Source organism: Legionella hackeliae (assembly GCF_000953655.1).
GTDB lineage: Bacteria > Pseudomonadota > Gammaproteobacteria > Legionellales > Legionellaceae > Tatlockia > Tatlockia hackeliae.
Genome location: NZ_LN681225.1, coordinates 1,825,001 through 2,055,686, shown reverse-complemented (window position 1 = coordinate 2,055,686; position 230,686 = coordinate 1,825,001). Strand labels below are relative to the sequence as shown.

The following is a 230,686-nucleotide window of genomic DNA, read 5'->3' as shown; positions in this document are numbered from 1 at the left end:
GAGATATCTCCTCTGTTTCAGGGGGAATTTACCGCTATTATTCCAAAACGAAAGGTGCATTTAACGCTTTGCGCGCTAAAACAGAGTTTAATAGAGTTTTTGCCGAAAAAGACAAAATTCTGACAATAATGCATCGAGAAAGGGCAACAGAGCAGTACCGATTAACATTAATCGAAGATACTATTTTAGCGTCAGAACGTTCAGCTTATGCCAAGCAAGGAAATAAAACAGTTCTTCTCGAATTCACTCCACCTACTGTTAGCGATACTGTCAGCAAAGACAGCAACCAATCTGCTATGTCGTTTCATCGAGAAGTGCTTGCCATTGAAAACCAATTGGATGAAATTGATCAGGCTATAAGCGCTTTTGCTTACTTTAAGATAAAACTTCAAGGGTTTGGCGATACGCCTCTGATACAATTAAATGAGAAAGAAAAAGAAGAATTGCGGCATCAATATAAAAAATTTCAAAAATATGTGTTCTTTTTAGGTAAAAATAATCCTGATATTTCACAGTTAGACAATCAAATCGTTTTGGCTTTATCAAGCGAAGCCTCTGACGAGGATAACGTATCACAAGATGCACTTGATGCCTCAAGCCTATTAGCGTTCAAAGAACCTATTGAAAGTTTCTTACAACAAGAGCGCACTCAGGCTCTTGGTCAAAAGTTGGTTCTTTTAGGCAGCGAAAAAGCAGCTAGAGCACAACCCAGTTCATTAATTGTGTTAACTCCATCAAAAGACACAAAAAATACATTGTTCGCTCAAATAAAGGAACAAAAATTATCGACAAAAGTTGGTGATTTTCTTCATAAGCAATTAATTCCTTATTTATCAAAAAATATTTCACCTCTAATTCTTCATGAATTGGAACTGCCTCATATAAAACTTCCCTATAAAAATGTTCATCTTTCCGCGGGGCATTTGGCTTTATATAAAAACTTACTTAATGCTTTTTATTATTTGCAACAGGGGTTGGTTGAGTTTGAGAAAAAAGCTGATCAAAAAGAACTTGATTCTACATTTTCTCGAGTTTTATTTTTGAAACATCTAGGTATGAAGGTCGGTGCTCCAATTTACCAAACAGTAATTGCTATCAATGCGCTTAAAGGAAATCCACACCTTACTGAAGTTTTGGAACAAGGTTTAAATCTTACTGAACCTCTCAAAAAAATTCCATTTCTTAAGACTTATTTTGATGCAACAAAAGGGTCTAAAAAACCTTCCCCTTTCAGCCTTAAAAGTCGCATGAATGAGTTTAATAATGGCCTGGCAAAATTACAAATAGATCTAATTAATTTAGTGCAAGTAACATCCATTCAAAAGTTACCTGAACAATATGAAAAGCTAAAAAAAGATTTCTTGGCAGAATGGAAAGATAGATTTACGACAATAGAGTATTTATGTGACTTGGACGATGACTCTCTGAGCACCCGTTTAAAAGAGATACTCGATGACTCTGGAAATGCTGTCGCTGAACAAAGAGAAAAACTAGACACCCTTTTTGGCGGAAATGATCCCAACTGGTCAGAAATTAGCTTAATTTATTCAGAGCTCGAAAAAGAGTCAGAAAAAATTCAGGGTGATGAATTAATTTCCACCAGCAAAGAAAAAATTCAAACATTGTATTTACAATTATTACCTCATTTGACAAGACTTGGAATTGCAGATTTCCCAGATGATTTTATTGATAAAGTTAAAAATACAGCGGAGTTGCAGCAAGCAATAGGGAAATTATTCGAGACGGAGAAATATTTTGATTATTCTGGTGCTTTTGGTGAGCTTCAGGATATTTTTTATTTTGAGTTTGATAAGAATTATGGTGATTTGGAACTGCAAAGAAAGATAAAAATCAATTATTTGCTAATACAGCCTTATTTGCAGATGCTAGATTCATCTTACACTTCTGAATTTTTCTCTAAACTAAATACACACTCAGAATTTGAATCGGCACTTAAAAAAATTGTACTGCATGATAGAAAAAAAATCACTGATTTTATAAGCAATCAAAAACTTACAAACTGCTACTCTATATTACTTTCAACGACTCATAAATTACAACGATTTAGTAATGACTCGAATGCCAAAGTTTCTAAATATATTGCTGAACAAAAAGAGAGTAATGCTGCTGATAAGCTACCAAAAGAAGGTGAAAAATCTGCTAGGAAACCTGAAAAAGGAAAGTTGATTAGGCGACTAGTCACAGAGCTATATGATTTAGAAAAAAAACTAACAGACATGCGAGTAACTAAATCAGTCAACCCATTAAATTCTGCGTTTGAAATTTTTGAGGAGCATGGCGCACCAATCCAAGAACCAATGAATTGGCATGAAGAAATTGAGGGGATTGTTAGTTCTATTACGGAGTTAGATTTTAAGTCAGCTAAAATAGCCAAACTTCTAGATTCCTTTAAAAAATTAAATGCCATTTTAAATAACATCGGTGTCGAAGGACACGAGTTATTTGTAGAAAGATTAAAAGAAATTCGTTCAAATTTTAACATTGCACTGGTCATTGAAGCCGATGAAACTGAAGTTAACCTTTGTTTAAGAGCAGGGACTTTATCCGAGCCAGTTCGTCAGAAATTTGATAAATTTTATGGAAAGATTGTCAGAGAAATTTTGAAGGATGAGATACTTGTCGCAGATTGCTTAGCGGATGCCACGCTGACAGAAAAAAGAATTGAAAATGAACAAAAAAGACTAAGTAAATTACAAACTAAAAGTACTCGCAAAGATCTTGTAGAGAAAATAGCAGGTGGAGAAAACTTATTTTTCGTCGAGATAAATTCTATTTATTACGGTATTGAGGACATAGATCTTTGGGGCAATCCCAAGGACATTGATGTACTAAAAGCCAAATATCAAGCATTAATTCCCTATATAGAGCGTGAAATTATTACAGTTGAATCCATTGCTGTAATTAATAGCAAAAAAGATTTCCGAGATGTATTGGAAAAAATACAAAACAGAATCCAGGTAAATCGTAATAATTTGATAAAAACTCATCCTTCCAGAGAGGCGCCATTAGATCATTTGTCATCTGCTGTTTCTATTTTATTGCAGCAAGTTAATGAGGGAAATCTTGAGAGTGAATTGAATCCTGAGCTTAAAGAAAGATTAATTGATTTGTTAAATTCAAACGCAATGTTATCTACAGTATTTACGAATAAATTAAGTCTACCTAAGGTTAATTGGAGTAGCTTTGTATCTATAGATGAGGCAAGAAATAGTTTATCCATGTTTGAAGACATTCTAACAAGCAAAGATGAATATTCACCCACTTCGGAGATTGATCATATTTATTATGGCATTAGATTTTTGGATGTAAACAATGAGAAACAGGTCAGGATATTAAAAGAAAAATACAATCGTCTTCTTCCTTATATTAATAAAGAAAATATTACTGTTGAATTGGTGAGCTCTACCTTTGACCGTGCTTCTTTAGCTAGTCATCTTGATAAAATTCAGCGGCGAATCATTACTAAGTACCATGAGTTAAGTAAAGATAATCCTCAGAAGGCGAAAAGCTTAAGTACTCTTTATGAAGAAATTTCTGCATTACATACAGAGCTTGATGACGATCAAAATTTTGTAGATTTAAGAAAAATAAAATTAATCGAATTGGTCGAAAAATATAGTGTATTGGTGCCTGAAATTTTCTCCAGTGAGATAGTGATTCCGAATAATCAGTTAGATTCTAAACAAGAAATTATTTCATTTAAGATGAAGCTGATACAGATTGGAAAATTATTTTCTAAGGGTAGGGTTGGTGTTTTCGAAAAATTACAATCTCTTGAAGAGGGATTAGAAACGAACGCAAATTTGTTTGAAGATAAGTTTGCCAGACAATTGTTGCTTGAATGTTATCGGGATGTTGTCCCTCAATTAATCTTAATTACAAAACAACAATCACTTTATTATGATATTTATCTGAAAAAATTAGAATCAATAGGTTCAAAGGATGATTTTTTAAATGCTTTTAATACTCTAATTAGTCATAAAGCTGCGTTAAACGAACAAATTTTAATCGCAAGTAAAACTGATGAAATTTCTATCGCATTAACCCATTCCAGAATAAGAGGATTTGAAGAAAGACTTATTGATGAACAAAAACAACTTAAAGAAATAAAATTCCAGAAATGTTTGAAGCTTGATGTTGTCAGTGTATTCAATGAATATCTTGGCTTCTATTCACCTGTCTTCCATCAACACATAATTCCAATTTTTACAGAACAAAAAGACAAAATTTTAGGCCGTATAACATCTGCTGATTATATTGAAGAAAAATTGATGGAACAGATTGCTATGGAGATTGATGAAAATAGACCTCCAATGCAAAAATATAAGTCACTTACACCCATACTTGAGGACAATGCACTGCAACATCTTCGAGAGGTTTATAAAAAATTGCATTTTTGCAATGAGTTTGCTGTCAAAGTGAAATTGCCAAAACAAAAGGCTCTTTTAACAAAGGAATTAAGAGAAAAAAATCCAGTTGCTCAACAGAAGTTAGATTTTATGAATGCTCATGAGCAGAATCTTATTAGTGAGATTGAAAATAAATCAATTGAAGAAATTCGCGAATATATGCACACTTTTCACAGAAAACTTAAAGCATATGATGATTTGATGGTGGTTTTTTCGCTTATTGATAAACTTGATAATGGGATAAGAAAACAAGTGGCGCCTCTATTACCGCCGGTTTATGTAAATCCTGCCTACTATGAGGAGCTTTTAACGCTTAGAGCAAGACTTGATGCTCCTGATTATCAGTATGCAAAAGAGGACGCAGATATTTTCGAAAATTATTACAAGGCAATGCAACCAATACTTGAAAAGCGGAATAGTAGATACACGATTGACTATTTTCAAATAGACAATCTTGAGGGACTTAAGAAAGGCGTTGCTGAGCTAACCCCTGACTTAAGTCCTGAAAGTAAAGAGTTCCTTACACAAATTGATACAGTCACCACGATTAAAGGTATTATCACTCGCAAAGAAACAGGTATTGCAGAGCGAAAAATAGCTACTCAATATTTCTTTTCACAATATGTTGAGCCAGCTTTTTCTCTAGCGAGCGTAGCTGCCTGGATTAAAGATTTAATTATGGAAATAAAAAACTTTTTTGCAGGTAATGAATCTTATTTTAATGTGAAGGAAATTAATTACTTTTTTAAAGACCGAATACGTGACATTAAACCTAAACTTGATCCTCAAGATGAGGAAGGGGAACACATCGCTCAAAGAAACAATTAATTTATTTTGGCTGGAAATCAGAATCATATCCTGCCAAAATATGTCAGTGGTCCCTATTCTCCAGGAAATATAAGTGTCTCGCAGTGAACGCCTTTTCGAATTAATTCAACTTTTACGCCGTCATCGCTACTCAGTAAGTGGTGCAAAACTCGCTGAAGAGCTGGGTATAAGTTTGCGGACGCTTTATAGAGACATAGCAAGTCTACAAGCACAAGGTGCACATATTGAGGGTGAACCTGGTGTGGGTTATTTGCTACGTCCAGGATTCATGTTACCACCACTGATGTTTTCTGAAGAAGAAATAGAAGCTTTGGTGCTTGGTGTCCGTTGGGTTTCAAAACGAGCTGACAGTAAATTAGGCTTAGCTGCTCAGAATGCATTGAGTAAAATTACGGCTGTATTACCCAATGATTTGCGTCATCAAGTTGAGATGACCACTTTATTGATTGGACCAAGCACTCTCATCTCTACAGGAGACAAAGATCTTGCCTTGATTCGTCAAGCCGTTCGTTGTGAATACAAGCTTCAAATTACTTATACCGATGCAGAAGATAATGAGACTGAGCGCTTGATTTGGCCTTTTGCGCTTGGATTTTTTGAGTCCGTTCGTATTATTATTGCATGGTGCGAGTTACGTGGAGAGTTTCGTCACTTCAGAGTAGACAGAATACAAAAATTAACGCGCTCAAGTGAGCGTTATCCTGAGCAAAAACAACAGCTTTTTAAAAAATGGCAGGAAAAAGAAGGAATTACGGTCGAACAATAACTGCTGACAAGATCTGGCAGCATGTTGCTTTAAGATTACTCCGGGCTGAAGCAGTTATTCCACTAATTGTTTCAGAGTGACTGTAATTATATGGAGAATCAAAAATGTTTAATCCTAATTGTGTTATTTTTTATGTGAACAATCCTGCCGCAAGTTCCAATTTTTACAAAAAATTATTAAATCAAGAGCCAGTAGAATCATCCCCAACGTTTGCTATGTTTTCCTTAAAGCCTGAATTGAAACTTGGATTATGGTCTAAACCTCAAGTTGAACCAGTAGCAACACTTACAGGGGGAGGTACAGAGCTTGGTATTTCGGTTGACTCTATTGAAACTCTTAAAGCCATGCATAAAAGCTGGTTACAACAAGATGTAATTATTGTGCAGGAGCCCGTGCAAATGGACTTTGGTTTCACATTTGTGGCTCAAGATCCAGATGGTCATCGTATTCGTGTTTATAAGCCGCACTCTTAATTCTCCACTTATCTAGAATGAATATCGACGTGGTAAAAACTATTGTCATAGTATCTTCTATGAATGCTATGACAATGGTGTATTATTTCCAGTTCTATCTATTCGATGATGTTATGCGAGATAATAGCGTCATTGCAACGAAGTGAAGCAATACATAGATTCAGACTTGAGATTGCTTCGTAACGAATAACTTAAGGACGATGCATGAAAGATTTTTTCTTAGGAGTTTATTATTTCTTCTTAGGGTTTAAAAATCTGACACAAAAAGGTTTGAAAGCGTTTGTAATATTACCCATTATTTTCAATCTTCTAATTTATATTGCCCTTGCTTATATTGGTTATCATTACTTGTCACCTATCGTTCACCATTACGTCAGTAAACTTCCTGAATGGCTTAGCTTTCTTAGTGGTTTTTTTACCGTGCTCTTCTTTATCTTGTTTATATTATTTTTCTTAACTACTTTTTCTGTGCTAGCCAATATTTGCGCTGCTCCCTTTAATGGTTTATTAGCAGAGCGTGCCCAAAAATTATTAATGAAAGATGTCATTCCAGAGCGAGCTTTTCTGAGTGTTGTGCTACAAACAATAAAACGTCAGGGGCAATTTATTCGTTACTATATCCCTCGCTTACTTTTAATGTGTTTATTATTTTTTATCCCCCCATTGCATCCATTGTTGCCATTTCTATGGTTTTTATTTAATGCCTGGGTATTAAGTATTCAGTATCAAGATTTTGCAATGGACAATAATCTTATTGATTTCAAAGCAATGCGGACAATAATTAATCATAGTAAGGCATTATCCTTTGGATTTGGTATGACTATTAGCAGTTTGAGTTTTATTCCTTTCCTGAATCTTATTATCATGCCCGCCGCTGTTGTAGGTGGTGTTTTTCTATTTTATGACAACAAACATAAGTCTAATTATCTGTCGAATTTATTGTCTCACTCTCAAAAATTAAAAGAATAATATTCTAAAATTAGACAAAAATCTAAAATTATAATATAGTAAACATATAGTTTGAAAAAAGAGATCCTCATGAAAACTTCTACTCAAGTATCCTTAATGGTTCCTAATGAAGTGGCATGGAAAGCTCTGAAAAATGTAATTGAGCGCTTTAATTTTACCAAGGATGAAGCCCTTCGATTAATGGGAGATATGCCTGTTTCTTCTTATTACAAAGGCATAAAAAAACTGGATGGTAATCTAACTCGAGATGAAAAAGAACGCATTTCTTTGCTATTAGGAATTTATAAAAACTTACGGATTTTATTTGTTGATAGTAGCCAGGCAATGTCATGGATTAATAGAGAAAATACCTTACCTCCCTTTAATGGGATTACCCCCAGAAGTTATTTAATGGAAGGGAGTTTAATGAGGTTGGCTGAAGTAAGACGATTTTTAGATTTTTGGAGAGGTTATTAAAAGGATGTTTAATTATATCGATTATAAAGAAAAAACTCATCGACTTATTCCATCTCGTTATCCACCAGTTTCATTGTTTGACTGGGCAGAATCTAAAGAAGAACTTGAGCAAATTGCCTATCTGGAGGGATTAACCAATGATCGCTTAACTACAGAATATGGGCAAATTTCACTGGTCGCAAAAGAAGATTGGATAGGCGGAGCGGGTTCAACGCCTTTAATGGCAGCATTCACGCATTTTGGCTTTTCACGGTTTAGTGATGGTAGTGCTTATGGAGTCTATTATGCCGGCGATTCTATCAAAACAGCCATTGCAGAGACTAAATTTCATCGGGAACGTTTCTTAGCTGCATCAAATGAGCCTCCTTGTATTGTGCAAATGAGGGAATACACAGCGTTTATCACCAAAAATTTGATCAATCTTTGTGATGATGCTTATAAAGAATATTTAGAGCCAGAAGTAAGCTCCTATCATAAAAGCCAGGAGCTAGGGCGTGAAATAAAGCGTCGAAATGAATGGGGTATAATTTACCCGAGCGTCAGAAATACTTCTTCGGATGCTCGTTGTATGGGAATTTTTCGACCTCCTGCTTTAACAATTCCTACACAGGCTGCCCATTATGATTATATTTGGGATGGCCAGATAATTTCAGAAATAAGAAAATCAATTAATATCAAATAGATAATCAATACAACGAAAAGAAAAAAAAACAGACCTCTTTAAAACTGCTAAACTTATATAGAACTTTTCATTTTTTTACAGGAGTTTTGTCAGGGTAGGCACGTTAAGTTGTCTATTTGAATGGAATCAAATGGAGATATGATGATGAAAACGATAATATTAAGCTTATGCTCATTGTTTCTTTTTGTATTTAGCATTGCTTCCTTTGCAGATAAAGTCGTAATTAGTGGTAGTCCAGTGGTATTAGAACAACGCGGTGAGCTTTATTATGCACCGGAAACATATACCTCAACTACAAGCTATCATTACGTTACATTGGGAGGCGCAAATAAAGTTTGTTTTGCTGAAGCACAACCCAATCTAGCTTCTTTAAACACACAAGTAATTGATGTTGAATTAGGTGGTAAAAAAGTTCAATGGACTTGTTATCCTTATGATGAAACTTACTTTAGTGTAAGTCCTTAATCGCAAACGTCAGTAATAGCGGGTTTTTCCCGCTATTATTTTTTCTGCTATTTACAAGCCATTTGAAAGATGATTAATCAAAAAGGTACTAAAGTTTTAATAACCTGTAAATTTAGCTACTCCATTGATTAAAAAATAAGTATAGTTATTTTCGTTAGGAAACATTTATTAGTATTTGTAATCATGGAGAAAAAAATGACATTTACTATGCCCGCCCTGGATGTATTAATAGAAACATCCCAAAATTTAAACGCTGCCTATGAAGAAGAGCGCTTATCTATGGATAAGAACCGATTTTTGTCATCACTAAGAAGTTTGACTAAAAATCCGGTACGACTGAGTGATATCACTTTCGTTGCGAACTTAGGCGGAAATATTTCTAACAACCAAGAAAACTACAATATTCTTCGTTTGGCTTTCAAAGATAATAATCCTTCTAATGATGACATAAATAATTTTTTAAGAAGAGCTTTGACTGGGGCCTTTATCTTGTATTTAAGTCAAATTAATGATGATTATCTGTTTGAAGGGTCTGTTAAAGAACGATCAGCAATGGCTAAATTAACCTGTAATTTATTGGCTATCGAAAGATTCAGTGATATTCCTAAAGATGAGCAGAAGGCTTGTCTACAATCTTTGAGAAATTATCTCAATGTAATTACTAATCATAACCATCGCATTAAGTGGCATCCAGCTAAAACAAATAGATCATTAATGCAGGATATTGTTGAGGAACAGAAAATCTTGGGAGTTACTTCACAAACTCAATTGGCAGCTAAAGCTAGTATGTAATAATTCCTCCTATTCTATTCCGCGCTCTTTGGCGCGGATTTATCCGATGTAATGAAAAAATAACCCTGGCATCGGAATGCAGGATTACAATAAAAAAATATAAACGATGAAGCGGTGCATGCATTAGCTGATAAAATTCATTTGTATGAAGATGCACTTGCGACAAGAGAGCATCTGCAAACATGGGAAGTATTGTTAAAGTCACAACAGCCAGTAAGAAACAATTTGAAAAACGCATTAAATATGCAAAAGGAACTCCTCAAAACCGAATGTCTATGGAAGAGATAGAGTCTAAATTTAAAAATTGTGTGTCGCCTGTGATGAGTGATGAAACCGCAAAAGCATTATTAGAAAGAATTAAAAATTTCCCGAATTTGAAAAACAGTGAAGAGATTACTGATTTGTGGGCTGTAGAGTAGTGAGAGATCTCAGGAGAAGAATATGAGTAATACGGCGGTTATTGTCATTGATTTTATCAACGACATAGCCCATCAAAATGGCAAGATAGCTGCTGCTGCCTCATTCATCAATAGTAATCGCATCATTGAAAATACAAACAAGTTGATCGCAATAGCAAGAGAAAAAAATTTCTTGTTGCTTTTTGTTAAAGTTGCATTTTCTCAAGATTATCAAGAGTGCCCTGAGGATTCTCCGGTATTTGGCAAAATTAAAGAGTTAAAAGCACTACAATTGGGTACATGGGGCGCTGAATTTCATGAAAAGCTGGCAACTTTACCTGACGATATCGTTATTGTTAAACATCGAGTCAGTGCTTTTTATGGGACTCCTCTAGAGATTTATTTACGCACTAACCACATTGAGACTGTATTACTTAGTGGGGTTGCCACCAACATGACGATTACCTCGACGGCACGCGAAGCCCATGATCGTGATTATAAAGTAGTAATTCTTGAGGATGCGTGTGCTGCGGCAACTGAGGAGATACAGAAAAATAGTTTGGAACTGCTTTCCCGTGTTGCACGAATAATCAATCTGGAACAGCTAAAAAAAGAGTTATGATGCTGTATTAGGCTATGCTTATAAAAGGAGACGTAATCTAGGGAGTGGGAATGGCAACGATTGTAGGAATCCAGGAAAGATTCGAAGACGCACTCTATCAGTTATGTGAGCTGGATTATGACGTTGTTGAAGCGTATGAGACTGCCATTAACCGTATTGATAGTGAAACTTATAGGAGTAGGCTTAAAGAGTTTAAAAATAATCACCATAGGCATATCAGAGATATTTCAAATTTGCTTAGAAAACATAAAGCCACGGTTCCAGTAGGCCCCAGTGCCAAACAATTCCTGGTTCAGGGAAAAGTGGTTTTTGCCAATCTTTTTGGGGATGAGGCTATTCTTCAAGCCATGCTTTTAAATGAAAGAGAGCTTAACACGGCTTATGAGCGCTTAAATTGTCACGAAACGAAATGGAAAGATGCGGTTACTGTTTTAACACGTGGGCTAGGCAATGAAAGAAGGCATCAACATTGGCTTGAGACTATGTTAGAACAATAACAAGGCTGACTCATTTTTTTGCGTAAATAACGATAGATAGTAAAACTAACCCCATGCCTACACATTGCCAGACAGTTAATTGCTCACCAAGAATAATCCACGCAAGGATAACGGTAGCTAGAGGCATGACAGCTGTCGAAAGCGAAGCCATAATTCCATCAACTAACTGACAGCCAAAATACCAGAATACATAAAATAAACCTGAGCTTAATCCTAGAAGAAACAAGATCCACCAGGCTGAAAGATCCAGATGCGGAATACCAAAATAATAATAAATTCCTGTGGGTATTAGCAGGAGTGCGTTGATTCCATTCATCAGTGCTGAGGTAATGAACACCGGTAGACGGTTAGGACTTATTTTACACAAAACATAATAGGCTGCTTCAGGTAAAAGTGAGAAAAGGATAATACTATCGCCTATAAAGGAATGGACTGTATGTACACCTTGTAATTTATCATAGGCAATAATTGCTAAGCCTAATGTGGCAAAAAGAATACAAAAACCTTGTTTACCTGCAATTTTCTCTTTCAGAATAATCCAGGACATAATAGCAATAATAGCAGGCAGTGTACTGGTAATAATCCCAGCTATATTGGCATCCGTATAATGCAATCCTAAAAGCATCAAACAATTAAATAAAACGCCTGCTGAAAGAGCTTGGGCAAAAATGAAATACCAATCCTTACGGCTAAGTTGCGTGAAATAATAGCGAAGAGAGTGTTGCCTTGCAGGACTCATCCAGTGCAAGGGAAATAATATTAATGTTGCTAGCGTAAAGCGCATCATCAATAAGAAAGACAGGGGTATGGACACGAGAAGAATTTTGGAAGATACGATATTAATTCCAACCATAATTTGAGCGAGGATTAAAAATAATAATCCTTTTGACCCATTTTCATTTTTTAACATGCCAAAACTCCAGAGTCATTATCTTGAAAATCTAGAGCAATTTTAACAGGGATAATTTAATAATGATTATCCTCAACACGCACATTCTTTGCAGCAAGCGTCAAATTTCGCCATTGCGAGGGTGAGATAGCAAAACTTTGCTGAAAACGTCGGCTAAATGCGGATAAATTTTCATAGCCAATTTGATAAGCAATATCTTCTATAGACAAATCGCTATTGCGAAGCAAATATTGAGCATACTCTAATCTTTTCATCCGCCAATATTGTGCCACGGAAAAACCGGTATTCTGTTTAAAACGTCGCTGAAGTTGACTCTTACTGATATGACACTGTTTTGCCAAGTGACCGATATCGATAGGTGTAGCAAGATGTTGCTCAATCCAGAGTTTTACCTGAATAACGCAACGATCGGGTGTTGTTAATTCAGAGGTAAGAAGATTGATTAAGAGTTGATAAAGAAGGGAGTCTGTCTGAGGATTTGAGTGGCTACCCAAGTAGCTATGAGCAAAAGCAAGATAATTTTTCAGCGGGGCATTTAATTGCATAAAGGAAGGCATGTGATGACAATTCCAATTTGCAGAAGTATTTAAGAAATCTACCACTAAGAATAGATTATCTTCGCCACTGGCAAAGCAATGTTGTGTATTTGAATGAATATAAGCCCCTGTCGCTTCGTTTACAATTCCGGATTTACCACCAATCTCCAGTTCAAGTTGGCCTCTAAGGGGTAATACCAATTGCGCAAAATCATGGCTATGAGTGTGTGTCTCGCTTGTATATGAGCGTAAAGATAGAGAATTTGACATGAAGCTTCGAACGAGTTTCTTCTAACTGGGTATAGTTTAACACAATTGGAAGAGAAGAAGCATAAACTGCTAGGTTTTGATTTATTAAATAATTCCATTTTCAATTTAAGAGAGGTCTGCGGGGCTAGCCCTATTTTTCTCTGCGTTAATTTTTGACATTATTGTTTGGATATTTGAACGTGTTTCTTTATTAGAATTAAGAGTATCCATCCTATGGCAATTGCTTTTTCTGCGGGTAATAAGTCCTCATTTATGATTTTGAAATAAAAGCTAATTAGTAATTTTTTTTTACTAGGATATTGTTCTAGCATTAAAAAGCCCTGATATATATTTTGCAAGCTTGCTAGCATTTGATTTTTTATAGGTAATTCATCATTTGAGTTAGGCTTTGAATAAAAGTCAATTAAATTTGGTATCATGCCCACGCTTGCGACAAAACCTAATTTATCCAGTAGGGAAGTTCTTTTATTACTGTCTAGAGTGGGATTCTCTATTAGTTGAAGATATTTCGAAGACCGTTTGTGCAAAGGCACCGAGCATTGTCGCATAGGGTCTTAAATAATCGCGTGAAAATGCCCATTAGCCCACACGCAGAAAAGAAAAATCGCTGATCAGTTTTAAATCACCAGCCGGAGCTGAGAATTTCCTGGCTTTGATGGGAAAAACCAGGAATATCCTCGCAATCGTCGTTGGGGGCTCTACCAAATCCGCACTACAGCAACGAATCCAATTTCACAGGACTAAAGAAATTTGGCAATCAGCTGCATCACAGATTCTTTGCGCCTAAAATTTAACAACCAGTCTTTCTTGCCTTCACAAAGTTAACTTGAAGATGCCCTCCATGCCCAAATACTGATTATCTCTACAGTATACCTCTATATCTTTTCGGGGTCTTTGGTAGCACGTGCGGCAATTCAATATATAAATCTTAGTGTAGCTCACAAGATAACTTGACGATGCCTGACAAAGCCCCATTATCTTCCATAGGCCCGGCTTTACTTTTGAATATTGATTGCCCTATTAAGTTAGTTGGATTGTCATTTTTATCGATGTTTTCTGAATCAAATTCGATATTTGTGCCTGGCAAATATCCTTTTGTCATGAGGTGCTCGAAATTATCAAACCCCTTTGCAATATGATCCACCAACTCATCAGGCGACACACCTGGAATTAAAAATGGTTCAGAAAGTATACACAAAGGAAGATTGTTTTTGGCTAAAAGAAAATTTAACAGTTGTTGGGATAATCGCAAATTACCATCACTAAAGGGATGCATTAAAACAAAATCATGAGAAAAAGTCGCACATGCTTTTATAACTTCTCTTACAGAGGTAGCACTGCTAATGTTAGCGCGATAATCATTGATTAATTCAAGTAATTGTTCCTCAATTTGACTAAATGCTGTGTGTATCTGTAGTTCAATTGAATTAAAAGAATCCGAAGTTATAAGGACAAAGTGGCGCTTTTTAATTTTTTGTTTTTCTACCCAATCTGATAGGTTATAATACCCTGCCAGTGAGCATTCATACTTTACCTTCATACTAAATCGCACAGACTCCTTTCTAAATTCACCTGGAGTTATAGGTAGCTTTCTTCCGGCTTGGGGTAGTGTTACACCTTCCAAAGCTAGCTTATGCATTTCTTTTATAAAATCCACAGATAAATCGGCATCTTTATTAAACATTGCACGAATCATCTTGACCATCGCTGAAACAGAACCAGGCTCTCTCTTATTCCATGCGGCTATAGGATCGCCTTTTTCTTTCTGATGTCTGGGATCGATAAAATAGCGAGCTAAAGTTTCATCTGAAATATCGAGTAGCTGTTGCTTTTTATTAGATGAATATTTACTCACAAGGGTTGTAAATTCTGGTGATGATAGTGCAGTTTCTCCTGTTGTTTGCTTATTTTCCTGCATTAAACACTGTTCTGTGGATTTCTGCTGTTCCATCTGCTCATCAGCCACAGATAGTAAATGGTCTGTTTCAAGGGCCTTCGTTTTTTGAGGAAAAGTTCTAGCTATTTCAAGCAATTTTATTGCTTCGCTAAAGTTGCCTGTTGCAAAATTAAGCCAGCTTTTTAATAGATGAAAGTAAAAAAAGGTATGGTCTTCTTTAGCTTCATAACGCTCAGGAATTTTCATTTCTCGTTGATTCAATTCATCCAATAAATTTCTGACTGCTTGCTGGCCTTTTTTTTCTAGAATAAAGGTTTGATTGTCTCTTTGTATATTTAAAAATAGATAATTAAGTTGAATGCATAATGACCGATAATCATTGCTCTCTATCATATCTTTTTGACTTAATCTAGATGTTAAATCAGATATGGACTCATATAACCGCTCCATAGTCAGAGCATTGTGAGTAATAGAAGTGAATTTAGAAGTAACTGAGGAAAACTCAGATTTTAACAATTTATTAAACATATAACATCCCATTTGAATAATCATGGGTCACATTATAAATAATTTAATCAATATAGGCAAAATTTAATGCGATTTAATGTAATGAGCCAGTCTTAGAGTTTTCCAGGGCATCGTCAAGTTAACTTTTACTGGAGCAAAAGATGAAAGCCGGAATTTTAAACGTAAAGAAGCTGTCTTGCAGCCTATTGCCAAATTTCTTTAGCATTCTGAAACTCGGCTCGTTGCCTTGATGCCGATTAATGTAACGACCAACCGCTATGGCGAAGGAACTTCTGGTTTTCCCCATGAGCGCCAAGACAGCTTGAGCACTGACGGGTAATTTGAGCGAATGAGGCATTTTTCTTTTCTTCGAGTCGGTTGATGCGCATTCTCGGCGCGGTTATTGAGCCTTTTAGACCTCTGGCAGGGATCCTTGTAAAAAAGGGTCAATGTAGGGACTCTAACAGTTTGAAATTTTCTGAGACAAAACCCTTTGGGGTATTGTGGGCGAAGGCAACGAGACGGGGACATCCTATCTTAAAATCAATAACTAACCTGTTTGTAATAAAAAAGGTACCGGCCTGTTGTAAAAGGTGAAAAATTTATTTACAAAACAATTGCCTATTGATCTAATCCTTCCTTTTTAACGCCGATCAAGATGCAAGGTAGATTTAATCCCAAGAAAAATAATGATGACTATTTTAATTTCCCTGTAATAAACGTTTTAATCTATTCATTAGCTTTTACATACCTAGGCTTATCTCTTTGGTGGTCATCGACATACTTTTGTGCGTAATTCGCTTTATAAGTCCAATAACCTAACCGAGTGCGAATAAATGTTACATTTCGATTAAGCTCTCTACTAATCGTCGATTATGTACCCCTATTTCATCGGCTATCTGTTGCTGGGTATAACCTGCATGCACAAAAGCTTGTATCTTGCACCGCTTAAGATAGTCCAAACGCTTATAACTCATTAAAGAACTCCTGTATTAAGACAGTAGCAAGTTTACTGCTTATTCTGTTTTTTTATATACAAAAGTTGCACTAATCAGTTGAATCTAAGTGAATTACCCTCTGAGGCATTGAAAGTTAGTACGGAGTACAGTTTCTTCGTGGAGAAAAGAGTTTTTTATCTGTATGCGGAAGTTTTTGAGCATAAATTCGCTGTATATGGCTGTACAGTTCTACTAAAAATTTACTTTATTTTCTTTAGTATTTAATTTCATTAAGCCCAATCCAATACAGGAATTAATATAATTAAACTCCGACATTAATTTGTGGACATAATTATCTTATTAGATAGAGAGGAGCGAGTCATTTAGAAAAGCATAATTTATTACCAAAAAAATGACTCTTTACAAACTTCTTTCTCTCCGTATGAGCTGAATACCGAAGGTGTGATAGAGGTAGCTAATTTATTCTTTAATACCTTCGGTGATTCCATTATTCCTTGCATTGTTCTAGGGACCTGGAAGTCGGGTTATGTGAAGGATACTATCCGGCCTTGGCTGATAACATTCAAGCGCATTACGCTGCTCACATACAAGGGGGCCTCCTATAACATCGCCGGTTAAATCAATTCCTGATATGTTCAAATTTAAAACACAAGATTGAAGAAAAGCTAATGTAAAAGGATTGGAGCAAAAATTAGCGTTACCAGAGGTAACCTGACTGATTCCGGTTATTGGGGTCATTGCGAGAGTGTGGGTTCTTTGACTTACATTAGTAATTACGTATTGAATATTAAATACATTACCGCGAATGGGTCGAATAGAGATAGTGGTTCTTGTTAATGGCGTAAAATTCCAGGGTGCTACTCTGGCATTTAATGGAAAGATAAAAAAATATATACATATGATCAAAAAAAATTGACGAAAGTTGAAAATTTTATTCATGCGCTATCCTTATTGATATAAAAATAATTTACTATCATACCTAAATATAAATCCGAATCCGAGGACTGTTTAATCATCAAAATCCGAACCTCGTATTCGTAAAGGATATTTCATCAAAACAGACTTTGAGCTCTTTGACACTTAAGTAGTTTCAGAATGACTTGAAGTCGGATTGCTCGATAGATGGTTAACTTAGTCAGCCTTCAAGCCATGCTTTTAAATGAAAGAGAGCTTAACACGGCTTATGAGCGCTTAAATTGTCACGAAACGAAATGGAAAGATGCGGTTACTGTTTTAACACGTGGGCTAGGCAATGAAAGAAGGCATCAACATTGGCTTGAGACTATCTTAGAACAATAACAAGGCTGACTCATTTTTTTGCGTAAATAACGATAGATAGTAAAACTAACCCCATGCCTACACATTGCCAGACAGTTAATTGCTCACCAAGAATAATCCACGCAAGGATGACGGTAGCTAGAGGCATGACAGCTGTCGAACAATATTGTGCCACGGAAAAACCGGTATTCTGTTTAAAACGTCGCTGAAGTTGACTCTTACTGATATGACACTGTTTTGCCAAGTGACCGATATCGATAGGTGTAGCAAGATGTTGCTCAATCCAGAGTTTTACCTGAATAACGCAACGATCGGGTGTTGTTAATTCAGAGGTAAGAAGATTGATTAAGAGTTGATAAAGAAGGGAGTCTGTCTGAGGATTTGAGTGGCTACCCAAGTAGCTATGAGCAAAAGCAAGATAATTTTTCAGCGGGGCATTTAATTGCATAAAGGAAGGCATGTGATGACAATTCCAATTTGCAGAAGTATTTAAGAAATCTACCACTAAGAATAGATTATCTTCGCCACTGGCAAAGCAATGTTGTGTATTTGAATGAATATAAGCCCCTGTCGCTTCGTTTACAATTCCGGATTTACCACCAATCTCCAGTTCAAGTTGGCCTCTAAGGGGTAATACCAATTGCGCAAAATCATGGCTATGAGTGTGTGTCTCGCTTGTATATGAGCGTAAAGATAGAGAATTTGACATGAAGCTTCGAACGAGTTTCTTCTAACTGGGTATAGTTTAACACAATTGGAAGAGAAGAAGCATAAACTGCTAGGTTTGATCAATAATTTGACAGTCGCCGCATTTCTTCTATACTTTAAGTGTAGGTTGAATGAGGATCTCACGAGAGGGGATCTACATTGAACCTTTCCACCCTCGGGTGGATTTTTTTTACCTGCCTTTCCTATTGTGCCTCGCAATTGTGCAGTATTACTTCTAAAATGGTCATTGTGAATTGCATTGACGCGACCAATATATTTACTGTTATAAAGATAAAATTGAAATCAAGAGATGGATATGTAATTGTTGTTATTGGACAAATGATCCTCAGGGAGAAAGTATGAGTGCCAATGAACTACTGGCTGAAATCGGGAAAGTCATCAAGTCTTACGATTGGACTAAAGAAGTCCGTTTAAATTGGTTACGGGATTTCGGAAGAAACCTTGTTTTTTTTCAGAATTCTAGCCATGCTTTAGAATTTGACAGATTAAGTCGAGAAGAGTCCCAAGGTCCTAGAGGGATTAATGCCATCAATAGATTTCTTAATGGAACTTTCTCTGACACGCAAAAAATTTCTGGTATTAAAAAAATTTTGCAAGAGAGAGGTTATGAGGGCGAAAATAAAGGGAACAGTTGGAAAAGAACTGATAATACACACGCAGTTTATGCGCAACTAGCAGAAATGATCGCTAATTTTGAAAATAAGGAATCTTGCTATATCCCAATCTTACTCTAATTTCTGTAAAATTGCATTAATTTAGCATGGAGGGCTTATTATGCGGTATGTGAATATGGGAGAGATTAAAAAATATGCCAGGGATGTTCAAGCAGCCTGTGAGCGAACCGGGGTTGCAGCTAGATTCCCAGCAGACACATGGGAAGGTAATGCGGCTTATGTGGTAGAAGCTCAACAAGAACTCTCTGCTCAGCCTACCAAACAAAATTTCGAAAAATACGCTCAAGCAATCTTTTTAGCGGCTGGCTGGCTTAAGGAGGATGTGGGTAGCGATAGAACAAGAGAACAGGCATTTTTAACGCCATATATTGTATCGCTGCAAGCAGGAGTTAATCATTTTCTTAATATAAATATTCCTGCTCCAAAGCGTGTCGTTTACGATCCGGAGGATAAGCTAACTCCTGCTGCGCAAATCTTTTTTAGGAGCCAGGTTTTTAAACAACTGTTAGCCTATAGAGATTTCCTCAAAAATGGCAGGAACAACCATTTTTTTGGTTTACTTCATTTCAAGAAGGATTACGACGTTTTAAATGAGCTAATTAATGCTCTAAATGCCCAAAAATCGATAGAAGGAATTCAAGCTGTGTTTGAAGACTTTTATCATGAGCAGGTTCAAAATGGTTACACCAGGTATGACTCTATCAATAGAGGCCAGGACATTTTAAATTATATCCTCAGATTATTTGGTATTAAAGAAAAAACCAGTACTGCATTGTTAGAGGAACTTAGTCACTATGCGGAAAATACTACGGAATACAGGTCTGAAAACGAGAGGCAATTAACTTCTTCCACAGTCTAATTACCGTTTTTGGAAAGAATCATTCGTAGCTAATATTGCATTGATAAATCCCGGTACAGGCACCGGGATTTGAGCTGAAGTCTTCGTTAGGCAAAACCAGATAATACTATTTTGCCTCTTGACTGATGGCTTTCAAGCAGTTGATGCGCTTTGCGCAAATTATGTGCATTAATGGTGCCAAAATTTTCATTAAATGTTGTTTTAATGATTTCCTTATCAACCAGATGCGCAATTTCATTCAGTATATTATGTTGTTTAATCATATCTGGAGTTTTAAACATTGAACGGGTGTACATCATTTCCCAATGAATGGAAATACTCTTTAATTTAAAGAGGCGAATATTTAAATATTCAGGATCATCGATTAATGCAAATTTGGATTGAGGTTTTAAGCATTTGATCAACTCTTCTACGTGGTCATCGGTATGTGTCAGGCTGATAACATAATCTACTTCATGTATTCCAAGATGCACCAATTGCTCATGCATGGGTTTACTATGGTCAATGGCATAGTGAGCCCCTTGATTTAATATCCATTGTTTGGATTCTTCCCGTGAGGCAGTACCGATAATGGTTAACGAGGTAAGCTGACGGGCTAATTGAACTAAAATAGAGCCAACGCCTCCAGCTGCCCCCGTGATTAAAAGACTGGATTTTTCACTTGCAGTGATGCAAAGACGGTCAAAAAGTAACTCCCAGGCTGTCAGTGAAGTCAGCGGTAACGCTGCTGCTTTTTCAAAGGATAAACTTTTAGGTTTTAATCCAACAATGCGCTCATCAACCAAATGAAACTCACTATTGCAACCCGCGCGCGTTATGTCCCCTGCATACCATACTTCATCACCTGGTTTAAACGAGGTTACTTGCTCACCAACAGCTTTAACAACTCCAGCAGCATCCCAACCGAGCACACGGTATGCACCGGGTTGTGCTTCTTCTCTTTGTCTGACTTTGTAATCTACCGGATTTACTGCAATGGCTTTTACTTCAACCAACAAATCTCGCCCTGTGGCAGTGGGGGTTGGGAGTTCAATATCCATTAATGAATTAGGATCTTCAATAGGCAGTGATTTGTTGTATCCTATAGCCTTCATATCTTTTCCTTAAGTGATGCGATTTTGGTAAATCATTTTATACCATCTATCAAGGTTCTGCACTGGATTGCTTTGCACTACGCGCAAAAAGGGTATTGGGATTATTGTGGATTGTAGGCTGAAGCGTAGGTTAGACCTAAGGCCCAACAATTATCTATTCTTTTAATTTTTCTAAATTAGCATTGACCCGTTTAATAAACTGATTAAATTGTTCTTTTTCTTCTTTGCTAAACCCAGCTAAAGCAACTTTGTTCAGATTGGCGGCACAATTGTCCATATCTTTTTTAGCATCAAGTGCTTTTTCGGTTAGATGAACCAAAAAAACACGCCTGTCAGTTTCTGAAGCTTTTCTATAAATAAAACCATCACGTTCCATTCGATCAAGTGTCCTGACCGCAGTTGGTTGTTCGATTCCAATCTGTTTACACATTTGTGCTTGAGTAAGCCCATTTTGTTTAAAAAGTTCTAATAAAAAGGAGGTATAAGCATGAGTAATATTATAAGGTTTTAATAATTCATTGGCCTTTTTGATAAGTAGGCGATTGGCTTTTTTTAGTAAACTTGAGGTTAACATGTTTTATCTCTAATTACATAATTTGCTAATATATAGCATACTATGTTATAGTAAGCAATCAATTCGATGTTAAGGAGTAAATTATGACAAAACAATCCATGTTCCAGGTGGATGCGTTTACTGCCAAATTGTTTGGTGGTAACCCGGCGGCAGTTTGCCCTTTAGAAGAATGGTTAAGCGATGAGTTAATGCAATCTATCGCAAGTGAAAATAATTTATCTGAAACTGCGTTTATTATAAAAGAAGGGCATCATTTTCATATTCGCTGGTTTACACCTAATTCAGAAGTAGCCTTATGTGGACATGCAACCTTAGCGAGTGCTTATGTGATTTTTGAAAAACTTGGCTACCCAGGTGATAGTTTAAGTTTTCAAAGTTTAAGTGGGGAGTTACGAGTTAATAGGTTGGGTAATGCCCTGCAATTAGATTTTCCGGCTCTTCCTTACACTGAGATTACACCTTCATCAGCTTTATTGGCAGCAATGAATGTAGTTCCTAAAAAAGTTTATGAAAGTACATTTGATTTATTATTGATTTTTGATGATGAAGCGGACGTTAAAAATGCACAATTGGATTTAAATGCCATTAGCCGTTTACAAACTAGAGGGGTAATTTTATCGGCACCTTCGACAAAATATGATGTTTATTCTCGATGCTTTTATCCAGGATGTGATGTTCCTGAAGATCCTGTCACAGGTTCAGCGCATTGTGTGATTGCTCCATATTGGAGCGAGCGGTTAGGGAAGAAAAAAATTTATGCCTTACAAGGCTTGAGACGTCAGGGAGAACTACTCTGTGAAGTTAACAATGGTAGAGTTTTACTAAAGGGTGAGTGTCGTTTATATCTCGAAGGAGAAATTTCATTACCTAATGTTTATGAGTGAAATGCGAAGATGGATTTCAGGGATAGAAATCCATCATCATTTATTTTTCCTCATAACGTACCATATTATGAGAAGGATAATCACTCCTACTAAAACCAGTGAAAATGTCAGTACTTCGCCTAAAGAGAAATGATCCAGAAGCACTTTTCTTTTCTCCGGAATAATGAGGTCTGCATAACTTGATAAAGAATAACTTGCTAAACACACCAGGGTAATAAATTTAGCCAGCACAATATTGCTCCTCCCAGAATAGATGACATGTTTAATAAAATAGAATAAAACAAGGCATTTTTGAAAGTGGCTCGCATAATGCCATACATTAAGAGCGCTTCCGTTAAAATAACTAATATTTCTGTAAGATACCAATCAATGGCAAGGGGGTTAATTGGTATATGGGAGTAGAATATTTGGGCTAACGGTACGGTTATGAGATTCATACCAATAATAAACCATACCCAATTTGTACTATGCTCTTTAGGAAGTCCTTTTTTCAAAAAAATAAAAAAAGTAATAAGCTCGGAAACGATAGTGATTCCTAATGTCAGGAATATATTCAGATTGCTATGAAGGTAAAATATGATTCCATTGATTGTAATTTTATACATGTTGTTGGCGTCCATTTTCCCTTTAAGTTCCTATTTGCTTTCACTAAGCTTTTTTGGTGTTACTCATATATTTTATGAGTTATCTTACATTTATAAGCATCTTGCTCATAAACTACCTCGAGCATTTATTATACTGGTCGTGGGGGCATTATTACTTTTATTAATGATAAAAACTATAGCAATCTTTTTGTCTATTCCTTACTCATTGCTATTGATAATAGAGTTCTCATTTATCTTAATTTTGATGACAATTGCTTGTTATTTTAAGACCACATTTCTAACTGTTCTTATTCTTTTATTATTTATGGTAGGTATTATTGTTAATCCAGTTATTCTTTTTATGTGCCTTGCTTTTTTACATAATTTAACACCCTGGGGCTTTTTAGTTGCTGAAAATGCAGCTCATAAAGCCTGGATAGTTTTTATCATATGTCCGCTTATTGTTTTCTTTATGTCGCTATTTTTAGCAATTGATCCTGGGTTTTATTCATTATCTAAGGTTAATCTTTACTTATCTCATTATTTAGTAACAGAGCATATTAATGCATTCATGTTCGCTTGTTTCGCCACAGCAGTTTATCTGCAGCTTATTCATTATCATTATGTAATAAAGATATTACCTTCGTTTTGTAAGACTCCAATTAAACTCCCGGGGGTTGTTATTGGGGTATTTTTAATAATGGGTTTAATTTTTTTGTGTAACTTTCAGGAGAGTAAGAAATTCTATAGCTTAATAGCTATGTTTCATGCGTATTTAGAAATTCCTCTTTTACTTTATTGCTTACCTCGCAAAGAAAATAAATTGAATTCCGCGGTTTTATTAGACTGACCTTCTTTTTAGGTTGACTTAAGTAAGTGCCTAAAAAGAAGGCAATGAATAACTATGCCTGTAAACTATGCGCTTGACGACGGTGTAAATTAAAACCTATCAAACCCACAAGGCAAGAGCCAACTACAGCACATCCAGGAATTAGGAGCAGAGCAGTTTTATAAGACTCCAGTGCATAGATGCGCAGCCCCTCTTCACTGAGAGCTCCACCCCAGGTCGCATCCATAGCTTTACCAATTAAGGTATGAAAAAATGAACCGCCGAGCATGTTGATGCAGTTGAGGAATGCAATCGTTACCCCAAGTAATTTGGTTTCCACCAAGTCCGAACCGGCAGCAAAAACAATGACCTGATAACAACACATTAAGCCAATTAAGAAAAATAGAGCAGCAAGCCAATACCAGTTGTACGTTGTAGTTGATAATAATAACTTAAAAACGAAAGCCATACCTACCCCGCAAAAAGCAATCACCGTATAGTTGCCTAAATACTTACTGAGAAAGGCAAGCAAAGGCCCACCAAATAACATTCCTACAAAGATAAAGCTAACTAATTGTGCAGCATTGCTTTTATCTAACTCAAAAGCGGTGGTTAAATAGGAAACTCCCCACACATCAGCAAATCCTTCAAGTGATCCCACCATTAAAAGATTCGCAACAGCTAATATCCATATCGTGGGCGAACTTAAAAGAGTGCGGAAATAAGAGGCTTTAAAGCTTGTTGTTGGTTCATCCGTTTTTGTATTGTTTTGTTGCGGCGAGCGTAAAAAGTAATAACTTCCTACACCCAAAAGCATGGCGATAAGTGCCAAGATGAGCGCTACGTTTTGCCAAGGATAATTTGCAACCAATAAGCTGACCGGCTTTCCGCCATAGATAGCTCCTAGAAGTCCTAGAGTAAAAGAGAATCCAACCATTTTGGCGTATTTAGATTTGGGAAACCACTGAGAAATGACTTTGGAAACCGCAAGAAAGCCTACCGCCGAACCTGCGCCCACCAAAAAGCGGCTTAAGCCAGCTAAATACCAATTATTGGTATAACTAAATAAAAGGGTTGCAAGTCCACATAGCAGAGAAAATGCAAACACCACATAGCGAACCTTAAAGCGCTCCAGCATGATGGCAACAGGAATTTGCATTCCGGAATAGCCATAATAATAAAGCGCTGCAAGAACTCCGAAACGACTAGCATCAATGGAAAACTGTTCCATAATTTGATGCATCATTAATCCCGGCCAAAGCCGTAAAATAAATTGGTAAGTGAAAAAAGATAGGGGAAAGAACCACATAAAAAAAGGCAAAAATTTTGACTTTGACTTAAACATGACAACCTCATTGCTAGGAGGGAAGAAAAAAAATTTAGTAAATTTAGGGTGTGAGATATAGGTCGGCTTTTCAGCCGATAATAATTTGACAAATGATAGTGATAAGGTTGACGTGTTTAAACAGCATGAGTGATGTTCAAAAAAAATATTATTTATTCAAATAATAACTATACAGTATTTTTTATAATTAGAAAAGGTAATCTCTTAAGCTGACAATAATGTTGATTGCTCCAACTGGATGCCTCGGACAAGCCGAGGCATGTCGGAAGAATGGTGAGGAGTTATTTGAAAGGGCCGTAAACGACTCTGTGTCTCGCGCCTCGGACAAGTCGAGGCACGTAGGAAGAATGGTGAGGAGTTATTTGAGAGAGTCCGTAAACCTCTCTGCCTCGACCTCCGAGCCTCGAAGGAATGCGGAGAAGATACTCTGTGTTGAATATGGATAGCCTAAGCCTGTTGAATTGACAAGACAGGATATAGCGGAGTGATTTTAGAAAGTAGTTACCCATTCTACGTGCCTCGGCTTGTCCGAGGCATCCAGAACGATGCGGAATCGAGCACAGTAGGGTCATTGGCCTAAACACGCCTTAAAAATTATGAGAAGGAGACTCCTAAAGTAATATGTAAATCAATCCAGTGCTCTTTAAATTTTAATTGTGACCCGAGACCATATCTTTGTCTTAATGCAATTAATGTTGGTGCATGGACAGTAAGGACATAATAACGCTTGTTGCCTATATCCCCTGCAAATGTATGTAAAAGTTCAAAGTAGTGAGAACTGCCTAATTCTTGTTGGTCCACCTTGGTATTTTCTTCTGGATAAATCACACTAATATGAGCTCCAGCCGTTTTTTGACCGAAATAATCAGGTTTTACAATTGTAGAGGAGTAGTTTTTTAAGAAGGGGTAGAGATTGTGTATATAGCCATTTGCAAGATCTAAATAGACCAATCCATCATTACTCTGCTTTAAATAGCCAATGGAAGGCAAGTTTGACGCGGCGTCAATAAGGCCAGGTATATCTAGATGCGTTAATTTTAAATAGTCGGTTGTCATTTTATTGCAAAAGTATAAAAAATAATTGTCTTGTTTATCCATAGTAAATAGAATGCGCGAATAATTTTTCAGCAACATGGAAGCGAGCGCTATTCCCAAAAGTATAGTTGCTCAACGTTGTTTAAAATATACTTTTATCCATGAAGATATAATTATTACCAGATTGATAAAACATTGCTAGTGAGTAAAAACATTTAACAGCATATCAAGCAGAATATAATATAATTTAAACAAACTAATTAAGTGGGAAGAGACAATGAAAACATTATGGAGCAGTATCTTATTGGCTTGTGCAACTTTTACACATGCTGACAATATGTCTTTAAACGTTAATCCCAATCAAAATCAATTTGTCGTGACGCTGCCTGCTAATCCAACAACAGGATATCAATGGACTGTTGAAAAATATGACAAATCAATTTTAAAGCTTTTGTCGAGCAAATATGTTTCTGCACAAACAAAGCTAATAGGGGCTGGCGGGCAGATGCTCTTTACTTTCCAATTATTAAAAGAGAAAGCTTATCCTCAAAGTACCAGCATGCAATTTAAATATGCGAGACCATGGGAACCAGAGACAGGATCCTTAAAACAGGTGGTTGTGAATTTTGGGACTAATAAAAAGCCTACGCAGCAATAATTGAAAGCCAGGAAAAATTACTGCACCAATTAGTTTTGGCTCCTTGGTGCAGTAATTAACCAAATTAGGCGATTTCTACATCTTCTGCTTGAGGACCTTTTTGTCCATGGCCTGCTTTAAACAATACAGCAGCACCTTCAGCTAAAGTTTTAAAGCCACTACTTTGAATTGCACTGAAATGAACGAAGTAATCTTTACCTTCGCTTTCAATAAAACCAAAGCCTTTCTTATCGTTAAACCATTTAACTTTACCGCGAATTTTCTCTGACATAGTTACTCTTTTCCTATAATTGAAATCTGATTGTAACACCCATTCTGAGATCTTTCTAAAGATTTTACAAGATCAAATGGTCTAAATATCTCTAATTTTGTAATATTCCTGTGAAACTCCATTGTCATCCCTCTGTAGACAAGAGTTTATCATCCATTAAAAGCGAAGGAATAGTTTTTAATAAGTATTTTTTAATGGAAGTTTATTTTTTAATATTTCAACAATTCGTTTTGCAGCATGTTCATCGCCTTCCGGGCAATGACTACGAGTCATTTTAAGATAGAGTTTACCGTCAGTAAGTAACTGGCTGACAATTTCAACGATGGTCTCTCTTGATGTTCCTACCAAGAGGCCGATTCCTTCTTTAATAAGCTGAGGTTTCTCGGCATCGTTATTTAATATTAAAATCGGCTTATGTAAGACCGGTGCTTCTTCTTGCATAGTTACAGAATCAGTTAATAACAAGATAGCGCGTCGCATTAAATGGACGAATTCGTCATATGGAACGGCCGGTAAAAGATGGACACGTGGCTGATTCGAAAAAATAGTTTTAAAAAACTGCTGCGATTCAGACGTCTCAGTTAAAGAAAATATGAAATTGATATCATCAAATCGAGTTGTGAGTTCAAGAATAGCATTACAGATATTTTTCAGATGTTCACCATTTTGCCGAGTGCTAACAATAACAAAGTTATAAATATGTCTAAATTCATTAGTTTCAGACTTATTTTTAATAATCCAATGTAGAGCATCAGTTACTGTGCTCCCAGTGACAAAAATTTTATTCACGGCAATTTTTTCTCGGATTAAGTTCTCTTTTTCAAACGTTGAAGGAGCAAAATGCCAGGTTGACAAAGGTGCTGTCAAAATTTGGTGTGTTTCTTCTGGAAAAGACTTCCCTGGATTGGTGCGTAATCCTGCTTCGATATGACCAAAGGCAAGCTGATTGTAAAATGCCATTAACGACGAAATAAAAACAGTTGTAGTATTACCTGCACCAAGTAATGCATCAAAATGGTGTTTTTTGATGAGTAGATTGAGTTTGTTACAAAGTGTCGCGGCGAATTCTTGAAGAGTTTGCTGTTTTGGCATTTTATTTAAATGATAATCGGGTTTTAAATCAAACACAGCAAATATAGCGTCAAGTTCGCCTTGACATTCACCAGTACTAATTAATGCAGTTTTAACCCAAGGCTCAGAGCGTAATTCAAATAGTAAGGGTGCTATTTTAATTACTTCTGTATGTGTACCAACAATGCAGCCAAGAGAACAAATTTTTGACTTAGTCATCGCTAAGATTCCTTAAGATATAGTGGCAAAACGATGACCACAGTACCTCCTGTTTTCTTTTTAGGGTCATACAGCGTCACAAAATTTTCATTAAGCCATTTAACATCCTGAATAAACATACGGATACATCCATGACTTGCACGATAACCCGGGATATCATCAGATCCATGTAACGCAAAACCCTTATGAAAAAACATACAATAAGGCATTTGCGCACCACCTCGTCCAGCAGGGAATGCATTTGAAATGCAATGTTTATCTTCCTTGCCAAAGATTTCAAACATTCCCGTTAATGTCAGACATGAGTTATCACTATCTGAGCATTTATCACTTCCTGAAGAAATAGGACCCCAGCGTACTAAATAACCGTGTGAATCATAGGCTCCCCAAGCCAATTTTTCTTGATCAACAATGATTTGCTTATTATCTGAAGAATTAATTTTCAAAGGAAAAGGGGATATATCAAACAGAGTAACCGTTGTCAGATTTTTAGGAACAGCTAATATTTTTCCATTCCACAAGCGATTATTGGTGCGATTTAAGCGTTGTACCAAGTCTCTTTGAACGGGATCTAAAAATAATTTCTGCCAAGTCTTACCTCGCGTTACTTTGACGCAAGTATAGGGTGTATATTTGCAGAGCTTTGGACCATAATAGTTTGCTTCCTGTATTTCTGCTTTTGCCCACAAGAATGTCGGTAAAAAGCAGAAAAGCAAAATCCCGCTTTTCATAATTCATTCCTCAATAGTCATATAAATGATGCATAAATCGTGCAAAAATTATACAATGCGCGGGGGCTTCTAGAGATAAAATGAATATAAACTGGTGGTTTTTATTGATGAAAGCTATTGCTGGCTCTTTAGGACGTTAAAAGAGGCTGTAGATGCGGCCAAATATTAGCTAATATTTTAGATTGTGCTTTCTGATTAGGATGTAAGCCATCCTTTTGCATCAATAGCGAATCACCAGCAACGCCCTCCAAAAACATAGGAATTAAAGGTATTTGATACTGATTTGCCAAGTCTCCATAGACGCTTGCGAATTTTTTCAGATAAGTGGGGCCATAATTGGGTGGTAATTTTGTCGCAATTAATAATATTTTCGCCTTGGCGTTTTGACTTTCTTGAATAATTTTCTCGAGGTTTGATTTCATTTCAGCGAGAGATAATCCTCGTAAGCCATCATTAGCCCCTAGTTGAATAATGACAATATTGGGTTGATAGGTTTTAAGAGCACTTGATAGTTTAGCAAGACCATTTCTGGTTGTGTCACCGCTTGCACTAATATTGATAACTCGATAATCGAAATTATTCTTTTTCAACTTTGTATTCAATAAGTTAACCCAGCCCTCTTTCGTATTGATACCATAGGCAGCGCTTAGACTGTCTCCAAGAACAAGAATAGTTTTTGCTTGAAGAGGTGCTATGATAAAAATGAATAAAAATATAAAAAGGGTTTTGCACTTCATGAGTCACCTTGACGTTATCAGGTTGAATAATATTAATTTTACTGTAAAAAGCGGTTCGTTTGATCTTCTTATTTTGCAAGATATCAGTTTTGCCATTAAGAAGGGGATAACCGTTGCAATTACCGGCGCTTCTGGTTCTGGAAAAACGTCATTACTTAATATTATGGCAGGTTTAGACCTTCCTACAACAGGAGATGTTTTTTATGAAAATCAAGAAATTACTCATTTAAGCGAGGATGAGCGCGCAAAATTGCGAGCAAGAAGAGTGGGTTTTATTTTTCAATCATTTCAACTCCTACCTAATCTAACGGGACTGGAAAATGTCATGTTGCCTTTGGAAATGAACCATTATGAGGATGCATTTTCAAAGGCTTCCTATTGGTTGGATAAGGTTGGGCTCAGTAATAGAGGGCATCATTATCCACTTCAGTTATCAGGTGGCGAACAGCAACGTGTAGCTATAGCAAGAGCGTTTGCAGTGGAACCTGATATTTTATTTGCCGACGAACCTACTGGGAATTTAGATAAAAAAACAGGGCAGACTGTTGCTGATTTATTATTCACTTTAAATGAACAGCATAAAACAACATTGGTAATTGTAACTCATGACGAAGCGCTGGCAGGCCGATGCCAATTACATTGGCGATTAGATGGTGGAAAGCTTCTATGTTAAAGATACCATTGATCGTAAAGTCACTTATTCGCGATTGGCGAAGTGGTGAGTTGACGTTGCTATTTCTTGCTTTGGTTACAGCAATGACCTGTATTAGTGCATTAAATATTTTTGCCGGACGAGTTAATGATCAATTAACAAAACAAACCTCTCAATTGTTAGGGGCTGACCTGGTGGTTCGAAGCAGTTTTCCTATCAAGGATGTTTGGGTTAAGAAAGCGCAAGTTTTGCAACTGAAACAAACATTAACCTTATCGTTTTTAAGTATGGTGGAACATGAGGAAAATCTTCAGCTTGCACAAGTTAAAGCAGTTAAAGAGCCTTTTCCCATATTAGGTGAATTATGGATTTCCCCCAGGTTACATGCGCCAAGTGTCAAATTATTTGAACCACCTAAACCTGGTACCGTATGGCTAGCACCAAGACTTTTTTCACTGTTAAAAATTAACGTAGGCGAGTCCTTAATGATTGGCGCTGCATCATTTACAGTTGCAGGTGTCTTGACAGAGGAGCCTGGGCAAACAGGAGATTGGTTTAATATTTCACCTCGCATTCTGATGAATTGGGAAGATGTACCAAAAACCCAAGTTGTTCAAATCGGCAGTAATGTGGCTTATCGTTGGTTATTAACCGGGACTAAAGATAAGTTAAGCACATTAAAAGCCTATGTAACTCCTCAATTAACTGAACAACAAGAATTAACGGACAGTACTTCAACGAATCCCTCCATTACTCAAATTATTCAACGCACATTAAATTATCTAAATTTAGGAACGCTGATGAGTTTAGTGTTAGCGGGAGTAGCTATTAGTATGGCAAGTTTGCGTTACAGCATGCGGCATATGCAACAAGTGGCAGTACTTCGCTGTTTTGGGGCCTCTGAGTATCAGATTTTAAAAATTTACTTAGGCAGTATCTTACTTCTAGGCGTATTAGCTTGTCTGCTTGGCATAGGGTTGGGCTATGCGATACAACCTTTATTGGCACAGTGGCTCTATGGATTATTGCCCCAATTTGAGAATCATTTACCGTTAAAGCCTGCTTTGTTTAGTTTTGCAATTGGTTTAATCGTATTGTTGGTTTTCTCCTCAGTCAATATTTTAAAATTACGTCATATTACCGCCGCTACTATTTTTCGTCATGAGCAACCGTCACTAAAAATTAGTACTTGGTTCAGTTACAGCCTGGCCTTTTTACTTTTAGGAGGACTTGCTTATTTCTATACCAATTCTTGGCGCCTTACTTTGAGTGTGGTATTAGGTTGTGCTTTTTTTGTTGGCTTGGTGATTAGCACGCTTTGGTTAATTTTTAATTATCTTTCAAAGGCTAAGCATTATATTCATATTAATTGGCGCTTTGGTTTTGCCAATATAGCGCGTAATTTTGGTAATAGTGCGTTGCAAGTTATTGGCATCGGTTTGGCGCTAACAGCAATTTTAAGCTTATTTATTTTAAGAACAGACCTTTTAGAGAGTTGGCAGCAACAGCGGTCTGAGAACAGTGCTAATTACTTTATTATCAATATTGAGCCTTCTCAAGTTAGCGAAATCGACAAATTTTTGACGGTCAATACCATTAAAGTGTCTTATTTTTATCCTATCGTAAAAGGACGTTTAATTGCAATTAATAATGTGCCAGTTCAAAAAATTTTTGGCGAACGAGCCGAACAGATCAATGTCCTCAGAAGAGAGTTGAATCTTTCCTGGACTAATAATTTACCACTTGCCAATGAAATCAGTGAAGGTGTATGGGATCCTAAAACTCAAGAAGACTGGATTTCTGTAGAAAAGGGGATGATGGATAAACTCAAGTTGGCCTTAGGGGATAAAATCAGTTTTAGAATAGGTGACACAATTGTCACAGCAGTAATTACGAGTGTTCGCACCGTAGATTGGACAACATTTAGTCCTAATTTTTTTACTCTGTTTAAGCCTGGTATTTTGAATAATTTGCCACAGACCTACATTGCCAGTATGCATCTGTTGCCTGCGCAACAACCTGTGTTAAATAACATCGTAAGCCAATTTCCAAATGTTACAGTGATTGATATTGCCAATATCTTGAAGAAGGTTCAGTCGATTGTTACTAACATGGCGAAGGCAATAAATTTTATGAGCTTTTTTGGATTGTTTGCTGGGTTAATTATCGTTATTTTGGCGATGCTTTCCTTTGTAGGGGTAAAACAGCAAGAAACACACATTCTCAAAGTTTTAGGAATGGGTAAAACGCAGTTATTATTGATTCAAAGCAGTGAATCATTCCTCATTGGGTTTTATGCCGGATTTATGGCGGTTCTTACCGCGAGTATTATTACCAATTATCTTGCAAAAGTAGTCTTGGAGCTTAATTTTACCATTCCCTGGAAATTGATTTTAATTGTGCCTGTTGCCACTGCGTCATTTACGGTTTTAATAAACAGTCTGGTATTACGAAGTCAATATCAAAAAAAGGGATTAACCCGAGCGAGTCTATAGGACATTCTAAAGTGAAATTTTTTTTGTTAAATTACTTGCCTCTTGTCGCGATAGTGGTTTCTTCAGTTATACTATTGGCTGTTTATCAAAAAGGATCACATCGTGCGAACACTTATTTTGTCGTTACTTATTGGCCTGCTTTCTTTTGGTCTGGTGGTTAATGAAGCAGCAGCGAAGCGTTTTGGAGGCGGCAGAAGTTTTGGCGTCCAGCGCTCTTATAATAGTCTTTTTTCCTCTAAACCTAAGCCTAATACAATTGGACAACAAACCAATAGAAGTAGATGGGGAGGCATGTTAGGTGGTTTATTGGCAGGTGGTCTTCTAGCTAGCCTATTTATGGGGAATGGATTAGGAAGTGGATTACTATCCTGGTTAATTGTGGGTGCCGTATTGCTGTTTATTATTAATATTTATCGTCGTCGCATACAGCCAGGATTTCAAACTGCCAATGCGTCGAGACCATCAGCCTACAACTGGCAATCCAATTCTATGAATTATCAAGCTACAGGTAATTATCACATGAATTCAGCGGGTTTTAGTGAAGAAGATTTTTTACGTGAGGCGAAAGTAAAATTTATCCGCTTACAAACTGCTTATGATCAAAAAAACTTACAAGATTTACAAGAATTTACAGCGCCAGAGGTTTTTGCGGAAATCAAAATGCAATTGGATGAGCGAGGTAATGAGTCTAATAAAACAGAAGTCATTAACCTTAATGCGCAATTACTTGATGTTTCTGAGCAGGGTGACTCAACGATCGCAAGTGTGCGTTTTACCGGCTCGATTAAAGAAAATGATGATCCAGTAAGCACATTAGATGAAATTTGGCATTTTCGTAAATTCTACGGAACAAATGCTTGGGTTGTCGGAGGACTTCAGCAAGAAGCATCTCAACCTATGTAATGCTATTTCGCGACGAAATGTCGCGATATTTTTTTGTATTCGAGAAAAGAGGTTATCTTGGTTATTGAGAAATTATTTTCTTACGGGACGTTGCAACTGGAGCAAGTTCAGCTTGCAACGTTCTCTCGTTTGTTGAAAGGCCAAAAAGACAAATTAAAAGGCTATAAATTAACAGATTTAGAAATCACTGATCCCTATGTTATTGAGGTCAGTGGCAAATCTGTTCATCAAATTCTTAGCCCCACAACTGACGAAAAGGCCAGTGTTGAAGGAATGGTATTTGAGTTAACGCTCGAAGAACTTCTTAAAGCCGATGAGTACGAAGTCAAAGATTATAGAAGAATAAAAGTATCTCTTGCTTCAGGATTAGAAGCTTGGGTATATGCTCATCAATCTATTTTAGATTGATAATATTTCCCTTTAAAGTCCACGTTAGGCTTAAGTCTACTCAAATACTTGAGCCCACTCCGTGGCTTAAAATCTACTCCGTGGCTTAAAATCTACTCCGTGGCTTAAAATCTACTCCGTGGCTTAAAATCTACTCCGTGGCTTAAAATCTACTCCGTGGCTTAAAATCTACTCCGTGGCTTAAAACCTACTCCGTGGCTTAAAATCTACTCCGTGGCTTAAAATCTACTCCGTGGCTTAAAACCTACTCCGTGGCTTAAAACCTACTCCGTGGCTTAAGCCTACGTCCCGCGGCTTGTCCGCGGGAACTATTGACTAAACCAAGGCACATCGGGTTCTAAGTGAATTATTCAACAGCTCCTGGCTTCCCCCTGCTGTTGTAATCGGGGGACGGGTATTACTTTATTATTTGCACAACTCAGTTTTTCTGAACGGTAAATACCGTGGCTCCCAAAACATATCTTTAATGACCTGGTCCAAATCAGCATTTTGATTAATTTGAGCAAGGTTTTCATTGATTGCTGTACTTGCCACGGCGATAGCTATATGTTTGGCAACCATTTGAGCATCATCAAGCGAGGGAAGCAGCGGTAAAAAGCTGTCTTTTTTACTCGGCGCATATTCACTTAATGCCTGAGCTGCTGCCCAAATCATGCCTTTTGATAATCTTGTGGCCTTCACTGCCAGAATGCCTAAACCTATACCTGGGAATACTAAGGCATTGTTGCATTGCGCAATTTGTAATAAGCGGTTTTGATACTCAACGGCAGGGAAGGCTGTGCCTGTAGCTATCAATGCCTTTCCTTGACTCCAATTTATAATATCAGCTGGCTGAGCCTCACATTTTTCATCCGGATTGGAAAGTGGGAAGATAATAGGGCGCTCACAGGCAGCGCTCATTGTTTCAACAATATCTTGTGAAAACGCCCCAGGCTGTGCTGAACAGCCAATTAAAATTGTGGGCTTAACTTGCCGTACTGTATCCGTTAAAGATGGATAGAGCCTGCCAAGATTTCCCCAACTTGCAATTTCTGCAGCCTGACGTGCATAAGGTTTTTGAGCTTCAGTTAATTCCAGATCTGAGTCAACAAGTAAACCTTGACGGTCAACCAGCCAGAAACGATCATAGGCTTCTTTTTTATTTAAACCCCGACGAAGCATCGCATCAACGATTTGATCACTGATTCCAGTACCCGCAGAACCCGCACCAAAAACAAGAATACGGTGATCCTCAAGGTTGACCCCGGTTACTTCACAAGCGGCTAAGAGCGCTGAGAGAGTAACAGCCCCAGTACCTTGAATATCATCATTAAAAGTACACAATTTATCCTGGAATTTATCTAAAATACGCCTTGCGTTGTTGCGTCCAAAATCTTCCCAATGAAGAAATGCATTGGGGAAATGTTTATGGATAGCATCAACAAAGGTTAGGATAAAATCATCATATTCTTCTGTATTAATACGAGGGTGCTGACACCCCAAATACAATGGATCATTCAGTAAATCTTGATTATTCGTTCCTACATCAAGAAAGACGGGCAGTGTTTTTGTGGGGTCAATACCACCACAGAGTGAATAGACCATAAGTTTTGCTACCGGAATATCCATACCACCAATGCCTTGATCACCAATACCAAGAACCCCTTCACCGTCAGTTACAACGATTAACTCAATATCAGGATTAGAGCGATTATTTATAATTTCTTCAATTTGATTTTTATCTGAATGGGCAATGTAGAGACCACGTGGTTGGCGATATTCATGACTGTATCGCTTCACTGCTGTACCGACAATAGGCGTGTATATTGTTGGTAGCATTTCTCCTAAATGCTTACTTATTAACCTGTAAAAAAGGACCTGATTTTTATCATGCAGGTTGTTGAGGTAAATATTTTGCTGTAAACGAGAACTATAGCTGGAGTATTGAAGATAAGCCCGTTTTACCTGTTCATCTAACGTTTCAACACGATGAGGGAGTTTTCCCAATAATCCAAAAGCGCGACGTTCTTCCTGAGTAAACGCAGTACTTTTATTTAATTGCGGAATAGTTAACAGGGGTTTGCCACAAATAGAGGTCTCCATAATGAGCTCCCCAGTTTGCTCATCACGAACTACTTTAAAATCTAACATGTTTTTTTCTTACAAAACTTGGTTGTGCTAACAATAGCGAATCAAACCCATTTATTCAATCCGAGTTGCGCAAAATAATGATAGAGTGTTATCACTTTAGACGTGAATGGCCGTTATTTTGGTGGTAGCACTTGTCTATCAAGGTAAATAGTAATCCCTCTTAATTGATTGATTAGTTCAACATAGCGTTAATTACGCACTAATGATAACATCAGAAGCTTTTAATAACATTGAGAGGTTGCTCATGGGGAAAGCTTTACTCCTGATTTGTGCATCCATGCTACTAAGTGCTTGTACAGTTGAGGATGAGAATTATTACCGCAGAAACCCACAGGTTCTACAACAAGCTCTAAAAAATTGCCCGGATAAAAAGCCTTCACACATAAGTTGTGAGCAATTAGCTACCTTAGCAGCGAGTGTTAACGAGTTAGCTTATCAGCTGCAAATGAATCCTCAGGGATTTGGTAAAAAAATATTAGCATTGCAAGAAACACTCGCCAAACAACGACTTGAATTAGAGAATAATCCAAATCAACCCGAGCTTAAGAGTTTAGTCGAAAAAAACAAACAAGATTTAACCCAGCGCTTGGCAATTGTTAGATGGCTAGAATCTCCTGAGAGTTAAGTATGAGAATTTTGGTAAGTAATGATGATGGTGTTAATGCTCCAGGAATACGTGCTTTAGCGAACGAAATGTCTCACATCAGTGAAACGGTGGTTATTGCACCAGACAGGAATCGTAGTGGTGCAAGTAACTCATTAACTTTGAGTAGACCTCTTCGAGTCAGGCAAATGGATAATGGCTACTATAGTGTCGAGGGTACTCCTACTGACTGTGTGCATCTTGCTTTAACAGGATTTTTAAAGCCTAGTGTTGATATTGTTGTTTCAGGAATTAATGATGGCGCCAATTTAGGCGATGATATTCTTTATTCAGGGACTGTTGCTGCAGCCATAGAAGGTCGCTTCCTGGGGTTACCAGCCATTGCTTTTTCCATGGTTGGGGATAACATTCAAAATTACGACACAGCTGCAGCGATTGCTCGTCATTTGGTGATGAGCTTAAAAGCAAATATGTTGCCATCTCAAACCATTCTCAATGTAAATATTCCTGACTTACCTTTAGATAAGATAAGAGGGATGGAGGTGACACGCTTAGGAACACGCCATGGTGCTGAGCCTGTCATTAAAGAGTATGATCCGCGTGGCCGCCCAATATACTGGATTGGTCCTCCAGGAATGGAGGCTGACGCCGGACCTGGAACAGATTTCTATGCAATTAGTCAGCAGTATGTATCAATTACACCCTTACAACTTGATCTGACGCACTATAAAGTTTTCGATCAACTTTCATCATGGGTAGAAAAAATTAATCTGGAATTATGAGCCTCTCAAAGCAGAGGCTTTGATGACTGGTATGCATGGAACTGTAGGAGTCCAATGTATGTTGTGTAGCTATTTCGACAAGGCAAATATGTGCAGACTATGTGTATTACTGTTGCTTTTATTGCTCGGTGGCTGTGAGTCAAGAACGACTTTAGCGCCCGTTGAGGAATTAAAATGGCGCCCCATGCGTGGTCAGCAAGCTGCTTATGTAGTGAGGCGTGGTGATACTTTATATTCTATAGCATTCCGGTATGACACTGATTTTAGAGCGCTTGCAGCTTACAACAAACTACCTAGTCCTTATACATTAAGAGTCGGACAAGTATTGCGTATTGGTGCTGCTCCTGCTCCCACTCATTCTTTTTCTTCAAGACCTGCCGTAGTAAGAAAATCATCATATGTGACAAAAAGAACTACAATTAGAAGAGAATCTCCAAAAATTGCCCCTCGAAGCAGGTGGACTCCATTAATTGCAAATCAGAATTGGGTTTGGCCGGTGAATGGCCGTGTAGCCACTGGGTTTGTTCCGCAGCAAGGTAAAAAGGGCATAGATATTGCTGGTAAAAAAGGAGAGAAGATAAGAGCTGCTTCGGGTGGAGTAGTCGCTTACTCTGGAAGTGGCCTGTCAGGCTACGGAAATCTGATTATCATTAAACATAATAATCAGTTTCTGACAGCATATGGTAATAATTTGCGTAATTTAGTAACAGAAGGACAAAAAGTTAAAGCCGGACAAGTTATTGCCGAAATGGGTGTTATTGATAGACGGTTTTGGGGTGTGCATTTTGAAATCAGAAGGGCAGGTAAGCCAGTAAACCCTTTAAGTTATTTGAGGGGTTAAAAACTGACTAATGTTGCCAAAGAAGTCATTAAAAGGGTGTTTTTTCTTAAACGGATATAAACACATAGGTGATATGATGCAACCAGAAGATGAATCAATAAAAGCTGATCAAGTCCCAGAAGAAGGTTGGGAAGAGTCTCCTGAACAGGATGAGGAGACTTTGATAAGCGATGATGAGCTCGCCACTCTTGAAGAAGATGAAGAGCTGCCTGATTTTAGTGACGAAGAGGCATTTCCCAGCTTTCAGCGTGGCAGACAAGCTGCAAAAATAATGGATGCTACACAGATCTATTTAAGCGAAATAGGTTTCTCACCATTACTGTCTGCGGAGGAAGAGGTTTATTATGCTAAGCGTGCTCTGAAAGGGGACGCGGCTTCACGTAAAAAAATGATTGAGTCCAACTTGCGTTTGGTCGTTAAGATAGCACGTCGTTACCTCAACCGCGGGTTGCCATTATTGGATTTAATCGAGGAAGGAAATTTGGGCTTGATGAAATCTGTTGAGAAATTTGATCCAGACAGAGGTTTCCGTTTTTCTACCTATGCTACCTGGTGGATAAGGCAGACAATAGAGCGCGCTATTATGAATCAGACAAGAACGATTCGCTTGCCGATTCATGTCGTTAAAGAGCTTAATGTGTATCTTAGAGCTGCTCGCCAATTAACACAAAAACTCGATCATGAGCCTTCAGCAGAAGAAATAGCAGAAATGGTGGATAAACCGCTGGAAGATGTTGAAAAATTGCTGGGGTTAAATGATAAAGTCGCTTCAGTAGATACACCCATTGGTTATGATGAAAATAAGTCATTACTGGATACTATCGCTGATGAAAACAGTATGAACCCGGCAGAATTATTGACCGATGAGAATTTACGTACGCATATTGAATCACTTCTCGATAAATTGACAGAAAATCAACAGCAGGTTATTGCTCGTCGCTTTGGATTGCGTGGATTTGAAAAAGCGACGCTAGAAGATGTTGGTAAAGAAATTAATTTAACACGCGAACGTGTGAGACAAATTCAAGTTGAAGCATTAAAAACCTTACGATCATTGCTCGAGCGTGTTGGTTTAACTCAGGAAGATCTGTTTTAAAACTTCTTATTGCCGGATTAAGCATAATGTCATAATCCGGCTGTCATTAAATTATTCCAGGCCGTCATCGTAGGTTTAACAATAGAGTAATTCAGCACAAAGGCTGGATTACTCCATGACTCTTGGTTGCATGTAAATTGCCCACTCGCTTGAGGGATAGTGGATTGATCTGGAGTAGTTATCCGGAAAGGAGTTAGGAGGAGTAACTTCCCTGAGGGTGTTTGTGAGTTAAAAGCTCAGCTGAGGAACTTATTGTTAGGATAGATTATTTTCTCGCTGTCTTCTCTCCCTACGTGCCTCGGCTTGTCCGAGGCATCCAGAAGATATTCAAATTAAACTTCAACTTCGAAAATTGCTAATGGAGTGAGTCACGAAAAAATTTGCACCTGATTGAGTGTCCTTCTGGATACCTCGGACAAGCCGAGGTACGTAGAGAGGAGGTGCCTCTAAGGTACGTAGAGAGGAGGTGCCTCTAAGGTACGTAGAAGAAATGCTCAGCTGAGGGCTTGGGATCAATAGCTCAGCTGAGGGACGGATTATTCTTCGCTTTCTGAATCAGAATCTTCCTCACCGTCCTCTTCTTCATTAGAGTCTTTCGTTTGATTAGATGCTTTGTCAGACTCTTTTGGTGTAGATGCATTAGTATCTGCAGGTGTTTTGTTGTCTTGTACGTTTGCAGAACAAGTAGCAGCAATGTTTTTAATTTCATCACTATATTGTTTGTCTGTCATGTCGTCGGCGGTTTTTAACAATGCTGCGAGCTTAGGCTTGGCGCAACTACAATAACTCTCGGCCGCTTGCTTATCTTTATCACCCATTTGAGGGAATACTAAAGAAAATCTATCTTGACAATATTCATTAACATCACTGTCCGTGGCCTTTTCCAAACCAACCTCATTTTCAAGAGAATCCATCGTGTCTTGTAAAAGTGTTTGTGACATACAAAGTTGCATCGTCTTATTAATAGCCTCTTGCGTATCTAGAGGTTGTTGAGCTGCACATTCGCAATATTTCTCACCAAAATTTTTATAATCAATTTTATCTTTTATATCATCGATTCGCTTCATCCAGGAACCTACACAACTCGATTGAAAGCTGGTCTGGGATGTATCAGTGGATGCAGGGACATCACCAGATGTTGCATTGCCGAACAACGGTATACCTAAAAGAATGGCGGCTAGAATAGATTTAGTAAAAATAAAATTCATCGAGTTCCTCCTTGAAAATAAAAAGATTTTTTTGCGACATCGATTATGTGATTTAATCTAGGATTTATTAAAATTGCAAGGTAAATGTTGCCAACAATCCGAATAGTTTTCCTCTCTAGTCGAATGGGACAAAGCTTGCTCACTTACTAGCCAGGGATTTTTGGCTTCAAACATAAATGCCATAGTATCTTGGTAGCGGGTGGGTTTTAGTTCTTCATCAAGAACATTTTGATAGGTATCAGCGTCCGGTCCATGTGCAGACATACAGTTATGAATACTAACTCCACCGGGTAAAAATCCTTCTTTTTTAGCATCATATTCACCTGTAATAAGTCCCATCATTTCACTCATGATATTACGGTGAAAATAGGGGGGCCTAAAGGTGTGTTCCGCCACCATCCAGCGTGGAGGAAAAATAACAAAATCCAGATTGGCTACCCCAGGAGTATCACTTTCTGATGTTAAGACAGTAAAAATTGATGGGTCTGGATGATCAAAACTTACGGTATTGATGGTATTGAATAGTCCTAAATCATAACTATAGGGCGCATAGTTTCCATGCCAGGCAACGACGTTTAAAGGTGAATGATTTGATTTTGCTACCCAAAGTTTTTGTTGATATTTGCAGAATAGCTGAACCTCATCTTGAATCGTTTCAAAGCTGGCTTTGGGGTATAAAAAATGTCGTGGATTGGCTAATCCATTTGAACCAATTGGCCCTAGTTGGGGTAGAACAAAAGGACTTCCCATATTTTCACAGATATAGCCGGCTGCAAAATTTGAACCAGGGTCTGCTCTGAATGTGACACCACGTGGGATAACAGCTATTTTACCAGGGACAATTGTTAATTGACCAAACTCAGTGTGTATAGCCAGTTCACCGGCATAAGGAACTAATAACATTTCGCCATCGCTGTTACTAAAATAACGTTTTTCCATAGCTTGATTGCATTGATAAATAAATGCATTCATTGTGGTGTTTCCAGCGATATAAAATAAGCCATCAATAAAATCTTTTGCAACAGACAGCGCAGGTAGAGGAGCCCAACGCATGGGATTGGGGGGCTGCATGTGTGCATAATTGATTACGAACGATTTTTCGTAAGGTTTGTAATCGGCATGGACCACCGAAGGAAGAGTACGATATAACCAACTGCGTAAATTGCTGTGTCTTGGTCGCGTGAAAGCACTCCCGCTCAATTGTTCTGCATAAAGACCAAATGCACATTGCTGTGGAGAGTTTTGATCCTGAGGCAGGGCACCTGGAATAGCTTCTGTTTGATGGTAATTACCGAATCCTGCTAAATACACCATTGTCTCCCTTCAAAAATAAACGCACTAGAATAGCTTGAAAAAGTAAAAAATGTCGAGCTTGTTTAAGCATCAGTTCTTTTTAAGAATAAGACGATGTATACTTAATTATTTGTTGTATTAATTGGACGCATAGTTCCCATATTGCTCTTATAGGAGTCTATGAAGATTAAGTTCGTTATTGAGGTGTAGTCATGGCAGGACATAGTAAATGGGCTAATATCAAATTCCGTAAAGGTGCTCAAGATGCCAAACGTGGTAAAATTTTCACAAAACTGATTCGAGAAATAACTGTTTCAGCAAGAATGGGTGGAGCAGAGGAGTCATCAAATCCTCGGTTACGTGATGCAGTTAGTAAAGCTTTAAAAGCGAATATGAAGCGCGACACGATTGATAATGCTATTAAGCGTGGGGCAGGTGGTCTTGATGGCGCGAACATGATAGAAATGCGCTATGAAGGATATGGTCCTGGCGGAGTTGCTATTCTCGTTGACTGTTTATCCGATAATAAAAATCGGACAGTCTCTGATGTAAGACATGCTTTTACAAAACATGGTGGAAATTTAGGTACAGATGGTTCCGTATCTTATCTATTTACCAAACAGGGTGAAATTCTTCTTGCCGCGGGACAATCGGAAGAAAGCGCTATGGAGGCAGCCATAGAAGCTGGGGCAGAAGATGTTGTGGTTGAGGATAATCAAATCGAAATTATTACTGCCGACGATAATTATCATACCGTTTTAGCGGCTATCCAAGGCGCTGGTTATGAAGTGGAGCAATCCCACTTGACCATGCGCGCGCAAACGACTGTTGCTTTGGATAAAGAGACTGCTGAAAGTTTAATGAAGCTGATTGATATGTTGGAAGACTTGGATGATGTTCAGGAAGTTCATAGTAATGCTGAACTCCCTGAGACTCTATTTGAAACTGCCTAATGAGTATCATCCTAGGCATTGACCCCGGTTCTCGTGTGACAGGCTATGGGGTCATTAAGGAAGAAGGACGCAACATTCGATATATTGATAGTGGCTGCATCCGCACATCAGATGGGGAATTAAGTCAGCGACTTTTGCAAATTTTTGATGGTATCTGCCAACTGATGGATGACTATAATCCTGATGAGGTTGCAATTGAACAAGTCTTCATGCATCAAAACCCTAGTTCCGCTCTGAAATTAGGCCATGCGCGAGGGGTGGCCATGGTTGCTGCGGCGTCACATCGCAAAAGGATTAGTGAGTATTCGCCTCGTGAAATTAAGCAATCTGTAGTAGGTTATGGTGCTGCTCAAAAGGAGCAGGTGAAGCATATGGTGGTCAAATTACTGATGCTAAATAGTGCGCCCCAAAGTGATGCTGCTGATGCTTTAGCGATTGCAATCTGCCATAGTCATATGCGTCATAATTTATCACTTATCCAGCGTTCACAGAACTTGAGGAGACGGGCACGATGATTGGTTGGTTGAATGGACAAATTGTAGATAAACATCAACCCGGAAAATTGGTAGTTGATGTCAATGGTGTCGGATATGATGTGGAAACGTCATTACACACTTTTTTCCAGTTGGAAACTCAACCCGGTACAATAGGATTGCATATTCATACCGTCGTTCGCGAAGATGCCTTACAGCTGTTTGGTTTTTTAGACAAACAGGAAAGAACTTTATTCAGGGCATTAATTAAAGTAAATGGAATTGGACCAAAAATAGCAATAGCAATCTTATCCAGCATTACACCCCACGAATTTATCCGATGTATTGAGGAACAAAATGCCCCTCTTTTAACAAAACTTCCAGGCATAGGTAAAAAAACTGCTGAACGTTTATTAATTGAAATGCGGGATAGCATTAAGCAATTTTCTTCACAAGTAGATGTAAATTATTCTCTACAACAGCCCTTGCTAAAACAAGAACAAAGCGAAGCTATCAGTGCTCTGGAAGCTTTGGGATATAAACAGCAAGAGGCAGTCAAAGTTGTCAAAAAAATTGATGATGGAAATAAAAGTTGCGAACAACTGATTCGCCAGGCATTACAGTTATTGGCTAGTAGATAGTAGTCTGGTTCTCGCAATCACGAGAAATTTACTCGCAATGGCCGAGGAATCATGTTTGCAATGAGAGAAGTAGGGTGGGTCATTTAACCCAACAAATCTAACTGTTAACTCCCTCCAAATCATATTCAAGTCATTATCACTGTGCATGATTAATAATTACTAAAATCAGCGAGTGCGAATTGGCTTCGGGGGCAAACCACCCCACCTACCATTAGCATGACGCGATTAACTGGACGGTTGTACTTCTTTAGTAGGAAAATAAACGCGTACAATAAGTCCAGTGCCTTCGCTAGGGGATGCGAGTTCAACTCGGCCATTATGAAGATCGGTGATTTGTCGAACAATCGCCAACCCCAAGCCGCTACCAGGACTCTTATTACCTAAAACACGGAAAAACCGTTCAAATACCCGGCCCTGAAGCTCATCAGGTATACCTGGGCCATTATCACGGACCTCGAGGATCAATTCTTTATTTTGGGCATATACACGCACAGAAACTTTGCCGTTTTCTTTGCAATAACGAATGGCATTATCTACCAAATTACGGATTAAAATGCTTAACGCTGTCGGGTTACCAGCAAACAAAGGTAAATGTTCATCGTGTTCGAATTCCAGTTCGATTTGCTTCTCTACGGCACTAGGAGCCAACATGGCAAGAACTTCACGGGTGATTTTAACAAGATTGACTTCATCAATGTCATTAATGTTGGCGGCCTCAGGAACAAGCTTGCTCATAGTAAGCAATTGCTGAACGATGTGAGTGCTGCGATTTACACTGGCAATAAGCTTTTGCAAAGCCTGATTTTTCTCGTCAATGTTATTGGTATTCAGTGCAACCTGAGCTTGTGCTTTTAAGGCTGCAAGGGGTGTTCTTAATTCATGGGCGGCATCTGCAGCGAAGCGTTTTTCGCGTTCAAAACCTTCTTTTAGGCGATAAAAAAGTTTATTTAATTCATCAATAACAGGTTTAATTTCCTCTGGTACTTCTTGTAAATCCACAGGTTCGAGATGTGTTGGCGCCCGGTTTGCTACCTCTTGTGCCACACGGTCAAGACTATCTAAACCTCGACCAATGATAATCCAGATTAGCAAGCCTGACAGAGGGAATGTTAATAACATAATGTAGAGGTCATCTTGGGCAATACGATGGCCTAATTCATTACGAGTATCATAACGCTCAGCCAAGACTGTGCGCACTCCAGCTTGTTCATTGTAGGTTGTAAACACCCGCCATTTTTGATTAGATACTATTTTATCGCTGAAGCCATCAATTTCGGCAGTCAGTGGAATTTTAGGCGCTGTAGGAGAATGAAGTAATAGTTTCCCTCCGTTTGTCCATACCTGGAAATTAAATTTATCAAGGTAGCTTTTAGGCGGTAGATCATTTAAAAAGCGTCTTTGATAATAGTTATCAATTTTTTGTGGGATAATTTCAAGAGCATCCTGAATTTTTCCTAGAGGACGTTGATGCAAATCGTCTCCCAACAATGCTTGATAGGAAAGGGCTGAGATAGCCATTAAAGTATCAAGATGCTCTTGGATATCTTTTTGGTCTAGATAGTAATTACCTATCGCAGTTAAGGTTGTTGTGATTGTTATTGCTAATAATAAATTGATTAGCAAAAACTTGCGTATAGACGATTTCACAATACTTAATTACTCTCATTTTTTTCTGCCATATATCCTACGCCGCGAATTGTGCGGATAAAATTGGCATTGAGTTTTTTGCGTAGGTTATGGATGTGTACTTCAAGAGCATTGGAGTCCACATCTTCATCCCAGCCGTAAATACTTTGCATAAGCTGCTCTCGTGACAAGACTTGGCCACTGTTTTCGAGCAGTTTTTGTAGCAATGCAAACTCTCTACGCGGCACATTAACCATGACACCATCCACATAGACAGAGTGGGCTGCTGGATCAAGAGTAACGTTACGATATTGTAAGACGGCATCGGCACGTCCTGAAGAACGTCTAACGAGTGCGCGAACTCGGGCACTCAACTCATTTAAATCAAAGGGTTTGGTAAGATAATCGTCAGCACCACTATCCAAACCTTTTACTCGATCCTCCACAGATTCACGAGCGGTAAGAATGATAACAGGCGTCGCGTTTCCATCGTGGCGGATTGCTTGCAGGAAACCTAAACCTGAAAGTTTGGGTAAACCTAGATCAAGAATAATTAATTCAAAAGATTCTGATTTTACTGCAGCACGTGCTGCTTCCCCGTCTTTTAGCCAATCAACAACGTATCCGAACTGTGTGAGACCTGCTTTGACTGCATCACCAAGTAACTCATCATCTTCAACCAGTAGCAATCGCATTCTTGCTCCTATTTAGGTTATTCCCTAGCGGGAATCACTAGAGGGTTGTTGTTCAACATCTTTTTCAATTAAATGTCTGGTTAAGTAAATTGCCTGAAGAAAGACAAATAGCAATGTAAAACCAGCCCCACCAAATAACTTAAAATTAACCCAAATGTCGGTACTATAATAGTACGCTACATAAAGATTAACACTACCCATTAAAACAAAAAATAAGGCCCATGCATAATTTAAACGATACCAGATTTTTAATGGTAAATTTATATTCCCTTCCATCATTTTTTGAATAAGGGGTTTATTGCTGACAATAGGGGAAAGAAGAAACACTAAGGACGTTAGCCAATAAATACCAGTAGGTTTCCATTTAATGAACCAGGGATTATGAAAAAATAACGTTGCTCCCCCTAAAACAAAGATGATTGCCAGACTTATCAAATGAATTTTTTCATAGCGTTGATGCTTGAGTCTGTGGAAGATAACCTGGAATAACGATGCAGCCATAGCTACTGCGGTGGCATTGTAAATGCCAAATAATTTATAACTAATAAAAAAAAGTAAAATTGGAAAAAAATCAAAGAGTAGTTTCATAGTAGCTATTGAAATTTAATACTTAGTTAAGTATATCACACGATTTCAAACTCTCTCACGCAAGACAACATAAATTTGCATGGTTTTTGCTTACACACGAGGGCTTTTAACCTATTACCAATTGTTGACCTGGATGAAGTAGCTTTTTATTGAGCCCAGGGTTTAATTTGGCCAGCGTAGATACCTTTGTATTATTTCGTTTGGCAATACTACTTAAGTTATCCCCTGCTTTAACAATATAAACCCCATACTTGACTGTGCGTTTCCATATTGTTAATTGTTGTCCAGGTTTTAACGGTTGTGTGTTATTGATTTGATTCCATTTTCTTATTTCTGCAGTGGATACGTTGTATTTCTTTTCCAGCATTGAATAGGTTTCATTACGTTGTACAATATGCAGAACTTTATAGCTTTGTGTGGTTGCTGGCTGGTCCTTAACTGCAAGCATAGTCGGTTTGGGAAGTGCTGCAACAGGCGCATTTTTTGTACTTGGTATTAGTACATATTGGCCACTACGCAGTTTGTCGGATTTTAATTGATTAAGCTCTCTTAATAATTTTACAGTGGTGAAATTTCGACGTGCAATAGAATTCAAATCATCACCAGGACGCACTTGATAACGACTCCAGCTGACTCTTTTTTCTTCCGGAACACTTGCAAGATTACGATTAAATTTTTCAACCTTATTGGCCGGGATAAGTAGTTTGAATGGTTTGTAGGGTGCAGTTGCCCAACGATTAAAGCCTGGGTTTAATTTAATAAGATCTTTATATGAAATACCGGCAAGTTTCGCGGCATGATTTAAATCAATTTGACTGCCAATATTAACTTCTTCAAAGTAAGGAACATGAGGTATCTCTGGCAGGGTAATTCTATAACGCTGCGGGTATTTAATAATTTCAGCGAGTGCTAGAAGTCTTGGAACATATGCGCGAGTTTCTGCGGGCAAGGGTAAAGACCAAAAGCTGATGTTTCTTGATTGTCCACTGTTTTTAATCGCTCGAGAAACAGTTCCTTCGCCAGAGTCATAAGCGGCAATCGCCAGAATCCAGTTTCCATGAAAGTATTTATTTAGATAGGTTAAATAATTCAGTGCAGCATCAGTCGACGGGCGGATACTGCGACGACCATCAAACCACCAATCCTGTTTTAAGCCTAAATTATTCCCTGTACCAGGCATTAGTTGCCATAGACCTGCGGCTCCAGCGCCAGAATAGGCAAAAGGGTCATAAGCACTTTCAATCATGGGTAATAGGGCAATTTCACCCGGTATATGTCTTTTCTTGATTTCGGTAACTATGTGGTAAATATAGGGCTCGGAACGAGCTAATTTATTTAAATAGCTAGGATGCGAGACTAGCCAACGAAGCTGAGTTTGCACTTCTGGTTGCGTAGTTTCGTGATTTAAGCTGAATTGGCTGCGCAAGACGTCCCAGACTGTTTGAGTAGCCTGTGCAACATTTAAAAATACGGAAGAGATTGATAATAAAAGGATTAAAATAAATATTCTTGGTCTAAACTTCAATCTGTCAGCCTATTACCAATTAAAAGGCTGACCAGTGTACTAAATAAAATCCAAGCAATAAACCCTTTTTGTATTTCTTATGGTCTAAAAGATTTAAATTAGATCGTTTTGTTAAGAGAAATTGTTTTTATCCGCTCTCAATTGTTTAAAAATTATAAAAGGGTCACGACTGTTATTCGCTCTTTGATGTGCATAATCTGTAAAATTTTGAGTGTCAGTTCGTAAAAAAGGGTTAATTTTTTTCTCTAATCCAATTGTTGATGGTAATGAGCAACGATCATTTTTACGAAGTTCATCACTATAATCTTTTACGGCAAGGTTACTGGGCTCTACAAGGTTTGCAAAACGAAGGTTTTGTCTCGTGTATTCATGCGCACAAAATACTTTTGTCTCCTCCGGCAATGCTCTTATTTTTTGCAGCGAGGAAAATAACTCTTCAATTGTTCCATCAAAAACACGACCACAACCTGCCGAAAAAAGCGTATCGCCACAAAATAGCCATTGATAAGTGGGTTCAAAAAGACTGATATGTGTTGAGGTATGGCCAGGAGTACCTAAAATTTTAAAATTATAGGGTGTTAACGATAAGACGGTATCTGGTTTAAGTGTATGGGTGACAAAAGGAATACGAGGGTCCTCGGGACCATAAACAGGAATGTCAGGATAGATTTGGGTTAAGTCCAACACTCCTCCAATATGATCATGATGATGATGCGTTAAAAGAATGGCCTGAAGTTGTAGAGACTGGCTGGTTAAAAAATTAATAACCGGTTGGGCATCACCTGGATCTACACAGAGTGCTGCTGCCTTCCTCTCATCAATAATCATCCATATATAATTATCATTAAAGGCAGCAACGGGTTGTACTTTCATTTTAACTCCTTGTACGACTTAGAAATCTTTTACGGATTATAGGAACTTCCTTCTGAGGAGGGAATGACTTTAGGAATGCTTTTACTTCGTTTAAATTTTTCACGCCAAAATTTTAGAGGCGAAAAAAACGCATCTCTATTCGACATTGTGTTGGTTAATGGTAATTCCGACTTGGTCGTTGGCGGGAGTACAGGTTTATTTTCTTTAAGTTCTTCTACCAAGTTATCTTGAGTTGAACAGGTTGGAATCTGACAGGGTAGATCGTCGGGCAGCACTTCAGTCTCGTTTTTAGAATGGCCTTTTAACTGGGCGCCATTGCCTATAAATAAAACGCTTCCATACCCAAAAGTAAAATAGAGCGAGATGGATTGCAATTTAGCAGAATTTGAAAAAACAGGCTGTGGTTGTGGTTTTTCAGTAGAACGTTTTTGCCAATTATACGTTCTTGCATCGGATAAAACGATTTGTGATTCTTGTGTTACGGAGGCCTTGGTCACTGCCAGACCATCGGGATACTCTAATAAAACATCAGGAATTGCTTTAAGCAATAAAGCATCGGGATTTTGAGAAACCAAGAAATCTCTTATTGGCGAACTGTTACTGGGAAGTATCAATGCAAAATTAATTTCATATTGGGCATAAATAAAACTGCGTTCAATGTTGTCGAGTAAGAATTTAATCTCATGAACACTATCTTCTACTGTGTCACCCAGTTGTTTGCGCTCTACACTTAAAACTTCTCCTCCCAAAGTCTGAGTAATTCGTAAGAGAATATCGGGGCAAACCTTATATTGATTGTCAGGATATTTGCTCCCTTGCTCTTCATGATATTGATGAGAATCAAAACCACCAGAGTGGCCTGTTGGAGCTAAGATAAAATCATCGTTTTCATTGTAGTAATTTAGATTTTCAACTTCACCGAACTCATCTCTTCCAAATCCTACTGCCGTCGTGCAAGAGGGGAATAGCAAGAAAACATGAGTGACATCTGCCCCGCAATACGGGTAATAGACAGACGACACTGAATTAGAATTGATTTGAGCACTAATTTTCCTTAATTCTGTGCAACGTGTATCCATTGAATTGGCTGAGTTAAATTTTGAAACGCGAAGACGTTTTAGTAATTCTGTCTTATTGTAGTCAGTGATTTGTGGGATTTCATGCGTTAATACTTGATCATTATCATTCTCTGTGATTAGTTGCGACGCAAGAAAGGTTAGTGAGCCGTCATATTTCATTATAATAAAACCTTGTCGAATAAAAATTGTTCTAATCCTATTCTTGAGAGGTTAATGAAAGATTAAGTAACATTTAAAAATATTTTTTTTGAGCTATTTGTTACAAAAATTTACGGCTATCAAAAAATTAGATTTCTCTTCTATCAACAAGAAACGATGAAATGCCAGGGTTAAACAATGACTTCAATTGTTCAAGAATAGTTTTCATTTCTTCTTCAAGTGTGTAGTGGGGATTGATAATCCATAATCCACATCCTGTCATCCCTGCCCCATCTTCTGCCCTGTGAATAAATTCAAGTCGTAGGGTACTTTTTGCACCAATACTTTCCATACCCCTTAAAAGCTGCTGATGTAACCAATTATCAACTAAAGGATACCATAGGCAAAAAGTCCCGGTTGAAAACCGTTGATAAGCTAAATTAATTGCCTTGGGAATAGTTTTGTACTCATCTTTAATTTCATAAGAAGGATCGATAAAAATAATGCCTCGACGTTCGGGAGGAGGTAATAAAGAAGTTAAAGACGCGATACCATCACTATGGCTGAAAAAAACACGCTTTTCTGGATGCAGTAGTGTTTTAAGATGTTCAAATTCTCTTGGATGTAATTCACAGCAATATAAACGATCCTGAGGTCTTAAAAGCTCAATAGCAATCGCAGGAGAGCCTGGGTAGAAACGAAGCCCTGCTGTAGTGTTTATCGAGTTGATACATTTTAGGTAGGGTGAGAATAAAGGGGATAATTGATTTTTATGTTGACAAAGCAATTGGATGCCTTGAAGCGATTCTCCAGTCTTTATAGCCTGTGAATCCTTTAAATCATAAAGTCCTTTACCTGAATGGGTTTCAAGATAAAACAGCGGTTTTTCTTTCTTCACTAAGTAAGTAAGAATGCGAGAAAGCGTGACGTGTTTCACAACATCAGCAAAATTACCGGCATGGTATCCGTGTTGGTAGCTAAGCATAAGAGGACTTGATTAAAAAAGGGAAAGTATAACATTCCTATAAAGTAATCCAATCAAAATTATCCAGTTTTAATTGTTCATTTCGCATAGATGGAAAGGTTCAATGCATTTTTAACTTTAAAAGTATGGATACCGCGCATAAAGCGCGGTAAGTAGGAGGAATAGGGAATAGGGAATAGGGAATAGGGAATAGGGAATAGGGAATAGGGAGTAGGGAGTAGGGAGTAGGGAGTAGGGAGTAGGGAGTAGGGAGTAGGGAGTAGGGAGTAGGGAGTAGGGAGTAGGGAGTAGGGAGTAGGGAGTAGTCTGAGGATGATCACACCATTTGATGGTCTACGTACTGCGCTTTATGCGCAGTATCCATTAGAATTTCCTCTTCACCTAAAGCACACCATTGATAGCAGGTATAAAAGCGAAATACATAGGAATGAACTAGAGTCCAGCTAATCATTTGATTTCTTATTACAGAAAAGTGAGTTAAAAATATCTCCAAATATATGCACTATACTTAAATTGTGTTTTTTAAGGACCAATGGAGACAATTATGGGCTTTCCTAGAGAATATGAAGAGAGCAATTCTTTTGCAGATTATTCCTATGAGGAAGAAAAAGTTGAAAACTTGGATCATAAAAAACGAGTACGCAAAATGCTTGAAGACAGACTTGAGCGTAAACGTTTAAGAGAAGAGTTAGAAGACGAATTGGACGGTGAATTCGATTGGGATGAATTAGATCGTTAACTACAGCCTCTTAAATGTCTTGCTGCAAATAGTGTATTCTGCAGTAAGACAGTAATAGTCATTGGTCCGACCCCTCCTGGGACTGGTGTTATCCAGCCAACTCTTAACTTAGCCTTTTCAAAATCAACATCACCTCTTAATTTTCCACTAGGTAAACGATGTATACCTACGTCAACTATCACTTGCTTCAAGTTTAACCACTCAATGTCAATTACATCGGGAATACCTGTTGCTACTACCAAAATATCTGCACTACGAACATGTCTTTCAAGATCTTCAGTAAAACGATGGCAAATAGTTACGGTTGCTGCGGCTAAAAGAAATTCCATTGCCATAGGACGACCCACAATGTTTGATGCACCAATTACAACGGTATGTCTACCTTCAATAGGTATCTGATAATAGTCCAATAGGTTAATAATCCCATACGGGGTGCATGGTCTTAATAAAGGATTTCTTAATGTCAAACGCCCCATATTGTAGGGATGAAAACCGTCAATATCTTTGTGGGGATTAATGCATTCGATAACTTTATTGGGGTCAATCGATTCAGGTAAAGGAAGTTGGACTAAAATGCCATCAATTTCAGGTGAATTATTTAATTTATCAATTAAGATTAATAATTCTTTTTCCGTGGTGGATGCAGGTAAATCATAAGCATAAGATTTAAAACCTATTTCCGAACAGGCTTTTCGCTTGTTATTCACATAAATCTGGGACGCTGCATCGTTTCCTACAAGAATGACGGCAAGACCAGGTGCACTTTTCCCCTCACTAACCATATCAGCAACAGCGAGTTTTATTTCCTGTTTTAATTTAGAGGAAACCAGATTGCCATCTAATAAAATTGCAGTCATATTTCAAGGGGTAAGAAGTTTGTACGGATTATGAAATAGCAAACTAATTAATGCAATGATTAACAAGCAATAACTACTTTATATTTGTTGCATCAATACCCTAGACAAACTTGGTTTGGTGTTATACATTGGCCGTTTTTAGCAGGAAATGCTCATGCGTATTGCCTTAGGGGTTGAATACGATGGTAGCCAGTATCATGGCTGGCAAGCGCAAACGGGTCTGCATACGGTTCAGCAAGTTTTGGAAGCTGCTTTAGCAAAGGTCGCTGACAGTGAAGTCAGTGTCGTCTGCGCTGGCAGGACCGATACAGGTGTGCATGCCACAAACCAGATTATTCATTTTGATTGTGAGAAACAACGAACTATTCGTTCATGGATTCATGGCGCTAATTCTTATCTACCGAAAGATGTCTGTGTCCGGTGGGGAAGAGAGATGCCTGATAATTTTCATGCACGGTATTCAGCGTCATCACGACGTTATCGTTACATTATTTACAACTCTCCGATACGACCAGCGCTCTTGCGTAGCAGTGTAACCTGGCAATATCGCCAGCTCGATCATCATGCCATGCAAGAAGCAAGTCAATGCTTGTTGGGGGAAAACGACTATACTTCATTTCGATCCATAGAATGTCAGTCTAATACCCCCATGCGTAATGTGCATGATTTGCAGGTAACGCGTACTGGCGATTTGGTGATGATTGATATTACGGCAAATGCTTTTCTTCACCACATGGTAAGAAATATTGCGGGGGTGTTGATTGCTGTAGGTTCTGGTAAAAAACCAGTAACCTGGGTAAAAGAAGTATTACAGGCGAAAGATAGACGCTTGGGTGCCGAAACAGCCCCTCCTTATGGTTTATATTTGGTAGCTGTTACCTACCCCAAAGAGTTTGGTGTAATTCAGGCAAGTCCGGGGCCTTTATTTTTATGGGAGCGTTAATTGATTGGAAAGCGACTGCGGATGAAAATGTGTGGTATGACTCGAGAGCAGGATATTGCGTACGCGGCTGCTTTGGGGGTTGATGCCATTGGTCTTATTTTCTATCCAAAAAGTCCCCGCTGTGTTTCTGTAAAGCAGGCGAAAGAGCTCGTACAAAATCTACCTGCTTTCCTGAATATAGTTGCAGTAGTCGTCAATCCTTCTGTTGCATCGGTTAATGAAATTATTAAAGAACTACCGATTGACTATTTGCAGTTTCATGGTGAAGAATCCGCCGAATTTTGTACGCAGTTTAAGAAGCCCTACATCAAAGCAGTACAAGCTATTTCAAAAGATTTTATCACTTCGATGTGTATAGAACATTCTCAGGCCGCCGCTATTTTACTGGATACACCGTCAAGTGTTCATGGTGGGACAGGCAAAGTGTTTGATTGGAGTATTATTCCTGATGATATAAAGACACCGCTAATTTTGGCAGGTGGCTTAAATGCAGAGAATGTTGTGAATGCAACTAAAAAGCATTTATTGTATGCAGTTGATGTCTGTAGTGGTATTGAATCCTCTCCTGGTATCAAGGATTATGACAAAATGAATCAATTCGTTAGCGCATTATGGGGTAGTAAATATGAATAAAGTTAAACTCCCGGATAGTCATGGCCATTTTGGCCAGTATGGCGGCATGTTTGTAGCCGATACCTTAATGCATGCGTTACAACAATTACAGGAAGCCTATCAGAAGTATTCTCAAGACCCTGAGTTTTTAGCAGAGTTAACTGCTGAGTTACGTGACTATGTAGGGCGTCCATCACCTCTTTATCACGCTAAACATTTGAGTGCGAAGATTGGCGGAGCTCAGATTTATTTAAAACGAGAAGATTTAAATCATACCGGGGCTCATAAAATTAATAATACCGTTGGCCAGGGTTTGCTTGCTAAGCGAATGGGAAAAACACGAATTATTGCTGAGACAGGAGCAGGTCAACACGGTGTTGCCTCGGCGACGATAGCTGCCAAACTCGATATGGAGTGCGTGGTCTACATGGGGGCTGAAGATATAAAAAGACAAGCCATAAATGTTTATCGCATGAAATTATTAGGTGCTAAAGTTGTTCCGGTAACTGCAGGTTCTAAAACACTAAAAGATGCTTTAAATGAAGCAATGCGAGACTGGGTTAGTAACATAGACAATACTTTCTATATCATTGGTACAGTTGCAGGTCCTCATCCTTATCCGCAAATGGTGAGAGATTTTCAGGCAATTATTGGTCAGGAAGCGCGTGAACAAATGCTTAAAGCCACTGCTCAATTACCCGATGCATTGGTTGCTTGTGTAGGGGGAGGATCTAATGCGATTGGGTTATTCCATGCTTTTTTAACTGACAAAACTGTAGCAATTTATGGAGTAGAAGCCGGCGGAAAGGGCATTGAAACAGGTGAACATGCAGCTTCTTTAATTGCTGGAAAGCCAGGTGTGTTGCATGGAAATCGCACTTATTTACTCTGTGATGAGCAAGGACAAATCAAGGATACGCATTCAGTGTCTGCAGGTCTTGATTATCCTGGGGTAGGGCCTGAACATGCTTATCTAAAAGACACTGGACGTGTTGAGTATGTGGCGATTAATGATGATGAAGCACTTAATGCATTTCGCATGTTAACTCAGATAGAAGGTATAATTCCTGCATTAGAGTCAAGTCATGCTGTTGCCTATGCCATGAAACTTGCCAAAAAAATGTTGCCTTCACAAAGAATTATCGTCAATTTATCGGGACGTGGAGATAAAGATATCCACACAGTAGCACAAATTGATGGGTTATCTTTGTAATCAGTTTATTAAATGCTTAAGCCCGCTTGAGTCTTTATAGTTTTAAAGAGACAGCGAATACGAGGGTACTGTGTTATAAGGTAAATTATGAATCGAATTGATAAGACATTGGTACAATTGCGAGCTAGTGGTAAAAAAGTACTGAGCCCATACATTACTGCCGGCGATCCTAAACCGGAGATGACCGTTTCTTTAATGCATGAACTGGTTGCTGCTGGTGCTAATATTTTAGAAATTGGCATTCCCTTTTCTGATCCAATGGCCGAGGGTCCAGTTATTCAGGCAGCAATGGAACGAGCCTTGGAATATCGAATCAGTTGTGATGATGTGTTTTCGCTTATTGAAACCTTTCGCAAGACAGATCAGCATACTCCCATCGTATTAATGGGTTATGTAAACCCGATTGAACAATATGGCTACGAACGCTTCGCCAAAAGAGCAAAGGCAGTCGGGGTCGATGGAACAATCCTGGTGGATTTACCGCCTGAAGAAAGTGAGTCGATTGTTTCTATATGGGACTCAAATAATCTATACAGTATTTATTTATGTTCTCCGACTACTTCGGACGAACGCATGAAATTAATCAATAATTACGGTAAGGGCTATCTTTATTATGTGTCATTGAAGGGAGTGACAGGATCTGATGATTTTGACTTACAACAAGTAAGAGAACGATATCAACAGCGAAAATCGCAAACTGATTTACCTCTTATGGTAGGATTTGGTATTAAAACACCCGCAATGGCGGCAAGAGTTGCAGAGTTTGCTGATGGTGTTATTGTTGGAGCAGCACTAATTAATAAAATTTATGAAGCTTATGTTGCAGGTCTCTCCGCGTCTGCTGCGGGTGCCTCTTTAATCCGCGATATGCGGCAAATGATAGATAAAGTTGAGTGAAGATATGACAGACGTTAGTGAAAAAAGAACCCATTTCATCAGACAATTAATCACTGAAGAATTAGCAAGCGGTAAACATCAAGAGGTTATTACCCGTTTTCCCCCAGAACCCAATGGTTATTTGCACATCGGACATGCTAAATCAATCTGTCTTAATTTTGGCTTGGCAGAAGAATTTAAGGGTAAATGTAATCTGCGTTTTGATGATACGAACCCTATCAAAGAAGAGCAGGAATTCGTTGATGCTATTATTGATGATGTTAAATGGCTTGGTTTTGACTGGAATGCGTTGACGCATTCGTCTGATTATTATCAAGAGCTTTATGATTATGCTGTTTATTTAATTAAGCATGGCAAAGCTTATGTCGATAGTTTAAGCATAGAAGAGATTCGTGCGCATCGGGGAACACTTCTAGAGCCTGGTCGCGAAAGTCCTTATCGCAATCGCTCAATCGAAGAAAATTTGCAACTATTTGAGCAAATGAAAGCAGGAAAATTTGCCGATGGAGAACATGTTCTTCGCGCAAAAATTGATATGCAGTCAGGTAATGTGAATATGCGAGACCCAGTTCTTTATCGTATTCGACATGCCTCACATCAACGTACAGGTGATCAGTGGTGCATTTATCCCATGTACGATTATGCACATCCTATCTCTGACGCCTTAGAAAAAGTAACACACTCTTTATGTACTTTGGAGTTCCAGGATCACCGTCCTTTGTATGATTGGTTTATTGATAACTTGCCAGTGCCTGCAAAACCTGTACAAACTGAATTTGCTCGTCTGAATTTGTCACATACGGTGACTTCAAAACGAAAATTAAGAGATTTGGTTGAGAAAAACATTGTTTCTGGTTGGGATGATCCCAGACTACCTACCTTACGTGGTATGCGTAAACGCGGTTACCCATCAGCGGCAATTAAGCAGTTTTGTGAAATCATAGGAATTTCTCGCAGTGATTCTGTTATTGATATGTCAATTCTTGAAGAATGCGTACGTAATGAATTAAATAAGACAGCAAAACGAGCACTTTGTGTACTTGAACCATTAAAAGTTGTCATTGAAAACTATCCGACGGAACACATTGAACACTTAGAGGGTAAATTTAATCCTCAGGATCCAGAATCGCCCACGCGTATTTTACCATTTAGTCGTGAAATTTATATTGAACGCAGTGATTTTATGGAAAATCCACCGAAAGATTATTTTCGGTTGGCACCAGGAGCTGAAGTTCGTCTAAGACATGCTTATGTGATTCGTTGCACAGAGGTGATGCGTAATGCAGACGGTGAAGTTACTGAATTGCGTTGTACCTATGATGAAAATACTTTAGGAAAAAATCCTACGGATAGAAAGGTAAAAGGAGTTATTCACTGGGTTTCATGTAAAGAAGCACACCCTGTAACAATCATGCAATATGATCGCTTGTTTACTGATTCTAATCCTGCACGTGAAGAGGATTTTTTACAATTTTTAAACAAAGACTCTTTAGAAATAAAACAAGCCCTCTGTGAACCCTCTTTGGCAACGCAGCGACTCAATGAAGTCTTTCAATTTGAGCGCTTAGGTTACTATTGTGTGAATCAGGTTGAAAAAGAAAAAGTGACCAGTTTTCATCGTGTGGTAGGTCTTAAAGATACCTGGGGAAAAATAAGTTAAGGGGCAGTGATGTTACATCTTTATAATTCATTAACACGAACCAAAGAACCATTTAAGCCACTAAATCCAGGCAAAATTGGTATGTATGTATGTGGAATAACAGTCTATGATCGTTGTCATCTTGGACACGCTCGTTCCATGGTTTGTTTTGATGTCATCGTCCGTTACTTGCGTTCTCTGGATTATGAAGTCACTTATGTCCGAAATATTACAGATATTGATGATAAGATTATCGCCCGAGCGAATGAGCGTGGAATTTCTATTGATGAATTAACCTCGCAATACATCCAGGCTATGCACGATGATACGAGGGCTTTAAATATTTTATCCCCAGATATTGAGCCTAGAGCAACAGTCCATATTGAATCGATTATAAAGCTAATAAAACGGCTTATTGATAACGGTCATGCTTATGTCAGTGAAAATGGTGATGTGTGTTATCAAGTAGAAAGTTTTAAAGACTACGGTAAATTATCGCATAAAGATTTGGAAGGATTAATGGCGGGTGCTCGAGTGGAGGTGGTCAAAGAAAAACGCTCACCTTTGGATTTTGTGCTATGGAAAAAAGCCAAAGCAGGAGAGCCCAGTTGGTCTTCGCCTTGGGGTAAAGGACGCCCAGGATGGCATATTGAATGTTCCGCTATGGCAATGCATGAATTAGGTGAACATTTTGATATTCATGGTGGTGGTTCCGATCTGCAATTCCCTCATCATGAGAATGAGATTGCTCAAAGTGAAGCAGCCAGTGGAAAGACTTTTGCCAATTATTGGCTTCATGTCGGCATGTTACAGGTCGATAATGAGAAAATGGCAAAATCGGTAGGTAATTTTTTTACTATCCAGGATGTACTGCAGAAATATCATCCAGAAGTGATTCGTTATTTCTTATTGAGTAGTCATTATCGTAGTACTCTTAACTACTCAGAAGAAAATTTATTAAATGCTGGTAAAGCACTAATGAGATTGTATCAGTCTATAAAAGATGTTTCTGATGTGAATTTGGAAATTGATGAGCTTTGGCTCAAACAATTTAATCAGGCAATGGATGATGATTTTAATACACCAGTCGCTTTATCAGTCTTGTTTCAATTAAGCCATGAAGTTAATAAAACAAATTCTGCTAAGCTGGCCAGTACATTAAAACATTTGGCATCGCTTCTTGGGTTGTTACAAAATTCTCCTGATGCATTTTTACAAGCAGGACTTAGTGAGCTGGAAAAAAATACAATTGATCAGCTGATTCAAGAAAGACTTGAAGCGAGAGCCGCGCGAAATTGGTCAAGAGCTGATGAAATTCGTATCTCACTTGCCAATCAAGGCATCGAATTGGAAGATGGCCCCAACGGGACCACCTGGCGTAAAAAGGCTGAATAAGAGCGATATCATTCAGCTATAAGCTATCGGCAACTAAATACCTACGTCCCGCGGCTTGTCCGCGGGATCCAGTTCTACTGTTTAGCTCTCTCGGCACCCTTATATCAAATCTCCCTGTCTTGTGAACGCAGCGAGGCAATCATCTCCTATTTAACTCAGCGATAGGAAGAGAGTTAAATTTTTCCTCAATTGATACCACCATTTTTTGTCGATTGGTCGCAGCAAAAAAAGTGCTTCCTGTGATTAAATATTTTCCAATGATAAGAAGAAGTCCAATACCAGTTGCTGCAATGGCAATATTGGCGAGAATAGGTTCCCAAATGTAGCGATGGGTTTTCATTTCGCGGTGACCTGCTTCTAGAGCACATGCAAACTGATTTCTGATTGATGTAAGCTGATTAGAGTCAGAGCTATTTTTAGCGTGCACAAACTTGGCCATTAGATCTGCAAGCTGTTCAGCAAGTTGAACGGCTTTCTTACCTTCGGTTCTATCGATATCGTTATAAGTGCTTTGATAAGCTAGTTTGCAACCATGGTTCTTTAATAAATCAATCTGTTGATAAACTGCAATAATTGGTAAATATACTTCATCTTTGCTTGGGAAAGAAGGCATTTCAGGGAGCTTTGCCAAAATCATTAGTAATGATTCGCTATTGGTAAGCAGCAAATCCATGACACTTGGATTTTGGGTAATATTACTTTGAATAAAACTAAGTTCTTTTTCAGGGGAGATAGAGTCTAGAATGTATGATAATAATGGAGGAACAGTTGCAACCAAGTGTAAAACGCTATTGCCAAATAGAGTTTCCGCAGTTAAAAGTGAAGTCACATTATCTTTGGGTAATGTTTTTAAAATCATTTCGATTGCAGTAAATGCATTTGTTTGCTGGTTAGTTTTTAGATATTCTTTCACCATCCAATACAAACTATTAGCTTCCCCATTGCCCTCATTAACCATTTTTATCCAATCATCCTTGGATAATATTTTCTGAAGGGGGAGTAAAAGACGAGAATCGATTTTGCTAAGGGGAAATTTTCCATGTTGATTCTTGGATTGTAATACTTCTAAACGTTTTTCCCAAGGTAATGTATCTAAAACAATAACCAGATTATCGCGTTCTATCATATCGATTACACGATAATTAAGAGTTCCATTAAGACAAAGTGCTTCTGCTCGTCGCTCACTCGGTAATAATGATAAAACCACTTTAAGTGCATGGGGGTTTTTAAATAGAGAAAGAATGGGATAATCACTACCCTTGCTTCTGTATTGGATGACAGAAAATCGATCATTTTCAGGGAGAAGTTTCAAAAGATCTTCCAAATATTCAGCACACAGAGAGTCAAGTAAAGATAAGCCTTTATTATTTATACACGTGACGGCGTTCAAGCGTTGTTCTTCAGGTAAATACGGGAGTAGACGAAATAATACTTCAGGATAATCAAAACAATTGGATATATTGTTAGAGCAGGTTATTGCTGACCATCTGTCTTGCACAGGTAATACTTCCAGGATTAACTTTAGGCCTTTATTCTGAAGCGTTTGATCGAAGACACTGAAACCGTATTTGTTTTTACTGACTACAGCCTCTAAGCGGTCTTGTGAAGGAAGTGTTTCTAAAATTTCTACTACGGTAGTAATGTTTTGGTTAAATAAAAGATTATTTTTCTTTATAATATCTGATCGAGTTATTGCCGGTATGGTTTCCAAAATTGACACTAGGTTAGTGGCATCGCGTCCGGATAAAAGATTATGTCTATTTACAAGAGTAAGAGAATCTTGAGCTGGTAAAATTTTCAAAATTGATATTGTGGAAAAAATAGTTTTTGTGGGTAGAAGCTTACTTGCCTCGATAATGTTTAAACGTTCTTCTTGAGGTAATAGTTTCAAAATTTCTATTGCGTTATCAATGCGAAGACTAGACAAAGGATTATTGCCCTTTGTATCTTGCGTAAGTATGGCTGTCACTCTTTCATTTGCAGGAAGTCTGTTAAGAATAATTCGACGGGCTCGCGGATTACTTACAGAATGCAAAAGCGTTTCCCCACGACTGTTCTTAGTCGTAATAATTTCTAAACGATCTTCTAGTAGAATAGAGTCGAGAAGCGCTTCTAGTTCTGAACCATGAAATGCTGCCTCTTCAAGTAAATAACGCATTTCGAGGTTGCTTAAGGGTTTTTCAGCATCTGGCCATCGAGATAAAATAATGGTCCTTGTTGGTGATTCATCCAAAATTTTTAGAAATAAGGCTTTATTCGATTGATGAAGCTCAAAGAATTCTTCTTGTGTGAAAAATGAGAGAATAGAATTGAATAAATTATAATCTTTAAAAGATAAAGCGTACTCCAGTCCTGTTGCAAGGCCTAATTTTTTAGCATTGTGTTTAACTGCTTCATTGAAAGCTAAGAGTTGAGTCTCACTAAGAATACCTGCTACAAGTGTTTCCAAAAGTTCTTCGGGTAAAGATGGTTTGCAGATAATTTGTGCGTGCTTCAATAAAGAATCGTAATAATTTGGAGGAAAATTAATTAAAAAACTATAGTAGTCTGCTACATCATTAATCTGGATACGAGTTAAATGTTTGGTTAAATATTCATCTGGGAAAGTCTGGACGGAATCATTACCTGTAGTTAGCAATATTTTTTTATCATATTGATTTATTATCGTGTCAATTTGTTCTTGGGTAAGATTTGGTCTGGTCTTTAGGACAGATTTATTAACGGGATTTTCTAAAATGCTATTTAAATCATCGGATGCTTGTTCAACACAATTTCCATTATCTAAATGATTTAAAATGCTGCTAAAAGGTTTACCTTTACTCGTTTGTAAAACCATCAACTGATTTTTCAACGACTGGGGTAAAGAGTGGAGATAGGAAAGAAATTCGGTATAGGCTACTTGAGCTGCAATGCTCGCATTCTCCTGCCCGGTAAGTCGCGACCCTCCCGAAATTAACTCCTGGGTTAACCGTTTAATGGCTTCATAGGGAGTTTGACCTTGATTGTTAACGATTAGCAAATTCTTATAGAGAATTTGTAATGCATCATTATGATGATAGAGCTTTTCTGCTAACGCTGGTTTTTCTGTTTGCAATGTTTTTAGTAAAGTTTGATGATGAACAAATCTAAATTCAGCAATACTGTTCACATCAACTAGATAGTTATCGACCATTGTAAATTGTTTGAGTCGTTCTAGTTTCAGAACTCCATCGTCAGAGGGCTCTTCATCGGGGAATTCGTTTAGTAAAGATAAAGGAGTCTCAATGAGGCGAAGCGCTGGATTTTTAGACGCTTCTATTATTTCCTCCGGACTTGCGATTTTAGGTATATCTAAATAGAAGTCAGGGGTGATAAAGACGGCATCATCCGCAAGTAATATTTTAAACATTTCACTCATTGTTTTAGGCTGGAATAAATATTCCGCGATTTGCCAATAGAGTTGGTTACATTCATTGTCAGGGGATGCAAAAAAACTTAGGCAGGTTCCCGAATTATGTTGAGCTCGAAGTTTACATCGATCAATAAATTTTTTTTCAAAATTCTCAGGATCGTTCTCTAATAGATTATGTAAATAGACAAACTCATCTTGAAATTCATTACTAATAATTTTAGTTTTAAGACTCGAATAGTCATGAGGAGGAGCATCATCAAGAGTTAAGAAATCGGCTTTTTGCTTAAAAAACGCTTTAAGGGATAAAATCTGTTCTGTTTGCATGATAGCTCAATATGATAGCCAATATGCATATAAATTATACATTTCGGTGTGCTGAGTAGCTATGGGTAATATTACCCATAGTCAAAAAGTGAGTGCTCTTAGAACTTTCCAAAACAGTCCAGATTGGCGCAATTTCAGAAAATGGTCTATTTTTATAAGTAGGGCCTTGTTTTTTTAAAGGATTATGCCTACTAAAGGGATTTAGGATAAGGCCGCCAAGACCCAAAGTTACTCCGGGTTTAATAAATACCGTCTTCTTTCCTAAATAATGAATTGAAAAAAAATTTATCAATTTTACCTTTAAAATTTAGCAGCTCATCTATACTGGGATTGTAAATTAATGAATTTAGGCATTTAAGTAAACAATAAATGCGAAGGAGAGCGTCATGAAGAAATTATTTTCCATTCTATTAGCAACGTTTGGAATAGCGATGTTTGCAAATGCTAATGTAAACTCCCTCAATCCGGACTCTCAACAGCGAAATTCAAGCATGAATCAAACTGATGAGGTAGCAATTGTTAACTTGGCGAGTAGTGATGTAACCAGTCCCACCGACTCTACATCCGATGATAATATTAGTACTGCTACGGGATCAACTTCTGTAGATGACGACTCAAGCACAATAGACAAAGCTACTACAACAGGAATGCCAACGGATACAACAACAGATACGACAACGACGGGAACCAGTACAGATACAATCGCGCCTGGAACAGACAGTACTACTCCAAATACGGATACTACTACACCAACTCTGAACCCTGCCAATCCAAGTACTGATACTACTCCTCCAGGTACAGATACTACCATTCCAACTGAACCAAGTGCCACAGATACTACCCCTGGTACTGATAGTACGACTACTCCTGGTACAACCGATTCAGGGATTGGGACAAGTACTACTCCAGATAATACTGACACGGGTGTAGGAACACCAACTAACACCGATACGGATTCGAGTGGCAATTCTGGTACTAGTACTCCAGGTTCAAGTTACTAAAAGTTTATAACCTTGACAAAGAAAAATAATAATAACGTCAAGGTTATATTATTACCAATAGGGAATGAGAATACATAAAGAAAAAGAGGCACAACAAATTTGGTAAATGGAAATTTTTGAACTAACTTTAAAAATAGGAGGCAGAAAAGGGAAATGTAATGAAAGATCCATTAGAAGCACTAGAGGAATCTTTAGCTTACATGTTTGAATTACAAACGACGAAAAAGACGGGAAATTATATTCATCCCTCTGTACAAAAACTTAAAGAAGCATTGGAAAACTATAAAAATGGACCGTCTCTCTCGCTGCGAGAGTTGACTGCGGCCATAAAATTAGCGCTTCCTGTTATCGAAAATTACGTTGACGGGTATATGGTTAAATTAAAGATGGATGCTTTAGCGCAAGTAAATGGTTCATCGATTATTTGGGATGCGCCTGGACCAAAGAGCAGGGGATATCCCTATTTTCAATTTCATACGTCGTTGGCACAATCAAGAAATGACTTTATTTCCTGGATTTCTTTGCGCTGTGGACTTGAGTTCAATACGCTTGAACCTTCGCAACAGGTTGCTGTCATGCTTACTGAGATTAGCAAAAATGAGTTTATGACCAAATTAGCTGAGCACTTGCTAAAAAATCCTTATTTTCTGTGTAACCTGACTCTGGCCTCGCCTGAGATATTTATAGAAATCATTACTACTCGTCTTGGATTTGAACTAGAAAATCATCATATTGCCAAGGCCATCGTTTATCATTGTGACTCGATGATTGATTCGTCGGGTAGTTCTTCAGAGGAGATAAATAATTACTTTGATGAACTCAATATGCATCTGGCGGTAACAACACGTTCTATTGATAAATTATTAGATGATTCTCAGGCGAAAGAGGAATTAGAGAAAAAAGACATTTTTCAATATTACAATGAAAATAAAACTCGCGATTATGCTGGCCAACCTTAATTCCTCTAGTGTTGACTGGTTACCCGCAAAATTTCTGCCAAAGAAGTATCTCCTGCTAAGACACGTTTAAAACCATCATCCCGTATGGTAGGCACATTGGGTCGCAGGTAATTATCGATAATTTGCAAATTTTCATTACGATGAATCATGCCGCGCAATGTTTCATCTATAGAAATTAATTCATAAATTCCAGTACGGCCTCGATAGCCAGTATGGTTGCATTGTTCACATCCTTTTGGTTCACAAACTTTCGAAATATCGGTATCTGCAGGAATTCGCATGAGCTCTTGTTCGTCTTCTCGCAAATGATGCGTAATTTTACAATGAGGACATAATTTGCGTACAAGTCGTTGCGCAATTAATCCCACAATACTAGATGCTAACAGAAAGGATTCTACGCCCATATCATGTAAACGCGTTATAGCACCAAGAGCACTATTCGTATGTAAAGTAGAAAGTACTAAATGTCCCGTTAAGCTGGCTTGTACGGCAATTTCTGCTGTTTCCAAATCCCGAATTTCCCCAATCATTACTACATCTGGATCTTGCCGCAAAATGGCCCTAAGTCCTTTGGCGAAAGTCATTTGAACTTTAGTATTAACTTGGGTTTGGCCAACGCCAGGTAAGTCGTATTCAATTGGATCTTCAATTGTGAGGATGTTGCGACTAACTTCATTAAGCTCAGTCAACATGGCATAAAGCGAGGTGGTTTTACCAGAACCAGTGGGGCCTGTTACCAAAATAATACCATGGGGTTCAGCAATCATTGTTCGCATTGCATTGAGTGTAGATTTGGGCATCCCTAAAAGACTCAAATCTAACTGAGCTGCTTGCTTGTCTAAAATACGCAATACAATGCGTTCGCCATGATTAGATGGTAGCGTGGATACGCGCACGTCAATATTATGACCACCTATTCGCAAAGCAATTCGCCCGTCCTGAGGAATACGCTTTTCCGCAATATCCAACTTTGCCATCACTTTGACGCGGGAAATTACTAAGGGCGCTATAGCACGTTGAATTTCTAAAACCTCATTTAAAACACCATCAATTCGATTGCGAACTAACACGCGGTTTTCATAAGTTTCAATATGAATATCTGAGGCCTTTTGTTTAATTGCTTGCGTGAATAAGGCATTCAGTAAACGAATAATAGGGGCGTCATCCTGATTGTCCAGCAAATCTTCACTGACTGGCAATTGATCAGCAAGCAATGACAAATCCATATCCTCTTCCATCACTTCTGCGGCATCTAACACAGAAGATTGTGATTGATAGATATGCGCTAGATGTTGTTGAAATTCAGATTCATTGACTTCAGCAAGTTTAATGTCGCATTGAAGCAAACGCTTAACCTCGGCTAAAACAGTCAAGGAGGGATTGGCTAGATGATAAATAATGGTAGTACCATTTTCTTGTGTTCCAGCAATAACCCCTTGGGATTTTGCGAAAGTGTAGGGAAGGCGTCTTAGTTTTTCCTGATTTTCCATACCGATTATTTAGTCATTATGATGCGTTGTTGGGGTTGTTTTCTAAGTATAACAGTTTGCTGCGTAGATTGACTAAACGGTCTTGGCAATGCTGATTGATTCATTGATGGCAGCAATACATCATCATTTTCAGGGTTATAAGGCTGCTCTCGTAAAAATTCCAATTGCTCTTGGCGAACATCTGTATATTTGCCATTAGTAACATATAAAGCGTCACTCCGACTTCTTAGTATACAGGGTTTTATGAATACCATTAAAACACGCTTTTCGCGGCTTTGAATATTATGTTGGAATAGACGTCCGACTCCTGGCAAATCACCGATGATGGGAATGCGGTTATCATCATTACCAACACTGTCTTGGGTTAAACCACCTAGTACAACAATATCACCGCTTTCTACGTGAACGGATGTTACAATGCTTGAAATTTTAAAAATTGGATTATCAGTATTCAGCGTACTGGATGGATCAATCGTGTCATTTCCTTGATCAATCTGCAGTTGAATGCCGTTACCACGAGTAATTTGGGGTCTTACATACAAGTGCAGCGCAACATTGACACGATCAAACGTAGTAAACGGACTTGCAGTTGTTGTACCACCAGCATTATTAGGATAGCTAGTTGATGCCACTGATAACTGTCTACCGACAAGAATTTTAGCTTGTCTATTATCCAGGACTACGACAGAAGGTGTGGATAAAATATTGGCTTTACGATCTCGTGCCAGGGCATAAATTTGTGCCTGGAAATCATCAATTCTAGTTTGCGAATTGATAATGGCAAACCCAGGACGAAAATCACTTGGTTTTCCAGTTTGTTGATCGCTTCCCCATTCAATGCCGAGGCTATTTAGATCATTCTCGTCGATCTCTGCGACTAAAGCCTCAATCAATAACTGAGCAGGTTTAATATCCAGTTGGCGAATTACTGATTTTAATGTGCGGATTAAACTAACCGGCGCATTTAGGATAATTGAGTTAGTGTTAGGTTCTGCAATAATTTGTACCGTAGGTTTGGTAGTTCCTTCAGTTTGCGTCGCAGCTCCAGTAGTATTTGGCGTGGCTGCAGGATTTGTAATTGCAGGTGGTGTGGTTTGTGCTGGACTTTGATTCCCACTGGATGAATTGCTGACAAGATTAGATGCAGGATTTGTACTATCCAACTCAGGACGAGTTATTGTGCCTATGGTAGTACCCACATTACCACTAAAATTGGCTTGGGCAATACCAGCCAAGATAGGAACTAAATCTTCAGCCCGTAAATAATTTAGATAAACAACTTGAGTGTTGCTATCGGTGCCATAAGCACTTTGGCGATCTAATTTGGCAATTAATAATCGCAAGCGAATTCTTTCTGTTTTGCTTCCGCTCAATAAGATGGCATTACTGCGGTCATCTGCTGCAATCATTGTCTGCACATGACTACCCAGTCCAGGCTGTGTTTTTACCAGATCTTTTAAAGTATTGGCGACATCCATTGCCAGAGCATGTCTTAGAGGAATCATATCAATGCCATTGGATGAGGAGCTATCAACTTGTCTAATAATTCTAACCATTTGTTTAATATTACTGGCACGACCAGATAAAATAAGCATATTTGAGGGTGCATAAGCAGAAACACTACTCCATTGGGGCATCAAAGGTCGTAAAACAGGGACCAGTTGTTCAGAGGGGACGTAATGAACAGGTACAACAGCTACCATCATTTCATCGCCCTGGGGTGGATTTCTTAATTGACTCAATCCATACGGTGATTGTGTTTTAGCGTCAATATTAGGAATAATTTTAATGACATCACCGCTGGGAATGGCTGCATACCCTGAAATTTGTAACATGGACAAAAATACTTGATAGAGTTCTTTGTCAGAAATTGCTGTGCTTGAAACGATAGATATTTTGCCTTGAACACGAGGGTCAATAATAAAGTTCTTCCCCGTTACTCTCGATACTTCTGCAATAACGGCGCGAATGTCTGCATTTCGCAAGTTCCAGAGTTTTTTAGCGGGAGTATTTGACTCTTTGTCGTCGTCATTACTATCACTAACCACAGTAACAGGTGTAGCTACAACGGATGGCTTGGTAGCAGCAGCAAAATTATTTCCTAAGGGTGGAACAGGTTTGTAGCGTGTTTCGTCGTTTAATTTTTTTTGTAATTCCAAAGCTAATGCATAATCATGTATGGGACCAATTTGCACAGCATAATTATTTTGGTTGGTGGTTTGTTCTATAGCTATCGGTTGTTTAATCGTAGAGGATAATTTGAATTTAAGTTGCAGTGCGTTATTTTGATGTGCGAAGCCTCCCACATGAAGCATATAAGCCGGTTGACCATCAATAGTAATCGACTTGATATTGACTTCTGTAGCGCAAGTGACTGTTAAACAAAATAAAATCAGTGTAGCAACCGCAATTTTTCGCATCAAACAACCAGAAAATAATTGATGGTATCATCATATCTAAATTTGGAGGGATACAATAGAGTTTTGGGACAATTAAGGTTAATTAATTCGGGAATTTTGCTTGTGGATGGTGGCTATGGGTGGACTCGAACCACCGACCTCAGCATTATGAGTGCCGCGCTCTAACCGGCTGAGCTACATAGCCACAAGAGGCCGTGATTTTGTCTCTTTAGTCGTTTGATGTCAATACTAAAAAGTTAATATTTTAAAATCTTGCATAAGAACAACCGAAAAAGGGTGTTTGAGGCAAAAAATTACACCTTGAGACATTTCTAAGAATAATGTTTTTTTTTGGTAAAGATTAAAAAATAAGTGGGAGATTTAGGTGGGATTAGATATCTTTTTGGATAGAAAGGTATTGTCATTGCGAACATAAGTTATGTTCGCAATGACAGACAAAACTAGACAATCAGTAGATAAAGAGCACCTGGACCACGCAGAACTTGAACCAACAATTGTTTATTTTGTGCTTGAGCAATGGTTTGCAACGCTCTAACACTCTGAGTTGGTTGCTTGTTTGCAGAAATAATAATATCACCAGGTCTTAAACCTGCACGCCAGCCAGCACTGTTCTCAGAAGCACCTGCAACTTGAACACCAACTATATGGCCGTGTAATGGAGAATCTTGTTCAAAGTTCTTCAGAGCTAATCCATAGAGGTAAGGGTTGCTGGCTTGCAGTTTTTGCTCATGCTTTTTGATATCAGTAACCACAGCACTTAAGGTCATTTCCTTACCATCACGTTGAATAGTAAGTTTTGCTTCGCTGCCAACACGTAACAAGCCAATCGTTGATTTAACCTGAGTAGCCTGAGTAATTTTGGTGTCATTAATTTTAGTAATGATGTCACCTGGTTTTAGGCCAGCTTTCTCAGCTGGGGAGTCTTGATTCACCTGAGCAATAATCGCGCCTTGGAAATCTTCAGGGTATCCCATAGCCTGTGCTAGTTCAGGGGTAAGATGTTGAACAAAAACACCCATTAATCCTCGATGAATAGTACCAAACTTAATCAATTGCTGAGCAACATCTTTCGCCATATTGATAGGAATGGCAAATCCAATACCAACGTTACCACCGCCATAAGGAGAAATAATCGCTGTGTTAATGCCTATTAACTCACCTTTGGTGTTCACTAATGCACCGCCTGAGTTACCTGGATTAATCGCTGCATCAGTTTGAATAAAGTTCTCTAAACCTTCGATATTTAAATCGCTTCGCTTGGTAGCACTAATAATTCCATAGGTAGCAGTTTGACTATTTCCAAAGCTGTTTAGTCCAAAAGGGTTGCCAATAGCAACAACAAAATCACCAACCTCTGCTTTGTCAGAGTCACCAATAGGTAAGCTTTTTAAGTTTTTAGCATCAATTTTAAGGACAGCAATATCAGTATCACTGTCGCCGCCAATCAATTTAGCTTTTAAACGGCGGCCATCATTTAAAGTGACAGTGATTAAAGAGGCATTGCGAATCACGTGATCATTCGTGATGATGACTCCATTTTGTGGATCAACGATAACGCCTGAACCAATACTTTGGAATTTTCTTGGCTTCTCAGGGAGCTGTTGTGGCGTTTGCCCACCTTCTTGCCCCTCTTCCCCTTCTTCGGTATTAGGGACATTAGGCAAATAACCTTGCACAGCCACATTGACGATAGCGGGCATGGCATTTTTTAAGATAGGAGCCCAGGTCGCCAAAGGCTTTGCTTCTTCAGCTGGCACGTTAAAAGAAAAAAGGGTAAGTAAAATTATTATCGCGAAGCGAATTTTCCTAGTCATATTATTTATTCCGATTTTATTTATTAAACCAAATAAGTGTTGCCATTCTACCTGTTTGTGGCTCTCGGCGATAGGAATATAAGTCATTTTTTTGCTCAAATGTACAAACATTTGATTGATAAACCGCCAAAACACCAGAATTGTTTAATATTTGCTCAGCAAGTTTGGCCAAATTTGCATGCCATTTATCGCCTTTACGGAGGAAGTTTTGTGAGGAGAACGGATAGTTTTCTTGATAGGCTTGAAAAACATCATTGCCTACTTCAAAGCACGATTGACAAATCGCGGGTCCAATCCATGCCATCAACTGAGAGGCGGGACTATGCATTTTACGAATCGTATTTTCTACAATGCCACTAACCAGACCTCTCCAACCCGCATGTACTGCAGCAACCTCATTGCCCTCCATATTACAAAGCAAAATAGGCAAGCAATCTGCGGTTAAAATTGCTAAAGGTTGAAGTGGTAAGCGTGTAGTGGCTGCGTCTGCTTTGCGGTTAGTTTCTTCTTCTACAGTCACACAGAGGGTACTGTGAATTTGCTCAAGCCACGCAGGTTCATTAATGGGTTGCGCACTGTCTCTTAATTGTTGACGATTTAAAATCACATCATCACTGTTATCGCCGACATGTAACGCTAGATTATTTTGATCATAAGGTGGTTTACTAAAACCCTGGCCGCGCAGGGTGGTAAATGCGGTTATATTGGTTGGTGCAGGCCAGTTAGCATAAAGTCTAGTCAAAATGAGTATCCAATGCTTGCAAAAGTTGTTGAAAATCATCCGGTAAAGGGGCCTCAAATGTCAACTCCTCGTCGTTTTCCGGATGAATAAGCGACAAACTTGAGGCATGCAAGGCTTGTCGTTGAAATTGTTTTAATTGTTCTCTTAATTCTTCACTCGCTTGAGCTGGGAAGCGCATTCTGCCACCATAAAGCGGATCGCCTACAACGGGATGATTGATATAAGCCATGTGCACTCGAATTTGATGTGTGCGGCCTGTCATTAGTTGGACATTCAATAAGGTGTAATCTGCATAGTGTTTTCGGATGGAATATAAGGTAATCGCTTCGCGGCCTTGGGCACAAACTGCCATTTTTAATCGATTCTTAGGATGCCGGCCGAAAAAAGTATCGATTTCTCCCCCCGAAACTAAATATCCCTGTACCAGGGTGATATAGCACCGATGTATTTCGCGAGCCTGCATTTGTCGAATAAGACTGGTATGGGCTGAAAGGGTTTTAGCAACAACCAGTAAACCGGTGGTGTCTTTATCTAGACGATGAACTATTCCAGCGCGCGGCAGATTGGTCAGCTGAGGTGAATGATGTAACAGTGCATTCACTAGTGTATGTTCCCGATTTCCAGCACCAGGGTGAACGACTAAACCTGCAGGTTTATTGATGACTAATAAATAGTCATCTTCGTAAACAATATTAAGGGGGATTTCTTCAGGCAAGGAGACAAGTTGGCTGACATGGTCAGCCAAATCCACCTGCATATCTATTTCATCGCCATCCATAACCTTATCTTTGGGTTTGCAACTACGTTGATTAAGCGTGATAGCTCCTTGCTTCAACCAATTACTCAACTGAGAGCGGGAATAGTCAGGAAACAACTGAGCCAAAACGATATCAATGCGTTGTCCATGATATTCACGAGGAACAACGAAGTGCTGACAAATCACTTCACTCATGCAGAGACTGACTCATCAGTTATTCTGCCTCGTAACGAATTAGGTAACGCTTCATTGATATGAACATTAACAAATTGACCAATTAGCGAGGGTGGACCATCAAAATTAACAACCCGATTACATTCAGTCCGACCTGCCAATTGCTGGGCATTCTTTTTCGAATTGCCGGTGACCAAAATTCGTTGAATACTACCTACCATCGATTGGCTGTAGTGTGATGCTTGTAGAAGCAATCGATTTTGTAGAATCTGCAATCGTTGTTTTTTTACTTCCATTGGAGTTTCATCAGCCAGGTTTGCAGCCGGTGTACCAGGACGTGGGCTATAAATGAAGCTGAAAGAAGTATCAAAACCTATCTCATGAACCAAATCCATCGTTGCTTTGAAGTCTTCATCGGTCTCACCAGGAAAACCGACAATAATATCAGTAGATAAACGAATGTCAGGACGCACTTTACGAAGTTTACGGATTTTTGATTTGAATTCCATTGCCGTATAACCGCGCTTCATCATGCTGAGAATTTTATCTGAGCCTGCTTGCACCGGTAGATGCAAATGATTAGCGAGTTCAGGAACTTCTGCATAAGCATTAATCAAATTATCGGAGAAGGCAAGAGGATGAGACGTTGTAAAACGGATTCGACCAATACCGTCGATAGCCGCAAGATAATGGATCAATAAGGCTAAATCAGCAATATCTCCATTTTCCATCCGACCACGATAATCATTCACATTTTGTCCTAGAAGATTAATCTCACGGACACCTTGTGCTGCGAGCTGATAACACTCCGCCAAAACATCATCAAAAGGTCGACTAATCTCTTCTCCACGCGTGTAAGGAACTACACAATAGCTACAATATTTGCTGCAACCTTCCATAATAGAAACAAAAGCAACCGGACCTTCTGCACGAGGTGCTGGCAAGTGATCGAATTTTTCAATTTCAGGAAAACTGATATCGACCACAGGTTTCTTAGTATTCAAGCGTTCATTGAGCAGAGTAGGCAAGCGATGTAATGTTTGGGGACCAAATACTAAATCGACGAAAGGGGCACGTTTAATAATATCAGCCCCTTCCTGGCTTGCAACACAGCCACCGACTCCAATAACAACATGGGGATTTTTCTGTTTATAATCTCGCCATTGGCCCAATTGGGAGAATACTTTCTCCTGCGCCTTTTCGCGAATGGAACAGGTATTCAACAAGATCACGTCAGCTTCTTCAACGATATCGGTTTTTTCCAAACCGTGGGATTGAAGAAGTACTTCTGCCATTTTAGATGAATCATATTCATTCATCTGGCAGCCATTAGTTTTAATATACAGTTTTTTTGCCATAGTCTAATCTACTTTTTAAACTTATTTATTTATCTTGTACAGATTGGCAGAATGTTTCTTTAACTCGCGGAAGAATTAGTAAAGAAATAAACATACCAGCAGGTAATAAAGCCAGTGCAACATGATAAGCCTCTAACGGATAAACACGAACTTTATCGACAATTTCGCCTTGCCACATCCTATCCAGAATAAAGCCTATTATGGGTTGTGCCAAAGCAATGCCGACCATATTCATCATGTTCATGAAACTTAACCCAGTTGCAACATAGCGTTTACTACAAAGCTCTTTTGCAACGGCAAAGGCGGGGAGAAAACCCGCTGAAAAGATGCCGAAACTGAATAATAAAAATTGCATGAGCAAAGGTCCAATATTGGCATAAATAAAGATTAAACTTGTTACTAATGCGCCCACAGAACCTATATACATGGGAGGTTTTCTTCGTCCTATACGATTTGAGAATAGTCCCCATAAAGGGCTTGCTATAGCCCAGCCTACAAAAACTAGAGAAATGTAATTGGCTGCAGTTGCTTTTGCAAGATTCATTTTAAACATTAAGAAAGGCACACCCCATAAACCGCAAAAAACTGGTGTAGCCATGTACATTAAGCCACCGTAAATTGCGACTAACCACAATTGACGGTTTTTTATGATTGTTACCAGGCTTGGAAATAAAGGTTCCTCTTCGATATGATGAGTTTGCGGTGTTTTATTGGGCGAGTCTTTAGCGATTAAGAGAATTAGGACTGCCAGGATGAGGCCAACTGAGCCCATAATAATCATACTTTGCCGCCAGCCATAATTGTCTATTAATCGAGCTAATGGGGCTTCCCCACCAATGGCGCCAAGCATACCAATGGTTACCATCATTCCGGTTAATAGTGCGAAACGCTGTGCAGGGAACCAGTTGGCAGCCAACTTCATTGAGCCGACAGCCGCGAAAGCTGAACCAAAACCAATCATCAATCGGGCAACACAAGCCATAAAAAAACTACTGGTTAAACCGAAGGCAATAGTACTAAGCGCACAAATAGCCGTTGCGATTGTTAAGAGCCGTTGAGGGCCGAAATAGTCCATTAAAACACCACCGGGTAATTGCATGGCCGCATAAGAATAGAAGTAAATACCTGATAAAATACCCAAAGTTTGACTGGTTACAGCGAAATCTCGCATTAACTCATTGCTCATGACACTTGGGGATACTTGCAGCAAGCACTCATAAAAATAAAAAAGACAACCTAATCCCCACACAACCCATGGTAATAAGTTTTTTAGAGATGATTGATTAGGTGTCGCGGGTTGTGTGCTGCTGTAATCCATCGACTTTTTTACTCCTGTCTACTTTTGTGAACTATAATTATTACAACTCAATGAGTTATACCATAGGCAAAATTGAAAATATTATCACCCTGACTACTAATTGTCTATTCTGTATTCAGATGATAATGGTATTAATTACGGTAAGGATAATGAAATGGATTTCAATATTAACTATTTTCCAATAAGTTATATCTCCGCAGAAACTGGTGTTAATCCGGTTACTTTAAGAGCCTGGGAACGCCGTTATGGTTTAATTCATCCTAAACGAACAGTAAAAGGACATCGTCTCTACAGCCACGATGATGTTATCTTGATTAAGCAAATCCTTTTTTTAATGGGTAAAGGGCATGCTGTTTCAAAAATAAAACCCTTATTGTACGAGGATGGCGGCAAAATATGGCATGCTATTCCTGTCGACGGGCTGCAAGATACTTTTCAAGGTATTGTAAACGCTTTGGAAGAGCTTGATTACAAACAGGTAAATGCAGAATTGAATAATCTTTATTCTGTTTATTCAGTAGAGCAATTTGCCGACCTTGTTTATCCCCAGTTACTCCAATACTTGGAAAACGAAGTTTGGTTAGGAAGAGCTTGTGTGAGCGCTCAGCGCGCGCTTTTACTCGATTTACTAGAAGCAAAACTCTATCAAAATCTTTATCAAACTAAAAAGCAGCCACGCAAAAATTCTTATCTGATTGTTGGATTTTTGCCAGCAGGTGGACAACAGAAAATGGCGAATATTCACGGCTTAATGATCGCTAATATTTTAAAAGATTATGATCACAAAGTTGACTTCTTGTCTTCAATTGAAACTGCGGCTGAATTGTTTAATCTGGCAAAACAGTTTTCTGCAAAAACGCTGGTAATTTTTACGACAGCAGAAAATCTAGTCGTAAAAAATATTTTGCACGACATTAAAATAAGAAACATCACCAATATGGCTGTGAGTTTAGTTTCCCCAAGAGAGTCTTTACAGCAATCGCTTGAGCTATGGTCATTACTACCTTCGAGCTTCATAGAAATCTATGGATCTTTAAATCGATTAACTTAAGTGCATAAAAAAATCAGAGATGCTATTTTTGTTTCTTTTGAGTAAGATAATCTTTCGTTTAGTCTAGGAAATAGAATATGGCTTCATTCATCATATGGAGCTTGGCGGCTTTAACTTATTTTTATCAATATTTCATGCGAGTTGCTGTGGGTAGTTTGTCAGGATATCTCATGAGTGACTTTTCGTTAACAATTTTTCAAATCAATGATCTGGCAGTACTCTTTTTCATATCCTATGTTACGTTTTTACTTATTGCTGGAATTCTCATCGATCGATTTGGGGTTAAAATTATGCTGTTTCTGGCCTCATTTGTAGCCGGGGTGGCGTGTTTTATTTTTGCTTATTCAACCAATGAAATTCAACTCATAATAGGTCGTTTTGCGATGGGGGCTTCGGCTTCTTTTTCATTAACTGGTGCGCAAACAATCATTAGAATGTACTTCAGCGATCGCTTATTCCCCATATTTTCTGGCTTAACCCTTACTGTTGGTGTTATCGGTGCTATTGTAGGTGGTCTCCCTTTAATTGAAGCGAGTCGTTATGAAGGCTGGCGTATAATAATGCAATATGCTGGTTGCGGTTCCATTACATTAGCATTTTTGCTTTATCTATTTTTGGGCAAGAAGAAACAACTCCATAACTCAGAGTATGATTTTAAACACTTAATGAAAGATTTTAAGCAGTTCCTTAAAACCAGACGAGCCTGGTTGCCTGGCATTTATGGTGGATTAATGCTTAGTCCAATTATTGCTTTTGCGAGTTTTTGGGCGGCCCCTTTTTTAATTACTCATTACAATTATTCTCTTGAATTTGCAGAGTTCTTGGCCTCTTTTGTTTTTATTGGATATGCATGTGGCAGTCCTGCTCATGCATTGCTGGCTGAAAAGGTGGGTTTAAAAAAAGCGATGATCTCAGCCCCAACTGTAGCGACTATCTGTATGATTTTGCTTTTAAGTATTAAGCTGCCCTTGCCATTAATGATTATCTGTCTTTTTATTCAGGGCACCACAGTTGGGGCATTCGTCCTCACTATGGTGATCACTAAACTCAGCACTCCTCAAGATATTGCTGCCAGTTCATTTGGCTTTAATGTGTTAATTTCACAATTAGTAGGGGCATCAGTTTTATGGATAATTGGACATTATATTTACATTTGGCACCACGTTGCAGTAGGAAAAACCAGACTTTATCCGGTTGTATCTTTATATCATGCAATGTACTTACTAATTGCTGCTTCGCTTTTGGCCATTGTAATTGCATCATTAATTAAAATACCTGTTAAAGAAGTTACTAAATCCTAAAATCGCGCCTTTCTGGCCTGGTTCACCCAGAAATTTAGAATTAAATAGCCATGAATTATAAATCTTATCTCAAATTAATTGGGGAAAGAGGAATATGTGGTATCCTAGGGATTTTACTAACTTCTTCAATGATATTAATTTTTGTTACTAAGGGTGGGGCATTAGGCTTATGCATACTGGGGCAGTATTTTATACCATATTTTTAATCTTTGCTGGTGCGGCCATACTTTCGACAATTGTGCTTTATACAAAGCAATCATTACTCGTTGCCTATATTTTATTGGGTGCTGTGTTAGGTCCTTGGGGCTTACAACTTGTTTCAGATGTCAGCGTTGTGCAGCAGATTGGTGATATTGGGATTGTATTCCTACTTTTTTTATTAGGGTTACATCTTCAACCACAAAATTTAGTTCATATGCTCAAGAAAATAACCTGGATTGCTATTGTCAGTTCGGTATTACTTGCCTTTATCGCTTATTTGATCGGTCGCTGGTTTGGATTAGGGGTAGGGGAATCATGGATTCTCGGCGCCGCTATGATGTTTTCCAGCACTATTATTGGTTTAAAATTATTGCCGACTACAATTTTACATCACCAGCATACAGGTGAGGTAATGATTAGTATCCTGCTGATGCAAGACGTTATTGCTATTATCGTTTTAATTATGATTAATGGAGCCCAAGGCGGTGGTTTTGCATGGAATGATCTCGTTCTAGTTGGAATTGCATTGCCCGCGATGACTCTTTTTGGATTTCTTGTTGAGCGTTATATCCTGGTTAAGTTATTAGCTCGTTTTGATAGAACCCAGGAATATGTCTTTTTGCTTTCGATAGGATGGTGTCTGGGGATGTCGTTTCTTGCACAACAATTAGGTTTATCAGAAGATATTGGCGCATTCGTTGCAGGAGTCACACTTGCTTCAAGCCCAATCTCCCTTTACATCGCGGAAAGCTTAAAACCTTTACGTGATTTCTTTCTGGTTATGTTTTTCTTTGCTATCGGTGCTACGTTTAATTTTGGATTTGCGGCCCAAGTAGTAATCCCTGCCTTTATTTTGGCATTCTTAATGTTAATTATTAAACCCCTCCTATTTAATCTTTTGTTGACCAGATCGGGAGAGAAAAAATCTGTTGCTCGGGAAGTAGGGGTGCGTCTGGGGCAGGCGAGTGAATTCTCATTATTAGTCGCTACTATTGCTTTAAGCACCAAATTAATTTCTGAAGTAGCTGCTAACTTGATTCAAGCTACAACGATTTTAACGTTTATTGTTTCGTCTTATCTGGTGGTGTTGAAATACCCGACGCCAATTGCTTTGTCTGATAAAATGCGTAAGGATTAAAAATGAAATTATTTGTCATTGTCCTTTGTTTACTAAGTGAGCGTTATCTTGTTCATACAGTCTCACATAATAGATTTTATTGGTTTTCGTCGTATTTTGCTGCCATTAGCCAGAAGCTTCGCACAACAGATGCGTCTCTACTTAGCCAAATCTCGATTTTACTGGCTGTTGTTTTACCACCGATAATATTGGCTTGGGTGATTTTTTATATTTTTGGTCATATTATTTTTGGTTTAATCGGTTTATTGCTTAATTTGATTATCTTTTATTATTGTTTGGGTCCACAAAATCCCTTTTATCCTGTAAGAGCGGAGGGTGAAGACCAAGATAATGAAGGAGTAGTTGGAAATTATTTTGCCAAGGTCAATGGTCAATTATTCGCTGTTATTTTTTGGTATATCCTCGCAGGCCCATTGGGTGTACTTCTTTATCGACTGATCTCATTGTGTCAGGAACAATTACCGACAATGCACCTGTCGAGAATTATAACGAATCTTCTGGAGTGGATACCTGCAAGATTGACAGTTCTTTTATACTTGCTGGTTGGCAATTTCCAGAGAGGGATTCATTTCTTTGCTCAGGCATTTTTTTCGGCACCAGAAAAAAATGATACGCTATTAAGTACTGGAGGATTGCTTGCTGCCCGTACGAATGATAATGAACCGGTGCCAATGCCCTACGCTGAAAGCTTGGTTGAGCATGCCTTGATTGTGTATTTAGTTTTTCTGGCATTGTTTACTCTTGTATCTTGGTTATAAGTAAAAACAAGAATAAACCTATAACAGGTGACTTAACTATGATAAAACAAATTGTCGGTGCTATGCTGTGTTGTCTTATGCTTGTTTCATGTAAGACCCATGTAATATATACTAGTAAAAGCAAGGCCAACATTGCCGCTTGCCAACAGACTTGTGAAATCAAAGCTTCTGCTTGTAGGCAAACTTGTCGAAATAATTGCCAACGATGTTGTGGATCTTCGACACAGACGACAATAAAAACATATAAACGTTATAAACATGAAGTGTGTGTAAAAGGTGATTTTCTCACGCTTCAGTTGAATTCCTTCCGTGATCCACTACAATGCCGCAAAACTACTTGTGATTGCCGAGCTGATTATCAAGTGTGCATGCAAGCATGCAGTGGAATGATTTACAAAAGCTTGCGACCCGTTTGTCCCTAGCTTTAGATTAATGAGGAACATTCATGTTATACCAAAATAGTAATGATATAGACCCAATTGAAACACGTGAATGGCTGGATGCCTTGCAAGCAGTACTTTCTACCGATGGAAGCGAACGTGCAGCATTTCTCTTACAAGAGCTTATTAATAAAGCAAATACTGAAGGAGTGAAGCTTAAAAGTTCAATTAATACACCTTATCGCAATACAATTAAACCCCATGAAGAGAAGCTAATTCCTCCTGATGAAGGTATAGGAAAGCGAATTGGAGCTTTAATCCGTTGGAATGCGGTTGCAATGGTCCTGCGTGCAGGAAAATATGCTCCTGAATTGGGAGGACATATTGCCTCTTATGCCTCTGCATCTACTTTGTATGAAATCGGATTTAATTACTTTTTTAAAGGGCCTCAGGGCGAAAACGGTGGTGATTTAATTTATATTCAAGGACATTCTTCACCCGGTATTTACGCTCGTGCATTTCTTGAAGGGCGATTAAGTGAGCAACAACTCAATAAATTCAGACAAGAAGTTGAGGTCAATGGCCTGTCTTCTTATCCTCATCCCTGGTTAATGGGCGACTTTTGGCAATTTCCTACAGTATCAATGGGATTGGGTCCCTTACAGGCGATTTATCAAGCTCGTTTTCTGAAATATCTTGAAAATCGAGGGTTAATTAAAGCGGAAGGACGTAAAGTTTGGGCTTTTCTTGGTGATGGTGAGATGGATGAGCCCGAATCAGTGGGTGCACTGTCAATTGCTGCTCGTGAAAAATTGGATAATTTAATTTTCGTAGTCAATTGTAACCTGCAACGATTAGATGGTCCTGTGCGTGGCAATGGTAAAATTATTCAAGAATTAGAAGGATTATTCCGCGGCGCAGGTTGGAATGTCATTAAAGTGATTTGGGGGGGGCGCTGGGACTCCTTGTTTGCTCGTGATGATAAAGGAATTATGCAAAAACGCATGGAAGAGTGTGTTGATGGTGACTATCAAGCTTATAAGGCAAACGATGGTGCTTATGTTCGCAAGCATTTTTTCGGTCAATATCCTGAACTGAAAAAAATGGTAGAAAATTTGTCAGATGATGAAATCTGGCGTTTAAATCGTGGTGGTCATGACCCACAAAAAGTTTATGCAGCTTATGCTCAAGCTGTTGAACATAGAGGCAGTCCGACAGTCATTCTTGCTAAAACAATTAAAGGCTATGGAATGGGTGCTGCTGGAGAAGGACAAAATATTACTCATCAACAAAAAAAGATGACAATAGAGCAACTCCGTGCTTTCAGGGATCGATTTAGCATACCGGTCAGTGATGACAAAATCACAGAAATTCCTTTTTATCGTCCAGATGAAAATAGCCCTGAAATCCAATACTTGAAAAAGCAACGAGAAGCTCTGGGAGGTTACCTGCCATCCAGAACTAGTTCCTTTAAGCCAATGAAAGTTCCTGATTTATCTGCATTTTCAGCAGTGACGCAGAACAGCGGCGATCGCGAAATTTCCACAACGATGGCATTTGTTCGTATTTTATCTGTTTTACTTAAGGATAAAGAATTAGGTAAGCGCATTGTTCCTATTGTTCCTGATGAATGCCGTACTTTTGGGATGGAAGGTTTATTCCGTCAGATTGGTATTTATTCGCCAGTAGGTCAATTGTATACCCCAGTAGATCACGAACAAGTTATGTATTATCGAGAAGCGAAAGATGGTCAAATTCTTGAGGAAGGTATTAACGAAGCTGGTGCATTCTGCTCATGGATTGCAGCCGCGACATCCTATAGCTCTAATAAATTGCCGATGATTCCATTCTACATTTATTACTCAATGTTTGGTTTCCAACGTATTGGCGACTTAGCCTGGGCTGCAGGTGATATGCAGGCTAGAGGGTTTTTATTGGGTGGTACAGCAGGTAGGACCACTCTTGCCGGTGAAGGATTACAACATCAGGATGGACATAGTCATCTTCTGGCTTCAACAATTCCTAATTGTGTGACTTATGATCCAACGTTTGCTTATGAATTAGCTGTTATTATTCAGCATGGTTTATATCGTATGTATGAAAAGCAGGATAATGTTTTTTATTACATTACGGTAATGAACGAAAACTATACACAGCCTGACATGCCGGCTGGTGTGGAAGAGGGCATTATTAAGGGAATGTATTTGCTACAAGAAACAAAGAAACCTGGTAAAAAGCATATTCAATTAATGGGTTCTGGAACTATTCTCCGTGAGGTGATTACTGCCGCAAAAATGCTGCAGGATGATTTTGAGGTTACTGCAGATATATGGAGTGTCACGAGCTTTAATGAGTTAAGACGTGATGGTTTGGCTGTTGAACGTTACAATCGTTTGCATCCTCATGCTAAGAAACCACAACAAAGTTATGTCAGTGAGCAGTTGGCTGATCGTAAGGGTCCTGTAATCGCTGCGACAGATTATATGCGGTTATATGCTGATCAAATCAGACCGTTTGTTTCTGCTCCATTTGTTAGTTTAGGAACTGATGGTTATGGACGCAGTGATACACGTCAGCGCTTACGTCACTTCTTCGAGGTTGATGCGAAATTCATTGCCGTGGCAGCGTTAGATGCTTTGGCGCAACAAGGGATAGTGCCTAAATCAACGGTTGTTGATGCGATGAAAAAATATGGCATTGATAGTGAAAAACAGGATCCAGTAACTCACTAGTTAAATCACCTTTAAACAGGCTGCCGCAATGATAAGCGGGGCCTGTGTTTGCTGAGGATAAATATGGCAGAGATTCAAATTAAAGTCCCTGATATCGGTGGCTCGACAGATGTTGATGTAATTGAGGTAATGGTAAAGCCTGGGGATGAAATTAGCAGTAATGCATCGTTAATTACCCTGGAATCTGATAAAGCAAGCATGGAAATTCCCTCACCTCAAGCAGGGAAGATAAAATCATTACAAGTTAAAGTAGGTGATAAGGTTTCCGAAGGCGATGTTATTTTAACATTGATAGTAGACGAAGCAGAAAGTACAAAATCAGCACCTGAATCTACTGAAGTAACAAAACAAGATGAAAGTGAGAAACCCAAAGCTCAAGAATCTAAACAGACAAAAGCTACTAGTGCCAGCCAACGTCTTGAAGTTCGAATTCCTGACATCGGTGGTGCAACAGACGTTGATGTTATCGAAATTATGGTCACTGTAGGTCAGTCCATTGAGAAAGATCAATCCCTTATTACCTTGGAAGGCGATAAAGCTACAATGGATATTCCTTCTCCGGCTGCTGGAGTTGTGGAAAACGTGTCTGTGAAAGTAGGCGATAAGGTTTCTCAGAATAGTCTTGTTTTAATTTTAAAAACAGAACAAGGTGATATTGCAGCTGAAGAAACGCCTACAGCAGCAGAAAAAATTGAATCTGATCAAGAGCAACCAAGAGAAAAACAAGCGTCAACCGAAGTTGTAGCCGTGCATACACTACCAGAAAGTACAGTGGGTAGTAATATTCCTGCAGGTCCTGCTGTAAGACGCATGGCTCGTGAGTTTGGGATAAATTTAGCTGAAGTTAAAGGAAGTGGGCGGAAAGCGCGGATTACCAAAGAAGATTTACAAGCTTATGTAAAAGGAAGATTAAGTGAAAAACCTGCTACTGGAGGTTTTGCCTTACCGACAGCTCCCGTGATTGATTTTAGCAAATTTGGTGATATTGAAACTAAACCTCTTAATAAAATTAAACGCTTGACAGGTCTTAATGTTCACCGTTCATGGATTACCATTCCTCACGTGACCCAGTTTGATGAGGCAGACATTACTGATTTGGAAGCATTCAGGAAATCATCTTCTGAAGATGCTTCATTAACAGGGTACAAATTGACAATGCTTGCATTTGTAACCAAAGTGGTGGGTAAGGCATTAGCCGTTTACCCTCAATTTAATGCATCGTTGGATGCTTCTGGTGAAAACTTAATTTATAAGAAGTATTGCAACATTGGTATTGCTGTTGAAACTCCCAATGGTTTGGTTGTTCCTGTAATCCGTAATGTAGATAGATTATCCGTTGCCGAAATTGCTATAGAAATGGGTAAACTAAGTGCTAAAGCCCGCGAGAAAGGATTAATGCCAGCGGACATGAGTGGCGGCTGCTTTACTATTTCTAGCTTGGGTGGCATAGGAGGAACTGCATTTACACCAATTGTGAATAGTCCTGAAGTTGCTATTCTTGGTTTATCTCGTTCCAGTATAAAACCTGTTTATCAGAATGGTGAATTCAAGCCGCGCTTGATGTTGCCTTTATCGTTATCTTATGACCATCGTGTTATAGATGGTGCTGAAGCTGCACGTTTTACACGATTTATTGCAGAGGCTTTGGGAGATATTCGCCGCATTTTATTGTAAGTAATAGCTGAAGTTTAGAATACGACGCTATAAATTTTCGCTATAGCTCGAAAGGTAAATTAGTAGTTCATGATAATTAACGAGGCGTGAGATGAGTGGAATTAAAACAGAAGTAGTGGTTTTGGGCAGTGGTCCTGGTGGTTATACAGCTGCATTTCGTGCAGCAGATTTGGGCAAGAAAGTTGTTCTCATTGAGCGCTTTGATACCTTAGGCGGTGTTTGCTTAAATGTAGGGTGTATTCCTTCAAAAGCGTTACTTCATATTGCTAAAGTAGTTGACGAATCTCACGAAATGGCAGAACAAGGCGTTACCTTTGGAAAGCCAAAATTCGATAACAAGAAACTCGTTGCCTGGAAAAACTCTGTTGTCAGTAAGTTAACAGGTGGCCTTAAAGCGTTATCAAAACAACGAAAAGTAGAAGTAGTTACCGGTGTTGCTAAATTTTCTGGTACCCATCAGGTCATAGTTCAAGGAAAGGATGGCAGCACAACAACTGTTGATTTTGAAAATGCCATTATTGCTGTTGGTAGTGAATCGATTAATCTACCATTTATTCCTGAAGATCCACGCATTTTCAGTTCTACTGGAGCTTTAGAGCTAGCTGACATTAAAGGAAGTTTGCTTGTATTAGGTGGTGGAATTATTGGCCTCGAGATGGCTACAGTCTATTCATCGTTGGGTGTTGATGTGACTGTTGTTGAATTCATGGATCAACTTATACCAGGAGCAGATGCTGATTTAGTCAATGTTTTACAAAAGAGAATGACTAAAAAAGGTGTCAAGTTCTTATTGAAAACAAAAGTTACTGCAGTAGAGACGAAAAAAGATGGCATTTACGTCTCAATGGAGGGACAACACGCCACTGATAAACCATTATGCTTCCATCAAGTTTTGGTTTCTGTAGGAAGAAAACCTAATGGCGGTGCTATCAGCGCTGACAAAGCTGGTGTTAATGTGGATGAGCGTGGGTTCATTAAAGTTGACAAACAAATGCGTACGAATGTGCCTCATATTTTTGCAATTGGTGATGTTGTAGGACAACCTATGCTAGCGCACAAAGCAATTCCTGAGGGAAGGGTCGCAGCCGAGGTCATAGCTGGTATGAAACATTATTTTGATCCTAAATGCATTGCCAGTGTGGCTTATACTGATCCAGAAATTGCCTGGGCAGGATTAACCGAAAAAGAAGCGAAGGAACAGGGCATTGCTTACGAAAAAGGCGTATTTCCCTGGATTGCTAGCGGACGCGCCCTTAGTATGGGACGTGAAGAGGGTATGACCAAGCTTTTATTCTGCCCTGAAACTGATCGCATTCTAGGCGCTGGTATTGTTGGCATTAATGCCGGAGATTTAATTGCAGAAACTGCTTTAGCAATTGAAATGGGATGCGACGTGGAAGATATCGCACTTACGATTCATCCACATCCGACCTTGTCTGAATCAATAGCATTAGCGTCAGAGGCCTTTGAGGGCACTATTACTGATTTATATATGCCTAAAAAGAAGAAAGATAAGTAAGGTTAACTCCTCTTCTGGATTGCTTCACTAAGTTCGCAATGATTCATTTCTATTAGAATGCGTCTTTGAGAGCCAACGCGAAGCAATTCCTAACGATCTTCAATACTAATTCGAAGTCCCCCTATAGACTATCTGCTTCGGCTTGACCGAAGCATCCAGTAGATGTTCAAATTATTTCTACCTCATTATGTTCACTGCTATACTTCGCTTCCTAAATAAATTTTTTAAATTATTTCCTCTTTTTTTGAATAAACGACCATACTATTCTTGAATGGCTATTTTATTTTGAAACTTACGCTCAGCAGGAGTGATCATGATATGTGAAATACGCCCTATGCAGCAAAGTGATATTGCTAGAGTGTATGAAATTGAACAATTGTCTCATCGTGCTCCCTGGAGTCGAGATATTTTAAGTGATTGTGTTTTAGTCGGTTATGATTGCCGTGTCCTTGAAGTGATGATGATGTCTAGCAAACAAATAGTAGGGTATATTATTTGTCGTAGAAATTTTAATATTTGCCATATACTTAATTTATGTGTAGCAGTAGCTGAGCAAAGAAAAGGCTATGGTGAAAAATTATTAGAAGCACTATTGCATTCATTAGCTAATTCAGATTCTGATACGGTCATTTTAGAAGTGCGGCCTAGCAATAAAGCGGCACTTAAATTGTATAAGAAGTTCGGATTTGAGGAAGATATTATTAAAAAGGGGTATTATCAGGATGAGCATGGTGAAGAAGACGCAATTTTGTTAAAGAAAATTATTCCCCATAGTTCAAGTATTCCCTCTCGAGGGTAGTAAAAATTCCTTTTCAATAATAACAAAATATTTCCTACATAAAAAATTAACAATAACATAAAGACTGGTATTCTGTTTGCTTGATAAGCAACAAATGCTCAAAAAGGAATAAGGAATGAAAGGGACGCGGCTTGCCTTAAAAATTACAATAATTTTATTCCTAAGTTATATTTTAACGTCATGTGGAAACTCCAATTCAAAACCTGCACTTCCTTTAGCTGAGATAGATGTTGCGCTTCCTTTAAAAAAACGGATCGTTGAATGGGATGAATATACAGGCCGTTTTCAAGCGATTGAAGAAGTTGATGTTCGCTCCAGAGTTACAGGGTACCTCGATGCGATAAAGTTTAAAGATGGACAGTTAGTTAAAACAGGAGATGTTTTATTTATTATCGACCCTCGTCCTTTTGAGTATGCACTTGAGAGAGCAGTAGCACAATTTGAGCTGGCTAAAAAACAATATGAACGCGCCATCAAATTAAAAAAAGAAAGCTTTATTGCAGCCGAAGCGATCGATCAACGCTTTCAAGAAATGCAGGTAGCTCAGACAAGAGTTGATGAGGCAAAGTTAAATCTGGAGTTTACCCAGGTCAAATCCCCTATTAGTGGTAAAGTTAGTCGCAAGTATGTCAGTGTTGGTAATCTTATCCGTAGGAATGACACCGTCTTAACTAAAGTTGTTTCAATGGATCCTATCTATTTTTATTTCGAGGCAAGTCAAAACGATCTCTTAAAATATATTCGTTTAGCTAAGGCTGGAAAACGTCCTGACGAGAATAGTGCAACTCCTATGGTTATCAAGCTTCAAGATGAAACCGAATATACCCATCAAGCAACAATGAATTTTTTTGATAATGTTGTCGATGTAGGGACAGGAACAATTCTTGGGAGGGCAACAGTACCTAATCCTGAGGGTTTAATATACCCTGGATTGTTTGGACGTGCTCGATTGACTGGTAGTGGAGAATATGACGCTTTGTTATTACCGGATACGGCCATTAACACTGACCAAACTCGAAAATTTGTTTATGTTGTCGACAAGGATAATAAGGTACAACGTGTATACATAGAATTGGGTCCTATCCGAGATAGTAGTTATTATATTATTCGCAAGGGATTGAAGGGGGATGAGAAGGTCGTTGTAAATGGCATTCAGCGCATTCACGTACCTGGCCAAGAAGTCAAGCCAATTATGGTTCAATTGCATGAGTAGAAATCAGCATACAGGAAGTCGCTAATGAAAATAGCTCATTTTTTTATAGACCGACCGATATTTGCTACGGTGATTTCTATCATTATTGTGCTTGTTGGCGGCCTTTCCTATTTTAACCTGCCTATTGAACAATACCCACAAGTTGTTCCTCCTACCATTCAGGTTACTGCATCCTATCCTGGAGCTAATGCTAAAACTGTAGCAGAAACAGTAGCTACTCCGATTGAGCAAGAGGTTAATGGGGTTGAAGGTATGTTATACATGGACTCTCAATCTACGGATGATGGTCAAATGCGTCTGACGGTGACGTTTAAGCTGGGAATGGATTTAGATTTAGCCCAGGTATTGGTACAAAACCGTGTTGCAATTGCTGAGCCGAGACTACCTGAAGAGGTGCGTCGTATAGGTATTACAACCGTAAAAAATGCACCTGATTTAATGTTGGTAATTAATCTTTTTTCACCCGATGGTCGTTATGATCAGACCTATTTAGGGAATTACGCAGTCTTAAACATAAGAGACAAAATAAGGCGTATCGCTGGTGTAGGAAATGTGCGTTTAGTGGGTGCTAGTGAATATGCCATGCGGGTGTGGTTAGATCCAGATTTGATTAATTCTTACGATTTAACAGCAAATGACATAGTTGATGCTATGCGCTCTCAAAATGTCCAAATTGCCAGTGGTACGTTAAACAGTCAGCCCCAAAAAAAACAATATGGCATTGAATACAACATTGAAACTCGTGGACGCCTGGTTAATTCACAGGAGTTTGAAAATATTATTGTTAAATCAGGGGAAGATGGGCGGATCGTGCGCTTGAAAGATGTAGGGCGTGTGGAATTGGGTGCCCAAGATTATTTTACAAAGGGTTATCTGGGGAGTTTTCCGGCAATTGCGTTACCCGTGTTTCAACGACCAGGCACCAATGCATTGGCAACTGCCCATGAAATCATTTCTACCATGAAGGAGATTTCCAAGGAATTTCCTCCTGGAATTGCCTATAAAATTGCCTATAATCCTACAGAATTTATTGCTGAATCGATTACCGCAGTATTTCATACTATCTTTGAGGCCATTGCCTTAGTTGTCTTGGTTATTATTATTTTTTTACAGTCTTGGCGTGCAGCAATTATTCCGATTATTGCTATTCCGGTCTCTTTGATTGGAACGTTTGCGGTGATGCAAGGGATAGGTTTTTCCCTTAATTATTTAACATTATTTGGTTTAGTATTGGCCATTGGTATCGTCGTTGATGATGCGATAGTTGTTGTAGAAAATATGGAGCGTAATATTCGTGCTGGTATGGCTCCGAAGGACGCTGCAAGAAAAACCATGGATGAGGTAGGTGGGGCGCTTGTAGCAATTGGTCTTGTACTGGTAGCAGTATTTCTGCCTACTTTATTTTTGCAGGGCATATCAGGGCGTTTTTACCAGCAATTTGGGACAACAATTGCGGTGGCTACTGTGATTTCAGTTTTTGTATCATTGACTTTAAGTCCAACCCTTGCGGCACTTTTACTGAAACCTCATTCACAAGAAAAGCAAAAAACGTCCGTCGCTTTGTTGAGACCGGTCTATTCCTTTTTGAATGGATTTAATAATGCATTTGAAAGAGTGTCTGTCCGTTATGGAAAATTAGTAGCAAAAGTGACACGCCGTACGGCCTTCATGCTAGTAATTTATGCCATCCTAATTGCAACAACATTCTTTCTATTTAGGGTAGTACCTACAGGTTTTATTCCAAAACAAGATCAAGGGTATTTTATTATTTCAATCCAGTTGCCTCCGGGAGCATCACTCGATAGAACCGATCAGGTTGTTAAAAAGGCATTGAAGAAAATATTGGCTATTCCTGGTGTAAGTAATGCGGTTGGTTTTACGGGGTTTGCCGGGGCAACATTCACGAATTCATCAAATGCCGCGGCTATCTTTCCAGTACTTGATTCCTTTGAAAAGCGTCGAGAGAAAGGGTTAACTTATGATTCTCTGTTGACGAGATTAAGAGAGGAAATGGCGAGCATTAAAGAGGCAATGATCGTTGTAATTCCTCCGCCTCCTGTGCGTGGAATCGGTAATGCTGGCGGCTTTAAAATGATGATACAAGATAGGGCGGGTCGAGGAATTAATGTATTGTCAGAAGCTGTTGCTAATTTAGCACTTAAAGCAAACCAGGCCGAGGCAACTACCTCTGTCTTCACGTTCTTTGAAAATAGTACCCCACGTATTCACTTGGCTTTTGAGCGTGAAAAGGCGGAGCGTCTTGGAGTACCAGTAGCACGAGTCATTGAAACCCTGGAGGTATTTCTAGGTTCTGTGTTTATTAATGAATTTAATTACTTAGGTAGAACATTTCGCGTTATCGCTCAAGGCGACTCTGAGTTTCGCCATACACCCGATGACATCTTACGTTTAAAAGTACGTAATAATTCAGGTGACATGGTTCCTATTGGTTCTGTCGCAACTCTTGAAGACACGGTTGGACCTTCAAGAATGCCTCGCTATAATTTGTATCCGGCAATTGATCTGATTGGTGATGTGAAGCCTGGTTATAGTACTGGTGAAGCATTAGCAACTATGGAAAAACTTGCTGCAGAAGTGTTGCCTGATGGAATTGGCTATGAATGGACTGAGCTTGCTTATCAACAAAAAATGGTAGGAAATACCGCAATAATTGCTTTCATATTAGGAGTGGTTTTTGTTTTTTTACTCTTATCAGCGCAATATGAAAGTTGGATTCTGCCAATTGCTATCATTCTGATCGTACCTATGTGTTTGTTTTCCTCTCTAATCGGAATAAAAATCCTTGGTATGGAAAATAATGTAATGACCCAGCTTGGGTTTATTGTCCTGATAGGATTAGCCTCAAAAAATGCCATTCTGATTGTTGAGTTTGCAAGACAATTGGAAAATAGAGGTGCTAATCGTTGGAAGGCAGCTATTCAAGCTGCAAGGCTAAGACTTCGTCCCATTTTGATGACGTCATTTGCCTTTATTTTGGGTGTTTATCCTTTAGTTATAGCTTCAGGAGCTGGCGCTGAAATGCGTCGGGCACTCGGGGTAGCCGTGTTTAGCGGTATGATAGGAGTTACTTTTTTTGGTTTACTATTCACACCGATTTTCTATGTTTTAATGAGTGGTTTCGCCCATTATATAAAACGTAAAAGACCTGCAACTCTTGAAAAAGATATCCTAAAATAAGTCGCTAATGCATTCTTTGAAGAAATTCTTGCAAATGATTTTTGTCTGCCTGACTTTGTAAATAATTGCGTAAATTTTCTATCTGATTTGCATATTCATTTTGATTTAATGCTCCGCGCATTAGCTCAAAACGCAAATAAACACAGTAAGTATTCAAAACATCGGTTTCACAATAATCTCGAATTTTTTTTAAATTACCCTGTGAATATTCATCCCATACCTTAGCACCACTCATTCCCATCTTGCCTGGAAATCCTAGCATTGAGGCAATTTCATCCAATGGGGCAAACGCTTTATTTTGATAGGCAGCAAGAATATCCATTAAATCAAGATGGCGGTAATGAAAACGATTTAAATAATTATTCCAGCGAAAATGTTGATGATTCTCACCATTCTCCCAATAAGTAGGAGCAGAAATTCCATGTAAAAGTGAACGATAGTGCAGTACGGGTAAGTCAAAACCACAACCGTTCCAACTGACAAGCGTGGGTGTGTATTTTTCCACACCAGAAAAAAATCGCTGGATTAAATCTTTTTCATCGGATTGTTCATCCCCTAAAGACCAAACCTTAAGCTGCGAACCCTGACTAAGTACTAATGAAATTGCCACAACTTTTTGGAGATAGTGCGGGAGAAAATCGTTGCCTACCTTAAGTCGACGCAAGGCAGACAGTGCCGAAACGGTATCTTCATCGGAGAGATCTTGCAGGTCGTAGAGCTTTCGACCAGCCTCAACGTCTGGAATAGTTTCTATATCAAATACAAGTATACTCATTTTGTAAATTAAAGTTGAGAGCAGCTTTGCACAAACTAACATAGCTTGATTATTTTGTGAAATGGACTTTTTCATGAACTCATGAATGGTATTTGGATTGCTTCGCGCTGCTCACAAAGACGTGATGGGGTCTTGATAATATTTAAAGAGAATCTTATAAAAAATGTTTTAATTTATCGGTATTTTTGCTACTAATAGGCGCATAAAAAATTCGATTAATAATAAAAATGAAGTTAAAACAAATTGGCTTGATTCTTTTCTCAATATTGCTTGTTTCTTGTGCTTCTCGTCCTCCTCGTGATGTGAATAATATCTGCAATGTTTTTCATCAATATCCCAAATGGTATCGCGATGCAGTTGATGTTGAACGTCGTTGGAAAGTGCCAGTTGCAGTACAAATGGCAATTATTCATCAAGAATCAAAATTTGATGCAAGAGCGCAGCCACCACGAACTAAATTATTATGGATTATTCCATGGAAAAGACCTTCGACCGCGTATGGTTATACACAAGCTCTTCGCTCCACGTGGGCCTTATATAAACGCTCCGCAGGTGGCGGGGGTTTTTGGGCCTCTCGTGATGATTTTTCAGATGCAGTGGATTTTGTGGGTTGGTATGCAAATCAGGCAAATCGTATTGCCGGTATTCCACGTAACGATGCTTATCGTTTATATCTTGCTTATCATGAAGGAATCGGAGGGTATCAACGTAAAACCTATTTGAGGAAACCCTGGCTAATTCAGGTTTCTCGAAAAGTAAAAGCGAGATCAGAAATATTCCAGGCGCAAATGAATCATTGTCGTGGTTCATTGCCGCGGCGTTCATGGCTTAGATTTTAATGTAGATTGCTAATGACATTCAAACCTTGAGAAGGTAGGATGAAGATTAGTTTAAGTAGGAGCTAATTGATGCGTTTAATGCTATTGGGTGGTCCAGGTGCAGGAAAAGGAACTCAGGCGCTAAAATTGATTAATCATTTTAACATTCCCCAGATCTCTACTGGAGATATGCTTCGTTCAGCAATTGCTGCAGGTACAGAATTAGGTTTGAGTGCAAAAAAGGTAATGGATGCCGGTAAATTAGTTTCGGATGAAATTATCATTGGGCTTGTAAAAGAGCGCCTTCAGCAACCTGATTGTCAGAATGGTTTTTTATTTGATGGGTTTCCACGAACGATACCCCAGGCTGATGCTTTAAAAAATGCACATATTAAACTTGATCATGTAATTGAAATTGCTGTGCCTGATGAAGAAATTATAAGCCGAATTAGCGGCCGCCTTGTGCATGTGCCTTCAGGACGTATTTATCACATTAAGTCTCATCCGCCAAAGAAAGATTTTTTGGATGACGTTACTGGCGAACCATTAATTCAGCGTGATGATGATAAAGAAGAAACAATTAAAAAGCGCTTAGCGGTTTACCATCAGCAAACAGAACCATTGATTAACTATTATCAAGAATGGGCTAAAACCAAAAATACAGATGCACCTCAATTTCACCGTGTTGAAGGTGTAGATTCGGTGGATACTATTTTTTCCAAGATCTTAGCCTGTATTAATTAGGAGAAAAGTCATGGTACTCCATGAGCTAAAAACAAAGGAATTTGAGGAGTTTATTGAAAAAAATGAGCTTGTATTTGTCGATTTCTGGGCTGAATGGTGTGCGCCATGTAAAGAGTTCGGTCGAGTTTATCAACTAGTCGCCGAACAATATCCAGCGATTAAGTTTGCTAAATTAGATATTGAAAAAGAACCTGAACTTTCCGAAATTTTTCAAATACGCTCTATTCCTCATCTTATGGTTTTTAAAGAAGGGATTGCAATCTATTCAGAAGCGGGGAGTATGCCTGAGTCAGTATTAAAAGATTTAGTTGAGCAAGCAATTAAGGTAGATGTCAGTGAAATACGCGCTCAAATAGAAAAAGATGGACACTAATTTAAATCGAAATACGCGAAAATTAATTTAGAGTGTTGTGTTGAGTATCGCGCAGTTTTTGTCCTACACTGCGTGATAATCAACAATTACTGATAAGTATGAAGTAGATATTCACTAAGTTCTTGCATATTTTCTGGAGAAAAATTTAATCCAAGCTTGGTGCGCCGCCATAAAATGTCTTCACTGGTGTGAGCCCATTCTTCTCTGCATAGATAATTAACTTCAGCCTGGAAAAGGCCGCTACCAAAATCATAACCTAAATCGGTCATTTTGTTACAACCTGCTAATAATTCCTCAGTACATGTACCGTAGCTGGCAAGATAACGTTCTTTAATCTCATCGGTTAGCCAAAAATATTTATCTCGTGCGTAAAATAAATAGTCCTTGTAGGACATATTATTCCAAGTTGCCCCGGGCAGAGGGGTGTGTTCAGTTTTGGAGGTTCCCAAATAAGGAAAGACTGTTTGCAATTTATTAATTGTTTCCATAGCTAATTGGCGATAAGTTGTAATTTTTCCGCCATAAATGGTTACCGCTGGGGCAGGTGAATCTGTATAAAAGTAGGTATAATCCCGGCTTAATGCTTTAAGTTCTCCTGATGCTGCCAACAAAGGTCTGACACCACTCCATGTATTAATTATATCTTCTCGCTGGATAGAGGTACGCAGATAGTTATTCACTAATGCACATAAATAATCCACTTCCTCGTTCGATATATTGATTTCATCGAGTGAACCTTTCAATGCTACATCAGTAGTTCCTATCATGGTATGACCTTGATAGGGAACAATAAAAACAATGCGTTTATCCTCGTGTTGTAAAAGGTAAGCGTGTTGGCCTTCATAAAGCTTATGCACTACAAGATGGCTTCCTTTTACTAAAGACAATTTAAATTGATTAGGAATTCCTAAGAGTTCATTACACGATTCAACCCAGGGTCCAGTGGCATTAATGATAGCTCTGGCTTTAATCAGATGCTCTTCTCCAAACATGGTTTTGACCGTTAAGTACCAGAGTCCTTGTTCAACAGTGGCATGAGTGAGTTTGGTATAGTTGTGGATAGCTGCACCATGCTTTTTTGCTAATAAGGCATTGGTAATCGTGAGACGAGAATCATCCGTGGTGCAGTCATAAAGCAGAAAGCCCTTGTCATATTCTTTTTTTAAAGGAGAAAAATAGGGCCCTTGCTTGCGTCGAATAAATTTGCTTTTAGGTAATTGATTATTTCGACTTAAATTATCATAAAGAAATAAACCTGTTCGTAATAACCAGGCTGGTCGCATGCTTTCTTGATAAGGAAGCACAAATAATTGAGGTCGAACTAGATGGGGTGCTAAGGTTAACAAGCGTTGGCGCTCATCCAAGGCTTTTTTCACGAGTCCAAAATCATAATACTCAAGATATCGCAAGCCACCATGAATAAGTTTACTACTACTTGAAGATGTTTTAGACGCGAGATCACCTTGTTCCAGAAGAATAACGGATAAACCGCGCAAAGCAGCATCTGCAGCAGCACCACAGCCATTAATACCGCCGCCTACCACTGCTACATCAAAAATCTGCTCCATGTTTTAGTCCTCAAAATACGCGTCTAAATAAAAAAGGTTATCCTAAGCGTAGCGAAGAATCATAAGAAAGTGTAGTGAAGATTTTATGTTAGGATAATAGTTTAAAAAATCTCGAATTAATTATAAATTTATTAGGAATTCTAATATTTTAAAATAATCTGGCTATTAGATTTTAGACCTCAGAAATTTTCATAGGGAAATACGCAATGAATTATCTTCTTGCCATCGATCAGGGCACCAGCAGTACCAGAGCAATGTTGTATGACATTGGGGGTAAACTCATCACGGCCAGTCAATATCCACTTACCCAGTTTTATCCAAACCCTGGTTGGGTTGAACACGATCCCGAAGAAATCTGGTCAAAAACATTGAAAGCGATGCAAGATGTGGTGGCTCGGGTTGAACCACAGAAGATTATTGCTTGTGGTATTACCAATCAACGAGAAACAACGGTGATTTGGGATAAACAAACTGGTAAATGCTTAGCCCCCGCTATCGTTTGGCAGGACAGGCGAACAGAAGGATTTTGCCAATCATTATCTGAATACACAAAGCTACTCCAAAAAAAGACAGGACTCTTGCCTGACCCTTATTTCTCTGCAAGTAAATTGCATTGGCTTTTGGAGACCATTCCTGAAGCACGTACTCTTGCCGCTAAAAATCGGCTTGCATTTGGGACTATGGATACATTTTTAATTTGGCGTCTTACCCATGGTCAGGCACATTTAACGGATGTAAGTAATGCTTCACGTACACTGCTATTTAACATACTTGAACAGCGTTGGGATGATGAGTTACTTACTTTATTTAACATACCTATTTCTGTTTTACCGGAGGTTTGTGCAAGTGATTCTCATTTTGGGGTTATTGATCAAGTACATGTGGGAGCAAATATTCCTATTACTGGTGTCGCAGGTGATCAGCAGTCTGCATTAATCGGCCAACGTTGTTTTAGCGATGGTATGGTCAAAGCAACATTTGGGACAGGGGGTTTTTTGCTTATGAATACCGGGAAATTGCCGGTTGTCTCTAATCATCGATTATTAACAACAATTGCTTATCGTATAAAAGATGAAACAGTCTATGGGTTAGAAGGAAGTCTTTATCATGCAGGTACCACAATTAAATGGCTGCGTGATGAGATGAAGCTGATAGACACAGCCGCAGAAACCGAGACGCTTGCCAGAGGGTTAACAAGCAATGAAGGTGTATATTTAGTCCCTTCTTTTACGGGGCTTGGAGCGCCTCACTGGTTTTCAACACCCGGTGCTGCAATTGTTGGCCTTAGCAGAACAACCAACCGTGCTCACTTCGCACGAGCTGCTCTTGAAGCTGTTTGTTATCAAACTCGAGATGTATTGGATTGCATGAGAGACGATAGTCACTTGGATGTTTCCTTATTACGAGTTGATGGGGGCATGGCTGCCAATCAATGGTTTTTACAATATTTGGCATCACAATGCGGTTTAACAGTGCAACTACCTTCCGACATCGAGACAACTGCTCAGGGTGCTGCTATGTTAGCAGCGTTAGGTTGTGGTTTGGTTGGTTCGTTAGATGCGCTTCAAAAGACTTGGCAGTGTGCAAAAGAATTTTCCGCTGAGCAGACAGAAGTGATTGAAATGGATTATTCTGGTTGGAAAAGAGCTTTAAATATGGTGATGGCGGGTAGATAACTGTATTGCAAATATATTTCATATTGCGAACACAATGAAGCAATCTTTTTTACTTCTTATTTGAAGAGTATCAGGATTGTTTTGTGGTGATCGAAAAAACCTGGTAATCAGTCACTTCGCTAATCTGGGATTTAATTCCATCCGATAAAATGTCAAGGCATTCAAATAAAGTACTTTCTCTGCCAGTGTAGGATCCAGACCATCAAGAATAATTTGAATATCATCATCTTTAAAGGGTCTCGGAGCACGCGTTGAGGGTAAATCGGTACCAAACATTAATGCATCCGGATTAGCAAGGCATATATCTCGTAATGCCTGAATTACATTAAAATTAACTCGACCAAATCCTGTAGCTTTTACTTTAACTCCTTGCTCAATTAAGGCAAGCAATGTAGGAAGACCCTCTCTTGATAAGCCAAGATGATCAATACTAACAGCCGGCAAGTTTATTAAAGTCGAAGTAAGTTCTTTAAGTTCGCGTGAATCGATATATAACTCAACATGCCAACCGGCAAGTTCGTATACCCTCAGAGCAAAATCTTGTAGGTGATTAACATTTTCCGAGCCTCCACGTTTTAAATTAAAACGAATGGCGCGAATACCAGCTGCTTGTAAGCGTATGATTTCTCTATCTGACACAGAAAAAGGCAGTTGAGTTACACCGATAAAAGTCGGCCCTAATTCTTTCAAACTGGTTAGTAAATAGCTTTGATCAAAGCCTTGAAATGAGCCAGAAACAAGAGCGCCACCTAAGAGATTGAATCGCTCCAGGCGCTTATAATAATCAGAAATAGTAAAAGATGCTGGCAGATAATTATTGTTGGGAATTAAGGGAAAACGCGGATCAATAATATGGAAGTGACTATCAAAAAAGCAAATCCGTTGCATTAAGTAATCCTGTGGAATTATATGAAAGGGATAGCAGCCATAAACTGGCTGCTAAAACTATTATTTCACATCGCGTTCGCGTTCGCCTGTATAAAGCTGGCGAGGTCTGCCAATTTTTGATTTATTGGCTACCATTTCCATCCAGTGTGACATCCAACCTACTGTTCTTGCAAGTGCAAAAATAACGGTATACATGTTCGTTGGAATACCAATAGCACTTAATGTAATTCCAGAGTAGAAATCGACATTAGGATAGAGTTTCTTCTCAATGAAATAATCATCTTCCAGGGCTATACGCTCTAGTTCCAATGCAAGTTTAAACAGTGGTGCATCATGTGCTCCTACTGCATTTAAAACTTCATAGCAGGTTTTACGCATTACTTTGGCACGGGGGTCATAGCTCTTGTAAACTCGATGTCCAAAGCCCATCAAGCGGAAAGGATCATCTTTATCTTTAGCGCGTTTGATATAGTGATTTATATGTTTTACATCACCAATTTCTTTGAGCATGTTTAAGCAGGCTTCATTCGCTCCACCATGAGCCGGTCCCCACAACGCACCAATTCCAGCTGAAATACATGCATAAGGGTTAGCACCTGTTGATCCTGCCAGTCTTACTGTCGAGGTTGATGCATTTTGTTCATGATCAGCGTGCAGCGTAAAGATAGTATCCATAGCATTCACAATCACGGGATCAGGGACTACATCTTCAGAAGGCACACCAAACATCATGTGTAAAAAATTTTCTGCATAAGACATTTTATTCTGCGGATACATATAGGGCTGGCCCACAGAATATTTATAACTCATTGCTGCTAATGTAGGCATTTTTGCAATTAAGCGAATGGCCGAAATATAACGATCTTTCTGATTGTTTAAATCGATAGAGTCATGATAAAACGCAGACAATGCCCCAACAATACCCACCATGATAGCCATAGGATGTGCATCTCGACGGAAACCGTTTAAGAAGTTATACATCTGTTGATGTACCATCGTATGGTTATTAATTAAGCTTACAAAGTCCTTTTTCTCTTTTTCATCAGGAAGCTCCCCATTGAGGAGTAAATAGCTGACATCAAGAAAATCTTTCTTCTCAGCTAGTTGCTCAATTGGATAGCCTCTATACAGCAATACTCCCTTGTCTCCATCAATAAATGTAATTTTTGACTCGCAGGCAGCGGTGGCAACAAAGCCAGGATCAAAAGTAAAATAGCCTTGAGCAGCTAATTTATTGATATCAATTACATCATTACCAAGTGTTGGGCTATAAATGGGAAGCTCAATCGGTTCATGGCCGTCTATACTAAGTTGTGCAACTTTTTGAGTCATCGCGTCTCCTAAGTTATGGCTTCATAGCCTCTCTCTTGCGTTTGTGCGCAGAACTATATAAAAATGGCCCTTTACAGTCAATTTATCTGTGTGCAAATTCGATTTCAACAGTCTGAATAAGTATGAGACAATTTTGGTTATTTTAATAGGGATAAAGAATGATAAAGCCGGCGGAATTACCATTTAACAAGCGCGGAGCCGTTTACCATCTGGATTTACGCGAAGAAGAGATCGCTGATTTTATTATTACTGTAGGAGACCCGGGACGGGTTCAACAAGTTAGCCAATATTTTGACCGGCTTGAATTTCAATGCGCCCATCGTGAATTTGTAACACATACCGGCTACATCGGTTCACAACGGTTGAGTGTGGTATCCACTGGAATTGGAATGCCTAACATTGATATTGCAATGACAGAAATTGACGCTCTGGCAAATATTGATTTAGCGACACGAACCCTACGTGATAAGACCAGATCGTTTACTATTATTCGACTTGGTACCACAGGGGGGATCAAACACGATTGTAAACCAGGCGATGTAATGATTAGTCGTTATGGAATTGGATTTGATACTTTTCTAAATTATTATGACTTTGAATTATCTTCAGAGTTGAAAGACTTACAAATAGCGCTTCAGGCTCATTTAGGCATAGACTCTGAAGCATTCTTTGTTGCAAATGCAGATGAACAATTAGTCGAGAATTTTAAGAGTTTAGGAACTGTAGGTATTACTGGGACTTGTGGGGGATTTTATGGGCCGCAGGGCCGTGGACTGCGCTTGCCGTTGCGCTATCCGGCTTTCTTGGATAAGTTGAGTAAATTTAGTTTTGCAGGATTTGGTGTTACTAATCTTGAAATGGAAACAGCAGCTATATTGGGTTTAGGTGCTCTCTTAGGACATCGGTGTTTGTCGATTAGTGTTGTTTTGGCTAATCGAATGACAGGTGAGTTCTTAAGCAACATAAAATTAAACGTTGATAAGTTTATAATCAGTTTTTTGGAGCTTATACCATCTATTGTCAATGAATGAGGATTTAAGAAGAGGATATTGATTCAATTGAAGCGCCCTGTGTGCTATCATTCTAACCTAATTTATTTGCCTATAATGCATAAGGATACGTTCTAGTTATGGTTTATCTAGCCAAAGAAATCATACCCGTCAATATTGAAGACGAATTAAAACAGTCCTATCTCGATTATGCAATGAGCGTTATCGTGGGGCGAGCTTTGCCTGATGTACGGGATGGTCTAAAGCCTGTTCACAGACGTGTGCTTTTTGCCATGAGTGAATTAGGTAATGATTGGAATAAGCCTTATAAAAAATCAGCCCGTGTGGTAGGGGATGTGATCGGTAAATACCATCCTCATGGAGATACAGCAGTTTACGATACGATCGTACGTATGGCGCAGCCTTTCTCTATGCGTTATATGCTAATTGATGGGCAGGGTAATTTCGGTTCTGTTGATGGTGATTATGCTGCAGCGATGCGTTACACCGAAGTCAGAATGTCAAAGATTGCTCATGCTTTGCTTGCAGATTTAGAAAAAGAAACGGTTGATTTTAGCCCTAACTACGATGAAACCGAATTTGCTCCTGTCGTTTTGCCAGCAAGAATTCCAAATCTTTTGGTCAATGGTTCTTCAGGTATTGCTGTAGGAATGGCGACGAACATTCCTCCTCATAACCTCACTGAAATTATTAATGCCTGTATCGCTCTAGTAGAAAACTCAGATCTTTCGATTGACGATTTAATGGAATATATTCCTGGGCCTGATTTCCCTACTGCCGCTATCATCAATGGTAAGGCGGGAATTGTTCAAGCCTATCGCACTGGCCGTGGTCGTATTTATGTTCGTGCTCGTACGGAAATTGAAACAGAAAATCAAACTGGCCGCCAAGCAATCATTATTACAGAATTACCCTATCAGGTGAATAAGGCTCGATTGGTTGAAAAAATTGCAGAATTGGTACGCGAAAAACGAATTGAAGGCATCTCAGGATTACGAGATGAATCCGATAAACAAGGGATGCGTGTTGTTATTGAATTGAAACGCGGTGAAGTGCCTGAAGTCATTTTGAATAATCTTTATGCTCACACCCAAATGCAAAATGTATTTGGTATTAACATGGTGGCTTTGGTTGATGGACAACCTCGTACCTTAAATTTAAAAGAGGTTTTGGACCATTTCATCAAGCATCGCCGTGAGGTTGTAACCAGACGTACTATCTTTGAACTTAAGAAAGCAAGAAATCGTGCTCATCTTTTAGAGGGTTTAGGTATCGCTCTGGCAAATATCGATGAAATGATCGAATTGATTAAGAAATCTGCGACACCTCAGGATGCAAAAGAAGCGTTATTAGCTCGCGTATGGGAACCTGGTTTAGTAAGGGGAATGTTGAAACACGCGGGTAGTGACGCTTCTCGTCCTGATGATTTAGGCAAGGAGTTTGGGTTAACAGAGACAGGCTATCGTTTATCAGCTGAACAGGCGCAAGCTATTCTTGAATTAAGATTGCACCGTTTGACCGCTTTGGAACAAGATAAAATCATCAATGAGTTTGAAGAGCTGCTGGGTGTTATTAAAGAACTACTCGACATTCTGGCTTCTCCTGAGCGACTCATGCAGGTTATTCGTGAGGAGCTCTTAGAGATTAAATCTCAATTTGGTGACGGTCGTCGCACAGAAATTCTCGCTTCTCAAGAAGATTTAACCATTGAAGACCTCATTACCGAAGAAAATGTTGTTGTTACTTTATCTCATCAAGGCTATGTCAAATATCAGCCTATCTCATCCTATCAGGCTCAACGTCGCGGTGGTAAAGGCAAATCGGCCACCAATGTTAAAGATGAGGATTTCGTTGAGCGCTTGGTGATTGCCAGTACGCACGATACCTTATTATGCTTCTCCAATCATGGAAAATTATATTGGCTAAAAGCCTATGAATTACCGCTAGCCAGTCGAATTTCACGAGGCAAACCTATCGTTAATATTCTTCCTCTTGCAGAAGATGAATCGATCAATGCAATGTTACCTGTTCGTGAATATACTGAGGGCTATTTTGTCTTCATGGCGACTAAACATGGTACGGTTAAGAAAGTCCCCCTTGAAGCCTTCAGTCGTCCCCGTTCCTCAGGAATTATTGCAGTTGATTTGAATGAAGATGACCGTCTGGTTGGTGTGGATATCACGGATGGTACTAAAGATATCATGTTGTTTACTGATGCGGGTAAAGTTGTTCGTTTTGATGAAAATCTTGTACGTCCCATGGGTAGAACTGCACGTGGGGTAAGAGGTATTCGATTGCATGAAAACCAATCAGTCATTTCATTAGTGGTTGCCAAACCTCAGGGCACCATATTGACAGCCACTGAAAATGGTTATGGTAAACGCACTCATATTGAAGAGTATCGTGTCTCTGGACGAGGGGGGCAAGGTGTCATATCTATCCAGGTCAGTGAGCGAAACGGTAAAGTAGTTCGTGCTGCGCAAGTTGAGGAAACTGATGAAGCGATGCTAATTACTGACAAAGGTACTTTAGTTCGATTCAGAGTAGCTGAGTTGTCGATTATTGGACGTAATACTCAAGGTGTTCGTCTTATTAATGTCAGCTCTGGTGAGCATGTGGTGGGTATGCAACGAATTGAAGACCTTGGCGAAGCTGAAGACTCAGACTTAGGGGACGAAACAGACACTCAAGACTCATTATCTTCCGATGAGTCCTATGAAGGCGATAATGAATAGGGCATACAACTTTGGTGCTGGTCCTGCGATGTTGCCTGAGCCTATTCTTAAGGCAGCACAAGAAGAGCTCTTGAATTGGCAAAACTCAGGGATGTCGATTATGGAAATAGGCCATCGAACTCCAGAGTTCATGGAGTTGATGGCTCAAGCTGAACAGGATTTACGTGATCTTTTAAAAATCCCTGCCAATTATCATGTCTTATTTTTAGGTGGTGCAGCACGTACCCAATTTGGAATGATTCCTTTAAATTTTCTGAAAAATGATGAGCAGGCTGGGTATTTCATTACAGGCCTTTGGTCTTCTTTTGCCTATCAGGAAGCTTGTAAATTAAAGAAGGCTTATTGTGTGGCAAGCGATGAAAAAAATGGTTTTATTAGAGTACCTTTAGTCGATGAATGGCAATTGAAAGAAAAAACAAGTTATCTGTATTTTACCTCTAATGAGACGATTAATGGGGTGCGCTTTCCTCAAACTCCTGTTGCTCCAGGAATACCCTTAATCGTCGATATGACGTCAAGTTTGTTAAGCGAACCAATCCAGGTTGAAAATTATGATTTAATTTTTGCTGGTGCTCAAAAAAATATAGCGAATGCAGGTTTAACTGTCGTTATTGTGAAGGAAGAATGGTTGCATACCATTGGTAATCAGATAATTCCGACCATGCTGGATTATCGAGTTCATATCGCTGAAAAGTCTATCTATGCTACTCCGCCCACATTTAATTGTTATATGGCGGCAAAAATGTTCCAATGGGTTAAAGCTCAAGGTGGTGTAGAGGCGCTGTACGCCGAAAATTGTAAAAAAGCAGCTAAACTTTATAGATATATTGATTCTTCCTCGTTTTATTATTGTAAAGTTGTTCAGGAATACCGGTCGTTAATGAATGTTTGTTTCAATTTAAGAGATACCACTCTCGAATCCCTCTTTTTAGAGCAGGCTCAACAACGCAATTTATTAGCGCTAAAAGGGCATCGAGCGGTAGGAGGACTCCGAGCAAGTATTTATAATGCGATGCCCTTTGACGGAGTAAATGCCCTTATTGAATTTATGTGCGATTTTGCTAAGGAATACTACCAATGAAATTGCTACATTTTGTAAGCAGCCCAACCAATACTTTATCAGGGGACGTTACTGTTCCAGGTGATAAATCTATTTCTCATCGCTCCATTATCTTAGGTGCTATAGCAAAGGGTACAACGACTATAAGTGGTTTCCTGGAAGGCGAGGATTGTTTGGCAACGTTAAAAGCATTTCAGGCTATGGGCGTTGCTGTAGAGGGGCCGGTTGCCCAGCGTGTTGTTATCCAGGGTGTAGGAAAATATGGTTTACAAAAACCCACAGGAGTGATTGATTGTGGAAACTCGGGCACTACCATACGCTTGCTATCGGGTCTTCTTGCTGCCCAATCATTTGATAGTGTATTAACTGGCGATGCAAGTTTGCAAAAAAGACCAATGGAAAGAGTAAGCCGCCCATTAGCCCAAATGGGAGCAGAGATACGAACAACGGAAGGCAAACCACCGCTATTTATTCGTGGTGGTTGTAAGCTCAATGGAATTACTTATGAAATGCCTGAAGCAAGCGCTCAGGTTAAATCCTGCTTGTTACTGGCTGGGATGTATGCTGAAGGGGAAACAAGAGTTATTGAGCCCGGCTTTACTCGTGATCACACAGAGCGGATGCTGACCACATTTTCTTATCCTATCCAAAAATCAGAGAATACAATCATTATTAATTCGGAAAGTGAATGTCTAGGAACGGATATCATCGTTCCTGGTGATATTTCCTCGGCTGCTTTTTTTATTGTCGCAGCAACAATTATCCCTGGCTCAGAACTTGTTATACGAAACGTTGGTATTAATCCTACCAGAACTGGAATTATCCAGATATTAACGAGCATGGGCGCTGATATCAGTCTGAATAATAAACGATTATGTGGAGAAGAATTAGTCGCCGATCTTTATGTCAAATACGCTCCTCTGGAAGGGATTGATATTCCCTCGGAATTAGTACCTATTGCCATCGATGAATTCCCAGCTATTTTTATTGCAGCAGCATGCGCAAAAGGTCAAACTCTATTGCATGGAGCAAGAGAGTTACGCTGTAAAGAAAGCGATAGAATTGGTGCCATGGTTGAAGGATTGCAAAATTTAGGTATCGAAGCTCAAGCGTTTGATGATGGCTTGTATATTAATGGAGGAGAGCTTAACGGTGGTGAGGTAAATAGTTTTTCAGATCATCGTATTGCTATGGCCTTTGCGATTGCAGGTGCTGTAGCAAAAAATCCGGTTACAATTAAAAATTGTGCAAATGTTGCAACCTCATTTCCAACGTTTGTGCAAACAGCCAATAAAGTTAACTTGGCTATCAAGGAAATTAACGATGAAGTCAGATAAGAATGTACCGGTAATTACTCTGGATGGACCAAGTGGCACAGGCAAAGGCACAATCTGTCACATGTTGGCAAACCACTTACATTGGCATGTATTGGATAGTGGCTGTATATACAGAGTACTTGCCCTTGCTGCCAGAAAAAAAAGCATAGATTTTAAAAATGAGCAAGCTTTAGTCGAGTTGGCGCATGCTTTAAATTTAAAATTTGAAACAGATCCTGAGCAAAAAGCACAAGTTCTCCTGGATGGGACAAATGTTGTTGACTACATAAGAAGTGAACAATGTGGACAGGATGCTTCTACAATCGCAGTTTTACCTAAAGTTAGAGAAGCATTACTTGCTCGTCAACGAGCTTTTGCCATGTCTCCAGGCTTGGTAACGGATGGTCGAGATATGGGCACAGTGGTCTTCCCCGAGGCTGCTTTAAAGATTTATTTGTATGCTTCACCTGAAGAAAGAGCATCTAGACGCTATTTACAGTTGAAAGAAAAGGGAATTGATGCTAGCCTCGCCGAAGTTGTTGATGAATTGGCTAAACGTGATGCAAGAGATACATCTCGAGCACATGCGCCATTAAAACCTGCAGAGGATGCGGCTTTTATTGATACGACTGGATTAACGATTGTACAAGTGTTCGATAATGTATTAAAATTGGTCGATGAACACTTGTTTTTTCGTTAACTAATATGGGGGAAAGGCGAGGGGATCTCGTTCTTTCATTTTTTTACTAAAGAGTTTATTAATATGTCTGAAAGTTTCAAAGAATTATTTGAGCAAAGTATCATTGGTGCACAGTTTTATCCTGGAGCAATTATTACAGCAAAAGTCATCGGAATTGATGATGATTATGTTACCCTGAATGCAGGTTTAAAGTCAGAAGGTATTGTTGCTGTCGAGGAATTTCATGATAAAAATGGTCAATTAGAAATTCACTTAGGCGATACCGTCGAAGTAGCCTTGGATTCTGTCGAAGACGGCTACGGTGAAACATTGCTCTCAAGAGAAAAAGCAAAACGTCAAGAAGCATGGCGTAAATTATCCAAGTGCCATGAAAACAATGATACTGTTACCGGTTTGATTTCTGGTAAAGTTAAAGGTGGTTTCACTGTTGAAATCGGCTCAATTCGCGCATTTTTGCCAGGTTCTTTGGTTGACGTCAGACCCGTTCGTGATCCTTCCTATCTTGAAGGTAAAGAATTAGAGTTTAAAGTTATAAAAATGGATCTAAAGCGCAACAACATTGTCGTTTCACGTCGTGCTGTTGTAGAAGAAGAAAGCAGTGCTGATAGACAAGCTCTTCTTGAATCATTACACGAAGGACAAGTACTCAACGGTATCGTTAAAAATCTTACCGACTACGGTGCATTCATTGATTTGGGCGGCATCGATGGCTTATTACATATCACTGATATCTCCTGGAAACGCGTTAAGCATCCAAGTGAAGTGCTTACAGTAGGTCAAGATGTTCGTGTGAAAGTATTGAGTTTTGATAGCGAGCGCAATCGCGTTTCATTAGGTATGAAGCAATTAGGAAATGATCCTTGGGTTGACTTGGTTGAACGTTACCCTGTCAGTAAAAAACTTCAAGGTAAAGTTACTAATATTACCGATTATGGTTGCTTCGTTGAGATTGAAGAAGGCGTAGAAGGTTTGGTCCATATGTCTGAAATGGATTGGACTAACAAAAACGTTCATCCTAGCAAAGTTGTTTCAATGGGTGATGTTGTTGACGTTATGGTTCTTGAGATTGACGAAGAGCGTCGCCGTATATCACTGGGTATGAAGCAATGTGTTGGCAATCCTTGGCACCAGTTCTCACAAACTCACAATAAAGGCCAAAAAGTTAAAGGTAAGATTCGTTCAATTACTGACTTTGGAATCTTCATTGGTTTAGACGGGGATATCGACGGTTTAGTTCATTTATCGGATATTTCTTGGAATACTCCAGGCGAAGAAGCTGTGAAACAGTTCAAGAAAGGCCAGGAATTAGAAGCAGTTATTTTAGCAATTGATGCTGAGCGTGAGCGTATTTCTTTAGGCTTGAAACAACTTGAAGGTGATGCATTTACTACTTATGTAGAAGAAAATGCAAAAGGCGCTATAGTCAAAGGTAAAGTTACTGCCGTTGATGCTAAGTCTGTAACTATCGAGCTTGCTCCAGAAGTTGTTGGTACTATTCGTGCGAATGAACTCTCTGAAGACCGAGTTGATGATGCAACAAATCTCTTCAAAGAAGGTGATGAGGTTGAGGCTAAAATTATCAATGTCGATAAGAAAAACCGTACAATCGCACTTTCTGTAAAAGCTAAAGATGCTCAAGATCAAGCAGAAGCTATCAAAAAATATTCACGTAGTGGCGATGTCGCTTCAACTACGCTGGGTGATCTGCTTAAAGAGAAAATGGCCAGCAAAGAAGGCGAATAATCTCTTGTCTCTTACTAAAAAAAGCGTAGAAAACTACGCTTTTTTTTTATTTTCATTGTCAAATTTTTTCGGGGTGGTAGAGTATTACGATAATTTAGAGGTTCTAGCAAACCATTCATTATAGGGATAATGCAATGCGCCTGTTTATGATGATATTTTACTTGCTGTTGATTTTATTAGGTGTTTCGTTTGCGGCGTTGAATGCCTCTTCGGTACAAGTTAATTTTTATTTCACGAAACTGGCAATGCCTATTTCTGTTCTTATGACAATTATGCTTGGCATCGGTTTATTATTAGGTTTTCTCTTATTTCTATACCGTTATTGGCGTCTCAAAGTAGAATATGTAAGGCTGAAAAACCAATTTAAAATGACAGAAAAAGAAATTAAAAATTTAAGATCTATTCCTTTACAAGATCAACACTAGTATTTCTAATTAATCTTTTGTAAGGTGAGTAACTACGCTATCATCGGCATACTTTAGCAGATTACCATCTAACAAAACGAAATAATGGAGAGCTTTAATGATTAATTTATGGCCATTATTGTTACCTGCTGCCGCTTGGTCAGGCTGGTGGGTTGCTAGCCGTAATTATTCTGGTAAAGAAGCAGACCTTAATAACCGTTTATCTCGCGAATACGTTGTTGGCTTGAACTATTTGTTAAATGAACAACCTGATAAAGCCGTTGACGTTTTCATCAAGCTTTTGGAAGTGGATAGTGAAACAGTAGAAACGCATCTTGCTTTAGGAAGTTTGTTTCGTCGCAGAGGTGAAGTCGATAGAGCGATAAGAATTCATCAAAATTTAATAGCCCGTCCCCAGCTTAGTTTACGAGAAAGAAAAGAAGCGTTAATGGCTCTTGGCCAGGATTACATGAGCGCAGGTGTATTCGATAGGGCTGAGCGAATTTTTTTAGAAGTTGTTGAAATGGGTGGTAGTAACGATACTTGCAGCCTCCAAGGATTATTGGCCATATATCAACAAGAAAAAGCTTGGGAAAAAGCATTAGATATTATCAAGAAGATAGAGCTGTCTTTGGGACAAAGTATGCATACCCAAGCTGCACATTATTATTGCGAAATTGCAAATCAGGCTCTAAAGCATAATTCTCTGGAAAAAGCGCAAAATGCGATAAAACAAGCTTTGATTGCCGATAAAATGTGTGTTCGTGCTAGTCTAATGCAAGCTTCAATTGACATGCAGCAGAGTAGATACAAGCAGGCAATTCGCTCATTAAGACGTGTTCCTCAGCAAGATCCTGAGTTTCTTAGTGAAATAATCGAACCTTTGGTCACTTGTTATCGAGAATTAAATGAAATGCATGAGTGTGTTGATTATTTACAAGATACACTTAGTGACCATCCGCGTGCGTCGACAATTTTCGTCATTGCTGAATTTTTGCGTCATGAGAAAGATGTTGATGTAGCAATAGATTTTGTATCGGACAAATTAAGTGTTCATCCTTCCATCAGAGGACTTAATCGCCTCATTTTTTGGCATCTTGAAACTGCTCATGGCAAAGTGAAAGATAAACTGAAGATGCTGTATGATATTACAAGCAAATTTCTGGATAATAAGCCAATTTATCGCTGTGGTCACTGCGGATTCGGCGGGAAACATTTGCATTGGCATTGCCCAAGTTGTAAACAGTGGGGTAGAATGAAGCCAGTTCATGGTTTGGAAGGGGATTAGACCTGGTTCATTCTGGCCCAGCATAATCATGTCCCTAAGCTAATTTGAGAAAGAAAATGCAATTTATTGATCTAAAAAAACAATACAAATTAATAGAAACTGATATTTTACGGGGTATTCAGGCTGTCCTTGAGCATGGTCAGTACATTATGGGCCCTGAAATTGCCAAACTAGAAGAGCAACTGGCAAAATTTTTAGGTGTCAAGCATGCTATTGTGAATTCTAGTGGTACAGATGCATTGCTAATGGCTCTTATGGCATTAGAGCTTGAGCCAGGGGATGAAGTGATTACCAGTCCCTTTAGTTTTTTCGCCACTGCTGAAGTCATCGCACTTTGTCAGGCAAAACCAGTCTTTGTTGATATTGACCCACTTACTTACAATATTGATGTTGCTCAGATTGAATCAAAGATAACGGCCAAAACCAAGGCGATTATGCCAGTGAGCTTGTATGGTCAATGTGCGGATATGAATGCTATTAATGCTATTGCTAAGCGTTATGGCTTGCCTGTAATAGAAGATGCTGCACAAAGTTTTGGTGCTACCTACCATGGCGTTTATTCTGGTGCGCTCTCAACAATTGGTTGTACAAGTTTCTTCCCTTCTAAGCCTTTAGGCGGTTATGGGGATTCTGGTGCTTGTTTTACAGATGATGACATTTTGGCAGAAAGAATGCTCGAAATTCGAATACATGGACAAAATGCCAGATATTGTCACCGTAGAATAGGTATTAATGGACGTATGGATACTATACAGGCGGCTATTTTAATTGAGAAAATGAAATTGTTTCCTGAAGAAATTGCACTGCGCCAACGTGTGGCACAGCGCTACGAGCAATTGTTGTCTGGGATTGTTAAAACACCTGCGATTATTTCAGGGAACACGAGTGTTTTTGCGCAATATACAATTGAAGTTTCTGAGCGAGAGCATTTCCAAAAGCAAATGCAGGCATTAGGCATTCCTACTGCTGTGCATTATCCAGTTGCAATGCATCAACAAGAGGCTTTAGCTTATTTAGGTTATAAGTTGGGTGATTTTCCCAATGCAGAAAAAGCCAGCAAGCATGTAGTTAGCTTGCCTATGCATCCATACATGACTCTGGAAGAGCAGAAAAAAGTCGCCAATGCAGTAGAGACTTGTCTGTCAACTGAGCTTGTAGGAGCCTAAGTGAATCCGAGACTTATTGTCGCCCTTGATTTTCACAAGCAAGAAAAGGCATTGGCTCTGGTTAATCAATTGGAGCCGAGTGAATGTGCATTAAAAGTTGGCAGCGAGATGTTTACTTTATTTGGTGTCGACTTTCTTCATATATTAATCCAGAAAAATTTTAAAATTTTTCTGGATTTGAAGTTTCATGATATCCCCAATACTGTTGCCAAAGCCTGTAGAGCTGCGGCTGAGCTTGGTGTATGGATGATTAATGTTCATGCTTCAGGTGGATTAGCTATGATGCAAGCAGCAAAAGATGCGCTATCGGATTATGATTCTCGGCGTCCCTTATTAATTGCTGTCACTGTTTTAACAAGCATGAATCATACAGAGTTGCCACTTATTGGTATAGAAAATACTTTGGAAAATCAGGTCCAAAAATTGGCAATGTTAGCCCAACATGCTGGATTGGATGGTGTAGTGTGCTCGGCACACGAAGTACCCATTATAAAAAATGCATGTGGGCCTTCTTTTCTAACGGTCACTCCAGGAATTCGACTCGCTGAAAGTAGTAAAGACGACCAATGTAGAATCATGACGCCGGCTCAAGCTGTTGAGCTAGGAAGTGATTATTTAGTTGTAGGACGCCCCATCACAGGAGCCTCTAATCCTGTAGAAATTATTAACAAAATTAATAGTTCAATTCCTCTCTGATTTTTTCATTTTAAATAAAATACTTAACATCAATCTTACATGATAAATATTGAGCACTGTAAGTATTAATGAGACAATATTGCAAATTTTAGAGCGATTATTTCGTTTAAAAAATAATAAATTTTCCAGAACAAGGTAAGAAAATGGTATTTATTTACTCATTGATTTATGTTAGTTATTAAAATAGTTAAATAATTTAGCAAAAATTATTATACGTTCACGAGCATAGGATTGCCGTGTGTAAGGTTAACCCGCAACTAAAGGAATATATTATGTCACGAGAAGAAGTGTTAAGTGCATTGTTGCGTAAGGATATGCTTCATCCCAACATTCTTTTGTTAAAAAAGTTTCTGCTTACTGTTTACCATGGTTGGTTTCGTATTAATGGTTTCTCTCCTGATGAAAAATATTCATTGAGCGAGTATTTATTGGACGATGAGAGACTCATTATTGATTTTACTCGACTAAATGAGAAAGCCAGAGAAAAATTTCTGAAATGGTTTTTAGCACCACATAGTAGCCAGGCAAATCAAGCGTTGTTAAGTGGTGTTGCAACGAATAATTATAGGGGTTATACAGCTGAAGTAGGGTTGAGTCGGTGGGGAAGAATAATTAATTTCTTGTTTCACAGAAAAAAATCCTACCACTGGGATTTTCCTCCTCAAGAATCTCCATCAAATAATCATTTAAAAGGGTTGGAGCTTTGCCAGGATACTCTAGGATTGTTAATTGGTTTAAATCAATCTTTTGTTGAAAATAATGGAACGAAATATCACGCGATAAATGATAATCAAAGTAAACCTTTACGAAATACTAAAAGGGTACTATTAACTGATGACATGGTGAATAAATTAATAACTACAGATTTGGACTCTTTTGATTTTGATTCAGCCATTTCTCGACCTCATCCATTTTCTATCAATGTAACCTTAGAATCTAAACGCTTGCTTGCCATGCAAGAATATCGGAAAACTCAACGATTATTTCGTGAAAAAGCTTGGTTTAAACGACTCTGGGACTGGATTCACTCTTTTTTTGTAAATCCGCCTCAGGAAATAGAAATGACGGAGATTCGTTCAGGAAGTAAAAAATACCGCTTATTGTTTTCTGAAGGAGAAGTACAAGTTTTCAAGCGTGAAAATGATGGGCAGATTTTTGTAACTGAAAAAAGGCCTGAACTAGATAGCATGGTATTCTGTGGAGGCGGAGCGAAAATTTTTGCTCATGTAGGAGCCTTAAAAGCATTTGAAGAACATGGCATTAAACCTGTTAAATACGCAGGAAGTTCCGCAGGGGCTATTATGGCAGCTCTGGCTTATCTTGGATGTTCTTCAACTGAGATACTTACATTCTTTCAGTGGTTTAAACAAGATAATCTCATTCACTATGAGGTTGACAGCTCAGGTCTGTCTGATGCGCGAGCTATGAAAGCTGCTCTTGACTATATGGTCATGAAAAAGGTAAATGAAATTATTCAAAAATACGGTGTGGATAAAACGCCGGAAGGTCAAAAATTTTTGGCGGACAAAGTTTTTAAAGATGGAAAAATTACTTTTGAATCCCTGCATTTTCTTAAAAAACGTTATCCTGATTGTTGTCTGGGAGAAAAATTAACAGTTACAGCGACTGACGTAAAAAATCGAACGACAAGTTATTTCTCCTATGCTACTTCACCTCATATGGAACTAAGCAATGCGGTGAAAATCTCAGCAAGTTTTCCTGTTGTATTTAAACCCACTGTAGTTGCAGGAGTTCGGTATAAAGACGGGGGGATTTTAAGTAATTTACCAACAGAAATCTTTATTGGTGATCTATCTACATTACTTGAGTCCGAACATGGTAATTGTCTCAGTATGGTGGCTTTTCAATTTGATAATGGCTATGAACGGAATTTGCTAGATAAGTTTGCTGAAAGAGTCTATCGTGAAAATTTCTTCTGGAATTGGTTGTATTCATTGTTTACCGGCGTAAAAGATCCTGTCAGTGGCTGGGAACGTGATCGTTTGAAGCTGTTGCAACATAGCAACCAGGTTGTACTAATTCCTGTGGGTAATGTTTCATCCACACAATTTGATCTGGATAAGGATTCACAAAATACCTTGGTGGATAATGGTTATCAAGCTGGAAAAAACTACATAACCGCTCGTTACAAATTAAATGATAAAACAGCCAAAAATGATGAATTAATGTATTCTAACTTTTCTTCCATTGAGGAGTTACTCTATTTTTCTTGCTACAGAGGGCATGCTGACTGGTTTGAAAAGCTAGCAGTGGAAGCTGAGAAGGAAGGTGTATCCCGGGAAAAAATTCACCAATTGAGAAATAGTTACTTCTCTTCAAGTAAAGAGGAAGAAAAGCCTCTTCGAGCTAGCAATGCTAATAGTAGTTCTTTGGATAGCTTAGGAGGATTTCTAGGGGCACAATGGATGACAAGAAGAAATATGCAGTTATTTGAATCAATTTATCCAATATTTCACAAATTACCCTATAACTTTCTCACAAATACCCAAGACTTGAAATTTTTTAAACTTGCCAGACATTCCCTTTCTCTTGATAGACCTCTGGAGGGGTTAAAATATCTAAAACAAATAAAAGGAGAAACTCACGTCCTTTTATCTATTTTTATTCAAATTTTAAGCACTGCTCAATTAGGGAAAATTGATGAGACAATCAGTAAATTCAAACTTCTGATGGTCTCATTACAAGATGCAAACATGGAGAAGTTAAAACATTCTTCATTTTATGGTAAATGGAATTTACTAGTTAGACAAAGTTGCAGAATTTTAAAACTATTTGAGCAACAAAACTGGGCTGATAATTATGATTTATGTGCCTCTTTGAAAGAGGGAGAAGAGCCATTACAAACCCTGGCAATAAAAGATGCACCTGTATTGGACAATAGAGTTAATGACGAGTACAGCATCAATAATGAGAATTATGAAGTAAGTCAACAATGCCTTAATAGTTGACTTCAAAGTCTAGAAGGTAGCAACTGTCTTGAATAAAAAATTCAAGACAGTTGCACAATGCTTACTACAGTTATTAATGCGACAAACTTTGAGGTATCCTCTCCTTATAAAATTCCTGTCATCGTGAATGCAGCTAATATAAAGAATTGAAGAATAACGCTTCGCAAAGTTAACTTAATTTGCAATAATTACTGAGATTACATTCTTATTTTTTCTTTCATGTCACACGCATTAAATCATTATTATTTACAAACAATGGGTATAGATGTCTGGGTTTCTCGCGAAGAGGAAGCTACCTCTTCTTGTGAGAAACAGCTGTCTCGATTGGCAAGGAATGTAGCGTCTTGTTCACGTTGTCCTCTTCATAAGACACGTACCCAAACTGTATTTGCTCGTGGCAATCCACTTGCAAAATTGATGATTATTGGTGAGGCGCCTGGTTTTTATGAGGATAAGCAGGGTTTACCTTTTGTAGGCAAAGCAGGGATGTTATTAAATCAAATGCTGCAAAGTATCGGTTTTACCGAAGAAGATGTTTATATTGCGAATGTTTTAAAGTGTAGACCACCAGATAATCGAGATCCGAGACCAGATGAAATTGTTCACTGCAGTAGCTATTTAGCAAAGCAAATTCAAATAATCAATCCCCACTTAGTTCTCGCTCTTGGGCGTTTTGCAGGCCAATTTTTAGCCAATAAAAGTGCCCCACTTAATCAGCTGCGACAAACAGTTCATTCTTATAACAATCTGCCTTTTATGGTCAGTTATCATCCTGCCTATTTGTTGCGTAATCCTACGGATAAGAAAAAGGCGTATGCTGATCTGCTAACGGTAAAGAAATTCTTAGCGGAAAGAATGTAATTGAAAAATGCAAAAGGCATCACATTATTAGAGTTAGTTTGCTGTATTGCATTAATAACCGTAATATTTTTTGCGATGACTCCTTCAAATCGTTCACTTTTTCAACAAAATCAACTGAAAGTCATTGAAAATGAAATCAGTAATGCTATTCGCTATGCAAGAAAAATGTCTCTACTATACGATGTCCGTTTGGCACTGACCCCATTGGCTGATTCTAAAGATTGGTCAAAAGGTATGATTCTTTTTATTGATAATAAAAGACATACCTACCAAATCGGGGATAAATTATTACATCAATGGCAATGGAATCATCAAGATCTACATGTAATTTGGAAGGGATTTTTGTCGAATTCCTATCTTTTATTTTCGAGTAACTTAAAGAATGCGGCAACTAGTGGTCACTTTGATCTTTTCACGACTACATCCCAACATAAAAAATTAATAATTAATCGTTTTGGTCGTATCAGTAAATCCTTAACCTAGACTCGTATAAAATGCTATAATTTGGCGAATTTTGCTGTGATTACTCTAAATATGCTGAATCGAATTGCTAAACTGCAGAGCGCAGATTCACCTCCTGAAATGTTGTTGTCCTGGCTTAGCCATCCATTTTCATTAACCGAGAAGTTAAAAAATGAAAGAGGGGAAGCCGTATTGACTGTTCTTAGGCAAGAGTGGGATGCTTGTTCCTGGTGGGATAGATGTGTTCTTGGCTTGATGGATAACCCTGTGATGCATAGAGAAATCTTGATGACAGCCCAGAATAAACCTTGCTGGTATGCAAGAACTATAATTCCCCACTCCTGCTACGAGAGAGGGGATTTATTTTTCAAACGATTGGAGCATGAATCGTTAGGCGTTATTGTGTTTAGCAACCCCGCTATTAAACGTGAGTGTATAATTTACTATCCTATAAACTCATCTTTTTTGGAGTATTATTGGCTTCCTCCTCACTTACGAGAAGAGAATGAAGATTTGTGGATTAGATTGTCTTTATTTTCACTGCAAAAAACCTTTTTCTGCCTTATTGAAATCCTTTTGCCTGAACTTTTAAGGATAAGGAATTGAATTTGTTTCGCTATATCCGCTTAATGCGCCTTAATAAACCTATAGGCATATTACTGTTATGGTGGCCTACGGCATGGGCTCTTTGGTTAGCTGAAGAAAAACAACCGCCACTCGATCTATTGATCTTATTCATATTAGGTACAGTTTGCATGCGTTCAGCAGGTTGTGTCATCAATGATATTGCCGATAGGCATGTTGATCAGCATGTGAAACGTACTAAAACAAGACCTCTGACAGCTGGGGAAATAAGTCTGACCGGTGCTTTTTGTTTGCTTATTGTATTGTTATTCATGGCCTTAACTATTTTAATGCAATTGCCAATAACATGCTTTTACTATGCTCTTGTAGCTGTGGTTTTCACCCTGGTCTATCCTTTCTGTAAACGCTTTATTCAAAGCCCCCAGTTAGTACTTGGAATCGCCTTCTCTATGGGAATACCTATAGCATATGCGGCGTTAAATCAATTAACAAACAGATCAATGATTCTGTTACTGTGTATTAATTTTATGTGGGTAGTCGCCTATGATACCGAGTATGCGATGGTTGATCGTGAAGATGATTTACGGATAGGTGTTAAATCCACAGCCATTCTTTTTGCTGCCTATGACAAGCTAGCTATTGGTGCACTGCAAGTAGGGTTACATTGTCTATGGTTTCCCTTGCTACTCACTCTCAATTCACTATTTTTTGGAGTTTGCTGGGTTGGTGCTGCTGTAAATCTAATCTATCAGCAAAAATTAATTAAGAAGCGAGAACCGGCAAATTGTTTCCGAGCGTTTATTAGTAATCATTGGTATGGATTAATAATGTGGGTAGGGCTTGTAGGAGCAATGAATTAGAAAGAATTATCTAATTCATCTAGCAAACTACTCGCTCCAATGCGAAACCAGGATTTATCTACATTGCGTTTCAGTACTTTCTCAGCTAAACACATATAAATAAAGGCTTGAGCAGGCTGCTTAATACCCCCAGAGACCTTTAAGCCGCAATGAATATCGCTCGCTTCAATTGCTTTTAAAATTGCAAATGCTGCTGAAGGGGTTGCACCTTGTTTAATTTTTCCCGTCGAGGTTTTTAAGAAATTACATCCATTGTCGAGGATCTGACAGCTTACATTGTAAATTGCTTCTAAGGTGGCAAAAGCCCCTGTTTCCAAGATCACTTTAAATGTCACATTTTGTTGCTCACACAGCGTATAAACTTGCTGGCAATGAGTTAAAGCCTCCTGCACATTACCTTGAAGATAATTTTGATAGGGAAAAACATAATCAATTTCATCGACAGGGAAATTACTTAATAAATTATTTGTTTTAGAAAGAACCTCAGCCAAGGAATGTTTTCCTGTTGGAAAATTGACAACGGTGGCTAATTTAATCCCTTCTGCCGGCTTGAGTTCTTTAATATGCTGGGGTAGGACACATATTGCAGCAACCTGGTGGGAATTGGCTTTTTCCACAAGAGCCTGCACTGCATGAGGAGAAGCCGTTTCATCTAATAATGTTAAATCAATTAATGAAAAGGCTTCAGTAGTCAGCTCTTTAATATTCCAGCGCATTTCATTCAACTGCCCAAGAGCTACTAAAAATTGTGCTTCCAAGTTCACGCCAGGCTCGCAATGAATTGTTTGACTAAACGGTTTAATTTCTCTGCTGCTTTAGAAGCCATAAGTACCACGGCTTCATGACTATGGCTAGTGCAGGCAAGACCCGTAGCATAGTTCGTTATAGTGGCAATAACGGCAACTTTCATACCACAATGATTGGCTACGAGTACTTCTGGAACAGTAGACATGCCGACTGCATCAGCTCCCATAATTCGAAAGGCTCTAATTTCTGCAGCGGTCTCATAGTTAGGGCCTAAAACTGAAAGATAGATACCCTGATTAAGAGAAATATTTTCTTTGTGTGCAATCTGCAACAGTTTATCGCGCATCCCTTTATCATAAGCGTTATCAAGGGGTATAAATCGAGGTCCAAATTCATCATCATTGGGGCCGACCAAAGGATTGCCTGGTTGCATATTGATGTGATCAGTAATGAGCATTAATTCGCCAGGTCCTACATCTTCTCGAAGCGAGCCGGAGGCGTTGGTTGCAAAAAAATAGTCACAGCCAAGAAGCTTCAATGTACGGACATAGGTTTTGACTACTTCATAATCAATACCTTCGTAAGTATGAGCACGGCCTTGGAGACAAACGACACCAACACCCGATAGATAGCCTAAAACCAAATTACCGCCATGACCATGTACTGTCAGTTTTGGGAAACCAGGTAGTCTGTCATAGCCAATAGAGACTGCGTCTTCTAACTGGTCAGCAAAACTACCTAAGCCTGAGCCCAATACAATACCTAAGGTGGGCTTAAAGTTAGGAACAAGTTCTTTTATTTGATTCGCGGCTAAATGAGCTGCGGAAAGATTTGTTTTCGTCATATGTTAATCCTGATTAGGCTTAAATCTAAATGCTTCGGGCAATAACTCAGTAATTTTCATTGTTTTTATTACTCTTTGGTTAGTGCACAAATGAACTACTGTATCTGGCTGAGAAAATTCTAGAATCCGTTGCCGACAAGCACCGCACGGTGGGCAAAGGGTATTTTCTCCATTAAGCACAACGATGCTTTTTATTTTTCGTTGTCCTGCGGCAATCATGTGGCAAATTGCAGCACTTTCTGCGCATATCGTTAAACCATAGGCGGCATTTTCTACGTTGACTCCAGTAAAAAAGCTGCCGTCCTCACTGCAGAGGCAAGATGCCACCTGAAAATTAGAGTAGGGAGCATAGGCATGTGGCAATGCAAGAGTTGCCTGATTTATCATCGATGTTTCTATGTTGACCATGAAATACTCCTAAGCTGGTTCGAGACTATACTCATTATCTATTGGGCTTACAAGTCATCACTTAATTATATAGCCTGAAGCAAATCCTATCGGGAGCCACTAGCGAGGCGGTGTAGAGAGGGGCTGGGATAGGGGGACATTCTCTGAAGGAACAACCCAGTTGGGCTGTAATTTGTGGTAAATATCCTTTTCAGTGCCTGTGTCATCTACAGGCGTGGTATCCATATAGCCACTTTGGTCAAATCGTGTAGTTGCCTGATCGCTTCCAGTTATGACATTGTTTTGCGGAGGGCGGTTAAAAGGATTGAGCTCATGACCTTTTTGTAAGCCTGGATAGTAGAGGACACCTGGATTTTGAGGGCTTGTGGTATTGGGTTGAAATGCAAAACTTGGCAAAGAGATTAATAGTAAAAGTCCATAAGTCCATTTCATTCCTTTCTCCAATTTAATACCTTACTATAACTATAGTTTAATTTTCTTTAGGTGAACCCCATCAACATCCGGATTTGAATAAGTGAGTTATTATTGTTTTTGCAAGCAACTCGAAACAATCTTACCAGTGTCGATAGGATTGTTTCTCTGTGTTCACAATGGTGGTTTATATGCCAGGGCTGTTTGCTATTAATTAAGGTGTTTGCCCTAGATTAACGATAATAGCCGGCATGCTTTCAGGAATATTATTCTTTTTCCCAAATATTCCCGCAGTAGAGGTTTTGCTAAGTTTAAAGTTGTCATGTGTGGTTTTGAGGGGATATTTTTCAAGAAATCGATGATGACGTTCTCTGATGCTTTTAAGTTTTTTCGTGGTTTCTATTTGTGATGCAACAGTGTGTCCAGGTAAAATTGGTGTATGTATTTTATCAACTGCGTCTACGGGAGAAGTATAGTCCGACGGAGTGTCACAATAACTGACGAGATTGGAAGACTTATTGCTGCCCCCGAAACCATAATGCCAGATGCGCTTTACAAATCGAATAATTGAGAAAAACCAGGAACCTACATAACTATTTAATTGAGATTCCACTCTGGCTTCGAGATTGGTTTTTTGCAAAAGCTCTCCTAAGGATTTTTCCTGATGAGACACCAGTAATAAATCGCAACAACGCTGAACTAAAGCATATTTCTTCTGTAAACCAAAATGCTTAATTAAGTTAATTTCCTGTTGGGGTGATTGAACAGTTGTCTTTAAATGTTTATAGCTATAAAACTGCGCCATGTGCTGAAGAATAGTCGTATCTAACAACAATGGTTTTTCATTAAAAATTTCCTCTAATGTTGAGAATAAGCAAGAGCTAACATTACGCTGGGGAAATTTTGCCATCACTTGCGAAACTGCATGTAAAGCACCTGGATTTTTTTGAATGATTTTGGAGGAGAAGTAATCTTTCACAAGTTGAACCATGGGTCCAGTTTCTCCTGAATAGTTCAGTAAATAAGCGCTTATAATAGGGAGGGTTGTCATTGAGTTACTCATAGACCAACTTTCATTACTAAGTTGTTTCCAATCAATTAGAGCCTGGTTATTTTTAAGTAATTCAGTAAGTTCCTCTGTTTTTTGGTGTTCGTTATCAAACCATCCTTTAAATTTTGAAATGACATCACTAATAGTTTTTCTAATTTGTGGTGGCAAATATTCACGTGCAGCAATAGCATGCAGATAAGAACGTTCCATTACATTACCAGCTGTAGCTGCATCAAATCGACCTTTGTCATCGTAAAAAAGCTGGGTTTGTCCAAAATTTGCGCACCTAAATATCAGCTCGCCGATTAATTCTTTTCCAATTGCATGTTGTTTATCAGGGGTGTCTACTTGAAGGAAATGCCGTTTTACAAATGTACTCACTTGTTTTAATTCAGCACTGGACCAAGCAAGTTTTTCGCTATAACGAAGCTCATTTTGTTGAAAAATTTGCTGGCGCTGCTTTGCAAAAATAAGGAGCAGCAAGCGATATTGGGAGCTTTGAGACCAGCTTTTTTGCTCATTCACTGCTTTAATTAAGGGCATGCAGTGATGTTTATAGAAAAAACCCGTTAAATCGTCTGCCAAATGCGTATCTATTTCTTTTATAGACGCACCCTCAGTTCCATTGAGAAATGCCTTCCAAAGAATTTGCGTGTTTTCTTCAGAATTGAGAAGGGTAGTTAACACGGCATCGTAGGTTGACTCGGTAATTTGCTTTTGAGTAAACGTGCGTTCATTGAGAAGCTGAAGAGAAGAGCTTAACAACTCGGGTTGATTTTCGTTTTGCGCAAATTGGGAAAATAGCTGTAATCCTTGGTTAAACCAAGGATTGTTATAATGATTCTGCAAATAGTTGGCAAAAATTTTCTGAAGATTTCCATGTTTAAAAAATGCAAAAATAGATTGCCGATATTCTGTGCTAAACAATTCAGGGCGCTTGTTGTCATCGTTTAACATTATCTCAAATAATTGCTCTGCATTTTCTTTATGTTTCATATTTTCTAGCATGGAAAATAGAGTTTTAGCAGACTGTTTCTGAACGATAATTTGTAAATTATCAGCATGAATCAATTTTTTTGCGTCTATTGAGTGCGTTTGAATTTGCTCTTCAAGCCAGGGGTGCTTTTCTACCTCTGTATTGGTATACAAGGACTCTAATGTATTTTCTGTAAAAATATCTGTCATAAGTAATTCAAGGGCTGCAGGCGACTTAGACAGTTGCTCAGTGGGGACTTTGGCTACCAGCAATGCGCTCGTATTTTTTTGGAATAAATTTTCTCGCTTTACTTCTCCAGTGTAGGTTAAAGTCCCCATTAGACATCGAGCATCATCGTATAGAGGAATGCCAGGACAGATACCTTTAAGTTCTAAAAGCGAAGAGGGGGTGTCATCGATAAAGGTCATTGCCTGGTTTGCTTCGTTAACAAAACCTATTTGCACTCCCTCTGCGTTATAGATTGATACATGAGATTTTCGAATTAATTCAGTTTGCTCGAAATTTTTATGAGGTAAATAGCTCGTAAGCCATTTTAATAGCGTATCCTGAGCAACTTCGATGTCTCCTTTACTACGTGAGACACGACTGACGACGAAGTCAGCTACTTTGAATAGAAAGTCTGAGCGCAATCCAGTCAAGCTGTTGTTGTAATGCGCATAGAGAACGTCTAAAGCACTATCAGCTAATTCGGCTTCAGTGCTCTTTAATTCAATACAATTGTCTTCCAATTGATTAAGCAAAGCTCTAATACTGTCATCAGCACGAAAACTTAATAAACGCTCGCGCTTTTTTAACAAATGCTCTAGACGTTTAGGGTCGGTTAATAACGATTTTTCGACGCGACTCAAACTTTCCTTATGGTGTTCATAAAACGCCAGTTTAGTTTTTATCCAATGATTTAAATGTTCAAACTCATCTTGTTTTAACGTCAGAGAAATAAAACGATAACGATCAATGAGTGCTTGAATGGTTGCAGGAGTACTAGCAGCAATAAAACGAGGGGATGTTAGCAGGCGTTGTATCCATACACCATTTATCGTTAATGCCTCTAAATCGTCCTCTTTTGTTTCAAGAACCTCTGAGGCAATAGAAATTAATTGCTTGCTACCCAGTATTGTTAAATCTTGCTGTCCTACATAGAGTTTAATGTTACTTAATATCTGTGTGTTTGATGAGGATTGAAGTTGACATAAATTAGTTAAAAGGGTTCTACAGGCTACATTATAAGATTGATTATCATTATTTATACCAGTCAGGCAATGAGTGATTAATTGTTCAATTGTTTCTAAGGGTAATTGAGATAAGGTTTCATTGGTGAGCTGTACGCTCATATTTTTAAACAAATTACTTAAGCTGATGATCAGTGCCTGGCTTTCGGCAGAATTTGGTTGATTCAAAATAGAGCTGTAAGAGGAAATCATAATATTGATTGCCTTTGGACTTGGCACAGAATAATGTCCATCAACTATTTGATCGAGATTCTCAAGGTGTGTACAGACACTTCCTTCGTTAATAAACAGCCCTTCTTTTAATACCTTAAAAGACATTACTTTGCTTGAATAGAATTCAATCGCTGCTAAACGCTGTTGGAGCCAGGTTGAGAGTCCCTCTGGCAAGGATAAAGTATTTTGTATTTTCAGTATGTCTAAAGGGATGCTTTGTTGCTTAGCAATCAGCACGTAGTTTGCAATAGCTTTTAAATCAATGAGTTGGGCATGCATGCAAAACTCTATCAATTGAGCAAGGCGCTCTTCGTCAGTCTCGTAGAATACAGCTAGCAAATCGGGAAGACTAAATGCTGATAAGTTAAGTACTTGCAAATCCAATACTATAGGGTTAATAGAGTCTCTTAAGATTAATCTCTCATTCATTTGATGCTCAACTGGCTTCCAATCTTCTTTTGATATTGTTCTTAGTAGTTGAGGCATATTTTTTAATAAAAGATCGGGTTCATTCACAGAACCGCAAGAAAATACCCAATTAAATAGACCATTTAATAACTGCTCGCGCTTTGGATGAGCTAATACACCAGAGAGAATGCTTTGATTAAATTGCTCAAGTGTTTGTGTGGTTTGTAATGATTGTAAGCTCGCTGTGGCAATGAGTTCCTCTTGGGGCATTTCCGAATCAAACAATTGTCCAAGAGTAATGTCGTTGTCATTAGAGAGTGAAGTTTCAGCATATTTATTAGTATCTTCTTCAATTTTCTGACAGTTAAAAATAGTTTGCTGACAGAGTATGTGAACCTCATCAGCGCCCATAGACTGCTCAAATTCGGTAATAAAGGCAGCATATTTGGTTTTTAGGGAAGGGTTTTCTTTAAGTTGTTTTAACGTAAGATTAACTTTTGAAAAATGACGCTCGAGTGTCTTCAATAAAGGCTTTAGTTTTTCTTCAAACAATAAGGGTGATTCCCCAATATGAAAATGGAATAAGTGGGAGGCGACAGAGTCAAATCCTGTTAATAATTGATCCAATGCGTTTTTTAGTGAGGGAAGTTCTTCTCCCTTTACTTCTGAGAATAATTGCTTAGTGCACGCATGAAACTGATCATAATGACTGATTAGCGAAGCTAGGCATAATCGCTGCTTTTTATGCTCCAAATCATAAATCCATGTGGAAAATTTAGCGTTATCGTCTTTGCTACTTAACGGCGAAATAGGCGCCAACATTCCAGCAACTAGTAGTTGAGATTGAAAGGTTTTCTGTAAATTTATGATGAATCGAAGAACATCATTGGGGTTGGATTTTGCCAGTAGCGCACTTAATGCTGGTTGATTGGTAGGAATACTTGTTATCTTATAATCAAAGGCAAATTGCATGTATAAATCATACAGTAAACTATCGGGAATAAGTGGGCTAGTTGTTTTGTAATTGGTAAAAAGCCTCATTATTCGTTGTTTTAATGGAGAGTCTCCTTTAGGCAGGCATGTCCGTACATAATTTTTAACTTGGGGATGACAGGCTACATTCAGAGCCTGCTGAAGTTCAGCATCGTCTAAGTTGTCTTTGTTAAATAACTGAAACTCTTTGCCAAGTTGCTCAAAAAGACGGCTTATTTGAGTTTGATTGACTGGCTCAATGGCAAGGAACTTTTCAATAGTGAGTATGAGAAGAGAGGGGTTAAGACGTCGCTCGCATAAAGATAATAATGTTGAGCCTGTTAAGTTTGCCGCCAAGTCTTTAAGAATTTCAGGAGGAAGCAATGTCAATTGCGACTTCTGGAAGTGAACAGTTGCAATGGGCTCCAATGCATTGAGATCACTACCTTGCAAATCGGCTAAAAGTCTATAAAAAAGCTGATGTTCGCTAAGTGTAAGTTTTGTGAAAATTGCAGGTTGTACCAGTCCTCGAGAGAGGATTAAAAACAAGACTTTTTTGGCACTTTCGTTTAATTCTAATGAGTATACTAGTGCAAAAAAATGAGTTGGATTTAGAGCAAACAGCAACACTATAACTTGAAGTTGCCGCGCATTTCGATGGAGATAAAGGTCTTCTTCTTTTTGTAGTTGATTTAAGCTTTTCTGTAAAAAATTCCGAATTGCTTGCCAAATGATTTCTTCGCTGGTATCCGACAACAGCTTTGCTACGCCCAATAATAAGTAAATATAGCAATCATGTTTTTGAAATGAATGATTTTCTATCACTTCAACAAATGTCATTTTAGAGGTTAGTTGCAATGTGCGTTGTAGTTCCTCATAACTATGCGATGGGGTGGCTAACTTAAGAAAAGTTTTTATGAGATTTTCCAGAATAATAGGATTATTACGGGCTCCTTTTATAAACGCATCTAACACTTGGATGTGATTATTTTTAATTGCTTCATCAATGGCAGTGTGTCCTTGTTCATCCGTTTCAGGCAAAGCGCCTGCTGAAAGTAAAACGGGAACAAGTTCGGCCATACCCTTACTAGACGCATGAGATAAAAGTGTTTTTTTCTCTTCCCAGTGAGCATGTACTAAAAGAGGATACCTTTTGATGAGATTTTGAACCCAGAGGAGGTCCGTTTTGGTGTCCGATGCGGACAAATTTTTATAAATAAATTGATAGATAGGAAGTCCTGCCAGGAGATTAATAACTTCTGTTTGGTTTGCATCCTGGGCAACCTGTAACATCCCTTTGGTGGTAGAATAAACACAGTGGTCTATAGGTGTATCGGGTCTTTGTATAAAAAATGCAACGACATCGGTATTACCACTTTTAGCGGCAAGATGCATAAGGGAGTAGAATTGTGAGACAGAAACCTGGCTTAATAATGGTTTGAGCGAGGGTTCTTTATAAAGCTTTTGGGCAATCCTTAATGCAGCTTCTTTGTTATCTTTACGCTGAAAAGCTAACTCTAGAGGAGTATGATTTGAACCATTGGTTCTTCTTTGTGTTAATAATTTTTGAATCTCAGCGGGTGGAAAATTTTTTAATAAAAAAGAGAAACACTCTGAAATGACTCCTTCAGATTGAAACTCAAAAATGCCATGTAATAAATTAGAACTGCTACTCGTAAAATACCCGCCCCCAAATACCAGGCTTGATAAATAGCTGCCTTCATATTTATAGAGTAACGCTGCAACAGCTGATGCTAGCTTATTCGGAGGGTTCTCAGAGTAGAACTCAATTAAAGCTTCATAGGTTGGGGGGAATGGAGTTGTTTTAAAAATTTCATACACTGTATTTTTATCCAATCGATTTAATGTATCAATTAAATCAATAGAGGATTTTTCATCGTTAAAATTCAGTAGTCTGCGTAAAGTGGCAAAATCGTGTGAACATAATTCACTAAAAAGAACGCGTGTAATTTGTTTTTCATTGAATGATTTAACTTTTTGAGAAATAAGTGATCTGCAATGCGGTGGGGCATGGTTCATAATCGTTTCCATTACCCATTCATTCGCTTTGGAATCACTATGGTGATGATGGACGCCAGATACTAATTCAGCAATTTCTTCATTGTGACATTGCAATAAAGCATTTGTAATCTCTTGACAGACTTCTGTAGGTGCAAAGACAAATACCATGTTTAAAATTAACTGATAACTTAAGCCATTAGAAAGAACATAAGTTGCCCTGTTAAAGTTAGGAGTTGGTCTGTCGAAGGAATGTTTTTTGGTAAATAACTGTGTTTGATCGTCGGCATCTTCAGAAAGATGAGCAAGCAGTATCGCCTTTAGTTGTGGATTTTTAAATTGCTTTATCCCTTTTTTGATTTCGTCAACGATCTTGCTCATATAACGATCCTTATTAATTAATATCCTTAATTCTGCAGACAACAATCATTTTATCTAAAATTTAGACACAAACAATGAAAGAATAAAAGATATCAGTAACTTAAAAATGGTTATTATAACTTAGCTTAAAGCTAAGTGTTACAAAGTAAGGACAAATCTTTAGATTCATCTGCAACCAGGATAGCGTCTTTTTTCCATAAAGAGATGGTATGTGTCTGGCAGGGGGACGGGGATGGTGTGGGTAAATGGGTAATCTCTAAATGTTGAGAAAGTAGTTTATAACTTTGAGGCAAAGGTTGCTCATTAATATCTAGGGTATACTCTAACCAACAGTAAAATGACAAAGCTCCCAGGCTAAATCCTAATGAAGTTGAAACTATAAATGCACAAAGTGCCGCTGGCGGAAAAAACATGGAAATAGTCGCTGCTGCCGCCGGAATTAAGGCCAGTAGAGTCGATAATATTGCATACTTCATATAGGCTGATTGGGCGTTTGAATGGGTAGGATGAATTTTTTGTTTATGGTATTCCGCAATGCACCAAATAAGATTGCTTGCAAAAAAAAGCCAACCAGCAGTAATTAAGCATACAGGAAGAAAAATTCCAGCAATACAGCATAGCATTGCTATAGTCCCTAGTGTTGCAGCGATCCTGTGTTGATTTTTAACCTCAATAAATCCATACCAGCAATCCTGTTTCCGGGGGTATTCAGGATATAGTTGACTAGCAATTAGCCACAATCCATATCCAATTGAATAAAAAAACAGAGTTCCAAGATTGGCCAGGGCTGCTAATAATACAAAAGGTGAGTATTGTAGCTGCGAGACTACAAAGCCTAAAAAGAAAAAGACACCGCTTGCAGTATCAAGTCTTTCCGCAATTTTCACCTGGTTATACCTTTTTGTCGTCTCTTTCGTATCTTAATGAATTGATTAAAAAAACAAAAGATTATTTGCTGATGGAGGATTAAAGATTTAACAATTTTTTTAAAATTTGGGAGGCTGGTTTGCGGCAATGGGTAAAGTTATTCTAACTAAAAGCCCTCCTTCTTTACGATTCCTTGCACAAATATTACCATGATGCAGCTTTACAGCTTGTTGTGCGATGGATAAGCCAAGTCCATAACCCCCGGTTTTCTTTTCTCTTGATGTGTCAACGCGATAAAAAGGGCTGAAAATTTTCTCCAATTGCTCTTCTGGGACACCTGGTCCATTATCAGCAATATCAATGTATATTTCAGAGTTTGTCTCATCGCTATGCAAGGAAACATCCACTTTGGGATTGGGGGCTGAGTAACGTAAAGCATTGCGAATAATATTTTCTATTGCCCGATGTATTAGACGCTCATCCAGAAACAATTGGCAGTCATGTATCGTTTGTAAAAACACACCTGCTCTACTATCTCTTAATTCGAAATTGGCATCAGCAATAATTTGTTTAAGTAGCCTTGGTAAATCGATGACTGTTCTGCTTAATGGGGTAAATGATTTATCCAGTCTCGCAAATTCCAAAATCTCCCCAATTAATGTATTTAAGCGCAGACACTCGACTTCCATTCGAGCAAATTCAACGTCGGCTAGTGTTCCTGCTTTTTTTCGACCTAACTCAATTGCAATTTGTAAACGAGCAAGAGGGGAACGCAACTCATGGGAAATATCTTGTAATAAGCGCTCTTTTGAGTTCATGATGGCTTCGAGTTGTTCTGCCATTCTGTCGAACTCTCCACTTAACTCCGCAATCTCATCACGATAGTGTCCTTTAATGCGACCAACACGCGTGCTTAGTTGTCCTGTAGCAATGGATTTAGCGGCCATTCTTAACGAGCGTAAGGGTTGAGTTAAGTAAATCGATAGTAAATAACAGATAAGGCCGCTAATAATAATTGCAATCAACAGGCGAATCGTTAGACCTGCCCATGGAATTTCAACAAAATGAGCCAATGGTTTTTCACTGACAGCCACAAGACGATAAGCTCGACCTGAAGTTGAAAGAATCTCATGGCTGACTATAATGTCACCAAATTTTAATAAACCATCATCAAGCTCTTCATCCACTAAATTACTGGAGATTTGCTTTACAACCTCAGGTGGTGGTTGATTAGCAATAATTTCTCCTGTACTGCTTAATAAGTACAGAGTCATTTTTCTGGACATACCAATCTGATTAAGCCATTTCTTTAAAGCGCTATGTTGTCCTGATTCAAACGTTGCCACTGCTGCATTGGCATAGCTATCCATAAAAACGCGTTCCCGTGCAGGGATGGACGATTTTTGCGCTATTTCACTAGTTACCCATGCGGTCGTAATAATTATAAGGATGGTTGCCAGCCAAAAAGATAGAAAGATTTTCCAATACAAACTACGCATTAAACATATACCCGAAGCCGCGAACAGTCTTTACCAGTGGCTCTCCCTCAGGATTATCGCCTAATTTATTGCGTAAATTACTAATATGGACATCAATGCTGCGATCGTAGGCGGTATATTTTCTACCCAAAGCATATTCTGTTAATTCTTCCTTCGAAAAAGCTTGGCCTGGTGACTTAATTAACATTTCAAGAATGTTAAACTCGGCATTTGTTAATTCCATGGGGTCACCATGATGTGTTGCCAGTCGTTTAGAACAGTCAACTAGAATGCCGTGATGTTCAATAATTGGTCGTTGAGTTGGAATTTTTTGCGTGCGTCTAAGAATGGCTCGCAATCTGGCCACTAACTCGCGTGGATTGCAAGGCTTAGGCAAGTAATCATCAGCACCAATTTCAAGCCCTACTATACGATCAATGTCATCGCCGCGTGCCGTTAACATTAAAACGGGTGTTTCTAAATGTTCGCGGATTGCTTTCAATACTTCAAAACCATTTAATTTTGGAAGCATGACATCCAAAATAATGGCATCAAAAACCTGATTAAGTGCTTTTTTTACAGCGCTTTCACCATCATGAACGCAGACTACATTAAAACCCTCTGGTTCCAGATATTGCACTAGCAGATCCGTAAGCTCAGTGTCGTCATCTACAATCAAGATGCTATTATTCATTTTCTTAATTGTCCTCGATTTGTAATTACTTCATTTACATTGATAGAGTTTAAACAAATTGTACTTAAGTGGCCATTAATTTGTCTTTAGTAGGACGTTTATCAAAACAGCCAAGAAGCTTAATTCGTCTGGCATCGGCATTAATGACCTTAAATTCAAACTGATCAATTATAATTGTTTCTCCCCGTTGTGGTAGATGTCCGAAGTTTGTCATCACTATACCACCAATCGTATCATAGCTCTCATCACTGAAGTTGGCATGCAATTGTTCATTAAATTCTTCAATAGGGGTATGAGCTTTGACAATATAATAGGAATCACCATGCGCTTTAATGTAAGCCTCTTCGTCAATGTCAAATTCATCCTCAATATCACCAATAATTTGCTCAATAATATCCTCTATCGTCACAAAACCACTCACAGCTCCGTACTCATCAACAACAATTGCCATATGATTACGATTATTACGAAACTCGCTCAATAGTAAATCGAGACGTTTACTTTCAGGTACAAAGGTCGCTTGCCGAATAATATCATGCAGATCAAACTCTGCCGTCTTGTCCACCTGAAAACGCAATAAATCTTTTGCATGTAGGATGCCAATTATTTCATCTTTATGATCCCCTGTAACAGGAAAGCGAGAATGGCCGGAACTACTCACAATATCAATCACGTCTTCTAATTCAAGATCTTGAGAAATTGAGGTCATTTGTTTTTTGGGGAGCATAATATCTCTCACCCGCATTTGTGAAAACTGAATGACTCCTTCTATCATGTTGAGAGTTTCGGAATCTATTAGGGAGCGAATGTGTGCGTCGCGTAATAAATTAATCAATTCCTCTTTGTTCTGCGGTTCAACTTGTAAAAACTGCCTAAAGCGCATCAATAAAGAACCGTTATCATCCTCTTTGCTCAAAGTCATTATCCTCTGTAGTATGATATGGGTTAGAAATACCTAACTTGGCTAACAATTTAATCTCTAGTTCTTGCATAATTTTCGCATCATTATCTTCAATATGATCATAGCCTAACAAATGCAAAACCCCATGAATAACTATATGGGCCCAATGTGCCGGGAGCGGTTTATCAAGGTCGATACTCTCGGCCTCCAAAACGGCAGGGCAAATGATTACATCACCCAGTAAAGGATATTCAAGCTCTATATTATCAGGAATAGTGCTAGGGAATGCGAGTACATTTGTTGGCTTATCTTGTTTTCTGTACATGAGATTTAATTGTCTAATTTCTTCTTTACCAACCAGACGTAATGTTAGTTCTGCAGAGTCCATATGGTCAATTAAGGGTAATTGAGCCCAGGTAATCAGTAAGTTTTCATCCACCGGGATAGCTTCATCGCACGCCAGTTGTAAGTCTACATGATAATTCATTCTTGATGATCCCTATTTACATTCTCGTAAGAGTCAATAATGCGTGAAACTAAAGGATGGCGGACTACCTCACGACTAGTGAAGTGATGAATGCTGATTTCAGAAATATCACGCAGTACTTTAACAGCATGAATTAAACCAGATTCTGTACCTTTCGGTAAATCAATTTGAGTGACATCGCCGGTAATGACCGTTTTTGAACCAAAACCCATACGTGTGAGGAACATTTTCATTTGCGGTACAGTGGTATTTTGTGCTTCGTCAAGAATAATGAAGGCTTCATTTAAGGTTCGACCTCGCATAAATGCAAGAGGTAATACTTCGATAACATCCGTTTGGATAAGTTTTTGTGCTTCTTTAAATCCTATCATTTCATATAAGGCATCATAGATGGGCCTTAGGTAGGGGAGAACTTTTTCTACCAAGTCTCCTGGTAGAAAGCCTAATTTTTCACCCGCTTCAACCGCTGGTCGTACAAATACCAGACGTTGGACTTCGCCTTTTTCATAGGATTCTATTGCCTTAGATACGGCAAGATACGTCTTGCCAGTGCCAGCAGGGCCAACAGCAAAAGTAATATCATGTTTGCTAATGCTATTTAAATACTCAGTTTGTTTGACGTTACGTGGTAAAATTGTTTTACGGCTTAATTTAATTGACTGTGACATAACGGTTTTCGGATCCTTATTTTCAAGAAAAGAGTTGACAGTTTCAACATAGATGGGTTCATTGGCTAATTGATATAATTGTTTAATTACTTGTTTTGCTTTTAATAATCCAGAATGGGAATTGCCAAACAGGCTCACTGCATCATGACCAATCTTAATGGTTATGTTAAAAAATAATTCAATGAGTTTAATGTTTTCGTGAAAAGTTCCACACAGATTGGCCAATTGCTGTGAATTAAGACGAGGATAATTTAGCGTTTCGTTCTGTAGTTTACTGCTCAATGTTAATTTAAAATAAATTAGTAAGTTCTATGTAAAGAATAGTTCATAATTTAGTAATCCCGCAAGATTAATTAGCGATCTCTCTCAAGATGTGAATGCTCTGGGTCTTGTTGGGGAGTTTTTAGAGCTATTTGTAGAACTAAAAGATTCTATGTAAGGGGTTAACACTTCTACAAGATTATTGATGGAAATAGGTTTGGCCAATTCAGCCCACTCTATTCTACCATGGTGTCTAAAAATTTTTGCAAATTGAGCTAACATGTCCTTATCGTCTGTCCAGGGTATAATGATAACGTCCTTATTAAATTTTAATAATTCAGCCGCTATATCAGGGCCATTTTTTCGCTGGTTTGCTTTTTCTGGGAATCTAGGTATCAAATTACCGTCTAAAATGACTACATCGTAATTGCCTACTTCATCCCTTAGGTAAGGGAGGGCCTCATCCGCCGATCCAAATACTTTTACAGAACAGGATAGCTTTTTAAGTCGTAAAGACATGGTCATTTGTAATGAGGGGTTATCTTCAACGAGAACAACTTTCATAAATTTTAGCTACCATTCTAAAAAATGGGGAATAAGATAAGCGTAAACTTAAAAAAAATCAATAATTCATTAGGTTATTTATAAACGCGTTATTGTGAACGAATCCTTACGTCGTCATCAAGCAGCAATTAATATAACTGTATGTTTATGTTTTCCCAGATTGTAATTATAAAACTCGTTTGTTTTTAATAATTGCTGTATGTACAAACATTAATCTCTCTATTACAATTTACCACCTTTACTAAACTAAGTGTGACTATGGTAAGTAGAAGTGTTTCAGGTATCGACCATATAACAGGCTCAAAAAAAGTTGTCGCTAATAGGATTACTCACGACATTGTAGAACCGCAAAAGAGACGAAGTGTTGGTCAAATGTTTTTTCAACCTTATGAATCATCAAAAGAATTCATATTTTGTGCTCGTCATACCTTTATGCCTGCCGCCTTAATTGGTTTGGCTATTCTGGACCCAGTTGGCGTGGCAATCGCCCCTATTATAATCACTGGCTTAGCCGCTGGATTTTTGCTGGTGGGTAGTTTAGCCGCTTGTGCGGGTTGGGAGTCGGCATCAACTGACTGCTTTGACCATGCCTGTAATCTTATAAACTCTATGTGTCAAGCTATCATTAACATGGTGGTTTTGCCTTTATCGGCTTTGGTAATGCTTACACGTGGAATATCTACTGGATTACAAGCAGCTGGTATTTATGATTATGACGCACCTCCAATAACTGGAAAAGTCATGCACGTTTGATTAGATTCACTGAAGTTGGCTAGGTTCTATGCTTGGCCAACATATTATTTCGAAGAAAGAGTGTTAAGTTTTATGATGGGAAATTTTAAATACAATTTTGCACCATAATCGAGTATACTATAGTTAATGAGTCTTATTGTTTAATTGCTGTTCTTAACTATCCTACCCATGATTGATTTGCACTGTCATAGTAATTTTTCTGATGGAGTCTTGAGTCCTTCTGAATTGTTACAAAAGGCGATCGCCTCTAATATAAAGGTCCTGGCTTTGACAGATCATGATACTATCGCTGGTCTTATCGAACTTCATCAGGCAGCACAAGATCAACCCATTCAAATCATTAATGGCATTGAATTCAGCGTTTGTTGGAAAAAATATGATATTCATATCATTGGATTGAACATTAATCCTGCCAACAAACTAATCCAGTCCCTAATTGAACGTCAAAGTCAGAGCAGAATTGCACGAGCTATTGAAATTGGTGAGCGCATGCAGGCATGTGGAGTAAGTAATGCTTATCAAAAAGCTTGCGAGCTTGCAGGGCATGAACGTGTGGGCAGGCCTCATTTTGCACAAGTCTTTGTCAATGAGGGATTAGCAACTGATTTGCAAACTGCGTTTAAAAGATTTTTAGGCAGAGGAAAACCGGCTTATGTCCGAACCTATTGGCTGACGCTTTCTGAAGCAATAGAGGGGATCGCTCAAGCAGAGGGTCAAGCTGTTTTAGCACATCCTTTGAAATACTCACTGACACGTACCCGACTACACGAATTGGTTATGGCATTTAAGGATGCAGGGGGAAGCGCACTCGAGGTAGTTTCAGGAGAGATGAATATCACACAGGTTCGAGAACTAGCAGGACTTTGCCAGCGTTTTGAGTTGTTGAGCTCAACTGGCTCAGATTATCATGGGGGTACATTATCACGTATTCCTCTTGGAAGACAGCAGCAACTCCCGGTAAACTGTATACCGATATGGCATCAATGGAACATTAACAGGGGACTTTTATGAGTCAGTTCTTCGCAATTCATCCAGATAATCCACAGGCAAGACTATTAAGAAAAGCCGCTACAATTGTTCAAGAGGGTGGGTTGATAGTCTATCCTACAGATTCTGGTTATGCTTTGGGATGTAAATTAGGCAACAAGTCCGCCTTGGAAAGAATTAGACGGCTGCGACAATTGGATAAAAACCATAATATGACGCTGGTTTGCCGTGATTTATCCCAATTGGGTACTTACGCGCGTGTCTCAAATTCAATCTTTCGCCTCCTGAAAGCATTCACTCCCGGGTCTTATACATTCATATTAAATGCAACCCATGAGGTTCCAAGATTGATGCTGCATCCACGACGAAAAACACTTGGACTTAGGGTACCTGACAACAGTATCACCTTAGCATTACTTGAATGCCTGGACGAACCATTAATGAGTACCACCTTAATTTTACCAGGAGCAACAGCTCCATTAAGTGAACCTGAGGCAATTAAAGATTTGTTAGGCAATCAAACTGATTTAATTATTGATGGTGGAAACTGCAGTCATGCACCAACAACAGTCATTGATTTAACAGGCGAGTATCCTGTCATAATTCGTGAAGGTAAGGGAGATCCTGAGCCTTTTCGATAAGAGGTTAATTACTCGAATACCTTCATTGATAAAAGCGAGGTGTTGAGATTATGAATTTTAACAGAGTTTAAGGATTTTGATGTCAGCTATATTTAGTGCAAATAAGCGTGTAGTATCAGGAATGCGAGCCAGTGGTCGTTTGCATCTGGGCCACTATCATGGTGTGCTTAAAAACTGGCTCAAGTTACAACATCAGTATGATTGTTATTTTTTCGTAGCGGATTGGCATGGATTAACGACGCGCTATGATGAGCCCGGTTTTATCGAAACAATTTTATGGGATATGGTAATTGATTGGCTTGCTTGTGGTATTAATCCAAACTTATCGAAAATTTTTATTCAATCCTGGGTTCCTGAGCATGCAGAATTGCATCTTTTGCTATCAATGATTACGCCGTTAGGTTGGTTAGAGCGTGTGCCAACTTATAAAGATCAACAAGATAAACTTCACGATAAAGATTTATCAACCTATGGTTTTTTAGGATATCCACTTCTCCAAAGTGCGGATGTTTTACTTTATAAAGCGGATTATGTTCCAGTAGGGGAAGATCAGGTACCGCATATTGAGTTAACGCGAGAAATTGCTCGTCGTTTTAACTTTATTTATGGTCGAGAGCCCAATTTTGAGTCGCTAGCTTTGGAAGCTATTAAAAAAATGGGTAAGAAGAATGGTAAATTGTACAGTGAACTACGACGTCAATTCCAACAAGACGGTTGTCATGAATCTCTGAATACCGCTAAAGCGTTGCTTGCTAATCAACATAATCTTTCTATCGGTGATAAAGAGCGGCTATTAGGGTTTCTTGATGGCTCCGGCAAAATAATTCTCCCCGAACCACATCCCATGCTGACAGAAACGGCAAAAATGCCGGGTATTGATGGGCAAAAGATGTCAAAATCGTATAACAATACAATTAGCCTGAGAGAAGAACCCGAACAGGTCGAGAAGAAAATCCTGACTATGCCGACTGACCCTGCGCGAGTTAAGCGCACTGATCCGGGTGAGCCTGAGAAATGTCCAGTATGGCAGTTACATAAAATCTATTCTTCTGAGTCAGTGAAGGATTGGGTGCAGGTGGGGTGTCGTAGTGCAGGAATTGGTTGTATTGATTGTAAACGTCCTGTGGTTGAAGCGATTCAACAAGAATTAAAACCTATACAAGCCGCTATTAAGGACTACGAAGCCGATCTCGGTTCGGTAAAGCGTATTGTGGCGGAAGGAAGTGAAGCTGCACGCGAGGAAGCGAACAAAACGTTAGGTGATGTCCGCGAAGTCATGGGTTTGGATTATTAATGAACGTTGAACCAGCAGAAATCTCCGTATCACCGATAGCAGTTGTTGCCGGGCAACCTTTTACCGAGATGCCCGGTGATTTGTTTATTCCTCCTGATGCGCTGGAGGTTTTGCTGGATTCCTTTTCAGGACCACTTGATTTATTGCTTTATCTAATTCGTCGGCAGAATATTGATATTTTAGATATTCCTATTGCGCTAATTACTAAACAATATATGCAATATATCCAGCTTATGGAGCAACATCGGTTAGAATTGGCTGCTGAATATTTGCTTATGGCGGCAATGCTTGCAGAAATTAAGTCAAGACTATTATTACCTCCGTCACCACAATCCGAAGAGGATATGGAGGAAGATCCACGTGCTTTGTTAGTCAGAAAATTGCAAGAATACGAACAAATGAAACATGCAGCAATGTCTCTAGACAATTTACCGCGTTGTGAACGAGATGTTTTTTGGTTTTCCATCGCTGCTGAAAAAATAGAAAATCCTGTTCTTCATCCAGATGTAGAGTTAATGGCATTGGCAACAATCATGCGTGATTTAATAAAGCGTCAAAGTCATTCAACAAATCATCAAATTACTCGTGAACCTCTTTCTGTCAGAGAACGCATGGCTCATGTATTGGAGCGTTTGCATCAAGAGAAGACCCTGGCATTTGAGCAACTATTCAAACGAGAAGAGGGACGAATGGGGCTCGCTGTCACTTTATTAGCAATTTTGGAGTTGGCCAGGCAGTCTCTATTGATTATTACGCAGGCCAGTGCTTTTACAGTAATTCATTTGCAGGTTAAATATCATGAATGATAATGAACTTAAACGAATTGTAGAAGCATTGTTAATGCATACGAATGAACCGTTAAGTCTTGAAAAACTACAAGCGATTTTTGAGGAGTGGGAAAAACCAACCGTTGAACAGCTAAAAGCTGCACTTGAAGAATTAGCCAAAGACTACGAAGATAGCGCCATAGAATTAAAATTATTGGCAAGTGGATATTGTTTACAAACAAAAGCTAAATACAGTACGTGGATAAGCCGTCTATATATTGAGAAGCCTGCTAAATACTCCCGTGCTTTGTTAGAAACTTTGGCAATTATTGCGTATAGACAACCAGTAACTCGTGCTGATATTGAGGATATTCGTGGGGTAGCTGTTAGTAGCTCGATTATAAAAACAATACTCGAGCGGGAATGGATTCGAGTGGCTGGATATAGAGATGTTCCAGGGAAACCTGCAGTCTACGTCACTACTAAAACATTCCTTGATTATTTTAATTTGAAAAGTTTGAACGAATTGCCTCCTTTGCATGAGATTAGTGATTCGTTACTTGTAGCACAAGAGCTACTACCCAATGAACAATCTTTAGAAGAGTGTGTAGAAGAATGAAAGAACGATTACAAAAACTTTTAAGTCAAGCCGGGTTTGGTTCTCGACGAGAAATGGAGCGTTGGATTGAGCAAGGATTAATTGAAGTCAATGGGACTGTCGCTAAGGTGGGGGACGTTGCCGGTGCGCATGATAAAATTAGTGTAAAAGGACGTTTGATTCAAAATCCCATAAAGGTGCAGGAAAAGACGAGAATCCTGATGTATCACAAGCCAGTTGGTGAAATTTCAAGCAGACAAGATCCTAAACATGAAAAAACAGTCTTTGATAATTTACCCTATCTTAAACATGGTCGTTGGGTTCAGGTAGGACGTCTTGATATTAATACCTCAGGGTTATTGATTTTTACCAATAATGGAGAATTAGCAAACCGCCTAATGCATCCTAAATACGGTTTAGAAAGAGAGTATGCTGTGCGAGTTCGTGGCCAGGTATCTCAAGATGCTATCCATGCAATGATAAAAGGGGTTGTATTAGATGACGGACTGGCTCAATTTAAAAAGGTTGACTTTCGTGGCGGAGAGGGGGCTAACTCCTGGTATCACGTAACACTGACTGAGGGAAGAAATCGTGAAGTTAGACGATTGTGGCAATCTCAAGGTGTAGAAGTCAGTCGACTAATTCGTATCCGCTATGGAACCCTTAACATGCCTCGTTTTTTGGCCCGAGGTCAGTCTATGGAATTATCTCCAAAAGAGGTAGAAAATTTTCTGAATTCTCTGAAAACTCAGTAGACTAGCTATCCGGTTGGGTCTTTTTTGATCCAACTTTTAGTGACTGTAAATTCATTCGAGTGGTTTATCAGCCACACCACCAATAATGACTCGCGTACCTCTTACACCACCGCCTGGAATATCAACAAACTCTTCATTCAGCCAACGTGCGTCTTCAGTAAAAAGACGTATGCAACCATGGCTTGCACGATAACCGGGTACCTCTTCGCTGCCATGTAGGGCATAACCACGAAAAAAGTGCATGCAAAAGGGCATCTCAGCGCCGCCATTATTACCATCGGCTCGTCTTGGAAAAGCGGTTGATACACAATCGATATCTTGTTTTCGAATAATACGATAAGAACCTGTGGGAGTGACGCAGCCACCAATTACACCTGGACATTTATCGATGCCCGAAGAAATTGGTCCCCACCATAAAAGCTCCCCATCCTCATCATAAGCGCCCCACGCCAATTTTTCTTGACTAACATAAATCGTTTTTTCACCATCCGATTCAATGTAACGAGGGAAAGGGGAAACATCATAGATAGTGATACGATCCAAATTTTTAGGGATAGCAATAATCATCCCTGTACGGAGACGAACGTTCATTCGATTAACTCGTCTTACAATGTCTCTGGCTTCACTATTAGGAAATAAATTACTCCAGGTTTGACCAGATTTAATTTGAATACAGAAAAAATCAGGCTGAGTGCACAAGGACTCTCCATAACGTGTGTAAGACCATGCGGTTGTAAGTGTCGTCATCATCATTATTATTATAATCAAGCTTAAGCTTTTCATGATGATCCCAATTTTATCCTCTCGGTGATCATTTTAACGGCATATAATAAAAAAACTTTACATATTTCTTTTTGAGTATTTAGGACACAAATTACCGCCATCTACGTGCCTCGGCTTGTTCTAGGCATCCAGCGGAGGTTTAAGTTAAAGAAAATATCTTCTTTATTAGCCATCTTCCTGAATGTCCCGTCAAGTCGAGCGGCGTAGGGAAATAATCAAAGTGAATGTAAATAGGGATGAGACTCTATCTATGTGCATAGATATAATCTCATCCTATTGTGCATAGATAGAATCTCATAGTCTACGTGCCTCGGCTTGTCCGAGGCATCCAGCGGAGGTTCAAGATAAAGAAAATATCTTCTTTATTAGCCATCTTCCTGAATGTCTCTTCAAGTCGAGCGACGTAGGGAAATAATCAAAGTGAATGTAAATAGGGATGAGACTCTATCTATGTGCATAGATATAATCTCATCCTATTGTGCATAGATAGAATCTCATAGTCTACGTGCCTCGGCTTGTCCGAGGCATCCAGCGGAGGTTCAAGATAAAGAAAATATCTTCTTTATTAGCCATCTTCCTGAATGTCCTTCAAGTCGAGCGACGTAGGGAAATAATCAAATTGAATGTGAATAGAGATGAGACTCTATCTATTGTGCATAGACAGAATCTCGTAAGTTAATTATACCGGGGGTGGTGGTCCTCGGCCAACTAAGCCCATTATCAGTAACACAACAAAAATTACCAAAAATATGAAAAATAACACTTTTGCTATACCAGCTGCTGCCGAAGCGACTCCACCAAATCCGAAAGCTGCTGCAATGAGCGCAATAATTAAGAAAGTTAATGCCCATCCTAACATGCTACCTCCTTACGCTATCCATAAACGATTTTGAATCCATTCCTTTGAGTATCATTACTCAAGATTATTCGGGGTTATTATTCCTAGAATGAAAAAAAAATAGACCCCTCATAATTTAATTTTAGACTGTTAGTGTCTTTTTTGACAAATTTATTGATTTAACTTTTTGAAATTACTAAATTTAAAAGGGGATAAAAAGAACTAATAAAAATATCATTTAGATTATTCCATACTCAAACTATTTAGCTTCCTGCCCAATTAATGATTCAAATGAAAGTTTTAGCTATAATGACCGTTATAAACTATCAGAATTGATATTGTCCCTTATTTCTTGCCATGCCTGATGAATATCGGCCAACAGGGTATTAGCCTGTATCAACAAATTAACGTCATTATCAAGATTAGCTTTTAGCAAAATTCTTTGAATATATTCATAAAGTCGATCTAGATTAGCCGCAATTTCTCCACCGTTCTCATGATCAAGACTTGTACGAAGACCTTCAACAATGCTAATGGATTTACCGATATGTTCCCCTTTTTCGCTAATTTCATTCCGCTGAATGTTTCCTTGTGCTGTTGCAATATGAGAGCGAGCTCCTTGAAGCAACAAATGAATCAACTCATGGGGGCTTGCTGTTTCAATGCGAGTTTGTAATTCTATCGACTTATATTGTTCAAGTGCTTGTTGGTAAGGAATCTTCATAGCTATTTTTTCCTGTTCAGCGGTAAATTAGCAAGTTGTTGGGTTAAAAAGTCGCTTGCACCTTGCATTTTAACCAATAGTGAATCTAGAGCTACGAATTGTTTCGTATAACGCTTGGTAAGCATGTCAGCTTTGATTTGAAGCTGTTCACGCTCTTCTCCAAGTTGTGCAACCCGCTTGTCTAGTTGTGCTGTTCTTGTAGACAACTCTCCATTTTTATCGTCTAAATAAACTTTTAACAGATCACTAAATTTTGCAGCTAAACCATCAGTTACCGTAATTTTCCCACGAGAGCCTGTTCCTCCCCCTAAAATATCTACAGCAAGACCTTTAAAATCACCTGTTCCAGACAAGGTCAGATTCTCACTGGATGTGGCATGAATACCACCAATTTTTCCTGTTAAATCAACGCCAGGTGTATAACTATCTACTGTCAAATCGTAGCTGCCTGCTTTAATAGTGGTTCCAACAGACTTGATACGAACGTTGCTGTCGGATGCTGTGGCGGTTTTAGCAAAGAGAGTACCAATCTCTTCATAATGATTATCGATGGCATCAGTGAATTTGGTGTCATCCATGACCAGTAAACCTTTTTCATTGGTTTTGATACCAATATCAGAGAGAGCTCTAATTGTATTGCTGCTATCGCCAATAGGTTCACTTACCAACTTGCTGAGATTCAATTTTAAGCTGCGAATTCCAGCATCACTCTGCATTAAACCACCTTTCTTGGTCGTTGCATTATAAGACGTCAATGAATTGATGGTATTGATAGTGTCGTTATACTGTTTAATAAATTCATTAACCATTGATTTAAGCAGGGTTTTGTCATTCTCAACTTTTAAATCAACAAGTTTACCTGGCTCAGCTTTTTTTAGATTCAGAGTGACCCCAGTGATTACATCCTTAAGCTGGTTAGTGCTTTGTGTCACTAACAGTCCATTGACCATAACCTCACTATTTTTGGCTTCGACAGTTTGAGTGAGAGAATTAATACCTGCAGTAGGATCATAGGCTAAAGCGGATAGTCCAGTGCTATTGGTATTAGTGCCATCATTATCAACAACACTAATTTTCATAGCCATAGCTTTACCGGTTTCAGGACTTAGTAAAGTGAGCCGTGAACCTTGACTATCTTGAATGATACTGGCTTGAACTCCTGAGCCACTATTGTTAATGGCATCTTTAATCGCAGTTAGTGTATTGGAACCGGGAGCAATGTTAATTGTAACAGACGCTTTGTCAGGGTTGGCTGTGAACGCGCTATAGTCAGCGTTGTAGGTTCCAAAATCAATGGTGATACTGCCGCTTCCTACAGCGGTGGTTGGGTTAGCAAAGGCCGTAGTGGCTAAATTTTGTTTTGTTGCTAGTTGCTTAACCTCAACTTGATAAGAGCCGGGAGTGGCTTCGCTACTCACCGTAGCGGAAAATATACTGTCGTCGCTAATTGTGCTCTTTAATGCGTAAACTTGAGAAATATCCGTCAATTTGTTCATCGTAGTTTGCAGTTTGGCTAAACTACTTTTTATAAGCCCTAAGGCTGAAAGTTGTGTTGAAAAGGTTGCTTCCTGCTTATTTATTCTATTTTGTGCAGGAGTAAGATCTGCTGTTACAAGAGCTTCTACGATTGCTTTAATATCTAGGCCTGAACCAACTGATGATACTGCCACGATGATTTCCTTATTCTATATTTTAAGCCGTAATGGATGTCTATTTTCCAAGATTACAGCAACACATCCACTCCTATAAATTTCAAGCTCCATAAAGTCACTGTTTTAGAGCAAGTTGTTAAACTCGTTTATCAATAGAACCACTAATCATTTCATCAATTAAAGACAGTAATTGCAAGTATTCATCTGCTGGTATCTTGCGAATGATTTCATCGGATAGTTTGTCAGTAACAATCGCTTGTAGAATGCCGGTAACTTCGTCAACTGAATATTTAGTATCTGCAGCAGCTGCGGGCTCAAGAGGTGTCGTTCCTTTTTTAGACTCGACTTTTTCATTGCTTATCGAATTACTGGACTCAAACGAGATTGTGTTTGGTTTTTGTAGCTCAATGTTCATGACAACAACCCTCCTCTATGCCCATTTATTAATTGAGGCATAAAATACATACACCATGCAAGTTAAACTTGCATGGTGTATTCATTTTCTTATCCAAGTAGAGACAACACTGATTGAGGTAAGCTATTAGCTTGCGCAAGCATCGCAGTACCTGCTTGTTGCAAGATTTGACCTTTAGTCAGGTTGGCTGTTTCAGCCGCGAAATCCGCGTCTTGAATACGGCTTCGTGCAGCAGAAAGGTTCTCTGATACGTTTTGCAAGTTAGAAATTGTTGATTCAAAACGGTTTTGCAGGGCACCCATTGCGGCACGGTTAGAGCTTACAGAAGTAAGCGCTGAGTCTAAGCGCAGAATGGCTGTTTGTGCACCTTCAACAGTACTTACGTCGAGGGTATCGATACCATTAGCGTCTCTGGCGATTGAAGCAGAAAGACCTATGGTGGCTACTGTACCGCCAATTGCTATACTGTTTGTAGCACTCAGTGAGAGATTTCCACGTAAAACGCCATCAAAATCACCACCAGTTACAGTGATACCATCGGTACCTGCTGTGAAACCGGTACCACTTTCAGCAACGTCAATGTTACGGCCATCACTTGCTGTCAGAGTCAAGTTACCACCATTTAGGCTGGCTATTACACCTGTTTGACTACTGGCGGAGTTAATTGCATCACGAAGCTGTGTATTGGTTAAAGCAGTAGCCACGTCTTCGTTAGTGAAGATTGCTACGCCATTAATTGTCAAGTTATAGGTATCAGCAGCGGTACCACCAATAGCACCTAATGTTTGCGTACCTGTTGTAGAAGCAGTCACTGAAAGTCCTGCGATACCTGCATCATTGATAGCAGCAGCTTTGGCATAAGCAGAAGTGGCGTCCTGATAAGCGTTACCTGTAAAGCCAGCACTGGAGTTGATTGTAGTTGCAGCACCACCACCAATAGCTATTGTAATGTCAGTTGCTGCAGCGCCAGATACCTCTGTCCCGACTTCCTGGGCAATACCCCCAATAGAAGATGACTTAATGCTACCCACCGCAAAAGTGATAGTTTGGTTTGCATTTGCTCCGACCTGGAAGCTAGCACTTGAGAATGAGCCATCGAGGATCCGTTGGCCGTTAAACTCAGTATTAGTAGCAATTCTATCCAGCTCGCTCTTCAATTGGTCAACCTCTTCCTGAATCGCTTGGCGGTCACCGGAGTTGTTTGTTGAGTTAGCTGATTGCAATGATAGTTCACGCATACGTTGTAGGATGTTAGTGGTTTCTTGCATCGCACCTTCAGCGGTTTGCGATAAAGATATACCGTCGTTAGCGTTACGAATGGCTTGGTTCATCCCGCGAACCTGTGCAGTCATACGTTCAGAAATAGAGAGACCCGCTGCGTCATCCTTCGCACTGTTAATACGCAACCCTGAAGAAAGACGTTGGATCGCTAGTTGCATCGTTTTTTGTGAGCCGTTTAGGTTTCGTTGCGCATTAAGCGACATCACGTTGGTATTAATCACTTGAGCCATGGCTAAAATCTCCTCAACCTGAATCCCTGGATATGGGATTTACCTTATCCTCGATAAATTCTTAATTATTGTAAAATTTATCGAACCCATCGCTTTTATCGGAAATATATAAAAAAACTTTAGTGTTTCACTCGATTTTTTACACAAAAAGAAGGAATAAAAATCGCAAGGAATTGCATTGTTAATTAAATAAACATTTAGCATTATTTTAGGTATTTTTATTCAATCAAAACAATAAAAACAAGCGCTTAAATTAAATTCGGGTTATACTACTGCGCCTAAAGACTAGTGGATTCTGTTATGAGTTGGCTAAAAAAATTATTACCTTCAAAAATTAGAACCGAAACTTCTCAAAAAAAGGGTGTTCCTGAGGGACTTTGGGTTAAATGTTCTGGCTGTAGTTCGGTGCTTTATCGCAGTGAACTCGTGAAAAATTTATCGGTTTGTCCTAACTGTAATCATCATCATCGTTTAACTGCGCGTGAACGAATCGCTCAGTTTCTTGATGAACATGGCCAGGAAGAAATCGCTTCTCATTTAGAGCCCATTGATCGTTTAAAATTCAAAGATTCTAAAAAATACAAAGATAGAATTAGTCAGGCACAGAAAGCGACTGGGGAAAAAGAGGCTTTAATTGTTGTAAAGGGGACTTTAAAGCGACAACCAGTTGTTGTAAGTGCGTTTGAATTCAATTTTATGGGTGGGTCGATGGGCGCTACCGTAGGCGAGAAATTTGTCAGAGCTGTCGATGTGGCAACCTCTGAAAAACGCCCTTATATCTGCTTTACAGCAAGTGGCGGGGCTCGCATGCAGGAAGGCCTTTTTTCTTTGATGCAAATGGCTAAAACCTCTGCTGCCTTAGCCCGATTTGCAGAAACAGGACTGCCATTTATTGTTGTTTTGACCGATCCGACGATGGGGGGTGTTTCCGCAAGTTTTGCAAGTCTTGGTGATATCATTTTTGCTGAGCCTAATGCGCTTATTGGTTTTGCGGGACCTCGTGTGATTGAGCAGACAGTAAGACAAACCTTACCAGAAGGTTTCCAGCGTAGTGAGTTTTTACTCGAACATGGCCATATAGACATGATTGTCGAGCGGAAAAATTTACGTAATACCATTGCTGAATTAGTAGCAAAACTATCTCATCGAGATTTAAACAACATTTTTGATGAAGCAATATAGAAATTTTACGGTTGCACAATGGTTACATTACCTTGAGAACCGTCATCAACAAGAGATTCAGCTTGGATTAAACCGTATTTATAAGGTTGCTGAATCTCTTTTTCTGCTTAAACCACAGGCCAAAGTAATCTCTGTTGCGGGCACGAATGGAAAGGGTTCCACTGTCGCTGCTCTTGAAGCAATCTATAAAAACGCAGGTTATCAGGTTGCAAGCTATACCTCCCCTCATGTCGTTTCATTTAACGAACGAATCAAAATTAATCAACAGCCCATTAGCGATGAGGCATTAGCCGAAGCATTTTGCGTAATAGAAGAAGGGCGGGGTTCAACCTTTCTGACTTATTTTGAAATGGCCACACTGGCGGCTTTATGGTATTTCAAAAAGCATTCTATCGATGTTTTAATTCTTGAGGTAGGTCTTGGTGGTCGACTTGACGCCACTAATATTGTCGATGCTGATTTAGCTGTAATTACAACCATTGATTTGGATCACCAAGAGTTTTTAGGAAATAACAAAGAATCAATTGGTTATGAAAAGGCTGGCATTTTACGATATGGAAAGCCTGTCATTTATGCGGATAGCAATCCACCTAAAAGTATCACAGCAGCAGTGTCTTCCTTAAATTGCCCACTCTACAGGTTGGGGGACAATTACAATTATGAGCTTGATGATACGGTTCTTAAGTTTGTTTTTGGTGAGCATATCATTGAATTGCCACGCCCTGTCCTTCATGCCAATTCAATTGCAGCTGCAGTCATGGCAAGTTTTTGTCTTCAAGCTGCATTACCGGTTACTGCTGTTCAGATTGTTGAAAGTTTAAAAGGACTCCTTTTGCCTGGTCGGCTGCACTTTATAAACGGTCGGGTAATGACCCTGTTGGACGTTTCTCATAATCCACAGGCAGTTAATTATTTGGCCAAACATATTGAAAATTTGCGTTGGCCAGGCGCCATCCATGCTGTCTTTTCAGCATTGAAAGATAAAGATATTCCTGCACTAATAGAGCCGCTGACTAAGCTTGTGGATTATTGGTATCCCGCACTATTGACTGGAAAGCGTGCGGCATCTGAGGAACAATTTAGCGCAGCGTTTCATATTTATGGTATAGTACCTTTTTCTTATGCTGATCCTTTGTTAGCTTATGAGGCTGCTTGCAATGTAGCTAGCACAGGTGATTTAATCGTAGTTTATGGTTCGTTTGTTACTGTAGGGCAAGTACTGCCTGCTGTGTGTAATACCAATACCACCAGAACTGAGGAGATATGATGAAATTGGTGATGGATGAGCGTGTAAAGCATCGGCTTATAGGTCTTGCTGTTATTTTATCTATAGCTGCTATTTTTGCTCCCGCAATAATTAAAAAATCAAATCAACGTATTGATGATAACGTAAGTGTTTCAGTCAAATTGCCCCCTAAGCCTGCTTTGCCTAAAGTGGCAATGCCTGATGAAGAGGAAATGTTTGAAACTGTTAAAGTGGCTCATGTGGAAATTCCAGATGTTCCCGAGGAAGTAACAAATCCAGCCCTTGCTAAAGCAGAGTCGCTCAGTCAATTGAATGACATTAAAGAAGCAGTAGAGCCTATGGTTGCAAAAGCCAAGGTTGAGCCTGCTAAAGTGGCCAAGCAAAAGCCAACTATTGTAGCGGCAGCAACAAAAAAAGTTTCAGCACCTGTTGTTAAAAAAACACCTGTAGTGGCCAAGGCTAAACCAGTTGCAAGACCGGTAAAACATGCACAAGTGGCAAAGAAATCCATGACGGCTCCGACAGGGAAGGGACGTTACGCTGTTCAGTTAGCAACCTTTTCAAAACAACAAAATGCTGATTTATTAGTTTCTAAATTACGAGCAAAGGGTTACAAAGCGAGTTATAACAAAGTTCAAACTGCTCAAGGAACGGTCTACAAAGTTATTGTTGGTCAAGGACACCCGAAAGAGCAAGCCAGAGTATTACAACAGCAACTTGCTAGCGTTATGCAGATTAAGGGATTTCTTGTTGCCTCAGGGGTTAGTTAAGCATGCAATGGTATTGGGTTGATTTGCTAATTATTGCAGTTATTGGCTTATCTGTCTTAACTGGTCTTATCCGTGGCTTTGTAAAAGAGCTCATTGCACTAGCTGTGTGGGTCTTAGCGATTTGGATGGCTTTTAATTATTCGCAGGAGCTGGATCCTTGGCTACAAAAATATATCCAGGACAAAACAGCAAGAACAGTCACCGCTTTTATCGCCATATTAATAGCAACCTTGATTGTGGGCGGAATAGTTAACGCTCTCTTGAGTTTTATCCTCAAACGGTCAGGGTTAAGCGGTACGGATCGTATTCTTGGCATGGGGTTTGGTTTTGTACGAGGCGTATTTATTGTTGCTTTGATTATGTTAGTTATAAGAATGACATCGTTACCCTATCAGGAATATGCAGGTAACTCCATGCTTTATGCCAAATTTGAGCCGGTTGTTAACTGGCTTTATGACTTGATGCCTCAAGTCGTAAAACAGATGAAAGTCTTTGATAAACCTTTGCAGTTTCCTTCTAGCGGTTCACAGATTCAGCTTCCTGCTAAAGCAGAACCTAAGCCTGGTGAAAAATCTCCGCAACAGCAACAAGCCGAGCAACCGAATAAGGAAACATTACTCTCAAGTCCCGAGGATTTTGAATTATCTGATGCCTAAGGCATTCCTGGCTGGCTAGTCCCAACCGGTAATTAATTGATTGCAGAGTATTCCCGCTCATGCGGGAATACTCTCTAACGAATTAGGATAAAGTTAAGGTATTAATTATTTCTCTGGATTGAGTTTTTTCTGACGAACAAAAGAATCGTGGTAGACGTTGCATGTCGAGGGCCTTTGATAGTGGGCTATTCGCATCTTGTAACAGCCTATCCACATCTTCGCTATTTTCAATACAGCGTGCCAAGCAATTCAGGATATTATTTAATTTTTTACTACTATTCATCCAATAAGGATTATAGCTATTCGCACCATTCTCTAGACGTGTAATTATTGTCGATATTTTCTCATGATTTTGAAAATGATTTTTAACGTTATTGACATGCAGAGCAGACGAAACTAATTCTTTTAATTGCATAAATGTTTCGTGGAAATAATAAATTTTATTCTCTGAGAGGTATAATGGAAAATAGTTTGTATCTAGGGGTAAATGTAGGTTGGCAATTTTCTGAAGTTCATCAGCAACGTTATCAAGAGCATCTACAAGATATGAAGTTCCTTCAAAAACCCACTGGGCAATCGTATAATAATGCAGGATAAAGTCTTTAATAGCTTTGTCATGGCCTGGATTGAAAATCCAAAATTTAGGACCCCCACCAGCATAAGCTCTTTTAAATACATCGCGATGTTCAATTAAAAATAAGCATAGTCTTGCTTGATTATGAGACATTCCTTCTTCAGTTAATTGTTCAATAGTTAGGCTTGGTTGTTTAGCATGAGCGTTATCTCTCCACTTATATTTTTTTAAGAGAGTGAAGAGTGGTTCATTAGGATAAAAACTATCATTACCAAATAGATGGCAATCAAAAATATACTTTTTTGCGCTGTCAATGGTTGGTGTCGTAGGCATTATGTTTCTCCAAATAATTGACGCTATTATATCTGCCTATGCTTAAGAAATTATGATGCCGGTTTAATTGGAATTAGTAACAGGTTAAATCATGTATAAGGTATTTATTTATAAAATGCTGTATTGAATACCAGATCAGCGCTATTCTTTTAGAAAAATTAAGCTATCGATTTGTTGTTCCAACTTTAAAACTACTCTTGAGTGGATTTATAGAGTTTATTTTTTTTAATATAGCTTAAAACCTCTTTAGGCAAGTATTCACATACATTCTTACCTTGAGCCAACTCATGTCGTAGCCACGTCGATGAAATATTGAACTCTCCTGCATCATAGCGATAAATTAAGCCACAGGAAGTGTTCAGGAGGGTTTCATCATTACTTACTTCATGGGTATTCAAAAGCTGTGTAAGTTCTTCTGGCAGAGTTGTATCACAAACGCCATATCTTTTTATAACAAGTAGATTTGCAAGATCTAGTAATCGATACCATTGATACCATTTAGGCAATTGAAGGAACGTATCTTGTCCTATCAATAATGTCATTGCTACGTTTTCTCCTAGTTGTTGTCGAAAATTCTCTAGAGTCGATACCATGTAAGAGGGGGATTCTCGGTTGATTTCTGATAAATCAATGGTGAAGTTTTCAGGTTGGTTTTTCAGTGCTAATTCCAGCATTTCAATGCGCTGCGCTGGGGTCGCAATGGCCTTATTTTTAAGTACTGGAATTTTGCAAGGTAAAAAGATAAATTGGTCAAAATGAAAATGATTTTGAATATTGTTCGCGGTTTTCAAATGTCCCTCGTGAACTGGGTCAAATGTACCGCCATAAATGATTAAATTACGCAAAAGTACCTACCTGTTTACCTAAGCATAAAGAAAGAGCTACTCTTTCCAAAGCAGGCCAAACTTGGCTATTTTGATTTGATTTTATCTGCTCATCAATGTTTTTACAAAACTGCAATAACTGGATAAGGTTAGCGGGTAATAAACGTTTTAAAGCCGATTGGTAGAGTTTGCTTTTTTGTGTCCAAATTTTTAATTGGCTGCATGCTGTGGTAAAAGGGATTGATTGCTGAGTTAATTCCCCTAATTGCAGCAAATTTCGTATGTCCTGAGCTAATAACCATAAAATTAGTGTTGGCTCGACGCCGCTGGTATTAGCATGACGAAGATGCTGAATCACTTTGTTAGCGTCCTGCAATAAACAAGCATCACTTAAATCAAATAATTGATAACTGCATTGGTCAATAAGCTGTTCTTTGACAATAGTCGATGTTAAGAGTGATTCATCAGCAATTAATTGAATTTTATCTAGAGCTTGTGCACAAGCCAGCATATTGCCTTGAGTATATTGAAAAATGAGTGCAGGAACGTCTGCTTCAAATTTAATGCCTCGTTTTTGCAATTGGTCTTTAATCCAATGTTGCATGGCAGCATTATCGAGTGGAAAAATTTGCACAACATGTACTGCATCATGATTGATAAAACTTTGCAGTTGTTTGCTTCCTAATTGAGGGGCACGAATAAGCAGTAAACAAGAGGAATTTATATTGTTTAGATACTTGGTTATAAAATTTTTGCCAGCGGCTTCTAACGTTTGTTTTTCATAGCGTACATCAAGCAAGACATAGGATGAGAATAAAGAATAACTATTGGCTTTTTCGTCTACTAAACTCCAGTCTGACGCGCTGTTGATGTGGATTATTGTCTCTTCTGTATCGCTGTTTTTTTGTAAACAACTTTTTTTAATCGCTGAAGCAGCTTCAGTTAATAAAAAATGATCTTGTCCTATAAGGATATAAATTGCGGCTAAAGGATTGCGAGCAAGGTGGGTGCCTAAAGCCTGTTGTTTTATAAGCATAATATTAGTTATCTTGTTTTAGGGGAAACAACATAATTATTTTTAGCCTGACTCAAGCGATTAACTATTTGCGTGGCAGCCTCAGCACGCATTTCATTTTTTAATAACGCTTCTTCGGCATCTGATCCTAAGATTCTGTCATTATTAATAGTAATTTGTCGAGTGACAAAAACGTGACTTGTAGGAACAATTATCTTGCCTTTCGTTTCGATTAGAGTGAACTGTACGTCATAGATTAAAAGATACTGGCGTGGTGCAGTACTGGCGCTCACATTAGTAATTTCTTGTTTATATCTATCTCTGGCAACGATGAGTAAATAATTTGCTTGTGTTGGATTATCAACGACTGAAATTTTATAAGCTTCCAATTGCCCTTCGAGCAAGGTTTGCAAATCTTCCTGAGCGTCTTTGATGACAATGGCCACATTATTTAACCAGCTTGGTATATCAGCCATTCCGCGTAAGTGGAAACCACAGCTGGTTAAAGAAATAATGAGCAAACCAAGTATGAAGTGCTTCATGAGTTAAATAACTAAATTTATCAGTTGACGATGAGTGACAACAACTGCTTTTTTGACAGGTTTACCTTCAAGAAAACTGTCAGTATGTTGCTTCGCCATTTCAATCAATTCGTTCTCACTTGTATCACTGTTTGCAGTAAATTGGGCACGTAATTTTCCATTTACCTGAACCACGAAGTCTAGCTCATCGGTTTTAAGGGCGCTTTTATCCACTTTAGGCCAGGGCGCATCAATAATTGCTTTCTCAAAGCCTAATTGTTGCCATAAATGATGGCAGATATGCGGAGTAATTGGTGCAAGTAAGCGAAGAAGAATACTAAATCCCGCATGAAGGAAAGCTTTATCTTCTTCTGTTTCGACCTGATAAGAAGAGAGTTCATTAAAGAGTTTCATGCATCCTGAAACAACAGTGTTAAATTGATGACGTTCATAATCCATGCTTGCTTGTGCCAAAATTTGATTGACTGCAAGACGAGATTTTTTAAGACGCGAAGAGGTATGCTGCCAATCGACATGGCCATTCCCACCTAAAATAGCATCATTAATATCAATAAACTGTTGTTGGTATTGGAAGGCAAATGTCCAGATGCGTTTAAGAAAGCGATGAGCTCCCTCAACAGCTGCATCGGACCACTCTAATGATTGCTCTGGAGGTGCTGCAAACATAACGAATAATCGTGCTGTGTCAGCGCCATAAGTATCTATTAAATGGTTAGGGTCAACCACATTGCCTAATGATTTAGACATTTTATGGCCGTCTTTAAGAACCATACCTTGAGTTAACAAAGCCTTAAATGGCTCGTCTGAATTGACCAAGCCTTCATCACGCATGAGTTTATGGAAGAATCGAGCGTAAAGCAGATGCATAACGGCGTGCTCAATACCACCAATGTATTGATCAACTGGAGTCCAATATTTTGCTCTGTCATCTAACATGGCATTGTCTTGGCCTTTGCAGGCGAAACGAGCGTAATACCAGGAGGATTCTACGAAGGTATCAAAAGTATCTGTTTCACGCGCTGCGTCTTGTCCGCATTTAGGACAGGTTGTTTGAATAAATTCATTGCATTGAGCAAGAGGCGAACCACTGCCAGTTAAGTGAACATCGTAGGGTAAGGTGACTGGCAAATCTTCTTCGGGCACAGGGACAATGCCACATTCTTCACAAATAATCATTGGAATGGGTGTACCCCAATAACGCTGACGAGAAACGCCCCAATCACGTAAACGATAGTTGATGGTCATCTTGCCGGCATCATGATGTTCTAAATGATTAGCAATTTCTTTAGTGGCTTCTGCAGAAGTTAAGCCATCGAACTGACCTGAATTAACTAGCTTTCCTTCCAGGGTAAAGGCTGATTTTGTGTAATCATGTTTGCTTCCATCTGTTGGAGCAATGACTTCTTTTAAAGGTAAATTGTATTTCTGGGCAAATTCCCAATCACGTTGATCATGAGCTGGTACGGCCATAACAGCCCCAGAGCCATATTGCATTAATACAAAATTGGCAATCCATACAGGCACTTCTTGTCCTGTGATTGGATGAATAGCGTTGATTCCCGTTGCTATCCCTCGTTTTTCCATGGTGGCGATATCTGCCTCAGCCATACGAACACCCTGGCAGCTGGCAACAAATGCTTGGACATCCGCATTATTTGCAGCGACTTCTTTGGCAATAGGGTGATCAGGGGCAACGGCAAGATAGGTTACACCTAATAAAGTATCCGGACGGGTAGTATAAATTTTTAGGCGCTTGGGGAAATTAGGAATTTTGAAGCTAATTTCACAACCTTCAGACCGGCCAATCCAGTTTTTTTGCATTTGTTTAACTTGTGCAGGCCATTCGTCGAGAGTATCTAAATCATTTAATAATTCATCAGCATAAGCAGTAATTTTAATAAACCACTGAGAAATTTCACGGCGCTCAACCAGTGCACCAGAACGCCAGCCACGACCGTCAACCACTTGCTCATTCGCAAGGACCGTTTTATCAACGGGATCCCAGTTTACGACCGCATTTTTTTTATAAACAAGACCTTTTTCAAACAATTTAATAAAAAACCATTGTTCCCATCGATAGTAATCAGGATCACAGGTAGCAATTTCACGTTTCCAATCATAGGCGTTGCCCAGACGCAGGAATTGCTCTTTCATGGATGCAATATTCTTTTTTGTCCATTCGGCAGGATGAATACCATGCTTGATTGCTGCATTCTCTGCAGGTAAGCCAAATGCATCCCAACCAATAGGTTGTAAGACATTTTTTCCTAACGCGCGTTGATAGCGAGAGATAACATCGCCTAAGGTGTAGTTTCTGACATGCCCCATGTGCAAGGTGCCACTGGGATAAGGGAACATGGATAAGCAGTAAAATTTTTCTTTATTTAAGTCTTCAGAAACGTTAAATGACTGTTTTTTATGCCAATATTGCTGGGCTTGTTCTTCAACTTCACGCGGTTTATAGCTGTTATCCATGGTTACTTAGTAAATTACAGTAGGGCTGGTAAGAATAACGCCTCTTGTGCTCTGCAGCAATAGTTAATGTTTTAGTTTAGAGGTAATTATGCAATAAAGACCATAAAATAGTATAAATATTAAACAAAAAAGAAGAGTCGGTTTATCACCAAAGGTTACCCAGAAGGTTGCTCCGTCCAAGGGGGTAATATTCGATTTAAGTATACCTGCATTAAAAGCGGGTAAAGAAGCAATTAGTTCACCCTGATGATTAATAATTGACGATAAACCATCATTATTGGCAACTACCTGATACCTTCCGGTTTCAAGTGAGCGTACTTGAGCCATCTGTAGCTGTTGATACATTGCTAAAGAATGTCCAAACCAGCCATCATCACTAATTGAAACTATCCATTCCGCCTTAGGAAGTTGATGGCGTAGCAAGTCACCATAAGCTAATTCGTAGCAAATTAAAGTGGCAATCGGGTGCTTTTGAACTTTTACTAGCGTTTGATTGTTTTTTCCTGGCATAAGATTGGCGTCTGGAACGGCTAACCATTCACTAATCGTTTGAACGGCTTTAGGAATATATTCGCCAAATGGAACAAGATGCTGCTTTAAATAAGAGCCTTTAGCTCTCCCTAAACTAATAAGGGCATTAAAGTAGGAATTTTCATCAATCATTGTTGGTTTGGGGATACCTAATAAAATGGCACTTCCCGAAAACGTTGCTTTTTCATGAAGCTCTTTTAAAAAATCCTCCACATAGCTTGGTGGAAGAGGAATTGCTGATTCCGGCATAACGATTAATTGCGTTCCTAATAATTTTTCGGTTTCATTTTGATAGCGTTGTAATAATTGCCAAAACAAACGTTCATCCCATTTATCACGCATGGATAAATTGGCTTGAATAACACCAACGGATAAGGACGCTGCCTTCGGAGTAGACCAATCTATATGTTTCAGCATTGAAGGGGCAAGAAGTAACACAACAAAAATCGCTTGAATAACATAACGCTGAATCCCCTTGAGCTGAATGCTTAAAGCAAGCAAGGCAGCAGCTAGACAGGTTAAAAATCCCACACCATATACCCCAAAAATAGGGAGAAGGTATTTAGTAGGTGCATCGAATTGGCCAAAGCCTAGTAGCAACCAAGGAAAACCGCTAAAAAGAGTGGCTCGACAATACTCGAATAGAATCCACAAGGCACCGAATAAAAAACAGGAGCCTATTGGCAGTCTGGGTGTAGCAATTTTTTTAAAAATACCCGACATTAGCGCAGGAAATAGCGATAGATACAGTAAAAATAACAGTGTGATCAGTGCTGATATGATGCTATTGAGATGACCATATTCATGAATACTAACGTAAATCCAGGAAATACCAAGACCAAAATAGCCCAGTCCATAAAAAAGGCCATTAAGAATTGTGTGAGGTGTTTTTTTATCAGTTAGTTGTGCATAGAAAAAGGCGATGCTTAGAATCGCAGCCCCTGGAATATGGAAGGGGGCAAAACTTAAAGGCAGCATTAAACCGAATAAAAATGCGCGCAGAAGATGGCCATAGCTTATTGTGCTTGCCGAAACTAATGAGAGTTTTTGAATTGAGGCAACGTGATTCATACCAGTTATGTGCTTAACCTAACGAAAGCGACGATAGAACACTAATGAATAAAGGTCAAGATTTTAACAAATAATTCATTAGATTAATTCAACCACAGGTAGGTATATCAAGCACCTTTTTTTTGGTGTACGATGACGACTCGTTTTACAAAGGAGAAGGATGTAGTATGTACAACGTTATGATTACGGGCGCTGGGAAAATTGGAAGTTTAATCGCTTGTCTGTTAGCTGAAAGCGGTGATTATCAAATCCATTTAGCCGATTTGGAGTTTTCAGGTACGGATGTTAGCCGCTTATTGCAGGCCATTCCCGAAATTAAAACAGTCGCTCTGGATGTAAAGGATCAAGAAGCAACTCAAAATTACTTGATAAAAAATAACATCATTGCAGTTATTTCAAGTCTACCTTATTTTCTAAATACCTATGTAGCAAAAGCAGCAAGGGCTGCGAAAGCGCATTATTTCGATCTCACTGAAGATACGGCTGTGACTGAGGCAGTCAAAGTTATTGCCCAGGACGCACAAACAGCATTTGTGCCTCAATGTGGTTTGGCACCAGGATTTATTAGTATAGCGGCAAATAGCTTAATGAAAGAATTTGAGCAATGCCATCATGCTAAATTACGCGTAGGTGCTTTACCCCAACGCGCCAGTAATGCGCTACACTATTCATTAACATGGTCTACAGATGGGGTTATCAATGAGTACGGTAATCCTTGCTACGGAATTGAATCAAGTAAGCCCATCGTTTTAAAACCTTTAGAAGGTCTTGAGTCTATTCAAATTGATGGTTGCGAATATGAAGCATTCAACACTTCTGGCGGTTTAGGAAGCCTTGCTGAGCTTTATGAGGGTAAAATTCAAAGTTTGAATTATAAAACAATGCGCTATCCTGGCCATTGCGAAAAAATGCGCTTACTTATGAACGATTTAAAGCTAAACGAAGATCGCGACACACTAAAGCGAATTTTAGAGCGCGCTATTCCTAAAACTTATCAAGATATAGTCATCGTCTATGTGACAGTTGAAGGCATAAAACAGGGCGAGCTTACTGAAAAGAGCTATGTGAAAAAAGTTTACCCCGAAGAAATTCGTGGCTTGGAGTGGTCAGCTATTCAGGTAAGTACAGCCTCTGGGGTCTGTGCAGTTGTGGATTTGGTTTTAGGTCAAGCTAATGAATATCATGGTTTAGTGTTACAAGAGAATTTCCGCTTGGCAGATGTATTAGCTAACCGTTTTGGTAAGCATTACGCTTAGGAGGATACATGGATTTATTAAAACGTCTTAATATTGCTGAAATTAACCCTGGTGCTTTTAGTGGTCAGGGATGGCAAAGTGAAATTGGCTCAGGCCGATTACCCTCATTTAATCCAGCAACGGGGCATATGCTTGCTGAAGTAGCAACTTGCTCAATGAAAGATTATGAAAAGGTCATGGAGCGTGCTCAAAAAGCCGCAATCGCATGGCGTGAAATTCCTGCACCAAAGCGTGGGGAAATTATCCGTCAAATAGGCCAGGTATTACGCGAACATAAAGATGCATTAGGTAGCCTTGTTTCTTTGGAAATGGGCAAGTCAAAGCAGGAGGGTGATGGCGAAGTGCAAGAGATGATTGACATCGCTGATTTTGCAGTGGGTCAATCTAGAATGCTTTATGGCAAGACCATGCATTCAGAGCGTCCTGAGCATCGCATGTACGAACAATGGCATCCGTACGGTATTGTTGGAGTAATCTCTGCATTTAACTTTCCTGTTGCAGTGTGGTCTTGGAATGCATTTATTGCTGCGATTTGTGGGAATATTACGTTGTGGAAACCTTCTGCAAAAACACCTCTTTGTGCTATTGCTGTTCATCATATCTGCAATAAAGTGTTGCAAAAAAACAATTGCCCTGAAATTTTTGGTTTAATTATTCCAGAATCTCATGATGTGGTTGAAGCAATGGTTAACGATACTCGCATACCGCTTGTTTCATTTACTGGTTCAACTGCAGTAGGGAAACAAGTTGCAGCGAATGTCGCAAAACGACTGGGCAAAACTATTTTAGAGTTAGGCGGCAACAATGCCATTATTCTTGATGAGTCAGCGGATTTAAATCTGGCAATTCCAGCGATTGTTTTTGGTGCTGTAGGGACAGCAGGGCAGCGTTGTACTTCCACTCGTCGCCTATTTGTTCATAAATCGATGTATAGCGAAGTCGTTAAACGTCTACAGCATGCTTATGAGCAAGTCACAATTGGTGACCCCCTTGATAGCAAAAATTTGATGGGTCCTTTAATTGACGATCAGGCCGTTAAACAATTTAAGCAAGCGATTACTCGAATTACTGCTGCAGGTGGTCAAATCGCTTTTGGCGGTGAAGCGCTTAATATCCATGGCTCTTTTGTGCAACCTACCTTAGTAACGGATGTTGAAAACCATTGGGATATTGTCCAAGAAGAAACCTTTGCGCCTATTCTTTATGTTATGCCGTACAGTAACATAAAAGAGGCAATCGCATTGCAAAATGCTGTTCCCCAAGGATTATCATCCGCGATGTTCACGCAAAATCTAAAGCATGCAGAACTCTATTTGAGTGCTTTAGGTAGTGATTGCGGGATAGCCAACATTAATATAGGAACTTCAGGTGCCGAAATTGGTGGGGCCTTTGGTGGTGAGAAAGAAACTGGTGGTGGCAGAGAGTCTGGTTCTGATTCCTGGAAAGCCTATATGCGTCGCCAGACAAATACCATTAACTGGGGGGATACATTGCCCTTAGCACAAGGTATTCGCTTTAATATTTAAATCAATGTTGCGTAGCAGTAAGATGTGTACTGTAGCGCAACGACAATTTGTTAAAAACCTTGATGCGGTTAGATTTAATCAAGGTACTACTGCGCCATGAAGGTGCTTCACTTTATAGAGGACAGGATCATGCAGGAACCTTTTTTCATTAAGAAAGTCGCGGTTCTCGGTGCCGGCGTTATGGGTGCACAAATTGCAGCCCACTGTGTGAATGCAGGAATTGAAACCTTATTATTTGATTTAGCTGCAAAGGAAGGTAATGGCAATGCTTTAATTGATAAGGCGATTGCTAATTTAGGAAAATTGAAACCTACTCCGTTAGCTATCCCTCAAACAGCAACATTACTGCAAGCCCGAAATTATCAAGACAATTTAAATGACTTAAGCTCTTGTGATTTGATTATCGAAGCAATTGCTGAGCGTTTGGATTGGAAAGAAGATTTATATCGCAAGATTGGACCCCATATAAGCAAGCATGCAATATTGGTAAGTAATACCTCAGGTTTAAGCATTAATACACTTTGTGATGTATTGCCTGCGGCACTTCGCGAGCGTTTCTGTGGAGTTCACTTCTTTAATCCGCCACGTTATATGCATCTTGCTGAGTTAATCCCGGCAAAAACAACGAATGCTAAATTGTTAGACCAACTTGAAACCTGGCTAACAAGTCGTCTAGGTAAAGGCGTTGTACGCGCAAAAGATACTCCTAATTTTATTGCAAATCGCATTGGTGTTTTCTCTTTGCTTGCGACATTGCATCATGCTGAAGCAATGAATCTTGGTTTAGATGAAGTGGATGCTTTAACTGGTGCGCTCTTGGGGCGGCCAAAATCTGCAACATTCAGAACAATGGACGTAGTGGGGCTGGATACTATGGCTCATGTGGTAAACACCATGAATGAGCAGTTGTCTGACGATCCCTGGCATGCTCACTTTAAACTACCCGACTGGTTAATGGCTTTAATCAAAGAAGGTCATCTAGGCCAGAAAACCGGACAGGGAATTTATCGTAAAAATGGAAAAGTGATTGAAGTGTTTGATCTTGGTTCGCGCGATTACCGCCCTGCTAAAGGTGAGGTTAGTGATAAACTAAAAGCAATCATGAAAACTCCGGATGCATCACAACGTATGCAACATTTAATTGCATCCGATGATAAACAGGCTAAATTTATAACGGCTTGCTATCGAGATTTATTCCACTATTGTGCTTATCATTTAGAAGAAATTGCTCATAGTGTTCGTGATGTCGATTTGGCTATCCGTTGGGGATTTGGTTGGCAACAAGGACCTTTCGAAACATGGCAAACTGCGGGTTTAGCGGTAATGATGGAAATCATCGAAAAAGCCAAAGCTGCAAATGAAACACTAAGCCAGGCTAAGTTGCCAGAGTGGCTTAAGAAAATTGCCGAATTTTACAAAGAGGACGGTGCTTATTCCCCTCAACAGGGTAACTATGTGCCACGTAGCCAACTTCCAGTCTATCAGCGTCAATTTTTCCCTGATCGAGTTTTAAAGGAAAAAAGCTTATATGCGCCGACTTTATTTGAAAATGATGGTGTGCATTTATGGCTACTTAAAGACGATGTGGCTGTACTTAATTTTAAAAGCAAGGCTAATACAATTGGCCAGGCTGTTCTCGATGGTATGGAGCAAGCACTCGATAAAGCAGAACAAGAGTGCCAAGGTCTTATCATTTACCAGGCAGATGCAAGTAATTTTAGCTCCGGAGCAGATTTAAGAGGTGTTGCTTCACTTATTCAAGCGAATAAGATGGATGCGTTGGAAGCGATGATAAGTCAATTCCAGCATGTAGCTATGCGCTTAAAATACTCACTGATTCCTACAATCGCAGCATTACGCGGTCGCGCTTTGGGTGGCGGCTGTGAACTAATGATGCATTGTGGTGCTGTCGTTGCAGCTTTTGAATCTTATCCAGGACTTGTTGAAGCCGGGGTAGGTCTTATTCCTGCAGGTGGTGGTTGTAAAGAAATGGCAATGCGAGCAGCCTGCAAAGCTCAAGAGGCAGATTTACTCGTATTTTTACAACCTTATTTTCAACAAATTGCGACCGCTTTCGTTGCTGGCAGTGCTACTGAAGCTCGACAAAAAGGTTATCTGCGTAATAAGGATCGATGGGTTATGCACTCTAACGAAGTCCTTTATGCAGCGCTCGCACAAGTGAAAGTAATGCAGGCTATGAATTATCAATCACCACTTAAAACTCGCTTTAAAGTAGCTGGGCGAGAAGGGCATGCGCGATTACAAGCAGGTCTTGTTAATTGGCTTGAAGGTGGATTTATTTCTCAACATGATTATTTCCTGGCTAATCAACTAGCTCATGTATTATGTGGAGGAGATGTCAATCAAGGAGAAATGGTTGATGAAGCCTGGTTATTGAACTTAGAGAAAAAAGCATTTATGACTTTGGCCGCAAACTCTCTAACACAAGCTCGCATAAGCCATTTATTAGAAACTGGCAAGCCGTTGCGCAATTAAGGAGGCTTCACAATGACAAATGTATATATAGTTGATGTATTGCGTACTCCCGTTGGAAAAGCACCAAGAGGTGTTTTTAAACATACGATGCCAGATGACTTATTGGCGCACACGATTCGAACATTAAAAAATCGTAATCAGTCCGTGGATTGGCAAGCGATTGGTGATGTTGTTATCGGTTGTGCGATGCCAGAAGCTGAGCAAGGGATGAATGTCGCTAGAATCGCTTCCTTATTAGCAGATATGCCTCAGAGTGTACCTGCAATGACCATTAACCGCTTTTGCTCTTCTGGGGTTCAAAGTATTGTTACCGCGGCATCTTCAATTAGCAATGGCGATATTTCTCTTGCTTTAGCAGGAGGGGTTGAAAGCATGTCGATGGTTCCCTTAGGTGGCAATAAATATACTGCAAATCCTGCCATCTTTAACAATGAGGATGTGGCTATAGCTTATGGGATGGGTATAACTGCAGAAAATGTGGCCAAGCAATGGAACGTCACGCGCGAACAACAGGATGAATTCGCAGCGGAAAGTCATCGTCGAGCAGTAGCAGCCCAACAGCGAGGTGATTTTAAAGATGAAATAACACCTATGGAAATTACTGTTCGTCATGCAGATTTATCGACTTCGGAAGTCATATCCAAGAAAAAATTAATTAGTGACGATGAGGGTCCTCGCGCAGATACCTCCTATGAGGTTATTTCTCGTTTGAAGCCAGTATTCGCAGTAAAAGGAACAGTGACTGCGGGTAACAGCTCACAAACAAGCGATGGAGCAGGTATTGCGTTATTGGCTAATGAAGAAGCACTGAAGAAATATGATCTACAACCTATAGGCCGTTTACGTGGTTATGCTGTAGCCGGCGTTGCTCCTGAAGTAATGGGAATAGGGCCAATTAGTGCAGTGCCTCTAGCTCTAAAAAGGGCGGGGTTAACTTTGGATCAAATGGATTGGATTGAGCTTAATGAAGCGTTTGCTGCTCAAGCCTTGGCTGTCATGAAAACTCTAGAACTGCCACGCGATAAGGTTAATCCTCTGGGTGGTGCTATTGCATTAGGTCATCCATTAGGAGCTACCGGAACTATTCGTACTGCTACCTTGCTACATGGCCTACGCCGTACAAAAGGAAAATATGGTATGGTGACAATGTGTATTGGAACCGGTATGGGTGCTGCCGCTATATTTGAAGCCATTTAATCTATACTTATCTTGGACGACATCTGGGAGTGACCAGATGTCGTTAAATCTTTATGGTCTGTCATTGATAAGGAAGCAGTCATGGATGCAATGCTGCTAGAAAAAACTGGCACACTTCTAAAGTCAACCAAAGTAAATCGCCCTAAACCTGGGGCAGAAGAAGTTCTTATTAAAGTTAAAGCTTGTGGCATTTGTCGTACTGATCTTCATGTCGTCGATGGAGAACTACGCCATCCCCAACTTCCTATTATTCCTGGCCACCAAATTGTTGGTGTGATCGAGGAACTAGGCAGCAAAGTGAAACAATTTACTATAGGTCAGCGTGTGGGTGTTCCTTGGCTTGGCAATAGCTGCGGACAGTGTGAGTTTTGTACAACTGGACGGGAAAATTTATGCGATCAAGCGCAATTCACTGGTTATCAAATTAATGGTGGATTTGCGGAATATTGCGTTGCTAATGGTCATTTTTGTTTCCCGATCCCGGAGGGGTATTCCGATCATCAGGCAGCACCATTATTTTGTGCAGGTCTAATCGGTTATCGCGCTTTATTAAAGACAGGTACAGCAAACCATCTAGGAATATATGGCTTTGGAGCTGCGGCCCACATTTTAATTCAGGTTGCACGTTATCAAGGACGTAAAGTGTATGCATTTACAAGTCCCGGTGATAAAGAAGCTCGAGCTTTTGCCTATGAATTGGGTGCGACCTGGGCAGGGAGCTCAAATGAAAGAGCCCCTCATTTACTCGATGCCGCTATTATCTTTGCACCTATAGGTAATTTAATTCCTGTTGCTTTACGCGCGATTACAAAAGGAGGCATAGTTGTTTGTGCTGGTATTCATATGAGTGATATTCCAAGTTTCCCATATGAGATTCTTTGGGGGGAGAGAACATTATGCTCAGTGGCCAATTTAACCAGAAAAGATGGAGAGGAATTTCTTGCCTTAGCCCCCAAAATACCTGTTAAAACTGAGGTGCACACCTATCCTCTGGCGCAAACGAATCAGGCATTGGATGATTTACGTCATGGGCGATTTACTGGCGCGGCTGTGGTTGTCATGAATAATAATCAAGAGAGTGTTTAGGTAGATAGTCCGCGAAGATGAGCAACCACACAGGCTCCTAAATGATTTAAATAATATCCACCCTCCAGAGCAGATAATAATCGCCCCTTACAATGAGTATCAGCAATTGTCTTAATTTTTTGAGTAATCCATAAATAATCCTCTGTATTTAATAATAAGTTAGCCATGTCATCTTTATAATAAGCATCAAATCCAGCTGAAAAAAATATCATCTCTGGAGCAAATTGATTAATTTGCGGTAGCCAAAATTGCTCTACTTTTTTGCGAAACAAGTCACCATTGGCACCTGCAGGAAGAGGGACGTTAAGAATATGCTTACTTTGAGTTGTCGCACCACTAAATGGATAAAACGGATGCTGAAAGGTTGAACAATAAAGTACACGCTCATCCTTTCTAAATATATCCTCAGTACCATTGCCGTGGTGAACATCAAAATCAATAATTGCAATGCGCTTAAGATTAAACTGTTTTAAAGCATAGGCCACACCAACAGCGACATTATTAAATATGCAAAATCCCATCGCTTTATTGTGCTCAGCATGATGTCCAGGTGGGCGAATGTTGCAAAAAACCGCGTCTACGTCTTTATTCATTAGTAATTTAACGCCATAAACAACTGCTCCAGCAGCTCGTAATGCAGCTGTTAGGGAGTGTGGGTTTAACCAAACATCTGGGTCTACAGCGACCATTCCCTCAGAAGGAGAGATATTGAAAATGTAATCTATATAATCTTTATCATGTGCATTAAGCAGCTGTTCATACTCTACAAGAGGCGCTTGATAGTAAACGAGTTGATTGACTAAATCTGAGTGGGATACAGCATGCTCAATGACCTCGAGCCTTTGGGGTTGCTCCGGATGATACGCGCCCATAGTATGGAGCAGACAGTCATGGTGAGAGATAAATCCTATGGTCATTCTTATTCCTTTCTATTTTCTTCTATTTTAATTGTAGTTCTGAGACAAAAAACTGTTATTATTCACCGGCATTTTAAGAAGCACACAATTAGGATGGAGTGTTCAAATGTTTAGAAAAAGTTTATTTGTTATTGCAGCTCTTATTTCTTTAAGTACAACTAATTATGCGGCAGAAATTTGCAATCCGCTTAATCTTTTAATTAGTAAAACTCTTGAACCAACTCCGATTATTGATGATCTTCGTTATTTAACTGATCAAATTGGTGGCCGTCCTACTGGCTCCGTAGCAATGAATGAGGCTATGCAATGGAGTTTAAAGCGTTTTCAAGAAGCAGGATTTAATAATGCTCATCTTGAAAAGTATACTGCTCCAAAAAATTGGTTGGCAAATATAGAGACGGGTGAAATTACTGCGCCTCAAACCAATAAAACCTCGACTCATAATAAGTTACGCCTTGCTGCCATGCCATTTACGTTATCAACACCTCCAGAGGGTTTGGTGGCTCCAGTTTATGCAATAAGCAGTACTGATACTAAAGAAATTAAAGCGCATGCTAATGAAATCAAAGGCCATTGGTTGCTTGTACAAACATCTCCCATGCTCACTTTGGATGATATGTTTAAAGAATACCTTGATACATTGCCACTTTTTGCTGCCGCTAAAAAAGCGGGTGCGGTGGGCATTTTATGGCAATCAAACCGTTCTGGACGATTACTTTACCGACATAATGCCTCGCTTGATGGAAATTTAGCACCACTTCCTGCGGCGCTTATCGAGCGAGAGGGCGGAAAACGAATTGTTCAGTTAATTAACTCAGGTGAGGTGGTTACTTTTAAAGCTAAATTAGACAATGTGGTACAAGATAAACCGCAAAATTACAATGTTGTTGCAGAAATTAAAGGAAGTGAGAAACCTGAAGACGTGATTATTATTGGTGCTCATCTTGATAGCTGGGATCTTGGCCAGGGGGCTTTGGATAATGGCTGTAATGCAGTAATGATTATTGATATTGCAAGACAGATGAAAATACTTGAGCAAAAGGGAATAAAACCTAAAAGAACAATTCGTTTTATGCTCTATAGTGGGGAGGAACTAGGATTGTATGGTTCATGGTTTGACGTCAAAAATCATGCAAAACAGTTGGATGCAATCAAAGCGGTTGTCATTTATGACATTGGCACAGGAAGAACGACAGGATTTTCTCTAGGGGGACGTTCTGACATGGTCAATATTGTTAATCACGCATTAAAACCGATTGCAAACTTAGGCCCGTTTACTCAGACTACAGATGCCTTTATTGGCACGGATAATTTTGATTATCTTTTGCAAGGTATTCCAACCATCGTGGCTAATCAAGATGTGGTATCTTATTTGCCTTATTACCATGCCGAATCAGATACTTTTGATAAAGTTGACTCACGAGAATTAAAATTAAATGCAGTGATTGCCTCAGTACTTACCTGGAATTTGGCAAACACGGATGAAGCTTTTCCTGCAAGGCAAACCTTTGCTGAAGTCAGTCAACTTTTAGAGTCGACAGGTGTCAAAAAGCAAATGGAAATTTATGGAATTTGGGATAGTTTTATTAAAAGGGAGCGTAATTAGGCATTATGGATAAATAACTGGCTATCACATTTGCTTTGTTGCTTAGATCTTCTACGCTTTAAAATATGAGATCAATTTGGGAGTCGGTATGCGAAGTAAGCTTTTTATCGCAGCCTGCCTTTTTGCTAATTCAGTTTTCGCTGATGTGATAGTTGGTTTTTCTGCATATGAGAATGGTGATTACACCACTGCTTTTCCCCATTTAGTACAAGCTGCCAACGAGGGTAATGAGGAAGCTATGTATTTATTGGGGCGAATGTATCAATATGGCTTTGGTGTTATTAAAGATGATACGAAGGCTAAGGAATGGTATGAGAAATCCGCAGAAAAAAATAATGCGCTGGCTCAATTAAGTTTGGGGTTTCTCTATGACAATGGTAAAGGTGTAAGACAGGACTTTAAGCAAGCATTTTCCTGGTACATGAAAGCGGCCGAACAAGGAAATCCAATTGCTCAACGGAATGTGGGTTTAATGTATGCAGTAGGCGATGGTGTTGAAGCTAATGAAACAAAGGCATTTGATTGGTTTAAAAAATCAGCTGAACAAGGTTATGCTCGAGCCCAGGTTAATTTAGGTTATCAGTACATGATGGGACAAGGAGCTCCGAAAGATGTAGAAAAAGCCTTATTTTGGTATCAAAAAGCCGCTGAACAAGGAGATCCCAAAGGGCAGTATAGTCTTGGCCTTTTATACACAGGTAAATATGGGATAGCCCAAGATCAACAAGCTGCTGCCTATTGGTTTGCCAGTGCTGCCAATCAAGGGCATAAAAATGCTCAAGCTTATTTAGCCTATCAATACTTGAAAGGATTGGGTGTCAATCAGAATTCTGAAAAAGCAGCTTATTGGTTTCATGCTTCTGCAGAACAGGGTAATGCGCAAGCCCAGGCTGAATTAGGTCAATTATTACTAAGTGGTATGGGTATTGATAAAGATTACCAGCAAGCTGCTTACTGGTTTAGTAAGGCTGCCAATCAGGGTAATGCTATGGCTCAAGGTAAGTTAGGCTATTTATACCTGGCTGGACTGGGAGTTAATAAAGATCTTAGTAAAGCTTATGCCTGGTTAAAACTTGCCGCTGCCAACAAAAATGAGCAAGCGGCAAAAGAACTTTCACGTTTAGAGCCTGCACTATCTCAGCAAGAGAAGCTAATGGGCGATCAACTATTTCAGCGAATACAAAATAAAAAATAAACAATGCTGAATTACAACGTGTCAAATCCTGGATAATTTTTCCAAGCTAAATCTTCACGCGTATAATCAGTAACATTAGCGAGTGGGGGACCATTTTTTAACCAGCTTTCAAATTTCTCTAGCTGTTTTTGATTGCCGCAGGCAATAATCTCGACACGTCCGTCTGCTAAATTCCGTGCCCAGCCATTGATGCCTAATTTATCCGCCTGTTCTTTTGCAGAGGCTCGAAACCATACGCCTTGAACCTTCCCAGACACATAACAGTGCATGCATAATTGTGTATCCATAATTTCCTATATTCATTTTCTCAATCGAGAATCTATCTTAAGTCAAAATTCTAAATAAATACAAAGATAAAAAAATGAACCCTTTGGGAATAATGCAAACACTTAGTCTATAATTTAAAAAATCTCCAGATAGCTAAACCTATGTCAGAAATGAGTTACTCCAGTAATTTTTATTATTCTAGCAAGCGCTTAAAAACAACGTTTAGCTATAATCCAGTCGGGTATCCTGATATTAATAAATTAATTAAGGGAGAACCGTATTGGCGATTAACTCAATTTCTTGATGAACCTAAAAAGAAAACCTTATTAATTGCAGATTGGGCCTCTACAACATGGTCTCCTTCCAAAACAGCTGAAGTAACATCCAAGATAAGTGAATTATTAGAAAATGAATTTGAAATTTATATTTTGCAGGAAAATAATTTCGTTCCGTTAACAAAATATAATCTGTCCTTATTAAATAAAGTTAAAACGCATAGGATAACGCCCGGACAAGTTTTAGACAGGGCAATTGAGCAGAAAATCGGACAGGAGCAGACAGTTTATATTTTGGATGATTATCAAATAGACTGTTTACTAGACTCGAAAACTTTAGATAAACCTCGCCAACTTTCTAGCAAACAACTGGCTACTCTAAATGGGCATTTTCAGGAGGCAATACCATTACTATTTGAGGCTACTCCACCAATAGGACATTTTGAACATAATGAATATTCTCAGGCTGGAGTCCAGGCATTTCTTGAATTTCAAAAAAAATTTCCAGATGTAACAAGAAGTACTCATTACACCTCAGTTCAATTCATTAAAGAACAAGCCAGTGAGCTTGTAGAGGACGGCTATCTTGATTCTTATGGTTTAGTCTTTAAAAAATCTCAGCTCAAAAATATAGAAACTTTAAAGTTTAATAATAGTACTATCACTTCCGATGAATTGAATGAAATTCTCAGGAACACAAAATCTCTGAAATCCTTAGTACTTTTTGCTTGTCGCAACCTTGTGAATGGTTCACCTAAAATTCAGAGTTTTTCGGAGTTACAAGAGTTAGTACTACATCGATGTTCTATAACAACAGAGAATTTAGCAGCGTTGGTTAGCAATACACCAAAATTGCAAAGTTTAATTTTAAATTGTACTGGACTTAATGACACACCAGAAATTAATGTTGATTTCTCTAATCTAGAGAAAATAAGTTGTTCGGGAACAAATCTTAACTGTTTCTCATTAGATGAGTTATTTTCATCAAAGCAACTTAAGTCTATAAGTTTTTCTGCATGCAAACTTCCAACAGGTAACATTAAACACAGTGAGTTTAACTCCTTAATCGAACTTACTATTTCTAGAAATAACTTAAGCTCTAACAATATTCTGAAAATATTAGCAGGTGCCCCAAACTTGCAAGTTATGAGATTAGATAATCATACCAAATTTTCTGAACAGCTACTGGCACAATTACCGACCTATTATTTTCTGAAAGAGCTACATTTAAGTGATAGTGAGATCAGTGAGCAAGAGTTTGCAACTCTGATTGAAAAAGCACCTAATCTTAAAAGTTTAAAGCTGGATTTTTGTAAAAACATTATTTCCGATTTGCCCAAGTTGCGTTACGAGTCTCTTGAATCGCTCGAAATTGGAGGTGACAATTTTTCGTTACATAATTTACAGACATTAATCACGGGTACTTCTAAACTTAAGGATATATTTTTCTTTAGAGTCAACACAGACTGGGAGATACTTGCAGCGAGTTTCTCAACGATTGAATTCGTTAATTTGCAAGAGTGTAACATTACGTGTGATGGATTAAAAAAATTAATTAATGCTGCCCCTAATTTAAGAAACATCGATTTCACTGATTGTCCCGATTTGATTATAGACGACGAATTGAATGAGTTATTAAAAGAGCGACAATTAGCTCAATATGCGCCAAGGCCTCAAAAAAACAATGAATTTAAATCCTCAACATCAATCGCTTCCTACGATTCAGAGTCTACAAAGAATGCGCCAGAAAAATTAAATTCTACGACACCTGTTGATGCAGACACGAGTTTTGATAAACCTAAAGAATACCACGTTCAACGAATTTTTTTCCCTATTGATGAGAATGTTGAGCCTCCTAATGTGATGCATGATAGGTTTTCAGTATTTAATAAGGTTAATGTTAAAGAGGCAAGTTGCGACTTAAAGCATGCCTTTACCTTATCTAAAGTTGGCGATGCTGCATTAGTTCCCGTGATACTTAAGGCCTGTACTGACGATGTTTTTACCCTCGGGAAAACATTCAAAAAAACTGAGGGAACTAATTTATATTATGGTAAACAAGAATTAGCACTCAACCACGAATGGCAAGCGTTAGCGTCTCTGGCACCTAACGAAAGATTGACCCATTATCATGTTGATCCTCCTGTCGCAGGCATAGAAATTAAATATTCCTTAAGGGACAACCAGTATTATATCCGTTCTAAAACAGCTCAAAGTATCACCATTGATTTTTTATTGGAAGTTCCTCATCGAAAAATGGAGTTACCGCAAGAAATTAAGGAAATCATTAAAAAGTATAATCATTTTGGAGATGGAGAACTTGAGGTCGGTACAGATGAGCCTAATGGTTATGACTATCTACGTTATATTCAAGAACAGGAGAAGGGGGCTTGTCGCCATCGAACGATAGCGTTTAAAGATTGGATGGAAACATATTTTCCTGAGATGCCTGTCCGGATTGTTAATAATGGATGTCATAGTTTTGTCGAAGTGCAATATAATGATGAGTGGATTCTTTGTGACTTGGGAGGTTATCCGGCTGAATTGATTCTAGAGGGAGAAAATAGGCCACAAATAATTCCAGAAAAACCTTTCGCAAAATCACTGGAAACCTGGAATAAAACTCAAGAAAATTTTATCTCCGCTGGACATTACTGCCAACACCTAATTCAGAAAGATAATTTAAAAAAACGTTTAATAGAGTTACCTAATAATCAAGATGTTAATTCGTTACAATTAATATTACAAAGCTATTGCCACCATATCTCACGTCCTGTTTATTACATAGATTCCCCCAATGATTTAATTTGCTCCTCTGCATTCATTAAAAGAAAAGATAATCAGGGATTTCTTCATCAAGGCCCTGGCGGTGATCTGTATGACTTTTTGCAAAAACATCGGAACCAGTCAGATGCACCAGTGTTACTAGTTAATTATGCGAATTTTAATGCGGATGATATTGTTCGTTTTAATGGTCTACTAGATGATATGCGCCATGCTGATGGAACACCCTTACCAGAGTCGGCACAAATCATCGGTCTTATAAATCCGAATAAACCTCAGGCTTATCAGGGGGAGGATTTTTATTCGCGTTTTGATAAAATAGATGTTTGTCCGATAAACTCTACTTCGCTTAAAGAAGCTGAACCTGTATTAGCTATTCCGGAAAAATCACAAAGTCAAAGTACCTCGTTCCCTATTAACCTCTTCCATTCAGCTGATTGGGAAGAGCGACTTTTAGGGCGTTGGGTTTTGCATAAAGACACCTTTTCTTTTGAGGAGGGCGAATTAGTTTCTGCATTTGCTTCAGGCTTGCCAATCGAGTTGCAAAATGCACCTTGGCATGACCCTCGGTTTATTAATTTTTGGCTGAGCATGCAAATTCACCGTAAAATTGAAAGCAATGGTCGTACTCTTGATGTTCCCGCGAACTTACAGTTGCTAAAAAGTGAAGGTTATGACTGGAACAGGTTAGCTAAACTCATAGACTTTAAAATGGGTTGTAAGTCCAATGCAGTTGTTCTTAACTCAACTAGCCTTAGTGATTTCTTTAACCAATATGATTGTGATAATCAAAGTAATACTCTCGATCAAATACCTGGGATTTTGGAAAATCATTCTCAAAAAGTACTTGATGTTAACCTCACATCGCTGCTTGAAGAGGATGAATGGGCTATGCTTTTAACAGCCTGTGAAAAATACAGGGTAAAATTGGTTTGTCATACTCCTCTTGGGGTTAATCTTACCACGCCTTTTGCAGAGAAGTTACCAATCAATCGAATTCCCAGCAAAATCTGGCAAGGTGAAATGACATCAACTCTGATTATTTCCAGTAGTGATCCAGATACCACTGTGTCTAAGTTGATTAAAGAGGATAAGGACTGGCAAGTAATTGATGTTTCGGAATGCAGTAGTGCTGACTTGTTGGTGGCGATGCAAGGCAAATTAAACCCCAAGCTCATGAAATTTGAGTTTAATCGAAGTGAGAAAGCACTATTAACCGCATTGGCTTCAGAGCAAAAAGTCATTTTAAAAGGTAGTTTTTCTAAAGAACTTAGCGATTCCTTGGCGTCCCTTTTGCTGAAGCGTCAAACTGACAACGATGCCAAAGGGCAATTAATTCTTGTTAGCGACAATACTGATTCTTTCAGTTATGTTTCTCCTGTAAAACATGAAGTGACCCCAGATGAAAAATACGAGTGTTTACTTAAGTTATTTGCGAAGCAAGATCTCGATTGTTTAACTCAAGAGCGCTTAAGGAAGGAGTCGCTTAGTCAGCTTAAGGCTCGAGTATATTTCAATCAAAAAAATCCTGAATCATCAACCGATGATGCATGGAAGGGTATGTATAGCCTACCCATAGCTATTCGTTTTACAGACTTTGATGTGGTGCATAGTAAGAAAAAATCAGAGGAATTTATTGCTCAACGCTTGCAAGCAGTTCATCAAGTTTTTGAGTATAGCCCTTATGTTTTTTTGACAGGATTGACTGCAGTTGGCAAGTCAACGTTTGTCGAAAAATACTTGCAGGACAGTAGCAATACTCTCTATCAGGGTGAGTCGAAAATGAAAGCCTGGGCACAAGACAACTCCCCAGGCAGAAAAATTTTATTTATTGATGAAGCAAACGTTGAGAATCGTCAATGGAGTGAGTTTGAAGGACTATTTAATAATGCTCCTGGAATTTTAATTGATGGTGTTTATTATCCACTGACGAAAGATCATAAAGTTGTATTTGCCGGCAATCCCTTAAATTATGGTGGAGAGCGTCAACTCGCACCATTGTTTACACGTCATGGTAATGCTGTTCTTTTTCAACCAATGCCGCAAGAGTTTATTTATGAAGAAATAATAAGACCTATTTTTGCTAATACTAAACTCGAAAAAGAGACGTTAACCATTGCCACACCGTTACTGAATGTTTATCGATTTCTTTGCGAGCACTCTCACGAGGAAGTGCTGATTTCCCCTCGTGAAATTCAAATGATGGCGCTGCAAGTACTCTGTGCTTATGAGAAAGGGATTACTACAGAGGTAGATATACTTGCTTCCCATTATGCTTATCAATTAGGGAAAACACTTGTTCCTTTCAATTTAGAAAAAGAATTCGATAATAAGTTTAAACTGGGTACAGAGTTAAAACTTCCTCCCATCAAAACTATCGGCGCAAAAGATTATCATGTTACATCTTCTCGTTATGCTATTCATACTCAACTTGAAGAGTTGTTAGAATTACGCAGCTTGCGTCAAGCAACGATAAATCCAGTGCAAAAATATGGCGGAATTAATGGAATGATACTAGAGGGAGAGCCTGGTATTGGTAAAAGTGAAATGGTTATTTCAACTCTCGTTGCCAATGGTTACAAAGAGGCTTTTTTAAACTCAAATTTGGAAGAAAATCAGTCGGAATCGATCACTTCAGCGGGTAAAATTTTTTACCGGATGCCTGTTAGTATGCAGTATGAGGATAAAAAAAGATTGTTGTTAAAAGCGTTCCATGAAGGAGCCATTGTGATTGTTGATGAAATCAATAGTTCGCCTATGATGGAGCGTTTGCTTAATGATTTACTAATGGGCAAAACACCTGAAGGTAAACGCCCCAGCTTTCCAGGTTTTTTACTGATTGGCACTCAAAATCCAGCGACGATGGCAGGACGTCTATCTATGGGTAATGCACTTGCAAGAAGAGTGATAAGATTAGTTCTCCCACCTTATAAGCCTGAGGAAATGCAGGAAATTCTTGCGCAAAAAGGTCTTCAGCCTGACGTCGTCAGTGATATGGTTGATGCGTTTGATCATTGTTCAAGAAAGGCTAAAAAAAATCATTTAACGCCAGCGCCCACATTCAGAGATTTATTAAGAGTTGCAAAAAATTATTTAAAATCATTGTTAAAACCATCAATCGATAGGTCGGTTGCTCATGCAGCAGAAAGTAAAACAGTAAGGGAAGTCCCATTAACCGGCGTACAAACAAAATTTATGCGTTATGAAAAAGTGTGCGAATCTTTTGATACGAATATTGATAAAGCTGTGGCCTTGCTGAAGGACTATATTGGTTCATCAAGCGTTTTATACGGGACATGGAAACGACGACCTTATCATAAAGAAATTGCTAGGGTAATTAAGCAAGTTGGTATCGATAAGGAAATAAAAACGGTAACAGAGTTACTTCTAGAATTAAAGAAAATTGAGGTGGCAGAGAATGCGCCTCTTAAACATCGTATTCAATTTATGCAAGAGTATCTTGAGTCATCTTTACAACAAAAAACCAGGACACCGTTAGTAGAATCAGACGTGGAACCTATAGTAATCAAGACCATAAATTGATACATTAGTAGTCAGTCAAGTATAATACTATCCCTTTTAAGTTAAATAACCGTTATGAAATACTTTGCATTTCTTTTATTTCTAGCAAGTAATTTAATTCATGCACAGACTATTACTGTTAAATTGGGCGACAATACGAAGGTTAATATCCTTAAACAGTCAGGTCGTGGAAAAACGTTCGTCCATTTACATGAAAATGAAGTTACCGCTTTACAAGCAGCTAAGCTGTATGTGAAACGCAAGGGTGGTACCTTAATTACATTAAAACACTCTGGCAATCGTAATATTGTTTTTTTCTTACATGGCGTTCGATATGAATTTGATCCTAACCGTATTTTTACCAATAAAGGGATTACAAAAACGCTAAAGCAGTTTGGCCCCTATACGTCAGAAGCGCATCATGAAGTAAGAAAGCTCGCAAGAAAAATTATATGCTCGATTCCTCCAGGAAAAGTTATTGCAGTTCATAATAATCGCGGATATTCCATTAAAGAATATTTCCCTCGCCATGCTCTGGCAGGGGATGCAAAAGCGCTAAATTATATCCCTAAATCTAGTTACCGTAATTTTTACTTTGTAACTCAGCGTCATGATTTTAGTCGATTAAAAGGATTGCAATTTAATGTCGCCTTACAGGCAAATCATGCGACAGACGACGGCTCGTTATCGTATTACCTGGGTAACAAAGTTTATATTAACATTGAAGCGGCTTATGGAGCATTGAAAGAACAATTAGAAATGCTCAATGATGCCTAGTGGAATTTCAGAGTGTACGGAGTGCTTCATTAAGTTTGGTGTGCTTATACGTACCTCCTCGGTGAAAAGTTCATCATAAGAGGTTAGGTCGTTGATCCAAAAAATTGTTTCTGATTTTTAATAATCTTTTGACCAAGCCCAATCGCAGATCCATGAACCCGACAACATGTACTACGTGCCTCGGCTTGTCCGAGGCATCCAGGGAATGTTCAAAATTACAATCCATTTTAATAGATCTCTAAGAAAGAATTATAAGTTCCAACTTTTAAAATACGAATGCTTCTCTATAAAAAATTGTGCTTGATTCAGCTGGATGCCTCGGACAAGCCGAGGCACGTAGGAGATGCTAAAGACACGAAGGTGAATGCTAAGCTCGTAGGTGAATGCTAAGCTCGTAGGTGAATGCTAAGCTCGTAGGTGATGTTGAAAATTCCCAGCTAGGGCAGGTAGTCATTGCGAGCAATGCGAAGCAATTCATGGGTATGGTGAATCGTGCCTCATTCTAAGCATAAGGATATTCAAGGTGAATTCAAACTCTCTCTGAGTACACTGACTGTAATATTACCTTTTTTATCCTTATTACGTTTAAATAAGGTATAAACTGTTAAGTTCAATTCCTGGCCTGAAACAAACGCCACACTAAGAAAATATTGACTCTCGATGCTCACTTGCTCGCTGCGGATATTTAATTTTTGCAATAGCGGGCCGAGCTCTTTGACATCCTGAAATCCTTTATCTCCACGTGCCTCAAGTAATTCATTTATTTGAGATGGCTTTAATCCATTACCAAGACTGGCCAGAATCTCTTTAGGAGCGGTGTTGATATTAATAGGTGTTACTTCAGGAAGGACCGTGAGAAAATTCGCCAGAGCTATATAAAGCTGTGCATTAACATCTTTAATTAAACGAAACTCTGAGAGATGTTGCAGCAATTGCTGGCCTGGATAGTAGGGAGGTTTTTGATGTAAGTAGTAATTTAGAAATTCATCTTGACCGCGTCCAGGTTGATAAGGGTTAATCCAGTTGTTTATGGCTAAAACCAATTGTTCTCGTTGCGAGGAATTAAGTTTGGTAGGGAATTTGGTGAGTAATTTTAAAAAAGTGGCAGCATATTTTTTATCTGACAGATTATTCAGATTAAAGCGTGACTGTAGATCATAAAGGCCACCATTCACTATTAATTCAGGATAGATAGTTTGCAGTTTTTTAGGAAAATCCAGAATTTTTCCGGAACTATCGCTTACTGTATGATTTTTTTTCTCTTTTAGCTGACTTAATGACCAAAAAGAAACAGCCTGTGATGCTAAATAGAGTTTATCACTCAGGATACCTAGGCGCGTTCGATAAATATCCAATTGCAACCGCGTACTCATAGCTGTTGCGGCGATAGCTACCATGGTCATAATAAATAGAGCAGAGATGAGAGCGCTTCCTGCCTGGTTTAGTTTATTGTTCCACATATAAAGCCTCTGGAATGATAAAAAGTAAACTCATTTTGTCCCAGTCTTTTAATGTCAAATTGAATTGAATCGCTTTTGGTAAAGGTTCAGCTTTTTGATTTTGCTGAATAGCATTTTCTCGCCACTCAGGTAAAACTTGTAAATTATGATTTAAATAGGAGAAGCGACATGCAATGAGGTTATCTAATAAAATTCTATCTTCGTAATGATCCCGATTGGTAGAGTCTAGCGTTGGCCAAATACGGCGCAATAGTTGATTGTCATGGCATAAATAGGCAATACGTTGCAAATTGCTGCGTTTTTCTTGACTGTGAGGATTTTCAAAACCAAGTCTCGTTAATTCAAAGTACTGTGGTTGGCCAACAAAAGCTGGAAATAAATGCATTTCATTACCATAGACAGCACGAGGAATGGCTTGTGATATATCTCTCTCAATGATGAGTAGGGCAAGTTGCACCATATTAAGGCGATTGGCTTGCTGATTAACTCGTGCTCGTGTGTTGAAAGCGTAATACATCATCGATGAGGTGGCCGTTGCTAAAATTGCAAACACTGTGAGGGCGATTAAAATTTCGATTAATGTAAAACCTGCTTTTTTATTCATTATGGTACCGGAAGGCTATCAATGGGTTAGTAAATGGGCCTGCCTGATTTTTACTGACGGTTATAATAATTTGTTGGACTGATTTTATTGGCGTTGGGTTCGCTTTAACACGCCAAAACCATCGCTGTCCTAGCATCGTAGTAGATTGGGTTATTTCCTGGCTGGTTGATGGGGTTAATAAACCCAATTGCACCATAGAAACGCCCTGCATCGCAATCCAATGACTAATTGTTTTTTCCTGGATGCGTTGTGTGTTTGCTACATTTTGTGCCGTAGCCTTAAGAAGAGCAGTTAAAGCGATAGCAATAACAGCTAAAGCAAGCAGAACTTCTATTAATGTAAAACCAGCATTATTCGACGACGGCAATATTTTCATGATGAGCTGGGTAATACTAAGCTGATTTGCCCATTATAGTTACCAACTAAAGTAGCTAATTTAGGTTTCTGTGAGGTGCCAAAATTTAAGATAAAAGGGGTCATGTCACCTGAAGCATTGACAACAATGTCCGGATTTTTATTGCTTATTTTTGCTCCTGTTTTTTGTAAATTAACAACAAAATTACTTGGGAAATACTGGGTGTGAAAAACAGTTTTTTCCGGCATGGGTTTCCAGGTACCTTGTTCAAAACGGAATGTTTGGTAGCGATCTTGAGTAATAGTAATACCTAGAGGTTTCATCTCAACAATAGCTCGGTGTTGCAGAAGCTTGATATAGCTAGAAAATTGTTCTGCTGTGGTGACGACACGTCTTGAAGCACCAAAATCACCAAAAGCGAGTAATGCAAAACCAACGGTGATGCCAATAATAATCAGCACCACCAGAATTTCAATGAGGGTAAAACCCTTAGCGCGCATTCCAATTACCTATTTCTGCATTAATGCCAGTTCCACCTGGTTGGCCATCTGCACCTAGGGTAAATACATCAACTTCACCGTGTTCGCCAGGATTTAAATATAAATAATCACGTCCCCAGGGATCTTTCGGTAATGATTGCAAATATTGTTTCCAATCTCTTGGGATAGGATTCGTAGTGGGTTTTTCAACTAAAGAAACTAAGCCTTGATCAGTGCTTGGATAACTACCATTGTCTAATTTATAAAGATCAAGAGCATTCTGAATTGCTAAAACGTCTTGTTTGGCTTTCACAACACGAGCTTCATCGGGCCGGCTTATGATCTTGGGAACAACAATGGACGCAAGAATACCTAAAATAACAACGACCACCATAATTTCAATCAATGAAAAGCCACTTTGTTTACTCATTAAAAACTCCTACTAAATTAAATGATTTGAATTACCTAAGCTACTAATTGCTCCATAGAAAAGATAGGTAGTAATGTTGCAAGAACAATAAAAAGTACAACCGCGCCCATTAATAAAATCACTAAAGGTTCCAGCAAGGTAAGGGCTGTATCTATTAATCGTTTGACTTCGCTATCCATATGAGAGGCGGCTCGCTCCATCATTACTGCAATTTGTCCGCTTTTTTCCCCACTGGCGATTAAATGAGTTGCCATTGGACTTAGAAAGCCAGTTTCTTTAAGTGCCTGATTAATCGCTGTTCCTTCTCGTACTCGTACAGTCGCTTGATCAAAAGCATTATGCATCACAAGATTGGTCAGAAGACTTGCAGATACACGCATTGTTTCAAGCACACTGACTCCAGCGGCAAACAAAATTCCAAAGGTATGAATATAGCGTGCTACATTCACTGACCTCACTAAATAAGACGTTACAGGTAACCTTAATAAAAGCCTGTGCCACGCAGTGCGAATATTAACATTTGAGAGACTCTTCTTGAAAGCGGTTAAGAGCAAAATGAACAATAATAGAACTATTAATCCGTATGATTTTATAAATCCGCTAATAGAAATGAGAACATGGGTCATTGCAGGCAACGATTGGCCACTGCTGGTGAAGACTTCAATAATTTTGGGGACGACAAAAGCTAACAAGAAACTAATAATTGTCGTAGAGACAATAATCATTAGGGAAGGATAAATAAGTGCCTGTTGAATTTTTTGCTTTGTCTCTTGTTGATTTTCAGTATAGTCGGCAAGTTTTTCCAGGACCAAATCTAAACGTCCCGTTTGTTCTCCTGCACCAACCGTTGCGCGATATAATTCAGGAAAAGCATTCGGAAACTCGCCCATCGCTTGGGCTAAGGCGTAGCCTTCCACAACCTTGGCACGAACGCCTATAATTAATTCACGTACTTTATCTTTTTCGGTTTGCTCACTTACACCCCGTAAGGATTCTTCCACAGGAATACCTGCTGCGAGTAAAGTAGCCAATTGTCGAGTTAGAAGCGCTAAATCTTGCGATGACAACTTATCTTTTCGACGAGCTTGCTGCTGTTTTGCTAAAGTGCGAATTTGGGTAGGAATCATACCTCGATCACGCAATAACTGGCGTGCGTGGCGCTCAGAGTCTGCCTCTATAACGCCTTTTGTGGTATTTCCTGTTTTGCTTAGCGCTTGATAATGATAGGCGCCCATAGATGTTCATATTTGGTTGAAATAAACCAGTTTAATCTATTGGGTTTAGTAAGTCACTTAAGGTAGACTAGCTGTGGCCAATCTTGGAGAGAAAAATGAGTAAAGATAGAGTATTTGAGGCAATAAAAAAACATGATGCTAAATTTATTGACTTTCGATTTACTGATACTCGAGGGAAGGAGCAACATATAACAGTTCCAGTATCAGCAATTGATGATGACTTAATTGAAAATGGTAAAATGATTGATGGTTCATCAATTAAAGGTTGGCAGAAAATTCATCAGTCAGATTTGGCACTTATCCCTGATCTAGATACCATACTCCCCGATCCATTTTATCAAGATAGCACGTTGATTATTCGCTGCAATGTTGTGGATCCACAAACCATGTTAGGGTATGACAGAGACCCACGCTCCATCGCAAAGCGTGCGGAAGTTTATCTGCAATCCACTGGAATTGCTGACAACGCATTCTTTGGTCCTGAACCTGAATTTTTCTTATTCGATAGCGTACGCTGGGGCACAAATATTCGTGGTGCTTTTTATGAAATTGATTCTGATGAAGGTCAATGGAACTCAGAGAAAGTTTTTGAAGGTGGGAATATTGGTCACCGACCAAGTGTTAAGGGCGGTTATTTCCCCGTACCACCCGTTGATTCGTCTCAAGATGTTCGTTCCGCAATTTGTTTGACACTTGAACAATTAGGATTAGTTGTTGAAGCACACCACCATGAAGTTGCAACTGCGAACCAGTGTGAAGTGGCAACTCGTTTTAACACGCTAATGAAAAAAGCAGACGAGATGCAACTCTTAAAGTATGTCATTCATAATGTTGCTCATAATTACGGAAAAACAGCGACATTTATGCCGAAACCTTTAGTTGGCGACAACGGGAACGGCATGCATTGTCATCAGTCTTTAATGAAAGATGGTGTTAATTTATTCGCTGGTGATCAATATGCAGGTTTATCGGAAACAGCGCTTTATTATATTGGTGGTATTATAAAGCACGCCCGTGCCTTGAATGCTTTAACTAACCCGGCTACAAATAGCTATAAGCGTTTGGTACCTGGTTTTGAAGCACCAGTGCTTTTAGCGTATTCAGCTCGTAACCGTTCCGCGGCGATTCGGATTCCTCATGTTAGTAGTCCAAAGGCTCGTCGTATCGAAGTCCGTTTCCCTGATCCAATGGCAAATCCTTACCTTGCTTTTGCAGCCATGATGATGGCAGGACTGGATGGTATTCAAAAGAAAATCCACCCAGGACAGCCCATGGATAAAGATTTGTATGATCTACCTCCGGAAGAATTAATTGATGTACCGACAGTATGTAATTCTCTGGAGCAGGCGGTGTATCATCTGCAGCAAGATCAAGACTTTTTATTACAAGGTGATGTATTTACCAAAGACTTTATCAAGAGCTATATTGAGCTGCGCGAAGCAGAAATCTCAATGATGAGAAGTATGGTGCATCCTCTTGAGTTTGAATGGTATTACAGTCTCTAACATTCCTCAAAAAATAGTTGTTAATTACTTCTTGTTCTTGGTTGTTAGTTTCTGACTATTGATGTAGACAAGACTAGCAACCAGACATCTTTTCTAATTTGTCGCCCTTGAAATTACGAGTAAAACCCACATATAGCAGTCTAACTGTTTTATTTTATTGTATAAAATTTGGAGATTCATAAATGGTGAGTAAGCAGCAAACAATGGGCTTTCAAACTGAAGTAAAGCAAATGTTGCATTTGGTAGTTCATTCTCTATATTCCAACAAAGAGATATTCCTGCGTGAATTAGTTTCCAACGCTTCTGATGCTTTAGACAAATTACGCTTTCTTGCTCTTTCGGATTCCTCGCTCTACGAAGGAGACTCTGATTTACGCATTGTCATCGACTTCAATGAAAAAAATAGAACACTGAGTATTAAAGATAATGGCATTGGTTTAAATTGGGATGAGGCAGTCGAGAATTTAGGTACGATTGCAAAATCTGGAACAAAAGAATTTATGAGCCATTTGACTGGTGAAGGTGCTAAGGATGCTCATTTAATTGGTCAATTTGGAGTAGGTTTTTATTCCGCATTTATTGTGGCAGACAAAGTCACAGTGAAAAGCCGAAAGGCAGGTCTTAAACCTGAAGAGGGTATTGTCTGGCAATCTAACGGCGAAGGCGAATTTACCATTGGTCATGAAAAGAAAGCTGAACGTGGTACTGAAGTCATTCTGCATTTGAAAAAAGATCAGGATGAATTTTTAAGCGATTGGCGTCTGCGTAACGTGATTACAAAGTACTCGGATCATATTTGTTGGCCTATCATCATGAAAAAAAGAGATGATGAGAATAAAGAAACCAACGAAGTTGAAACAGTCAATAAAGCGACAGCACTTTGGACATTGCAAAAATCTGAAATTAGTGATGAAGATTATAAGACGCTCTATAAGCATATCTCTCATGATTTTCAAGATCCTTTGACATGGTCGCATAACCATGTAGAAGGGAAGCAGGATTACATTAGTCTACTGTATATTCCAACCCAAGCACCGTTTGATTTGTGGCAACAAGAGATGAAGCACGGTTTAAAACTCTATGTAAAACGTGTTTTTATCATGGATGATGCTGCACAATTTTTACCAAGATATTTACGTTTCGTTCGGGGTATTATTGATGCAAGTGATTTGCCGTTAAATGTGTCACGCGAGATCTTGCAAGAAAACAAGCAGGTGGAAGCGATTAGAGCGGCTAGTACCAAACGTGTACTCTCTATGTTAGAGAAACTGAGCAATCAGGATCCTGAAGTTTATCAAAAATTCTGGAATGAATTTGGTTTGGTACTTAAAGAAGGTCCAATAGAAGATTATAGCAACCGTGAAGCTGTTGCGAAATTGTTGCGCTTTGCTACCACCAAAAGTGATTCTGAGAAACAAAATGTATCATTAACTGATTACATTTCACGCATGAAAGAAGGGCAAGATAAAATCTATTATTTAACAGCGTCTAGTTATAATGCTGCTAAACATAGCCCACATCTTGAAATATTTAAGAAAAAAGACATTGAGGTTTTACTATTAAGTGATCGAATTGATGAATGGTTAGTGGGTTATATGAATGAGTTTGATGGTAAGAAATTACAATCAATCAGTAAGGGTAAAATTGACTTGGATGTTGCTGATGCACCGGAGATTAAGGAGCAAGAAGAATCTCTAGCACCTATGCTCAAACAAATCAAAGATGTTTTGGGTGATAGAGTCAAAGAGGTTCAGTTAACAAATCGCTTAACCGATTCGCCTGCGTGTATTGTGGCAGATGAACATGACATGGGATTGGAAATGCAGCGTATATTGCAGGCTGCGGGACAGCAAGTAGGGCCAACCAAGCCGATTTTTGAAATCAATCCACAACACGCTCTAATTAAACGTCTACATGGCATCACTGATGACAGCCGTTTTGCAGAATGGGTGGTTATGTTATTCGAACAAGCAGTTCTTGCAGAGGGTGGACAATTAGATAACCCTGCTGATTTCGTAAGCCGGGTGAATAAACTGCTGCTTGACGCTTAATTACACGACTCGTTACTCGTCATTGTGAAATGCAGTGAAGCAATCCACATTATCACTATCTACGTGCCTCGGCTTGTCCGAGGCATCTAGAATATGCTGAGACCACGTAATTTTTCATACAAATTTCCCAATAATATTTCTTATTTTTATTTAATAAGGATTGAACATCCAAGCCCAGGCATGTAGGAGTGAGAGTTTTAACCCTATGGTTTACCTACCAGAGTTGTTACGGGTTACTGAACAATGGTTCATTAGGCGCATCTAGCCTTTATTACGGAAGTAAATTTAAACTCGTCATTGTGAACGAAGTACAGCAATCTACAACTCCTCGTATTCATCCATAAATAATGAAAGCCAGTTGCAAAATGTAAATTTTATTCATAAGGTTAAGTCAGCAGTTTATAATTTTGACAAGGCAGTTTGAGTATAAATGTGAATTGAGCCAAAGGAGTTGGTTATGACAGTGTCTAATTTTGATCAAAATAAAGCAGAAAAATTTGCTGAGCATTTGCTAGTAATGATGAGTCACGCAGCTTTAGCATTAATGTTATCGATTGGTCATAGAACCAGGTTATTCGATACTATGAGCAAAATGTCTTTTTCAACGAGTGCAGAAATTGCAAAAAAGGCAAATCTACAGGAACGTTATGTTCGCGAGTGGTTAAATGCCTTAGTTGCTGGGGGCATTGTTAGTTATAGTGCCGAGAATAAAAGTTATAGTTTACCCGCAGAGCATGCTGCTTTTTTAACAAGAGAAGCCTCTCCAAATAATTTTGCTGTCATGGCTCAATTTATCCCCATATTGGCTTATGTTGAAGATTCCCTGGTGCAAGCATTTTCTCAGGGGGGAGGAGTACCTTATGAAGCATACCCTCGCTTTCACGAAGTTATGGCAGAAGAGAGTAAGCAAACAATTTTATCGAATCTTCTAGAAAAAACTCTTCCTTTAGTCGTTGGAATACAACAAAAATTGCAACAAGGCATTCAAGTGTTAGATATTGGTTGTGGCTATGCTGAAGCGTTAACGCTTATGGCAAAAACTTACCCCAAGAGTCAATTCACTGGCTATGATTTATGTGATGAAACAATAAGACATGCACAAAAAACTGCTAAAGAAAATGCATTAACCAATATTCATTTTGAACAGAAAGATTTATCGGATTGGCATGAGCGAGAACGATATGACTTGATTACAGGATTTGATGTAATTCATGATCAAGCTCAGCCTGCCAAAGTTTTAAAGGGTGTCTATAATGCGTTGAAGGCTGATGGCGTTTTTCTTATGCAGGATATTAGAACATCCAGTTTGGTAGAAAAAAATATAGGTAGTCCAACAGCGCCTTTTATTTATACGATATCGTGCATGCATTGCATGACTGTTTCCCTCTCCCAAGATGGGGCTGGGTTAGGAGCCGCTTGGGGTGAAGAGTTAGCCGAACAAATGTTGATGGAAGCAGGTTTTCTAAATGTAAAAAAACATTATTTAGAGCATGACATTCTGAATACTTATTACCTGGTAAGAAAATAGGGTGGAGTTATAAGTAGGCTGAGATGTGTGTGAAAAATCATGTGAAAGCGGAACAATCCCGAAGTTAATTTTACCCCAATAATGTAAGCCGCTTTCACTAATAATATCCTTTGCTTTGAAACGCTAACCGCGTTACCAAGCAAATAAGATTTGCATAGTTTCTTTTTTTAACAGAAATGAATCAAATATAGATTTTATAATTACTCGTCCGTTAAACGGAAATACTTTGTACCAAAGTAACGTTGTAATTTTTTCCTGATAGTGCCGCGGCTGATTCCAAGCATTCTTGCTGCTTGCAGTTGGTTTCCACGTCGTTTTTCCATAACAGCTTGTAAAAGAGGTGGCTCAACTTCTGAAAGAATCATGTCATAGAGATCATCAATAGGTTTATTTTTATTCTCAGCAAGAAAACGGGTTACTAAGCTATAAACTAGATCTTGGAGACCTTGATCTTGTTTCACGCTTTGAGAAGAGGCTTGTGTTTCAATGACATTCATCATAACTTCCTTATTCTGGTTAAATCATTCTATCCAAATACTTTCATTATCATATGAAAGCTAAATTTATTGTACATGAAGGTTAATTGATAATCTAGAAGTTACAAAAAAAAGGGCGCATTTATCAAATAAGATTACGATGAGTTTACGCTAAGACACAATAGCTAATTCTTGTTTAACTAAATCAGTTAAGCTGCAATCAGCCTCTTGATGAGAAAGAGAAAGTTTCAGCTGTTTAAGACGTCTAGACATCCGCTGAATGACATCATTGTCAGTAAGTAATTCAGTAACTATTCGACTTAATTCCTTGGCATTACAATCGTATTGTAATAGTTCGGGGACCACCATTTCGTTTTTTAACAAATTGCAAAGACCTAGGTATTTAACTTTTATAACCTGCATTGCTGCAATGTAGCTGATTAAAGAGCTTTTATAAATAATGCACATAGGTTTTTCAAGCAATGCACACTCTAAAGACGCTGTACCAGATGCCACAACAACGCAATCACTACAGGCGGCTACCTCCGTCGCTCTACCCTTGATAAAAGAAATAGTTACTTGGCTTTTCGCGAAATAAGATTGTATAAGTTCTGGCTTTAAACTTTGAGCAATAGGAATGACAAAATGCAGATCAGTATTTTGTTGGCTAAGCATTTCTGCAGTTTGTACTAATATTGGCATATGTTTTTCTATTTCATTTCTTCGACTACCCGGCAGCATAGCAATAATGCGCTTATTTGTGGGTAAATTTAAATGAATACGGGCGTTTTCCTGATTGTCACAACATTGAATTTTGTCAACTAAAGGATGACCTACAAAAGAAACAGGAACATCTGCTTTTTGATAAATTTCTTTTTCAAAAGGTAGAATGACTGCCATTCTGTCAATGTTTGCGCGAATAGTTTCAATGCGATTTGCTTTCCAGGCCCAGATCTGGGGACTAATATAGTACAAAATTCGTATACCTAATTCTTGTTTGGCAAATTTCGCCAAACGCAAATTAAAGCCCGGATAGTCCACTAAAATTAACAAATCAGGCTTGGTGGTTTTAAGATGCAGTTTGATGGCATTAAATGCCTTTTTGATAACTTTTAAATGACGAATAACTTCAGATAAACCCGTTACGCCAAATCGAGCCAGGTCACTGATTAAACGAACACCTGCTTCCTGCATATGGCGACCACCGATACCACTAATTTGTAGATCTGGTTGCCATGCTTTAAGCTGATGGACCAGATTCGCAGCATGCATATCACCAGATTCTTCACCGGCAATGATAACAATCCGTTTAGATGAAGGCATTTCTAAGACTTAAATTTTTGTCAATTAGTGCTGTAATTTTTGCAGCAACTTCCAGGGCATCGCGCCCTTCTTCGCCTGTAACTAGTGGCGTTGTATCGTTTTCAATGCATAATAGAAATGCTTTGATTTCCTCCATCAATGCATCTCCTTTCTCAAATACAGACTGATGCCTTGTAATTTCTGGAATCCCAGGGAACATTTCACCGTCACCTTTTTGAAACACAGCAAATTGTTTATTGTGGTAATCAATTGAAATATAAGAATTGGGTTGAAAAATTCTCATGGATCGTTCCGTCTTAAAACTAATCCGACTTGCTGTGACATTAGCAACACAGTGATTTTCAAATGTAAGTCTGGCATTAGCGATATCAATTGATTTTGATAATATAGGGGCGCCTTGGGCATCAATATGGATAATAGGGCTTTTCACAATGGCCTGAATCAAATCGATGTCGTGAATCATCAAATCGAGGATTACATTGACATCAGTCCCACGAGGATTAAAAGGGGCAAGCCGTTGAGATTCAATAAACAAGGGATGTTCGAGATGATCATCCAATGCTAGACGTGCTGCATTGAAGCGCTCCAGGTGTCCAACTTGTAACTTAGCCTGATGCTTTTTTGCTAAAGCGATTAATTCATTAGCCTGCGCAACAGTTTCCGTGATGGGCTTTTCAATTAAAACATGAATACCTTGAGTCAGAAGCTCTTTAGCAATGTCATAATGCTTATTGGTAGTCGCTGCAATACTTACTGCATCCACCTTACCAAAGAGATCGCGATAGTCGAGAAACGCGGGAACATTTAATTCATGCGAAACTTTCTCACAGGCTTCTTTATTAACATCACAAATGGCAACTAAATCCACATTGGGTAACATTTGATATTTTTGCGCATGAAAGCGACCTAAATAACCTACCCCAATAACTGCACATCTAACCTTATTCATAAGCACAACATTGATAATAATTTGTGCGAATGATCGCATTTCCAACGTAATAAATCAATTAATTCAATAGTACAGAGTTGCGTGACACGCAAAGATCGTGATCAGAATGAAAAGCATCCAAGTTAGGTCAATAATTATTCTATGGGTGTCATTATTCCTGCCATCTATTTTTTTAGATGCGAAATCACATTGAAATAGGTATTATCGCTCTTTTACGAAGGTAGGAGCTTACGTTGTGGAGATGTATATAGCTGGCGTCGATGAAGTAGGGCGTGGTCCTTTAGCGGGGCCTGTGGTTACTGCCGCAGTTATTTTGCGCCATCCAATTGAAGGCGTTACTGATTCTAAAAAGCTTACTCCTTTGAAACGACAAAAACTGGCTGCCAAAATTAAAGAAGAAGCGTTTTGTTTTGCGTATGGCAGAGCGGAAGTTGATGAAATTGAAAAATTGAATATCCATCATGCCACCTTGTTAGCAATGAAGCGCGCTATTGAGGCGCTACCTATACAGCCTCAAGAAATTTGGGTTGATGGTTTATTTGTCCCGCAAGTACCGATTCCCTGTAAAGCTATTGTAGATGGAGATGGCTTAATTCCAGCAATTGGTGCCGCGTCTATTTTAGCCAAAGTATTACGTGATCAGGAAATGGAAGACATGGATATACTCTATCCAGGCTATGGCTTTGCTTCCCACAAAGGATATGCTACAGAAATGCATAGAAATGCATTGCTTCAATTGGGGCCTTGTGCAATTCATCGTAAAAATTTTTCCCCGGTGACAGAGCTTCTAGCCATGATAGAAGTTAAAGAAATCATTTAAAGTAAATGAAATTTATCTAATAGAGTTGGTAAGGTAATTCAATATTGGTTCTTTAAATGGGCAGTGTGGGCAAATTAATTGCAAAATAACTTCTCAGAAAACTCTCAAAGAGAAATACATGACTCTATCTTCCTCACGTCAATGACGTAATCAATTACGCAAATTACCATCATTATTCTAGAGCAATGACAGTTGTAAATTTGAAAAATATTCAAATTCCTCTTCCTCTACCATTAACAAAGCTCTCAACACAAAATGGTTATGAATTTCTAGTACGTGCATCGCATGGTCTTTTACATACACTATCAGCAGTTGATGGTTTATAGAAAGGCAGAATGTATTGCTTGATTTAGGTTTTGGGCAATTCATAGCAAAAGTTCTGCCCCAATAACTGAGCGGCTAGCAGCAGAATAAGAATAATTAAAGGAAACTACAGACAAACACGTTGAAATGAAATGAGAAAATTACACTCGATTCGATAATGTTTGGATGCCTCGGACAAGCCGGGGCAGGTTGGCTGCTAAAGATATCAAGCTGGTTGAGAATTATGAACTGATTGATTGCTCTTTTGGGCAATAATATCGTTCAGTTCTTCCAAATCAATAATATCTTTACCTGCTTCTCGCTGAATAAAATTAATTCGTCTTGCCAAACTTCCTTCCCATATCTGAATATTATGGCCTGTTTGGTTTGTCAGGGTGTAAAAGTCATAACCGATAGTGGGAAGATATTTATGATTTAAGGGCTCGCTAAAACTTAAAAACCGTATCAACTTAGTTTTGCCAGAGCTTTTCGGGCCGAAGAACGTTGCTTTTATTGTCATAAATAAATCCCAAATAAAAATTTTAAAAAATTATAATTAATTTTTATTAAGGAAAAATTATTCGAATCTACATGCTATTAAACAAAATTCGATGGGAACTTATTGACATCAGAATACCAAAACTGGTCAAAAATGTAACCATTGCTGTACCACCATAGCTGACCAGAGGCAGAGGAATGCCAACAACAGGTAAAATCCCCATCACCATTCCAATGTTTACAAAGGCGGAAAGGAAGAAGGTCATTGATAAGCTGGCAGCTAGTAAACGAGTAAAGCTTGTTTGCGCATTTCTTGCGATATAAAGACCTCGCAAAGAAATTAAAACGATTAAGACAATTAAAATGCTACTTCCTACAAAACCAAACTCTTCACCACTTACTGCAAAAATAAAATCAGTAGCATGTTCCGGCAGGAAATTCAAATGCGATTGGCTACCTTCAAGCCATCCTTTTCCAAACGCTCCTCCTGATCCAATAGCAATCTTGGATTGGATAATATGATAGCCCGAGCCTAATGGGTCTTGTTCAGGATTGAGCAGGGTAAAAATTCGTTGTTTTTGATAATCATGCATGAAATGCCATAATAAAGGAGCAGCACCTCCTATCATTGCTGCAAGAACCAATAAAATTTTCATGCTGATTCCTGCGAGAAATACGACACTTAATCCTGCTGCAACCACCATAATGGCTGTGCCTAAATCCGGCTGTTTGGCAATCAGCAAAGCCGGAAAAAAGATAATGACACCTGCGATAACTAACGATTTTAAATCAATAGGTTGTGATTTACGGTCAAAGTACCAGGCAGTCATCATAGGGATAGCAAGCTTCATTATTTCTGAGGGTTGGAAACGAAATAATCCTAAATCAAGCCAGCGTTGCGCGCCCTTACCGATTTTTCCCATAAGCATTACTGCAATTAGTAAGCTTAACCCTATGCCATAAATCCAGGGGGTCCAAACTTTATACTTGTGCGGCGGAATGACTGCAAAAACCATCATAATGCCCATTGCAAACGTAAGTCGCATGGACTGGCGAAATACCATACTTATATTCTGATTTGATGCACTGTAGAGTACTAACATGCCGAAAGCAATCAATATTAAAAGCAAACCCAGCATGGGAAAATCAGTATGAATAGATTTTGTGGTAAATCGATAGACTGGACGAACATGATGTGCTTTCATGATTTCTCTTCATTTTTTTTCAATTCAAAATAAGCATCTAAAACTTTACGTGCCACATTTGAGGCAGCAAAATCATTTTCAACCACAACAGCTAAAGCAATCTCTGGGTTTTCAACTGGTGCAAAAGCAATGAATAATGAATTGTCTCTTAAATACTCAGGAATATCTTCATAGCGAGCCTTTTCATATTGGTGGCCCCCAAACACTTGCGCCGTACCAGTTTTTGCCGCGACAGAATAAGGCGCATTGCGTCCAAAACGATAGCCAGTTCCTTCATTATTAGTAATTACGGCTTGCATTCCCTCGGCAACAATTGTCCAATAATTTTCATCTTTAAGACGCATAGGATATTCTTCAAGGACTTTATACTCATGGGTCTTGCCGTTATCACTTTGCACAGACTTTTGTAGTAAATGAGGGCGAAAGCGTTTTCCTTTTTGACTTAAAGAGGCGGTGGCATTGGCAAGTTGCAAAGGGGAGGCCAGCATAAAACCTTGGCCTATTGACGTAATAACGGTATCCCCGGGGTACCAGGAAACTCCTTTATTTTGCATCTTCCAGTGCTTGTTAGGGACTAAGCCTGAGGCTTCTTCATGCAAATCAACATGAGTTAACTGCCCAAAACCAAATTTCACAAGCATGTCTTCAATGGCGGCTATCCCCATTTTATGCCCGAGTTGATAGAAATAAGTATCACAAGATACAGTGATTGCGCGTTTTAAATTAATTACTCCGTGCCCAGTTTTTTTCCAATCGCGATAAGCATGACTAACTCCGGGTAAGCGGAACCAACCTGGATCAAAAATGCTAAAGTGGGCATCCACTGCACCTTTTTCTAAACCAGCCAGTCCCATAAATGGCTTAATGGTCGATGCCGGTGGGTATAAACCTCTCACTGCACGGTTATAAAGTGGCCTGTCGCGTGCTGTTGAGAGTTGCTGGTATTCTCCGGATGTAATGCCATTGACGAAAATATTGGGATCAAAGCTTGGCGAGCTTGCCATGGCTAAAATTTCACCATTCTTAGTGTTAATGGCAACGACAGCACCTCGTTTATCTTTTAATGCTTCATAAGCGGCTTGTTGCAAACGAGAATCAATAGTTAGATATAGTTTTTCACCGGATACAGGATTTTTCTTATTTAAAACACGAACGGTTCGACCACTCACGTCGATTTCAATTTGTTGATAACCTACTTCACCATGCAAAATATCTTCATAAAATTTTTCAATGCCTGATTTTCCGATGAAATTCGTGGCGCGATAATTGGTTGGGTCTACTTGACGCAATTCCTGCACGTTGATGCGCCCAACATAGCCTAAAATATGTGAGGTTATATCTCCAAGGGGATAAAAACGCATAAGTCGTGCTTTAATACTAACCCCTGGAAATTGGTATTGGTTGCTGGCAAAGGTAGCGACGTCTTCCTGAGTCAATTTAAGCTTTAGAGGAATTGGAACAAAAGAGCGGTTCTGTTTTCGCGCCTTATTAAAGTTATCAATGTCATCTTCTGTGATGGAGGGGAGTAAATTTTTAAGTTTTTCTAATGTAATTGTCAGATTTTTTACCCGTTCTGGAATAATTTCCAAAACGTAAACAGGAATATTTTCAGCTAACACTACTCCGTTTCTATCAAGAATAATACCTCTTGGCGGGGCAATAGGAATAACACTCATCTGATTTTTTAAAGACAGTGTTTGATAGCGTTTAAATTGGGAGATTTGTAAATAAGCAAGGCGAAAAATAAGAGTAAAGGACAATAAAACAATAAAAATTACTAGCAAATTTAATCGAAAGCGTTGTAAGCGCGCGTCTACGCTGTCTCTATGTATCGATTTATTTAAACGCATATTAAATGGCTATGAAATAAAGAAATAAAACAACACATCTTAGCGTAAAATTTCATCGGTGATAAGGGTGATTGTGAATAATAGACCATGCTCTATAAAGTGTCTCCAATAAAAGGATCCGTACTAAGGGATGCGGAAGCGTTAATTTTGATAATGACCAACGTTCATGACACTTATTAAGTACTTCAGGGGCCAGACCTTCAGGGCCGCCAATGATAAAACATAAATGACTGGCAATATTTTGTAATTGCTCGAGCTTTTGAGCCAAACTTTCGCTATTAAATGCCTCACCTTGCATATCGAGAGCGATAATCCTTGCACCAGAAGGAAGAGCATTGACAATTAAAGTGGCTTCTTTATCCAAAATACGGGCTAAATCACTTGATTTTCCCCTCCTCGCCAAAGGAATTTCAAGAAGGGTAAGGTTTGCATATTCTTGCAGACGCTTTGAAAACTCAGCAACGGCTTGGGTAACCCAAGTAGGCATTTTGTTACCACAAGCAATTAATGTTATTTTTAACATAGTTAATTATTCGATGGATTTTGCCAAAGGCCCTCTAAATTATAAAAGGAGCGAATATCTGCCAACATTACATGAAGTACAAAATCACCAAAATCCACCAGTACCCACTCGCCGGTTTCCAATCCATTTTGGCTTAATGCTTTTAATCCCTCTGCTTTCATTTTTTCAATCACTAATTCAGCAATGGCTTTAACATGTCTGGAAGAGCGACCACTGCAGATAACCATATAATCAGTGACAGAAGTTTGTTGTGTGACATTAATGGTAACAATATCAATGGCTTGGTTATCGTCGAGTGCTTTAACAAGTTTTTTTAACAATAATGGTTGCTCAGACATAATGGGTAAAATCTCTCCAAAAGGGGTGGATGATAGCAGCAATTCGAGAAAGTCTCAAAGAGAAAAATTCTTAATTGCATCACAAAAATGAGCTACTTCCTCTTCTATATTATAGTAATGCACTGAAGCCCGAACCAGCGCTGGCAGATTTCTTTTCGCCAGATCAAGTCGAGCATATTCTTGCAAGGAAACTGAAACATTGATGTTTCTTTCTGCTAAAGCTTGTTGAATTTCCTCTGGAGTTTTTTTATTCGATGTAAATGTCACGATGCCACATTTATTTTTCCCTTGATCGTGTAATACGATACCGTCTGTTTGTAATAATTGTTGGCGGAGTACTGTGGAAAGGTATTCAATTCGTTGCCAAATTGCCGGGAGACCAAGCCTAAGGGCATAGCGAATTGCCTCACCCAGTCCAATTTTTGCAGCTATATTTTGTTCCCAGGTTTCAAAGCGAAGCGCATCATCTCTTAGAATATAATCATTATCGTTTGACCAGGTAGCCGAATGAAGATCCACAAAAGGCGGATCACATTGCTCTATGCGATTCTTCTTTATGTATAAGAAACCTGTCCCACGTGGGCCGCGCAAGTATTTGCGGCCTGTTGCACAAAGAAAATCGCATTGAAGTGACTGCACATCAATCGGCATTTGACCCACAGATTGGGTAGCATCAAGCAGAAAAGGGATATTATGCTGGTTAGCTAACTTGCCAACACCCTGTGCTGGATTAATTAAACCTCCTTGGGTTGGGACGTGGGTAATAGCAATTAATTTCACATGTTTATCAAGTTTTCGTTCAAGGGAGTGTAAATCCAACTGTCCCGATTCGTCATTAGCAATAACATCGATCATCACGCCCGTTTTTTTAGCGCGATGCAAAAATGCTAAATAGTTACTCGCATATTCACACACGGAAGTCAGGATTTTATCACCTGGTTGCAATTGCAAACTGTAAAAAGCCATATCCCAGGCCCTTGTTGCATTTTCAAGAAATGCAATTTCTTGTTCATCACAATTAATCAGCAAAGCGGCTTGCTTATAAAAATTTTGAATTCTATCAGTGGCAATTCGAGCGGCCTCATAACCACCATGAAGAGACTCTAAATCAATATGATTTTTAACGGCATTAATAACCGGATTTGGAGAAAGAGATGCTCCTGCATTGTTAAAATGCAAAACATGTTGACACCCTGGAGTATCTTGGCGTAATAGCTCAATATTCAATGATTGCATTGTGGGCTGGTTTCCTTCTATAGTGATTAATTCAGGTTATCAGAAATTTTATTAAAGATGCTAGAATAATGAAGCATCCATCAGGGAAGATTACCATGTACAAATTAATCCAATTTTTTCTCTTTTCAATCTCTTTCTTTCTGGTTGAACATTCTTATGGCTCGATGCCTGATATAAAGAATTTAATAAAAGTAACCAATGAAAATAATCCCAAATGTGTCGTTTATTATCATTATAAGAATGAACTTTATTGCAGCAGTAAGCCCGCTGCAACTGGTGAAGCCGATCCGCAAATTATCAACTATGAGAAGCAAAAAATTGTGTTTGATGACCGTCCCTGGCAAGCGGCGTGGGGACAAAAAACCAATAATATTGTTACTGTAGAATATGTGCCAGCTGGCGATAATATTAATAGTTGGCATGAGTTAATTACAAGTCAGTTTGCCCCAGGAATTCAAGATAAAATTACTCCCTTGCAATTTAGCGAAGGCATTGTTCAATCTCTGAAACAATCTGGATTTAACCCCGAAATAACTTATTTTGAGAAAACCCCTGATAGAGTAATCTTTGAGTTTCGCGTGTCTGAGCCTAAAAATATGGTACAAGATGAGTTACAAATGATTTCAAAAGGAAAAGATGGCTTGTATATATTGCATTATGTGGTTAGGAAACCAGATATGGGCAAAGAAGAAAGGGATAAATGGTTACAGAATTTAAAGAGTAGTGGCCCCAAAGCGAGTTAGTTACCAAATAAAGAGATTCTCACACGCAGCGAGAATCTCTTTGTCATCAGAAATAATGGAAAAACAATAAACTACTTAGACATCTCTTTCATACGTTTTTCCATCTCAGCTTCGGAAACGTCTTCGACATGTGTTGCAATATACCAGGAATGGCCAAATGGGTCTTCCAGACAGCCACTGCGATCACCATAGAATTGATTTTCCACTTTGCGAACAAGCTTGGCACCGTGTTTAACGGCAATGTCAGCAACTGCATCAACATCTTTCACGTAAAGATGAATGCCAACAGGAGAACCGCCAAATGCTTTAGGGCCTTGAGCGTTCATTTCTGTGCAGGTATCAGCAAGCATAAATTTGGAGTCACCTATTGTTAATTCTGCATGTCCAACTTTTTTATTAGGCATTTCCATGCACATAACTACTTTGGCTCCAAAGACTTGTTGATAGAATTCAATTGCCTTAGCGCCATTGTCGACAATTAGATAAGGCGTAATTGTCGAGTAACCTTCAGAAAATAAGAAACTTTAGTCCCAATTTTTCCCTTGTAGTATTGTTAGTCCATTACTTCATTTGCATCTAAAATTTCACTAACGTTTTTAATCCTGCGTGAATATTTAACATAGGCGAGAAGGACTGCACTTCCTGCTAACCCTAAAACGGCAAATAACATCGGTAATACAGCACCGACTTGGGCAATAATCCCAGTAAAGATTGAGGTTAATCCAAAACAAAGTGCCATGATGGAGCCAGTCACCCCCATTACCCAGCCTTGTTCATTTTCGCTAACCAGATTAGAGAAGATAGTGAGAAGAACAGAATAGGCAACAGAAAGGCTCATACCAATCATAAGTGTTGCTACCCACGCAATCCATTGCATAGGAATAATTAATGTTAAAAAGACATTCAATGCTGTCACTGATAAACCTACAATGACAATAGCATCATAGGGGTAACGTTTTGTACAATAATCTACAATATAACCGCAACCAATACTAAAACCCAATCCCATCACAGCAAGGAAAAATGAATTTTGCAATGCTGAATAATGGAAGGTCTGGAATAGATAAAAAGAAATAAAAGAAAAATAATTAGACCAGCCGAAAATCATGATTAACAAAATTAAAGAATATTTCTCTATGGCTTTATGTTTAAATGCCGAAATAAAAATTTGAACGGCTTGGTTCCATTTAATGCTCACTTTATCTTGAATTTTGCTAAATGTTTCTTCAAAAAACAAATGAAGTGCCAACGCATTAATAAAGGATAGAATTGCAGCAAAATATAAAGGTGTTTGAAATCCAAACCAGCTTATAAGTCTATGATCTGATAAAAGTCCCCCAAAAATAGGACCAAAAACAAATCCAAGCGAGACGGCTAACAGAATGAGGCCAATATTTCTAGCTTTATGTTCTTCAGTGCTCACATCAACTATTGCTGCTTGTGCGATAGGTTGGCTACCTGAGGTAAAGCCTGCAATGATTCGCCCCAATAAAAGTAACCAGAAACTATGACAAAGAATAGCGATGGCAGATAATAAATAACCTAAAAATGAACCGATTAAGCAGATCATGAGCGATTTTTTTCGGCCAATATTGTCTGATAAATCCCCTAATATGGAGGCACCAAAAAACCAGCAAATCATAAAGATGCCAATCGTGAGTCCGTAATAAAAGTCGCGAAGGCCAATACTAATACTTTCAGGCAAAAATCCAGATTGTGGTTCAATCAGAATAGTATTTAATATAGGAAACAATAATCCCAACCCCATTCCATCGATAAACAATACTAGAAATATAGGGAGAATAGACTTTAAAGATTTAGTGTGGGACATGATTTGGACTCAAAAGTAAGTGTGAGGATGATGTCATATCTAGGCTTGAGCGTCAATTTGCAGGCTAGTTCATTGACGCCCCGGATTAGATTTAAGCGGGTAATTCTTCGTAATTAGCTAATAGAGACTTGATGACACGATTTAAAATAACGCAAATCAATGTGGCACCTAATAAGATAAATAAAAGCAAAGTAAAGGTGTGACTATAATGAGCCTTTAATTGCAATATGGATAACTCTTCGGGCTTGATAGCTGTTAGCGTAGCCAGTTTTCCAGATAGAAAAGCTCCAATCCCTAAAGAAACGAAAAAAATCCCCATCATTGTACTTACTTTCTTACGACTAGCTAAAACAGTAATTGCTGCTAACCCAACAGGTGATAGTAACAGCTCAGCAATTGAGATTAATAGATAAACAGGAATAAAGTAGAGCGGTGATAATAAACTTGTTCCATGGCTACTTTTAGAAACCAAAGTAATTAGAACATACGCCAAAGTAATAAAAATCATGGCTAATATAAATTTATTTCCCGTAGTAACGCCACTGTGAATTGCATTTATTTGTGGACGGCTACGTGAAAGAAAATAACCAAAAAAAATCATTCCTATACTTTGAATACTGACATAGTACGGTGGCGGGAATAAAATTCCAAATAAGGTCGGTTCTACAACTCTGGAAATAAAGAGAGTTAAGGATAAAAACATTTGGAAATAAAATGCCCAAAACATCACGGAAATAATGCATAACAGTCCAATGACAATGGTTTGCTTTCCTTGCTTGGGCGTTTCGCGTTTAACAACATCTATTAAGTAAAGAAGAGACAAGAGTACAACCGCACCAAACGCTATATCCGCTAATGCTGGATAGTGAAGAATCACAAAAGCACTTGACCATAAGCCAAATAGAATGAATAGGGTTTTAATCAGCTTAATGACAGTGATTTCAGAAGGATGATAATCTGCTATTTTGTAGCGATGAACACCAAAAGCAAACACTGCAAAAGCGATAACCATCCCAAATGCAGCACTGGCAAAAGCGACTGGCCAACCGAAATGCTCATGAAGTTGGCTAGGTAATGTTGTACCTAAGATAATACCTGTAGTAATACCCATATAAAAAATTGTAAAACCACTTTCTCTTCGTGGAGAGTTTTCTGGGTATTCATTACCTAATAATGAGGAAATATTAGGTTTTAACAAACCAGTTCCGACTGCTATACCTGCTAAAGCAGCTGAAAGTGCATTGTCAGATGCAAGAATAAAAAGAGATAGGTAACTAAAAAATAAAAACACGGCACCTGCAAGAATCGCTTTTTTCTGTCCCAACAGGTGGTCCGCTATCCAACCTCCAATAACCGGTGAAAGATAGGTTAATGCCGTAAAAGTACCTACTAAGGTATAGACACGTTCATCTTGCCATTTAAAATAAAATGCCAGGTAGAGAGCCAACAAGGTTTGGACAACATAAAAGCCATATCGTTCCCACATTTCAGTGGCAAAAAAAACCTTTAAAGAGGGGGGGTGTTTTATATGTTCGTTAGTCACGATAAAAATCTAGAATCTTAAAAACATCCGGCCAGTCTATCATGTTGCCGTTTATTTTGACAGTATGACTTGTCATTTGGTTGTTTACGCCAGTATGATAGCAGCTTAAAAGTCCTGGGATGGAATAACATGATGAATATAAACAATAAAAAGCGTCACATTTCAGCAAACAAAGGAATAAAGTTGGAGGCTAAAAGCTGGCTTACTGAAGCTGCTTTAAGGATGTTATGTAACAATCTGGACGCTGAAGTTGCAGAAGATCCAGACTCCTTGGTTGTCTATGGAGGCATTGGTCGAGCAGCTCGTAATTGGCCCTCTTTCGATAAAATAATTGAAGTCCTCAAACAACTTGAAAATAACCAAACCTTACTCATTCAATCTGGAAAACCGGTTGGCGTATTTACGACACATGAGGATGCTCCTCGTGTTCTAATTGCAAACTCTAATTTAGTTCCCCGTTGGGCTAACTGGGAGCATTTTAACGAGCTCGATAAGAAGGGATTAATGATGTATGGCCAAATGACAGCGGGTAGCTGGATTTATATTGGCTCTCAAGGAATAGTTCAAGGCACTTACGAAACATTTGTTGCTGCGGCCAAAAAGCATTATCAAGGGAAGCTGTCTGGACGATGGGTATTAACTGCAGGACTTGGTGGCATGGGAGGTGCTCAGCCACTCGCTGCTGTAATGGCAGATGCCAGTATTCTTGCCGTGGAATGTGATAAAGCTCGTTTAGAGAAGCGTCTGAAAACGCGCTATCTTGATAGATACACCGAAAATCTTGACGAGGCATTAGCCTGGATTGAGGAATCATGTCAGAAAAAAATGCCACTTTCAGTTGGACTTCTTGGTAATGCTGCCGGGATTTATCCTGAACTGGTTAGACGGGGCGTTAAACCTTCGTTAATTACTGACCAAACCAGTGCCCATGATCCCTTAAATGGTTACTTACCTCTAGATTGGACATTAGAGCAGGCAGAAGAATTACGAAAAACAGCACCTCAAAAAGTGGTGACTGCCGCGAAAAAATCGATGGCACTCCAGGTGCAGGCTATGCTGGCTTTTCAAAATCAAGGCATACCAGTATTTGATTATGGTAATAATATTCGCCAAATGGCTTATGAGGAGGGAGTTAGTGAGGCATTCGCTATTCCTGGTTTTGTGCCCTCTTACATTCGACCTCTATTTTGTGAAGGAGTAGGTCCTTTCCGTTGGGTTGCATTATCAGGGGATCCTGAAGATATTTATGCAACTGATGCAAAAGTAAAAAGTTTGATGCCAGACGATAAACATTTACATCGCTGGCTTGATATGGCGCAAGATAAAATCGCGTTTCAGGGCTTGCCTGCAAGAATATGCTGGGTTGGCCTAAATGATCGTGCTCGCTTAGCCTTGGCATTTAATGAAATGGTCAAAAATAAAGAAGTTAAAGCGCCAATCGTAATCGGGCGCGACCATTTGGATTCTGGATCGGTTGCTAGTCCGAATCGTGAAACAGAGGCAATGTTAGATGGTAGTGATGCCGTTTCTGACTGGCCTTTGCTGAATGCATTATTAAACTGTGCAAGTGGCGCTACCTGGGTGAGTATTCATCATGGTGGTGGTGTTGGTATGGGATTCTCTCAACATGCAGGAGTTGTGATCGTTGCCGATGGCACTGAGAAAGCAGCAGCTCGACTGAAGGGAGTTTTACATAATGATCCAGCAACAGGCGTCATGCGTCATGCTGATGCTGGATATGAATTGGCCAGGGAATGTGCTAGAGCAAATAATTTATGGTTGCCTATGGAGTCAATAGGAGGTCCAAGTCATGACTGAAGTATTTACACTGACTCCGGGTCAATTAACACTTAAAGATATTCGGGAACTTCTTGGGGAGCAAAGAGCAATTGCCATCGATGAAAGTTTTTTACCATTGATCCACGCTTCCTGTGGCGTCATCCAACAAATTCTTCAACAAAAAAGAACTGTTTATGGAATTAACACTGGCTTTGGATCGTTAGCAAGACAATCAATATCTACAGAGCATTTGAAACAATTACAACGCAATATCGTCCTGTCACATGCTTGTGGTACAGGAGAATTATTGTCTGATAAACAGGTCGCTTTGATTTTACTGCTTAAAATTAATAATCTGGCTCAAGGCTACTCAGGGGTTAGAAAAGAATTAATTGATGCGTTATGCGATTTATATAACAAGCGAATATACCCTTGTATTCCGGCAAAAGGTTCCGTAGGAGCTTCAGGTGATTTGGCACCGCTAGCCCATTTGGCTCTCCCATTACTGGGTGAGGGACAAGTGTGTGTTGATGGAGAAATTCGCAGTGCATTAGAGGGATTGCAAGTAGCAGGTTTATCTCCCCTGGAGTTGGCACCTAAAGAGGGGCTTGCCTTATTAAATGGATTACAAGCATCTACGGCCTTGTGTATGGAGGCGTTTTTTAATAGTGAGTTGCTTTTTGAAACAGCCGTTATAGCAGGCAGTTTATCTGTCGATGCGGCAAGTGGTAGCGATGTTCCTTTCGATGAAAGGATTCATAAAGCACGAGGACATCAAGCTCAACGTAATGTTGCTGCAATGTATCGCGAACTTTTAGCAGAAAGCCCTATAAGAGAGTCTCACCGAGACTGTTCACGTGTACAAGACCCTTATTCTCTACGATGCCAACCACAAATTATGGGAGCTATTTTACACCAGATGCAATTTGTAGGGCAGACATTACAGGTTGAGGCAAATGCAGTGTCTGACAATCCTTTAGTGTTTGTGGAGCAAGGGGACATTTTGTCAGGAGGCAATTTCCATGGAGAAATTATTGCTATGGCCGCCGATAATCTGGCATTGGCAATAGCTGAAATTGGTGCTAATTCTGAGCGGCGCATAGCCTTATTGATTGATAAAAGCTTTAGTGGTTTACCGGCGTTTTTGGTCAAAGAAGGTGGTTTAAACTCTGGATTTATGATTGCCCATGTGACTGCTGCGGCCTGTGCAAGCGATAATAAGGCGCTTGCTCATCCTCATTCTGTAGACAGTATTCCTACGTCAGCCAATCAGGAAGATCATGTCTCGATGGCAACGAATGCAGCTAGAAGACTTAATGCTATGGTTGATAACACTGCTACAATTCTTGCAATTGAATTATTGGCCGCATGCCAAGGATTGGAGTTTCATAAGCCTTTAACAACATCTCCTCGGTTACAGAAAATATATGACAAACTCAGATGTAAGGTGGCTCCTTATGATAAAGATCGTTACTTTGCTCCTGATATTGAAGTGATAAAACAAATGATTCTTCATGGGGATTTTAAATTTCTTAAGTCGTCGCAGGGGATGCAATAGACCGTCATAACGAATGTAGTGAAGCAATCCACATCGAAATCTGATTTGTATCAATGGATTGCTTTGCAGTGCTCATAAAGACACTACAGTGTGGAATTAGAGCTCTCGTGATTGACGTTTTGCTGCCCATGCTTCAATATTTGGCAAGCATTCTCAAACACTAACAAGAGATATTAAATGGAATTGAGTTTTTTGTTTGAACAATTGAAAGGGCATTATTTAACAAATCCTTTCCCTCCAGTCGAAGAGCGGCGCGCGAATTTAATTTCTCTGCGAAAAATATTACAAACTAATGCAGAAGATATCGCTAAGGCTATTAGCATCGATTTCTCACATCGTGCACGCTATGAAACACTACTATTAGAAATTTTTCCTGCAATTAATGCAATTAATTACTGCTTGAAAAACCTTAAAAAATGGATAAAACCACGCAAACGTCATGTTTCCTGGCTTTTTAAACCTGCTAGTGCTTATCTAATGCCACAACCCCTAGGGGTTGTTGGTATTATTGTTCCCTGGAATTATCCTATTCTGCTAGCGGTAGGCCCCCTAGTTTATGCTTTGGCTGCAGGGAATCGCGTTATGGTTAAAATGTCTGAGTTAACACCCGAAACAGGGATTTTGTTAGATAGATTACTAAAAACCTCCAGACTTGAGAGTCAGGTTGTCATTGTCAACGGGGATGTACAGGTTGCTCAACGATTCACAAGTCTTCCTTTTGGGCATTTGCTGTTCACAGGATCTCCTGCAGTCGGCAAACTGGTTATGAAAGAAGCGGCTGAAAATCTGACACCGGTAACTCTGGAGTTAGGTGGCAAATCACCCGCATTTCTATCTACTTCAATGAATGAAAACTATTTCAAACGTCTTTTTATGGGAAAAATTGCTAATGCGGGCCAAACCTGTATTTCTCCCGATTATTTATTAGCTCCTAAACATTGGGAAAATCGTATTGAAACATTAGCCAGATCGTTTGTTGATAAGCATTATCCTGATTTATTAGAAAATAAGGATTACTCAAATATTATTTCGACAAAACACCAGGAGCGATTAACGGCGCTCATTGAGGATGCGCGTGAAAAAGGCGCCCGAGTAGTGCAAATTGGTGAGAATAGCGATCAACAGGGTAGGATGCCTTTGTTTTTACTATTTGATGTTGATAATACAATGCGAGTGATGCAAGAAGAAATCTTTGGTCCAATTTTGCCTGTTGTCAGTTACAAATCCCTCACGGACGCAATTCAAGACATTAATTCTCGTCCTAATCCTCTTGTTATTTATTATTTCGGGGATAATAAACACGAGAAAGAAATGCTAAAAAGACACACGCTTTCAGGCGGATTGAGTATTAACGATACTCTAACGCATGTAGCCATAGATTCATTGCCTTTCGGTGGAGTTGGCAATAGTGGAATGGGACATTATCATGGGCAAGAAGGCTTCGATATTTTTTCAAAATTAAAACCCATCTTTGTGCAAAAATATTTTGCAGCGGTATCTTGGTTTTATCCACCTCACGGCAAATTAATGAACTTTCTACTGGTCCGGATTGCAGGCATGACTCTTAAGGAGAAGAAATGACAAAGGTTATATTTATAACAGGCGGCAGTCGAGGCATTGGACGAGCTATCGCCCATCGTTTTGCTCAGGAAGGCGCGAAGATTGTTATTGCTGCTAAAACAGATACACCGCATCCAAAATTGGAAGGAACTATACACAGCGTGGCTGCGGAAATTGAACAACTAGGCGGTGAGGCACTCCCTTTAATGGTTGATGTTCGTGATGAAGAGCAAATCCATCAAGCCATTGAAAAAACAGTATCAACCTTCGGTAAATTGGATATTTTGATAAATAATGCAAGTGCTATTAGTTTAAGTGATACTATTTCTACGCCCATGAAACGCTATGATTTGATGCAAGCTGTGAATACAAGAGCCACGTTCGCTTGTTCACAAGCGGCAATTTCGCACCTTAAAAAATCAGAAAATCCACACATCTTAACGTTGTCGCCTCCATTAAATATGAACAGTCAGTGGTTTGCACCCCATCTCGCTTATACTATCAGCAAATATGGGATGAGTATGTGTACCTTAGGACTGGCAGAAGAGTTAAAATCCGACGGTATTGCCGCTAACTCACTATGGCCAAGAACAACAATTGCAACTGCTGCAATCCAAATGCATTTCCCTGAAGCCATTTATAAAGCGAGTCGCAAGCCTGAAATAGTTGCGGATGCGGCCTATTGGATTTTAACGCAATCGGCAAAACAAATTACAGGTCAATTTTTTATCGATGAAGAAGTGCTAAGAAATACTGGCATTACAGATTTTTCACGGTATGCTATTGACCCACATGTTGAGCCTTATCAAGATCTATTTGTATGACCATTGAAATTTTTACTGATGGTGCCTGTAAAGGTAATCCTGGTGTGGGTGGCTGGGGCGCATTATTACGTTACAATGGCCATGAAAAAACCATCTACGGTGCCGAAGCACATACCACCAATAATCGGATGGAATTAACTGCAGCAATAAAGGCCCTCGAAGCTTTAAAAAAGCCTTGCGTGGTTGACTTATACACTGACTCTCAATATCTGCGCCTGGGGATGACCACCTGGCTTGCACAGTGGAAAAAAAATGGTTGGCGTAACTCAAAGCGAGAGGCTGTAAAAAATTCTGATTTATGGCAACAGCTCGATACGTTAACAACGATTCATACCATTCGCTGGCATTGGATAAAGGGGCATGCAGGTCATCCAGAAAATGAGCGAGCGGATGCATTGGCAAATCAAGCAATTATAGAACTGACGACTTCTTAAAAGCGCATTTAAGTTCTTGGTTATTTACGTTAAGATCGCTTTTTTCTATCGTTTCTCGAGTTTTATATGCGCCAGGTTGTTTTAGATACTGAAACCACAGGTATTGGTCATGAATTAGGGCATCGCATCATTGAAATAGGATGTGTTGAATTAATTGACCGAAAATTGACTGGAAATCATTTCCATGTCTACCTCAATCCTGAACGTAGCGTTGATGAAGGTGCTTTTCGAGTTCACGGCATTAGTAACGAATTTTTACAAGACAAGCCTTTGTTCAAAAATGTTGTCGATGACTTCATACAGTTTATTCAAGGTTCCGAGCTTATTATCCATAACGCAGTTTTTGATGTGGGTTTTCTTAATGCGGAATTAAAACTATTGAATTGGCCCGCTATAATAAATGATTACTGTGCTGTTTGTGACACGTTAATTCTTGCTCGAGAAAAACATCCAGGTCAAAGGAATAGTCTGGATGCGCTCTGTAAACGTTATGAAATAGATAACTCTAACCGCACTTTGCATGGCGCTTTATTGGATGCTGAAATCCTGGCGTCTGTTTATCTGGCAATGACAGGTGGCCAGGGAACGCTCTTTGGCAAAGAAGAGGAGTTAGTGGTCACTGCCAATCAAAGTACGGTGGCTAATCTTGAAGTTTTGGCAAGTCGTTCACCAGTTATTTTGGCTTCTGATGAGGAGTGTCAAAAGCATGAGGAGTTTATTACTTTTCTCGCTAAAAAATCAGGAATTAATTTATGGAGCATGGATGAGGAAAATGTTTAAATTTTGAACTATATTTGAAGCAGACTGACCTAAGTTATAGGAACGATCATGGAAGGAAGAAAAACTCGCAGGTATTGGCCTATTGCTTTGTTGGGCTTCATTCTTTTTTATTTTGGGGCTGAAAAGGACATCTATGCATCTAGCTTCATGTCCAACGGTCCTTATCTCACACTGGCGTCCAATACCTTTATTTTTAACCCGCGTTCACTAACCTGGAAAGCTATACAAAATGGCAAGCTAGTTCGAAGTGGGAAGGCTTCAGGTGGCAGCAAATATTGCAAAGACATAGGGCGCTCCTGTCGTACGCCGTCTGGCACTTATAGCATTATTAGTAAGGGAAGTGCTAGCTGTCGCTCAAGCCGCTATCCTAGACCTCACGGTGGCGCCAAAATGCCTTACTGTATGTTTTTCAGTAAAAATTATGCAATTCATGGTTCCTACGATGTGCCAAATTACAACGCAAGCCATGGATGTATCCGTGTAAGACCTGGTGATGCGCTTTGGTTGCATCGTAATTTTATTAGAATTGGAACGAAAGTAGTGGTACAACCTTACTAATTTGCTATCCGATGACTAACTTACCCTTCGTCCCGCGGCTTGTCCGGGGGACACAGGAAACATGCACTAAGATTTACTCATCATCGTCCATACTAAAAGAAGAGCCGCAACCACAGGTCGTTTTAGCATTTGGATTGCGGATAACAAATTGTTCGCCTTGAATATTTTGTACATAATCTATTTCAGCGGAATTCAGATATTGATAGCTCATTGAATCGACTAGTAATTTTACTGAAGACTCACCGTTAGAACAGGTTTGTTCAATGACGGTGTCATCTTCTTGAATGTTCTCATCAAAAGTAAAACCATATTGAAATCCGGAACAGCCGCCGCCTGTTACAAAGACACGTAAATTTAGATTCGGGTTTTCTTCCTCAGCGATAAGTGAGGCAACTTTATCAGCGGCACTCACTGAGAAAAAAATACCTGAAGAGGTAGCAGAGGTAGAAGAAGCGTCGATTGCGGTCATTATTTACTCCAAAATTCTTTACTAAAGCTTAGTATATTTCTAATTGTACAATATTATCGGATAATTTGTTCTATTGTCGCGCCGCCTAAACATTGATTTTTCTCATAAAATACAATGTATTGTCCAGGTGTTACTGCGCGTTGAAATGCAGAAAACATAACATAATGTTGATTATTACTGGCAGGTGAGACAACGCACGCCTGCTCTAATTGGCGATAACGAGTTTTTGCATAACAGGTTAATGGTAACTTATCACTATGATCTGTTAGCCAATGAATAGGACCACAGATCAAACCTTGCGAGTAAAGCATAGGGTGATTATTGCCTTGAGCAACAACTAAGGTATTCGTTGCTACCTCTTTATCAACGACATACCAGGGCTCTTCGCTCGCAGATTGTCGACCACCAATGCCAAGTCCTTGCCTTTGGCCAAGAGTATAAAACATTAATCCATCGTGTTGACCTAACAGTTCGCCTGTACTACTTCTAATATCGCCTGGCTTTGCCAGAATGAATTCTTTAAGAAATGTTTTAAAACGTTTTTCACCGATGAAGCATATGCCTGTTGAATCTTTTTTGTTATGGGTAACTAATCCTAATTGCTTCGCAAATTCCCGAATTTGTGTTTTATTAAAATCGCCTATTGGAAAAAGTGTTTTGGCAAGAGCTTTAGGTTCAACAGCGTGAAGAAAATACGTTTGATCTTTTTCTCGGTCCTTGGCTTTTAGCAACTCACCAATACCATTGTTTGAACGAACTTTGGCGTAATGGCCGGTAGCTATGTAATCAGCGCCTAGAGTTAGGGCATGATTTAAGAAAGCATTAAATTTGATTTCCTTATTACAAAGCACGTCTGGATTGGGAGTTCTTCCTTGCTGATATTCATTAAGAAAATGGGCAAAAACTCTATCCCAATATTCTTTAGAAAAATTTACGCTGTGAAGCGGAATCCGTAATTGATTACAGACAGCTTGAGCATCTGCCAAATCTAAAGCGGCGGCACAATAACTATCATTGTCATCCTGTTCCCAGTTTTTCATGAAGAGACCTTCAACCTGGTAACCTTGTTCACGTAATAACCAGGCTGCAACTGAGGAATCAACTCCCCCTGACATACCGACAATAACTTTGGCTTTCATAGCTTATAGATGTGTATAAAAAAAAATCTAATTCTACGCTATAATCGCTTAATTATGAAATTTTTTGGGCACTCTATTACTGGAGTGCCTTATTTTTTGGTGAAATAGAATTCTGATGGATGTATTACAGTTCAAATGACACTGAGTTATACTATAGGTAAGATTTTATTCGTTTATGCATTCGTATCTTTGTAATTTACCCAATCCCAATTATTTTCTTTGGTGCGGTATTTTTGAGCAAATTATTAATGATGTCGGTAATTTATAGTTAAGTGGACGTTATGTTAGTTAATTTAAAAACTGCGGTAAATAAAGCCTCACCTGAGTCGGTGATACTTGAGTTGCGTGAGAGATTGCCTGCACACATTAATTCAGGTTGTATAGTGAATTGTCAATTTGCAGTAGAAAGCCAAAATAATTATTTTATTTTAACGTTGAAGGTTAATTCTGATTTGATAATTACCTGCCAACGTTGCTTAAAAGAATTTATTTATCATTATGTTAATGAGACAAAACTGGCCGTCTGCCACTCTGATGAAATGGCTGAGAAGTTAATGGATCAATACGAATGTGTGATTGCAGAAAATAATCATATTGATTTAGCCGAATTGATCACGGATGAGTTCCATCTCTATACGCCGGAATTGCACCCCGAAACTAATGACTGTGACACAGAAATAAATCGTTTTATTGGTGCTGATGACACAATAAAATAGTAAAATATCGTCATAACACTTGGATTACCATTAAAAAATCGGTAATATTCCGCCCCATCGAATGCAATTTGTTTAGGAGTAATACACAATGGCTGTACAACAGAATAAGAAATCACGTTCACGTCGTGATATGCGTCGTTCTCACGATGCTTTAACAAAGCCCACATTATCTGTGGACTCTACTACTGGTGAAACTCATCGCCGTCACCACATTACACCTGATGGGTATTACCGTGGTAGAAAAGTTTTAGATACCGATAACGCTTACGAACAAGAGTAAATCGCTTGAAAAATATCACCATTGCTATTGATGCGATGGGCGGGGATCACGGTTTGAAAGTTGTGATTCCCGCTTGTGTCCTTGCTGCTCGACGCAACCCTGATTTGAAGTTGTTGTTGGTTGGTGATCAAAATCAGGTAAATACGCATCTTAAAAAATTCGGTGTAGCTAATAGTAACCAATTTTCTGTGGTTCATGCCTCAGAAATTGTTGCTATGGATGAATTACCATCTCAAGCTATGCGTAATAAGAAAGATTCATCAATGCGGGTTGCCATTAATTTGGTTAAAGAAGGACGTGCTCAGGCTTGCGTAAGTGCAGGGAACACCGGTGCTTTAATGGCTACTGCACGCTTTGTTTTAAAAACGTTACCTGGTATTGATAGACCTGCAATTATTGCCGAATTACCTACAATGCAGGGTAAAACACGGGTTATTGACCTCGGTGCGAATGTTGATTCATGCGCAGAACACCTTTTTCAGTTTGCTGTAATGGGTTCCGCATTAATTCAAGCTGTAGATAAAAAGCTAAAACCAAAGATTGCTTTACTGAATATCGGTGTTGAAGAAATTAAGGGTAATGATCAAGTCAAACGGACTGCTCATATGTTGGCTGAATGTAGCTTGATGAATTACGTAGGTTATGTTGAAGGTGACCAATTCTATTCAGGCCAAGTTGACCTGGTAGTTTGCGATGGTTTCGTTGGTAATGTGGCCTTAAAGGCAAGTGAAGGGTTGGCAAAACTGATGATTTCGGTTCTGAAAGAATCGTTTTCACAAAATATATTTACCAAATTTGTAGGCTTAATGGCCAAGCCAGCATTAGGGCATTTAAAAAAGCGCATGGATCCTGCTCGCTATAATGGTGCAAGCTTACTGGGTTTAAATGGCATAGTCGTTAAAAGTCATGGTGGGGCCAATGAGTTGGCGTTCCAATATGCTATAGAAGAAGCCATGCTTGAAGTAAAAAATAATGTCGTCGATTTAGTTCGCGACCAAATTACTGACTTTATTAATCAAGGTTTGTTGCTATGAGAAATGCCGTTATTAATGGAACAGGCAGTTATTTACCCGAGCGGTCTATCACTAATCATGAATTAGAAGCTAGTTTGGATACAAGCGATGAGTGGATTCGCTCAAGAACAGGCATCGGTAGTCGACATGTGGCCTCACCCCATGAAACAACATCCTACATGGCATCTCAAGCTGCAATTAAAGCTTTGGATGCTTCAGATATCAGTGCAGACGACATTGATTTAATTTTGGTTGCCACGTGCACGCCTAATCATTTTTTCCCTAGCATGGCTTGCCATGTACAACACGCGTTAAAAATAACTCGACCTATTCCTGCTTTTGATGTAGGTGCAGCTTGCAGTGGATTTGTCTATGCTATGGACATTGCCAAACAATATATAAGTTCAGGCACAGCAAAACATGTGATGGTTGTTGGTAGTGAAAGTATGTCTCGCGCACTGGATTGGACTGACCGGTCTACTTGTGTGCTATTTGGAGACGGAGCAGGCGCTGTGGTTTTAAGTGCTAGTGATAAGCCTGGTATTTTAGCCAGTACACTTCATGCAGCCCATGATGTAGAATCATTATTATCTTTCCCTAATTATGCAACACTCGAGCAGCAAGCATTCATTGGTATGCGCGGCAATGAGGTTTTCAAGATTGCAGTGAATATAATGGGTGATATTGTCGATGAGATTTTACAAGCCTGCCATTTGCAGAAATCAGACATTAATTGGTTGATTCCTCATCAAGCAAACATTCGTATTATCCAAGGTATCGCTAAAAAATTAAACTTGCCTATGTCGCAAGTCATCGTAACAATCGAAAAGCAAGGCAATACTTCGGCAGCATCTATTCCCCTTGCTCTGGATTATTCAATTAAAGAAAACCGCATTAAACGAGGTGATTTACTTCTACTGGAGTCTTTTGGTGGAGGAATGACCTGGGGTGCTACGGTTATACGCTACTAATAATATCCTTATTGGAGTTTTTTAATGAGTAATTCTGCATTTGTATTTCCTGGTCAAGGTTCTCAATCTGTTGGCATGCTGGCTGATTTTGCGGACAGTTACCCTTTGGTTCAAGATACCTTCTCGCTTGTTTCAGAGGCGGTTGGTTACGACCTGTGGCAGTTAATACAAGAAGGTCCTGAGTCAAAACTAAATCAAACTGAGAATACCCAAGTTGCGATGCTAACTGCTGACGTGGCAGTGTTTAAAGCTTTGGAGACACAAGGAATTACACGAGCTGAAATCATGGCTGGTCATAGCTTGGGAGAATATGCAGCACTTGTTTGTTCTGAAGCAATTGATCTCGCAGATGCAGCAATGCTGGTCGCTAAACGAGGGCAATTAATGCAAGAGTATGTTCCTTTAGGCCAAGGCTCAATGGCTGCAATTGTAGGTTTAACCGATGAGCAGGTTGAAATGCTTTGCAAACAGGCGAGTAATCCTGATTATCAAGTCACTCCAGCAAATTATAATGCGATAGGGCAAATAGTGATTGCCGGGCATTCGAACGCTGTAGAAAAAGCTGTGAAGATTGCAGAAGAAATGGATGCTCGAATGGCAAAAATTATACCGGTTAGTGTTCCTTGCCATTGTTCATTACTTATCGATGCAGCCCAGGCTTTTGAAGAATATCTTGCTCGCGCAAAATTTAGAACGCCTAAAGTTGCTGTAATTTCAAATGTTGATTTAAGTATTTATCAATCCCCTGAACATATTAGAGTGTTGCTGAAAGAGCAACTCTACCGACCAGTGCGATGGGTTGAGACAATTCAATTAATGAAAAATCGTGGCATTGAACGTATCGTGGAATGCGGTCCTGGTAAAGTGCTTAGTGGTTTAGTCAAACGTATTGATAAAACCATAACGGCAATAAGCATTAATGATAATGCTACTCTTAATCAAGCGGTATCACAATTGACTGAAAAATCGTATTAAGGATCTTGCATGGTAAATTTACAAGGTAAGGTTGTGCTGGTTACCGGCGCAAGTAGAGGAATTGGTAAAGCAATTGCCTTAAATTTAGCAAAGAAGGGTGCCTATGTAATAGGTACGGCTACCACCGCTTCTGGGGCAGAAAATATCACAAATTCATTTGTGCAAGAAAATTTGTCCGGAGAAGGTCGAATTCTCAATGTAACCGACAAAGAAGATATCGATAATTTAATGACCCAGTTATCTGATGAAGAAAAACTTCCGTCTATTTTAGTTAACAATGCAGGTATTACTTGTGATAATTTATTGTTAAGAATGGATGATGATGAGTGGGATAAAGTAATAAACACCAATTTAAGTGCTATATTTCGATTAAGTAAGGCTTGTCTTAAGCCAATGTTTCGGGCACGATGGGGTCGTATTATAAGTATTGGTTCTGTAGTAGGTGCTAGTGGTAATTCTGGTCAATCTAACTACACAGCAGCAAAAGCAGGCATTGTCGGTTTTTCTAAGTCACTGGCTCAGGAAATTGCTAGCCGCAATATTACTGTGAATGTAGTAGCTCCAGGTTTCATTGATACCGATATGACAAGTGCTTTACCCGATATGGTTAAAGATGAGATGCTTAAACGCATCCCAATGAAACGTTTGGGTAAAGCTGATGATGTTGCTGAAGCAGTTGCTTTCTTAGCTTCTGATAGTGCAAATTATATTACTGGTGTAACCATTCATGTGAATGGTGGCATGTATATGGATTAAATGGGCTTGCGTTCTTTTTATAATTGAATAAACTAGCCTACAGGAATTTTTTAAAACGAAGAGGAAAGACAAGTTATGAGTACAGTTGAAGAACGAGTTCGCAAGATTGTTATTGAGCAATTGGGCGTTAAAGATGAAGAGTTGAAGAATGACGCATCGTTTGTAGATGACTTAGGTGCTGACTCACTTGATACTGTTGAATTAGTGATGGCTCTCGAAGAAGAATTTGAAACAGAAATTCCTGATGAGAAAGCTGAGAAGATCACTACTATTCAAGAAGCAATCGACTACATCGAATCAAATCTTAACAAAGAAGAAGCTTGATAACTTCAAGGAGTTTTCGTTGACTAAGCGGCGTGTTGTTATTACCGGTATGGGGATGCTTACTCCAGTCGGTTTAAATGTAGAGCAAACTTGGCATAATATTTTGGCAGGTAAAAGTGGTGTCGGAATGGTTGAAGATTTCGACGCAACTGATTATCCAACTAAAATTTGGGCTAAGGTTAAAAACTTTAACGTTGAAAACTATATGCCGCTTAAAGATGCTCGGAAGATGGATGTATTTACCCAATATGGGTTGGCTGCGGCAGATGAAGCGCTGGCCGATTCGGGGTTGGTTATTGATGAACAGCTCTCATTACGAGCTGGTGTTGCTGTTGGTGCTGGTATCGGTGGTATAGAGACTATCACCAACAACCAAGATAGATTAGTCGCTGGCGGTCCTCGTAAGGTTTCGCCGTTTTTTATTCCTGCAGGCATTATTAATATGGTAGCAGGACAGATTTCAATTAAACACAAATTAAAGGGTCCGAATATTTCGATAGTAACCGCGTGTACTACAGGAACTCATAATATTGGCTTAGCTGGTCGTATGATTGCTTATGGTGATGCTGATGTTATGGTATGTGGTGGTGCGGAAATGACGACAACCCCTTTATGTTTGGCAGGATTCTCAGCTGTTCGCTCCTTATCAAAGCGAAATGATGAACCTGAAAAAGCATCTCGCCCCTGGGATAAAGATCGTGACGGTTTTGTCATGGGTGAGGGTGCAGGGATACTGATTCTTGAAGAATATGAGCATGCCAAAGCACGTGGTGCCAAAATTTATGCCGAGCTAGTTGGTTTCGGTATGTCAGGGGATGCCTATCATATTACTGCTCCTGATGAAGATGCGGATGGCGCTACTCGTGCGATGGAAGCAGCTGTTAAAGATGCGAATATTGATATAACTGACGTTGATTATATTAATGCTCATGGTACTTCAACCTATTTGAATGATTTAAATGAAACAAAAGCTGTCAAACGCCTTTTCAAAGATCATGCGTATGAATTAGCTATTAGTTCGACAAAATCCATGACTGGGCATTTGTTAGGCGCTGCCGGTGCCGTGGAAGCTATTTTCTCTATTCTTGCAATTAAAGACCAAGTAGCACCACCTACAACTAATTTGGACAATCCTGACGAAGGTTGTGATTTAAATTATGTACCGCATACTCCCCAAGAAAGACGAATTATTTATGCCTTAAGCAATTCTCTTGGTTTTGGAGGCACTAACGGAAGTCTGATATTTAAACGGGTGTAAATGAAACGCTGGCTTAAATCAATTTTACTGGGATGTGTTGTTCTCAGTTTAATTAGCTTCTCGATAGCTGGCTTTTATACCTATAATTTTCTTACAAAACCAATGGTGACTGGAAACCAATCAGTCACCATTTCTATTAACAAAAATACTTCCGCATCTTCTCTTGCTCACATGCTTGAGTCTAAGCATCTTATTCAATCCAGTCGTTTATTATTATTGGTCATTAGAGTGAAAGGCTTTGCCCCCCATTTAAAGGCCGGTGTTTATGAAATACTTCCTGGCGAGAATGTTCAACAATTCCTAAGCAAAGTAGTTACAGGTCAAGTGCTCGTTCAATCCTTTAGCATCATTGAGGGGACTACTGCAAATCAAGTAAAAGCTAATTTAGCTAATGCTCAATTTTTAAATTATAACAATAGTGACTGGTTGGTTATTGGTGGAGATTATTCAAATCCAGAAGGGTTGTTACTGGCTGATACCTATAATTACGATGCAGGTAGTGATGCTAAGCTTCTATTGCAACTTGCCAATAAAAAATTATTACAATTTTTGAATGACAGTTGGCGTACACGTTCCACTGGGCTTCCTTATAAATCACCTTATGAATTGCTCATTGTTGCTTCTATTTTGGAAAAAGAAAGTTCCTTACCGGAGGAAAGAAAGTTAATTGCAGGGGTAGTGGTTAATCGTTTAAAGAAAAATATGCCACTGCAAATGGATCCTACTGTTATTTATGCGCTTGGACCCAATTATCATGGGAAATTAATGCATGGTGATATGGCTGTTGATTCCCCATACAACACCTACCGCTATCGAGGGTTACCCCCTACACCTATTGCAATGGTTGGTAAGGATGCTATTGATGCGGCTGCTCATCCTCAGGTTACTGATTATCTTTATTTTGTTGCCAAAGGGGATGGTTCACATCATTTTTCCGTGAATTATGAAGAACAGAAAAAGGCGATTTCTCAGTATAAAATAAAGGGGCCATCATGACAAAACGAGGACGTTTCATTGTTGTAGAGGGCCTTGAAGGTGCAGGAAAATCAACAGCCATCAAAACTATTAAACAGTACCTGGAAAGTTTTATCCCTGATATTTTTTTAACCCGAGAGCCAGGGGGTACTCGAGTTGGGGAAATGATAAGAACCATCATTAAAGAAAAGGTTGATGGCGAAACACTAGATCCTCGTGCTGAATTACTCATGTTGTATGCTGCAAGAGTTCAACTGCTAGAGCAAGTTATAGAGCCAGCTTTAAATAGAGGCAGCTGGGTTTTGGCTGATCGCTTTGAATTGTCAACGTTTGCTTATCAGGGTGGGGGAAGACATCTTGATGAAACAGTAATTAGCACCTTATCAAAATTCTGTTTAAAGGGGTTTAAACCTGATTTGATTGTTTTTCTTGATATTGAACCGGAAAAAGGTCTTAATCGCGTTCGACAACGCGGTGCTGCTGATAGGATGGAACAAGAGTCGCTGACATTTTTTACCGATGTTTATAATAACTACCAGCGCATCATTAAAACAATGAACAATGTAATTTGTATCGATGCTAGCCAACCAATGGATATCGTGCAAAAATCAATTATCACTCAACTTAAAACATTCATAGCTCATAATGCAATCGCTTAAATCCTCTGAATTGCATACTTCTCATGCATTATGGTGGGAACAATTTTGTAATAGCAATGCAAATCAGCGCTTACCTCAGGCGTTATTATTAATGGGACCGCAGCATGCTGGTCTTATCGATTTTTCCTATAACATGGCTTCTGTCTTACTTTGCTCTGAAGCTACCAAGGCATGTGGAACATGTAAATCATGTCGATTGCTGTCGGCAGGGGAACATCCTGATGTCCATTTGTTACAGCCTGAAAAGTCGGGAGGCACGATTAAAATCGACCAAATCCGTGAATTGCAGTCTGTTGCATTTACTTCACCCCAACTAGGTAGTAAACGAATAATTATTATTCACCCTGCGGAAAAAATGAATATTGCCGCAGCTAATGCATTATTAAAATTATTAGAAGAACCTCCGGCGTGTCTCTTTTTTGTATTAATTGCTGAACAAGTTAGTACAGTGTTACCAACTATTCTGAGTCGCTGCCAACAGTGGCAATTCTCAAGTCAAGAAATCACAAACAGCGATTATCTTTCAATTGGAGAGTGCTATACCGCCGAGAGTGAGCGAGGAAAAATTTTTAGTGCCATTCAATCAATTGTTCAAGATTTATTGGATTTGATAAGTAAAAAAACGTCCGTTTGTAGTTTGGCAGCTAAATGGGGCACGTATGAGTTCAATAATTTGATATGGTTACTTTACTTAATAAATGCGCAGCTTATTCAGTCTCGATTAGTTGACAGTCCTTATGAGAAAAATTGGACACCGCAAATCCAACAGATTTCGCAATACCTACAACCTCCTGATTTATTTCATCAGCTAGATGAAATAAATCAGATAATAAGAAAATTGAACCAGAATATTAGTGTTAACCAGTCATTGGTACTAGAAAATCTATTATTGGGATATCTATAGAGTTTATGAACTAGGGGTCACTCCAAACATAGTCTTAAGCTAGGGAGTAAATCAAAGTGGAGGGCTAGCTTCTTACATGCTAAACTCCATTCATCTTACTAATATTATAAAAAACTATGCTTGTTGATTCCCACTGCCATCTTAACTTTATTGATTTGACTGAATTTAATAATGATTTGAGCAATGTTCTTACTGCAGCCCGCGACAATGATGTTGAACATTTTCTATGTGTTTGTGTAGAACTTGAGGATTATCCAGTGCTTCGCAAGATAGCAGAAAGCTATTCTGATATAAGTATCTCTGTGGGTATCCATCCTAATAGTGAGATTGCGCAAGAACCAGATGCCAGTGCTTTATGCAAATTAGCAGAACATCCTGCATGTATTGCCATTGGTGAAACTGGGCTCGATTATTATCGAACCGAAACTAAAGCTGCACAAGAACAACAAAGGGAGCGGTTTCGCAATCATATTCATGCAGCAATCACTTCATCAAAACCTTTGATCATTCATACCCGCCAAGCGGCAGAAGATACACTGCAACTCATGAAAGAAGAAAACGCCCATGAGATCGGCGGTGTAATGCACTGTTTCGCCGAAGATTGGGATATTGCTCAACGCGCCTTGGATTTAAATTTTTATATTTCCTTATCTGGAATAGTAACCTTTAAAAACGCGACTAATCTTCATGAAGTTGCTAAAAAAGCGCCTTTGGACCGATTACTTATTGAAACGGACTCCCCTTATCTCGCTCCGGTTCCTTTCCGTGGCAAACAAAATCATCCTGCTCTGGTAAAACACGTGGCCATTGCTTTGAGTGAGTTACGACAGACAAGCTATGAGAATATTGCTTGCCAAACAACTGCCAATTTTTATCGTTGCTTTAGAATATCTTAGTTTTTTATATAAAAAATCAAGCAATGATTAAGTATTAAAGCAATGCGTTAAGATTTCGATAATATTATGTCGGTATACTAGTCTTTGATTTAATTTCGGGACGATAGTTATGACTATCCGCGTACTTTCATTTGACTTTGATGGTTGTTTGTTTCATGAGGGCTATGTCTACGATGAAGATAAGAACGTAATAAAAACTAATAGAAAATTTTTAGAAGAAATTAAGGCTGAAAATCATAAATATTCTAAAAATATAGCCTTGGTAGGTTCAAATCGCCAAGATAAAAATACCGACGATGCTAATGCCTATAATTTTCGTGCCCCAAAGTATAGTAAAGGTTCTTGCTTTCCTGCATTTCTAAAGATAGTCGAATTTCTAGGAGTTATAAAGGATACTTTCCTCTTAGCAGATTTATATGGTGATCTGAAAAATGGTACATCGTTTACTCGTGCAATCAATCAAACGGAAACCAACCATGCATCATGGATATTTGATGAAACAAAGGCATCACTAATTTATGCACAAATTCACAAAATTGCTGTTGAAAATCCCAATGATTATATAGTGTTTGACTTTTTTGATGATAGAGGCAACAAGCACAGGAGTTATGAGGATATCCTTGAGTGGTTGAATAAATTCTATGAGAGCAATCGCGATATGATACCTAAAAATGTTAAATTAAGGTTAAATCATTATGCAAGAGGAGACGCGATTACTCCTTTATTTGAGATTGACGGAACTGGGATTATTGATTCAACTTATCGCGAAACAGTAAAAGCGATGGCCGATAAGGTTGCTCCTGATTACAAAGGTATACGTTATTTTGCTACAGACGAGAATCTTGCTATTCATCTAGATGAAATCAAGAAAGCCCGGGTTCCAGCGGATTTAGTAACTTCTGATGAGGTGGCCAATGATGTGGAAGATGTGGAAACAGAGACTGACGTAATCCCACTCGTGAATGTAGAGGCTAACCGCTTAGGTTCACAAGCTCCTGCCGCAATTCTATTTAATACTCAAATAGGAACGATTAAGATAAAAATTGATAAAGATTTTACAGAAGGCTCTTCAGCACATAAGGTAGCTACATCTCTTCATAACGAATTACAAGAGGCTTATCAAAGTTACTTTATTAGTAAAACAATCAATACGAAAGACTTCGAGTTTAAATGTAATAAGGCAATAAAGGATGCTCGACCTGAATTGGAAACTCACCGTGGTTGGAAAGAGGTATTCATCAATGTAATGGCTGCTTTATCTATGCTTGTTGTAGGTTATTTAATCGGAGCTGCTATCAAACAAAATATCTGTCTTTTTAAGATTAAAACTGACTCGGCAGAGAAATTGGACGCATTGCAAAATACAGTGAAGTCAATAGCCAGTGCATAATTTTCACACTCGCTTGCTTCAGCGCAAGCGAGTTCTTATCTCAATCTTTTAAATAAAAGCTGAACAACACACATACTAAAGCGCAAAGAAATAATCCAAACACTAAAACACTGGTATTGGCAAAAATAAGAATACCGGTTATCCCCCCCACAATTGCTGAACAAGTCATTCTTACTGTGTTAAGAAATGCTGTCACTGTTCCAGCTTCACTTGGATAATCATTTAACGCTAAAGAAAATGCTGGGGGATTTATGAAGCTTACACCTAAGCTCATTAATAAAATGGGAGCAAGTACCAGTAGAGTTAAACCTTGCATATAAAATAAAACAATCATCGCTACAGAGCTTAACACCATGATTATGCTGCCTAAACGAATATTCCAAACCATTGATTTTTTTTCTCTGAGCTTAATACCAATATAGTTGCCAATTATCAGCATGATCCCATTGCTTCCAAAAAGAATCGCAAAAATCAGTGGAGAAAAATTTAGATTATCAATCACTAAATAGGCAGCATTCACCACTATTATCATTACACAGGAGTATGAGGCTGTAACGAGGGCAATACTTATCCATAAAGGGCCATGTGTCAGTATTTTTTTAAAACTGCTCAAAGAGGTTTGCCATAAGAACCCTATATCGGATTTTGTCCAATGTCGTGATTCTTGCAATGTTTTCTCTGCCAATATAAAGAGTATAATTGCAATAAGGGCCATCAAAACAAAAGTGGCTTGCCATCCATAATGAATGAATATAATCGAACCAAGAAGTGGGGCAAAAATGGGGGACACCGAGACTATCATGGAAATGTGAGAGAGTACGCGAGCTCTATCGGTACTATCTTCTTCATCCCTGGAGGCTGAAAAGGCAACGATATACGCACAGCAAATTGTAAATCCTTGAACTGCTCGCGAGACTATTAACATTTCAATGCTAGTAGCAAAAATACATCCCAAGGTTCCTAAAAAAAATAAAATTAGGCTGGCGCGTAATGTTTTTCTGCGGCCAAAATGATCAATCAAAGGTCCCCAAATCAATTGTGAAAATCCAAAAATAAAGAAAAATAAACTTAACGTTAATTGGCCAAGTTCATGGGTCGTATTAAAGTAACTGGTAATTGCTGGTAATGCGGGTTGGTATAAATCAAAGGTAAGTAGTGAAAAGGTAGATAAAATACCCAAGACAATAAACGGTGTTTTCTTGTTTTCTTCTGAGAATGATTTACTCTGCATATAATAGATTGGATTAATAAGAAAGAATAGTCAGCTTAATGAGCCTCTGTTAAGATTTCAATCAACTTTTCACATTGGATATAAAATTTTGCCTACTCATGTGAGATTAAAATCTATTAGCGAAATATTATGATAAAAACTAACGTAACTTCAAAAAAAATATACCTTGGTTTAATGTCCGGAACCAGTATGGATGGTATTGATGCTGCAGCTATTGAGCTAGCATCAAATACTTTTATTGACGGACTCACCAAACCCTATAGTCAGCAGGCGAAAAACCTTCTTGAAGAAGTGCTTCAAGAAAAATCACAGTCTTTAGCAATCTACAGTCAATTGAACACCATTTTAGGAAGGGAATTTGCTCAGGCTGCACTTTTATTGATGGAGAAAACGAATCTTTCTTCGACGTCTATTCAAGCAGTTGGAAGCCATGGGCAAACGCTATGTCATGATGCCAGTGCAGAGATTCCCTACACTGTACAATTAGGTTGTGCACATACTATCGCTGAACTTACGGGGGTTACCGTAGTCGCTGATTTTCGCACCCGTGATTTGATTGTTGGTGGACAAGGTGCGCCATTTGCACCAATTTATCATCAGGCTTTGTTTAAAGATCAGCAATTTCCATTGGCGGTGGTGAATGTTGGTGGTATTGCTAATCTGTCCTATCTATCAAATGCATCAAGGGTTCATGGATATGATACTGGTCCTGGGAATTGTTTAATGGATGCTTGGATAAAAAAAAATCTAGGCAAGGATTATGATAAAAATGGTGATTGGGCTGCTTCTGGAAAAGTCATCGAGCCTTTATTGAGAGCTCTTTTAAATGATCCTTATTTTAAAAAATCTCAGCCCAAAAGTATCGGTAAAGAATATTTTTCATTAGCATGGCTTGAACAACACTTAAAACCACATTATTCCAGTGTTGACGTTCAAGCGACTTTGCTTATGTTGACAGCTAACACCATTGCTGATGCGGTTAATCGTGAAACCCAACATCCAACACAAGTCTTGATTTGCGGTGGCGGCGCACATAACCAGGCGTTAATGCAGATATTGAGCTCACTACTACCAGAGACTCCTGTGAAAAGTACTAGCGCTTACGGAGTTAATCCTGATTTTATTGAAGCTCTAATGTTTGCCTGGTTGGCTGATAAAACACTAATGAATGAGCCTTTGGATATGAGTCAAATAACTGGGGCTAGCCGCTTGGCAATATTAGGGACAATCTATCCCGCAGGCATTGACAAACGAAATTGGCTTAGGGTGTAATGTGCATTTTAATTAATAAGATACTATTTTGAACGCATATCAATCAAATTATCAACATCCTGGTAAATTTACAGCGTACATGATTTTTTTGCTGTCGGCATCGTTTTATTTGTATGAGTTTGTCTTACAAGTGGCCCCCAGTGTCATGGCCGAGTCTATGATGAAGACGTTTAAAGTCAATGCAGCGGGTTTTGGTATTGTTTCGGCATTTTATTTTTATGCCTATGCCCCTATGCAATTACCAGCAGGATTGTTATTTGATCGCTATGGTCCCCGCAAATTAATGACGTTTGCATTAGTTTTATGTGCGGTTGGATCGTTCTTTTTTGCGTCAACCGATAGTTTATTTACTGCAGCTTTAGGACGCTTTCTTATTGGTATTGCTTCAGCCTTTTCATTTATCGGTGTTTTGGTACTCGTTTCTCGCTGGTTTCCACCGCAACAATTCGCATTTTTAGCCGGAATTGCACAATTAATGAGTTCGGTAGGGGCAATGTTTGGGGAAGTGCCCTTGGCGGCTTTAATTGAGCAGGTGGGTTGGCGGAATGCCAGTTTCATTTTGGCCTTAGTGGGTTTGGCTTTAGCAGCGCTCATTTGGTGTGTTATTCGTGATTACCCTCATCAACCAACACAAAGTCCTCCAAAGCGACAATTTATCGATGAGTGGCACCGTCTTGTTAGTGTTTGTAAACGTTCTTACACTTGGTTAACAGGTGCCTATGCATTTGCAATTTGGACACCCATTGCTGTGTTCGCAGCATTATGGGGTGTCCCTTATTTACAGCAAAAATATCAAATCAGCGTCATTATGGCTTCTGGTATGTGTAGCATGATATGGCTTGGGATTGGGATCGGCAGTCCATTGTTAGGATGGGTGAGTGATCGTCTTTACAGTCGTCGTTTGGCGTTGGCATTAAGTTCAATATTTGGGTTGTTAGCAACAATTCTGCTGCTTTATGTTCCTATACCAATAAGCTGGATGTATGCGGTTTTATTCATGTTAGGTTTTGGTGCCGGCGGACAAACTGTAAGTTTTGCCGTTGTTAAAGATAATAATCCTCCGGAGTTAGTAGGTACGGCGTCAGGATTTAATAATTTATCAGTATTGGTTGGAGGTGCTATTTTCCAACCTTTAGTTGGTGTTGCTCTGCATCATAGCTCAGATTGGTCGGTGGTGAATGGAATCCCGGTTTATTCTATAGCAAGTTATAATAAAGCTTTGCTGGTGATGCCACTGTGTTATTTGGCAAGTCTGATTATCGCAATGTTCATTCTTAAAGAATCTCATCCAGGGTATGCAAAGAACCAATAATTCATTCTCTATGCTAAGCTTCTAGTGACCTTATCTTTTTTCTTAATAAATGATGGAAACACAACGAGGCTTAGCGGTTACCACAAATTCAATTCAAGTGATTGAGGGTATTAACCATTTTCATAATCAGATTCTTGGTTCTGGCAATGATGCTGGCGCTGTACTTGAGGCGGCAAAAGAGCATCCTGAAAGCTTGCTTTTACAAATTTATGCGGCTGCGTTTTATTTGTACGCTCAGGAAAATGCTGCAACAATAATTGCCAGCGATTATCTTTTACAAGCTGAGAAGCAATTAAGAACTGCCAATTTGAGAGAAAAAATGCTCTATCACGCTCTGCGCGCGTGGGAGCGTTTGGACTATGATGCTGCGTTAACATTGCTAACAAGCGTAGTAGAGCTATTCCCCCGCGACACATTAGCGTTAAAATTTGCTGAGTGGCTTTTTTATTGCACGGGACAAGCTTACCAAGCCAAACAATTTCTTGCTCTTTGCGAGAAATGTGCTCAATACAACCAAGATGAGTCTCATTTTTTAGCAACGCATTCTTTTGCACTAGAACTTTGTGGTCAATATCCTCAAGCCAAGGCTATGGCAGAAGAAGCAGTAAGTTTAGAAGTCATCACTCCTTGGGCGCATCATACTTTAGCCCATGTTTATCTTATGGAGGGTGATATCGAAGGTGGGATTAAGCGTTTGCAGGTACTGCAAAAAAGTTGGGCTCATATTCTACCGTTATTAAAAGGTCATAATACCTGGCATCTGGCCTTATTTCAGCTGGCCAATCGTGATGAAGATGAAACTATGAAACTGTTTCCTAATATTTTTGGTAGCTTACCAGAGATATTGCTAGAGCAGCTCGATGCGATTTCTTTACTATGGCGAATGGAGATGGCAGGATTTCCTCAAGACCAACCACTTAATACTGTTTTTGCCCACTTAGGTCAGCATCCTTTTGAGTATTATATTGGATTTAATAATGCACATTTTATTTATTGTTTAGCTCGAGCTAAAGATGTATCGTGTGTTGAACAAGCGTTAATGGATTTGGAGTTTCATATTAATTCGCTCCCGGAAGGGAACACCAAAAATTTATGGCAAATCACTTCATCGCTATGTCAAGGGATCAAGGCTTTTGCTTTGTCTGATTATAAATTAGCCAACATACTGATGGAACCTGTCATAGATCGATGTATTCAACTCGGTGGAAGTGATGCACAAAATGAAGTGTATACACAAACCTACTTACTCAGTTTACTTAAAACTGGTCATACGGATAAAGCAAATCAATTTTTTTTGAAATATCTACCGCATTATAAAAACACCGCACTCGCTGAATTTTGGTTTTCCCAAAATTAACGTTTGGCTGTTTCAAAGGATAACTCGGAGCGCATCAAAAAAGCCTTGGCGAGTTGGCTTAAATTGTCCAGGAGCCAGTTTGCCATGGTTTTTTCTTGATAGAGAATTTGCTCGCAAATGTGTTTAGTTTCAGAGTCGTCAGCATTTTCGGCGGCGGTGATTAAAATCGTGTATGTAGCGATTTCAAGATTTTCAAAAACTAGACTATCAATGGCCCCTTGAATCACTTCGTCGCATGAGAACATATTACTGGCAACCTGTCCTAAGCCAATGAGTTTCGCAGAAAAATCTTTTAAAAGAGAATAATGGCTTCCCAATCGAGTAATGCATTTTTCGAGCTGTTCTTGTTGATAAATAGTTTCCTCTAAATGAAGTTTCATATGCTTTTTTAATCGAGGATAGTTTTCCAGGCGAAAAATCTGAGTTTTTAGCATTTGTTCAGATTGTTTTTCCATCGCATGAGCATCTTTCAGCCAATGCAACAAAATTCCCTTTCTTACTGTCATATCATTCTCCGTTTACGAGAGAAATCTCTTTTACAGCTACATTTAACATCCATTTAAATGAGTTCAAGCAGCTATCGTAATTATAGAGCATAATTTTATCTAATTAGCTTTTTGCTATACTTAAAAAACAGATGAGCCTAGTTAATATCTATTCTCATATCAAGTTTAATGGATTATAGGAGATTAATAATGGACGCAAAAAGTTCGCAGACATCAGGTAAAAATTTTAAAACGCCTCCAAAGCATTCGAGAGAGTCGCAGCTTGGAGAAGCTACCACAGTCCTATTAAAAGACAGTAGAAAAATAGTGAATGATGGCAAAAAAGTAGCTAACGAATTGTACGAAGAAGGCAAAAACAGAGTCTATGATGTGCAAAATAATATAAAAGATTACTCTAATAAAGTTGCTGACAGGGTACAGGAAAGGCCAATTATATCGTTATTAGTAGCAGGCGGTATAGGATTTGTCTTATCGGCCTTACTTCGCCGTTAACTAAGAAGGTTGAGTGACTTTGAATTGAAAGTCATTCGTAACATAGAAAGCAATCCATATATAGTGGATTGCTTTGCGTTGTTCGCAATGACAGGTTACTAATTAACCTGCCATAAGGAGTTCACAAAATATTTTTTTGAGTCACTAAAATTTTTAACAATTTCAAACCCACTTTCTTTAGCAAGTCTTTTGATTTGTGAATCCAGATATTTATAAGAGGATTCAACGTGAATGGGTTCAAATTTTTTAAATAAGAATGATTTGTTTAAGGCGCCAATATGAACAATTTGATCTTCTAAGCTTATAAGATAGCTTTCCATGGCACCAGTATGAACATTGTAAGTTTCATAATGATAAAATAAATTAAGATCAAAATTACCATCGAGCTCTTTATTGATCCGTTTCAGGAGGTTTAAGTTAAATGCCCGAGTAAGTCCATCCCGATCGTTATAAGCTTTTAGAAGAATATTAATGTCTTTTCTTAAATCAAATCCAATAAGGAAGTAATCTCCAGCATGCAAAGCATTTCTCACTTCTTGTAAAAATTTTTTTGAACTTTGAATATCAAAATTCCCTATGCTTGATCCTAAAAACAATAAAAAATTACGCTTGTTGGAGTTTGTACTTAACCATTGAATACCGCTTAAGTAATCAGAGTTTATCGCAATGACCTTAAGTTGAGGTAGCTTTCTATTGAATTTATCAAGAAGACTGTCGAGGTACTTTTTTGAAATATCCACGGTGAAATAGGTAAACGACAAGTTATCTTTAAGAAACTGATTAATTAGGATATTAGTTTTTATTCCTTCTCCAGGACCAAATTCAACGAGATTAAATTCTTCCTTTTTTAAAAGAGCCGATAATTCCTTTTTATGATGTCTAAGGATCTCAAGCTCACAGCCTGTTAAATAATAGTCAGGATGATGAGTAATTTGATTAAATAATTTAGAGCCTGAGTTATCATAAAAATATTTTGAGGGGAGTTGTTTGTTTTTGCGGGATAAGCCCATCAAGACATCTTGCATAAATTCTTTATTATCTTTGGCCTCTTTTTGGTGATTTTGTAGAGTTTGTATTTTAGCACTCATTAGTTATCTCCCGTCGAAGTTTGCTGCCAAACGAATTCCGCTAAATTGCCAGCGCTTTTCTGGTTGAAAGAAATTACGATAGCTTGCTCTGATATGGCTGCGCGGTGTTACGCAACACCCGCCTCGTAAAATAAATTGATTATTCATGAACTTACCATTGTATTCGCCTAAGGCTCCTGTTACTGATTGATAACCCGGGTAGGGTACATATGGACTGGCAGTCCACTCCCAAAGATCTCCAAAAAATTGGATAGGGGCGTTACCATCGATGGCTGGTTGGGGATGAAACATGGCATTATCAAGAAAATTACCTTGTTGAGGATCTAAGTCCGTACTTACAACCAGATGCTCCCATTCCTCTTCTGTTGGTAATCTGCAACCATGCCATTTTGCATAGGCATCTGCTTCATAATAACTAACATGAGAGACTGGTTCAGCGAGATTGAGCGGTTTTAAACCGTTTAAAGTAAAAATATGCCAATCATTATCAATTTTTTGCCAATACAGCGGGGCTTGTATAGATTGCTGATTAATCCAATCCCAGCCATCAGAGAGCCACCATTGTGGATTTTCATAGCCTCTATCATCAATAAATTCCAAATACTCCCCGATTGTTACAAGTTGGGGGGCAATTAAATAAGGACTAAGAAATTTTTTATGACGTGGTAACTCATTATCAAAACAAAAATCTGTTCCCTGATAGCCAATTTCTACAATACCACCTGCAACTTCAATCATTTGTCTATTTGTATTCAACATAGTTGCTTTCTCTGTTATTGATGAGGCGCGATAACAAGGAAAATCAGGGTCGCGTGAAAAATTATATTTGATATCCATTAATAATAATTCTTGATGCTGCTGCTCATGCTGGAATCCCCAATTTAGCAAATGTTTAAGTGTCGGTAATTGATTGTCTGGTATTTGCTCGATGAGCAAAAGAATATGGTTGTTAACATATTCTCGATAAGCGTAAATTACCTCTGTGGTTGGGCGAGACAACAAACCACGTTCTGCTCGCGGATAAGGTTGGCTAATTGTTTGATAATAAGAATTGAAGCGATAATTATATGAAGAATCGAATAATTTGTAGGATTTCATCAGTCGAAGAAGAATAAATGTCTCAAAAAACCAGGTGGTATGCGCAAGATGCCATTTGGGTGGACTTACATCAGCCATACTTTGAATGACATAATCTTCAACAAAAAGAGGTTGGCACGACTGAACTATTTGTTGCCGCACGTTAAGGAAGTGACGTGCAAGCTCTTCTCTTTTCATCAAAATAATCCTTTATTTTGTGAGCGCTCTCTAAAACACAAGTATAGTTGAAAGTCAGATATTTTTTACAAATATTCAAGATGTCACTGCAAACGTAGGGAAGAAACCGTAGCTGGTATTGCTATGTACCTTGGTTCTTTTCACCTATGCTCCCTTGTTCTCTTCACCCTGTGGCACTTAGGTTGTTTAATGTGCCTGGCTCCTAACTTTATGTGTTGTTTGCCTTAATCCTTACCTGCTCGTTTTTGTCTTCACCCTACCTACCTCGGCTTGTCCGAGGCATCCAGACAATGAGCAATCCAAAATAAAAATTTGTCGTGGATGAAAGATACCAGAAACAAATGTTTAATTATTGTTCATATTATGATATGTTTTGTCACCCAAAGATAATACCTATAATCACCAACACTATTTATAGGAGGTAGGATGGGAGTTTTTGTAAATAAGCTTAATAAGGAAATACTCGAGGCTGATAAGGCTGGGTATTATCGAGAACAATATCAGTCCTATATGACAGGCCCTGAGTGGCGCAATGTCGAAATGGCTGAGGAATATGGAGAGTTTTTGCAAGAGGGAAAATCAATATTTCAGTTCCCTTATTTTCGCCAAGTTTATGATCTGTGGCGAGTGATTTTTAATTCCTATTCTGCTGCCAGAAAATATAACAGCTCATCTCAAATCTTATTTTCTGAATACATGTTAATGGATTTGTTCATAGGATTTTTTACAACGTTAGAACTAATTCCCAAAGGTATCCTCTCTATCTTTATTGGTCCTTTTCTAAATAAAGACAATAAAACGCAAATGCAGCAGCACTTGGCCGATTATTACAATGAATATGCATCAAACCTGCAAACAATTCCCTTTTATGATCACAAATATAAAGAGAATCGCGAGAAACTTGCTCAGGCATATAGCGAGTGTACAGATAAAACCTGGGGAGATTGGTTTAGTTGGAAATGTGTCTCCATTGAGTTATGGGCAAGACGTTGGATTTCAAAACCACTGAGCTACTGGTTTCATCAAGACGAAAATTTAGTGGCAGCGACTACCGATGTATTGGTCAAAATTAATGTGGAGGGAATTGAAAATCATGATGAGCTTAAAGAAGCTTTAAGAGAGAAGGTAGCCAATGTTAATGCTGAAATGCTTAGTGCTAATATCAATGTTTCAATTGTTCCCGACGCAGATGATGATTCAGTCTATGTAAAAGCTAAAAATAAAGACAAATCATATACTTCTGTCTATGCTCGATTGCGAGCGCCTCGTTATGCTGATTTTCAAACTGTCGTACGACAATTATCGGCACAAAAAATTGAACTCAGAAAAATTGCAGGACAAGACCAGATCCAAGTGAAATGTCTCATTGATGCTAAAAATGAGGAAGCGTGTCATAGTCGTGAAGAACGTTTAAATAGTGTTTTTAATGCCAAACCTTTATATGGCTATGGCGATAGGGTTCATAACACTAGAAAAATCTGTTTATTCGATGTTCCTGTAAAGGACTTATCTGAAGTCCTGACGTGTTTTGATAGTTGTGGCGAAGCTGTTGACGAAGAAAACCAAGATGTCTCTGTTAAATTCATACATAATTTCTAGAGGTAAACCTGATGTGAAATCAAAGAAAATTTACTGATAATTTCCCGGAGTTTGGTCGTTTTACTTCAATCCCTGCTTCAATGATCGATAGAGCGTATCTTAATGAGTCAAAAAGTGTTGCGGGGCGAGCTTGGAACTTTCTTTATACCCGATTCATTTATACAACGTTATTTTTCCCACTTGCGATAATCGATTTGCTTGTGTCTGGTGCATTAGGTACTCGCTATGCATTTGGTTCATTTTTTCTCACCGATGAATTGCAGGAAAAGCGGTTGGAGCAGCAGAAAAAATACGCCACTATTTTTAGCAAAAATCTCTATGCTTTAGCGGCATTTCTATTCGGTTTATTTAACCCCAAGTTAATCGCATTTTATTTTACACCTGAAAAAAGTTCAGAAAAAAGGTATTACTGCTGGGGGTAGCTATTACCGCGACGATGATGCAGAAGTTTTAATGCCTAATAATCCTGTTGAGCTCCAGAAGATTATTACTGATGCCAATGGTGCCAAAAATGTAAAAATAATGCCAGTTGGAGCAGGCCGTAGCCAAGGACGACAATTTTTACCTGAGGGGGGAACAAAACATCTTGTAGTTGATCTGAGTAACTTCAATCACATTGATATTGATAACAGCAATAAAACTGCTACCGTAGGAGCGGGTGTTAGCTGGATAGATATTCAGAAGGAAGCGCCTAAGCGCGGACTTGCATTACAAGTAATGCAAGCGTCTAATGTGTTTTCTGCAGGGGGTTCAATCGGTACAAACATTCATGGTTGGAATCATCGTAAAGGAGTTTTATCAAATACCATTCTTTCGATGGATATCGTCACGCCCACTGGTGAATTAAGACAGGGTGTAAAACCTGATGATCCTTTATTCCAGCAAGTTGCAGGTGGTTTGGGTCTTTTTGGAACGGTTGTCAGCGTTAAATTTAAATTAACCGACAATGAACTATTGGTAGAAAAAGGGAAGGAAATCCCTATTGAGAATTATGTAAAACATTTTACTGACAATGTTTTCAACAAAGAGGATAAAAGTAAACATAAGCATATTCGAATGCATTTATATCGACTTTCACTTGATCCAGATGATTTATTAGGTTCAGGAGTAGCTGTTGATTATGTGCGCGAAGGAGAGAAGAAATTTTCTGACAAAAAAAGCAACCTCAGTGAAGAAACGCATAGGGGGACACGCTTTAATCAAGTGATGCTTAATCTGGCCAGACGTTTTGGTTGGGTCAGAAAAAAATATTGGGAGGGTGAAAAAGCTCGCTTGCTTGCGAATGATTCTCCTGCAATGACAATTAATGAAATAATGCAACCGCCAATTAATGCTTTGTTTAATCCGTCGGTAAGCGAGGCCGAGTGGCTACAAGAATACTTCCTTCCTGGAGACAATTTAGCTGCTTTTCTGAAAGAATTAGGTAAATTATTAAAAGATAACCAGGTCCCCCATTATTAAATGCTTCAGTCCGGTTTGTTATACAGCATGATAAATCACCTCTTTCTTATGCACATGATGGCGATCGCTTTGCTGTAGTGTTGTGTTTTAACCAAT

At 38.9% G+C, this 230,686-nt stretch carries 209 protein-coding genes, 1 tRNA gene and 1 pseudogene (2 of these 211 cut by a window edge); 120 read left to right on the top strand and 91 right to left on the bottom strand.

The window, feature by feature from the left end:
- The 11 genes from LHA_RS09190 to LHA_RS09140 form a co-directional block, all read left to right on the top strand.
- Nucleotides 1-5,258 carry the 3' portion of a hypothetical protein gene (locus LHA_RS09190; protein ID WP_045106283.1) on the top strand. Its footprint begins 1,495 nt before the window's first position, so the window shows 5,258 of its 6,753 coding nt (coding positions 1,496-6,753); its start codon lies beyond the left edge, outside the window; its stop codon occupies nucleotides 5,256-5,258.
- 73 nt (nucleotides 5,259-5,331) lie between these two features.
- A complete protein-coding gene (locus LHA_RS09185; protein WP_045106282.1) occupies nucleotides 5,332-6,024 on the top strand; it encodes a helix-turn-helix transcriptional regulator in 693 nt (230 codons plus the stop codon).
- A gap of 104 nt (nucleotides 6,025-6,128) precedes the next feature.
- Nucleotides 6,129-6,497: a VOC family protein gene (locus LHA_RS09180; RefSeq protein ID WP_045106281.1), complete on the top strand. Its 369-nt coding sequence runs from the start codon at nucleotides 6,129-6,131 to the stop codon at nucleotides 6,495-6,497.
- A gap of 204 nt (nucleotides 6,498-6,701) precedes the next feature.
- Nucleotides 6,702-7,466 carry a sulfate transporter CysZ gene (gene cysZ, locus LHA_RS09175; RefSeq protein WP_045106280.1) on the top strand — a complete coding sequence of 255 codons (765 nt, stop codon included), beginning with the start codon at nucleotides 6,702-6,704 and terminating at the stop codon, nucleotides 7,464-7,466.
- Between the two features lie 69 nt (nucleotides 7,467-7,535).
- A complete protein-coding gene (locus LHA_RS09170) occupies nucleotides 7,536-7,922 on the top strand; it encodes an antitoxin Xre-like helix-turn-helix domain-containing protein (protein ID WP_045106279.1) in 387 nt (128 codons plus the stop codon).
- Between the two features lie 4 nt (nucleotides 7,923-7,926).
- Nucleotides 7,927-8,604, top strand: coding sequence for an RES family NAD+ phosphorylase (locus LHA_RS09165; protein WP_045106278.1), 678 nt, complete (start codon nucleotides 7,927-7,929; stop codon nucleotides 8,602-8,604).
- Between the two features lie 141 nt (nucleotides 8,605-8,745).
- Nucleotides 8,746-9,069 (top strand): hypothetical protein, encoded by a 324-nt coding sequence (locus LHA_RS09160; RefSeq protein WP_231861893.1) that lies wholly within the window; start codon nucleotides 8,746-8,748, stop codon nucleotides 9,067-9,069.
- A 195-nt stretch (nucleotides 9,070-9,264) separates the two neighbouring features.
- On the top strand, nucleotides 9,265-9,861 hold the full coding sequence (locus tag LHA_RS09155; protein WP_045106277.1) for a hypothetical protein: 597 nt from the start codon (nucleotides 9,265-9,267) through the stop codon (nucleotides 9,859-9,861).
- Nucleotides 9,862-10,043: 182 nt separating this feature from the next.
- On the top strand, nucleotides 10,044-10,280 hold the full coding sequence (locus LHA_RS09150) for an MmgE/PrpD family protein (RefSeq protein WP_045106276.1): 237 nt from the start codon (nucleotides 10,044-10,046) through the stop codon (nucleotides 10,278-10,280).
- A gap of 22 nt (nucleotides 10,281-10,302) precedes the next feature.
- Nucleotides 10,303-10,881, top strand: a complete 579-nt coding sequence (locus LHA_RS09145; protein WP_045106275.1) for a cysteine hydrolase family protein — start codon at nucleotides 10,303-10,305, stop codon at nucleotides 10,879-10,881.
- A 50-nt stretch (nucleotides 10,882-10,931) separates the two neighbouring features.
- Nucleotides 10,932-11,378, top strand: a complete 447-nt coding sequence (locus LHA_RS09140) for a ferritin-like domain-containing protein (RefSeq protein ID WP_045106274.1) — start codon at nucleotides 10,932-10,934, stop codon at nucleotides 11,376-11,378.
- A 10-nt stretch (nucleotides 11,379-11,388) separates the two neighbouring features.
- On the opposite strand, the gene LHA_RS09135 is transcribed toward LHA_RS09140, so the two are convergent.
- The 6 genes and pseudogenes from LHA_RS09135 to LHA_RS09110 all read right to left on the bottom strand — a co-directional run bounded on the left by LHA_RS09135 (nucleotide 11,389) and on the right by LHA_RS09110 (nucleotide 17,396).
- Nucleotides 11,389-12,288 carry a DMT family transporter gene (locus LHA_RS09135; RefSeq protein ID WP_045106273.1) on the bottom strand — a complete coding sequence of 300 codons (900 nt, stop codon included), beginning with the start codon at nucleotides 12,286-12,288 and terminating at the stop codon, nucleotides 11,389-11,391.
- Between the two features lie 56 nt (nucleotides 12,289-12,344).
- Nucleotides 12,345-13,094 (bottom strand): helix-turn-helix domain-containing protein, encoded by a 750-nt coding sequence (locus LHA_RS09130; protein WP_045106272.1) that lies wholly within the window; start codon nucleotides 13,092-13,094, stop codon nucleotides 12,345-12,347.
- A gap of 158 nt (nucleotides 13,095-13,252) precedes the next feature.
- A complete protein-coding gene (locus LHA_RS09125) occupies nucleotides 13,253-13,513 on the bottom strand; it encodes a hypothetical protein (RefSeq protein ID WP_147292335.1) in 261 nt (86 codons plus the stop codon).
- A gap of 509 nt (nucleotides 13,514-14,022) precedes the next feature.
- Nucleotides 14,023-15,519 carry a Fic family protein gene (locus LHA_RS09120; RefSeq protein WP_045106270.1) on the bottom strand — a complete coding sequence of 499 codons (1,497 nt, stop codon included), beginning with the start codon at nucleotides 15,517-15,519 and terminating at the stop codon, nucleotides 14,023-14,025.
- Between the two features lie 711 nt (nucleotides 15,520-16,230).
- Nucleotides 16,231-16,475: pseudogene (locus LHA_RS17725) on the bottom strand (helix-turn-helix domain-containing protein); the annotation flags it as partial.
- A 486-nt stretch (nucleotides 16,476-16,961) separates the two neighbouring features.
- On the bottom strand, nucleotides 16,962-17,396 hold the full coding sequence (locus LHA_RS09110) for a hypothetical protein (protein WP_045106268.1): 435 nt from the start codon (nucleotides 17,394-17,396) through the stop codon (nucleotides 16,962-16,964).
- A gap of 183 nt (nucleotides 17,397-17,579) precedes the next feature.
- Between LHA_RS09110 and LHA_RS17065 the strand changes: the two genes are divergently transcribed.
- The gene (locus LHA_RS17065; RefSeq protein WP_172480789.1) at nucleotides 17,580-17,756 is read left to right on the top strand and encodes a hypothetical protein; all 177 of its coding nucleotides are present in this window, start codon (nucleotides 17,580-17,582) and stop codon (nucleotides 17,754-17,756) included.
- Between the two features lie 10 nt (nucleotides 17,757-17,766).
- Here LHA_RS17065 and LHA_RS17665 read toward each other — a convergent pair whose 3' ends face one another.
- Nucleotides 17,767-18,444 (bottom strand): AraC family transcriptional regulator, encoded by a 678-nt coding sequence (locus LHA_RS17665; protein WP_052673656.1) that lies wholly within the window; start codon nucleotides 18,442-18,444, stop codon nucleotides 17,767-17,769.
- A 358-nt stretch (nucleotides 18,445-18,802) separates the two neighbouring features.
- On the opposite strand from LHA_RS17665, the gene LHA_RS09100 reads away from it, so the two are divergent.
- Together LHA_RS09100 and LHA_RS09095 are read left to right on the top strand one after the other, a co-directional pair.
- Nucleotides 18,803-19,198 (top strand): hypothetical protein, encoded by a 396-nt coding sequence (locus tag LHA_RS09100; RefSeq protein WP_045106267.1) that lies wholly within the window; start codon nucleotides 18,803-18,805, stop codon nucleotides 19,196-19,198.
- 40 nt (nucleotides 19,199-19,238) lie between these two features.
- Nucleotides 19,239-19,997 carry a hypothetical protein gene (locus LHA_RS09095; RefSeq protein ID WP_045106266.1) on the top strand — a complete coding sequence of 253 codons (759 nt, stop codon included), beginning with the start codon at nucleotides 19,239-19,241 and terminating at the stop codon, nucleotides 19,995-19,997.
- Nucleotides 19,998-20,083: 86 nt separating this feature from the next.
- Here LHA_RS09095 and LHA_RS09090 read toward each other — a convergent pair whose 3' ends face one another.
- A complete protein-coding gene (locus tag LHA_RS09090; RefSeq protein ID WP_045106265.1) occupies nucleotides 20,084-21,091 on the bottom strand; it encodes a zinc-binding alcohol dehydrogenase family protein in 1,008 nt (335 codons plus the stop codon).
- 154 nt (nucleotides 21,092-21,245) lie between these two features.
- A complete protein-coding gene (locus tag LHA_RS09085; RefSeq protein WP_045106264.1) occupies nucleotides 21,246-21,665 on the bottom strand; it encodes a MarR family winged helix-turn-helix transcriptional regulator in 420 nt (139 codons plus the stop codon).
- 83 nt (nucleotides 21,666-21,748) lie between these two features.
- Here LHA_RS09085 and LHA_RS09080 point away from each other — a divergent pair, with 83 nt between their 5' ends.
- Nucleotides 21,749-22,549, top strand: a complete 801-nt coding sequence (locus tag LHA_RS09080; RefSeq protein WP_045106263.1) for a PhzF family phenazine biosynthesis protein — start codon at nucleotides 21,749-21,751, stop codon at nucleotides 22,547-22,549.
- 197 nt (nucleotides 22,550-22,746) lie between these two features.
- Here the strand turns inward: LHA_RS09080 and LHA_RS09075 are convergent, their stop codons facing one another.
- Nucleotides 22,747-23,154: a hypothetical protein gene (locus LHA_RS09075; RefSeq protein ID WP_045106262.1), complete on the bottom strand. Its 408-nt coding sequence runs from the start codon at nucleotides 23,152-23,154 to the stop codon at nucleotides 22,747-22,749.
- On the opposite strand from LHA_RS09075, the gene LHA_RS09070 reads away from it, so the two are divergent.
- A complete protein-coding gene (locus tag LHA_RS09070) occupies nucleotides 23,126-23,983 on the top strand; it encodes a hypothetical protein (RefSeq protein WP_147292334.1) in 858 nt (285 codons plus the stop codon). The two genes, LHA_RS09075 and LHA_RS09070, sit on opposite strands and share 29 nt — an antisense overlap.
- A gap of 52 nt (nucleotides 23,984-24,035) precedes the next feature.
- Here LHA_RS09070 and LHA_RS09065 read toward each other — a convergent pair whose 3' ends face one another.
- Together LHA_RS09065 and LHA_RS09060 are read right to left on the bottom strand one after the other, a co-directional pair.
- Entirely contained in the window at nucleotides 24,036-25,307 is a 1,272-nt protein-coding gene (locus tag LHA_RS09065; RefSeq protein WP_045106260.1) for an MFS transporter, read from the bottom strand.
- 594 nt (nucleotides 25,308-25,901) lie between these two features.
- Nucleotides 25,902-26,363 carry a hypothetical protein gene (locus LHA_RS09060; protein WP_045107498.1) on the bottom strand — a complete coding sequence of 154 codons (462 nt, stop codon included), beginning with the start codon at nucleotides 26,361-26,363 and terminating at the stop codon, nucleotides 25,902-25,904.
- Nucleotides 26,364-26,619: 256 nt separating this feature from the next.
- On the opposite strand from LHA_RS09060, the gene LHA_RS09055 reads away from it, so the two are divergent.
- Complete coding sequence (locus LHA_RS09055; RefSeq protein WP_045106259.1) at nucleotides 26,620-27,000, top strand: protease inhibitor I42 family protein; 381 nt, start codon at nucleotides 26,620-26,622, stop codon at nucleotides 26,998-27,000.
- A gap of 64 nt (nucleotides 27,001-27,064) precedes the next feature.
- On the opposite strand, the gene LHA_RS09050 is transcribed toward LHA_RS09055, so the two are convergent.
- The 4 genes from LHA_RS09050 to LHA_RS09035 form a co-directional block, all read right to left on the bottom strand.
- Nucleotides 27,065-27,271 carry a cold-shock protein gene (locus LHA_RS09050; protein WP_045106258.1) on the bottom strand — a complete coding sequence of 69 codons (207 nt, stop codon included), beginning with the start codon at nucleotides 27,269-27,271 and terminating at the stop codon, nucleotides 27,065-27,067.
- A 177-nt stretch (nucleotides 27,272-27,448) separates the two neighbouring features.
- On the bottom strand, nucleotides 27,449-28,561 hold the full coding sequence (gene wecB, locus LHA_RS09045) for a non-hydrolyzing UDP-N-acetylglucosamine 2-epimerase (RefSeq protein WP_045106257.1): 1,113 nt from the start codon (nucleotides 28,559-28,561) through the stop codon (nucleotides 27,449-27,451).
- Between the two features lie 2 nt (nucleotides 28,562-28,563).
- Nucleotides 28,564-29,292: a L,D-transpeptidase gene (locus LHA_RS09040; protein ID WP_045106256.1), complete on the bottom strand. Its 729-nt coding sequence runs from the start codon at nucleotides 29,290-29,292 to the stop codon at nucleotides 28,564-28,566.
- Between the two features lie 128 nt (nucleotides 29,293-29,420).
- Entirely contained in the window at nucleotides 29,421-30,029 is a 609-nt protein-coding gene (locus LHA_RS09035; RefSeq protein ID WP_045106255.1) for an arylesterase, read from the bottom strand.
- Here LHA_RS09035 and LHA_RS09030 point away from each other — a divergent pair.
- From LHA_RS09030 to LHA_RS09015, 4 genes are all read left to right on the top strand, one after another.
- Nucleotides 30,028-30,702, top strand: coding sequence for an ABC transporter ATP-binding protein (locus tag LHA_RS09030; protein WP_045106254.1), 675 nt, complete (start codon nucleotides 30,028-30,030; stop codon nucleotides 30,700-30,702). The genes LHA_RS09035 and LHA_RS09030 overlap by 2 nt on opposite strands.
- Complete coding sequence (locus LHA_RS09025) at nucleotides 30,696-33,176, top strand: ABC transporter permease (protein ID WP_045106253.1); 2,481 nt, start codon at nucleotides 30,696-30,698, stop codon at nucleotides 33,174-33,176. The genes LHA_RS09030 and LHA_RS09025 overlap by 7 nt, the downstream gene beginning before the upstream one ends.
- Nucleotides 33,177-33,278: 102 nt before the next feature.
- The gene (locus LHA_RS09020) at nucleotides 33,279-34,079 is read left to right on the top strand and encodes a Tim44 domain-containing protein (protein WP_045106252.1); all 801 of its coding nucleotides are present in this window, start codon (nucleotides 33,279-33,281) and stop codon (nucleotides 34,077-34,079) included.
- A gap of 57 nt (nucleotides 34,080-34,136) precedes the next feature.
- Nucleotides 34,137-34,487, top strand: coding sequence for a gamma-glutamylcyclotransferase family protein (locus tag LHA_RS09015; RefSeq protein ID WP_197541137.1), 351 nt, complete (start codon nucleotides 34,137-34,139; stop codon nucleotides 34,485-34,487).
- A gap of 405 nt (nucleotides 34,488-34,892) precedes the next feature.
- Here LHA_RS09015 and LHA_RS09010 read toward each other — a convergent pair whose 3' ends face one another.
- Nucleotides 34,893-36,617 carry an NAD-dependent malic enzyme gene (locus LHA_RS09010; RefSeq protein WP_045106251.1) on the bottom strand — a complete coding sequence of 575 codons (1,725 nt, stop codon included), beginning with the start codon at nucleotides 36,615-36,617 and terminating at the stop codon, nucleotides 34,893-34,895.
- A 202-nt stretch (nucleotides 36,618-36,819) separates the two neighbouring features.
- Between LHA_RS09010 and LHA_RS09005 the strand changes: the two genes are divergently transcribed.
- The 4 genes from LHA_RS09005 to rpoS all read left to right on the top strand — a co-directional run bounded on the left by LHA_RS09005 (nucleotide 36,820) and on the right by rpoS (nucleotide 39,940).
- Nucleotides 36,820-37,242, top strand: coding sequence for a hypothetical protein (locus tag LHA_RS09005; RefSeq protein ID WP_231861892.1), 423 nt, complete (start codon nucleotides 36,820-36,822; stop codon nucleotides 37,240-37,242).
- Between the two features lie 2 nt (nucleotides 37,243-37,244).
- Nucleotides 37,245-38,003, top strand: coding sequence for a 5'/3'-nucleotidase SurE (gene surE / locus LHA_RS09000; RefSeq protein WP_045106249.1), 759 nt, complete (start codon nucleotides 37,245-37,247; stop codon nucleotides 38,001-38,003).
- A 58-nt stretch (nucleotides 38,004-38,061) separates the two neighbouring features.
- Nucleotides 38,062-38,844 (top strand): peptidoglycan DD-metalloendopeptidase family protein, encoded by a 783-nt coding sequence (locus tag LHA_RS08995; protein WP_045106248.1) that lies wholly within the window; start codon nucleotides 38,062-38,064, stop codon nucleotides 38,842-38,844.
- A gap of 76 nt (nucleotides 38,845-38,920) precedes the next feature.
- Nucleotides 38,921-39,940 (top strand): RNA polymerase sigma factor RpoS, encoded by a 1,020-nt coding sequence (rpoS, locus tag LHA_RS08990; RefSeq protein WP_045106247.1) that lies wholly within the window; start codon nucleotides 38,921-38,923, stop codon nucleotides 39,938-39,940.
- A 536-nt stretch (nucleotides 39,941-40,476) separates the two neighbouring features.
- Here rpoS and LHA_RS08985 read toward each other — a convergent pair.
- Nucleotides 40,477-41,148 (bottom strand): hypothetical protein, encoded by a 672-nt coding sequence (locus LHA_RS08985; protein ID WP_065238340.1) that lies wholly within the window; start codon nucleotides 41,146-41,148, stop codon nucleotides 40,477-40,479.
- A gap of 57 nt (nucleotides 41,149-41,205) precedes the next feature.
- Entirely contained in the window at nucleotides 41,206-42,459 is a 1,254-nt protein-coding gene (gene hmgA, locus LHA_RS08980; RefSeq protein ID WP_045106246.1) for a homogentisate 1,2-dioxygenase, read from the bottom strand.
- Between the two features lie 194 nt (nucleotides 42,460-42,653).
- Here hmgA and LHA_RS08975 point away from each other — a divergent pair, with 194 nt between their 5' ends.
- The 3 genes from LHA_RS08975 to ruvA are packed head-to-tail and all read left to right on the top strand — an operon-like array spanning nucleotide 42,654 to nucleotide 44,508.
- Nucleotides 42,654-43,394 carry a YebC/PmpR family DNA-binding transcriptional regulator gene (locus LHA_RS08975; RefSeq protein WP_045106245.1) on the top strand — a complete coding sequence of 247 codons (741 nt, stop codon included), beginning with the start codon at nucleotides 42,654-42,656 and terminating at the stop codon, nucleotides 43,392-43,394.
- Nucleotides 43,394-43,909: a crossover junction endodeoxyribonuclease RuvC gene (gene ruvC / locus LHA_RS08970; RefSeq protein WP_045106244.1), complete on the top strand. Its 516-nt coding sequence runs from the start codon at nucleotides 43,394-43,396 to the stop codon at nucleotides 43,907-43,909. Before LHA_RS08975 ends, ruvC begins: the two co-directional genes overlap by 1 nt.
- Nucleotides 43,906-44,508 (top strand): Holliday junction branch migration protein RuvA, encoded by a 603-nt coding sequence (gene ruvA / locus LHA_RS08965; RefSeq protein WP_045106243.1) that lies wholly within the window; start codon nucleotides 43,906-43,908, stop codon nucleotides 44,506-44,508. Before ruvC ends, ruvA begins: the two co-directional genes overlap by 4 nt.
- A 225-nt stretch (nucleotides 44,509-44,733) precedes the next feature.
- Here the strand turns inward: ruvA and LHA_RS08960 are convergent, their stop codons facing one another.
- From LHA_RS08960 to LHA_RS17515, 8 genes are all read right to left on the bottom strand, one after another.
- Nucleotides 44,734-46,155, bottom strand: a complete 1,422-nt coding sequence (locus LHA_RS08960; RefSeq protein ID WP_045106242.1) for an ATP-binding protein — start codon at nucleotides 46,153-46,155, stop codon at nucleotides 44,734-44,736.
- 5 nt (nucleotides 46,156-46,160) lie between these two features.
- Entirely contained in the window at nucleotides 46,161-46,829 is a 669-nt protein-coding gene (locus LHA_RS08955; protein ID WP_045106241.1) for a response regulator, read from the bottom strand.
- Nucleotides 46,830-46,853: 24 nt separating this feature from the next.
- A complete protein-coding gene (locus LHA_RS08950) occupies nucleotides 46,854-47,417 on the bottom strand; it encodes a septation protein A (protein WP_045106240.1) in 564 nt (187 codons plus the stop codon).
- A 106-nt stretch (nucleotides 47,418-47,523) separates the two neighbouring features.
- Nucleotides 47,524-48,942 (bottom strand): lytic transglycosylase, encoded by a 1,419-nt coding sequence (locus LHA_RS08945; RefSeq protein ID WP_052673654.1) that lies wholly within the window; start codon nucleotides 48,940-48,942, stop codon nucleotides 47,524-47,526.
- A gap of 111 nt (nucleotides 48,943-49,053) precedes the next feature.
- Complete coding sequence (gene gloB / locus LHA_RS08940) at nucleotides 49,054-49,815, bottom strand: hydroxyacylglutathione hydrolase (protein ID WP_045106239.1); 762 nt, start codon at nucleotides 49,813-49,815, stop codon at nucleotides 49,054-49,056.
- 29 nt (nucleotides 49,816-49,844) lie between these two features.
- Nucleotides 49,845-51,053 (bottom strand): hypothetical protein, encoded by a 1,209-nt coding sequence (locus tag LHA_RS08935; protein ID WP_045106238.1) that lies wholly within the window; start codon nucleotides 51,051-51,053, stop codon nucleotides 49,845-49,847.
- 127 nt (nucleotides 51,054-51,180) lie between these two features.
- Nucleotides 51,181-52,017, bottom strand: a complete 837-nt coding sequence (locus LHA_RS08930; RefSeq protein WP_045106237.1) for a 23S rRNA (adenine(2030)-N(6))-methyltransferase RlmJ — start codon at nucleotides 52,015-52,017, stop codon at nucleotides 51,181-51,183.
- A gap of 316 nt (nucleotides 52,018-52,333) precedes the next feature.
- On the bottom strand, nucleotides 52,334-52,468 hold the full coding sequence (locus LHA_RS17515; protein ID WP_256597148.1) for a hypothetical protein: 135 nt from the start codon (nucleotides 52,466-52,468) through the stop codon (nucleotides 52,334-52,336).
- Between the two features lie 93 nt (nucleotides 52,469-52,561).
- On the opposite strand from LHA_RS17515, the gene LHA_RS08925 reads away from it, so the two are divergent.
- Nucleotides 52,562-52,756 (top strand): PA3496 family putative envelope integrity protein, encoded by a 195-nt coding sequence (locus tag LHA_RS08925; protein ID WP_045106236.1) that lies wholly within the window; start codon nucleotides 52,562-52,564, stop codon nucleotides 52,754-52,756.
- On the opposite strand, the gene folD is transcribed toward LHA_RS08925, so the two are convergent.
- Entirely contained in the window at nucleotides 52,753-53,613 is an 861-nt protein-coding gene (gene folD / locus LHA_RS08920; protein WP_045106235.1) for a bifunctional methylenetetrahydrofolate dehydrogenase/methenyltetrahydrofolate cyclohydrolase FolD, read from the bottom strand. The two genes, LHA_RS08925 and folD, sit on opposite strands and share 4 nt — an antisense overlap.
- Nucleotides 53,614-53,767: 154 nt before the next feature.
- Here folD and truA point away from each other — a divergent pair, with 154 nt between their 5' ends.
- The 6 genes from truA to cysS all read left to right on the top strand — a co-directional run bounded on the left by truA (nucleotide 53,768) and on the right by cysS (nucleotide 60,312).
- The gene (truA, locus tag LHA_RS08915) at nucleotides 53,768-54,556 is read left to right on the top strand and encodes a tRNA pseudouridine(38-40) synthase TruA (RefSeq protein WP_045106234.1); all 789 of its coding nucleotides are present in this window, start codon (nucleotides 53,768-53,770) and stop codon (nucleotides 54,554-54,556) included.
- Nucleotides 54,557-54,577: 21 nt separating this feature from the next.
- Nucleotides 54,578-55,189 (top strand): phosphoribosylanthranilate isomerase, encoded by a 612-nt coding sequence (locus tag LHA_RS08910; protein ID WP_370447945.1) that lies wholly within the window; start codon nucleotides 54,578-54,580, stop codon nucleotides 55,187-55,189.
- Nucleotides 55,182-56,381, top strand: a complete 1,200-nt coding sequence (trpB, locus tag LHA_RS08905) for a tryptophan synthase subunit beta (protein ID WP_045106233.1) — start codon at nucleotides 55,182-55,184, stop codon at nucleotides 56,379-56,381. The genes LHA_RS08910 and trpB overlap by 8 nt, the downstream gene beginning before the upstream one ends.
- Nucleotides 56,382-56,468: 87 nt before the next feature.
- Nucleotides 56,469-57,278, top strand: coding sequence for a tryptophan synthase subunit alpha (gene trpA / locus LHA_RS08900; protein WP_045106232.1), 810 nt, complete (start codon nucleotides 56,469-56,471; stop codon nucleotides 57,276-57,278).
- A gap of 4 nt (nucleotides 57,279-57,282) precedes the next feature.
- On the top strand, nucleotides 57,283-58,938 hold the full coding sequence (locus tag LHA_RS08895) for a glutamine--tRNA ligase/YqeY domain fusion protein (RefSeq protein WP_045106231.1): 1,656 nt from the start codon (nucleotides 57,283-57,285) through the stop codon (nucleotides 58,936-58,938).
- 9 nt (nucleotides 58,939-58,947) lie between these two features.
- On the top strand, nucleotides 58,948-60,312 hold the full coding sequence (gene cysS / locus LHA_RS08890) for a cysteine--tRNA ligase (RefSeq protein WP_045106230.1): 1,365 nt from the start codon (nucleotides 58,948-58,950) through the stop codon (nucleotides 60,310-60,312).
- A gap of 139 nt (nucleotides 60,313-60,451) precedes the next feature.
- Here the strand turns inward: cysS and LHA_RS08885 are convergent, their stop codons facing one another.
- Nucleotides 60,452-64,027: a hypothetical protein gene (locus tag LHA_RS08885; protein ID WP_045106229.1), complete on the bottom strand. Its 3,576-nt coding sequence runs from the start codon at nucleotides 64,025-64,027 to the stop codon at nucleotides 60,452-60,454.
- 386 nt (nucleotides 64,028-64,413) lie between these two features.
- Between LHA_RS08885 and LHA_RS16060 the strand changes: the two genes are divergently transcribed.
- Both LHA_RS16060 and LHA_RS08875 read left to right on the top strand, forming a co-directional pair.
- On the top strand, nucleotides 64,414-65,028 hold the full coding sequence (locus LHA_RS16060; protein ID WP_052673653.1) for a hypothetical protein: 615 nt from the start codon (nucleotides 64,414-64,416) through the stop codon (nucleotides 65,026-65,028).
- 158 nt (nucleotides 65,029-65,186) lie between these two features.
- Nucleotides 65,187-65,987, top strand: a complete 801-nt coding sequence (locus LHA_RS08875) for a hypothetical protein (RefSeq protein ID WP_045106228.1) — start codon at nucleotides 65,187-65,189, stop codon at nucleotides 65,985-65,987.
- Between the two features lie 5 nt (nucleotides 65,988-65,992).
- On the opposite strand, the gene lspE is transcribed toward LHA_RS08875, so the two are convergent.
- The 8 genes from lspE to LHA_RS08835 form a co-directional block, all read right to left on the bottom strand.
- Nucleotides 65,993-67,477 (bottom strand): GspE family T2SS ATPase variant LspE, encoded by a 1,485-nt coding sequence (gene lspE / locus LHA_RS08870; RefSeq protein WP_045106227.1) that lies wholly within the window; start codon nucleotides 67,475-67,477, stop codon nucleotides 65,993-65,995.
- A gap of 5 nt (nucleotides 67,478-67,482) precedes the next feature.
- Nucleotides 67,483-69,897 (bottom strand): GspD family T2SS secretin variant LspD, encoded by a 2,415-nt coding sequence (gene lspD, locus LHA_RS08865; RefSeq protein ID WP_045106226.1) that lies wholly within the window; start codon nucleotides 69,895-69,897, stop codon nucleotides 67,483-67,485.
- 107 nt (nucleotides 69,898-70,004) lie between these two features.
- Nucleotides 70,005-70,081 (bottom strand) — tRNA-Met (locus tag LHA_RS08860).
- Nucleotides 70,082-70,337: 256 nt separating this feature from the next.
- Nucleotides 70,338-71,711, bottom strand: coding sequence for a Do family serine endopeptidase (locus LHA_RS08855; protein ID WP_045106225.1), 1,374 nt, complete (start codon nucleotides 71,709-71,711; stop codon nucleotides 70,338-70,340).
- A 16-nt stretch (nucleotides 71,712-71,727) separates the two neighbouring features.
- Entirely contained in the window at nucleotides 71,728-72,453 is a 726-nt protein-coding gene (gene pgeF / locus LHA_RS08850) for a peptidoglycan editing factor PgeF (protein ID WP_172480802.1), read from the bottom strand.
- Nucleotides 72,446-73,405 carry a 23S rRNA pseudouridine(1911/1915/1917) synthase RluD gene (gene rluD / locus LHA_RS08845; protein WP_045106223.1) on the bottom strand — a complete coding sequence of 320 codons (960 nt, stop codon included), beginning with the start codon at nucleotides 73,403-73,405 and terminating at the stop codon, nucleotides 72,446-72,448. The genes pgeF and rluD overlap by 8 nt, the downstream gene beginning before the upstream one ends.
- Nucleotides 73,402-74,742, bottom strand: coding sequence for a tRNA (N6-isopentenyl adenosine(37)-C2)-methylthiotransferase MiaB (gene miaB, locus LHA_RS08840; protein ID WP_045106222.1), 1,341 nt, complete (start codon nucleotides 74,740-74,742; stop codon nucleotides 73,402-73,404). Before miaB ends, rluD begins: the two co-directional genes overlap by 4 nt.
- A gap of 25 nt (nucleotides 74,743-74,767) precedes the next feature.
- Nucleotides 74,768-76,060, bottom strand: a complete 1,293-nt coding sequence (locus LHA_RS08835) for an MFS transporter (protein ID WP_045106221.1) — start codon at nucleotides 76,058-76,060, stop codon at nucleotides 74,768-74,770.
- A 154-nt stretch (nucleotides 76,061-76,214) separates the two neighbouring features.
- Here LHA_RS08835 and LHA_RS16055 point away from each other — a divergent pair, with 154 nt between their 5' ends.
- The 10 genes from LHA_RS16055 to LHA_RS08785 all read left to right on the top strand — a co-directional run bounded on the left by LHA_RS16055 (nucleotide 76,215) and on the right by LHA_RS08785 (nucleotide 92,024).
- Nucleotides 76,215-77,111 carry a MerR family transcriptional regulator gene (locus tag LHA_RS16055; RefSeq protein ID WP_052673652.1) on the top strand — a complete coding sequence of 299 codons (897 nt, stop codon included), beginning with the start codon at nucleotides 76,215-76,217 and terminating at the stop codon, nucleotides 77,109-77,111.
- Between the two features lie 77 nt (nucleotides 77,112-77,188).
- Nucleotides 77,189-78,412, top strand: coding sequence for an MFS transporter (locus LHA_RS08825; protein ID WP_045106220.1), 1,224 nt, complete (start codon nucleotides 77,189-77,191; stop codon nucleotides 78,410-78,412).
- Between the two features lie 169 nt (nucleotides 78,413-78,581).
- Nucleotides 78,582-79,751, top strand: coding sequence for a cation:proton antiporter (locus LHA_RS08820; protein ID WP_045106219.1), 1,170 nt, complete (start codon nucleotides 78,582-78,584; stop codon nucleotides 79,749-79,751).
- A 2-nt stretch (nucleotides 79,752-79,753) separates the two neighbouring features.
- A complete protein-coding gene (locus LHA_RS08815) occupies nucleotides 79,754-80,509 on the top strand; it encodes a CobD/CbiB family protein (RefSeq protein ID WP_045106218.1) in 756 nt (251 codons plus the stop codon).
- A gap of 445 nt (nucleotides 80,510-80,954) precedes the next feature.
- Nucleotides 80,955-83,621, top strand: coding sequence for a pyruvate dehydrogenase (acetyl-transferring), homodimeric type (gene aceE / locus LHA_RS08810; RefSeq protein ID WP_045106217.1), 2,667 nt, complete (start codon nucleotides 80,955-80,957; stop codon nucleotides 83,619-83,621).
- A gap of 63 nt (nucleotides 83,622-83,684) precedes the next feature.
- On the top strand, nucleotides 83,685-85,295 hold the full coding sequence (gene aceF / locus LHA_RS08805; protein WP_045106216.1) for a dihydrolipoyllysine-residue acetyltransferase: 1,611 nt from the start codon (nucleotides 83,685-83,687) through the stop codon (nucleotides 85,293-85,295).
- A gap of 91 nt (nucleotides 85,296-85,386) precedes the next feature.
- Entirely contained in the window at nucleotides 85,387-86,814 is a 1,428-nt protein-coding gene (gene lpdA / locus LHA_RS08800; RefSeq protein WP_045106215.1) for a dihydrolipoyl dehydrogenase, read from the top strand.
- Nucleotides 86,815-87,127: 313 nt separating this feature from the next.
- Nucleotides 87,128-87,613 carry a ribosomal protein S18-alanine N-acetyltransferase gene (gene rimI, locus LHA_RS08795; RefSeq protein ID WP_045106214.1) on the top strand — a complete coding sequence of 162 codons (486 nt, stop codon included), beginning with the start codon at nucleotides 87,128-87,130 and terminating at the stop codon, nucleotides 87,611-87,613.
- Nucleotides 87,614-87,728: 115 nt separating this feature from the next.
- Nucleotides 87,729-88,826 carry an efflux RND transporter periplasmic adaptor subunit gene (locus LHA_RS08790; RefSeq protein ID WP_045106213.1) on the top strand — a complete coding sequence of 366 codons (1,098 nt, stop codon included), beginning with the start codon at nucleotides 87,729-87,731 and terminating at the stop codon, nucleotides 88,824-88,826.
- A 24-nt stretch (nucleotides 88,827-88,850) separates the two neighbouring features.
- Complete coding sequence (locus LHA_RS08785; protein ID WP_045106212.1) at nucleotides 88,851-92,024, top strand: efflux RND transporter permease subunit; 3,174 nt, start codon at nucleotides 88,851-88,853, stop codon at nucleotides 92,022-92,024.
- 4 nt (nucleotides 92,025-92,028) lie between these two features.
- Here LHA_RS08785 and LHA_RS08780 read toward each other — a convergent pair whose 3' ends face one another.
- Complete coding sequence (locus tag LHA_RS08780; RefSeq protein WP_045107491.1) at nucleotides 92,029-92,799, bottom strand: 3'-5' exonuclease; 771 nt, start codon at nucleotides 92,797-92,799, stop codon at nucleotides 92,029-92,031.
- A 227-nt stretch (nucleotides 92,800-93,026) separates the two neighbouring features.
- Between LHA_RS08780 and LHA_RS08775 the strand changes: the two genes are divergently transcribed.
- The 3 genes from LHA_RS08775 to LHA_RS08765 all read left to right on the top strand — a co-directional run bounded on the left by LHA_RS08775 (nucleotide 93,027) and on the right by LHA_RS08765 (nucleotide 94,734).
- Complete coding sequence (locus tag LHA_RS08775; protein ID WP_045106211.1) at nucleotides 93,027-93,638, top strand: transglycosylase SLT domain-containing protein; 612 nt, start codon at nucleotides 93,027-93,029, stop codon at nucleotides 93,636-93,638.
- A gap of 69 nt (nucleotides 93,639-93,707) precedes the next feature.
- Nucleotides 93,708-94,361, top strand: coding sequence for an adenylate kinase (adk, locus tag LHA_RS08770; protein ID WP_045106210.1), 654 nt, complete (start codon nucleotides 93,708-93,710; stop codon nucleotides 94,359-94,361).
- Nucleotides 94,362-94,371: 10 nt separating this feature from the next.
- Nucleotides 94,372-94,734: a thioredoxin family protein gene (locus LHA_RS08765; RefSeq protein ID WP_045106209.1), complete on the top strand. Its 363-nt coding sequence runs from the start codon at nucleotides 94,372-94,374 to the stop codon at nucleotides 94,732-94,734.
- 86 nt (nucleotides 94,735-94,820) lie between these two features.
- Here the strand turns inward: LHA_RS08765 and glpD are convergent, their stop codons facing one another.
- On the bottom strand, nucleotides 94,821-96,302 hold the full coding sequence (glpD, locus tag LHA_RS08760; RefSeq protein ID WP_045106208.1) for a glycerol-3-phosphate dehydrogenase: 1,482 nt from the start codon (nucleotides 96,300-96,302) through the stop codon (nucleotides 94,821-94,823).
- A 206-nt stretch (nucleotides 96,303-96,508) separates the two neighbouring features.
- On the opposite strand from glpD, the gene glpK reads away from it, so the two are divergent.
- Nucleotides 96,509-97,978 carry a glycerol kinase GlpK gene (gene glpK / locus LHA_RS08755; protein WP_045106207.1) on the top strand — a complete coding sequence of 490 codons (1,470 nt, stop codon included), beginning with the start codon at nucleotides 96,509-96,511 and terminating at the stop codon, nucleotides 97,976-97,978.
- Between the two features lie 111 nt (nucleotides 97,979-98,089).
- Here glpK and LHA_RS08750 read toward each other — a convergent pair whose 3' ends face one another.
- Nucleotides 98,090-98,866, bottom strand: a complete 777-nt coding sequence (locus LHA_RS08750) for an amidohydrolase family protein (RefSeq protein WP_045106206.1) — start codon at nucleotides 98,864-98,866, stop codon at nucleotides 98,090-98,092.
- A 60-nt stretch (nucleotides 98,867-98,926) separates the two neighbouring features.
- On the bottom strand, nucleotides 98,927-100,198 hold the full coding sequence (gene gltA / locus LHA_RS08745) for a citrate synthase (RefSeq protein WP_045106205.1): 1,272 nt from the start codon (nucleotides 100,196-100,198) through the stop codon (nucleotides 98,927-98,929).
- 158 nt (nucleotides 100,199-100,356) lie between these two features.
- Between gltA and LHA_RS08740 the strand changes: the two genes are divergently transcribed.
- The 15 genes from LHA_RS08740 to ubiA all read left to right on the top strand — a co-directional run bounded on the left by LHA_RS08740 (nucleotide 100,357) and on the right by ubiA (nucleotide 118,053).
- The gene (locus LHA_RS08740) at nucleotides 100,357-101,229 is read left to right on the top strand and encodes a nucleoside phosphorylase (protein WP_045106204.1); all 873 of its coding nucleotides are present in this window, start codon (nucleotides 100,357-100,359) and stop codon (nucleotides 101,227-101,229) included.
- A 98-nt stretch (nucleotides 101,230-101,327) separates the two neighbouring features.
- Nucleotides 101,328-103,943 (top strand): DNA gyrase subunit A, encoded by a 2,616-nt coding sequence (gene gyrA, locus LHA_RS08735; protein WP_045106203.1) that lies wholly within the window; start codon nucleotides 101,328-101,330, stop codon nucleotides 103,941-103,943.
- Nucleotides 103,933-105,024: a 3-phosphoserine/phosphohydroxythreonine transaminase gene (serC, locus tag LHA_RS08730; RefSeq protein ID WP_162262805.1), complete on the top strand. Its 1,092-nt coding sequence runs from the start codon at nucleotides 103,933-103,935 to the stop codon at nucleotides 105,022-105,024. The genes gyrA and serC overlap by 11 nt, the downstream gene beginning before the upstream one ends.
- The gene (gene aroA / locus LHA_RS08725) at nucleotides 105,021-106,340 is read left to right on the top strand and encodes a 3-phosphoshikimate 1-carboxyvinyltransferase (RefSeq protein ID WP_045106201.1); all 1,320 of its coding nucleotides are present in this window, start codon (nucleotides 105,021-105,023) and stop codon (nucleotides 106,338-106,340) included. The genes serC and aroA overlap by 4 nt, the downstream gene beginning before the upstream one ends.
- Nucleotides 106,327-107,019: a (d)CMP kinase gene (gene cmk / locus LHA_RS08720; protein ID WP_045106200.1), complete on the top strand. Its 693-nt coding sequence runs from the start codon at nucleotides 106,327-106,329 to the stop codon at nucleotides 107,017-107,019. Before aroA ends, cmk begins: the two co-directional genes overlap by 14 nt.
- 63 nt (nucleotides 107,020-107,082) lie before the next feature.
- A complete protein-coding gene (gene rpsA / locus LHA_RS08715; protein WP_045106199.1) occupies nucleotides 107,083-108,762 on the top strand; it encodes a 30S ribosomal protein S1 in 1,680 nt (559 codons plus the stop codon).
- Nucleotides 108,763-108,896: 134 nt separating this feature from the next.
- Nucleotides 108,897-109,187, top strand: a complete 291-nt coding sequence (locus LHA_RS08710) for a lipopolysaccharide assembly protein LapA domain-containing protein (RefSeq protein ID WP_045106198.1) — start codon at nucleotides 108,897-108,899, stop codon at nucleotides 109,185-109,187.
- Between the two features lie 97 nt (nucleotides 109,188-109,284).
- Nucleotides 109,285-110,454 carry a lipopolysaccharide assembly protein LapB gene (lapB, locus tag LHA_RS08705; RefSeq protein WP_045106197.1) on the top strand — a complete coding sequence of 390 codons (1,170 nt, stop codon included), beginning with the start codon at nucleotides 109,285-109,287 and terminating at the stop codon, nucleotides 110,452-110,454.
- A gap of 56 nt (nucleotides 110,455-110,510) precedes the next feature.
- Nucleotides 110,511-111,620 carry a DegT/DnrJ/EryC1/StrS family aminotransferase gene (locus tag LHA_RS08700; protein ID WP_045106196.1) on the top strand — a complete coding sequence of 370 codons (1,110 nt, stop codon included), beginning with the start codon at nucleotides 110,511-110,513 and terminating at the stop codon, nucleotides 111,618-111,620.
- Nucleotides 111,621-112,316 (top strand): orotidine-5'-phosphate decarboxylase, encoded by a 696-nt coding sequence (pyrF, locus tag LHA_RS08695; protein ID WP_045106195.1) that lies wholly within the window; start codon nucleotides 111,621-111,623, stop codon nucleotides 112,314-112,316. It begins immediately after the preceding gene.
- A 272-nt stretch (nucleotides 112,317-112,588) separates the two neighbouring features.
- Nucleotides 112,589-115,285 (top strand): Dot/Icm T4SS effector VpdC, encoded by a 2,697-nt coding sequence (gene vpdC, locus LHA_RS08690; protein ID WP_052673651.1) that lies wholly within the window; start codon nucleotides 112,589-112,591, stop codon nucleotides 115,283-115,285.
- 219 nt (nucleotides 115,286-115,504) lie between these two features.
- Nucleotides 115,505-116,146: a uracil-DNA glycosylase gene (locus LHA_RS08685; protein ID WP_045106194.1), complete on the top strand. Its 642-nt coding sequence runs from the start codon at nucleotides 115,505-115,507 to the stop codon at nucleotides 116,144-116,146.
- Entirely contained in the window at nucleotides 116,147-116,629 is a 483-nt protein-coding gene (locus LHA_RS08680) for a pilus assembly FimT family protein (RefSeq protein ID WP_045106193.1), read from the top strand.
- A gap of 36 nt (nucleotides 116,630-116,665) precedes the next feature.
- Entirely contained in the window at nucleotides 116,666-117,214 is a 549-nt protein-coding gene (locus LHA_RS08675; RefSeq protein WP_147292333.1) for a chorismate--pyruvate lyase family protein, read from the top strand.
- Nucleotides 117,211-118,053 carry a 4-hydroxybenzoate octaprenyltransferase gene (gene ubiA / locus LHA_RS08670; protein WP_370447925.1) on the top strand — a complete coding sequence of 281 codons (843 nt, stop codon included), beginning with the start codon at nucleotides 117,211-117,213 and terminating at the stop codon, nucleotides 118,051-118,053. The genes LHA_RS08675 and ubiA overlap by 4 nt, the downstream gene beginning before the upstream one ends.
- On the opposite strand, the gene deoC is transcribed toward ubiA, so the two are convergent.
- From deoC to LHA_RS08610, 12 genes are all read right to left on the bottom strand, one after another.
- Nucleotides 118,050-118,817 carry a 2-deoxyribose-5-phosphate aldolase gene (gene deoC, locus LHA_RS08665; protein ID WP_231861890.1) on the bottom strand — a complete coding sequence of 256 codons (768 nt, stop codon included), beginning with the start codon at nucleotides 118,815-118,817 and terminating at the stop codon, nucleotides 118,050-118,052. The genes ubiA and deoC overlap by 4 nt on opposite strands.
- Nucleotides 118,814-119,644, bottom strand: coding sequence for a purine-nucleoside phosphorylase (locus LHA_RS08660; protein ID WP_045106192.1), 831 nt, complete (start codon nucleotides 119,642-119,644; stop codon nucleotides 118,814-118,816). The genes deoC and LHA_RS08660 overlap by 4 nt, the downstream gene beginning before the upstream one ends.
- Nucleotides 119,645-119,647: 3 nt before the next feature.
- Nucleotides 119,648-120,052: a cytidine deaminase gene (gene cdd / locus LHA_RS08655; RefSeq protein WP_045106191.1), complete on the bottom strand. Its 405-nt coding sequence runs from the start codon at nucleotides 120,050-120,052 to the stop codon at nucleotides 119,648-119,650.
- 99 nt (nucleotides 120,053-120,151) lie between these two features.
- Nucleotides 120,152-120,484 carry a hypothetical protein gene (locus tag LHA_RS08650; RefSeq protein ID WP_045106190.1) on the bottom strand — a complete coding sequence of 111 codons (333 nt, stop codon included), beginning with the start codon at nucleotides 120,482-120,484 and terminating at the stop codon, nucleotides 120,152-120,154.
- A gap of 193 nt (nucleotides 120,485-120,677) precedes the next feature.
- Complete coding sequence (locus tag LHA_RS08645; RefSeq protein WP_045106189.1) at nucleotides 120,678-127,733, bottom strand: ankyrin repeat domain-containing protein; 7,056 nt, start codon at nucleotides 127,731-127,733, stop codon at nucleotides 120,678-120,680.
- 131 nt (nucleotides 127,734-127,864) lie between these two features.
- The gene (locus LHA_RS08640) at nucleotides 127,865-128,620 is read right to left on the bottom strand and encodes a hypothetical protein (protein WP_045106188.1); all 756 of its coding nucleotides are present in this window, start codon (nucleotides 128,618-128,620) and stop codon (nucleotides 127,865-127,867) included.
- 99 nt (nucleotides 128,621-128,719) lie between these two features.
- The gene (cpxA, locus tag LHA_RS08635) at nucleotides 128,720-130,099 is read right to left on the bottom strand and encodes a two-component system sensor histidine kinase CpxA (RefSeq protein ID WP_045106187.1); all 1,380 of its coding nucleotides are present in this window, start codon (nucleotides 130,097-130,099) and stop codon (nucleotides 128,720-128,722) included.
- On the bottom strand, nucleotides 130,092-130,772 hold the full coding sequence (gene cpxR / locus LHA_RS08630; RefSeq protein WP_045106186.1) for a two-component system response regulator CpxR: 681 nt from the start codon (nucleotides 130,770-130,772) through the stop codon (nucleotides 130,092-130,094). Before cpxR ends, cpxA begins: the two co-directional genes overlap by 8 nt.
- A 64-nt stretch (nucleotides 130,773-130,836) precedes the next feature.
- Entirely contained in the window at nucleotides 130,837-131,694 is an 858-nt protein-coding gene (locus tag LHA_RS08625) for an HlyC/CorC family transporter (protein WP_102046645.1), read from the bottom strand.
- On the bottom strand, nucleotides 131,672-132,160 hold the full coding sequence (gene ybeY, locus LHA_RS08620; RefSeq protein ID WP_045106185.1) for an rRNA maturation RNase YbeY: 489 nt from the start codon (nucleotides 132,158-132,160) through the stop codon (nucleotides 131,672-131,674). Before ybeY ends, LHA_RS08625 begins: the two co-directional genes overlap by 23 nt.
- Nucleotides 132,157-133,110, bottom strand: a complete 954-nt coding sequence (locus LHA_RS08615; RefSeq protein ID WP_045106184.1) for a PhoH family protein — start codon at nucleotides 133,108-133,110, stop codon at nucleotides 132,157-132,159. Before LHA_RS08615 ends, ybeY begins: the two co-directional genes overlap by 4 nt.
- An 84-nt stretch (nucleotides 133,111-133,194) precedes the next feature.
- The gene (locus tag LHA_RS08610) at nucleotides 133,195-133,653 is read right to left on the bottom strand and encodes a response regulator (RefSeq protein WP_045106183.1); all 459 of its coding nucleotides are present in this window, start codon (nucleotides 133,651-133,653) and stop codon (nucleotides 133,195-133,197) included.
- Between the two features lie 258 nt (nucleotides 133,654-133,911).
- Here LHA_RS08610 and LHA_RS08605 point away from each other — a divergent pair, with 258 nt between their 5' ends.
- The 7 genes from LHA_RS08605 to rluB all read left to right on the top strand — a co-directional run bounded on the left by LHA_RS08605 (nucleotide 133,912) and on the right by rluB (nucleotide 139,448).
- Nucleotides 133,912-134,406, top strand: a complete 495-nt coding sequence (locus LHA_RS08605) for a hypothetical protein (RefSeq protein ID WP_045106182.1) — start codon at nucleotides 133,912-133,914, stop codon at nucleotides 134,404-134,406.
- A 168-nt stretch (nucleotides 134,407-134,574) separates the two neighbouring features.
- Nucleotides 134,575-135,417, top strand: a complete 843-nt coding sequence (locus LHA_RS08600; protein ID WP_045106181.1) for a PHP domain-containing protein — start codon at nucleotides 134,575-134,577, stop codon at nucleotides 135,415-135,417.
- Nucleotides 135,414-136,034 (top strand): L-threonylcarbamoyladenylate synthase, encoded by a 621-nt coding sequence (locus LHA_RS08595; RefSeq protein ID WP_045106180.1) that lies wholly within the window; start codon nucleotides 135,414-135,416, stop codon nucleotides 136,032-136,034. The genes LHA_RS08600 and LHA_RS08595 overlap by 4 nt, the downstream gene beginning before the upstream one ends.
- A 79-nt stretch (nucleotides 136,035-136,113) precedes the next feature.
- A complete protein-coding gene (locus LHA_RS08590) occupies nucleotides 136,114-137,328 on the top strand; it encodes a tryptophan--tRNA ligase (protein ID WP_045106179.1) in 1,215 nt (404 codons plus the stop codon).
- Complete coding sequence (locus tag LHA_RS08585; RefSeq protein WP_045106178.1) at nucleotides 137,328-138,134, top strand: segregation and condensation protein A; 807 nt, start codon at nucleotides 137,328-137,330, stop codon at nucleotides 138,132-138,134. The genes LHA_RS08590 and LHA_RS08585 overlap by 1 nt, the downstream gene beginning before the upstream one ends.
- Nucleotides 138,127-138,714, top strand: a complete 588-nt coding sequence (scpB, locus tag LHA_RS08580) for an SMC-Scp complex subunit ScpB (protein ID WP_045106177.1) — start codon at nucleotides 138,127-138,129, stop codon at nucleotides 138,712-138,714. The genes LHA_RS08585 and scpB overlap by 8 nt, the downstream gene beginning before the upstream one ends.
- Nucleotides 138,711-139,448 (top strand): 23S rRNA pseudouridine(2605) synthase RluB, encoded by a 738-nt coding sequence (rluB, locus tag LHA_RS08575; protein ID WP_045106176.1) that lies wholly within the window; start codon nucleotides 138,711-138,713, stop codon nucleotides 139,446-139,448. The genes scpB and rluB overlap by 4 nt, the downstream gene beginning before the upstream one ends.
- A gap of 51 nt (nucleotides 139,449-139,499) precedes the next feature.
- Here rluB and LHA_RS08570 read toward each other — a convergent pair whose 3' ends face one another.
- From LHA_RS08570 to LHA_RS08545, 6 genes are all read right to left on the bottom strand, one after another.
- Complete coding sequence (locus LHA_RS08570) at nucleotides 139,500-140,201, bottom strand: L,D-transpeptidase (RefSeq protein WP_370447944.1); 702 nt, start codon at nucleotides 140,199-140,201, stop codon at nucleotides 139,500-139,502.
- Nucleotides 140,202-140,910: 709 nt separating this feature from the next.
- Nucleotides 140,911-141,090 (bottom strand): DUF1328 domain-containing protein, encoded by a 180-nt coding sequence (locus LHA_RS08565; protein WP_045106174.1) that lies wholly within the window; start codon nucleotides 141,088-141,090, stop codon nucleotides 140,911-140,913.
- A gap of 295 nt (nucleotides 141,091-141,385) precedes the next feature.
- Nucleotides 141,386-141,793, bottom strand: a complete 408-nt coding sequence (gene fliS, locus LHA_RS08560; protein ID WP_045106173.1) for a flagellar export chaperone FliS — start codon at nucleotides 141,791-141,793, stop codon at nucleotides 141,386-141,388.
- Nucleotides 141,794-141,795: 2 nt separating this feature from the next.
- Nucleotides 141,796-143,463 carry a flagellar filament capping protein FliD gene (fliD, locus tag LHA_RS08555; RefSeq protein ID WP_231861889.1) on the bottom strand — a complete coding sequence of 556 codons (1,668 nt, stop codon included), beginning with the start codon at nucleotides 143,461-143,463 and terminating at the stop codon, nucleotides 141,796-141,798.
- 118 nt (nucleotides 143,464-143,581) lie between these two features.
- The gene (locus tag LHA_RS08550; RefSeq protein WP_052673649.1) at nucleotides 143,582-143,860 is read right to left on the bottom strand and encodes a flagellar protein FlaG; all 279 of its coding nucleotides are present in this window, start codon (nucleotides 143,858-143,860) and stop codon (nucleotides 143,582-143,584) included.
- Nucleotides 143,861-143,949: 89 nt separating this feature from the next.
- Nucleotides 143,950-145,371 (bottom strand): flagellin N-terminal helical domain-containing protein, encoded by a 1,422-nt coding sequence (locus LHA_RS08545; protein WP_045106171.1) that lies wholly within the window; start codon nucleotides 145,369-145,371, stop codon nucleotides 143,950-143,952.
- 300 nt (nucleotides 145,372-145,671) lie between these two features.
- Here LHA_RS08545 and accD point away from each other — a divergent pair, with 300 nt between their 5' ends.
- Genes accD through LHA_RS08525 form a run of 4 tightly spaced genes read left to right on the top strand, consistent with a single transcriptional unit; the run spans nucleotide 145,672 to nucleotide 149,225 of the window.
- Complete coding sequence (gene accD, locus LHA_RS08540) at nucleotides 145,672-146,553, top strand: acetyl-CoA carboxylase, carboxyltransferase subunit beta (protein ID WP_045106170.1); 882 nt, start codon at nucleotides 145,672-145,674, stop codon at nucleotides 146,551-146,553.
- Entirely contained in the window at nucleotides 146,540-147,820 is a 1,281-nt protein-coding gene (gene folC, locus LHA_RS08535) for a bifunctional tetrahydrofolate synthase/dihydrofolate synthase (protein ID WP_045106169.1), read from the top strand. The genes accD and folC overlap by 14 nt, the downstream gene beginning before the upstream one ends.
- A complete protein-coding gene (locus LHA_RS08530; RefSeq protein ID WP_045106168.1) occupies nucleotides 147,820-148,569 on the top strand; it encodes an SPOR domain-containing protein in 750 nt (249 codons plus the stop codon). Before folC ends, LHA_RS08530 begins: the two co-directional genes overlap by 1 nt.
- Nucleotides 148,570-148,571: 2 nt before the next feature.
- Nucleotides 148,572-149,225, top strand: a complete 654-nt coding sequence (locus tag LHA_RS08525) for a CvpA family protein (protein WP_082060320.1) — start codon at nucleotides 148,572-148,574, stop codon at nucleotides 149,223-149,225.
- Between the two features lie 82 nt (nucleotides 149,226-149,307).
- On the opposite strand, the gene LHA_RS08520 is transcribed toward LHA_RS08525, so the two are convergent.
- From LHA_RS08520 to lnt, 6 genes are all read right to left on the bottom strand, one after another.
- The gene (locus tag LHA_RS08520) at nucleotides 149,308-150,132 is read right to left on the bottom strand and encodes a hypothetical protein (RefSeq protein ID WP_045106167.1); all 825 of its coding nucleotides are present in this window, start codon (nucleotides 150,130-150,132) and stop codon (nucleotides 149,308-149,310) included.
- 191 nt (nucleotides 150,133-150,323) lie between these two features.
- On the bottom strand, nucleotides 150,324-150,977 hold the full coding sequence (nadD, locus tag LHA_RS08515) for a nicotinate-nucleotide adenylyltransferase (protein WP_045106166.1): 654 nt from the start codon (nucleotides 150,975-150,977) through the stop codon (nucleotides 150,324-150,326).
- Complete coding sequence (holA, locus tag LHA_RS08510; RefSeq protein WP_045106165.1) at nucleotides 150,970-151,992, bottom strand: DNA polymerase III subunit delta; 1,023 nt, start codon at nucleotides 151,990-151,992, stop codon at nucleotides 150,970-150,972. Before holA ends, nadD begins: the two co-directional genes overlap by 8 nt.
- A gap of 8 nt (nucleotides 151,993-152,000) precedes the next feature.
- Nucleotides 152,001-152,513 carry an LPS-assembly lipoprotein LptE gene (locus LHA_RS08505; RefSeq protein WP_045106164.1) on the bottom strand — a complete coding sequence of 171 codons (513 nt, stop codon included), beginning with the start codon at nucleotides 152,511-152,513 and terminating at the stop codon, nucleotides 152,001-152,003.
- Nucleotides 152,514-152,516: 3 nt separating this feature from the next.
- On the bottom strand, nucleotides 152,517-154,988 hold the full coding sequence (leuS, locus tag LHA_RS08500) for a leucine--tRNA ligase (RefSeq protein ID WP_045106163.1): 2,472 nt from the start codon (nucleotides 154,986-154,988) through the stop codon (nucleotides 152,517-152,519).
- A gap of 63 nt (nucleotides 154,989-155,051) precedes the next feature.
- On the bottom strand, nucleotides 155,052-156,590 hold the full coding sequence (gene lnt, locus LHA_RS08495) for an apolipoprotein N-acyltransferase (protein WP_045106162.1): 1,539 nt from the start codon (nucleotides 156,588-156,590) through the stop codon (nucleotides 155,052-155,054).
- Between the two features lie 167 nt (nucleotides 156,591-156,757).
- Here lnt and LHA_RS08490 point away from each other — a divergent pair, with 167 nt between their 5' ends.
- The 5 genes from LHA_RS08490 to LHA_RS08470 all read left to right on the top strand — a co-directional run bounded on the left by LHA_RS08490 (nucleotide 156,758) and on the right by LHA_RS08470 (nucleotide 164,151).
- On the top strand, nucleotides 156,758-157,846 hold the full coding sequence (locus LHA_RS08490) for a saccharopine dehydrogenase family protein (RefSeq protein ID WP_045106161.1): 1,089 nt from the start codon (nucleotides 156,758-156,760) through the stop codon (nucleotides 157,844-157,846).
- 8 nt (nucleotides 157,847-157,854) lie between these two features.
- The gene (gene amaB / locus LHA_RS08485) at nucleotides 157,855-159,372 is read left to right on the top strand and encodes an L-piperidine-6-carboxylate dehydrogenase (protein WP_045106160.1); all 1,518 of its coding nucleotides are present in this window, start codon (nucleotides 157,855-157,857) and stop codon (nucleotides 159,370-159,372) included.
- Between the two features lie 129 nt (nucleotides 159,373-159,501).
- Nucleotides 159,502-161,868, top strand: a complete 2,367-nt coding sequence (locus tag LHA_RS08480) for a 3-hydroxyacyl-CoA dehydrogenase/enoyl-CoA hydratase family protein (RefSeq protein WP_045106159.1) — start codon at nucleotides 159,502-159,504, stop codon at nucleotides 161,866-161,868.
- Between the two features lie 12 nt (nucleotides 161,869-161,880).
- Nucleotides 161,881-163,065, top strand: a complete 1,185-nt coding sequence (locus LHA_RS08475) for an acetyl-CoA C-acyltransferase (protein WP_045106158.1) — start codon at nucleotides 161,881-161,883, stop codon at nucleotides 163,063-163,065.
- Between the two features lie 81 nt (nucleotides 163,066-163,146).
- Nucleotides 163,147-164,151, top strand: coding sequence for a zinc-dependent alcohol dehydrogenase family protein (locus tag LHA_RS08470; protein WP_045106157.1), 1,005 nt, complete (start codon nucleotides 163,147-163,149; stop codon nucleotides 164,149-164,151).
- Here the strand turns inward: LHA_RS08470 and LHA_RS08465 are convergent.
- Nucleotides 164,148-165,068, bottom strand: coding sequence for a histone deacetylase family protein (locus LHA_RS08465; protein ID WP_045106156.1), 921 nt, complete (start codon nucleotides 165,066-165,068; stop codon nucleotides 164,148-164,150). The two genes, LHA_RS08470 and LHA_RS08465, sit on opposite strands and share 4 nt — an antisense overlap.
- 106 nt (nucleotides 165,069-165,174) lie before the next feature.
- Here LHA_RS08465 and LHA_RS08460 point away from each other — a divergent pair, with 106 nt between their 5' ends.
- Entirely contained in the window at nucleotides 165,175-166,674 is a 1,500-nt protein-coding gene (locus LHA_RS08460; protein WP_052673648.1) for a M28 family peptidase, read from the top strand.
- 88 nt (nucleotides 166,675-166,762) lie between these two features.
- Nucleotides 166,763-167,869 carry an SEL1-like repeat protein gene (locus LHA_RS08455; RefSeq protein ID WP_045106155.1) on the top strand — a complete coding sequence of 369 codons (1,107 nt, stop codon included), beginning with the start codon at nucleotides 166,763-166,765 and terminating at the stop codon, nucleotides 167,867-167,869.
- An 11-nt stretch (nucleotides 167,870-167,880) separates the two neighbouring features.
- On the opposite strand, the gene LHA_RS08450 is transcribed toward LHA_RS08455, so the two are convergent.
- Nucleotides 167,881-168,156, bottom strand: coding sequence for an acylphosphatase (locus LHA_RS08450; protein ID WP_045106154.1), 276 nt, complete (start codon nucleotides 168,154-168,156; stop codon nucleotides 167,881-167,883).
- A gap of 141 nt (nucleotides 168,157-168,297) precedes the next feature.
- On the opposite strand from LHA_RS08450, the gene LHA_RS08445 reads away from it, so the two are divergent.
- Both LHA_RS08445 and LHA_RS08440 read left to right on the top strand, forming a co-directional pair.
- On the top strand, nucleotides 168,298-174,738 hold the full coding sequence (locus LHA_RS08445; RefSeq protein ID WP_045106153.1) for an AAA family ATPase: 6,441 nt from the start codon (nucleotides 168,298-168,300) through the stop codon (nucleotides 174,736-174,738).
- 54 nt (nucleotides 174,739-174,792) lie between these two features.
- Nucleotides 174,793-175,494 (top strand): protein-tyrosine-phosphatase, encoded by a 702-nt coding sequence (locus LHA_RS08440; RefSeq protein WP_045106152.1) that lies wholly within the window; start codon nucleotides 174,793-174,795, stop codon nucleotides 175,492-175,494.
- Nucleotides 175,495-176,012: 518 nt separating this feature from the next.
- On the opposite strand, the gene gspK is transcribed toward LHA_RS08440, so the two are convergent.
- From gspK to lspF, 6 genes are read right to left on the bottom strand one after another with little or no spacing between them, the layout of a single operon-like run.
- The gene (gspK, locus tag LHA_RS08435; RefSeq protein ID WP_045106151.1) at nucleotides 176,013-176,954 is read right to left on the bottom strand and encodes a type II secretion system minor pseudopilin GspK; all 942 of its coding nucleotides are present in this window, start codon (nucleotides 176,952-176,954) and stop codon (nucleotides 176,013-176,015) included.
- Nucleotides 176,941-177,558 carry a GspJ family T2SS minor pseudopilin variant LspJ gene (gene lspJ / locus LHA_RS08430; protein ID WP_045106150.1) on the bottom strand — a complete coding sequence of 206 codons (618 nt, stop codon included), beginning with the start codon at nucleotides 177,556-177,558 and terminating at the stop codon, nucleotides 176,941-176,943. The genes gspK and lspJ overlap by 14 nt, the downstream gene beginning before the upstream one ends.
- A complete protein-coding gene (gene lspI, locus LHA_RS08425) occupies nucleotides 177,551-177,934 on the bottom strand; it encodes a GspI family T2SS minor pseudopilin variant LspI (RefSeq protein WP_045106149.1) in 384 nt (127 codons plus the stop codon). Before lspI ends, lspJ begins: the two co-directional genes overlap by 8 nt.
- The gene (gene gspH, locus LHA_RS08420) at nucleotides 177,931-178,413 is read right to left on the bottom strand and encodes a type II secretion system minor pseudopilin GspH (protein ID WP_045106148.1); all 483 of its coding nucleotides are present in this window, start codon (nucleotides 178,411-178,413) and stop codon (nucleotides 177,931-177,933) included. Before gspH ends, lspI begins: the two co-directional genes overlap by 4 nt.
- A complete protein-coding gene (gene lspG, locus LHA_RS08415) occupies nucleotides 178,403-178,822 on the bottom strand; it encodes a GspG family T2SS major pseudopilin variant LspG (RefSeq protein WP_045106147.1) in 420 nt (139 codons plus the stop codon). The genes gspH and lspG overlap by 11 nt, the downstream gene beginning before the upstream one ends.
- A 35-nt stretch (nucleotides 178,823-178,857) precedes the next feature.
- Nucleotides 178,858-180,057: a GspF family T2SS innner membrane protein variant LspF gene (lspF, locus tag LHA_RS08410; protein WP_045106146.1), complete on the bottom strand. Its 1,200-nt coding sequence runs from the start codon at nucleotides 180,055-180,057 to the stop codon at nucleotides 178,858-178,860.
- Between the two features lie 95 nt (nucleotides 180,058-180,152).
- Between lspF and glnA the strand changes: the two genes are divergently transcribed.
- From glnA to LHA_RS08395, 3 genes are all read left to right on the top strand, one after another.
- A complete protein-coding gene (glnA, locus tag LHA_RS08405) occupies nucleotides 180,153-181,562 on the top strand; it encodes a type I glutamate--ammonia ligase (protein ID WP_045106145.1) in 1,410 nt (469 codons plus the stop codon).
- Between the two features lie 182 nt (nucleotides 181,563-181,744).
- Nucleotides 181,745-183,613 carry a molecular chaperone HtpG gene (gene htpG, locus LHA_RS08400; RefSeq protein WP_045106144.1) on the top strand — a complete coding sequence of 623 codons (1,869 nt, stop codon included), beginning with the start codon at nucleotides 181,745-181,747 and terminating at the stop codon, nucleotides 183,611-183,613.
- Nucleotides 183,614-184,070: 457 nt separating this feature from the next.
- Entirely contained in the window at nucleotides 184,071-185,141 is a 1,071-nt protein-coding gene (locus tag LHA_RS08395; RefSeq protein WP_045106143.1) for a class I SAM-dependent methyltransferase, read from the top strand.
- 200 nt (nucleotides 185,142-185,341) lie between these two features.
- On the opposite strand, the gene LHA_RS08390 is transcribed toward LHA_RS08395, so the two are convergent.
- From LHA_RS08390 to LHA_RS08380, 3 genes are all read right to left on the bottom strand, one after another.
- Entirely contained in the window at nucleotides 185,342-185,638 is a 297-nt protein-coding gene (locus LHA_RS08390; protein WP_045106142.1) for a helix-turn-helix domain-containing protein, read from the bottom strand.
- Between the two features lie 150 nt (nucleotides 185,639-185,788).
- Nucleotides 185,789-186,940: a lipid-A-disaccharide synthase gene (gene lpxB, locus LHA_RS08385; protein ID WP_045106141.1), complete on the bottom strand. Its 1,152-nt coding sequence runs from the start codon at nucleotides 186,938-186,940 to the stop codon at nucleotides 185,789-185,791.
- The gene (locus tag LHA_RS08380) at nucleotides 186,927-187,889 is read right to left on the bottom strand and encodes a Gfo/Idh/MocA family protein (protein WP_045107482.1); all 963 of its coding nucleotides are present in this window, start codon (nucleotides 187,887-187,889) and stop codon (nucleotides 186,927-186,929) included. The genes lpxB and LHA_RS08380 overlap by 14 nt, the downstream gene beginning before the upstream one ends.
- 241 nt (nucleotides 187,890-188,130) lie before the next feature.
- Here LHA_RS08380 and rnhB point away from each other — a divergent pair, with 241 nt between their 5' ends.
- Complete coding sequence (gene rnhB, locus LHA_RS08375) at nucleotides 188,131-188,709, top strand: ribonuclease HII (protein WP_045106140.1); 579 nt, start codon at nucleotides 188,131-188,133, stop codon at nucleotides 188,707-188,709.
- Nucleotides 188,710-188,894: 185 nt separating this feature from the next.
- Nucleotides 188,895-189,035: a hypothetical protein gene (locus tag LHA_RS16945; protein ID WP_156413564.1), complete on the top strand. Its 141-nt coding sequence runs from the start codon at nucleotides 188,895-188,897 to the stop codon at nucleotides 189,033-189,035.
- Nucleotides 189,036-189,238: 203 nt separating this feature from the next.
- On the opposite strand, the gene LHA_RS08370 is transcribed toward LHA_RS16945, so the two are convergent.
- From LHA_RS08370 to LHA_RS08345, 6 genes are all read right to left on the bottom strand, one after another.
- The gene (locus tag LHA_RS08370) at nucleotides 189,239-189,532 is read right to left on the bottom strand and encodes a P-loop NTPase family protein (RefSeq protein WP_045106139.1); all 294 of its coding nucleotides are present in this window, start codon (nucleotides 189,530-189,532) and stop codon (nucleotides 189,239-189,241) included.
- A gap of 67 nt (nucleotides 189,533-189,599) precedes the next feature.
- Nucleotides 189,600-190,715 carry a rod shape-determining protein RodA gene (rodA, locus tag LHA_RS08365; RefSeq protein ID WP_045106138.1) on the bottom strand — a complete coding sequence of 372 codons (1,116 nt, stop codon included), beginning with the start codon at nucleotides 190,713-190,715 and terminating at the stop codon, nucleotides 189,600-189,602.
- A complete protein-coding gene (mrdA, locus tag LHA_RS08360; protein ID WP_045106137.1) occupies nucleotides 190,712-192,565 on the bottom strand; it encodes a penicillin-binding protein 2 in 1,854 nt (617 codons plus the stop codon). Before mrdA ends, rodA begins: the two co-directional genes overlap by 4 nt.
- 52 nt (nucleotides 192,566-192,617) lie before the next feature.
- Nucleotides 192,618-193,088 carry a 23S rRNA (pseudouridine(1915)-N(3))-methyltransferase RlmH gene (rlmH, locus tag LHA_RS08355; protein ID WP_045106136.1) on the bottom strand — a complete coding sequence of 157 codons (471 nt, stop codon included), beginning with the start codon at nucleotides 193,086-193,088 and terminating at the stop codon, nucleotides 192,618-192,620.
- Nucleotides 193,089-193,090: 2 nt separating this feature from the next.
- Nucleotides 193,091-193,426: a ribosome silencing factor gene (gene rsfS, locus LHA_RS08350; protein WP_045106135.1), complete on the bottom strand. Its 336-nt coding sequence runs from the start codon at nucleotides 193,424-193,426 to the stop codon at nucleotides 193,091-193,093.
- A 54-nt stretch (nucleotides 193,427-193,480) separates the two neighbouring features.
- On the bottom strand, nucleotides 193,481-194,662 hold the full coding sequence (locus LHA_RS08345; RefSeq protein WP_045106134.1) for an aminotransferase class V-fold PLP-dependent enzyme: 1,182 nt from the start codon (nucleotides 194,660-194,662) through the stop codon (nucleotides 193,481-193,483).
- Nucleotides 194,663-194,757: 95 nt separating this feature from the next.
- Here LHA_RS08345 and LHA_RS08340 point away from each other — a divergent pair, with 95 nt between their 5' ends.
- Nucleotides 194,758-195,405, top strand: coding sequence for a hypothetical protein (locus tag LHA_RS08340; protein WP_045106133.1), 648 nt, complete (start codon nucleotides 194,758-194,760; stop codon nucleotides 195,403-195,405).
- Between the two features lie 71 nt (nucleotides 195,406-195,476).
- Here LHA_RS08340 and LHA_RS08335 read toward each other — a convergent pair whose 3' ends face one another.
- The 3 genes from LHA_RS08335 to LHA_RS08325 form a co-directional block, all read right to left on the bottom strand.
- Nucleotides 195,477-195,884, bottom strand: a complete 408-nt coding sequence (locus LHA_RS08335) for a VOC family protein (protein WP_269447709.1) — start codon at nucleotides 195,882-195,884, stop codon at nucleotides 195,477-195,479.
- A 74-nt stretch (nucleotides 195,885-195,958) separates the two neighbouring features.
- A complete protein-coding gene (locus tag LHA_RS08330; RefSeq protein ID WP_045106131.1) occupies nucleotides 195,959-197,236 on the bottom strand; it encodes an MFS transporter in 1,278 nt (425 codons plus the stop codon).
- 91 nt (nucleotides 197,237-197,327) lie between these two features.
- Nucleotides 197,328-198,782: a peptide MFS transporter gene (locus LHA_RS08325; RefSeq protein ID WP_370447943.1), complete on the bottom strand. Its 1,455-nt coding sequence runs from the start codon at nucleotides 198,780-198,782 to the stop codon at nucleotides 197,328-197,330.
- A 129-nt stretch (nucleotides 198,783-198,911) separates the two neighbouring features.
- Here LHA_RS08325 and hutU point away from each other — a divergent pair, with 129 nt between their 5' ends.
- The 7 genes from hutU (at nucleotide 198,912) to LHA_RS08290 (ending at nucleotide 206,272) form a co-directional block, all read left to right on the top strand.
- Entirely contained in the window at nucleotides 198,912-200,597 is a 1,686-nt protein-coding gene (gene hutU / locus LHA_RS08320) for a urocanate hydratase (RefSeq protein WP_045106130.1), read from the top strand.
- Nucleotides 200,590-202,116, top strand: coding sequence for a histidine ammonia-lyase (gene hutH, locus LHA_RS08315; protein WP_045106129.1), 1,527 nt, complete (start codon nucleotides 200,590-200,592; stop codon nucleotides 202,114-202,116). Before hutU ends, hutH begins: the two co-directional genes overlap by 8 nt.
- 177 nt (nucleotides 202,117-202,293) lie before the next feature.
- Nucleotides 202,294-203,697: a coniferyl aldehyde dehydrogenase gene (locus tag LHA_RS08310; RefSeq protein WP_045106128.1), complete on the top strand. Its 1,404-nt coding sequence runs from the start codon at nucleotides 202,294-202,296 to the stop codon at nucleotides 203,695-203,697.
- Complete coding sequence (locus tag LHA_RS08305) at nucleotides 203,694-204,500, top strand: SDR family oxidoreductase (RefSeq protein WP_045106127.1); 807 nt, start codon at nucleotides 203,694-203,696, stop codon at nucleotides 204,498-204,500. The genes LHA_RS08310 and LHA_RS08305 overlap by 4 nt, the downstream gene beginning before the upstream one ends.
- Entirely contained in the window at nucleotides 204,497-204,934 is a 438-nt protein-coding gene (rnhA, locus tag LHA_RS08300; protein WP_045106126.1) for a ribonuclease HI, read from the top strand. Before LHA_RS08305 ends, rnhA begins: the two co-directional genes overlap by 4 nt.
- A 66-nt stretch (nucleotides 204,935-205,000) precedes the next feature.
- A complete protein-coding gene (gene dnaQ, locus LHA_RS08295; RefSeq protein ID WP_045106125.1) occupies nucleotides 205,001-205,714 on the top strand; it encodes a DNA polymerase III subunit epsilon in 714 nt (237 codons plus the stop codon).
- Between the two features lie 147 nt (nucleotides 205,715-205,861).
- Nucleotides 205,862-206,272 (top strand): L,D-transpeptidase, encoded by a 411-nt coding sequence (locus LHA_RS08290; RefSeq protein WP_045107480.1) that lies wholly within the window; start codon nucleotides 205,862-205,864, stop codon nucleotides 206,270-206,272.
- A gap of 73 nt (nucleotides 206,273-206,345) precedes the next feature.
- Here LHA_RS08290 and erpA read toward each other — a convergent pair whose 3' ends face one another.
- Entirely contained in the window at nucleotides 206,346-206,741 is a 396-nt protein-coding gene (gene erpA, locus LHA_RS08285) for an iron-sulfur cluster insertion protein ErpA (protein WP_045106124.1), read from the bottom strand.
- A gap of 53 nt (nucleotides 206,742-206,794) precedes the next feature.
- Nucleotides 206,795-207,880, bottom strand: coding sequence for a tRNA 2-thiouridine(34) synthase MnmA (gene mnmA / locus LHA_RS08280; protein ID WP_045106123.1), 1,086 nt, complete (start codon nucleotides 207,878-207,880; stop codon nucleotides 206,795-206,797).
- A gap of 281 nt (nucleotides 207,881-208,161) precedes the next feature.
- Between mnmA and LHA_RS08275 the strand changes: the two genes are divergently transcribed.
- From LHA_RS08275 to LHA_RS08215, 13 genes are all read left to right on the top strand, one after another.
- Nucleotides 208,162-208,596, top strand: coding sequence for a YceD family protein (locus LHA_RS08275; protein ID WP_045106122.1), 435 nt, complete (start codon nucleotides 208,162-208,164; stop codon nucleotides 208,594-208,596).
- A gap of 88 nt (nucleotides 208,597-208,684) precedes the next feature.
- On the top strand, nucleotides 208,685-208,876 hold the full coding sequence (gene rpmF / locus LHA_RS08270; RefSeq protein WP_045106121.1) for a 50S ribosomal protein L32: 192 nt from the start codon (nucleotides 208,685-208,687) through the stop codon (nucleotides 208,874-208,876).
- 5 nt (nucleotides 208,877-208,881) lie between these two features.
- Nucleotides 208,882-209,910, top strand: coding sequence for a phosphate acyltransferase PlsX (gene plsX, locus LHA_RS08265; RefSeq protein ID WP_045106120.1), 1,029 nt, complete (start codon nucleotides 208,882-208,884; stop codon nucleotides 209,908-209,910).
- A complete protein-coding gene (locus LHA_RS08260) occupies nucleotides 209,907-210,860 on the top strand; it encodes a beta-ketoacyl-ACP synthase III (RefSeq protein WP_045106119.1) in 954 nt (317 codons plus the stop codon). Before plsX ends, LHA_RS08260 begins: the two co-directional genes overlap by 4 nt.
- A gap of 24 nt (nucleotides 210,861-210,884) precedes the next feature.
- Nucleotides 210,885-211,835 carry an ACP S-malonyltransferase gene (fabD, locus tag LHA_RS08255; RefSeq protein ID WP_045106118.1) on the top strand — a complete coding sequence of 317 codons (951 nt, stop codon included), beginning with the start codon at nucleotides 210,885-210,887 and terminating at the stop codon, nucleotides 211,833-211,835.
- A gap of 9 nt (nucleotides 211,836-211,844) precedes the next feature.
- Entirely contained in the window at nucleotides 211,845-212,591 is a 747-nt protein-coding gene (gene fabG, locus LHA_RS08250; protein ID WP_045106117.1) for a 3-oxoacyl-ACP reductase FabG, read from the top strand.
- Nucleotides 212,592-212,666: 75 nt separating this feature from the next.
- Complete coding sequence (gene acpP / locus LHA_RS08245) at nucleotides 212,667-212,915, top strand: acyl carrier protein (protein WP_045106116.1); 249 nt, start codon at nucleotides 212,667-212,669, stop codon at nucleotides 212,913-212,915.
- A gap of 19 nt (nucleotides 212,916-212,934) precedes the next feature.
- Entirely contained in the window at nucleotides 212,935-214,173 is a 1,239-nt protein-coding gene (fabF, locus tag LHA_RS08240) for a beta-ketoacyl-ACP synthase II (RefSeq protein ID WP_045106115.1), read from the top strand.
- A complete protein-coding gene (gene mltG / locus LHA_RS08235) occupies nucleotides 214,174-215,169 on the top strand; it encodes an endolytic transglycosylase MltG (RefSeq protein ID WP_045106114.1) in 996 nt (331 codons plus the stop codon).
- Entirely contained in the window at nucleotides 215,163-215,807 is a 645-nt protein-coding gene (gene tmk, locus LHA_RS08230; protein ID WP_045106113.1) for a dTMP kinase, read from the top strand. The genes mltG and tmk overlap by 7 nt, the downstream gene beginning before the upstream one ends.
- The gene (locus tag LHA_RS08225) at nucleotides 215,794-216,711 is read left to right on the top strand and encodes a DNA polymerase III subunit delta' (RefSeq protein ID WP_045106112.1); all 918 of its coding nucleotides are present in this window, start codon (nucleotides 215,794-215,796) and stop codon (nucleotides 216,709-216,711) included. Before tmk ends, LHA_RS08225 begins: the two co-directional genes overlap by 14 nt.
- A gap of 116 nt (nucleotides 216,712-216,827) precedes the next feature.
- Nucleotides 216,828-217,607 (top strand): TatD family hydrolase, encoded by a 780-nt coding sequence (locus tag LHA_RS08220; RefSeq protein WP_045106111.1) that lies wholly within the window; start codon nucleotides 216,828-216,830, stop codon nucleotides 217,605-217,607.
- Nucleotides 217,608-217,716: 109 nt separating this feature from the next.
- Nucleotides 217,717-218,997, top strand: coding sequence for a hypothetical protein (locus tag LHA_RS08215; protein WP_045106110.1), 1,281 nt, complete (start codon nucleotides 217,717-217,719; stop codon nucleotides 218,995-218,997).
- A 40-nt stretch (nucleotides 218,998-219,037) separates the two neighbouring features.
- Here the strand turns inward: LHA_RS08215 and LHA_RS08210 are convergent, their stop codons facing one another.
- Nucleotides 219,038-220,228 (bottom strand): multidrug effflux MFS transporter, encoded by a 1,191-nt coding sequence (locus LHA_RS08210; protein ID WP_045106109.1) that lies wholly within the window; start codon nucleotides 220,226-220,228, stop codon nucleotides 219,038-219,040.
- 129 nt (nucleotides 220,229-220,357) lie between these two features.
- Here LHA_RS08210 and LHA_RS08205 point away from each other — a divergent pair, with 129 nt between their 5' ends.
- The 3 genes from LHA_RS08205 (at nucleotide 220,358) to LHA_RS08195 (ending at nucleotide 224,169) form a co-directional block, all read left to right on the top strand.
- Nucleotides 220,358-221,500: an anhydro-N-acetylmuramic acid kinase gene (locus LHA_RS08205; RefSeq protein ID WP_045106108.1), complete on the top strand. Its 1,143-nt coding sequence runs from the start codon at nucleotides 220,358-220,360 to the stop codon at nucleotides 221,498-221,500.
- A 79-nt stretch (nucleotides 221,501-221,579) separates the two neighbouring features.
- Entirely contained in the window at nucleotides 221,580-222,812 is a 1,233-nt protein-coding gene (locus LHA_RS08200; RefSeq protein WP_082060395.1) for an MFS transporter, read from the top strand.
- A gap of 52 nt (nucleotides 222,813-222,864) precedes the next feature.
- Nucleotides 222,865-224,169, top strand: coding sequence for a tetratricopeptide repeat protein (locus tag LHA_RS08195; protein ID WP_045107479.1), 1,305 nt, complete (start codon nucleotides 222,865-222,867; stop codon nucleotides 224,167-224,169).
- Here LHA_RS08195 and LHA_RS08190 read toward each other — a convergent pair.
- Entirely contained in the window at nucleotides 224,166-224,675 is a 510-nt protein-coding gene (locus LHA_RS08190) for a ferritin-like domain-containing protein (protein ID WP_045106106.1), read from the bottom strand. The genes LHA_RS08195 and LHA_RS08190 overlap by 4 nt on opposite strands.
- Nucleotides 224,676-224,864: 189 nt before the next feature.
- Here LHA_RS08190 and LHA_RS08185 point away from each other — a divergent pair, with 189 nt between their 5' ends.
- Nucleotides 224,865-225,167, top strand: coding sequence for a hypothetical protein (locus tag LHA_RS08185; RefSeq protein WP_045106105.1), 303 nt, complete (start codon nucleotides 224,865-224,867; stop codon nucleotides 225,165-225,167).
- A gap of 98 nt (nucleotides 225,168-225,265) precedes the next feature.
- Here LHA_RS08185 and egtD read toward each other — a convergent pair whose 3' ends face one another.
- Together egtD and egtB are read right to left on the bottom strand one after the other, a co-directional pair.
- Entirely contained in the window at nucleotides 225,266-226,255 is a 990-nt protein-coding gene (egtD, locus tag LHA_RS08180; RefSeq protein WP_045106104.1) for an L-histidine N(alpha)-methyltransferase, read from the bottom strand.
- A gap of 3 nt (nucleotides 226,256-226,258) precedes the next feature.
- Nucleotides 226,259-227,530: an ergothioneine biosynthesis protein EgtB gene (egtB, locus tag LHA_RS08175; protein WP_045106103.1), complete on the bottom strand. Its 1,272-nt coding sequence runs from the start codon at nucleotides 227,528-227,530 to the stop codon at nucleotides 226,259-226,261.
- 426 nt (nucleotides 227,531-227,956) lie between these two features.
- Between egtB and LHA_RS08170 the strand changes: the two genes are divergently transcribed.
- The 4 genes from LHA_RS08170 to LHA_RS08155 all read left to right on the top strand — a co-directional run.
- Nucleotides 227,957-229,129, top strand: a complete 1,173-nt coding sequence (locus LHA_RS08170) for a hypothetical protein (protein WP_045106102.1) — start codon at nucleotides 227,957-227,959, stop codon at nucleotides 229,127-229,129.
- A gap of 80 nt (nucleotides 229,130-229,209) precedes the next feature.
- Nucleotides 229,210-229,551: a hypothetical protein gene (locus LHA_RS08165; RefSeq protein WP_045106101.1), complete on the top strand. Its 342-nt coding sequence runs from the start codon at nucleotides 229,210-229,212 to the stop codon at nucleotides 229,549-229,551.
- 31 nt (nucleotides 229,552-229,582) lie between these two features.
- A complete protein-coding gene (locus LHA_RS08160) occupies nucleotides 229,583-230,590 on the top strand; it encodes an FAD-binding oxidoreductase (protein WP_045106100.1) in 1,008 nt (335 codons plus the stop codon).
- 77 nt (nucleotides 230,591-230,667) lie between these two features.
- Nucleotides 230,668-230,686 carry the start of a class I SAM-dependent methyltransferase gene (locus tag LHA_RS08155; protein ID WP_045106099.1) on the top strand. 1,301 nt of this gene lie beyond the right edge of the window, so 19 of the gene's 1,320 nt are visible here — the first part of the coding sequence; its start codon is at nucleotides 230,668-230,670; the stop codon falls past the right edge of the window.

What these genes read in the sequence shown, in the direction of transcription:
- lspG (WP_045106147.1), bottom strand. Translation starts at nt 178,822, where the DNA reads ATGAGTAAACAAAGTGGCTTTTCATTGATTGAAATTATGGTGGTCGTT.
- acpP (WP_045106116.1), top strand. Translation starts at nt 212,667, where the DNA reads ATGAGTACAGTTGAAGAACGAGTTCGCAAGATTGTTATTGAGCAATTG.
- LHA_RS08700 (WP_045106196.1), top strand. Translation starts at nt 110,511, where the DNA reads ATGCAATTTATTGATCTAAAAAAACAATACAAATTAATAGAAACTGAT.
- fliS (WP_045106173.1), bottom strand. Translation starts at nt 141,793, where the DNA reads ATGAAGATTCCTTACCAACAAGCACTTGAACAATATAAGTCGATAGAA.
- LHA_RS08390 (WP_045106142.1), bottom strand. Translation starts at nt 185,638, where the DNA reads ATGAATGTCATTGAAACACAAGCCTCTTCTCAAAGCGTGAAACAAGAT.
- lspD (WP_045106226.1), bottom strand. Translation starts at nt 69,897, where the DNA reads ATGCGAAAAATTGCGGTTGCTACACTGATTTTATTTTGTTTAACAGTC.
- lspI (WP_045106149.1), bottom strand. Translation starts at nt 177,934, where the DNA reads ATGAAAATATTGCCGTCGTCGAATAATGCTGGTTTTACATTAATAGAA.
- glpD (WP_045106208.1), bottom strand. Translation starts at nt 96,302, where the DNA reads ATGGAGCAGATTTTTGATGTAGCAGTGGTAGGCGGCGGTATTAATGGC.
- lapB (WP_045106197.1), top strand. Translation starts at nt 109,285, where the DNA reads ATGATTAATTTATGGCCATTATTGTTACCTGCTGCCGCTTGGTCAGGC.
- LHA_RS09180 (WP_045106281.1), top strand. Translation starts at nt 6,129, where the DNA reads ATGTTTAATCCTAATTGTGTTATTTTTTATGTGAACAATCCTGCCGCA.
- folD (WP_045106235.1), bottom strand. Translation starts at nt 53,613, where the DNA reads ATGACTGCAATTTTATTAGATGGCAATCTGGTTTCCTCTAAATTAAAA.
- LHA_RS08185 (WP_045106105.1), top strand. Translation starts at nt 224,865, where the DNA reads ATGGACGCAAAAAGTTCGCAGACATCAGGTAAAAATTTTAAAACGCCT.
- LHA_RS09080 (WP_045106263.1), top strand. Translation starts at nt 21,749, where the DNA reads ATGACAAAACAATCCATGTTCCAGGTGGATGCGTTTACTGCCAAATTG.
- LHA_RS09085 (WP_045106264.1), bottom strand. Translation starts at nt 21,665, where the DNA reads ATGTTAACCTCAAGTTTACTAAAAAAAGCCAATCGCCTACTTATCAAA.
- LHA_RS08440 (WP_045106152.1), top strand. Translation starts at nt 174,793, where the DNA reads ATGAAATACTTTGCATTTCTTTTATTTCTAGCAAGTAATTTAATTCAT.
- LHA_RS08605 (WP_045106182.1), top strand. Translation starts at nt 133,912, where the DNA reads ATGGTAAGTAGAAGTGTTTCAGGTATCGACCATATAACAGGCTCAAAA.
- gltA (WP_045106205.1), bottom strand. Translation starts at nt 100,198, where the DNA reads ATGACTCAAAAAGTTGCACAACTTAGTATAGACGGCCATGAACCGATT.
- accD (WP_045106170.1), top strand. Translation starts at nt 145,672, where the DNA reads ATGAGTTGGCTAAAAAAATTATTACCTTCAAAAATTAGAACCGAAACT.
- LHA_RS08875 (WP_045106228.1), top strand. Translation starts at nt 65,187, where the DNA reads ATGAAAGATCCATTAGAAGCACTAGAGGAATCTTTAGCTTACATGTTT.
- hutU (WP_045106130.1), top strand. Translation starts at nt 198,912, where the DNA reads ATGAATATAAACAATAAAAAGCGTCACATTTCAGCAAACAAAGGAATA.
- LHA_RS08470 (WP_045106157.1), top strand. Translation starts at nt 163,147, where the DNA reads ATGGATGCAATGCTGCTAGAAAAAACTGGCACACTTCTAAAGTCAACC.
- LHA_RS09170 (WP_045106279.1), top strand. Translation starts at nt 7,536, where the DNA reads ATGAAAACTTCTACTCAAGTATCCTTAATGGTTCCTAATGAAGTGGCA.
- holA (WP_045106165.1), bottom strand. Translation starts at nt 151,992, where the DNA reads ATGCTTATAAAACAACAGGCTTTAGGCACCCACCTTGCTCGCAATCCT.
- LHA_RS09120 (WP_045106270.1), bottom strand. Translation starts at nt 15,519, where the DNA reads ATGTTTAATAAATTGTTAAAATCTGAGTTTTCCTCAGTTACTTCTAAA.
- rluB (WP_045106176.1), top strand. Translation starts at nt 138,711, where the DNA reads ATGAAAGAACGATTACAAAAACTTTTAAGTCAAGCCGGGTTTGGTTCT.
- LHA_RS09150 (WP_045106276.1), top strand. Translation starts at nt 10,044, where the DNA reads ATGGGAAGTATTGTTAAAGTCACAACAGCCAGTAAGAAACAATTTGAA.
- LHA_RS08625 (WP_102046645.1), bottom strand. Translation starts at nt 131,694, where the DNA reads ATGACTTTGAGCAAAGAGGATGATAACGGTTCTTTATTGATGCGCTTT.
- LHA_RS09075 (WP_045106262.1), bottom strand. Translation starts at nt 23,154, where the DNA reads ATGTATAAAATTACAATCAATGGAATCATATTTTACCTTCATAGCAAT.
- aceF (WP_045106216.1), top strand. Translation starts at nt 83,685, where the DNA reads ATGGCAGAGATTCAAATTAAAGTCCCTGATATCGGTGGCTCGACAGAT.
- lpxB (WP_045106141.1), bottom strand. Translation starts at nt 186,940, where the DNA reads ATGCCTTCATCTAAACGGATTGTTATCATTGCCGGTGAAGAATCTGGT.
- LHA_RS16060 (WP_052673653.1), top strand. Translation starts at nt 64,414, where the DNA reads ATGAAGAAATTATTTTCCATTCTATTAGCAACGTTTGGAATAGCGATG.
- LHA_RS16945 (WP_156413564.1), top strand. Translation starts at nt 188,895, where the DNA reads ATGACAGTTGTAAATTTGAAAAATATTCAAATTCCTCTTCCTCTACCA.
- LHA_RS09110 (WP_045106268.1), bottom strand. Translation starts at nt 17,396, where the DNA reads ATGAATAAAATTTTCAACTTTCGTCAATTTTTTTTGATCATATGTATA.
- LHA_RS09125 (WP_147292335.1), bottom strand. Translation starts at nt 13,513, where the DNA reads ATGATACCAAATTTAATTGACTTTTATTCAAAGCCTAACTCAAATGAT.
- LHA_RS08885 (WP_045106229.1), bottom strand. Translation starts at nt 64,027, where the DNA reads ATGCAAACAGAACAGATTTTATCCCTTAAAGCGTTTTTTAAGCAAAAA.
- LHA_RS08910 (WP_370447945.1), top strand. Translation starts at nt 54,578, where the DNA reads ATGAAAATGTGTGGTATGACTCGAGAGCAGGATATTGCGTACGCGGCT.
- LHA_RS08785 (WP_045106212.1), top strand. Translation starts at nt 88,851, where the DNA reads ATGAAAATAGCTCATTTTTTTATAGACCGACCGATATTTGCTACGGTG.
- LHA_RS08380 (WP_045107482.1), bottom strand. Translation starts at nt 187,889, where the DNA reads ATGAATAAGGTTAGATGTGCAGTTATTGGGGTAGGTTATTTAGGTCGC.
- lspJ (WP_045106150.1), bottom strand. Translation starts at nt 177,558, where the DNA reads ATGAATAAAAAAGCAGGTTTTACATTAATCGAAATTTTAATCGCCCTC.
- LHA_RS08200 (WP_082060395.1), top strand. Translation starts at nt 221,580, where the DNA reads ATGATTTTTTTGCTGTCGGCATCGTTTTATTTGTATGAGTTTGTCTTA.
- LHA_RS08550 (WP_052673649.1), bottom strand. Translation starts at nt 143,860, where the DNA reads ATGAACATTGAGCTACAAAAACCAAACACAATCTCGTTTGAGTCCAGT.
- LHA_RS08815 (WP_045106218.1), top strand. Translation starts at nt 79,754, where the DNA reads ATGAAATTATTTGTCATTGTCCTTTGTTTACTAAGTGAGCGTTATCTT.
- hutH (WP_045106129.1), top strand. Translation starts at nt 200,590, where the DNA reads ATGACTGAAGTATTTACACTGACTCCGGGTCAATTAACACTTAAAGAT.
- LHA_RS08590 (WP_045106179.1), top strand. Translation starts at nt 136,114, where the DNA reads ATGTCAGCTATATTTAGTGCAAATAAGCGTGTAGTATCAGGAATGCGA.
- vpdC (WP_052673651.1), top strand. Translation starts at nt 112,589, where the DNA reads ATGTCACGAGAAGAAGTGTTAAGTGCATTGTTGCGTAAGGATATGCTT.
- LHA_RS08645 (WP_045106189.1), bottom strand. Translation starts at nt 127,733, where the DNA reads ATGAGCAAGATCGTTGACGAAATCAAAAAAGGGATAAAGCAATTTAAA.
- LHA_RS08950 (WP_045106240.1), bottom strand. Translation starts at nt 47,417, where the DNA reads ATGAAACTACTCTTTGATTTTTTTCCAATTTTACTTTTTTTTATTAGT.
- gloB (WP_045106239.1), bottom strand. Translation starts at nt 49,815, where the DNA reads ATGAAAGTACAACCCGTTGCTGCCTTTAATGATAATTATATATGGATG.
- LHA_RS08780 (WP_045107491.1), bottom strand. Translation starts at nt 92,799, where the DNA reads ATGAGTATACTTGTATTTGATATAGAAACTATTCCAGACGTTGAGGCT.
- LHA_RS17515 (WP_256597148.1), bottom strand. Translation starts at nt 52,468, where the DNA reads ATGATTAGCTGGACTCTAGTTCATTCCTATGTATTTCGCTTTTATACC.
- LHA_RS08220 (WP_045106111.1), top strand. Translation starts at nt 216,828, where the DNA reads ATGCTTGTTGATTCCCACTGCCATCTTAACTTTATTGATTTGACTGAA.
- fabD (WP_045106118.1), top strand. Translation starts at nt 210,885, where the DNA reads ATGAGTAATTCTGCATTTGTATTTCCTGGTCAAGGTTCTCAATCTGTT.
- LHA_RS08310 (WP_045106128.1), top strand. Translation starts at nt 202,294, where the DNA reads ATGGAATTGAGTTTTTTGTTTGAACAATTGAAAGGGCATTATTTAACA.
- rodA (WP_045106138.1), bottom strand. Translation starts at nt 190,715, where the DNA reads ATGAAAGCACATCATGTTCGTCCAGTCTATCGATTTACCACAAAATCT.
- lspE (WP_045106227.1), bottom strand. Translation starts at nt 67,477, where the DNA reads ATGGAAAATCAGGAAAAACTAAGACGCCTTCCCTACACTTTCGCAAAA.
- trpB (WP_045106233.1), top strand. Translation starts at nt 55,182, where the DNA reads ATGAATAAAGTTAAACTCCCGGATAGTCATGGCCATTTTGGCCAGTAT.
- LHA_RS08445 (WP_045106153.1), top strand. Translation starts at nt 168,298, where the DNA reads ATGTCAGAAATGAGTTACTCCAGTAATTTTTATTATTCTAGCAAGCGC.
- LHA_RS08820 (WP_045106219.1), top strand. Translation starts at nt 78,582, where the DNA reads ATGCATACTGGGGCAGTATTTTATACCATATTTTTAATCTTTGCTGGT.
- egtB (WP_045106103.1), bottom strand. Translation starts at nt 227,530, where the DNA reads ATGAAAAGAGAAGAGCTTGCACGTCACTTCCTTAACGTGCGGCAACAA.
- LHA_RS08595 (WP_045106180.1), top strand. Translation starts at nt 135,414, where the DNA reads ATGAGTCAGTTCTTCGCAATTCATCCAGATAATCCACAGGCAAGACTA.
- LHA_RS08520 (WP_045106167.1), bottom strand. Translation starts at nt 150,132, where the DNA reads ATGCCTACGACACCAACCATTGACAGCGCAAAAAAGTATATTTTTGAT.
- LHA_RS09090 (WP_045106265.1), bottom strand. Translation starts at nt 21,091, where the DNA reads ATGAAGGCTATAGGATACAACAAATCACTGCCTATTGAAGATCCTAAT.
- aroA (WP_045106201.1), top strand. Translation starts at nt 105,021, where the DNA reads ATGAAATTGCTACATTTTGTAAGCAGCCCAACCAATACTTTATCAGGG.
- dnaQ (WP_045106125.1), top strand. Translation starts at nt 205,001, where the DNA reads ATGCGCCAGGTTGTTTTAGATACTGAAACCACAGGTATTGGTCATGAA.
- LHA_RS08345 (WP_045106134.1), bottom strand. Translation starts at nt 194,662, where the DNA reads ATGCAATCATTGAATATTGAGCTATTACGCCAAGATACTCCAGGGTGT.
- LHA_RS08825 (WP_045106220.1), top strand. Translation starts at nt 77,189, where the DNA reads ATGGCTTCATTCATCATATGGAGCTTGGCGGCTTTAACTTATTTTTAT.
- LHA_RS08215 (WP_045106110.1), top strand. Translation starts at nt 217,717, where the DNA reads ATGACTATCCGCGTACTTTCATTTGACTTTGATGGTTGTTTGTTTCAT.
- amaB (WP_045106160.1), top strand. Translation starts at nt 157,855, where the DNA reads ATGGATTTATTAAAACGTCTTAATATTGCTGAAATTAACCCTGGTGCT.
- LHA_RS09100 (WP_045106267.1), top strand. Translation starts at nt 18,803, where the DNA reads ATGAGTGCCAATGAACTACTGGCTGAAATCGGGAAAGTCATCAAGTCT.
- mrdA (WP_045106137.1), bottom strand. Translation starts at nt 192,565, where the DNA reads ATGCGTTTAAATAAATCGATACATAGAGACAGCGTAGACGCGCGCTTA.
- mltG (WP_045106114.1), top strand. Translation starts at nt 214,174, where the DNA reads ATGAAACGCTGGCTTAAATCAATTTTACTGGGATGTGTTGTTCTCAGT.
- LHA_RS09065 (WP_045106260.1), bottom strand. Translation starts at nt 25,307, where the DNA reads ATGTTTAAGTCAAAGTCAAAATTTTTGCCTTTTTTTATGTGGTTCTTT.
- truA (WP_045106234.1), top strand. Translation starts at nt 53,768, where the DNA reads ATGCGTATTGCCTTAGGGGTTGAATACGATGGTAGCCAGTATCATGGC.
- LHA_RS09035 (WP_045106255.1), bottom strand. Translation starts at nt 30,029, where the DNA reads ATGAAGTGCAAAACCCTTTTTATATTTTTATTCATTTTTATCATAGCA.
- LHA_RS08650 (WP_045106190.1), bottom strand. Translation starts at nt 120,484, where the DNA reads ATGAAATGGACTTATGGACTTTTACTATTAATCTCTTTGCCAAGTTTT.
- LHA_RS16055 (WP_052673652.1), top strand. Translation starts at nt 76,215, where the DNA reads ATGGATTTCAATATTAACTATTTTCCAATAAGTTATATCTCCGCAGAA.
- LHA_RS08685 (WP_045106194.1), top strand. Translation starts at nt 115,505, where the DNA reads ATGTCACACGCATTAAATCATTATTATTTACAAACAATGGGTATAGAT.
- LHA_RS08925 (WP_045106236.1), top strand. Translation starts at nt 52,562, where the DNA reads ATGGGCTTTCCTAGAGAATATGAAGAGAGCAATTCTTTTGCAGATTAT.
- LHA_RS08985 (WP_065238340.1), bottom strand. Translation starts at nt 41,148, where the DNA reads ATGAATTTTATTTTTACTAAATCTATTCTAGCCGCCATTCTTTTAGGT.
- LHA_RS08995 (WP_045106248.1), top strand. Translation starts at nt 38,062, where the DNA reads ATGTTGTGTAGCTATTTCGACAAGGCAAATATGTGCAGACTATGTGTA.
- LHA_RS09010 (WP_045106251.1), bottom strand. Translation starts at nt 36,617, where the DNA reads ATGTTAGATTTTAAAGTAGTTCGTGATGAGCAAACTGGGGAGCTCATT.
- LHA_RS08790 (WP_045106213.1), top strand. Translation starts at nt 87,729, where the DNA reads ATGAAAGGGACGCGGCTTGCCTTAAAAATTACAATAATTTTATTCCTA.
- leuS (WP_045106163.1), bottom strand. Translation starts at nt 154,988, where the DNA reads ATGGATAACAGCTATAAACCGCGTGAAGTTGAAGAACAAGCCCAGCAA.
- LHA_RS08530 (WP_045106168.1), top strand. Translation starts at nt 147,820, where the DNA reads ATGAAATTGGTGATGGATGAGCGTGTAAAGCATCGGCTTATAGGTCTT.
- LHA_RS08455 (WP_045106155.1), top strand. Translation starts at nt 166,763, where the DNA reads ATGCGAAGTAAGCTTTTTATCGCAGCCTGCCTTTTTGCTAATTCAGTT.
- LHA_RS09135 (WP_045106273.1), bottom strand. Translation starts at nt 12,288, where the DNA reads ATGTTAAAAAATGAAAATGGGTCAAAAGGATTATTATTTTTAATCCTC.
- gspH (WP_045106148.1), bottom strand. Translation starts at nt 178,413, where the DNA reads ATGCGCGCTAAGGGTTTTACCCTCATTGAAATTCTGGTGGTGCTGATT.
- LHA_RS09050 (WP_045106258.1), bottom strand. Translation starts at nt 27,271, where the DNA reads ATGTCAGAGAAAATTCGCGGTAAAGTTAAATGGTTTAACGATAAGAAA.
- cmk (WP_045106200.1), top strand. Translation starts at nt 106,327, where the DNA reads ATGAAGTCAGATAAGAATGTACCGGTAATTACTCTGGATGGACCAAGT.
- LHA_RS08165 (WP_045106101.1), top strand. Translation starts at nt 229,210, where the DNA reads ATGATCGATAGAGCGTATCTTAATGAGTCAAAAAGTGTTGCGGGGCGA.
- erpA (WP_045106124.1), bottom strand. Translation starts at nt 206,741, where the DNA reads ATGACCGCAATCGACGCTTCTTCTACCTCTGCTACCTCTTCAGGTATT.
- LHA_RS08975 (WP_045106245.1), top strand. Translation starts at nt 42,654, where the DNA reads ATGGCAGGACATAGTAAATGGGCTAATATCAAATTCCGTAAAGGTGCT.
- htpG (WP_045106144.1), top strand. Translation starts at nt 181,745, where the DNA reads ATGGTGAGTAAGCAGCAAACAATGGGCTTTCAAACTGAAGTAAAGCAA.
- LHA_RS09130 (WP_045106272.1), bottom strand. Translation starts at nt 13,094, where the DNA reads ATGTCAAATTCTCTATCTTTACGCTCATATACAAGCGAGACACACACT.
- rnhA (WP_045106126.1), top strand. Translation starts at nt 204,497, where the DNA reads ATGACCATTGAAATTTTTACTGATGGTGCCTGTAAAGGTAATCCTGGT.
- LHA_RS08765 (WP_045106209.1), top strand. Translation starts at nt 94,372, where the DNA reads ATGGTACTCCATGAGCTAAAAACAAAGGAATTTGAGGAGTTTATTGAA.
- cpxA (WP_045106187.1), bottom strand. Translation starts at nt 130,099, where the DNA reads ATGCGTAGTTTGTATTGGAAAATCTTTCTATCTTTTTGGCTGGCAACC.
- LHA_RS08275 (WP_045106122.1), top strand. Translation starts at nt 208,162, where the DNA reads ATGTTAGTTAATTTAAAAACTGCGGTAAATAAAGCCTCACCTGAGTCG.
- gyrA (WP_045106203.1), top strand. Translation starts at nt 101,328, where the DNA reads ATGGTTTATCTAGCCAAAGAAATCATACCCGTCAATATTGAAGACGAA.
- LHA_RS09155 (WP_045106277.1), top strand. Translation starts at nt 9,265, where the DNA reads ATGACATTTACTATGCCCGCCCTGGATGTATTAATAGAAACATCCCAA.
- LHA_RS09160 (WP_231861893.1), top strand. Translation starts at nt 8,746, where the DNA reads ATGATGAAAACGATAATATTAAGCTTATGCTCATTGTTTCTTTTTGTA.
- surE (WP_045106249.1), top strand. Translation starts at nt 37,245, where the DNA reads ATGAGAATTTTGGTAAGTAATGATGATGGTGTTAATGCTCCAGGAATA.
- LHA_RS09145 (WP_045106275.1), top strand. Translation starts at nt 10,303, where the DNA reads ATGAGTAATACGGCGGTTATTGTCATTGATTTTATCAACGACATAGCC.
- LHA_RS09060 (WP_045107498.1), bottom strand. Translation starts at nt 26,363, where the DNA reads ATGACAACCGACTATTTAAAATTAACGCATCTAGATATACCTGGCCTT.
- trpA (WP_045106232.1), top strand. Translation starts at nt 56,469, where the DNA reads ATGAATCGAATTGATAAGACATTGGTACAATTGCGAGCTAGTGGTAAA.
- wecB (WP_045106257.1), bottom strand. Translation starts at nt 28,561, where the DNA reads ATGACTAAGTCAAAAATTTGTTCTCTTGGCTGCATTGTTGGTACACAT.
- LHA_RS08460 (WP_052673648.1), top strand. Translation starts at nt 165,175, where the DNA reads ATGTTTAGAAAAAGTTTATTTGTTATTGCAGCTCTTATTTCTTTAAGT.
- gspK (WP_045106151.1), bottom strand. Translation starts at nt 176,954, where the DNA reads ATGTGGAACAATAAACTAAACCAGGCAGGAAGCGCTCTCATCTCTGCT.
- LHA_RS09025 (WP_045106253.1), top strand. Translation starts at nt 30,696, where the DNA reads ATGTTAAAGATACCATTGATCGTAAAGTCACTTATTCGCGATTGGCGA.
- LHA_RS08210 (WP_045106109.1), bottom strand. Translation starts at nt 220,228, where the DNA reads ATGCAGAGTAAATCATTCTCAGAAGAAAACAAGAAAACACCGTTTATT.
- LHA_RS08565 (WP_045106174.1), bottom strand. Translation starts at nt 141,090, where the DNA reads ATGTTAGGATGGGCATTAACTTTCTTAATTATTGCGCTCATTGCAGCA.
- rpsA (WP_045106199.1), top strand. Translation starts at nt 107,083, where the DNA reads ATGTCTGAAAGTTTCAAAGAATTATTTGAGCAAAGTATCATTGGTGCA.
- LHA_RS09005 (WP_231861892.1), top strand. Translation starts at nt 36,820, where the DNA reads ATGATAACATCAGAAGCTTTTAATAACATTGAGAGGTTGCTCATGGGG.
- LHA_RS08480 (WP_045106159.1), top strand. Translation starts at nt 159,502, where the DNA reads ATGCAGGAACCTTTTTTCATTAAGAAAGTCGCGGTTCTCGGTGCCGGC.
- LHA_RS08610 (WP_045106183.1), bottom strand. Translation starts at nt 133,653, where the DNA reads ATGAAAGTTGTTCTCGTTGAAGATAACCCCTCATTACAAATGACCATG.
- scpB (WP_045106177.1), top strand. Translation starts at nt 138,127, where the DNA reads ATGAATGATAATGAACTTAAACGAATTGTAGAAGCATTGTTAATGCAT.
- LHA_RS08205 (WP_045106108.1), top strand. Translation starts at nt 220,358, where the DNA reads ATGATAAAAACTAACGTAACTTCAAAAAAAATATACCTTGGTTTAATG.
- glpK (WP_045106207.1), top strand. Translation starts at nt 96,509, where the DNA reads ATGAATTATCTTCTTGCCATCGATCAGGGCACCAGCAGTACCAGAGCA.
- LHA_RS08450 (WP_045106154.1), bottom strand. Translation starts at nt 168,156, where the DNA reads ATGGATACACAATTATGCATGCACTGTTATGTGTCTGGGAAGGTTCAA.
- LHA_RS08740 (WP_045106204.1), top strand. Translation starts at nt 100,357, where the DNA reads ATGATAAAGCCGGCGGAATTACCATTTAACAAGCGCGGAGCCGTTTAC.
- rpoS (WP_045106247.1), top strand. Translation starts at nt 38,921, where the DNA reads ATGCAACCAGAAGATGAATCAATAAAAGCTGATCAAGTCCCAGAAGAA.
- LHA_RS09055 (WP_045106259.1), top strand. Translation starts at nt 26,620, where the DNA reads ATGAAAACATTATGGAGCAGTATCTTATTGGCTTGTGCAACTTTTACA.
- folC (WP_045106169.1), top strand. Translation starts at nt 146,540, where the DNA reads ATGAAGCAATATAGAAATTTTACGGTTGCACAATGGTTACATTACCTT.
- LHA_RS08490 (WP_045106161.1), top strand. Translation starts at nt 156,758, where the DNA reads ATGTACAACGTTATGATTACGGGCGCTGGGAAAATTGGAAGTTTAATC.
- LHA_RS09095 (WP_045106266.1), top strand. Translation starts at nt 19,239, where the DNA reads ATGCGGTATGTGAATATGGGAGAGATTAAAAAATATGCCAGGGATGTT.
- LHA_RS08260 (WP_045106119.1), top strand. Translation starts at nt 209,907, where the DNA reads ATGAGAAATGCCGTTATTAATGGAACAGGCAGTTATTTACCCGAGCGG.
- cysS (WP_045106230.1), top strand. Translation starts at nt 58,948, where the DNA reads ATGTTACATCTTTATAATTCATTAACACGAACCAAAGAACCATTTAAG.
- LHA_RS08290 (WP_045107480.1), top strand. Translation starts at nt 205,862, where the DNA reads ATGTCCAACGGTCCTTATCTCACACTGGCGTCCAATACCTTTATTTTT.
- LHA_RS08170 (WP_045106102.1), top strand. Translation starts at nt 227,957, where the DNA reads ATGGGAGTTTTTGTAAATAAGCTTAATAAGGAAATACTCGAGGCTGAT.
- LHA_RS09070 (WP_147292334.1), top strand. Translation starts at nt 23,126, where the DNA reads ATGATTCCATTGATTGTAATTTTATACATGTTGTTGGCGTCCATTTTC.
- LHA_RS08710 (WP_045106198.1), top strand. Translation starts at nt 108,897, where the DNA reads ATGCGCCTGTTTATGATGATATTTTACTTGCTGTTGATTTTATTAGGT.
- LHA_RS08930 (WP_045106237.1), bottom strand. Translation starts at nt 52,017, where the DNA reads ATGCTTAGCTACCAACACGGATACCATGCCGGTAATTTTGCTGATGTT.
- fabG (WP_045106117.1), top strand. Translation starts at nt 211,845, where the DNA reads ATGGTAAATTTACAAGGTAAGGTTGTGCTGGTTACCGGCGCAAGTAGA.
- LHA_RS08395 (WP_045106143.1), top strand. Translation starts at nt 184,071, where the DNA reads ATGACAGTGTCTAATTTTGATCAAAATAAAGCAGAAAAATTTGCTGAG.
- LHA_RS09030 (WP_045106254.1), top strand. Translation starts at nt 30,028, where the DNA reads ATGAGTCACCTTGACGTTATCAGGTTGAATAATATTAATTTTACTGTA.
- LHA_RS08195 (WP_045107479.1), top strand. Translation starts at nt 222,865, where the DNA reads ATGGAAACACAACGAGGCTTAGCGGTTACCACAAATTCAATTCAAGTG.
- miaB (WP_045106222.1), bottom strand. Translation starts at nt 74,742, where the DNA reads ATGGCAAAAAAACTGTATATTAAAACTAATGGCTGCCAGATGAATGAA.
- LHA_RS08855 (WP_045106225.1), bottom strand. Translation starts at nt 71,711, where the DNA reads ATGACTAGGAAAATTCGCTTCGCGATAATAATTTTACTTACCCTTTTT.
- LHA_RS08585 (WP_045106178.1), top strand. Translation starts at nt 137,328, where the DNA reads ATGAACGTTGAACCAGCAGAAATCTCCGTATCACCGATAGCAGTTGTT.
- cysZ (WP_045106280.1), top strand. Translation starts at nt 6,702, where the DNA reads ATGAAAGATTTTTTCTTAGGAGTTTATTATTTCTTCTTAGGGTTTAAA.
- LHA_RS09040 (WP_045106256.1), bottom strand. Translation starts at nt 29,292, where the DNA reads ATGAAAAGCGGGATTTTGCTTTTCTGCTTTTTACCGACATTCTTGTGG.
- LHA_RS08475 (WP_045106158.1), top strand. Translation starts at nt 161,881, where the DNA reads ATGACAAATGTATATATAGTTGATGTATTGCGTACTCCCGTTGGAAAA.
- mnmA (WP_045106123.1), bottom strand. Translation starts at nt 207,880, where the DNA reads ATGAAAGCCAAAGTTATTGTCGGTATGTCAGGGGGAGTTGATTCCTCA.
- ybeY (WP_045106185.1), bottom strand. Translation starts at nt 132,160, where the DNA reads ATGAATTATCATGTAGACTTACAACTGGCGTGCGATGAAGCTATCCCG.
- rpmF (WP_045106121.1), top strand. Translation starts at nt 208,685, where the DNA reads ATGGCTGTACAACAGAATAAGAAATCACGTTCACGTCGTGATATGCGT.
- LHA_RS08505 (WP_045106164.1), bottom strand. Translation starts at nt 152,513, where the DNA reads ATGAAGCACTTCATACTTGGTTTGCTCATTATTTCTTTAACCAGCTGT.
- glnA (WP_045106145.1), top strand. Translation starts at nt 180,153, where the DNA reads ATGAGTAAAGATAGAGTATTTGAGGCAATAAAAAAACATGATGCTAAA.
- rimI (WP_045106214.1), top strand. Translation starts at nt 87,128, where the DNA reads ATGATATGTGAAATACGCCCTATGCAGCAAAGTGATATTGCTAGAGTG.
- ruvA (WP_045106243.1), top strand. Translation starts at nt 43,906, where the DNA reads ATGATTGGTTGGTTGAATGGACAAATTGTAGATAAACATCAACCCGGA.
- aceE (WP_045106217.1), top strand. Translation starts at nt 80,955, where the DNA reads ATGTTATACCAAAATAGTAATGATATAGACCCAATTGAAACACGTGAA.
- LHA_RS08895 (WP_045106231.1), top strand. Translation starts at nt 57,283, where the DNA reads ATGACAGACGTTAGTGAAAAAAGAACCCATTTCATCAGACAATTAATC.
- LHA_RS08160 (WP_045106100.1), top strand. Translation starts at nt 229,583, where the DNA reads ATGCCTAATAATCCTGTTGAGCTCCAGAAGATTATTACTGATGCCAAT.
- rlmH (WP_045106136.1), bottom strand. Translation starts at nt 193,088, where the DNA reads ATGTTAAAAATAACATTAATTGCTTGTGGTAACAAAATGCCTACTTGG.
- ruvC (WP_045106244.1), top strand. Translation starts at nt 43,394, where the DNA reads ATGAGTATCATCCTAGGCATTGACCCCGGTTCTCGTGTGACAGGCTAT.
- rsfS (WP_045106135.1), bottom strand. Translation starts at nt 193,426, where the DNA reads ATGTCTGAGCAACCATTATTGTTAAAAAAACTTGTTAAAGCACTCGAC.
- rluD (WP_045106223.1), bottom strand. Translation starts at nt 73,405, where the DNA reads ATGAGTGAAGTGATTTGTCAGCACTTCGTTGTTCCTCGTGAATATCAT.
- LHA_RS08570 (WP_370447944.1), bottom strand. Translation starts at nt 140,201, where the DNA reads ATGATGATGACGACACTTACAACCGCATGGTCTTACACACGTTATGGA.
- adk (WP_045106210.1), top strand. Translation starts at nt 93,708, where the DNA reads ATGCGTTTAATGCTATTGGGTGGTCCAGGTGCAGGAAAAGGAACTCAG.
- rnhB (WP_045106140.1), top strand. Translation starts at nt 188,131, where the DNA reads ATGTATATAGCTGGCGTCGATGAAGTAGGGCGTGGTCCTTTAGCGGGG.
- LHA_RS17065 (WP_172480789.1), top strand. Translation starts at nt 17,580, where the DNA reads ATGGTTAACTTAGTCAGCCTTCAAGCCATGCTTTTAAATGAAAGAGAG.
- LHA_RS08305 (WP_045106127.1), top strand. Translation starts at nt 203,694, where the DNA reads ATGACAAAGGTTATATTTATAACAGGCGGCAGTCGAGGCATTGGACGA.
- LHA_RS08525 (WP_082060320.1), top strand. Translation starts at nt 148,572, where the DNA reads ATGCAATGGTATTGGGTTGATTTGCTAATTATTGCAGTTATTGGCTTA.
- LHA_RS08545 (WP_045106171.1), bottom strand. Translation starts at nt 145,371, where the DNA reads ATGGCTCAAGTGATTAATACCAACGTGATGTCGCTTAATGCGCAACGA.
- LHA_RS08835 (WP_045106221.1), bottom strand. Translation starts at nt 76,060, where the DNA reads ATGGATTACAGCAGCACACAACCCGCGACACCTAATCAATCATCTCTA.
- LHA_RS17665 (WP_052673656.1), bottom strand. Translation starts at nt 18,444, where the DNA reads ATGTCAAATTCTCTATCTTTACGCTCATATACAAGCGAGACACACACT.
- LHA_RS09140 (WP_045106274.1), top strand. Translation starts at nt 10,932, where the DNA reads ATGGCAACGATTGTAGGAATCCAGGAAAGATTCGAAGACGCACTCTAT.
- LHA_RS08370 (WP_045106139.1), bottom strand. Translation starts at nt 189,532, where the DNA reads ATGACAATAAAAGCAACGTTCTTCGGCCCGAAAAGCTCTGGCAAAACT.
- LHA_RS08955 (WP_045106241.1), bottom strand. Translation starts at nt 46,829, where the DNA reads ATGCGATTGCTACTGGTTGAAGATGATGAGTTACTTGGTGATGCAGTC.
- lpdA (WP_045106215.1), top strand. Translation starts at nt 85,387, where the DNA reads ATGAGTGGAATTAAAACAGAAGTAGTGGTTTTGGGCAGTGGTCCTGGT.
- cdd (WP_045106191.1), bottom strand. Translation starts at nt 120,052, where the DNA reads ATGGTCAACATAGAAACATCGATGATAAATCAGGCAACTCTTGCATTG.
- lspF (WP_045106146.1), bottom strand. Translation starts at nt 180,057, where the DNA reads ATGGGCGCCTATCATTATCAAGCGCTAAGCAAAACAGGAAATACCACA.
- cpxR (WP_045106186.1), bottom strand. Translation starts at nt 130,772, where the DNA reads ATGAATAATAGCATCTTGATTGTAGATGACGACACTGAGCTTACGGAT.
- LHA_RS08330 (WP_045106131.1), bottom strand. Translation starts at nt 197,236, where the DNA reads ATGTCCCACACTAAATCTTTAAAGTCTATTCTCCCTATATTTCTAGTA.
- LHA_RS08340 (WP_045106133.1), top strand. Translation starts at nt 194,758, where the DNA reads ATGTACAAATTAATCCAATTTTTTCTCTTTTCAATCTCTTTCTTTCTG.
- egtD (WP_045106104.1), bottom strand. Translation starts at nt 226,255, where the DNA reads ATGAGTGCTAAAATACAAACTCTACAAAATCACCAAAAAGAGGCCAAA.
- LHA_RS09165 (WP_045106278.1), top strand. Translation starts at nt 7,927, where the DNA reads ATGTTTAATTATATCGATTATAAAGAAAAAACTCATCGACTTATTCCA.
- LHA_RS08775 (WP_045106211.1), top strand. Translation starts at nt 93,027, where the DNA reads ATGAAGTTAAAACAAATTGGCTTGATTCTTTTCTCAATATTGCTTGTT.
- LHA_RS08600 (WP_045106181.1), top strand. Translation starts at nt 134,575, where the DNA reads ATGATTGATTTGCACTGTCATAGTAATTTTTCTGATGGAGTCTTGAGT.
- LHA_RS08465 (WP_045106156.1), bottom strand. Translation starts at nt 165,068, where the DNA reads ATGACCATAGGATTTATCTCTCACCATGACTGTCTGCTCCATACTATG.
- LHA_RS08750 (WP_045106206.1), bottom strand. Translation starts at nt 98,866, where the DNA reads ATGCAACGGATTTGCTTTTTTGATAGTCACTTCCATATTATTGATCCG.
- lnt (WP_045106162.1), bottom strand. Translation starts at nt 156,590, where the DNA reads ATGAATCACGTTGCCTCAATTCAAAAACTCTCATTAGTTTCGGCAAGC.
- LHA_RS08225 (WP_045106112.1), top strand. Translation starts at nt 215,794, where the DNA reads ATGCAATCGCTTAAATCCTCTGAATTGCATACTTCTCATGCATTATGG.
- LHA_RS08935 (WP_045106238.1), bottom strand. Translation starts at nt 51,053, where the DNA reads ATGAAATATGACGGCTCACTAACCTTTCTTGCGTCGCAACTAATCACA.
- LHA_RS08190 (WP_045106106.1), bottom strand. Translation starts at nt 224,675, where the DNA reads ATGACAGTAAGAAAGGGAATTTTGTTGCATTGGCTGAAAGATGCTCAT.
- LHA_RS08660 (WP_045106192.1), bottom strand. Translation starts at nt 119,644, where the DNA reads ATGACGAAAACAAATCTTTCCGCAGCTCATTTAGCCGCGAATCAAATA.